Here is a 230,686-nt window from a genome sequence, read left to right as displayed (position 1 = left end):
CCACTGGCAGATGGGTATGACCGTACACCAGCACATCGTTCTGGTTTAAAGCAGGTAGATTTTCCGGGCCAAAAAGATGACCATGCGTCAAAAACAGACGTTGTTTTTCCAGTAATACCTGTTGCCACGGCGCGGTTATCGGGAAATGCAGCAGCATTTGATCCACTTCGCTGTCGCAGTTGCCGCGCACAGCGATAACCTTATGTGCCACTTCATTAAGCCGTTCAGCGACTTTGGCTGGCGCGTAACCCTCCGGTAAAGCATTACGCGGGCCGTGATTCAACACGTCGCCAAGGATCACCAGCCACTGGGCACCGCTTTGGGCAAACAACTCCAGAACACGTTCCGTCGCCGGTAACGACCCATGAATGTCCGATGCAAACATCAGTTTCATCACTCACTCCTCGTCGAAAAAACGTAAGCTATGATACTGGATTCTGTCGTTGCTATCAGCCAGATTGCTTCGCCGAAAGTGCAATAAAACGCTGGACAGACGCTCGCTGCCACTGGAATGTCGCATAATCCACCAGGCGTTCTGGCACCTCATCGCCATGTAGTACCAGGCGGTTAATCATTAGCGCCAGATCAGTATCAGCAATGCACCATTCACCAAATAAATTCGGCTGACCCAGTGCTAACAAATGTTCTGCCATCGCGAACAGTTTCTCTGCACTGGCTTTTCCCTCGGCCGTTAGTGGCGCTTTTTTCGCCCCCGCAAAGACAACATCCGTCGGACGCTCTTCGCGGATGGGCATCAGATCGCTGCGCAGCCAGGCCTGAATCTGTCGTGCACGCGCACGATTTTCTAAATCAAGCGGATAAATACGTTCCCAGGTCGGTGGCGCAAATCGATCTTCCAGATACTCCGCAATGGCAGAAGATTCACTCAACTCAAAATCATCGATTTGTAATAACGGCACACGGCGTGTCTGACCGTAACCTTGCCACGTCGGCTGCAAATGTTCACCGCTGTCGAGGTCGATGGTCTTGATATGAAACGACAGGCCTTTTTCCTGCAACGCCACCCAGGCGGATAACACATAAGGGGAGAAAAAGTGGGCATCTGACCAAAGCGTGATAGCGGGTTTACTCATTATGTCCTCGGCAATAAAGGGGGCTGGCTATCAAACTATAGAGCCTTTTTGTCACTGTCACGTGACGAATACTCACGTAAGTCGCCGCGCTTTCTATACTTGTGGTGTTCAGATGATTAAACAACCGGAGCTGCAATGATCGATCTCTATTTCGCCCCGACACCCAATGGTCACAAAATTACGCTGTTTCTCGAAGAAGCAGAGCTGGATTATCGCTTGATTAAGGTAGACCTGGGGAAAGGCGGTCAGTTTCGTCCGGAATTTTTGCGCATTTCGCCCAACAACAAAATTCCGGCAATTGTTGATCATTCTCCTGCCGATGGCGGCGAACCGCTAAGCCTCTTTGAGTCTGGTGCCATTTTGTTGTATCTGGCTGAGAAAACAGGACTCTTTTTGAGTCATGAAACGCGTGAGCGCGCCGCCACATTACAGTGGTTATTCTGGCAGGTAGGCGGACTGGGGCCGATGCTTGGGCAAAATCATCATTTTAATCACGCAGCCCCCCAAACCATTCCTTACGCTATTGAACGTTATCAGGTTGAAACTCAGCGTCTTTACCATGTACTGAACAAGCGGCTGGAAAACTCGCCCTGGCTGGGAGGCGAGAACTACAGCATTGCGGATATTGCCTGCTGGCCGTGGGTTAATGCCTGGACTCGCCAGCGAATTGACCTAGCAATGTATCCGGCAGTCAAGAACTGGCATGAGCGGATCCGTTCGCGCCCTGCCACCGGGCAGGCACTGCTAAAAGCACAACTCGGTGATGAGCGTTCGGATAGTTAACAGAAACAGGTTCTCGTGTATTATTTCATCCTAAGTAAAACAACGGAGAACCTGCAATGGCACAACCTGCCGCTATTATTCGTATAAAGAACCTTCGTTTGCGTACGTTTATCGGAATTAAGGAAGAAGAAATTAACAACCGTCAGGATATTGTTATCAATGTGACGATCCACTACCCCGCCGATAAAGCGCGCACTAGCGAAGATATCAACGATGCGCTGAATTATCGCACCGTAACGAAAAACATTATTCAGCATGTAGAGAATAACCGTTTCTCTTTGCTGGAAAAATTAACTCAGGATGTGCTCGATATCGCACGTGAACATCACTGGGTGACGTATGCTGAAGTGGAGATCGATAAACTGCACGCGCTGCGCTACGCCGATTCGGTATCCATGACCTTAAGCTGGCAGCGTTAATCGCCATATCGGGAGGCTGCATGAACATAGTGATCACCGGAGGGACAGGATTAATTGGTCGCCATTTGATTCCGCGTTTGCTGGAGCTGGGCCATCAAATTACGGTAGTGACGCGTAACCCGCAGAAAGCCAGTTCCGTTCTCGGCCCTCGGGTGACACTATGGCAAGGGCTTGCCGATCAAAGCAACCTCAACGGCGTTGATGCGGTAATCAACCTGGCCGGAGAACCGATTGCTGATAAACGCTGGACTCACGAGCAAAAAGAGCGTCTCTGCCAAAGCCGCTGGAATATCACGCAAAAACTGGTCGATTTGATTAATGCCAGCGACACGCCACCGTCGGTACTCATTTCCGGCTCGGCAACGGGCTATTATGGTGACTTAGGTGAAGTGGTGGTTACCGAAGAGGAACCGCCGCATAACGAATTTACCCATAAACTCTGCGCTCGCTGGGAAGAAATTGCCTGCCGGGCGCAAAGTGACAAAACGCGAGTGTGCCTGCTGCGTACCGGTGTAGTGCTGGCACCGGATGGCGGTATTCTCGGTAAAATGCTGCCGCCGTTTCGTCTTGGCCTGGGCGGGCCGATTGGCTCTGGTCGGCAGTATCTGGCCTGGATTCATATTGATGATATGGTCAACGGTATTCTCTGGCTGCTGGATAACGAGCTGCGCGGGCCATTTAATATGGTTTCGCCCTACCCGGTACGCAATGAACAATTTGCCCATGCGCTCGGTCATGCGCTGCATCGCCCGGCCATTTTGCGCGTCCCCGCGACCGCCATTCGACTGTTAATGGGCGAATCTTCAGTACTGGTATTAGGTGGACAACGCGCGCTGCCTAAACGGCTGGAAGAAGCGGGTTTTGCGTTTCGCTGGTACGATTTAGAAGAGGCGCTGGCGGATGTCGTTCGCTGATGTGGTTTACAGCAAACATCCGCCAGTTAACTCCCGGTGTTACAGGATTAGTGGCTTTGCGCGATAAGATCGTCTGGTGAAAGTCGGGTCACCATCATAACTAACTCTCTGTCTAAACCTCTATCCAGCATCTCCTGAGCAATACGCAGGGCTTCTTCGTGTTTGCCCTGCATTGCGCCTTCTTCACGTAATCTGTCAGCAATGGTCATCAGTTTCTCCTTTTCTTGTGGTGCGCGTTCCGCTATCTCACCAATAAATGCACGAAAACGCTGGGCATCCCCTGTTTGTAATACGTAATTAAACAGGGCTTTTAGCTGTCTGTCATTAGTGTTCCCTGTAACTAGCAGCGAAACAATTTGGTCGACTAATCCCAACAGATCGCGCTGACGAATATGTTTCTGAATTAACTCCAACAGCGCCATTTTGCGGTGTTGCATAATCTCGTCATCCGGCACCACGGTAATATCCACCAACGGAAAAGCCGATGAATATATTTTGCGGGCTATAGCAGGCTCGGCAAATTCATCAAGCCAGCAGAGTGAATAAGGATAAGGACTTCTGCAACCATGATAAAACAGCATCGGGATCACCAATGGTGATCTTACCCAGCAATAGTGGACACGCGGCTAAGTGAGTAAACTCTCAGTCAGAGGTGACTCACATGACAAAAACAGTATCAACCAGTAAAAAACCCCGTAAACAGCATTCGCCTGAATTTCGCAGTGAAGCCCTGAAGCTTGCTGAACGCATCGGTGTTACTGCCGCAGCCCGTGAACTCAGCCTGTATGAATCACAACTCTACAACTGGCGCAGTAAACAGCAAAATCAGCAGACGTCTTCTGAACGTGAACTGGAGATGTCTACCGAGATTGCACGTCTCAAACGCCAGCTGGCAGAACGGGATGAAGAGCTGGCTATCCTCCAAAAGGCCGCGACATACTTCGCGAAGCGCCTGAAATGAAGTATGTCTTTATTGAAAAACATCAGGCTGAGTTCAGCATCAAAGCAATGTGCCGCGTGCTCCGGGTGGCCCGCAGCGGCTGGTATACGTGGTGTCAGCGGCGGACAAGGATAAGCACGCGTCAGCAGTTCCGCCAACACTGCGACAGCGTTGTCCTCGCGGCTTTTACCCGGTCAAAACAGCGTTACGGTGCCCCACGCCTGACGGATGAACTGCGTGCTCAGGGTTACCCCTTTAACGTAAAAACCGTGGCGGCAAGCCTGCGCCGTCAGGGACTGAGGGCAAAGGCCTCCCGGAAGTTCAGCCCGGTCAGCTACCGCGCACACGGCCTGCCTGTGTCAGAAAATCTGTTGGAGCAGGATTTTTACGCCAGTGGCCCGAACCAGAAGTGGGCAGGAGACATCACGTACTTACGTACAGATGAAGGCTGGCTGTATCTGGCAGTGGTCATTGACCTGTGGTCACGTGCCGTTATTGGCTGGTCAATGTCGCCACGCATGACGGCGCAACTGGCCTGCGATGCCCTGCAGATGGCGCTGTGGCGGCGTAAGAGGCCCCGGAACGTTATCGTTCACACGGACCGTGGAGGCCAGTACTGTTCAGCAGATTATCAGGCGCAACTGAAGCGGCATAATCTGCGTGGAAGTATGAGCGCAAAAGGTTGCTGCTACGATAATGCCTGCGTGGAAAGCTTCTTTCATTCGCTGAAAGTGGAATGTATCCATGGAGAACACTTTATCAGCCGGGAAATAATGCGGGCAACGGTGTTTAATTATATCGAATGTGATTACAATCGGTGGCGGCGGCACAGTTGGTGTGGCGGCCTCAGTCCGGAACAATTTGAAAACAAGAACCTCGCTTAGGCCTGTGTCCATATTACGTGGGTAGGATCATGGAAGCTCTTTATAGCCCGCATCAAGATGGTTTTGCATTGCCGCAATGGAATAACGTATCATGCGAAAAGCCATTAATTCTTCCGGCTTACTTTGGTGCTCTATCACTACATAAATATAACCCACTCCCTCCTGCGTTTTCACAGACCACAAGAGGTCGGAATAATATTGCCGCAGGTCTTCATCAATAAAACTGTTTGGTTCCAGTTTAAGCGTCGTTAAATCACACAGTTTGCGCAGCGGCGCGGGAAGATGAATATCAATAAAATCCCGCGCGGTGTCTGGATGGCGTAAAAAAGATTTAAATACCGCATCATGCGGCGTGGAAGTTGTCGATATTGTCATGGCGTTCCGTCACCCCTCAAATTTAAGATGACGCGACAATAACCACGATTAACACCCAATGCAGCAGGCAGTTTTTATCTTTGGACAGCGAATTCAGAAGTATTTTTAGCGGACTGTAACTTTTACATTTCAGCGGAAGCTGACTCGCAAATTCCCCATGAAAATACTCCGGCAGCGTTAGCCACCGGAGAGGAAATTATTTCAGCGATCCCTTAAGGAACCGTTGCAGACGAGGGCTTTGCGGGTTGCCAAATAACTGCTCCGGCGCGCCCTCTTCTTCTATTTTCCCCTGATGGAGGAAAATGACATGAGTAGAAACATGGCGAGCAAAGCCCATTTCGTGAGTCACTACCACCATGGTTTTCCCCTCTTCTGCCAGTTGCTGCATAATACGCAACACTTCGCCTACCAGTTCAGGATCGAGCGCCGAGGTAGGTTCATCAAACAGTAAAACTTCCGGTTCCATCGCCAGCGCCCGCGCGATAGAAACACGCTGTTGCTGACCGCCGGAAAGATGCACCGGATATTTCCCCTGCGCACGTTCGTCTATCCCGACTTTTGCCAGATACTTCACCGCCCGCTCGCGCGCTTCCTGCTTGCTCAGGCCCAACACCTGAATCGGCGCTTCCATGACGTTTTCCAGCACCGTCATATGGCTCCAGAGATTGAAGTGCTGGAATACCATCGTCAGGCGTGTGAGCAGTAAGCGCAGTTGATTTTTATCGGCGACTTTGAGTTGACCGTCTTTGTCGCGCACCAGATTGATCGTCTGGCCATTGACCACGATCGACCCTTCACTCGGTTTTTCGAGGAAGTTAATGCAGCGCAGAAAGGTACTTTTCCCCGATCCCGACGATCCGATGATGCTTATTACATCTCCGGCATTCGCTTGCAGTGAGACCCCTTTCAGCACTTCATGTTTGCCGTAGCGTTTGTGCAAATCGATAACGTTTAATTTATTCTCGGACATCGTATTCTCAGTGCGTTGAAGAAGGTTTCACATGCTGCAACCAGCGTTTTTCCGCTCTGCGAAAGAGGCTGATCAGGACATAAGAGATGATTAAATAGAGCACCGCGGCAATGCCGAAGGCGGTAAAAGGTTGATACGTGGCGGCGTTAATATCGCGGGCTATTTTCAGCAGATCCGGCACAGTGGCCGTAAACGCCAGCGCAGTAGAGTGCAGCATCAGGATCACTTCGTTGCTGTATGCCGGTAACGCAATACGCAGCGCAGAAGGCAAAATAATGCAACGATACATTTTAAAAGTCGAGAAGCCATAGGCTCTGGCGGCTTCAATTTCCCCATGCGGAACCGAACGGATTGCCCCAGCAAAAATCTCGGTAGTGTAAGCGCAGGTGTTAAGCGTCAGCGCCAGCACGGTACAGTTCAGGCCACTGCGGAAGAAAGCGTTAAGGAATTCGGTTCCCTTAACAATCTCAAGCGTGTACATGCCGGAATAGAACACCAGCAACTGAACATACAGCGGCGTACCGCGAAAAATATAGGTAAATAACCAGATTGGAAACTGGATGTATTTATTACTGGAGACACGACCAATCGCCAGAAACAGCGCCAGGACTCCGCCTATCACTACCGACAAAATAAGCAGCCACAGAGTGATCGCCACACCAGTAAAGCGATAACCGTCGGTCCACAGCAGCGGTTTCCAGTATTCATGTAAGATTTCGATCACAGGTCAGCCCTCTTCACACCCACGGAGTAGCGGCGCTCAAGGAACAGCAGCACACCATTGGAAACAGTGGTGAAAACCAGGTAAATCACGCCACAGACGATGGCGAAATAGAACGGTTCCCAGGTACTTTTGCCTGCCAGTTGGGTGGCTTTGACCACATCTTCCAGGCCGAGTAACGAAACCAGTGCGGTAGATTTGAGGATCACCTGCCAGTTGTTGCCAATGCCTGGCAGGGCGTAACGCATCATCGCCGGAAACATGATCCGCCGAAACACTTGCCCACGAGTAAAACCGAACGCCGTCGCCGCCTCTATATGTCCTTTCGGCACTGCCATAAAAGCACCACGGAACGTTTCGGTAAAATAAGCACCGTAGATAAAACCGAGAGTGATAATACCAGCGACCATCGGATCGATATCAATCTGCCCGACGCCCATCGCCTCCGTCACCGTGTTTAGCGCAATCTGCAAACCGTAGAAAATCAGCAGCATCAACACTAAGTCCGGCACGCCACGAATCAGCGTGGTGTACCCTTCGAAAATCAGCCCCGAAAGCCGATTTTGCGAGAGCTTACCGCCAGCGCCAATTAAACCGATGATTACAGCGAGCACTACAGAGCTGATAGCCAGCTCCAGCGTGACGAGCGCACCCTGTAAAATAACACCTGAAAACCCATACAACATGCTGCCTGTCCTGTCGTGTGTGGTGAATTACCGCCTCTTGTCTCCCTCCGGTTACCCGAAGGGAGCGGGCTTTCTTTCACCGATGGCGATTAGCCACCATAAACATCAAAATCGAAGTACTTTTTCGCTAATTTCTCGTAAGTACCGTCAGCGCGCATTTCGGCAAAGGCTTTGTTCAGTGCTTCGCGCAGTTCGTTATCTTCTTTACGCAGGCCCATGCCGGTCCCTACGCCAAACAGTTTTTCATCTTTAACAGACGGGCCACCGAATTTGTAATCTTTACCGACAGGTTGTTTGAGGAAACCTTCGCTGGCGGCGACCTCATCCTGGAACGCGGCATCAATACGTCCGGCAGTCAGGTCAGAATAAATGTTGTCCTGCCCCTGATACGAGACGATTTCAATGCCTTTTGGTGCCCAATGTTCATTACCGAACGTCTCCTGGGTGGTGCCCTGCAATACGCCTACCCGTTTGCCTTTCAGCGACTCGACTGTCGGCTGAATGTCAGAATTTTTCGCCACCACCAAACGAGAATCGGCAGCGTACAGTTTGTCGGTGAAGGCTATTTCTTGCTGACGTTTTTCCGTAATGGAAAGCGATGACATGATGGCGTCAATCTTCTTCGCTTTTAAGGACGGGATTAACGCATCCAGCGGATTTTCGACAAACGTACATTGCGTATTGATGCGTTTGCATAATTCCTTTGCCAGATCGATATCGAAGCCAACCAGTTCGCCTTGTGAATTTTTTGATTCAAATGGCGCATAGGTCGGGTCGGTACCGATGCGGATGTTTTGCGGAATCGCAGCAAATGCCGCAGTTGCGCTGGAGAAGGCCAGAACCAGAGAGAGCGATAGCACCAGTTTTTTCATAATGTCCTCAACTGACAGTCTTTTTATAGGGAATATTTACAGGTTTGTTACACTTATCGTGCCATAAAATTGACCATCAAGGCAAAATATCCCGCCCCGTTAGACGTATTATTTTTCATTAAAAATGCTTAAGTATGCATTTCAATGCACCACGATAGTGCAACAAACCTGGCGTGCACCATGATGATCATTCCATCAGGTACAGCTTCCCAGCGACGTATCAGTCACCGTAGACATTAAAGTCGAAATACTTTTTCGCCATCTTGTCGTAGGTGCCGTCCTGACGCAGCTCGCCAAGCGCCTTATTGAAGGCAGCCGTCAGTTCAGCATCATCTTTACGTAGCCCTACACCGGTGCCATCACCGAAGTATTTTTTGTCTTTTACTGATGAGCCAGCAAAGGCGAAATCTTTACCAGCAGGTTGCTTGAGGAATCCTTCGCTGGCAGCAACTTCATCTTGTAACGCAGCATCCAGACGTCCTGCAGCCAGATCGGAATAGACCAAATCCTGGTTGGCATAGGCCACCACATCCACGCCTTTACTACGCCAGGTCTCGTTAGCGTAAGCTTCCTGGGTTGATCCCTGCAGCACACCAACATGTTTACCTTTCAGTGAATCCAGCGTTGGCTGAATCGGTGAACCTTTGGCCGCAATCAAACGAGAATCTGCGGCGTACAGCTTGTCGGAGAAGGCAATCTCCTGCTGACGTTTATCGGTAATGGAAAGCGACGAAATAATAGCGTCGATTTTTTTCGCTTTCAGTGAGGGGATCAGCGCGTCAAAGTCACTGGCAACCCAGGTACATTTCACCTGCATCCGTTTGCACATCTCGTTACCGAGATCGATATCAAAGCCAACAAAATCACCTTTAGCATCTTTCGATGAGAACGGTGCGTAGGTGGTATCGGTTCCGATACGTACCGTCTCCGGTAGCGCCGCATAGCTGGAAGCCGCTGTGGAGAGACCGACTAACAAAGACAGAGCGAGAATCGACTTCTTCATACATAACCCTCAAGTGAAAATGGCTTTTTTATGTTGTGTATTGTGTTGTGTGTTTGCAGGCTCTTTCATGCAGGTCTTATGCCATCTTGACGACAACAGTAACATTCAACGTTAAATATGTTAATAAGACGTTACATTATTGTCCTGAAGTTGAAGATAGCAGGTATAGCGGTTGAATCGCAGCGTTTCGATTGAATGGCAGAAACAAAATGTCGAGGATTTGATCGCGGTTGCAAAATTGCCCTGAAACAGGGCAACAGCGGAGTTATGCGCCCTGCCAGCGGGCAAAGAGATCTTCAGGAAGGGTTATCGCAAACTGGTCAAGAACACGATTAACCGTCTGATTTATCACATCATCAAGGGATTGCGGGCGATGATAAAACGCCGGAACGGGAGGCATAATCACCGCACCGATTTCTGCCGCCTGAGTCATTAAACGCAGATGGCCTAAGTGCAATGGTGTTTCACGCACGCAGAGCACCAACGGGCGACGCTCTTTCAGCACCACATCTGCCGCACGGGTCAGTAAGCCATCAGTATAGCTATGGACAATGCCGGAAAGGGTTTTGATTGAACAGGGTAAAATCACCATCCCCAGCGTCTGGAAAGAACCGGAAGAGATGCTGGCGGCAATATCGCGCGCATCGTGCGTGACATCGGCTAATGCCTGCACTTCGCGCAGAGAAAAATCCGTTTCGAGGGATAAGGTCTGGCGCGCTGCCTGGCTCATCACCAGATGCGTTTCGATATCTGTGACATCGCGCAGAACCTGTAATAAGCGCACGCCATAAATCGCGCCGCTGGCACCGCTGATGCCTACAATGAGTCGTTTCATAAATAGTTGCCCTGTCAGACTTGCAGGCAGACTTTGCAGGATTTCGGCGGGAGTTGCAAGTCAGGGTGCCAGACCGGCACCCTCAGCGAAGGCATCATCCTTCGTTATGCATTTCGAGATTTTCCACTTCGTTCTGACGTTGCACTGCTTTGGCGTCATCATTACGTAACGTATCGAGGAAATCGAGGTAGCCCTGATCAACGTCTTTGGTGACGTAGACGCCGTTGAATACCGAGCATTCAAACTGCTGAATATCCGGGTTTTCCGCGCGGACGGCTTCGATCAGATCGTTCAGATCCTGGAAAATCAACCCGTCAGCACCGATGATCTGGCGAATTTCATCCACTTCACGACCGTGAGCGATTAGCTCCGTGGCGCTCGGCATATCAATACCATAAACGTTCGGGAAGCGAATTTCCGGTGCCGCAGAAGCGAGGTACACTTTCTTCGCTCCGGCTTCGCGTGCCATCTCGATAATCTGCTCAGAAGTGGTGCCACGGACGATGGAGTCGTCGACCAGCAGGACGTTTTTATCGCGGAACTCGGCGCGGTTGGCATTCAGTTTACGGCGCACGGACTTACGACGCAGCTGCTGGCCCGGCATGATAAAGGTGCGGCCAACATAGCGGTTTTTAACGAAGCCCTGGCGGTACGGTTTGCCCAGAATACGAGCAATTTCCAGCGCGATATCACACGAGGTTTCTGGGATCGGGATCACCACGTCGATATCCAGATCTTCCCATTCGCGGGCAATTTTCTCGCCCAGTTTCGTGCCCATATTCACACGCGCGCTGTAAACGGAAATTTTGTCGATGAACGAGTCCGGGCGAGCAAAGTATACATACTCAAACAGGCACGGATTGCTGACCGGATTGTCAGCACATTGACGGGTAAACAACTGCCCTTCTTCAGTGATGTAAATCGCTTCGCCCGGCGCGACGTCACGCAGGAAATCAAAGCCCAGCGTATCGAGCGCTACGCTTTCGGAAGCGACCATATATTCTGTACGGTTCTCGTCAATATCACGTTTTCCCAGTACCAGCGGACGAATCCCGTTTGGATCGCGGAAAGCAACCATACCGTGGCCGATAATCATCGCCACACAGGCATACGCGCCGCGGATTAAGCGGTTTGTGGCAGCAATGGCAGCGAAAATATTGTCGGCTTCCAGCGGGTAGTGGCGGAAATTGTCCAGCTCGCTGGCGAAGATATTAAGCAGAATTTCCGAGTCGGAAGTGGTGTTGATGTGGCGGCGTTTTTCTTCAAACAGTTTTTTACGCAACTCGTGAGCGTTGGTCAGATTGCCGTTGTGGGCAAGCGTAATGCCATACGGGGAGTTAACGTAAAACGGCTGCGCTTCAGAGGCGCTGGAGCTGCCAGCCGTGGGGTAACGCACATGACCAATGCCCATATTGCCCTGCAAACGCTGCATATGGCGAGCTTCAAATACATCGCTCACCAGCCCGTTCGCTTTACGCAAACGGAAGCAGTTATTGGCATCTATGGTGATGATGCCGGCGGCATCCTGACCGCGATGCTGAAGCACCGTTAAGGCATCATAAATCGACTGGTTAACCGGCATAACACCGGCGATACCGACAATACCGCACATACGTCTTTTTCCTCGTTAAGCCACATCTCAGAGCACTTACGCTCTGGGCAAGAAACTTGACGAGCTTTGCAGATAATCAAAAAACCATCTGATGATAAAACTGAATTGCGGGATCAGCTGTGATTTGCTCCAGTCTTCGCTTTTCGACACCCCGGTAAAGGAGTCGAGAAAGAAGAGAATGGCAGCAACAATCAACACACCGCGCAACGCACCGAAACAGACGCCCAGCACCCGATCGGTGCCTGACAACCCCGTTTTCTCCACCAACTGGCCTATCACGAAGTTCACGATAGCACCAACGATCAGGGTAGCGATAAACAGTACCGCGATGGCAATCCCATTTCGAACCAGTTCGTCTTCAAAGCCCGTAAACCAGACTGACAGGTAAGTGTAGTAATGACTGGCAACAAAGAAAGCACAACCCCATGTCACCAGCGATAACGCTTCACGAACAAAGCCGCGGATCAGGCTAACCAGAGAGGAAAAAGCAATCACCGCGATTATGGCGTAATCAATCCAGACCATATGTGTCCCACGATTTTACGCCCTGTCATCCTGTTCGGGGCGCATTCTAACAGAAAAAGAAAACGTTTGCGTAGGGATTTCCTTCCCGCGCATCAATAAAAATGGCGCTGAAAAAATATTCAACGCCATCGACTTTTTATGCCTTTGCGGCATCGGGCAATGCGTGTCGGATGCGGCGTAAACGCCTTATCCGACCTACGGTTCTACCCCTGCGTAGGCCTGATAAGACGCGCCAGCGTCGCATCAGGCAAGACCGTATTAATTCGGCGTATAGCCCATTACCACGCCACTTAAGCCAGAAAGTTGCTTCAACTCACCCAGCGAACCTTTCAGCTTATCTTTCGAGGCATCCGGCCCAACCAGAATACGGGTAATTTTACCCTGCACTGGCGTGGATGGCGACGTATAAACCCGATAACCGGCACCGCGCAGCTTACCGACAATCTCATTCACTTTATCGGCATTTTTCAGCGCACCCAGTTGCACAACATAGGCTTTACCCGTCGGTGCAGCTTTTTCTTCCACGACCGGCTTCGGTTCTGGCTTCGGCGCAGGTGGTGCTTCAACCTTTGGTTTAGGCGGCTCCACCGGTTTCGGCTTCGGTGGGGCGACCGGTGCAGGTTCCGGTTCAAACTCGGTGTTATTGGCTGCAATAGTGGCCGGATCGAGCGACGGTGCTGCGGCATCACCTGCCCGCACCTCTTCCGCTGCGCCTTCCGGCGGCTGCGTCGGTAACGCCTGGGTGGCGGCTGGCATCATATCAGGCTCATCACGATCGCCCGCTTTCGGCACCAGCGGGATAGCCGCGAACTCATCCTGATAATGTTTTTTCTGCCCGTCCAGCAGCCCTGGAAGTACAATCACCCCCAGCGCCACCAGCACGATCGTGCCCACTAACCGATTCTGAAACTTACTTGCCACCGCTTCTCCTCGCGTCAATCACTTCCATGACATGTGCGACCGTGTGGAAAGAACCACACACCAGCACGGTGTCTTCCGCTTTAGCGTCCGCCATTGCGGCATCCCATGCCTGCGCAACGCTATCAAATGATTTGCCGTTACCCAAATGCTCAAGCAGTTGTTCTGCCGTGGCACCGCGCGGCCCTTCCAGTGGCGCACAATACCAGTCATCAACCACGCTTTTCAACCAGGCCAGAGTTCCGGCAATATCTTTATCATGTAGCATACCGATAACCGCCAGCACGCGCCCGTTTTTCGGTAGCGCTTTCATACGCCCGGTGAGATATTCCGCCGCATGTGGATTATGCGCGACATCAAAAATAACGCGTGGCGACTCGCTCACAATCTGGAAACGTCCCGGCAAAATTGCGCTGGCAATCCCGTCGCGAATGGCATTTTCACTGACTTCCAGCCCGCTGGCACGCAGTGCCGCCAGCGCTGTTGCGGCATTCGGTTGCGGGACAAGCGGCAACGGCAGATTTTCCAGCGTGCCGTGAGCATCGCTAAACGCCCAGTCATGATCGGTGACGGAATAGTTCCACTCAACGCCCCGACGTTGTAACAGTGCACCTTTTTCCTGCGCCACATCAGCAATGGTAGAAGGCATTTCCGGCTCACCGACAATTGCCGGTTTTTCGCTGCGGAAGATGCCTGCTTTCTCGCGACCAATACTTTCGCGATCTGGACCCAGCCAGTCGGTATGATCCAGCGCAATACTGGTTACTACCGCGACATCGGCGTCGACAATATTGGTTGCGTCCAGACGACCGCCCAGCCCTACTTCCAGAATCACCACGTCAAGTTGTGCCTGCTTGAACAGCCACAACGCCGACAGCGTACCGTACTCGAAATAGGTCAGGGAAATATCACCGCGTGCCGATTCAATCTCCGCAAAAGAGGCGGTGTGGGCCGATTCCGGCAATTCCTGGCCCTGCACACGTACGCGCTCGGTATAACGCACCAGATGAGGCGAACTGTAGACGCCCACTTTGTACCCTGCCGCCATCAGAATCGACTCCAGCGTACGGCAGGTGGTGCCTTTGCCATTCGTACCCGCAACGGTAAACACAAATGGCGCTGGTTTCAGGACGCCAAGACGCGCCGCGACCAGGCTCACGCGCTCAAGGCCGAGATCGATAGTTTTACTGTGCAGGTTTTCCAGATAAGAAAGCCACGAAGCCAGAGGCGACGCGGCTTGAGGAGTGCGTTTGATAATCATGGTATCCGCTGATTCGTTACGGTGAGAATAGCAAAAGGGCAGAGCCAGTGGCCCTGCCCTTATCAGTTATCAGGCCTCAGGTTCCTGATCCGGTACCGGGGGTACCACTACGCCTTCACGCGGCGCTTCAGGATTCGGCGCTGGCAGATTCATCAACTTCGCCAGAATGCTCGCCAGTTTCAGGCGCATTTCCGGACGACGGACGATCATGTCGATCGCGCCTTTCTCGATCAGGAATTCACTGCGCTGGAATCCAGGCGGCAGTTTTTCGCGAACGGTCTGTTCGATAACACGCGGACCGGCAAAGCCGATTAACGCTTTCGGTTCAGCGATGTTGAGATCGCCCAGCATGGCGAAACTTGCAGAAACACCGCCCATCGTCGGGTCGGTCAGCACGGAGATGTACGGCAAGCCGCGCTCCTGCATTTTTGCCAGTGCCGCAGAGGTTTTCGCCATCTGCATCAGCGACATCAGTGCTTCCTGCATACGTGCGCCACCAGAGGCGGAGAAGCAGATCAGCGGGCAGTTATCTTCCAGCGCCTGCTCAACGGCACGCACGAAACGTGCACCCACAACAGACCCCATTGAACCGCCCATAAAGGCGAACTCGAATGCCGCAGCGACAACCGGCATTCCATACAGAGTGCCTTTCATCACCACCAGCGCATCTTTTTCGCCGGTTTCTTTCTGCGCAGATGCCAGACGGTCTTTATACTTCTTGGAGTCACGAAACTTCAGCACATCTTTCGGCTCAAGCTCGCTACCCAGCTCCACAAGGCTTCCTTCATCTAACAGGCTATGCAGGCGATTACGCGCTGTCATACGCATGTGATGGTCACACTTCGGACAGACCTCAAGATTACGTTCCAGCTCAGCGCGGTATAAAACCTGACCGCAGCTATCACACTTAGTCCACACCCCTTCAGGAATGCTCGCCTTGCGGGTGGGAGTAATGTTGCTTTTAATTCGTTCAATCCAGCTCATTAGGGACCTTTCTGTCTGAACCTGGTTCGATGCCAGTTTTATCTTTGGGGACGCATAATGCCATTTTTGCCCCCAACAGACCATGAATGTTGCACATTAAAACATAACAGCCCGAAACTTTGGATAAAAAAGTGGTCGAACCGCGGAGTTACTTTTTATTTTGCGGCGCGTGCCGCAGCGCGTTTGTGACGGATTATTTCGATGACGCCCGGCAAAATAGAAACCACAATAATCCCGACGATCAGCAGCTTAAGGTTATCCTGAACCATCGGGATTGTACCGAAGAAATAGCCTGCGTAGGTAAAAAGCAGTACCCACAACAGTGCGCCGATCACGTTATAAGCGGCGAAATGACGGTACGACATGTGGCCCATTCCCGCAACAAACGGGGCGAACGTTCTGACGATCGGCACAAAACGGGCGAGAATAATCGTTTTGCCGCCATGTTTCTCATAAAACTGATGGGTTTTGTCGAGATAACTGCGACGGAAAATTTTCGAATTGGGATTACTGAACAACTTTTCACCGAACAACCGCCCGATAGTGTAATTGACCGCGTCACCCACAATCGCGGCGATCAGCATCAGCACCACCATCATATGGACGTTGAGATCGTTGGTTTCCAGTGATGCCAACGCTCCGGCAACAAACAGCAATGAATCACCCGGTAAAAACGGCGTTACCACCAGACCGGTTTCACAGAACAAAATTAAGAACAAAATGGCATAAACCCAGACGCCGTACTCCGCGACCAGCTCTGCCAGATGCACGTCAATGTGCAGGATAAAATCGATGAGGAAATAAATCAGGTCCATATTTGCCTATGCCTTGTACTCGTCATCTTTCAGGCTGTAACTACGTTGGCTACAGCCTGAAATGTTCCGAGCATTATTCTCGTTAGTCCGCCAGAAATAGCGGGCCCATTGGCGGTTTTGGAAGATCATACCGGTCAGGGTAATCCACCGCGACCAGATACAGCCCTTCCGCTTTTGCCGTTGCTGCCGCCAGCGTTCTGTCCTTTGCCGCCAGCAACTCTGCTATCCAGCTCTCCGGCTGGTTGTGGGCACCGACTTCCATCAGGCTGCCGACAATATTCCTGACCATATGATGTACAAAAGCATTCGCTTTAATATCTACCACCACATAAGGACCGTGACGCGTGACATTAATATGCATAACGTTGCGCCACGGGGTTCGGGACTGGCACTGCACCGCACGGAACGAGGTGAAATCATTCTCGCCCAGCAAGCATTGCGCAGCCCGATGCATCCGTTCAGCGTCCAGCGGTTCGTAAAAATGGGTTACCCCTTTACTCAGTACCGCCGGGCGCAGCCGATGATTGTAGATGATGTAGCGATAACGGCGAGCCGTGGCGCTAAATCGGGCATGAAAATCATCAGGTACAGCTTTAACCCAACGCACAGCGATGTCACCAGGTAAATTCGCATTTACGCCCAAGGTCCACGCCGCGTCTTTGCGCAGCGCGGTTGTTTCGAAATGCACAACCTGCCCGGTACCGTGTACCCCTGCGTCAGTACGCCCGGCGCAGAAGACGGTGATGGGTTCGTTCGCCACCTGGGAGAGCGCCTTTTCCAGCTTCTCCTGCACACTGCGAACTTCGTTCTGCCGTTGCCAGCCGTAATACTTACTGCCGTCGTACTCAATGCCCAGCGCAATTTTATAAACTGGCGGTTGTTGCTGGTCGGACATTAGTACAGATACTCCTGCACCAGTTTCTCGGCGATTTTTACTGCCATCAGCGCGCCGCCAAAGCGAACGTTATCGGCCACCGACCAGAACTGGACTTGCTCCGGCATACCGTAGTCATTACGCACGCAGCCAACAGAAAGATGCGGCGTACCCGAAGCATCACCTACCTGAGTTGGGAATTCGTTCTCTTCAGAGAGCACAATATCTTCGCCTTGAACAAACGCATCACGCGCTTCTTCTGCTGCCAGTGGACGCAGAGCTTCAAAGTTGACCATCTGGGCATGACCGTAGAATACCGGTGCCTGGACGACGCTAGCCGAAATCATCAGCCCTTCGTCCTGCAGGATTTTGCGTACTTCGTCAACGATACGACGTTCTTCACGCACGCTACCTTCGCTATCCGGCAGTAACGGCAGCATGTTGAACGCCAGCTGACGCCCGAAGAAATCTTCTTCGTCAATCGGAATGCCGTTGAGCAATTTCGCACTCTGCCCCGCTAACGCATCGACCGCTTTTTTGCCCTGGGCGGAGGCTGAAATCAGGCTGGTAACGCTGATACGTGATAAACCGCCCTGATCGATTAACGGTTTCAGTGCCGCCAGCAGCTGGCTGGTCAGACTGTCTGGTACGGCGATGACATTCCGGTTCCGGTAATCTGTCAGTACAAACGGGTTTACTTCCGGCACCACCAGCGGTACGTCGGGTTCGAGAGCAAACAATCCACTGCTGTCGATCACCAGGCAACCTGAGTTGGTCGCTTCTTCAACCCAGGCAGCGGTAGCTTCTTTGCCTGCGACAAAAAATGCCAGCTGCGCCTGCGTCCAGTCGAATTCAGCGGCATCCTGCACGGTGATTGTCTTACCACCAAAGCGCAGTTGTTCGCCTGCGCTTTCGTTACGTGCCAGTGCATAAATTTCCCCAACCGGGAACTGACGTTCAGCCAGCGTTTCAAGCAGGGCTTCGCCCACAGCGCCAGTTGCGCCCAGGACGGCAATGTTCCAGCCTTCAGACATGGTGGTTTACTCCAGAAATAGCAAAGCTCCCTGCCAATGTTACAGCAGAGAGCATGAAGAAGAGATTAACGTGCCGGATGATGAACGGCGTTAAAACCCAGTTTACACAGCAATGATGCCGCACTGGCGTCATCACAAATTACATACAGAGATGACCATTCACGGCGCTCAAGATAGTTTTTGCGCAGTTTATCGAACTCACCCGGTATCCCGGCGACTTTACGCAGCGGTGCGTCATCGCGGCGCACATCATACACCAAATGCACCAGCCTTTTCAGCGTCGGTTGATCGAGCGGGCCATGCAGCGTAATGCGACCAAACTCTGGCGCGGGCAGTAATGTATCCAGCGCAACGTGCTGTTCATGCCCAATAAACTTGCTATAGGCTTCAAACACTTGCGTAGTACCGCGTGCTTTACCTTCCAGGGTATAACCTGCGATATGCGGCGTGCCGATATCCACTTTTGTCAGCAACTCCACGTTAAGTTCCGGTTCGCCTTCCCAGACATCCAGCACTACGCTTAACTTCTGGCCTTCATTCAGGCAGGTCAGCAACGCAGTATTATCGACGACTGCGCCACGGCAGGCGTTAATCAGAATCGCTCCCGGCTTCAGGCTACGGATCAGTTTTTCATCCGCCAGATGCAGCGTTTTGTACGGCCCATCTTTGAAGAGTGGCGTATGGAAAGTCAGAATATCCGCATGCTGAACTAATTCATCCAGCGAGCGGAAATCACCCTCATCCCCACGGTCAGCGCGAGGCGGATCGCAAAGCAATGTTTTAATCCCTAACGCTTCCAGTCGCGCCTGCAATCGACGTCCAACGTTACCAACGCCCACGATCCCCACCGTACGGTCGTGCAGTGAAAATCCATCGCGTTCGGCAAGCATCAGTAGTGAGGAGAAAACATATTCCACCACCGCAATCGCATTACAGCCAGGTGCAGCGGAAAAACCAATTCCCGCCTGCTTCAACCATGCTTCATCGACATGGTCGGTCCCCGCAGTGGCAGTGCCAACAAATTTAATGGGTTTTCCTGCCAGCAAAGATTCATTCACTTTCGTGACCGAACGCACCATCAGCGCATCCGCGTCTGCCAGTTGAGCGACGGGGATTGGACGCCCGGGAACCGCGGTCACCTCACCCAAACGGCTAAATAAGTCGCGGGCATAAGGCATATTTTCATCAACAAGGATTTTCACGTTTGTGTTACCTGTATGAGACGAGAGTTAACCGGACAAGTGTGCCATAATCTCGCGGCCAGGCATACTTGCGAAGATTTCAGGTATAAGGATACGTAATGATACAACCTATTTCCGGCCCTCCTCCTGGGCAACCACCAGGTCAGGGAGATAATCTGCCGTCTGGCACGGGCAATCAGCCTTTATCCAGTCAGCAACGTACTTCGCTGGAAAGCTTAATGACGAAAGTGACCTCACTGACGCAACAGCAAAGAGCAGAACTGTGGGCGGGTATCAGGCACGATATTGGTCTGTCGGGAGATTCACCGCTGCTTTCGCGTCACTTCCCTGCCGCTGAGCATAATCTGGCGCAACGTCTGCTGGCCGCGCAAAAAAGCCATTCTGCCCGCCAGCTTTTAGCGCAATTAGGGGAGTATTTACGTCTGGGGAATAATCGTCAGGCGGTCACGGATTATATCCGTCATAACTTTGGTCAGACGCCGCTGAATCAGCTCTCACCGGAGCAATTAAAAACCATTCTCACCCTGTTGCAGGAAGGGAAGATGGTTATTCCGCAACCACAGCAGCGCGAGGCGACCGACCGTCCTTTATTACCGGCGGAGCACAATGCGCTAAAACAGCTGGTGACCAAACTTGCGGCGGCAACGGGGGAACCCAGCAAACAGATCTGGCAATCGATGCTGGAACTTTCCGGGGTGAAAGATGGCGAGTTAATTCCAGCGAAACTGTTTAACCATCTGGTGACCTGGCTACAGGCGCGTCAGACGCTAAGCCAGCAAAATACGCCGACGCTGGAATCACTACAGATGACGCTAAAACAACCTTTAGATGCCAGTGAACTGGCGGCGTTATCGGCATATATCCAGCAAAAATATGGTCTTTCTGCGCAATCATCGCTTTCTTCTGCCCAGGCCGAGGATATTCTTAATCAGCTTTATCAACGGCGGGTTAAAGGGATTGATCCGCGTGTTATGCAACCGCTGCTTAATCCTTTTCCACCGATGATGGACACGTTGCAAAATATGGCAACGCGTCCCGCGCTGTGGATACTGTTAGTCGCGATTATCCTGATGCTGGTCTGGCTGGTTCGTTAACCCCGACGAAATGACAGTATCGTGACAATAATACCCAGCACCGCAGAGATCGCCCCGGCAAGAAATACCGAAGAGTAACCAAACGTGGTCGCCAGCATTCCCGCCAGCGGCCCGGAGACGCCGAGGGCGATATCCTGAAACGCGGCGTAACCGCCCAGTGCGGTGCCGCGAACTTGTGAGGGGACGCGTTTAACCACCTCCACGCCCAGCGCAGGAAAGATAAGCGAACATCCGGCTCCGGTTAACGCCGCGCCCGCTAATGCGACCCATGCACCTGGGGCTTGCCAGAGCAGCAACAAGCCCACCGTTTCTACAAGCAGAGAGACAATCGCCACTTTCACGCCGCCAAAACGGTCCGGCATCCAGCCAAACATGACGCGCATCACGACAAATGCGCCGCCAAACGCGGTAAGAGTAAAGCCCGCCATCGCCCATCCTTTGCTGGCAAAGTAGAGCGAAACGAAAGTCCCGATAACAGCAAAACCAACGCCTTGTAGTGCCAGACCTAACCCTGGTTTCCAGATAAGCCCGACAACGCTCCACAGCGATGGACGTTCTCCCGCCAGGGCCGGTACTTTGCGCACTGTGCCGTTACAGGCCCACGCCAGTAAGGGTAATACCATTGTGGTGATCGCCAGTGCGGCAAAACCGTAATGGCTATGAATCAACAGGCCAAGCGGAGCACCAACAGCGAGGGCACCGTAAATCGCCATTCCATTCCATGACATCACTTTGCCAGAGTGTTTTGGCCCTACGATGCCTAACCCCCAGGTCAGAGCGCCTGTCAGTAACTGGCTTTCACCAAAGCCAAGAATCAAACGCCCGATGACCAACAGGGCAAATTTGAACGGTGCGGAGACAGGCAAAATCGCCGCCAGCAGCAACGCGCCGCCAGCCAGACCACAAGCTAATATCCCCTGAAGCGCCGAACGTTTTGCGCCATATTGATCGGCCAGTCGCCCGGCATAGCCACGCGTCAGCACCGTAGCCAGAAACTGAATCCCGACGGCAATCCCGACCATGGTATTGCCATAGCCCAGATCATGATGAACAAACAGCGGGATAACCGGCAACGGCAGCCCTACGGTCATGTAGGTGAGAAAAACCGCAAAAGCGATGCGGAAGAGCGAAAAATTGGCAGAAGATCGTGTTTCGGTTTGGCTTACAGCAGTCATGCATTACTCCAGAATGCAGCGCAAGGCGAGGAGTATCCCCGTCTCATCTCTCTGGTTTCAGGGTTACGGTGCGTTGGCAGGATTTAACGCGTACGTCTTTTCAGAAGGAAATCGACAAAGCGGGAAGTTTGCCTGGAACTGGCGGCGATTGTCAATGATGTGAAAAAGGGAACCATCAGGTTCCCTTTTGCGTTAGTGCCGGAGGCCGCATTGGCGCGTAACGTCGGATGCGACGCTGGCGCGTCTACTCCGACCTACTGCGAATTAATCTTTCAGCTTGCGCATTACCAGCGTGGCGTTGGTGCCGCCGAAGCCGAAGCTGTTAGACATAACGGTGGTCAGTTCGCGATCGGTCGTTTCGGTCACGATGTTCAGACCCGCAGCCTGCTCGTCCAGCTCTTCAATGTTGATGCTCGGGGCGATAAAGCCGTGTTCCAGCATCAGCAGAGAGTAGATAGCTTCCTGTACGCCAGCAGCGCCCAGAGAGTGACCGGTCATGGCTTTGGTTGCAGAAATCGCCGGGCTCTTATCGCCGAACACTTCACGGATAGCTGCCAGCTCTTTCACGTCGCCAACCGGAGTCGAAGTACCGTGGGAGTTCAGGTAATCGATTGGGGTATCAACGCCATGCATCGCCATCTTCATGCAGCGTACTGCGCCTTCGCCAGACGGAGCAACCATGTCTGCACCATCAGAGGTTGCGCCGTAGCCAACGATTTCAGCATAGATGTGAGCACCACGCGCCAGCGCGTGTTCCAGCTCTTCAACCACTACCATACCGCCGCCGCCAGCGATAACGAAACCGTCACGGTGAGCGTCGTAAGTACGGGAGGCTTTTTCCGGGGTGTCGTTGTATTTAGTAGACAGCGCACCCATTGCGTCGAATTCGCAAGCCATTTCCCAGCACAGCTCTTCGCCGCCGCCAGCAAACACGATGTCCTGTTTGCCCAGTTGGATCTGCTCTACTGCGTTACCGATACAGTGTGCGGAAGTCGCACACGCGGAGCTGATGGAGTAGTTAACGCCATGAATTTTAAACGGGGTGGCGAGGCAGGCAGAAACGCCGGATGCCATCGCTTTGGTGACCACATACGGGCCAACCGCTTTCAGGCCGCGCGGGCCGCGCATTGCGTCAGCGCCGAACACCTGGAAACGCGGGGAGCCGCCGCCGGAACCTGCAATCAGGCCAACGCGCGGGTTATTCTGGTAAGCTTCCGGAGAGAGGCCCGCATCAGCGATTGCCTGCTCCATAGAAAGGAATGCATAAATGGATGCGTCGCTCATAAAGCGCACAACTTTGCGGTCAATGAGGCCAGTGGTATCCAGTTTTACGTTGCCCCAGACGTGGCTACGCATGCCGGAATCCTTCAGCTCCTGAGAGAAAGTGATCCCTGAACGTCCTTCACGCAGAGATGCCAGGACTTCCTGCTGGTTATTACCGATGCTGGAAACAATGCCCAGGCCAGTAATCACTGCACGTTTCATTCAATACCTCTGTAAGTCGCACATAGAGTAAGTTTCGAATGCACAATAGCGTACACTTGTACGCCGAACAAGTCCGATCAGCCATTTAATAGAGAAATTTGCGCAGCCTTACACACATCGCTAAGATCGAGCCACCGCCTGTAAGACGAGTAACTTACGTGAAACACTACTCCATACAACCTGCCAACCTCGAATTTAATGCTGAGGGTACACCTGTTTCCCGAGATTTTGACGATGTCTATTTTTCCAACGATAACGGGCTGGAAGAGACGCGTTACGTTTTTCTGGGAGGTAACCAATTAGAGGTACGCTTTCCTGAGCATCCACATCCTCTGTTTGTGGTAGCAGAGAGCGGCTTCGGCACCGGATTAAACTTCCTGACGCTATGGCAGGCATTTGATCAGTTTCGCGAAGCGCATCCGCAAGCGCAATTACAACGCTTACATTTCATTAGTTTTGAGAAATTTCCCCTCACCCGTGCGGATTTAGCCTTAGCGCATCAACACTGGCCGGAACTGGCTCCGTGGGCAGAACAACTTCAGGCGCAGTGGCCAATGCCCTTGCCCGGTTGCCATCGTTTATTGCTCGATGCAGGCCGCGTGACGCTGGATTTATGGTTTGGCGATATTAACGAACTGACCAGCCAACTGGACGATTCGCTAAATCAAAAAGTAGATGCCTGGTTTCTGGACGGCTTTGCGCCAGCGAAAAACCCGGATATGTGGACGCAAAATCTGTTTAACGCCATGGCAAGGTTGGCGCGTCCGGGCGGCACGCTGGCGACATTTACGTCTGCCGGTTTTGTCCGCCGCGGTTTGCAGGACGCCGGATTCACGATGCAAAAACGTAAGGGCTTTGGGCGCAAACGGGAAATGCTTTGCGGGGTGATGGAACAGACATTACCGCTCCCCTGCTCCGCGCCGTGGTTTAACCGCACGGGCAGCAGCAAACGGGAAGCGGCGATTATCGGCGGTGGTATTGCCAGCGCGTTGTTGTCGCTGGCGCTATTACGGCGCGGCTGGCAGGTAACGCTTTATTGCGCGGATGAGGCCCCCGCACTGGGTGCTTCCGGCAATCGCCAGGGGGCGCTGTATCCGTTATTAAGCAAACACGATGAGGCGCTAAACCGCTTTTTCTCTAATGCGTTTACTTTTGCTCGTCGGTTTTACGACCAATTACCCGTTAAATTTGATCATGACTGGTGCGGCGTCACGCAGTTAGGCTGGGATGAGAAAAGCCAGCATAAAATCGCACAGATGTTGTCAATGGATTTACCCGCAGAACTGGCTGTAGCCGTTGAGGCAAATGCGGTTGAACAAATTACGGGCGTTGCGACAAATTGCAGCGGCATTACTTATCCGCAAGGTGGTTGGCTGTGCCCAGCAGAACTGACCCGTAATGTGCTGGAACTGGCGCAACAGCAGGGTTTGCAGATTTATTATCAATATCAGTTACAGAATTTATCCCGTAAGGATGACTGTTGGTTGTTGAATTTTGCAGGAGATCAGCAAGCAACACACAGCGTAGTGGTACTGGCGAACGGGCATCAAATCAGCCGATTCAGCCAAACGTCGACTCTCCCGGTGTATTCGGTTGCCGGGCAGGTCAGCCATATTCCGACAACGCCGGAATTGGCAGAGCTGAAGCAGGTGCTGTGCTATGACGGTTATCTCACGCCACAAAATCCGGCGAATCAACATCATTGTATTGGTGCCAGTTATCATCGCGGCAGCGAAGATACGGCGTACAGTGAGGACGATCAGCAGCAGAATCGCCAGCGGTTGATTGATTGTTTCCCGCAGGCACAGTGGGCAAAAGAGGTTGATGTCAGTGATAAAGAGGCGCGCTGCGGTGTGCGTTGTGCCACCCGCGATCATCTGCCAATGGTAGGCAATGTTCCCGATTATGAGGCAACACTCGTGGAATATGCGTCGTTGGCGGAGCAGAAAGATGAGGCGGTAAGCGCGCCGGTTTTTGACGATCTCTTTATGTTTGCGGCTTTAGGTTCTCGCGGTTTGTGTTCTGCCCCGCTGTGTGCCGAGATTCTGGCGGCGCAGATGAGCGACGAACCGATTCCGATGGATGCCAGTACGCTGGCGGCGTTAAACCCGAATCGGTTATGGGTGCGGAAATTGTTGAAGGGTAAAGCGGTTAAGGCGGGGTAATCTGCTCTCGCAGTGTTTGCCGGATGCGGCGTGAACGCCTTATCCGACCTACGTGTGACGTGTAGGCCTGATAAGACGCGATAAGCGTCGCATCAGGCATGCTGCTCCAGACGCCGCAACTTACTGCTGTGACGCCTGCTGAAACAGGTTTTCCCACATATCGGTCACCAGCGCCTGGTCACGCGGCGACAATTCACCAGCACCAATGGCTTTTTCCAGACTCTGGCTAACGGTCGTATGCACCGCCTGAGCGGAGTGGTCATCACCACTTTCCAGTTCTGCGATGGCTAATGTCAGGTGGCCACGCAAATACCCACTGGCAAACAACTCATCATCACTGGCATGGTCAACCATACCGTCGATTAATGCCAGAATGCGTGATTCAAACTCCGCGATCATCTTCTTTCCTCATTGTAAAACGTGGCGCTGGCTTCAGTTGAGCGCTTCCGGCCACGGGAACTGTTCCGCCGTAAGTTCCGGCGTGTGATAATAATTTTGTAGTGCTTTAATGAAGCGTGCCGGGCGTTCGGGAATGCCGTTTGCCAGATAATCCATCACCTGCGCATGTACTCGCCGTTGAAATACCACACGATCCGGTTCGAAGTCGCCTTCCAGATTGTCGCAACTGACGTTAAACGGATATCCCGCCGCCACACAGAACAACCAGTCGAGCGCCTGCGGCTTCACTTCAACATCTTCAAACTGGCTTTGCGTCTGGGCATCGCGTCCGTCCGGGCAATACCAGTAGCCGAAATCAACCAGCTCACGGCGCGCTTTTCCGGCAATACACCAGTGCGAAATCTCATGAATTGCGCTGGCATAAAAGCCATGAGCAAAGACGATTCGGTTATACGGTACTTCCGCATCAGCAGGAAGATAGATCGGTTCGTCGTCGCCTTTAATCAGACGGGTATTAAAATTATCGGCAAAGCAGCTATTAAAAATTTCAATCAACTGCTCGTAGTGGTGTGTACTGTTCATTAGTTCATCCCCAACCAGTGGAGGATCTCCTGTCCGTGGCTGTCGTAAAGTAATTTGGCACTCATCACCGCCGAGACAATAACAATCATCGGGCGGATCAGCTTTTGTCCTTTGCTCAACACCAGTCTTGAACCCATGCGCGCGCCGAGGAACTGCCCCACCAGCATGACAAAGCCCGTCGCCCAAATCACTTTGCCACCGAGAATAAACAGCAGTAAACCGCCGATATTTGACGTTGCGTTGAGTAATTTGGCGTGAGCCGTGGCTTTGGCGAGGTTGAATCCGCACAGCGTAACAAAGGCCAGTGCGTAAAACGATCCGGCTGCCGGACCAAAGAATCCGTCATAAAAACCGACGCAGCCACCGGCAATTAACGCGAAGGGTAAACCGTACATCCGGCGCTGGCGATCTTCTTCACCCAGCTTTGGCATCAGCAAGAAATAGAGGCCGATACAAATTACCAGAATGGGCAAAATCTGCCGTAAGACATCAGCCTGAACGTATTGCACCAGCAGTGCGCCGCTCATTGAGCCGACAAAGGTCATGGCGATATTGAGTTTCTGATCGCTTAAACTAACCACTTTGCGGCGAATAAAGTAGATAGTGGCGGAAATAGAGCCGCCGCAGGCTTGCAGTTTATTGGTTGCCAGCGCATTAGCGGGAGACATCCCCGCTGCCATCAATGCCGGAATGGTGAGTAACCCACCGCCACCGGCAATCGAGTCGATAAATCCCGCCAGCATGGCGACAAAAAAGAGAACTCCCAGCAACAGCGGGGAAACCATAAACAGGCTATTAAACGTTTCCATTAGATCACGTGCTCATCCAGTAGCGCCTGGCAGGAAGGCGGCAACGGAGGCGGTGTCTTCTTCTCAGGCTTTGTTGTTCCCGGTTTTGGAGGTTCAAACCAGCTTTGCAGTTCTGCCCCGCAACCATCGCCTGGTGGCGGTAAAGGTTGATCTTCACACTCCAGACTATCGGCAGGACAACGTAATCGTACATGCATATGCGCGCGATGCTGGAACCAGGGTCGCACTTTGCGCAACCAGTCGCGATCGGTGCCCGCATCAAGGCAAAGTTGTTGTTTAATCGCCGGATTAACAAAAATGCGTGTGACGTCTTTGTCCTGGGCGGCGAGTTTGATCAAGCTGAAAATTTCTGGCTTCCACAGCGTGGGGACAACGTGTTTACCGTCGCGGGAAACTAAGTCCAGTGCTTGCGGGCGCAAGAGCTGCGCGGAGGTCCAGCGTGTTTTCGGCAGTTGCAAGAAGATATCAACATCCAGTCCGGTCTGGTGGCTGGCATGACCGCCGTTGAAACGCCCACCAGCGGGCATCCCCATATCGCCAATCAGCACCGTACCCATGCCCAGATTGCTCACCTGGCTACTCAGACGCTGGATAAACATCACTAGATCCGGGTGTCCGAAATAGCGACGCTGATCGGTACGCATGACCTGATAATGTTCGGACTGTATCGGCAGCGTGTCAGCGCCGACGATACAGCCATTAGAAAAACTGCCTATCGATTGTGCGCTACCCGGCACAGGTTGGGTTATTTTTTGCCACGGCGTCGCTGCCAGGCAGGCGCTACTGGCAAGCAGGGCCAGCAGCGCAATCGCGGTTTTGTTCATTTTTTACCAGCGTGGAATATCAGTCTTCACATCGGCATTTTGCGCCCGTTGCCGTAACAGGTGATCCATTAAAACGATCGCCAGCATCGCTTCAGCGATCGGCACCGCGCGGATCCCGACACAGGGATCGTGACGGCCTTTGGTGATCATCTCAACTTCTTCGCCAAAGCGGTTAATGGTACGCCCCGGCACGGTAATGCTGGAGGTCGGTTTCAGCGCCATATGGGCAATGATTTGCTGCCCGCTGCTGATACCGCCGAGAATGCCGCCCGCATGGTTGCTCTGGAAACCGTCTTTGGTGATTTCGTCGCGATTCTGGCTGCCGCGCAGCGCCACTACGTCAAAACCGTCGCCAATTTCCACGCCTTTCACCGCGTTGATGCTCATCAGCGCATGGGCGATGTCGGCATCCAGGCGGTCAAAGACCGGCTCGCCAAGTCCGGCGGGGACACCACTGGCTACAACGGTGACTTTCGCGCCGATGGAGTCGCCCTCTTTTTTCAGCGCGCGCATCAGTTCATCTAACGCGTCGATTTTGTCCGGGTCCGGGCAGAAAAACGGATTTTGTTCAACCAGCGACCAGTCTTTGATTTCCAGCGGAATGTCGCCCATCTGGGTCAGGCAGCCGCGGATTTCAATACCAAATTTCTCGGCGAGATATTTTTTGGCAATCGCCCCTGCCGCCACGCGCATGGCGGTTTCGCGGGCGGAAGAACGTCCACCGCCGCGATAATCGCGCAGACCGTATTTTTGTTCGTAGGTGTAATCGGCATGGCCTGGACGGAAAACGTCCTTAATCGCACTGTAATCCTGAGAGCGCTGGTCAGTGTTTTCGATCAACAAGCCAATGCTGGTGCCAGTAGTAACGCCTTCAAAAACACCGGAGAGAATTTTGACCTGATCCGGCTCGCGGCGCTGGGTGGTATAGCGCGATGTCCCAGGACGACGACGGTCAAGGTCATGTTGCAGGTCCGCTTCCGTCAGCGGAATACCCGGCGGAACACCATCGACGATGCAGCCGAGCGCCAGCCCGTGCGATTCGCCGAAAGTGGTTACGCGAAAGAGTTGTCCAATTGTGTTTCCAGCCATCACGGCTCCGTTATTGTTGTGTTTGCGTGTTTACTTAATCTTTATAAATCGCGAAATGTTCACGGGCCGCCAGCAGCTGCTCTTTGGTGAGCATAAACACACCATCGCCGCCGTTATCAAACTCCAGCCAGGTGAACGGAACATCCGGATATTGTTCCATAAGATGTACCATGCTGTTGCCGACTTCACAAATCAACACGCCATCATCCGCAAGGTAATCTGCCGCGTTACCGAGAATGCGACGCGTCAGTTTCAGGCCGTCGGTGCCAGATGCCAGGCCCAGTTCCGGCTCGTGACGGTATTCGTTTGGCAGGTCGGACATATCTTCCGCATCGACATACGGCGGGTTAGTGACAATCAGGTCGTACTGCACTTTCGGCAAGTCGCGGAACAGATCGGAACGAATCGGAATGACGTTGTGGATCAGACCGTGTTCTTCGATGTTCTGTTCAGCAACCGCCAGCGCGTCTGGAGAGATATCCACCGCGTCGACTTCCGCTTCCGGGAAGGCATAAGCACAGGCAATGGCGATGCAGCCGCTACCGGTACACATATCTAAAATATGCTGCGGTTGCCTGCTGATAAGTCCGGCAAATTTATTGTTGATCAGTTCACCAATCGGCGAGCGCGGCACCAGCACGCGTTCATCGACGTAAAATTCATGGCCGCAGAACCACGCTTTGTTGGTCAGGTAAGCCACCGGAATGCGTTCATTGACGCGGCGGATCACGCGTTCAACAATACGGTGTTTTTCGCTGGAGGTCAGACGCGCGGTGCGCATATCTTCCGGAATATCCAGCGGCAGGTAGAGCGAAGGCAACACCAGCTGTACGGCTTCATCCCACGGGTTATCGGTACCGTGACCGTACCAGATATTTGCCGCGCTGAAGCGGCTCACCGACCAGCGCAACATGTCCTGAATGGTTTGCAGCTCATTTACTGCTTCATCAACGAAAATTTTATCCACGTATTCCTCCAGGGCATGATCGCAATAATTTCGGCGGCTAGTTTGCCATGAAGATGACGATAAATCAGCATTCACGCGCGGTGAGTGAGGAAAAATACGTTTAAAACGATCGATTGCGCTACGAGTCGGGTAAACTGTAGGAAAATTAGAAATAGAGACGCATAAATGAAAAAGAAAACAACACTTAGCGAGGAGGACCAGGCTCTGTTTCGCCAGTTGATGGCGGGGACTCGCAAGATTAAGCAGGACACGATTGTCCACCGACCGCAGCGTAAAAAAGTCAGCGAAGTGCCGGTGAAGCGGTTGATTCAGGAACAGGCAGATGCCAGCCATTATTTTTCCGATGAGTTTCAGCCGTTATTGAATACCGAAGGCCCGGTGAAATATGTACGCCCGGATGTGAGTCATTTTGAGGCGAAGAAACTGCGCCGTGGCGATTATTCGCCGGAGTTGTTTTTGGATTTACACGGTCTGACGCAGCTGCAGGCCAAGCAGGAACTGGGGGCGTTGATTGCCGCCTGTCGCCGCGAACATGTATTTTGCGCCTGCGTGATGCATGGTCACGGGAAGCATATTTTGAAGCAACAAACACCGCTGTGGCTGGCACAACATCCGCATGTCATGGCGTTTCACCAGGCTCCAAAAGAGTATGGCGGTGATGCGGCTTTGTTGGTGTTGATTGAAGTGGAAGAGTGGCTGCCGCCGGAGTTGCCCTGAACGTTTTTAACCCGCTTCAGACTGCCGAGCTGCAAAAATGCACAGTAGCATTAGGCATAATAATATAATTTAACGTCGCCTCCCATCGGAGCAAAAGATTGCCGGAGGCGACGCGACAATAGAGGTCACAACTCATTTAAAATATACTGAAAGCGACAAGATGAATCTATCGGTTGCATACTACTTGTATCTACTCGCACTACTATATCGTGGAGTTTTTTATCAGTAACTGCTTGCTCTATTGGCGTCACCGTCACTTTAGCGTTGTCACATCCATACGAAGAGAAAGTGATTAAACCAGAAACGAACCGACAATAGTCACCGCGCCTATCCATAACACTGCTATCGCATAATTTATTAGATTCCATTAAATAGGTAGAGACAGTTTTTTCAATAAACCCTCCCGTAGAATGAAGGCTAATGCCAAGATTATGATTGACACGATTCTCACTCCAGGAAACATCAAATGTATCTACAGGCACAGTCGGGCATACCGTACTATTGGCCGTTGGTGCGCGATAAGAAGCGCCGTAGTCCGTGACCACACTGTATACCGATGCCAGCCAGGGGCAACCAAAATCATCTGCGGCATCAATAGTAATGCTGAATGTCAGATATTGACAATTTCGACCACTGGGCAAACCAGGGCATTGGGATGCGCCTGCATTACCAAAGCCAACTATTTGTATAATGGGAGCAGCTCCGGGGCCAGGCCACTGATCTGTCACCAGATAATCATTATTTCTGGGGACAGCATGCGGGTCATAATATTTCGCTGTATAAGCACCATTTCTTGGTGAAATTATAGTAAAATAAAACTCCATCGTAGGATCAGATTGACCGCTCGCGCCATACAGCACATCGACACTACCAAACGTAACACTTGCCTGTACACTGGTACTACTAAGCCATGTAATCAGCAAACAAAATAATATCCATATTGTCTTCATATTATAAATACTCAAAAGTTGCCGTCGCTGTAGCAGTGAAATTACCGAGCGTCACATCTCGCCCACTTTTTGCCTGAACCCAGATGTTAAAAAGCAATGTATTACTGCCATCACTCAAAACAAACGTCGCACCAGAGTTATTATTGATCTTCACTGGGACACCATCCACTGTCTCAATACCAATACCCACACCTTGCGCCTGTGAGTCTGAATCAAGAGCTAAAAATCCAGGTTGTCCGGTATCCTCTGTGCCCGTAAATGTCACCTTAACGCTATTTTGTGATTGTGAAGACCCCTTACAGTTTTCTAGCTCAAAAGCCATTGAGACTTTACCTGACTGCATTTGTGTACTCAGATCTCTTGAGCTAATCGTCGGAAAGCGAACTTCTGCCAGTAATCCTCCAGGAGCGACCAACGTGCATGATTTATCAATCAAATTTCCGGTGAAATGAAGGTTGTTTTTCGCGCTCGTCGCTGTTCCTTGAGCTAACAACACTAGCCCCAGTAAACTCCCCGCTGTATATCTGGTGTAGTAGGTTTGGTTTCTTGTCATTGGTAATCCACCTGTAATGTGGCATAGGCTTCAAATGCCCCTTCACTGAGCACCGCTCCGCTTTTTTTCACCAGTACCGCATGTAGTTTCGGCAGATTAGTTTTTGAAATATTTATCGCCTTTCCCTGTTGAAAACGCTGACCGTTTTGCTGCAATTCGACCCCCAGCCCCACCACGTCCGTCTCTACCGCAGAGTCATTAAAATCAGTTTCTACTCCCGTCCAGGTCAGCTTCATTTGTATTCCTGTATCGGTATTCTCAGAGTCACATTCAACGCTATAAGGCACTTCTCGTTTATAGTTATCACCAGAGATGTCACTAATAATGACCTCATTAAATGCAATCTCAATCGTCTTATTTTCACTGACGATGCATGTTGGCGGCGCTATCAAATTGCCATGAAACGTTATATCTGGAGATGAGCTAACCACCGTTGCGTAACTTACCAGCATGATAAAAAATGCGATCTGTTTCATTGATAATCAACCACCATAGTTGCAGTAGCACTGAATGCAGAAGATACCAGCGATACCCCATTCTGCTTCACGGGTACAGCTTCAAGCGTTGGTTGGTTATCGATGCTAAATGGTAGCCAGGCACTGCTTCCTACCGTAATAAGCGAGTCATTCGTAGCGTTTTGAATACGAATACCAAACCCATCAATACCTGTATTAAGCACAGTTTCACCATTGATGACGCTTGTAGGACCCTGCAACTGCATACGTAAGTCATCCGCACCAGTAAGTCGTTGCCCGCAGTCCAGCTTGTAAGTTACTGGCTGCAAATACTGGCTGCCATCTATACGCCTGATGAGCACATCCCCAAAATCGACATCGCTCCCCGTAACGGTACATGGTGGAGGCCCATCTACCTGTACACGTAAAACCATATTTACTGGCTTACTGCCTGCGTAAGTCAATTCCCCTACCGTAGTGCAGATCAGCAGCCCCCCAACCATAGTCAGTAGAATATTTTTCATCCGTTATCTCTTAACCTCATCCCTTGAGACTTTGATCTTTATCCACCTGGCATGTGTTGCCGTCACAGCGGAAAAAGAGTGGCATCCGTGCGCCAAAGTCGTTGACGTAAGTCAGCACCGGTACGCTATCCATTTTCACATTCAGCGGAACTGTGGTTTTCGGCTCAATGACCAGAGGCGAGAACCCCGTAGCCGGATTACCGTTTTTCTGCGCACTGGCGTTGCTGATGATCACGTAGTACGGCGTTGGGTTATTGACGGTAAATGCCTGACCGCTGCGGGTGAGCGTCACCTTGTGCTGCCACGGACTTTTCATACTGACCTTTTCCAGCGCCTTTGGTCGCCAGAACAACTTGATACGCGTTTGCAGCGCGATTTGCAGGGTATTGGGTTTGTTTGATTTTGGCGGGATCTCGCGCACGTTAAAGTAGAACATGCTTTCACGATCGGCTGGCAATTTGTTGATATCCGGCATTCCCTGCACTTTTACCTGCCCGTTCATCATTGAATCGATGCGTTGCACTGGCGGCAGCACAGTTAACGGCGAGGTGATCTTGTTACCCTTTTCATCTTCAATCCAGCTTTGAGCCAGATAAGGGAGTTTCGGATCGTTATTACGCAGCGTCACGCTGATTGATTTGTCGCTTTCATTAAATATCAAACGGGTACGATCTGGCGTTACAGACGCCAGGGCAGACAAACTGGTAGCGCTAAGCAGTAACGCCAGCGTCATAGCACCCAATTTGGCAGAGCAAAGTAAATCAGACATGGATCATTCCTTAATCACGTTATTGGTTAGCTGAAACAGAAACAGGGGGATCGGTGGGTGTCACCTGTTGCGTCTGCTCCTGAATGACAGGCTTTATGTCATCAGGAACAACCGGCGCGACGTTGCCTTTATGCTGGCATGGCAGTAACAAGCCGTTAAACAGATCAGCCGGTAACGGGTCCGGCAGGTTGATATCGCAATGCGCAACACCACTCCAGAACACGCTCATATGTTCGCCAGGTTTCACCCCAGCCAGATAAACATTGCCGTCATCATCGACAAGGCCCACTGTCTGCTCGTTATCATTTTTTACTTCTGCGCCAAACGGTGGATGGCTGCCATCTTGTAAACGCAGCACCGCCATCGCTTTTTGACCACTGATGACGGCAAATTTGCGGTAGCCAATGGCTCCTTCAGTTAGCGTGGCTTGCACCACCGACTGGGTTGCTTCGGCGTTTTCCGGCAATTTGTTGAGGTCGATATACGCCTGATTGCGATAATAATTGTTAACGTCAGAAACGACGGCTTTACCAAACATATTGGTATAAACAGCAGCCCCGTTACCTTCCACCGGAACATCGGCAACACCATCGGCATCAATCAACAGGCGCGTCCCGCCCATATTCTGGGTACGGTGAAGTGCGCCGCCGTGGGTAGTAAGCGTTGCGCCGCCCTGTAACGACAAGCCCGCAGAGGTGTATTGCCCTTCATGGTAGTTCGCACTGAGGTCAACCTGCGCCAGCGAACCATCATGGCTGTAGTAGCTATCAACGCTGGTGTGTTTGTCACTGGTGCCGACGTTCAACTGATAGTGAGTCGCGTCATCGACACGGCTAAAATAACCGACCTGGCTGCTGTCCGTCCCACTGCCATAGTTGCCGTTATAGCTAACGGTACTGTTGTCGCCCCACGGCATACTGAGCGAAATGTACATGCCCTTATCCGCCCGGTTGTCATACTCGTAGCGGTAGCCAGTCAGGGAAACGCTCATATTACGAATGCTGCCCATATTGAAATAGTGGGAGAGCATGATGTTGTAGTTTGTCTGCTCCTCACGATCCCAGTAGGTATGGCGGGTATAGTTGAGATAAACCGAAACACCCGCATCGCGGAAGTTCTGGTTATAAGTGGCGGTGTACATCTCTTTGTCGTTGCCCGTACGGACCATTTCGCTGTCACTGGCATCCAGATACTCGCTCATGGTCATAAAGTTCTCTTCCGAGAAGCGATATCCAGCGAAAGTGACGCGGCTGTTGAGCTGGTCAAAGTCTTTGGAATAACTCACACGGAAGGAGTTACCGTCCAGCGAACCTTTGCCATAAGCGGTGTCTTTATCCAGTTTGGTATGCGAATGAGTAACATCAAACGCGACCGCGCCGAAGGTAGACAAATCGCGACCGACGCCCAGCGCCGCAGACTGATAGTTTTCATCACCCAGCGCACCGCCATATAACGACCAGCCGTTAGCAATCCCCCAGGAAGCTTCAGCACCAGAGAAAAATCCCCCCTCGACATGGTGGCCCCACTCTTGCGGACGTCCCATCATGATCTTATAGCGAACCTGGCCTGGGCGAGTGAGGTATGGCATCGAGGCGGTGCTGATGTCATATTCCTGTACCTGGCCGTTCTGTTCTTCAATGCGAACGTGCAGCGTACCGGAGATAGAATCACCAAGATCCTGAATACGAAACGGTCCAGCCGGAACCTGCGTTTCGTAAATCACACGCCCCATCTGGCTGACGGTCACTTTTGCTGTGGTGTGTGCCACGCCGGAAATGTCTGGCGCGTAGCCGCGCAGGTTGGGAGGCAACATTTGATCGTCAGTGCTGACACTGCCACCAACATAATTAAAACCGTCGAAAATATCGGAATTGAGGTAATCTTCGCCCAGCGCCAGTTTGGCTTTTAATGACGGTAACGCCCGCCAGGCATAATAGCGACTCCACTCCCATTTTTTTTGTGTGTCATCGCCGCTAAATTCCTCGTCATCATCATTACTGCGGGTATGTTGATAGTTGGTCTGCCAGTCAGCGCGCATACGCCATGGCCCCAGGTTAACCCCGACCGTCCCGTTGCCGCTGATCTCGTTACTGTCATCGCAGCCATTTTCTTCGTGTCGTGTTTGCGCAGTGATGCTGTAGTCCGCAATGATCCCGGAGATGCCATCATCCCAACGAGAAGGTGGATCCCAGTCGGGCCAGGTATATTCGAGGTAAGCCTGCGGTAGTGAAATGACTAATGCGGACTGGCTTAAATCAGCCTTAATTTCCATGCCTTCCAGTTGACCGGGCTTCAGGCATTTACCATCGTGGCTCCATTGCAGATTTTTCGCCACGTCTTCTTTTAAACCAAACTGCGCCACCAGTTCCGGTGTCAGACAAGCATAGCTTTTGCTAACGTCATCTTCACCAGCATACCAGTAAATATCGTACTCTTCCGCCAATGGCTGTTTATTTAGTTGAACCTGTAAATTGTATTTTCCGGGCTCAACATATCCCTGGCTGGAAAAACGCTTCAGATCAATTTTTGTGTCGCCTTTTAATTCCAGAAAACGGGAATCAAACTGAATGTCGTCTTCAGCCCAGACACTGCTATAACTCCCTGACATTGCCAGCGCAATGCACCACGGAAGAATCCGTAATCGAAAAAGAGAATGGTCAGGCATACACGTTTCTATCCGTTTTTATTCTTGTTCGGTCAAAATCCATTTAAATCCCCCATAGCAGTGTCGCTATGGGGGTATGCCTTACAGGTAAGTAATCTGGAAGGTGGTATTTGCTTCGAAATTACCCAGATCTGGGGCATCAGCTGCGCCGACCAGCCAGGCTTTAAAGTTCAGTGTCTGCTTCGCTTTGCCTTTATTGGTAGAAGTGTCTTTCACTATTTTCTGGTCAATACCCATGCCGCTTTTGTAAGAGGTACCCAGAGAGTCACCGATCGCCAGGCTAACATTGTTAAATGCCGCACCGGTATCGGTATTGAAAATGGTGTAATAATTGCCGCTATTTGCAGAAGAAACGGTACCAGTAAAGGTAGTGGTCATTGTTTCCTGAGTATCAAATACGCAATCTTGCAGACGAATCTGGAAACTTTTCGGCGTGGTGGTGCCGTTATTTTTCAGTTTTTCGGCACCGATATCACCCATATCAACTTCCAGTTTGTGATCGTCCGGGACGATAGAACACACTGAGTCTTCAATGGTGCCGTAAAAACGTGCAGTACCGTTGTTACCCGCAGCGATTGTTGCTGTAGAGGTGAACGCGCCCATCACCATTGCCGCAGCAATAGCTGTTTTAACAAACTTACTCATTATTTGTCCTTAAACTATAAATAATTAAAAATATAAACATTGCAATACATTGATTCAGTCAATAGCCAATGTTTATACCCAGCCATTGAATACGGCATGCGATCCAAAAAGAACAGGTCGTAGAAAATTGTATTCGTTGGTGTGGGGCCGCATAGTGATGTTTCCACACCCCTGATGCAATTTAATTTTACTAAAGAGTAAATGTAGATTTAATTAATATATTGACAGAAGAAAGGTTATCTTAAGGACATCCTTAAAAAATACGGAATAAGTATTTAGAAAAAATAGAAAGTATATCAATAATGAATATCAACAGCTTAAAAAACAAACAATGAACATATAATGCGATTGGCATTTATCCACTTTTGACAATATAATATATAAACACTATAGCCAGAATTTAATCAAGTTTCAATTACATCCTGCCTGATTATTCAACTCTATTTTCTCTATTATCTGTATTAATAAATGACAATGAGTGTCAAACAGACATTATTCATTTCAACATGTTACTTTGGGCAAAATCAAGATACGCGCAGAAAAATAATTTCCGAATGAAATTAGAAAGTGTTTTATTTATATATGGGGAGAGTCTTCGATAGTAGTGAGGTTGACAGATATCCGCTGCCTGATGAGCAATTATGCCCAATGAATCTACCTCATTGGGCATAATTTGGAACTCATCAGATAGCTTTTGCCATCTTCAGATTACACGGGCTCATCTGCCAGTTGAATGTGCCGTTTCCGCTTTCATCAAGCGTTACGCTGGCAATGGCCGAGGTGGTAAACATAGGCGGCGTTTCGCCCGGACATAACTCGGCAACCAGATACCCGACTAACGGTAAGTGAGAGATCACCAGTACCGAAGCAACACCTTCATTGGTCAACGCCTGCAAATAGGCACTGACCAGACCAACATCGCCGCAGGGCGTTAACTCCGGCAGAACTTCTGCACTGGAAGGCAGGTTCAGACAATCCCCTACTTCTTCCAGTGTTTGCTCGGCTCGCAGGAACGGGCTCACCAGAACGCGTTCGATTTCCACTTTTTGACCTTTTAGCCAGTTCGCCATCAGGCGAGATTCGTCACAACCATTAGTGGTCAGAGGACGAACCGAATCACTGGCGGCATCGAGGGCTGCGTCGCCGTGACGCATGATAAAAACTTGCATATTGCACCGCTTTTGTTAACCAGATTCGCCCATTTTCTTTCATCTGAAACCAGAGAAAGAAAACGGTGGCCGGCATTGTGCCTTATCCATTCACCGAATGAAACGCTGTTTTTTACCTCAATGGCGTAAGTATAGTCAATATGCGTTTACATTTTGACCAACACTCCGCCATTCAGCGCGGATTCATATAGCTTTGACCTTCTTATTGCAGGTCAGTTGCAGTTGTTTTCCAAAAACTTTCCCCACGCGCGCCCATCTCGACCAAACGCTCGCAAGGGGTAAAACGGGAACCATACTGCGTGGCCAGTCGTTGCATTATTGCAACCACTTCGCCCGCGCCGAGAGAATCGATATAGCGGAACGGTCCACCGAGAAATGGCGGAAAACCAATGCCAAATACCGCACCAATATCCCCGTCACGCACGCTACGGATAACCTGCTCATCAACACAACGTACTGCTTCATTCAGCATCAACATCACACACCGTTCAGCAACCTGCGGTGCGGAGAGTCGCCCCTGCCCTTGTGCGCCAATGAGCGGGTAAATGGCAGGATCGACCTGTTTTTTGCTTTTACGCCCTTTCTGACCATAAAGATAGAAACCCCGACCATTTTTTCTGCCTTTGCGATCGTCGTTCAAAATTGAAGAAACAACATTTGCAGGCGCGCTAAAACGTTCTCCATAAGCGGCTTCCAGTACAGGAATAATTTTAGTCCCGGTGTCGATTCCTACCTCATCCAAAAGTTGGATTGGGCCTACCGGAAAACCAAATTTCACTAGCGCAGCATCAATGTGCTCTACCCGTTCACCTTCGGTCAGCATGCGGATAGCTTCATTAATGTAAGGCGCTAAGATGCGATTGACGTAAAACCCGGCTTTGTCACGCACGACAATGGGAGTTTTGCCCTGTTTTTTCGCCAGTTTTACCGTAGTGGCGATGGTTTGCGCCGATGTACCCGCATGAGGAATAATCTCTACCAGCGGCATTTTTTCCACCGGACTGAAGAAATGCAGGCCAATAACTTGCTCAGGTCGCGCGGCGTGAGCGGCGATATCACCAATCGGTAAAGATGACGTGTTCGAAGCAAAAATGGTATGAGCGGCGCAATTTTGCTCCACTTCCGCCACCATCTGTTGTTTTAATTCGAGATTTTCAAACACCGCTTCAATAATCAGATCGCGATGGGCAAAGCCGCGATAGTCCGTCGTTCCGGAGATTAATGCCAGCTGTTTGTCACGTTCGCTGGCTTTGAGATGACGACGGCGAACTTTGCCCTCCAGCTGATCCCAACTGTACTTCAGCGCATGATTTATGCCCTGCGGGTTGATATCTTTAATTCTGACCGGAAGCCCCGCTTTACAAGCAGTGACATAAGCAATACCGCCGCCCATCAAGCCACCACCTAAAATTCCCACGCTGTTTAATGGCGCAGGCGGTGCATCACTACCGGGATCTTTCTTCACGTCCGTACTGGCAAAAAAGATACTACGCAGAGCCTGCGATTGCGGCGTCATCGCCAGTTCGCCAAAGGCGCGAGCTTCAGCGTCATAGCCGCTGCTGGTGCCCTGCGCTAATCCCGTTTCAACAACCTCCAGGATGCGTTCTGTCGCCGGATAATTGCCTTGAGTTTTGTGTTCTGTTTTCTTGCCGACCATTTTGAACAGCAACGCACGACCTAACGGCCCCGCCAGAATACGCTCGCGTACAGGTAGAGGGCGGGAAGATGGACGATCCTGCTTTACCAGCTCAACAGCGGCTTCCAGCAAAATGGAGTGCGGAACGACGTCATCCACCAGCCCCAGCTTTAACGCCTGTTTCGCCCGAAGTTGTTTTCCGGTGAGGATCATCTCTAATGCTGTGCTGACGCCTATGAGACGCGGTAAACGCTGGGTGCCGCCTGAACCGGGTAACAATCCAAGTTGTACTTCAGGCAAACCGAGCACCGTTTTAGGATCGTCAGTACAAACGCGACCGTGGCACGCCAGCGCCAGCTCCAGCCCACCGCCCAGGCAAGCGCCATGAATAGCGGCAATAACCGGAATGGGCAAAGCATGAATCTCCGCCATCAACTGTTGGCCCTGCCGCGCCAGAGCTTCCGCTTCTTGCGCCGTTTTGCAGTTGCCGATCATGTTGATGTCTGCTCCGGCGATAAAGTTGTCCGGTTTAGCGGAGACAAACACCACGCCGCGCAACTCTTTGTTTTCACGGAGTTGCTTAATAATGGCGCGCACCTGCGAGGCAAACTCCGCCTTCAGGGTATTCATTTTCTCACCCGGTACGTCGATGGTGATAACGGCAATGTTGTCCAGACGAACATTAAGGGTAAACGCTGATGTCATTTCCATTATTCCGCCTCCAGAACCATTGCCGCGCCAAGCCCACCGGCAGCACAGGCGGTAACTAAACCAAATCCACCGCCGCGACGGCGAAGTTCATGCAATGTCTGGGTAATCATCCGCGCGCCGGTCGCCGCGAAGGGATGCCCGTAAGCAATCGAACCGCCAAGCACGTTAAATTTGCTATCGTCCACTTCGCCAGTGGCATGTGCACGCCCCAGTGCTTCACGAGCAAAACGTTCACTACCCAGCAACTGAATATTCGCCAGCGTCTGAGCTGCAAAGGCTTCGTGCATATCGATCAATGTCAGATCGCTCATCGTCAAACCGGCACGCTCCAGCGCCAGCGGTGTTGACCAGGCTGGACCGAGCAACATGTCCTGCCAGACATCAATCGCAGTAAATGCGTAGCTGCGCAGATACCCCAGCGGCACCAGCCCTAATTCTTTCGCCCGGGATTCAGTCATCAGGATCACCGCTGCCGCGCCATCGGTCAGCGGCGTACTGTTTGCCGCCGTTACCGTTCCGTGTTTGCGATCAAACGCCGGGCGCAGCTTTGCGTAATCGGCAAGCGAGGAATTACCGCGAATATTGTTGTCTTCGACAAGCGGTTGTTTATAAGGAGGGATAAAGGCAGTCATCACCTCTTCTTTGAGTTTTCCGTCTGACCATGCCTGAGCGGCACGCTGATGCGAACGGTGCGCTAATGCATCTTGCTGTTCTCGGGTGATGCCGTAGGTTTTCGCCATTTGCTCTGCGGTGTCGCCCATCCGCAAGCCGGTAGAATATTCTGCTACCGCAGGTGGTACGGGCATTAAGTCGCGCAAACGCAGGCGAGAGAAGAGTTTCAGTCGCTGGCTCATGGTACGAGCTTTGTTGACATCAACCAGCACGCGCGCCAGTTTTTTACTGACGCCAATTGGCAATACCGAAGAGGAATCTGCCCCACCGGCAATCCCCGCTCGAATAGTTCCCGCCATCAGGCTTTCTGCGACGTTTGCAACTGCCTGGAAACTGGTAGCGCAAGCGCGGCTGACGCTGTAAGCATCGGTATGTACATTCATTCCCGTACCGAGAACAATTTCACGCGCAATGTTGGGGGCTTCAGGCATTTGTACGACCTGACCAAAGACCAGTTGTTCAATCACTTCGGCGGGGATCTCGCTGCGTGCCAGCAGTTCGCCTACCACCATCTTCCCTAAATCAACCGCGGGAATGCCATGAAAAGCCGTCGCCTGACGGGCAAAAGGCGTACGTAAACCGCTAACAATGGCGATACGATCGCCCTGGCGGGTAACCAGCGGTAAAACCTGACCCATAACACTCCCCTGTAAAAAAATAAATAAAGTGGTCTGACCTGATCATAGTCTTAACCATTTTTTTACATTTAGCCAAGTGGAGAAAAGGGAAAGTGGGAGCTATGACACAGAGAGAAAAGAAGAAGAGAAAAGAAAACGCCCCTGCCAGCAACTGACAGGGGCGTACGTACCCGAGAGGAATTAACGCAGACCCAGCTGGAAAATCAGCATTTCAGCTTCGCAGGCAAAAGTGAAATCGATATCCAGGCGCACACCGTCAGACTCTTCAGTGAAAGTCGGGGTAATTTTGCAAGGTTCAGATTCCACGCTACGGGCTTTTTCAGTCAGCGCCGCCAGCGTTTGCTCTGCTTCTGCGCGGTTTGCAAACACGCGGCTGTAAGACGCGGTGCAGTCGGAGTTGTCCATAATGGTGCCAACATCCATACAGCAGCAAACCGGGGTTTCATCAGCACTACATTTACTCATCGTTGATTTCCTCTGTATGTGCACCCAAGGTGCCAGATAAACGTTGTGGATATTTTACGCTTCCGGAAAGTGCTGCTCCAGTTGTTAATTCTGCAAAATCGGATAAGTGACCGAAATCACACTCAAAAATGATCTAAAACAAAATTCACCCGAATCCATGAGTGCGCCACCTCCAAATTTTGCCAGCTGGATCGCGTTTCTTAGATCATATTTGAAAAAAGATAGAAACATACTTGCAACATTCCAGCTGGTCCGACCTATACTCTCGCCACTGGTCTGATTTCTAAGATGTACCTCAGACCCTACACTTCGCGCTCCTGTTACAGCACGTAACATAGTTTGTATAAAAATAAATCATTGAGGTTATGGTCATGAGCCAGAAAACCCTGTTTACAAAGTCTGCTCTCGCAGTCGCAGTGGCACTTATCTCCACCCAGGCCTGGTCGGCAGGCTTTCAGTTAAACGAATTTTCTTCCTCTGGCCTGGGCCGGGCTTATTCAGGGGAAGGCGCAATTGCCGATGATGCAGGTAACGTCAGCCGTAACCCCGCATTGATTACTATGTTTGACCGCCCGACATTTTCTGCGGGTGCGGTTTATATTGACCCGGATGTAGATATTTCTGGGCGTTCCGATTTAACGGGCCAGCGTGCTGATGCAGATAATATTGCACCAACTGCGTGGGTGCCTAACCTGCATTTCGTAGCACCTATTAACGATCAGTTTGGTTGGGGGGCTTCTATTACCTCAAACTATGGTCTGGCCACGGAGTTTAATGATAACTACGCTGCTGGTATCTATGGCGGTAAAACCGATCTTCAAACAATAAACCTTAACCTTAGCGGAGCTTACCGCCTTAACAATAGCTGGAGTTTTGGTCTTGGTTTTGATGCTGTATACGCTAAGGCGAAAATTGAGCGTTACGCCGGTTCGCTGGGGCCTTTGTTGTCTCAACAGTTGATTGCCCAAGGTGTACCCGCTTCACTAACCAATGGTATTAATACCCCGGACTCTCAAATTGCTCATCTGAAAGGTGACGAATGGGGCTTTGGCTGGAACGCGGGTATTCTTTATGAACTGGATAAAGATAACCGTTGGGGCCTAACCTATCGTTCAGAAGTTAAAATCGACTTCGAAGGGGATTACAAAAGTTCCATTAACCCAAATCTGAACAACATTTTGGGTAGCATGGGTTTACCGTATGGCACAATGGGTGCAACCCAAAATGGATCCTTGACGCTGAATTTACCTGAGATGTGGGAGATTTCTGGTTATAACCGTGTTGCGCCTCAGTGGGCAATTCACTACAGCATGGCCTATACCAGTTGGAGCCAGTTCCAGGAGTTGAAAGCAAAAGGCGATAGTGGTCAGACTCTGTTCTATAAAGATGAAGGATTCCGTGACGCATATCGTATCGCGTTGGGTACAACCTACTATTACGATAAAAACTGGACCTTCCGTACCGGTATCGCCTATGACGATAGCCCAGTTCCGGCCGATAAACGTTCTATTTCTATTCCTGACCAGGATCGCTTGTGGTTAAGTGCTGGGTTAACCTACGCATTTAATGAAGATGCATCCATTGACGTTGGTGCATCTTATATGCACGGTCAGAATGTGAAGTTTACTGAAGGTGAAGGACCGGCAGCTTATTCCTTCGAGTCTGAAGGTAAAGCCTGGCTGTTCGGTACTAACTTTAACTACGCGTTCTGATAACGCGTTCGCCTGGATAAAGTCACCTGCATAGCAGGTGGCTTTAACTCCCCCACTTCACCGAAAGTAGTTTCCTCATTGCTTGCCTCCTGAGTTTTGCAAACAGCCTGTTGGCAGCTTGCCCTTTCAAATCAATAAGTGGTATCCACAGACAAACCTGAAGGGAAAGGCATATTTTCAGGCGTTCTGCTCGTCCTTCTCAAAGAGTTTACTTTTCTGCATTTCCAGGATACTCCCCCCCCTGGCTATTGTGCGCTCATACACTCAAATTAAAGATAGGTTCTAAATAAATGAGCGTTTTTTGATAGTCTATTTCATTAGGTAATATATATTTGTAACAAATCAATCAAAATGGAATAAAATCATGCTACCATCTATTTCAATCAACAATACCAGCGCAGCTTACCCAGAATCCATCAATGAAAATAACAATGATGAAGTTAATGGATTAGTACAAGAGTTCAAAAACCTTTTTAATGGTAAGGAAGGAATAAGCACCTGTATTAAACATCTACTTGAGCTTATAAAAAACGCCATACGAGTAAACGACGATCCTTATAGATTTAATATTAATAATTCCTCAGTTACTTATATTGATATTGACTCCAATGATACAGACCATATTACTATTGGTATCGACAACCAAGAACCAATAGAATTACCTGCGAACTATAAAGACAAAGAACTCGTCCGTACTATCATTAATGACAACATAGTTGAGAAGACTCATGATATCAATAACAAGGAAATGATCTTCAGCGCATTAAAAGAAATATATGATGGAGATCCTGGTTTTATCTTCGATAAGATATCACACAAACTCAGACATACGGTAACGGAATTTGATGAGAGCGGGAAAAGCGAACCAACGGACTTATTTACCTGATACGGTAAAGATAAAAAAGGCGACTCTCTCGCTATTGTAATTAAAAATAAAAACGGAAATGATTACTTATCTCTCGGTTACTACGATCAGGACGACTACCACATTCAAAGAGGAATTCGTATTAATGGTGATAGTCTCACCCAATATTGTAGTGAAAACGCCAGGAGTGCTTCAGCGTGGTTTGAAAGCAGTAAAGCTATCATGGCAGAATCATTTGCAACAGGTTCCGATCATCAGGTTATAAACGAGCTCAACGGGGAAAGACTGAGAGAACCTAACGAAGTTTTTAAACGTTTAGGTCGAGCAATAAGATATAATTTTCAAGTGGACGATGCAAAATTTAGACGCGATAATGTAAAAGAAATAATTTCTAATTTATTCGCTAACAAAGTTGACGTTGACCATCCTGAAAATAAATACAAAGACTTTAAGGATCTCGAAGATAACGTTGAAAAAAGACTTCAAAATCGCCAGGCGAAATATCAAAATGAAATTAATCAACTATCTGCGCCAGGTGTTAATTTTGATGATATTTAAAATTATTTTTCCAGTTTTTTGATTTTTCAACGCCTGAATATCGGAAATAGTCAGTGACGAACATCAGTATTTTTACATCATTACGTCCGGGTCATTGTCGGTTTATCTCCTTTTACTTGTGGTAATTGAGGGATAACAACAAAAAAGGTGAGTTTTGCGACTCACCTTTTTTATTTGTTTCTTATTCAGAATCAATATCTTTTAAATCATCCTGAATCGCTTGTGCGTTCGGATTTTCCTGCGGTTTGAGTTCGCCGCCATTAGCGATGAAATCATGACGCTGGAAGTACGCTTCGCGCACCATAATATAAGGATCGGACGACTGACGCAGCAGACCATCGGAATCCAACAACTGCGCACGAGTTTCTATCCCTTCAAGCGTCCATTTACCCACAGACATCGGCCAGGTCAGCCAGGAAAGAACCGGGTAAAGACCATCCGCCATATCACCACCGTCATCACGCAGCGTGAAGCTACCGTAGAACGGTAACTGAACGTAAGGCCCATAACCCACGCCATAATGACCAAGCGTACTACCGAAGCGGTGAGGTTCAGTCCGTTGCAGTTTCGGGTTCGCCATCCCTGCAACATCAATAAAACCGCCCATCCCCAAAATGGTGTTCAGGAAAAAGCGGGTAAAGTGGACCATCCCCTGATAAGGGTCGCCCTGCAAGAAGTAGTTAACCATCACCGCAGGTTCTTCAAGGTTGCCAGTAAAGTTGCTCAAACCGTTACGCGCCGGTTGCGGAACATAATCACGCCAGGCGACAGCGACCGGTCGAACAATATACGGGTCTAATACATTGAAGTTGAAGTTGTACATGGTGCGGTTGAACCCTTCTAACGGGTCAGAACGCCCTTGCTGATCTGTACCGGAACTCGCACACCCCACCAGAAGCGTAGTTCCCAGAGCAAGCGCCGACAGGCGAAGCTTCATAAATGTCTCCCTGTTTTTTTATGGCTTATGCAGTTTGCCATCCATGACGGAACGATACCGTATCCGCCTGTTTAGGTGTGGGCGATTGTAACAGCACGTCAACTGATGTCCAGACGCCCTGATTTGCTGATTTGATCATAGCCTGGTAATCGCCGCCCTGTAGGCTACTTGATTCTATAGAAACAGAAAAAGGCAAACGCAGCCTTTTCTACATTTTCAGAGTAACTCCCGTCAGTTGCGAGCAAAAAAGCCGCTACGCTTTAGCTATACGTGCTAATTCAAGAGAAGAGACCATGGACAACGACAAAATTGATCAACACAGCGACGAAATTGAAGTTGAGAGCGAAGAAAAAGAGCGCGGCAAAAAAATAGAAATAGATGAAGACCGACTCCCCTCCCGGGCGATGGCAATTCATGAGCATATCCGCCAGGATGGTGAAAAAGAGCTGGAACGCGACGCAATGGCGCTACTGTGGTCAGCCATTGCGGCGGGTCTGTCGATGGGCGCTTCGTTACTGGCAAAAGGGATATTTCAAGTCGAACTGGAAGGTGTGCCGGGCAGCTTCTTGCTGGAGAATCTCGGTTATACCTTTGGTTTTATTATCGTCATTATGGCCCGCCAGCAATTATTTACCGAAAATACCGTGACTGCGGTACTACCCGTCATGCAAAAACCGACAATGAGCAACGTCGGCTTACTTATACGGTTATGGGGCGTCGTGCTGCTGGGTAATATTCTCGGGACAGGTATTGCGGCGTGGGCATTTGAATATATGCCTATCTTCAATGAAGAAACTCGCGATGCATTTGTCAAAATCGGCATGGATGTGATGAAGAACACCCCCAGCGAGATGTTTGCCAACGCGATCATTTCCGGCTGGCTGATCGCCACTATGGTTTGGATGTTTCCTGCAGCGGGTGCGGCAAAGATTGTGGTGATTATATTGATGACCTGGCTTATTGCCCTGGGTGACACCACCCATATCGTGGTCGGTTCTGTTGAAATCCTCTATCTGGTGTTTAACGGTACGCTGCACTGGAGCGATTTCATCTGGCCCTTCGCACTACCTACTTTAGCGGGGAACATCTGCGGCGGCACCTTTATCTTCGCGTTAATGAGTCATGCACAGATTCGTAACGACATGAGCAATAAGCGTAAAGCAGAAGCACGCCAAAAAGCAGAACGTGCGGAAAACATTAAGAAAAATTATAAAAACCCGGCATAAATGGCGAGGGTTTAAGCAATCGAGCGGCAGCGTACTTACCCCGCACTCCATTAGCGGGTATACTCATGCCGCATTGTCCTCTTAGTTAAATGGATATAACGAGCCCCTCCTAAGGGCTAATTGCAGGTTCGATTCCTGCAGGGGACACCATTTATCAGTTCGCTACCATCCGTACCAGTCCGCAAAATCCCCTGAATATCAAGCCTTCCGTATATTCATGGTTCGTCATGGTTCGCGTCAGATCGTTGACAGCCGCACTCCATGACGGGTAAAAAGTGGATAAAATAATTTTACCCACCGGATTTTTACCCATGCTCACCGTTAAGCAGATTGAAGCAGCAAAGCCGAAAGAAAAACCATACCGCCTACTCGATGGTAATGGCCTGTACCTTTATGTCCCTGTATCAGGGAAAAAGGTATGGCAGCTTCGCTACAAGATTGACGGTAAGGAGAAAATCCTGACCGTCGGAAAATATCCGCTTATGACTTTGCAAGAGGCAAGGGATAAAGCATGGACTGCGAGGAAAGAGATCTCGGTTGGCATCGATCCGGTAAAGGCGAAAAAGGCTTCGTCTAACAACAATTCCTTTAGCGCCATTTACAAGGAATGGTACGAGCACAAGAAGCAAGTCTGGTCAGTAGGCTATGCAAATGAACTTGCAAAAATGTTTGATGACGACATTTTACCTATCATCGGCGGCCTTGAAATTCAGGATATTGAGCCGATGCAACTGCTGGAAGTAATCCGCAGATTTGAAGATCGCGGTGCAATGGAGCGAGCCAACAAAGCCCGCAGAAGATGCGGCGAGGTTTTCCGTTACGCTATTGTCACTGGTAGGGCTAAATATAACCCGGCACCTGACCTTGCTGACGCCATGAAGGGATACCGCAAGAAGAACTTCCCGTTTCTTCCTGCAGACCAGATCCCGGCATTTAACAAAGCACTGGCAACATTTTCAGGAAGCATCGTATCGCTCATTGCGACCAAAGTTTTACGCTACACAGCCCTCAGAACAAAAGAGCTTCGTTCCATGCTATGGAAGAACGTCGATTTTGAAAACAGGATTATCACCATCGACGCCAGTGTGATGAAGGGCCGCAAGATTCATGTAGTACCGATGTCGGACCAGGTGGTTGAGCTTCTCACTACGCTAAGCTCAATCACCAAACCAGTATCAGAGTTTGTTTTTGCCGGGCGCAACGATAAGAAGAAGCCAATCTGCGAGAACGCGGTACTGCTTGTGATCAAACAAATCGGCTATGAGGGTCTGGAAAGCGGTCACGGATTCAGGCATGAATTCAGCACGATTATGAACGAGCACGAATGGCCTGCCGACGCCATTGAAGTGCAACTGGCACATGCCAACGGCGGATCTGTACGTGGAATTTACAACCATGCTCAGTATCTCGATAAGCGCAGAGAAATGATGCAATGGTGGGCGGACTGGCTTGATGAAAAGGTGGAGTGATCCACCTTAACCACTATCGAAGAGCACAAAGTCTTGCAATCCAGTGCAAAGCTTTGTGTGTATAAGTTTTGTCTCACATCATCGCCCCCCACCACACCTAACCGCGCACCGTTGATGATGTACCTGTTCACGGCAAAGATTGCGTCAGGTCTCATGCCGTCATCATGAGCCGGTATCTCTTCACGCATTCCTGTCTACAAATCTTTTAGGTGAGGTCGTGTAGTGTGGATATACCACTCAATCTACAGCTTACCGTCCATTCTGCGAACCGCAACGAACCTGATAGCATCAACTACAGGAAGTTCATCGTTAATGATACCTTTGCGGCAGGCTTGCCCAAGTCATCATGAATAACCTCCTCCAGTCTAGTTATGATGCACTTGTCGAGCGATATAATCTCTTCAACGTAATCCGATGATGGATACGGGAATACCATAGCCAACCTACGGCCTACACTGTATTGATACACAGTATCATCTAGTTTAACCCATCATCAAACTCAATTGATAACCGACAAAGGAAAGATCACTTCCTCTACGCAAATATTTGCTATAGGATAACCATCTTCTGATAAGAGCAATTAATGAAGTCTTGAGATAGATATATGAAATGGATAGCTAAATTCACTGGAATCTCTGCGTTGATTATTGTTGCGGCGATATATGGATACTCTGTTGGAAAATATGAAATTTTCCCATACTCGGTTATGTATGACCTAAAAAAGAAAATCAGTCCTTCTGACGGCAAGATAAAACGGAACCCTATCTACGAAAACAAAAGTAGTTTGTATGATACATTCACATCTAAAAATGACATTGTAATGTTTGGTGACAGTTACATGGAATATGGTAACTGGGGTGATATTTTTAATATGGAAATTAGCAACAGAGGAATAGCTGGCGATGACACTTTAGGGATGCTTGCTAGGATAGACCAAGCGTGGAAACCAAACCCTAAGAAGGTTTTCATCATGGCCGGAATCAATGACATTGACAAAAACATTCCATCGTCTGTAACTATTAAGAATATAAATGATATCGCTTTGATGCTTAATCAGAGAGGTATAGAGGTATACGTTAATTCGGTAGTTTACTCTGGTGAAAGCCAGAAAAAGAGAAACAAATATGTCACAGAAATCAACACCAAGCTGGAAGAACTGTCCAAACATTCCGGCTTCACATACATCAATTTAAACGATGTTCTTGCTCCTAGTGGTGTTATGCTCAAATCATATTCCAGCGATGATACGCATTTGAACAGTGAAGGGTATAAGGTATGGCGGGACAAACTTGAGCCGTACATGCACTGATTAGCCCCGCCAGAGTATTTCTGGCGGGAAGATGCATTCACATACACAAATCATTGCTAAATTGCCAATCTAATGCACATTTATGCAACTAACATCAGCCATTCTGGTGACACCAGACCACTCTAAGGTTAATGTTATGCATTGTATTAAACTGGCTTAGTAAAATGAACAAAATTAAATCAATTCATTACCTAAGGGGAGTCGCTGCGCTACTTGTTGTAGCATTCCATTTACGGGGCATAATCAATAATGCTTATGCGCAGAAAAACCTAGGAGACTTGTTGTTTTTCAGCGGCCCTTCAGGTGTTGACCTGTTTTTCATCATAAGTGGGTTCATAATCGCCTACTCTACCGCCAAGAACCCAACACATGCGCGCTCAATTTTTGTGGTTAAAAGGCTGTTCAGAGTATATCCGGTATATATAATATGCTTGGCAGTTTTCTGCCTTTGCATTGTGCCAAATGATTTTCAATCCTTCATTCGGTCTGCATTGTTGATCCATCTTGACTACACAAAGGAAGCTCCATTCTTTGGTTACAGTCTGATATTACCTGCATGGACCTTGACCTACGAGTTATACTTCTATCTTGTATTCCTGATTGCAATGTCAATCTCCCACAATCACAGATTGATGATTGCGGCTGTGATGCTTATAGTTCCAATGGCTTCCCTGCAAGTCTATTACAATGGGTCAGTAGAACTCAGCGGTTTCACCAATCTGAATGGAAACCCTGATATAGGCTTTATTAAGCTTTTGGCGTCTCCTATGCTTCTGGAGTTCGTGTATGGGATGTTCTTCTATTGGGCGATGGATTACATAAAAAAAGTGCCTCATAAGAATATCATTTTCTTTGCGTGCGTCTCGTTTTCCGTCTGCGCCTTCTTTGCTCGCTATCGTTTCGGTTACGGGCCTCTGAATTTTGGTTTGTGGGCGTTTGTTCTGTTCTTTGGATGCATGGTTTACGAGTCAGGAACAGAAATTAGAGATAACAGGGTGCTTAACTTTCTGGGTGACATTTCATATTCACTCTACATTACCCATGGTGCGGTTAACGCAATCCTCATTACAAAGCTATCATGGATTCCTATATACAACTCTGGACCTGGTTTCGCAAAGATGATTTTTGCTTGCGCGATATTTATCGTCGTCGCATATATAACCTTCAACTTCATCGAAAAGCCATTTATTAAGCTTGGAAGAAAGGTGTGCAATAAAATTGCAAGTGTTTGAATTTTTTTTTGGGGGGGGGTGACACCCCCCAATATTTTTTATGCCACAACAGCCCCATTAACCAATAATCTTTCTGCTCCATTACTGGTACCTGTGCCACCATTTGAGAATCTATTAGTTACGCCATAGAAAAAATTAGGATTTACAAACGCATTTGCGGTTCCTGTTGTCCTTGCCAGCCTGAAAGCATTTATTGTACCAATGAAGGTTATGCCACCCCATGGAAGTTGGATTGTAGTGTCGACATAAGACTGACACCAGACTCCATACGCAAACCCTTTAATGACGCCTCCGATAATTATTGCATTTGAAGGTGTTCCTGCCACATATACAGCTGAGTTAGTAGTGGCGTTTGTGAGGGTTCCTTTTGCATTTAGATTGTTCAGAGAGCTTGTTGTCGCAGCGCCTGAAGCAAATACAACACCGTAACCATCCGTAGTCCTTTCAACCACGATGTTATTTAGTACGTGATCGCCAAAAACTGTAGCTCCTGATGCGGGGGCAAGGAATACGCTATAACCTGAAGCTCTGACAGTTCTGTGACCGTTAACAACCACACCATTAGCCTCACCAGTTATGTATATACCTGACCCCTTGCTATCAAAGTCTACATTGTTGTTCATTGTGAGCTTACCGCTTCCAACCGAATCCTGTATCCGATAGGCACCAGATGATAATTGACCAAAACCAGAAACAATATTGTTAGATAGTATGTCACCATCAACTATATCACCAATTAGAATACCACCAGAGATATTGGATGCATCAATTTTCATACCAACGTTATAGATCAAATTGCCATGAATCATTGATGGTGGATAAGAAACAGAACCATCCGCTCCACCAGAACGGTAAATACCAGTCCAGTTCGTATCACGAATAATATTGTTTGCAATAAGTATCGAGCCTCCGTAAGTCTGATTACTGTTGTACCCAAACTCAATACCATGTCTTTTATTAATGAGAGAGAAATCTTTCGTTGTGAAATCAGTGTTATAGGTAAGGATCGTGTTATTTGCAATGATGATTTCCCTATCAGCAGACAGTGCGTTTACGTTAATTCCTTGGCTTGCATCGGAAAGCAGTAAATTACCAATTATTTTCCCTCCCTTTGAAGCGCCTGGCGTTCCAGTGTAGGAAACGATATCCCCACCGGAGGCAAATGTATTGGTTAGGTCCCAATCATTAAGCCAGCATAAATTATCAATAGCTTGCCACTGCCTGCAGCTCTGGAAGAATATCCCTGCATTTTTCCATCCGATGCTTCTGCAGCGCCTAACAAATGCCTGCTTAAGCCCAATCATTCTAAATCCATTTGCAGTTGCGGCAGCCGTAGATGGTGTCGCACTAACGTTTTTAACTTCCAGTCCCTCAACTTGAAATATAGTCTGGTCGTTAGTGGTTACCATAACGCCGTTAATCTCTGGTGCAGTATATTCAATCGTCATACGATCGGCAGTAACCCATGGATTACTGCCTGTAAATACTATCCCAGTTGATGATCTAAACACACCAGGACTACCAATGCAGCGGTTTTGAGTAGCCCAGTTTGAAAGTCCGGTAGCACTGTCGAAAGTAGAATCATCAGGAACAGCCCCACACTCTGGTGGAGTAAGCGCACCTCTCTTCACGTTTACCCATCGCCCGGAACCAGTAACAGCGGTTGGTTTGATGACAGAAAATCCGTCATCAGCCAGCGTGCTTGTGGCCAACCATCTGAAATAACCACCACCAACACCTCTTCCAGCATGAAAGCTTTTTACCGACACTCTCTCCCCGTTATCAATCAGGGACAACTGGGAGAAGGATTGCAAGTCCGCTACCGATTCGAACTCCCCAATAATCGACATGCCATACGGAGCTTCCAAGTCATATTTTAGTGCGGCAGGGTCGTACTTAAGTACATTCGGAAAATAGAATTGCTGTGCACCATACGCATCATAAACAGCCATAGAATGGCCTTGCACAGTTACGAACTTGGCAATCTGCCCGTTGTACACAGGATATCCTGCAGCATTGATAACAATTGGCTGAGAAACAGGGACGTGAGATCCGTCTTCGTTCTCCACATAAACCTGAATCTGGTTTTCAGGATTTACCGGGTCAGTGTCAATTTTTCCGATATAAATTTTGCCATTGGCAACCGCTTTAAAAGAACGAGCCATAGTGAAGAGTTGCGAAGGCATGCTTACCACAACATTTGCGGTGATATCTGACATTTCATTGCTCCAGACGAATGATATGATGCAACCATGATGTGATTGCATACCGAAATGGTACTATTGAGTATTTATCCAGTAGGTTACGATGCCATTCCACCCAACTGGTGAGGCATCAAGGATGTACAGCAAATACGACGAGGCGCAGTTTCACTTGAGACTTCCGCATGAACTCCACGCGAAAATTAAACAGCGCGCGAAGATGAATAACAGGTCGCTGAACTCAGAGATAATTGCAGCGATTGAAGAATCATTGGCTAAACAAAGCTCTGCATCAGTTTACATTGACGATGCAGAGCGTATGGCAGAACAACAATCCGATATGGTTAAGAAAATTGTCTTTGATACGCTCAAAGAGCTATATAAAAAAGACAGCAGCTAACTATCAGTTACGGAGGATTTATGCAAAGAGATATGCTGAATATTGCGTTCTACATATTTGGTTTTTGCACGTTCCTGGTGTTTGCGAAGCTATTCTGACAACGCATCAGACTTGGCACCTTGAGTCAGGGCGTTAATGGCCTTCTGCGCCTGCTGCATGGCTTTCTCAAACGCTGTTGATCCGCGTGGGGTGTTTGCCATTCGGAGCATTGCATTTCTGAATGGTTCGCTCTCATAGGCGCGAGTAAGAAGTCCGTAGCTTACTGCTGCGCCAGTTGTCGCCGGGTTCATTGCCGTCCCATACCCGATAATGAACGGGATGGTTTGCTGCCCTGTTGGTGTTGTTACTGCCGCTTTTGCTGCCTGCTGAGTGGACTGAAGGTAATTTTTCAATCCTTTCAGATAAGCAGCGTCCTGCCCCTTAAATGTGATGCCAGTCTGGTTTTGCAGGGTGTTAAGCTGTCGAAGGAACTGGTCAGGGGAACCACCTGATTTCTCCATCGCCTTTCCAATGATGCCATTGCGCATTTGCGCCCTGCCAACACGACCAACTGAGTTATACAGCGTCTTAATTTCCGATTTGTTCTTGCTGAATAGCATGTTGTTGACAACTTCCGGCGTCAGGTCGCCTTTCATAAGAACATTCTTCAGCCTGGTATTCTTTAGTTTCGCCGCTTCGTCAGCGTATACGGCATTGGCCTGCTGATATTTACGGAGAGTATCGTTGCCAAGATTCTGACCAATGGCGCCATTGATATCGTCGGTCATTGCCTTGTAAACGCGCTGAATGGCAGCATCGGAACGGTTTGGTAATACTGGTCGTTCCCCCTTCACGTCCATTCTGAACTGGCTGCGCAGATCGCTTAATTGCTTCAAATCCAGATTTACCGGACCATCAGGACCAGCATTGCGAATAAGCTCATCACGATAGGATTGAAGTTTTGAAATCGTCTCGTTATCAGCGACCTTACCAAGCTTCTGCAGGTTAGATATCAACAAAGACAGCAACCTCAGCAGCATGGAAATCACAGCGAACCACCTATGAACTTCGACGATTCGGATATTCCGTTCTAGGAGCTGAATATGAAAATCTGCTCAAGATGCCATCAACAGAAGGAAGAAAGGGACTTTCAAATCAGAAGAGCATCCAGAGATGGATTAACTGCCGCTTGCCGGGCTTGCCTGGCTGAATATGACAAAGAGCGCGCGGGATTGCCACATCGTGTATCAGCAAGGAGAGAATATCAATCATCGGAACGCGGCAGAGAACGGTGTAACGCAGCCAAAAAGCGGTTCATTCAGAGCAACCCATGGAAAAGAAAAGCCCACATCATCGTGGGTAATTTTTTGCGCGACGGTAAGCTAATCCGACCACCACAATGTGAGTGCTGCGGATCAGAATGTAAACCACAGGCGCACCACTGCGACTACAGCAAACCAACCGATGTGATGTGGCTCTGCAAGTCATGTCATGTCGAGTGGCACAAACATAACAAACCTATCTACCCAGACGAGGAGCCAGTAACTCTCCCCTTCCCTCGTCACGCTATTCACGCAATTTAAGGACTTACATGAATCACTTAATGGTTGACCTTGAAACAATGGGCAACGGGCCATACGCGCCAGTTATTTCTATTGGGGCGGTATTCTTTGACCCGAATACCGGAGAAACAGGAGAAGAGTTCTCGGTAAATATCTCGCTTGAATCATCAATGCGATATCGAGCGCGTCCTGACGCTTCAACGATTTTATGGTGGCTGGAACAGAGTGAAGAAGCCAGAAAATCGCTAACCAGCAACACTCAGGAGCTTTCAACGGCTCTTTCATGGTTATCTGAATTCATCATAAAGAACGCTAACCACAAATTCGTTCAGGTTTGGGGGAATGGAGCATCATTTGACTGCGTTATTCTCCGAAACAGTTATTCGCTGACAGGGCAGCCAGTTCCGTGGCAGTGGTGGAATGACCGCGACGTAAGAACAATCGTCGAACTTGGGAAGGTAATAGGATTCGACCCTAAGCGAGATATGCCATTCAAAGGAACTCGCCACAACGCGCTTGATGATGCCATTCACCAAGCCAAATACGTTTCAGCGATCTGGAAAAAGTTAGCTAAATAATCAACAGGAGAAAACCATGCCAGCGCCTCTGTATGGTGCGGATGACGCGCGCCGCTGTTCCGGCAATTCCGTATCGGAGGTGCTGGATAAATTCAGAAAAAACTACGACCTGATAATGTCTCTACCGCAGGAAACGAAAGAGGAAAAGGAATTTCGCCACTGCATATGGCTTGCAGAGAAAGAAGAGCGCGAGCGAATTTACCAGGCATCAATCCGACCATTCCGCAAAGCCACATACAACGACTCTAAAGACGCATTTGGAGAGCGTGGTAAAAACGATTTTGTCAAAATTAATAAAGAACGCGAAGGCAACGAAAAAAGCTAATTTATTTATTCATATATGAAAACAATGTAACCAATATTCGAATTGAAGAACTGAAAGAACACCAAGCCGCCTGATGGCGGTTTTTTCTTGCCTGATTTGCAGGTTCGATTCCATATTCGGAGATAGCACTCATGCAACACGAACTACAACCTGATTCACTGGTTGATTTGAAATTCATCATGGCCGATACTGGCTTCGGTAAAACCTTCATCTATGACCGGATTAAGTCCGGCGACCTGCCAAAAGCCAAAGTTATCCACGGGCGAGCAAGATGGTTATATCGTGACCATTGTGAATTCAAGAATAAGCTTTTAAGCCGCGCCAATGGGTAAAATAGCGGGTAAAATATTTCTCACATCTAAAAAACATCATTCCAATCAATCCCCTGCCGCGTCAAGTAGATGTCTGCAGGGGACACCATCCTTGTGTTTATCCCTAAAACCACATAAAAACCGTAAATTAAATTCGAACTAGCAGGCCGAATAAGGCACACCAGGAACTCGTGGTTTTATTCATTATGAAGTGGTTTTTACCTGTTCTCTTAGCCAGGTAATAAACGCTTCAATTTTTGGCCACTGCCTGCCCGGTAATGTGGTGATGTAATAATGCTGATGGCATTTCACCGTCATATCGCCAAACGGCGCGACGAGCTCACCACTGGCAAGCCTTTTTTGTACCAGGCGTTTTCTTCCCATCGCCACCCCAATATGATTCATCGCGGCAATAACAGCTAAATCAGAACGATCAAAGCCAATTCCAGAAGATGTCGGCAAATTAACCGCATAATGTTGCGCCCAACTATGCCATTCATCCGTACCGGAGTCGTTGCTCCATGCCTGTCTGTCATGGAGCAACGTACAGTGACACAGGTTAATTACCGTGTTGGTTAAAGCATGTCTTTGAGCGTATTCCGGGCTACATACTGGCAGGATTTCTTCATCCATCAGAAAGTGATGAGTGAGTTGCGCTGACGGCGCATCATCAAAGTAGATCGCCAAATCGATTCCGGCACGTTGCAGATTGACGTTGTCATTACCAGTGAGCACGGTGAGCGAAATAGACGGATACCGGCGTGTAAAGTCACCTAATGCGGGCACCAACCAGCATTGGGCGATAGAGGGCCGGGAATACAGAGTTAACGTTCCCGATAACTCCTGATTTTTGATATCAAGAATTTCCTGGTTCAGGGTATCCAGCGACGATTTTAGCGCCCAATAAACACGTTTCCCCTCGTGCGTTAATTCCACTTTGCGATGGGAACGAACAAACAACTGAATGCCCAATTCTTCTTCCAGCTGATTGATACGGTGACTTACCGCACTGGGGCTCAGCGACAATTCCTCTGCCGCCAGGGCGAAGGACTGATGCCTGGCAGCCACTTCAAAAGTATGCATTTTTGATAATTGCCAGCCGTTAAGCAGCCGATTTCTTATTTCACGAAGGGGTTCCATAATCACCTCATTTTTCGCTTAAGTGTAAAAAAATAGCGGCAAAATTTCAGCTATGAGATGAGCTAAAGTGAACCATATCTCAATTCACCTTCATTTTTAGATGTAAATCACTCCATTGATGCAATTTACCTCATGTGAAAGGCAAATTTTATCGTTTGTCAGCCTGCGTTGTTTTTTTGTCCAATATCATCAGGTTAATCACAGGGGAAGGTGAGATATGCACTCTCAAATCTGGGTTGTGAGCACGCTGCTTATCAGCATCGTGTTAATTGTACTGACCATCGTGAAGTTCAAATTCCACCCGTTTCTGGCGCTGTTGCTGGCCAGCTTCTTCGTGGGAACGATGATGGGCATGGGGCCACTGGATATGGTAAATGCTATTGAAAGTGGAATTGGCGGAACGCTGGGGTTCCTCGCAGCGGTTATCGGCCTTGGCACGATACTGGGAAAAATGATGGAAGTATCCGGGGCCGCAGAAAGAATTGGTCTGACACTTCAACGCTGCCGCTGGCTTTCAGTTGATGTCATTATGGTGCTGGTTGGCCTGATTTGTGGCATCACGCTGTTTGTTGAAGTGGGCGTCGTGCTATTGATTCCTCTGGCTTTTTCAATTGCCAAAAAAACCAATACCTCATTATTAAAGCTTGCCATTCCGCTATGTACCGCATTGATGGCAGTGCACTGCGTGGTTCCTCCACATCCGGCTGCTTTATATGTTGCCAATAAGCTGGGCGCAGATATCGGTTCGGTGATCGTCTACGGTTTGCTGGTTGGGCTGATGGCATCACTGATCGGTGGCCCACTTTTCCTTAAATTTCTGGGTCAACGACTGCCCTTTAAACCTGTACCCACAGAGTTTGCAGATCTCAAAGTTCGCGATGAAAAAACACTACCGTCATTAGGCGCAACGTTATTCACCATACTGCTACCCATTGCGCTGATGTTGGTTAAAACGATTGCCGAATTGAATATGGCGCGTGAGAGTGGTTTGTATATCTTGGTTGAGTTTATTGGCAACCCTATCACTGCCATGTTTATCGCCGTGTTTGTCGCCTATTATGTGTTGGGTATACGCCAGCATATGAGCATGGGGACGATGCTCACACATACGGAAAATGGCTTCGGTTCTATTGCTAATATTTTGCTGATTATCGGGGCCGGAGGCGCATTCAACGCCATTTTAAAAAGCAGCAGTCTCGCTGATACGCTGGCAGTTATTCTCTCCAATATGCATATGCACCCGATTCTTCTGGCCTGGTTAGTGGCTCTTATTCTGCATGCGGCAGTGGGCTCCGCTACCGTGGCAATGATGGGGGCAACGGCAATTGTTGCCCCCATGCTGCCGCTTTATCCCGACATCAGCCCGGAAATTATTGCGATTGCTATCGGTTCAGGTGCAATTGGCTGCACGATCGTTACGGACTCGCTTTTCTGGCTAGTGAAGCAATATTGCGGCGCTACGCTCAATGAAACATTTAAATACTATACGACAGCGACATTTATCGCTTCAGTCGTCGCTCTGGCGGGCACATTCCTGCTGTCATTTATCATCTAAGCGCAAAGAGACGTACTATGGAAAACGCTAAAATGAACTCGCTCATCGCCCAGTATCCGTTGGTAAAGGATCTGGTTGCTCTTAAAGAAACCACCTGGTTTAATCCTGGCACGACCTCATTGGCTGAAGGTTTACCTTATGTTGGCCTGACCGAACAGGATGTTCAGGACGCCCATGCGCGCTTATCCCGTTTTGCACCCTATCTGGCAAAAGCATTTCCTGAAACTGCTGCCACTGGGGGGATTATTGAATCAGAACTGGTTGCCATTCCAGCTATGCAAAAACGGCTGGAAAAAGAATATCAGCAACCGATCAGCGGGCAACTGTTACTGAAAAAAGATAGCCATTTGCCCATTTCCGGCTCCATAAAAGCACGCGGCGGGATTTATGAAGTCCTGGCACACGCAGAAAAACTGGCTCTGGAAGCGGGGTTGCTGACGCTTGATGATGACTACAGCAAACTGCTTTCTCCGGAGTTTAAACAGTTCTTTAGCCAATACAGCATTGCTGTGGGCTCAACCGGAAATCTGGGGTTATCAATCGGCATTATGAGCGCCCGCATTGGCTTTAAGGTGACAGTTCATATGTCTGCTGATGCCCGGGCATGGAAAAAAGCGAAACTGCGCAGCCATGGCGTTACGGTCGTGGAATATGAGCAAGATTATGGTGTTGCCGTCGAGGAAGGACGTAAAGCAGCGCAGTCTGACCCGAACTGTTTCTTTATTGATGACGAAAATTCCCGCACGTTGTTCCTTGGGTATTCCGTCGCTGGCCAGCGTCTTAAAGCGCAATTTGCCCAGCAAGGCCGTATCGTCGATGCTGATAACCCTCTGTTTGTCTATCTGCCGTGTGGTGTTGGCGGTGGTCCTGGTGGCGTCGCATTCGGGCTTAAACTGGCGTTTGGCGATCATGTTCACTGCTTTTTTGCCGAACCAACGCACTCCCCTTGTATGTTGTTAGGCGTCCATACAGGATTACACGATCAGATTTCTGTTCAGGATATTGGTATCGACAACCTTACCGCAGCGGATGGCCTTGCAGTTGGTCGCGCATCAGGCTTTGTCGGGCGGGCAATGGAGCGTCTGCTGGATGGCTTCTATACCCTTAGCGATCAAACCATGTATGACATGCTTGGCTGGCTGGCTCAGGAAGAAGGTATTCGTCTTGAACCTTCAGCACTGGCGGGTATGGCCGGACCTCAGCGCGTGTGTGCATCAGTAAGTTACCAACAGATGCACGGTTTCAGCGCAGAACAATTGCGTAATGCCACTCATCTGGTGTGGGCGACGGGAGGTGGAATGGTGCCGGAAGAAGAGATGAATCAATATCTGGCAAAAGGCCGTTAATAACGTTTCAACGCAGCATCGCAATCCTTTCCCTGGGTGAGCGATGCTGCCGATGGCGCAGACTTAAGATCCCCGGTCTTACCCGCTATAACCCCCTCCTTTTATCATCACCCAACGCCTTTCGCTGTAAACGGCGGTTTCGCAAACCAAACCAAAACCGTAAGTAAGATAAAAGCAATAGCCGCCATACGGAAAATCTCATTTGCAGAAATAGAAAGTGACTGCTGGGTTATTTCATTATTAATTTCATTAAGAACTCCTGAAAGCGAACCATAGTATTTATCCATAATTTGTGACGATGAATTAAACACGGGGTTAAATTGATCGATGGTTGCTGTCAACTGACTATGGTGTAACGATTCGCGTCGTCCCCACAGCGTCATTGTCAACGACGTACCAACTGATCCTGACAAGGTACGAAAAAAATTACTCATACTCGAGGCATTGGCAAATTTATTATCTGGCAAGCCTGAAAACGAAATCGTTGTTAAGGGTAAAAAGAAACAGGCAACGGCGAATCCCTGAAAAAACTGCGGCATAATGATACCTGTAAAATCAATCGTTGGCATAAATGTCACAGAACGCCAGTAATAGCAAACCGCATACATCAAAAAACTGAATGTCACCAACACCCGCATGTCTATTTTGTTGCCATAACGTCCTATCAAAGGTGAAATTAATAGTGGCATGATGCCGATGGGCGCATAAGCAAGTCCGGCCCATATCGCATTATACCCCATCGTTTCCTGGAGTAACTGCGGCATAAGGACGATCGCTCCAGAGTAAAATAAATACGCGCATGTGATACTCACAATACCAATGGTGAAGTTACGGGACTTAAACAAACTGAGATCAAGAATCGGGTTCTCTGAGGTCGACTCCCAAATGACTAAAGAGATCAGAGAAATAACTGATACTACTGTTAATATTATTATCGTACTCGAGTTGAACCAATCCAGATCGCGCCCTTTATCAAGCATAATTTGCAAGCCACCAACACCGAGCACTAACAGGGTCAGTCCTGGTAGATTCATTTTGACCGGTGAAGTCTCAGTTTCTCTTCCTTTAAGTAAGGTTAAGCATAATGTCAGGACGACAATCCCCATAGGGACATTGATTAAAAATATCCAACCCCAGCTAAAGTTATCACAAATATAGCCGCCCAATATCGGCCCACATATCGGAGCGATAATCACGGTCATTGACCATAATGCCAGAGCAAATGTCCTTTTTTCTGGTGGGTAATTCCTTAATAATAAACTCTGTGACAGTGGAATTAACGGCCCCGCCATTAACCCCTGAACGACTCTAAAAAATATCAGCACATCAAGATTGGTCGATAGGCTACACATTAATGAAGACAGCGAAAAAAAGGTTACTGAAAGTAAAAATAATCTTAATTCGCCTATTCTTTGTGCCAACCTGCCAGTAACAGGGATCGCAATGGCATTTGCTACACCAAACGAGGTGATAACCCAGGTGCCTTCGTCTGTTGATGCTCCCAGAAAGCCAGATATTGTCGGTATTGCGACGTTAGAAATAGTGGAATCCAACATTTGCATAAATGTCGCTAATGACAATGCAATAGTGACGCACCATAACGTCCCACCGGTTAATGGTGCCGGAGTTGATTTAGTGATTGCCATTAAAGTTGTCCATTATGCGAAATAATGTTGCTAATTTCTTTTTCTATCGGACTGGTATCGATAACTAAAGCCTTACTGGTATAAGCCGGCATGGAGGTCACGGTTGAAGCCAGCTCAGGCATCTCGGCAATGTCTTCGTTCTTCGTATCAATAGTTGCTGTCATCGATAAACCAATACGCAAGGGATGTTCCATGAGTTCTTTTGGATCAAGAGAAACTTCAACCGGTACACGCTGAACGATTTTGATCCAGTTCCCTGTCGCATTTTGTGCAGGTAATAAGGAGAACGCATTGCCGGTTCCCATATTGATCCCTGTCACCCGACCATGAAACACAACATTTTCACCATAAAGATCGCTGATAATATTGACCGATTGACCAATCCGTACATCCGTGAGTTGTGTTTCTTTAAAGTTGGCATTAACCCACATTTGACGTGCCGGTACGACAGCCATTAACGATTGTCCGGGGCTCACTGTTTCGCCGACCTGAACACTTCTCTGGGCAATATAGCCGGTAACCGGACTCTTAATATCCGTACGTTTAAGCGCCAACCAGGCTTCTTTAGTTGCATCCGCCGCTTCAACGACTTGTGGCTGACGGTTTAATGGTGTGTTCATTACTAAAGCTTTATTCGCTTTATAAGCCTGGATAGCGGCATTCAATGCCGCTTTGCTACTTATTAACGTATCTTTGGTATGCTCCAGCGTTTCTTTTGAAATAACCCCCTGCTTCGCTAACGGCACTCGACGGTTATAATCTTCTAAAGATTGTTGATACTGAATACGTGCTGAAGCGACTTCGGCACTGTATTGTTTATCCTGTAAGTATAGTTTATTCGTTTGCCGAACAATATTTGCCAGATTATTTTTAGCTTTATTGAGTGCGATAGTGGCATCAGTTTTATCCAGTGAAACTAAAATGTCACCTTGTCGAACGTAGTTCGTATCTTTATGATTAACGACAGTGACACTACCTGAGACTTGTGCAGAAATTGGATCTGCATTCCCCGTGACATAGGCGTCATCTGTACTAATCATGTCTTCTAATTCCATTGACCAATAGGCATAGGCACCTGAAAACGCAATAAATAAAACTACCGCCAATAAAGAAAAGTATTTTCTTCTGTTAGAATGTTTTTTATTTGAATTAATCTGTTCCACTATTATCTCTCATTTCTCATAGATGAAATTTATGAATTGAATGAAAAGAGCATTCATTCTTCATATCAAACACAGTGCATGTGTTGCACATTATCCCAGGAACGTTGGAGGCCTAATTTAAATGAGGTGCAAAAAAAACAACAGAGGACTAAACCGTGGCTTTTGCAATACAATTCTTACGCCTGTAGGATTAGTAAGAAGACTTATAGTGCCAACTTGAAACTATAAATCATCGGTACAATCCCTGATTTTATTGTTGACATTTCATTTATGCCGACTATTTATATGGTATACTTGTCGAATTATCTTAAAGGAAGCTCAGATTTTCTTATTTTTATTGAGAAAATGAGATGACGCCTTATGTCTGTATTACTACAGGGAGAAGGGAGATGCTTCATTGCAAAGGGAATAATCTATGAACGCAATAATTATTGATGACCATCCTCTTGCTATCGCAGCAATTCGTAATTTATTGATCAAAAACGATATTGAAATCTTAGCAGAGTTGACTGAAGGCGGAAGTGCCGTTCAGCGGGTGGAAACACTTAAGCCTGATATCGTCATCATTGATGTCGATATCCCCGGAGTTAACGGTATCCAGGTGTTAGAAACGCTGAGGAAGCGCCAATATAGCGGAATTATTATTATCGTCTCCGCTAAAAATGACCATTTTTACGGGAAACATTGTGCTGATGCTGGCGCTAATGGTTTCGTGAGTAAAAAAGAAGGCATGAACAATATCATTGCGGCTATTGAAGCTGCAAAAAATGGCTACTGCTATTTCCCCTTCTCTCTCAACCGGTTTGTTGGAAGTTTAACGTCCGACCAGCAAAAACTCGACTCCTTATCGAAACAAGAAATTAGTGTCATGCGGTATATTCTTGATGGCAAGGATAATAATGACATTGCTGAAAAAATGTTCATCAGCAACAAAACTGTCAGCACTTATAAAAGTCGCCTGATGGAAAAATTAGAATGTAAATCACTGATGGATCTTTACACATTCGCACAACGTAACAAAATCGGCTAACCACATGAAGTTTTTACCCTATATTTTTCTTCTCTGTTGTGGTCTTTGGTCGACCATAAGTTTCGCAGACGAAGATTACATCGAATATCGTGGCATCAGTAGTAACAACCGTGTCACACTTGATCCACTACGTCTGAGCAACAAGGAATTACGTTGGTTAGCGAGCAAAAAAAATCTTGTGATTGCAGTACATAAGTCCCAAACGGCTACGTTGTTGCATACCGATTCGCAGCAACGGGTTCGTGGTATTAATGCTGATTATTTAAATCTTTTAAAAAGAGCGTTAAATATCAAATTAACACTCCGGGAATACGCAGATCATCAAAAAGCAATGGACGCGCTTGCAGAAGGTGAAGTCGATATAGTGTTATCACATTTAGTTACTTCGCCGCCTCTTAATAATGACATTGCTGCAACCAAACCATTGATAATTACCTTTCCGGCGCTGGTAACCACCCTTCACGACTCAATGCGACCGCTTACCTCACCAAAACCAGTAAATATTGCTCGGGTAGCAAATTACCCCCCAGACGAGGTAATTCATCAATCATTTCCAAAAGCAACAATTATCTCTTTTACAAATTTATATCAGGCATTAGCATCCGTCTCAGCTGGGCACAATGATTACTTTATTGGTAGTAACATCATTACCAGCAGTATGATTTCCCGCTATTTCACTCACTCCTTAAATGTAGTGAAATATTATAACTCGCCGCGTCAATATAATTTTTTCTTGACCAGAAAAGAATCTGTCATTCTTAATGAAGTACTCAATAGATTTGTTGATGCTTTAACAAATGAAGTTCGCTATGAAGTATCACAAAATTGGCTTGATACAGGAAACCTGGCCTTTCTGAACAAACCATTAGAACTCACTGAACATGAAAAACAGTGGATTAAGCAGCATCCCAATTTAAAGGTGCTGGAAAATCCTTACTCGCCCCCCTATTCTATGACGGATGAAAATGGCTCGGTTCGGGGCGTTATGGGGGACATTCTTAATATTATTACCTTGCAAACAGGTTTAAATTTTTCTCCGATCACCGTTTCACACAATATCCATGCTGGAACACAGCTTAGCCCCGGAGGATGGGATATAATACCTGGCGCTATTTATAGTGAAGATCGAGAAAATAATGTTTTATTTGCTGAAGCCTTCATAACAACGCCTTACGTTTTTGTCATGCAAAAAGCGCCTGACAGTGAACAAACATTAAAAAAAGGAATGAAAGTTGCCATTCCATATTATTATGAGCTGCATTCGCAATTAAAAGAGATGTATCCGGAGGTTGAATGGATACAGGTCGATAATGCCAGCGCTGCATTTCACAAGGTTAAGGAAGGTGAACTTGATGCTCTGGTCGCGACACAGCTAAATTCGCGTTACATGATCGATCATTACTATCCTAATGAACTTTATCATTTTCTTATTCCTGGCGTTCCGAATGCATCGCTTTCGTTCGCTTTTCCTCGCGGAGAACCGGAACTTAAGGATATTATTAATAAAGCACTGAATGCAATTCCCCCAAGCGAAGTTCTGCGCCTGACGGAAAAATGGATTAAAATGCCCAATGTGACCATTGACACATGGGACCTATATAGCGAGCAATTTTATATTGTTACGACATTATCCGTTTTATTAGTTGGCAGTAGCCTTTTATGGGGATTCTACCTGTTACGCTCAGTTCGTCGTCGTAAAGTCATTCAGGGTGATTTAGAAAACCAAATATCATTCCGAAAAGCACTCTCGGATTCCTTACCGAATCCAACTTATGTTGTAAACTGGCAAGGTAATGTCATTAGTCATAATAGTGCTTTTGAACATTATTTCACTGCGGATTACTACAAAAATGCAATGTTACCATTAGAAAACAGTGACTCACCCTTTAAAGATGTTTTTTCTAATGCGCATGAAGTCACAGCAGAAACGAAAGAAAATCGAACAATATACACACAGGTATTTGAAATTGATAATGGCATCGAGAAAAGATGCATTAATCACTGGCATACATTATGCAATCTTCCTGCAAGTGACAATGCAGTATATATTTGTGGTTGGCAAGATATTACTGAAACGCGTGATCTAATTAATGCACTCGAGGTAGAAAAAAATAAAGCGATAAAGGCTACCGTAGCAAAAAGTCAGTTTCTGGCAACGATGAGTCACGAAATAAGAACACCAATAAGCTCTATTATGGGCTTCCTGGAACTTCTGTCGGGTTCTGGTCTTAGCAAGGAGCAACGGGTGGAGGCGATTTCACTTGCCTACGCCACCGGACAATCACTCCTCGGCTTAATTGGTGAAATCCTTGATGTCGACAAAATTGAATCGGGTAACTATCAACTTCAACCACAATGGGTCGATATCCCTACTTTAGTCCAGAACACTTGTCACTCTTTCGGTGCGATTGCTGCAAGCAAATCGATCGCATTAAGTTGCAGCAGTACGTTTCCTGAACATTACCTGGTTAAGATCGACCCTCAGGCGTTTAAGCAGGTCTTATCAAATTTACTGAGTAATGCTCTCAAATTTACCACCGAGGGGGCAGTAAAAATTACGACCTCCCTGGGTCACATTGATGACAACCACGCTGTTATCAAAATGACGATTATGGATTCTGGAAGTGGATTATCGCAGGAAGAACAACAACAACTGTTTAAACGCTACAGCCAAACAAGTGCAGGTCGTCAGCAAACAGGTTCTGGTTTAGGCTTAATGATCTGCAAAGAATTAATTAAAAATATGCAGGGCGATTTGTCATTAGAAAGTCATCCAGGCATAGGAACAACATTTACGATCACAATCCCGGTAGAAATTAGCCAGCAAGTGGCGACTGTCGAGGCAAAAGCAGAACAACCCATCACACTACCTGAAAAGTTGAGCATATTAATCGCGGATGATCATCCGACCAACAGGCTATTACTCAAACGCCAGCTAAATCTATTAGGATATGATGTTGATGAAGCCACTGATGGTGTGCAAGCGCTACACAAAGTCAGTATGCAACATTATGATCTGCTTATTACTGACGTTAATATGCCGAATATGGATGGTTTTGAGTTGACTCGCAAACTCCGTGAGCAAAATTCTTCCTTACCCATCTGGGGGCTTACAGCCAACGCACAGGCTAACGAACGTGAAAAAGGGTTAAGTTGCGGCATGAACTTATGTTTGTTCAAACCGTTGACCCTGGATGTACTGAAAACACATTTAAGTCAGTTACACCAGGTTGCGCATATTGCACCTCAGTATCGCCACCTTGATATCGAAGCCCTGAAAAATAATACGGCGAACGATCTACAACTGATGCAGGAGATTCTCATGACTTTCCAGCATGAAACGCATAAAGATCTACCCGCTGCGTTTCAAGCACTAGAAGCTGGCGATAACAGAACTTTCCATCAGTGTATTCATCGCATCCACGGTGCGGCTAACATCCTGAATTTGCAAAAGTTGATTAATATTAGCCATCAGTTAGAAATAACACCTGTTTCAGATGACAGTAAGCCTGAAATTCTTCAGTTGCTGAACTCTGTAAAAGAACACATTGCAGAGCTGGATCAGGAGATTGCTGTTTTCTGTCAGAAAAATGACTAAATAGCGGCTCCCACAATGTTCAAATGTGGGAGCTATTTACCAGCACATCTTACATTTATGATGAGAACTCCTGGCGAATTTGCTCCCCATGCTGGTCGAGCGTTGCCGCTCCCGGCATAACATGCGGGTCCGCGCAGCCACTGATTTTTATCGGATTACCCGGCATCATTATTCCCCCGGCTTCAATCAACATATTTCTCGCCTGAGTTTGTGGCAAATTAATGGCCTCAGCCACACTTAATAACGGCGCGACGGGTACACCAACTTCATGTATTCTGGCTAACCAAACTTCAGCTGCCTGCGTTTTTAACGTCCGCTCAATATATTGTTTAAGAATAGCCTGGTTTTGTACGCGTAAAATATTGCTGCTAAATCTGGGATCATTAACCAGTTCCGTAAGCTCCAGTGCCTGGCATAACGCAGAAAAAAGCTTGTCATTACCACAACAAATCGTAATCGGCTTATCCTGAGTATTGAAAACATCAAAAGGTGCCATGTAGGGATGGCGATTTCCCAGACGTTGTGGTGACTTCCCAGTTGCGATATATGCCATCAGACCATGCTCCAGAAAACTCAGCGTGGCATCAAACATCGCTATATCGACATGCGCCCCTCTCTGGCTCTTTTCGCGGCCATAAAGTGCACTCACTATTCCGCTGAATAAATAGACACCGCCGCATAGATCCGCAAGAGATGTACCAACGCGCACTGGCGGAGCATCAGGATATCCTGTTTCCATCATTATCCCGCTCATTGCCTGAATGATGGTATCGTAGGCAGGAGCATCTTTTAGCGGACCGGTATGTCCGAAACCTGACGATGAAGCATATATGAGGCGCGGGTTGATTTCTTGAAGCGTTTCCCATGAAAACCCCAGTTTTTCCATTGTACCTGGGCGAAAATTCTCAGCTAATACATCAGCTTGTTTGAGCATATTTATAAATATACTTTTATCGTGATCATTCTTTAAATCAAGAACCACACTCTCTTTGCCATGATTAATAAAACTGTAATAGAGTGACTGTCCATCCACATAGGGACCAAATGTGCGGGTATCATCACCATGACCCGGCGGCTCAACTTTAATTACCCTTGCGCCCATATTACAAAGAAGTTGAGTTCCGAAAGGTCCATTAAGGACATGTGTCATATCGATAACTAATAAGCCTTCAAACGGCCCTTTGCTTTCATTATTTGTCATTTGCTTATGCCTTGAAAAAAGCCGAAGGTGAAAAGACACTTCGGCATTTATGTAAAATCAATAACATGATTAATTATGAAACCAGTCGACTGACATAAATCCACAAGGGAGCCGTGACGACAAAGCCCAGTACGCTCACAGCCAATGACGCTGTACCAGTACGGGTGTAGACATTAAACCGGCTGGCAATAATGATTCCGGAGAATGCCGGCGGTAATGCGCCTGCCAGTACCATCATCTGCAGATGTTCGCTGTTCAAATGACATGCCATACCAACGAGAAGCAGTGCCAGTGGCATCAGAATCAGCTTCAGGAAGGTGTTATAAGCAATTTCGGCACTGAACTCGAATTTATGTGCAGCCAGAGTCAACCCCGCAGCGAATACCGCTACCCCTGAGTTAGCCTTCGCAATCAGATTAAAGGTTGGGTCCCATGCTGCCGGAATTTTTACCCCAACCAACACCAGGATCGTTGCCAGAACAGGTGCCCATACTACTGGCTCCTTTGCCGCAGAAATTAATGCGCTCAGATTACTATTCTTCTTACCATCCGCTCCTGAGGAAGGATTCAGCAAATACAGACCAATAGGAATAGTAATTGCGTTAACAATAATAGAAATAATTGCTACCACTAAACCTGTTGATACGGAATCACCATAAATAGGATCGAGAACTGCAAACCCCAGGAATCCAATGGTAGGTGAACCCGCAATTAATGCACATACAGCTGCTTCTGCATGGGTACGTTTAAAAAATTTGTAGCAACCAAACCAGGAGAAAAAGAAACATCCGACAATAACCACAAGTGATACAAGGGTCAGACGAGTGTCCGCAAAAATCATTTCCCTGTTTGCCCGGGTAATAGAAACAAATAGAGCCGCAGGAAGCGCGTAGTTTAATACCAGTTTATTAAATGCGCGGGCTTGATCTTCTGAAAAAGTTTCTCGTCTGCCGCTAAAATAACCCAACAGCATGATTACGATAATAGGCAATAAATCGCCAATAAAAAATGTTAGCATAATAGTATTTCCGATAAGGGTCCCCTCACCATCGCATAATGAGTTGGCAAGAGGAGACGATGTCAGTATTTAATTACCAGCGACTTGTTTTGGGTTAAGTTTGGTAATATGGCCACTTTCAGTTCCTGCTGCAGGGTCGATGACCACATTAATAATGGTCGGTTTGCGCGACTGAATACCGGTGGTTAAAGCATGACGAAGTTCATCTGTCGTGGTGACGTTATAGCCAACGCCACGAAACGCATCCATTAATTTGTCATACCTTGCATGGTGCATCAGATCCGTTGGTGATGGTGCACCAGCGCCACTGAGATCAACACCGTCTCCTCTGTAGATGCCGCCATTATTAAAAATAACGATCGTCACCGGCAGGTTATATCGACAAATCGTTTCAATTTCCATCCCACTGAAACCAAAAGCACTATCACCTTCAATGGCGACAACCGGAGAACCAGAAGTCACGCTAGCACCGATGGCATAGCCCATACCGATGCCCATGACACCCCAGGTACCACAATCCAGACGACGACGTGGTTTATACATATCAATAATATTTCGTGCATTATCCAGGGTATTTGCACCTTCATTAACTAAATAAATATCCTGGTTCTCGCGCAATACGTCGCGCACAGCACTTAATGCATTAAAGTAATTTAATGGTTGAGTATCTGTACTTAATTTTTCATGCATTTTTTGTGCATTTTGCTGCTTGTGGATATTTAAAATATCGCGCCATACCAGTGGAGTCGTAAATGTGTTTTGTTTCAGTTCTGCCAGCATACCTTGCATACTGGATGCAATATCACCAACGACTGGCACAGCAATGGGGCGGTTGCTGTCAATTTCCTGCGGTTCAATATCCAGTTGAATAAACTGTGTATCTGCCGCCCATCCTTTTTTACCGTGTGCCAATAACCAATTCAGTCGTGCACCAACAAGCATGACAACGTCAGCATTTGCCAGGGCAAACGAACGCGCAGCTGCCGCAGAAAGTGGATGCGTATCTTCAAGGATCCCTTTCGCCATAGACATTGGCAGGAATGGAATCTGAGTACTTTCAATAAATTCACGAAGCTGTTCATCAGCTTGTGAATACGCCGCGCCTTTGCCAAGGATAATTAATGGCCGTTCAGCTTTTGCTAAAAGCGAAATTGCGCTAGTGACTGACTTCGGGCATGGCAATAATGCTGGCGACGGATTTTCAACTTTAACAATCGTGGTTAACGCTTCGTCTTTTTCCATCGTCGCGGCCAGGACATTTGCTGGCAAATCAAGATAAACTCCGCCAGGGCGACCCGATACAGAGACCCGGATAGCGCGTGCCAATGCAATGCCAAGATCCTGCGGCTGATTAACGCGAAATGCTGCTTTGGCATACGGTTTTGCCGCATTCATTTGGTCCAGCTCTTCATAATCACCTTGCTGTAGGTCGACGATCGCGCGGTCGCTGGAGCCGCTAATCATGATCATCGGAAAACCATTTACCGTTGCGTTGGCCAATGCGGTCAAACCATTGAGGAATCCTGGCGCAGAAACTGTCAGGCAGATCCCCGGTTTTTGGGTAAGAAAACCGCTTGCCGCAGCGGCATAGCCTGCCGACTGCTCATGACGAAAACCAATATAACGAATGCCTTCCGCCTGGGCATGGCGTGCCATATCCGTCACAGGAATACCTACAACACCATAAATAGTGTCAATATTATTCTGTTTTAATGCTTCAACGATGATATGCATACCATCTGTCATTTGAAGTTGATCTGACATGATTAATAACCTCGAAATTTTTATAAATTGGGAGCCAGAAGCCCCCGTTAATATCAGATGGCGTGGTTTTGCTTCATTGCAGCAATTTCATCGTCGCTATAACCCAGCTCCTGCAATACAGCAGCGGTATGTTCACCTAATAGCGGCGCAGCTTTAATATCCGGCGTAAAGGCAGAGAATTTCATTGGACAACCAACGGTCAGATATTTTCCACGCAACGGTTGTTCCACTTCAACAACACTGCCACTTTGGCGCAAAGAGGGATCAAGTGAAATTTCTTTCATACTTAAAACCGGTGCACAAGGAATATCAAACTGAGTCAAATAGGCCACCGCTTCATGTTTATCAATAGTGACAGTGTATTTTTCGATTTCAGCAAAAATATCGAAAATATGTGGCTGTCGTGCATGGGCTGTACTGTATGCCGGATCGGTAATCCATTCTGGTTTGCCGATGGCTTTACAGGTGTTTTCCCAGTTTTGCTCCTGAATAGTGAAATAAATATAGGCGTTAGGATCGGTTTCCCAGCCTTTACATTTCAGGATCCAGCCAGGCTGACCGCCACCACCTGCATTACCACCGCGGGGAACTGCATCACCAAATGTACCATTCGGATACTGCGGGTATTCTTCCAGATAACCCAATTTATCGAGACGCTGCTGGTCACGTAATTTCACGCGGCAAAGGTTCAATACGGCATCCTGCATTGACATGGTGACTCGTTGCCCACGCCCCGTTTTTTCACGATGCAGCAAAGCAGCAAGTAAACCGATCAGCAAATGCATTCCGGTGTTGCTGTCACCCAACGCTGCAGCGCTTACCAGCGGCGGACCATTCCAAAAACCCGTAGTGGATGCCGCGCCACCCGCTGCCTGAGCAACGTTTTCATAGGCTTTTACATTCACATAAGGCGAACACTCATCAAACCCTTTGATCGAACCAAAAATCAGACGTGGATTGATTTCTTGAATATGCTCCCAGGTGAAGCCCATGTGATCAATGGCCCCTGGATGAAAGTTCTCGACTAAGATATCAGCTTCGCGGATCAGCTTTTCCATTACCTCTTTGCCTTCCGCTGTTTTGGTATTTAACTCAATAGAACGTTTGTTACTGTTAAGCATGGTGAAGTAAAGCGCATCGATATCAGGAATATCTCGCAGCTGGTGACGCGTTACGTCACCAACGCCGGGACGTTCAATTTTAATAACGTCAGCGCCAAACCAGGCCAGCATTTGAGTACAAGATGGGCCAGATTGCACACCGGTGAAATCGAGAACTTTAATTCCTTGAAGTGGAGTTGACATAGCAATACCTATTAGTTAATTAAATATGTGTTAATTTAGCGTTTATTTAAGGCGTAATATCTTCTATAAATAACCCGCAAAATATCGTCGTAGCTGCACTCGATATTTTTAAAATCCTGTATCAAGTGCTGAAAATCATTTCATCGCCACTTCCAATTCCTTTCTGCATGGTAAGTAGTGAGGACGAAAAGAAGAATATGATAAATATTGATTCGTGGTAATCAGAGAGAGTCGCGACATTTGTGATGTTATTCTTACAACTGTAAGAAGCGCCGGTGATTTACAAGCAAGGGTATGATTACGCTTTTTAAAGCGTACCATAAAACATAACATAATAAATGATTTGTGATGACACGGGATTATTGCGGTTTACTTTGAGGAATATAAAATGCGAGTTTATAGCACCGCGAGCGCCAAATAATTTTATGACCACAACCTGTCGTATTGTGGTCATAAAAAATTGTCGGCTGGAGGGAGTTAAATCCTTTACCTCAATATACTGCCTGTCAGCATTAGTTCACAAACAGTGCTTCGCTATCGACGATGATTCCATCTTCCGCACCTTTAAGCGCCAGGTTTGCCTCGTAGTATTGCTTTTTATCAAGCAGTTTCTGCGCATCAGCAAGTGCATTACGAGTCTGTTTAAGTGGCATCAGATATTGGTTTTCCATTACGCCAACACCGGCCAGGCGAAGCTCTTCCATTGCGCCCTTTTTATCCCCTTTCGCCATTTTTTCATTGGCAATTTTTATCGCGGCTTCTTTTTCGGGAGTTGCTACATAACTCTCAGAAATTCCGACAGATGCATTAATGACAATATATTGGTCATCATTGAGATTGGTCTTTTTACCTGGCTTAGCGAACTTTGCCCATTCGGTACTGTCATCTGACAGCAAAGCGGAAGCTTCATTGGTCAGTTCTTTTGCCTTTTCTGGATCGCCATGAAACAGAGCCAGGCGCGCTACCTGCACGTCACGCATCGCATATAAACCTTGTTCAGAGATACGCTCTGCTGCCGCTGCCGTTTTCTGGGTTTGCTGAACTTGCTGAGTTTGCTGTTGTGCCGCTACCGGAGCATTATCAGCAGCCCATACAGTTGAAGATGCCAGAATTGCTGTGACCATCGTGGCCATAATTAAACGTTTCATACTTACCTCATTCTTTAACAGTTTTAGAAAACGCCGCCATCATATTGGGTGAGCATGAAATGAGAAATCAGAGAGCAACGGTCATTTTGAAAGGGTTATCTTACAGTTGTAGTTATTATCGCAAGAAGTATTTTAGTCTTACAATTGTAGGAATATGCTTCCTGTCGCAGAGAACTATTCTTATATACCACAAAGAGATGTCATTTATTATATCGATGTAAATACTGATTAATTAAATGTAAATACAGCCATAACATCGTAGGTTCTCAGTGAACCATTTTCAGGATAACTTTCTATGAAAGTAAACTTAATACTTTTCAGCTTATTTTTATTGGTCTCTATTATGGCATGCAATGTTTTTGCATTTTCCATTTCGGGTGGTGGAAGTGAGAGGAGCTATAAAGAGACTGAAAAAACATCAGCGATGACGACCACACACTCTACAAAACTTCAGCCATCACAGGCGATTTTGTTTAAGATGAGAGAAGATGCGCCACCATTAAACCTCACAGAAGAAATGCCGCCCCCTTTTCCGACAAAGGCGAATTATCTTATTCATCCTGTGCGATAGCGTCTTTCACATGGCAGGTGAACAATCATGTCTGATGCTGATGTGAACACCTGCCCAAATGAGCCATCCTGACCCACTACCGCCTGCCATACCCCACCATAAAGCGAATCATCAAGCCACAAGCCGGGGCAAGAAACATAAATATCCCCGTCACTAGTTCATTACCGCCAGTTAACCACATGGTGAAGTAATAAATGAGTGCAGCGAGGATCACCATGCCGAAGAAAGAAGAGACCGCCGATACCACGTTCAGTACCTGACCGATGTAGCCGCTTACGCAGACAATACACAGGGCGAGAAACATCCATAAATTAATCATAGCTCAACCTCCTGCCGCGCTAAAAAACCTGTAACTTCAGTCACTTTAATAGTAAGACAATCCTTAACCTCTGGCAATTTTTGCTAAGCATCAATGAAAACAGCATGTTAAATGCAAGACTGTTGTGTACGGAAAAATATTTACTTTGCACGATTAATAATCAGTAGCTGAAAGCAGTCAGCGAGTGATAAAGTACAGATACCGCATTCATGCTCCTCGTGGTTATGTCCTGACTAGTCTTTACACTCTTTACAGGAACCATTGTCGTACATGATGGCCCAACCAATTGAGTGTACCGCTGTCGACATGGAATCTTCTGCGATACAACAATTCGTATCTACAGAAGGTAACTATGTTTCCACAATGCAAATTTTCCCGCGAGTTTCTACATCCTCGCTACTGGCTCACATGGTTTGGGCTTGGTGTACTCTGGCTTTGGGTACAGCTTCCTTATCCTGTTCTCTGCTTTCTCGGCACGCGTATTGGCGCAATGGCGCGACCATTCCTGAAACGTCGTGAATCTATCGCCCGTAAAAACCTGGAACTTTGTTTCCCGCAGCATTCTGCGGAAGAACGCGAGAAGATGATTGCCGAAAACTTTCGTTCACTCGGCATGGCGCTGGTAGAAACCGGCATGGCATGGTTCTGGCCCGACAGTCGCGTACGTAAATGGTTTGATGTTGAAGGGTTGGATAACCTTAAACGCGCACAAATGCAAAATCGCGGCGTAATGGTTGTCGGCGTCCATTTTATGTCGCTGGAACTGGGCGGCCGCGTGATGGGACTGTGCCAACCAATGATGGCTACCTATCGTCCACATAATAATCAGCTGATGGAATGGGTGCAGACCCGTGGGCGCATGCGCTCTAACAAAGCGATGATCGGCAGAAATAATCTGCGCGGCATTGTCGGTGCACTGAAGAAAGGTGAAGCGGTATGGTTTGCTCCCGATCAGGATTATGGTCGTAAAGGCAGCTCCTTCGCGCCGTTCTTTGCGGTGGAAAATGTCGCCACAACCAATGGCACCTATGTTCTCTCCCGTCTCTCTGGCGCAGCCATGTTGACCGTAACGATGGTAAGAAAAGCGGATTACAGCGGATATCGTTTGTTCATCACCCCAGAGATGGAAGGCTACCCGACAGATGAAAATCAAGCCGCTGCCTATATGAACAAGATTATCGAGAAAGAGATCATGCGCGCACCGGAGCAGTACCTCTGGATCCACCGTCGCTTTAAAACGCGCCCGGTGGGAGAATCGTCGTTGTACATTTAACAAACTGCTCTTACTCTTTCCCTCCTCAAATCGGCCATAATAACCTCATGGTTTTTATGGCTTTTTTCTTAAGGTTTTTTCCTTCGCTGAATATATAATTATTACCGTCAGAAATTAAACTGTCGCCGATATGAGACACTTGTAAGTTACTAAAAGTAAATAAGAAAATGCCTCTTGTCTCGTTTCAGTTTTAGGCGTACATTAGCGCCGTCTCGAGCAGTTTAGCTCAGAATTCTGGGGTGATGCCCACGGTAAAATACAGGGCTTTTAAGGTCGCTTTGCCCGGTGTCAACTCACTGTATCAGGTGTAATGAAGTCATTCAGGCGTAACAGTAATTACGCGGAGAGATGTAAAGTGAAATATTTCTTTATGGGCATTTCTTTTATGGTCATCGTTTGGGCCGGTACTTTTGCCCTGATGATCTAAAAGCAAACTGTGCAATGAAAAACAGGAGCCATCAGGCTCCTGTTTGCATTTCTGACGACGGTGTTTATTCCGCGTTTTCGTGAATATGTTTGCTGCTGGCGGGTAGTAAACCGTCGGCACGGAACATCGCTTTAATCCCTCTGATGGCCTGACGAATACGGTCGCGGTTTTCAATCAGTGCAAAGCGAACATGCGTATCACCATAGTCGCCAAAGCCAATCCCCGGCGAGACACAAACCTTCGCTTCGTTAAGGAGCTTCTTGGCAAATTCCAGCGATCCCATGGCCGCATATGGTTCCGGGATTTTCGCCCAGACATACATCGAAGCCTTCGGCATTTCAACCATCCAGCCCGCTTCATGCAGCCCTTTAACCAATACATCACGGCGGCGTTTGTACTGTTCGGCAATGTCGCGCACGCACTGTTGATCGCCCTCCAGCGCCGCAATCGCCGCCACCTGCAACGGCGTAAAGGTGCCGTAATCGTGATAGCTTTTAATACGAGCCAGGGCGCTGACCAGCGTTTTGTTGCCAACCATAAAGCCGATACGCCAGCCCGCCATGTTGTAGCTTTTCGACAGCGTAAAGAACTCGACTGCCACATCGCGTGCACCCGGTACCTGCATAATTGACGGCGCTTTCCAGCCATCGTAGACGATATCGGCATAGGCCAGGTCATGGACCACCAGCACATCGTAGCGTTTCGCCAGCGCCACTACTTTTTCGAAGAACTCCAGTTCCACGCATTGCGCGGTTGGGTTTGACGGGAAGCCGAGGATCATCATCTTCGGTTTCGGATAACTTTCACGAATGGCTCGCTCCAGTTCGTTGAAGAAATCGACACCTTCCACCAGCGGCACTGAGCGTACCTGCGCCCCGGCAATCACCGCGCCATAAATATGGATCGGGTAACTTGGATTCGGCACCAGCACCGTGTCACCATGATCCAGCGTCGCCAGCATCAGATGCGCCAGGCCCTCTTTCGAACCAATAGTGACGATGGCTTCTGATTCCGGGTCGATTTCAACGTCGTAGCGATCCTGATACCAGCGGGAAATGGCGCGACGTAACCGCGGAATGCCGCGTGAAGTGGAGTAACCATGCGTGTCCGGGCGCTGGGCCACAGTACATAATTTTTCGACGATATGCGGCGGAGTCGCACCGTCCGGGTTACCCATGCTGAAATCGATAATATCTTCGCCGCGCCGACGCGCAGCCATTTTCAGTTCAGCGGTGATGTTAAAAACGTAGGGCGGGAGACGATCAATGCGCGTAAAGCGACGTTCAGGGCGAGTGTCAGCCATAATTTCCTCAGATTAACGTTAGCGCCCGGACCGTCCGAGCGACGCTGCCACGATGGTGGCTGTTTTGAAAATAGCCTGATTAATTTCTGTCTGTCCAGCGTTTTAGAACATTTTATTAATGACGTTAAATGAGGAACTCTGCTTTAAAAACAGGAAATTTATCTGCGCTAACAAGAAAATTACCACTCATTTTATTAACATAATAATTTCAATAAATTTACTAACCAGAAGTGCATTATCAAGAGATGCATTGCTAATACACCATTTATCTATCAATCCCCTTTTAAAATTGTGGTTTTTCCTCAAAAACGGCCTGCTGGTCATCAGCCTTCAGGTTACCTATCATAGAGGTTTAATCCTTATTCAGAGTCACCCGTGCACGAAATATTCAACATGCTGCTGGCGGTCTTCGATCGGGCAGCGTTAATGCTTATCTGCCTGTTCTTTCTCATCCGTATCCGCCTGTTTCGCGAACTGTTGCACAAGTCGGCGCACTCCCCAAAAGAATTGCTCGCCGTTACCGCCATTTTCTCGCTGTTCGCCCTGTTCAGCACCTGGTCCGGCGTTCCCGTAGAAGGCTCGCTGGTGAACGTACGTATTATCGCGGTGATGTCCGGCGGGATTCTGTTTGGCCCGTGGGTAGGCATCATTACCGGCGTGATTGCGGGTATTCACCGGTATTTAATTGATATCGGCGGCGTGACGGCGATCCCCTGCTTTATCACCAGCATTCTGGCGGGTTGTATATCGGGCTGGATCAACCTGAAAATCCCCAAAGCACAGCGCTGGCGCGTCGGTATTCTCGGCGGCATGTTGTGTGAGACGTTGACCATGATTCTGGTAATTGTCTGGGCACCAACTACCGCGTTGGGGATCGATATCGTCTCTAAAATCGGCATTCCAATGATCCTCGGTAGCGTCTGTATCGGCTTTATTGTGCTTCTGGTGCAAAGCGTTGAGGGCGAAAAAGAGGCCAGCGCCGCGCGGCAGGCCAAGCTGGCGCTGGATATCGCCAACAAAACGCTACCGCTGTTTCGCCATGTCAATAGCGAGTCATTACGCAAGGTCTGCGAAATTATCCGCGATGACATTCACGCCGATGCGGTGGCGATTACTAATACCGATCATGTGCTGGCCTATGTTGGCGTGGGTGAGCATAACTATCAGAATGGCGATGACTTCATTAGCCCGACGACCCGTCAGGCGATGAATTACGGAAAAATCATCATTAAAAACAATGATGAAGCCCACCGTACGCCGGAAATCCACTCGATGCTGGTGATCCCGCTTTGGGAGAAAGGCGTTGTGACCGGAACGCTGAAAATTTACTACTGCCACGCACATCAGATAACCTCGTCATTACAGGAAATGGCGGTTGGTCTGTCGCAAATCATCTCCACGCAACTGGAGGTTTCACGCGCCGAGCAGCTACGTGAAATGGCAAATAAGGCAGAGCTTCGCGCCCTGCAAAGCAAAATTAATCCCCATTTTCTGTTTAACGCTTTGAACGCTATTTCATCGTCAATCCGTCTGAATCCGGATACCGCTCGCCAGCTGATCTTTAATCTGTCGCGTTATCTGCGCTATAACATTGAATTAAAAGACGATGAGCAAATCGATATCAAAAAAGAGCTGTATCAAATTAAAGACTATATTGCCATTGAGCAGGCCCGCTTTGGCGACAAGCTCACGGTTATCTATGATATTGATGAAGAGGTGAATTGCTGCATTCCCAGCCTGCTGATCCAGCCGTTGGTGGAGAATGCCATTGTCCACGGTATCCAGCCTTGCAAAGGTAAAGGCGTTGTCACCATCAGCGTTGCAGAGTGCGGCAATCGGGTACGCATTGCGGTGCGGGATACCGGGCACGGCATCGATCCAAAGGTGATTGAGCGGGTCGAAGCGAATGAAATGCCGGGCAATAAAATTGGCCTGCTGAATGTTCATCATCGCGTGAAGTTATTGTATGGCGAGGGGCTGCATATCCGCCGCCTGGAACCAGGAACGGAAATTGCGTTTTACATTCCTAACCAACGCACCCCAGTCGCCTCACAGGCTACGTTATTGCTTTGAGCCGGAGTGATATTGTGAAAGTCATCATTGTTGAAGACGAATTCCTGGCACAACAGGAACTGAGCTGGCTAATTAAAGAGCACAGCCAGATGGAGATTGTCGGCACCTTTGACGACGGTCTGGACGTGTTGAAGTTTTTGCAGCATAACCGCGTCGACGCCATTTTTCTGGATATCAATATTCCGTCGCTGGATGGTGTGTTGCTGGCGCAAAACATCAGCCAGTTCGCCCATAAACCGTTTATTGTGTTCATCACCGCGTGGAAAGAACATGCGGTAGAAGCGTTTGAACTGGAGGCGTTTGACTACATTCTCAAACCGTATCAGGAGTCACGCATTACCGGGATGCTGCAAAAACTGGAAGCGGCCTGGCAACAACAGCAGACCAGCAGCACGCCTGCCGCGACGGTAACGCGTGAGAATGACACCATTAATCTGGTGAAAGATGAGCGAATAATCGTCACGCCAATTAACGATATCTATTACGCCGAAGCGCACGAGAAAATGACCTTTGTCTATACGCGGCGTGAATCCTACGTAATGCCGATGAACATTACCGAATTTTGCAGCAAACTGCCGCCGTCGCATTTTTTCCGCTGCCATCGCTCATTTTGTGTCAATCTGAACAAAATCCGCGAAATCGAACCGTGGTTTAATAACACCTATATTCTGCGGCTGAAAGATCTGGATTTTGAAGTGCCAGTCAGCCGCAGCAAAGTAAAAGAATTTCGCCAGTTAATGCATCTTTAATCGGGAACTTTCATGAAAGCACCAGGCTTGCCCGCCGATCAACAATTTTTCGCCGATCTGTTCAGCGGCCTGGTGCTTAACCCGCAACTACTGGGGCGCGTCTGGTTTGCCAGCCAGCCTGCCTCGTTGCCGGTGGGCAGTTTATGTATTGATTTTCCCCGTCTGGATATCGTGCTGCGCGGCGAATACGGCAATCTGCTGGAAGCAAAGCAGCAACGTTTGGTGGAAGGAGAAATGCTGTTTATTCCGGCGCGCGCGGCTAATTTACCGGTCAACAACAAACCGGTGATGCTGTTAAGCCTGGTGTTCGCTCCGACCTGGCTTGGGTTATCGTTTTACGATAGCCGCACCACGTCGTTGTTGCATCCTGCTCGCCAGATCCAGCTTCCCAGCCTGCAACGCGGTGAAGGTGAAGCGATGCTTACCGCCCTCACCCATCTTAGCCGTTCGCCGCTGGAGCAAAATATCATTCAGCCGCTGGTGTTAAGTTTGCTGCATCTTTGCCGTAGCGTGGTGAATATGCCGCCGGGCAATTCGCAGCCGCGCGGCGATTTTCTCTATCACAGCATTTGTAACTGGGTTCAGGATAATTATGCCCAGCCGCTCACCCGCGAGAGCGTGGCGCAGTTTTTTAATATCACGCCCAATCATCTGTCAAAACTGTTTGCTCAGCATGGAACGATGCGTTTTATCGAGTATGTGCGTTGGGTGCGAATGGCGAAGGCGAGGATGATTTTGCAGAAATATCATCTGTCAATTCATGAAGTGGCACAGCGTTGCGGTTTTCCGGATAGCGACTATTTTTGTCGCGTTTTCCGGCGTCAGTTTGGTCTGACGCCGGGAGAGTACAGCGCCCGTTTTCAGGGCTAACGTCAGAAGGTTAATTCTGTTTCCAGCAGCGTCAGGATACTTTGTGCATCTTGCGCGGCAAACAACGACTGGCGGAAGTTTTTATTCACCAGTTTACGCGCCAGCTGCGAGAAGACTTTCACATGATTCATCCCTTCGTTAGCACCCAGCGTCAGCATGATCACCAGTTCGACTTCGCCCATTTCTGACTGCCAGTCAATCGGTTTCGCCAGCCGGGCAATGCTGATACTGGAATGACGGATCCACTGTGATTTGGTATGCGGGATCGCCACGCCAAAACCAACGCCAGTGGTGACTATCTCTTCCCGCTGCCAGACATCTTCTTCCAGCTCAAACGGATGTTCAGTGCGCCCGTTAACGCCGAGGTTGCCGCACAGGAACTGGATCGCCTGCTCTTTATTGCTAAATTCCTGATCAACAAAGATATTCTCCAGCGCCAGCAGTGGGCGAACGTCTTCTTCCGGCGTAAAGGCGGTGAGTAACGCTTCAATTTCCTGCGCACTGCGGCATTCACATGCCTGACGCGCCAGTTCCCGACACGCCTCGCTATCCAGTTGACGAAGCTGGCTTTTCACCGCCGGAATACGCGGGCTACTCATACTCAGCTCATCCAGGCCCAGCCCAAGCAGTAGCGGCAGATAACGGCTTTCACCGCCCAGTTCACCGCAAATGCCTACCCATTTGCCCCGCTGATGCGCAGTGGTAACTATTTGCTGCAACATGCGCAGGAACGATGGCGTAATCGGGTTATATAGCGGCGATACGCGCGGGTTATTACGATCGACCGCATACAGATACTGGGTCATATCGTTGGAGCCGATACTGAAGAAATCGACCTCATCGCAGAAGTGGTCGATGATGTAGCACACCGACGGAACTTCCACCATGATCCCAAGCGTAATCGTCTCTGCATGACGCAGGCCATCGCGCTTAAGCTCAACGATCGCTTTTTGGATCTCGCCTTTCACCCATAAGATCTGATCGAGGCTGTGAACCATCGGGATCATCAACTGGGCGTTGCCGAAACTGGCGGCGCGCAAAATGGCCCGCAGTTGAGTGCGGAACAGGCCAGCAAATTCCGGGTAAATACGTACCGCGCGATAGCCGAGGAACGGGTTCTCTTCCTGGGGAATATTCAGATAAGGAATGCTTTTATCGCCGCCGATGTCCATCGTGCGGAAGATAATCGGCTTGTCGCCCGCCGCCAGTAGCACCTGCTGGTAGGCTTCAAATTGCTCCTGCTCGTCCGGCGCGCTGTCGCGATCCATATAGAGCATTTCGGTACGGAACAGCCCGACACCTTCCGCGCCGTTGGCAAACGCGCCTGGCGCTTCCAGAGCGGTGCCGATATTCGCCGCAATATCAATACGCTTGTTATCACGGGAATAGGCCAGCTGCGCGGCAGCCTGCGCCTGTTGTTTTTGGCGTTTATCCGCCAGCGTTTGCGCGACCTGATAATAACCGCTCACCGCGTCATTCGGGTTAATCGCCAGCACGCCGCACTGGGCGTCAAGCACTGCAGGTTGCCCGGCATAACGGGCAATCGCATCCAGCGGCAAGCCACTCAGTACCGGGATCGCCGAGGCACGGGCCAGAATCAGTGTATGCGAGGTGCGCCCGGTTTTCTCCAGAATCATGCCCGCAAGATTTTTCAAATCAAGGCTCAAAAACTGGCTTGGGGTTAAATCTTCAGCCACCAGAATGGTCGGTTTTTCAAGCACCAGCTTGTTGCGCGGCTTCAGTTCCGGCCAGGTGATATGCAGCAACTGTTCGCTGATATCGCGAATGTCGCTAACACGTTCGCGCAGATAATCGCTGGCAGAGGCAGAAAGTTTGGCGCAAACCTGCTCCATATTGCTGATGATCGCCGCCCCCAGCCCCTGATGCTGTTCTGTCATCAGGCGACGGATATTGCCTGCAAATTCATCATCCTGAATCAGCGACAAATGGGCGCTGAGGATAGTTTTGCTTTCGCCGTCACGCTCACGCAATTGCTGGTTCAGTTGCTCGGCAAGCGTTGCCAGGCTGTGCTCCAGCCGGGTGGAATCTTGCGCACTGGCGGGGATTGCCCGATAACTGTCGAGGCTGTCGCTTTGTAACAGGGTCAGCGTACCCACGCCGACGCCGCTTGCCAGCACATTGCCGTACAGTAAATCCGGGTTAAGGCGGCTTAATGAACGCGGCAGCGGATGCGCCGTCAGTTCTGCCTGCGTAGGCTGAACGCTGTCGCTGTCGATAAAGCGCACCTGGATGTACTCTTCCAGCACGCGCCGCGCCTGCTCTTCATCGCTGCCGCTAATGTTCAGGCTGCAACTGTCATTAAATAGGGTGCCGGTGCCAATCAGCGCCAGCGAGCTTTTCGCATCTGCCTTTGCGTTCTGGCGATGGTTAATAAAAGTGATTTCGCTTTGCCACTGGCTGCACTGTTCTTTAAGTTCCCACGCCGGACGAGCATGTAGACCGTTAGGCAAAGGACAGAGAAATTGAATCGTTAACATAACCGCTCCGGGTTAATCAGGAGATCATCTGAAATCCGTCAGTTGAACAACCGTCTCACGCGTAAGACGTTGAATAAGGGCAGATAAAAGTTGCTGCATCTGCAAAATGTCGCGGCAATCGGCAATCGATGCGGCGCAATGTCCATGGCGGGTTGCTGGCCCCATCACCACTGTGGGCACGCCGGTGCCGGTTAAGTGCACCGCCCCGCCGTCCGTGCCGCCGTTGCTGAACATATCTGCCTGCAACGGCACGCCAATTTCTGCCGCCACGGTTTCGACCCAGGCGGTAAGTTTTGGCGGCGCAATCAGCGACTTGTCGCTTAACACCAGCATCGGCCCGTTACCAATCTGGCGATGGTTAGCCGCGCCATAATCAAAGTTTTTCGCCCAGCAGGCGGTATCAAGCACAATGGCGACGTCCGGCGACACCGCGCGGGTGGCAGTTTGCCCGCCGCGTAATCCCACCTCTTCGCTGGAACTTGCCACCAGCCACACTTCCGCAGGTAGTTCGGCGTCGTGCAGTTCGCGCAGTAACGTCACCAGCAGATAGCAACCGAGGCGGTCATCAAAGGCTTTCCCCATCACTCGCTGGTGAGGGAGAACCTGAAAAGTGGTATCAAACGTGACGCGATCGCCGGGACGAATTCCCGCCTGCATCACTTCGTCATAGGAGCGCGCACCAATGTCCACGCGCATGGCGCTGACGTCATTCCCCTGCCGGTCGCCGTCAAGCAGGCCTGGAATTTTGCACTCTTCACGGGTGGTGATGCGCACCGGCTGCAGCTGGCGGGCAGCCATGCGTACGTTGCCAACCGGCAGCACATCAATCGCCCCTTCGCGGGAGATGCTGCGCACCATAAATCCCACTTCGTCCATATGCGCACAGATCATCACCTTCGGACCTGTCGATTCATTCAGGCGGATCAGCACCGATCCCAGACCATCAAATCGCACTTCTTTTTGCAGGCGATCCGCTTCTTCCAGCAGGATCTGCCGCACTTCCTGTTCCGAGGAGGCGATCGCATCTGCCTCGCTCAACGCTTTTAATAGCGATAAATCCATTATGCCTCTCCCGTGAGCAACACTGTTTTCGGCATGGCGTAGAGCACTTCTGCGCCTTGCGGGGTAACCAGCACAACATCTTCGATGCGCACGCCCCCTTGCCCTGGCAAATAAATCCCCGGCTCCACGGTCAGTAACATGCCTGGCTGTAGCGTCGTGGTGTCCCGCGGTGAAAAACGCGGATCTTCATGAACTTCAATGCCGATAGCGTGACCGGTGTTATGACCGAAATAGTCGCCATAACCTGCTTCTGTAATGACCCGGCGCGCGGCATCGTCAACCTGCTGGCAGCGCACGCCGGGGCGAATCGCGGAGATTGCTGCGAGCTGTGCCTGCAGGACAATTTGATAGACGTTAAACAGCGGGTGAGATTCGGCGCTCACCCCTTCGCCATTCACCAGCAAGGTGCGCGTCATATCAGAGCAGTAGCCCTGATACAGCGCACCGAAATCGAGAGTGACAAACTCGCCCGCTGCAACAATCTTGTCGCTGGCTTTGCCGTGCGGCAGCGCCCCACGCCAGCCACTGGCGACAATGGTGTCAAAAGAGGCTTTTTCTGCGCCCTGCTGGCGCATAAACCACTCCAGTTCAGCGGCTATCTCGCGCTCGCTCATCCCCGCCTGAATAAAGCGGCGAATATGCTCTGCACCGCGATCAGCAATCCCACAGGCGAGGCGGATTTTCTCCACCTCCTCTGGCGTTTTGATTTGCCGCAGCACATCCGGCGTGGCGCTAACCAGTTTCGCATTGAGTTCAGACTGCCAGCGGTGCGCGGTTTCCCAACTCACCTGCTGGCCCTCAAAACCGAGCGTTTGCAACTGTTCATCGGCAATGATTTGATTGACGATAGTGGTAAGCGTGTTCGTCGCGTCAAGCAAATGCAGCTGGTAGCCTTGCGCACGGGCTTCCACCTCAACGTAATAGCGCGAATCCACCAGAATGTGCGCACTTTCACGGCTAATCACCACATAACCTGATCCGGTGGAGATCCCCAGATGCGGCTGTTTGTTCTGCCGTGAGGAGAGAAGCACTGCATCCAGTTGTTGCGCCTTAAGCCAGTCGCGCAGCGAAGCGAGTAATGTCATCTGGATTTTCCTTCTTACAGGCTATCGATTAACAATTTGCCTTTACGGAACATCATCAGACGCAGGAACACCACCATCAGCGCAGTTATGACTGCCCCCAGCGCGATCCCCGCCATATAGACGCCCAGGTTAGTGACCAGCGGCCATGCCCAGATAGCGGACTCCGGGAACCATTGCACTGCGCCCAGCCAGACAGCGGCGGTTGAGCCGACAATAGCGCCGACCATATACGACGGAATGGCGGTGATGGGGCTTTCCAGCGCAAACGGAATCGCACCCTCACTGATCCCCATAAACGCCAGGAACATGGCGGTCTTACCCTGCGGATAAAGTTGAGCGTTGAACAGGCGTTTGCCGGTTAAACGACGGTCGATAATGGTCGCCAGCCCCAGACCAATCGGCGGAATAACGATAGCGATAGAACGAGCGGTGACCGGTAATACGTGGTCAGTGGTAAAGCTGAAGGCAACAAAACCTGCGGCTTTGTTGATCGGGCCACCAAGGTCGATTGCTGTCGCCGCGGCGATCCCCATTGCGTACATCAGCGCGCCCTTCTCACCTGCGGCAGTCAGCACAGTACGGATACCGCCGTTGATCCAGCCACCAAAGGGGGTGATGACGTAGTACATCGCCAGCATGACAAAAATGGCGGAAAGAATCGGGAGCAAAAATGTGGTTTTGAACGCTAACAGGAAATCCGGTAACTGGATTTTCTGGTTCATCCACTTCACAAGGTAACCCGCGACGATAGAAATAATCAGCGCACCAATGAAGGTGGACGGCACCGGCGAAGAGGTCGCCCATTGCATAGTGCTGGGATCGAAGTTCAGCAGTTGCGTCGGCTGGGTAGACATCAACCCGCCGATAAAACCAGCCGGGAACGCCAGTTTGCCACCGATAGAGTTCGCCACAAAAGCAGCAAACATCGGAATGGCAAAACCAAACAACACGCCGCCGAAGGACTGCGACAGCCAGGCAAATTTAAGTAAGGAGAGGTCGAAACCGGAGAATTTCCCGCTATTAAGAGCATCCATGATGCCGATCTCAGCAGGAATTTTAAGCCAGCTATAAGCAATCAGCTGGCTGAAAGCGAGGATCACACCGCCCATAATTAAGGTCGGCACCATGCGTGAAATCCCTGACATCACATGCTGCGGGAGTTCACCCCAGAAGCTGGTTTTAGAGGCCTGCGGATTCTTAACTGCCGCTGCCGCACCGGATGCGCCAGGCACAACGGTTGCACTGCGTTTTTTAATGGCCATAACAATTATCCCTGTCGAATATTACTGTTGTTCAGAGGCAATCATCTCTTCGATTTCTTTGATGATGCCCGCAGCGTTTTTAATTGCGTCCTGCAAAGTGATTTCATAAACGTCGCGTGATTCGAAACGTTCGTTATCTTCCGGGGTAACTGCCACGGAGTGGATGATGATGGTCGCTTCGGCGATATCCTGCGCCGTCAGGCGATTCTGGATACCGTCCGCGCCCTGGGTTTCAATTTTCACTTCATAACCGGCTTCTACCGCCGCTTCTTCCAGCGCCTGAGCGGCCATAAAGGTGTGAGCCAGGCCCATCGGGCAGGCACATAAGGCAATCAGTTTCTTACTCATCGTTAATTCCTCGTTCAGTGATAGTTGACGAGTGAAATTATGAACGTGCAAAACAAATCGCCGTTACCAGACAAATAATGCATTTACTGGAGAATTAATCCCGCTGTACGGAAGTGTGACGCAGGTCGGCCTTGTGAGGGGACACAAAGAAAAATTGAATAAACTGTATGATTTAAAAGATTATCGGGAGAGTTACCTCCCGATATAAAAGGAAGGATTTACAGAATGTGACCTAAGGTCTGGCGTAAATGTGCACCGGAACCGAGAAGGCCCGGATTGTCATGGACGATGAGATACACCGGAATATCATGGACATATTCTTTAAAGCGCCCTTTATCTTCAAATGCGGCACGGAAACCGGAGGCTTTGAAGAACTCAAGGAAGCGCGGCACGATACCGCCCGCAATAAACACGCCGCCAAATGTCCCGAGATTGAGCGCCAGATTGCCGCCAAAACGGCCCATAATGACGCAAAACAGCGACAATGCGCGGCGGCAATCGGTGCAGCTGTCAGCCAGCGCGCGTTCGGTAATATCTTTTGGCTTGAGATTTTCTGGCAGGCGGTTGTCAGCTTTCACAATTGCGCGATACAAATTCACCAGCCCAGGGCCAGAAAGCACGCGCTCCGCCGAAACATGACCAATTTCCGCACGCAATATTTCGAGGATAATGGCCTCTTCTTCACTATTCGGCGCAAAATCAACGTGACCGCCTTCGCCTGGCAAGCTTACCCAACGCTTATCGACATGGACCAGATGCGCAACCCCAAGCCCCGTTCCGGCACCGTAAACCGCAATAGGCTTACCTTCGACCGGTTCTGCGCCACCAAACTGAATCAGATGCTCTTTTTTCAGCATCGGGATCGCCATCGATACAGCGGTAAAATCGTTAATAATTTCCAGATGGCTAAAACCGAGATTCTTTTTCATTTCGGCAATTGAGAACGCCCAGGTATGGTTGGTCATCGCCACCCAGTCACCGGTAATTGGGCAAGCGATGGCAATACAGCCGTCTTTCACCTCGACCTTATGTTCTTCAAGATAAACGCGAATGACCGCTTCGAGGCTGGGGTAATCAAGCCCTGAATAGGTCTTAGCCTGCGAGATTTCACCACTGGCAATATCACACAGAGCAAGACGTGCGTTGGTGCCGCCCACATCACCGACTAATGCATACTTTGTCATTCTTCAACTGCTCCGCTAAAGTCAAAATAATTCTTTCTCACACTGTAAATACCTGGGGGCATAACAACAACGCCGGAAAGGCAGGCTCCCTGTAAATATCGATCTGGGTCACACAATTACTTTATCGTTTCAGCACCAATTGCAGCGATGCCTTTTTGCAAGCTGGGCAAACTAAGTATCTGACCCCGCATAAGGAATAGAACATGCTCCATCCGCGAGCCAGAACCATGTTGTTATTATCGCTCCCCGCCGTGGCAATTGGGATTGCGTCCAGTCTTATTCTGATTGTGGTGATGAAAATCGCCTCGGTATTACAGAATTTGCTCTGGCAACGACTGCCGGGAACTCTGGGGATAGCCCAGGATTCACCCCTCTGGATCATCGGTGTATTAACGCTAACGGGTATTGCGGTGGGGTTGGTTATCCGTTTCAGCCAGGGTCATGCCGGACCAGACCCCGCCTGTGAACCGCTGATCGGCGCACCGGTTCCGCCCTCTGCGCTACCTGGACTTATCGTAGCATTAATTCTCGGTCTTGCTGGCGGCGTCAGCCTGGGGCCGGAACATCCGATCATGACCGTCAATATCGCCCTTGCGGTTGCCATTGGCGCTCGTCTGTTACCGCGCGTCAACCGAATGGAGTGGACTATTTTAGCCTCTGCCGGAACCATCGGCGCACTGTTTGGCACTCCTGTTGCGGCGGCGTTGATATTTTCGCAAACCTTAAATGGCAGTAGTGAAGTTCCGCTATGGGATCGTCTCTTTGCGCCGTTAATGGCGGCAGCAGCTGGTGCACTTACTACCGGATTATTTTTCCATCCTCATTTTTCACTGCCCATTGCTCATTACGGACAGATGGAAATGACCGATATTCTCAGCGGTGCAATTGTCGCGGCGATTGCCATCGCAGCAGGGATGGTCGCCGTATGGTGCTTACCACGGTTGCACGCGATGATGCATCAAATGAAAAATCCGGTGCTCGTGCTGGGTATTGGCGGATTTATTCTCGGTATTCTGGGGGTTATTGGTGGACCAGTTTCGCTGTTTAAAGGGCTGGATGAGATGCAGCAGATGGTGGCAAATCAGGCTTTCAGCACCAGCGATTACTTTTTGCTGGCGGTAATTAAACTTGCCGCCCTGGTCGTTGCTGCCGCCAGTGGCTTTCGCGGTGGGCGAATCTTCCCGGCAGTGTTTGTCGGCGTGGCATTAGGGTTGATGCTGCATGAGCACGTTCCCGCCGTACCAGCGGCAATAACCGTTTCTTGCGCTATTCTCGGCATCGTGCTGGTGGTAACACGCGATGGCTGGTTAAGTCTTTTTATGGCGGCAGTCGTTGTACCCAATACCACATTGCTACCGCTGCTCTGTATCGTCATGCTTCCGGCATGGCTGTTATTAGCAGGTAAGCCGATGATGATGGTCAATCGTCCGAAGCAACAGCCACCCCACGATAACGTTTAGCAAAAAATGCTCTCCTTTATGATTTAAGAGTTATGGCGATGATACGGGGCTTTACCTCCCCGTAATATTGCGTTAACAGGCCGCTGACGGCTTCGAGCGTGAAGGAGAATAACAATGTTCAGGTCACTGTTTCTGGCGGCCGCCCTGATGGCATTTACCCCGCTTGCAGCAAACGCAGGTGAAATCACCCTACTGCCATCAATCAAATTACAAATTGGCGATCGCGATCATTACGGTAATTACTGGGACGGTGGTCACTGGCGCGACCGTGACTACTGGCATCGCAATTATGAGTGGCGCAAAAACCGTTGGTGGCGTCATGATAATGGCTACCACCGTGGCTGGGATAAGCGTAAAGCGTATGAGCGTGGCTATCGTGAAGGCTGGCGCGATCGTGACGATCATCGCGGAAAAGGCCGGGGTCATGGGCACCGCCATTAAACGCGTCCGCCAATGGAGCACAATGCCTGATGCGACGCTAGTGCGTCTTATCAGGCCTACAAACCGGCTCTTTAACGCGTAGGGCGGATAAGGCGTTTACGCCGCATCCGCCAATAGTGCCAGATGCGACGCTCATTCAACTACAATCCCAGCGCCGTCCCCACCAACAACCAGATATTCAGCGCCACGACCAGCACCACAATCACCCAGCCTGTCTGTTTTACGCGTTTGCTGTTCACCAGATCGCCCATCAACTTGCTGTCACTGGTGAAAATCAGCAGTGGAACCAGCGCCAGAGCGATACCAAAACTTAACAGTACCTGACTCATAACCAGAATCCGTGTCGGATCTAATCCCATCAGAATGACAATAAATGACGGCAACATGGTGACTGTACGACGCACCCACAGCGGGATATGAAAGCGAATGAAGCCCTGCATCACCACCTGCCCCGCCAGTGTCCCCACCACCGTTGAAGACAGCCCCGCAGCAACCAGGCTTAATCCAAAGACCGTTGCCGCAGCGTGGCTTAACAGCGGTTGCAGCGTCAGATAAGCCTCATCAAGATCGGCAACACCAGTATGACCGGAAAAGTGGAACGCCGCCGCAGCTGTAGCCATCATCGCCAGATTGACAAAACCGGCAATAGTCATGGCGATAGCCACATCCCATTTGGTGGCGGAATAACGTTGTTGACGCGAACCGCCATGTAAATGCTGAGTGAGCGAGGAGTGCAAATAAATCACATGCGGCATAATCGTCGCCCCTAACACGCCTGCTGCCAGGAAGACCGCTTCCGAAGTAGGTAAACTCGGGATCACCATTCCTTTACCCAGCTGCGCCAGGTTAGGCTGGGAGAAAATCAACTCGACAATGTAAGCCGCGGCAACAAACAACAGTAACCCGCCAATCACTTTCTCCAGCGGTTTTTGCCCGCGACGTTGCAGCATTAAAATCAGGAAAGTCGCGATCCCCGTCAGCACCGCGCCCTGCAACAACGAAACACCAAGAATGAGTTTAAAACCGATCGCCGCACCAATAAATTCCGCCAGGTCGGTTGCCATCGCAATAATTTCTGCCTGAACCCAATAGAACCACACTACGGGACGCGGATAGTGATCGCGAATCTGCTCCGCCAGATTTTTACCGGTGGCAATCCCTAGTTTGGCAGAGAGGATCTGAATCAGCATCGCCATCAGGTTGGCCCAAACGACAACCCACAGTAGCTGATAGCCGAAGCTAGCACCCGCCTGAATATTGGTCGCAAAGTTACCGGGATCGATATAACCAATCGCCGCAATGAACGCAGGTCCCATTAATGCGAGCCTCATCTTGCGCGCCGCCCGTCCGCTGCTACTCTCAACGCGATAGTTCGTCATCTTGTGCCTCTAAAACATAGCCTTTGCTATGTTTCATGCTATGCCAAACGAGAATGATTATCAAATTCATTTAAATGGATTGTGGTGATTTCTCTGATAGACCAGGATTATGACTACGAAAAGATTGATGACTTGAATGTTATGGTTATGTTTAATGTTAGCACATTTACATAACTTTCAGCTTCCATACACAACATAGCAGAAATGTATGACAGATCACTATTTTTGAAGCCTGTCACAGGACGTCATTATAGTGTGTGTCAGATCTCGTTTTCCTTAACCATGTTACATAGAATGTGCACGGAAATTTAACCTGCCTCATATTTGGAGCAAATATGGACCGCGTCCTTCATTTTGTACTGGCACTTGCCGTTGTTGCGATTCTCGCACTGCTGGTAAGCAGCGACCGCAAAAAAATTCGTATCCGTTATGTTATTCAACTGCTTGTTATCGAAGTGTTACTGGCGTGGTTCTTCCTGAACTCCGACGTTGGTTTAGGCTTCGTGAAAGGCTTCTCCGAAATGTTCGAAAAACTGCTCGGATTTGCCAACGAAGGGACTAACTTCGTCTTTGGTAGCATGAATGATCAAGGCCTGGCATTCTTCTTCCTGAAAGTGCTGTGCCCAATCGTCTTTATCTCTGCACTGATCGGTATTCTCCAGCACATTCGCGTGTTGCCGGTGATCATCCGCGCAATTGGTTTCCTGCTCTCCAAAGTCAACGGCATGGGCAAACTGGAATCCTTTAACGCCGTCAGCTCCCTGATTCTGGGTCAGTCTGAAAACTTTATTGCCTATAAAGATATCCTCGGCAAAATCTCCCGTAATCGTATGTACACCATGGCTGCCACGGCAATGTCCACCGTGTCGATGTCCATCGTTGGTGCATACATGACCATGCTGGAACCGAAATACGTCGTTGCTGCGCTGGTACTGAACATGTTCAGCACCTTTATCGTGCTGTCGCTGATCAATCCTTACCGTGTTGATGCCAGTGAAGAAAACATCCAGATGTCCAACCTGCACGAAGGTCAGAGCTTCTTCGAAATGCTGGGTGAATACATTCTGGCAGGTTTCAAAGTTGCCATTATCGTTGCCGCGATGCTGATTGGCTTTATCGCCCTGATCGCCGCGCTGAACGCACTGTTTGCCACCGTTACTGGCTGGTTTGGCTACAGCATCTCCTTCCAGGGCATCCTGGGCTACATCTTCTATCCGATTGCATGGGTGATGGGTGTTCCTTCCAGTGAAGCACTGCAAGTGGGCAGTATCATGGCGACCAAACTGGTTTCCAACGAGTTCGTTGCGATGATGGATCTGCAGAAAATTGCTTCCACGCTCTCTCCGCGTGCTGAAGGCATCATCTCTGTGTTCCTGGTTTCCTTCGCTAACTTCTCTTCAATCGGGATTATCGCAGGTGCAGTTAAAGGCCTGAATGAAGAGCAAGGTAACGTGGTTTCTCGCTTCGGTCTGAAGCTGGTTTACGGCTCTACCCTGGTGAGTGTGCTGTCTGCGTCAATCGCAGCACTGGTGCTGTAAGACCATACATAAAAAAGCCGGGGATAATTCCCCGGTTTTTTTACGCCTGTTAATCAGCTAATGGCTGCGGGCGACCAATCAAATACCCTTGCAGATATTGCACCCCGAGCTTATGCAATAGCGCCTGCTGCTGTTGCGTCTCGACAAACTCCGCGACCACACTCAATGACTTCGCTTTCGCCAGATCGGTAATTGATCTCACAATCATCGCATCCAGCGTGTTCGTGACAATATCTTTCACAAAGACGCCATCAATTTTGATGATATCAGCCTGCAAACGCTTTAACCGTTCGTAGTTGGCATATCCGGTGCCAAAGTCATCAATCGCAATCCGGAAACCAAACTTATGCAGCTGCTCGATGTTGTACATGCTGCTTTCTGCGTTAGAAAACGCCTGCTCCTCGGTGATCTCAAGAATGACCGCCTGCGGGGAGATGTGATAACGCTTAAACAGACGAATAATCCGCCCGGCAATATTCTTTTGCAGCAGCGTGAGCGGCATTAAATTGACTGAAAAGCGCGGTCCTTTTTTGTCGCAAGGGTGTGTTGCCAGCCACTTCAACAAGGATTCCAGCACTTGCAAATCAAAACGCGCGCTAAGGTTAAACTGAGCAATAAGGGGCAGAAACTTATCCGGGGTCATAATGCCGCCGTCATATTTCAGTCGCGCGAGGATCTCATCATAACCTTCACCCTCTTTGTTGCGAATTGGCTGGGCGTAGAGCAGCAAATCACCCTGATCTAACGCCGTGCGAATGGTATTCAGCAATAGCACCTGTTTAGTGGTCTGCCCGGAAACCATCTCCTCTCTGCTATCCAGCGCCAGCACATGATGATGTGCGCAGGATTGCTCCGCCAGCCAGCTTAACTGCCCCAACAAGGGTTGCAGGGTTTCCTGATTTCCATCAAAACGCCCCCAGGCAGCACCATAGCCCATATCCAGCCCGGTATTGTTCCAGTGAATTTGCCGACTATTCAGGATGTTAACCATATGCTGGAGTCGCCCTTCCGTTTCCGGCCCGCTCAGCACTAACAGCAGTTCACTACCCGGCAATTGATACAACTTTTCGTTTTCCTGCATCAACGGCAGCAGCGTACGGCAAATTGAGCGGATACAGTGAACGCGCATCATTAAGCCGTAATGACGACTCATAAACTCAAGATTATCAATGCGCAGGCAGCAAAAACTCTTGCCCGCCTCTTGCTCCGGCGCTTGTTCCAACGCACGAAAGTTGGGTAGGAGCGTTAACGGATCTGTCAGCGCCTGCAAATGCCAGCGGCGATTAAGCCATTCACTGCGATGATAAATGCGCACCATATAGAGCAGGCAAACGCTAAAGGAAATCAGCACCGCAAGAATAAATGCCAGCGAATATTCGGTTTCCACCCCTTGCAAAAAGTTCTGGTTGTAATTCAGAAGGCAAAGCGTTGAAACAGCCCAGGTGAGATTTAAAAACGGATAGCGAAGCTTACCGACCCCGAGGGTAAAGATGATGAAGAAAACGGGTACCAGGTAACCGGCAATAAAGTCGTTTTCATAAGGTGTGCACAACAGAAGTAGCAGCACGCTTAACGCTGCCAGCCAGCTTAAGGTAAATGCGCGTTTCTCTTTGCCCAACGACGGAGCGATATCCCTGCGCCACAATATCTGCGCAAAGTGGGGACTTACAATCATGCGAGTGAGATAGTAGAAAAGCATGTTGTAAATCAGCACAGCGGTGAAAAGGCTTAGCAAATCAACGACCGTGAAAATGGCATCCGCATCGCCGAAAAAGGTGGATATCTTTAGCGGGAAATCAAAGAAGCTCCCCACAAGATACATGCTGCATTTGATGCCGATCGGCGTCACCAAACCAAGCCAGAACAGACGTTGCCAGACATATCGGCTGGTCAATCCATAACGCCAACGCGTCCCCAGCTGCCAGCGTAATATTGCGCAGGCACACAACACGACAAACGTCTGGCTACCGAGCATGACCGCAGTCTGTAAAAAAGAGAGATGAAAGTTCCACAGATTGGTGCAAAACATCCCGCATAAAACGGGAACGACACCGCGCCAGCCAAAGATAAACAAGATTGACAGCATTACGCACAGTGGCATCCACGCCAGAAAGATATAACTGGAATGGATAATGGCAAGTGGCGAAATAAAACGGGATAGCTGAATAAGTACCACGGTGAGCGTAAACGCTAGTGTGAATATCTTGATATTTTTTATCAGGTTATGCTCCACAAACATGAGTACACTACTCTCACTGATCGGGGTTTTCAGGCACACAAATAATAAGTTTATTCGCATCGCGAAGCAAACAGGGGGCCAGCCTGTTGCCGATTTTTCATCCAATGATGCTTTCACCAGGCGGCACTAACCCGGACGTAGACTGTATTACAAAAGCGGCAAAAAGCAGAGACAAAAAACCCCCGCTTTGCAGCGAGGGTTGGAAATTTGGTGGAGCTAAGCGGGATCGAACCGCTGACCTCTTGCATGCCATGCAAGCGCTCTCCCAGCTGAGCTATAGCCCCACGATGCGTTTACGTACCAAGTTTGCTGAGTGCAAAATTTGGTGGAGCTAAGCGGGATCGAACCGCTGACCTCTTGCATGCCATGCAAGCGCTCTCCCAGCTGAGCTATAGCCCCGTCACGTAAAGCTTGTCGAGTTGACGGGCGGCATCATATGAATTCCGCCCGAATGTGTCAACGGCAAATTGCAACGTGTAGTTTCAATCGCTGAAAAATCAGGCAAATGAACAATTTTGGAAAACCGCTCGCATTCAGTAGTTATTCATGTCACGGTTTCCTGTAAAGTGGTGTTATAAAATGAACTACTAATAGACCCACATACATTCAGGGAATTGTTATGTTCAAGGAGAGGATGACACCAGATGAACTTGCCAGACTGACCGGCTATAGCCGCCAGACCATTAATAAATGGGTACGCAAGGAAGGCTGGACAACGTCACCAAAACCTGGCGTCCAGGGTGGCAAAGCCCGACTGGTTCACGTCAATGAACAGGTTCGTGAATATATTCGCAATGCTGAACGTCCAGAAGGTCAGGGAGAAGCGCCTGCCCTTTCTGGTGATGCGCCGCTTGAAGTATTGCTGGTGACACTGGCGAAAGAGATGACGCCAGTTGAACAAAAACAGTTTACATCCTTGCTTCTGCGGGAAGGGATTATCGGATTGTTACAACGCTTAGGGATTCGCGATAGCAAATAATATGAAAAGATTACGCAATAAAATGACCACCGAAGAACTGGCTGAATGCCTCGGTGTGGCTAAACAAACTGTTAACCGTTGGATCAGAGAAAAAGGCTGGAAAACGGAAAAATTTCCCGGCGTGAAAGGCGGTCGTGCCAGACTTATTCTGGTCGATACGCAAGTTTGCGAGTTTATTCAGAACACGCCAGCCTTCCATAACACACCAATGTTGATGGAAGCTGAAGAGAGAATTGCTGAATACGCTCCTGGAGCACGCGCCCCGGCGTATCGACAAATCATCAACGCGATAGATAATATGACAGACATTGAGCAGGAAAAAGTCGCGCAATTTTTGTCACGTGAAGGAATTCGCAATTTCCTCGCCCGTCTCGATATTGACGAATCAGCATAAATAAAAAACGGCAGGATATTATCTCCTGCCGTTTATCTTTTTACACGCTAATTACTGCTGATTTTCGCGTTCAGCAATAAAATCCAGCGCTTTGTTGATACGCTCGATACTGCGGGTCTTACCAATTGCGTGAACGGTAACATCCAGTGCTGGAGACTGCCCCGCACCGGTTACGGCGACACGCAGCGGCATACCAACTTTACCCATACCCACTTCCAGCTCATCCGCCGTCGCCTGAATAGCGTGATGAACGTTTTCAGCGGTCCAGTCAGTAATCGCGGCCAGTTTGTCACGAACCACTTCCAGCGGCTGACGCGCTACCGGACGCAGATGTTTTTTCGCGGCGTCGGCATCGAACTCAGCAAAATCTTCGTAGAAATAACGGCAGCTCTGTGCCATCTCTTTCAGCGTCTTGCAGCGTTCGCCCAGCAGTTTCACCAGATCAGCCAGCTGCGGGCCGTTACGGGTATCGATATTTTCCTGCTCAATGTGCCACTGTAAGTGAGTAGCAACATACTCCGGCGGCAGCGCGTTAATGTAGTGATGGTTCAGCCACAGCAGCTTGTCGGTGTTGAACGCACTGGCAGATTTGCTGACGGCATTCAAAGTGAAGTATTTGATCATCTCTTCACGAGTGAAGATTTCCTGATCGCCGTGGGACCAGCCCAGACGCACCAGATAGTTCAGCAGTGCTTCTGGCAAATAACCGTCATCACGATACTGCATTACGCTGACTGCCCCGTGACGTTTGGACAGTTTTTTACCGTCATCGCCATTGATCATAGAAACATGCGCGTAAACCGGCACCGGCGCTTTCAGGGCCTTAAGAATGTTGATCTGGCGTGGCGTGTTGTTGATATGGTCTTCGCCACGGATAACGTGGGTGATTTCCATATCCCAGTCATCGACAACCACACAGAAGTTATAGGTTGGGGAACCATCGGTACGGCGGATAATAAGATCGTCCAGTTCCTGGTTGCTGAACTCGATCGGACCACGGATCTGATCGTCAAAAACAACAGAACCTTCCTGCGGGTTAGCAAAACGTACAACACACGGTTCATCATCAGCATGATGCTCATGGCTGTGGCGGCAGCGACCGTCATAACGCGGCTTCTCACCTTTCGCCATTTGCTCTTCGCGCAGCGCTTCCAGGCGCTCTTTAGAGCAATAGCATTTATAAGCAGTGCCCTCTTCCAGCATCTGATCGATCACCGCGTTGTAGCGATCAAAACGTTTGGTCTGGTAGTACGGACCTTCATCCCACTCCAGGCTCAGCCAGTTCATGCCATCCATAATGGCTTCGATAGCTTCCGGCGTGGAACGCTCAAGATCGGTGTCTTCAATACGCAGCACGAACTCACCGCCGTGGTTACGTGCAAAAAGCCAGGAGTAAAGAGCAGTACGCGCGCCGCCAACGTGCAGATAGCCTGTTGGGCTTGGCGCGAAGCGAGTTTTGATTTTCATGAAATGGCCTTACGTTTAGAAAGATGCCGACAACCGGCAAATCCTGGAAAAATTAAGTGGGCGATATTCTATCACTCCCGCCTGATTCCTCAATGTAGTTCGGGTTTCTACCTTACGCATTATTGTTTTCGTTGACAAATTGCGCAACACGGTCTGTTTTGCGATCATCTTGCTTAAATTTACGACGAACGAACAATTTCTTTAGAAAATGCGTTGACTCATTTTGAACTCTCCCTATAATGCGACTCCACACAGCGGGGGTGATTAGCTCAGCTGGGAGAGCACCTCCCTTACAAGGAGGGGGTCGGCGGTTCGATCCCGTCATCACCCACCAACTACTTTATGTAGTCTCCGCCGTGTAGCAAGAAATTGAGAAGTGGGTGATTAGCTCAGCTGGGAGAGCACCTCCCTTACAAGGAGGGGGTCGGCGGTTCGATCCCGTCATCACCCACCACTTTCTCGCCAGCTAAATTTCTTGTAAAAATGTGAAGTACCGAAGTGGGTGATTAGCTCAGCTGGGAGAGCACCTCCCTTACAAGGAGGGGGTCGGCGGTTCGATCCCGTCATCACCCACCACTTCGGGTCGTTAGCTCAGTTGGTAGAGCAGTTGACTTTTAATCAATTGGTCGCAGGTTCGAATCCTGCACGACCCACCAATGTAAAAAAGCGCCCTAAAGGCGCTTTTTTACTATCTGCGATACTCAAAGATTCGAACCTGCAGCAGGTTTGAGTTGAGCGCAGCGAAACAACGGAGCCGCTCGCGGCGACGGCCCGAAGGGCGAGCGAAGCGAGTCATCCTGCACGACCCACCAATGTAAAAAAGCGCCCTAAAGGCGCTTTTTTGCTATCTGCGATTTGCGAAATTGCCTGATGCGCTTCACTTAGCAGACTACTATTTCCGGCAATTCCTGTCTCCTCACCTACTGTGTCAATGCAGCCAACAGCTTAACCATCGCGGGCGTCACCTGCTGTGTTTCATAAACAATATATAAATCTGCAGGGATGCGCTGTTTGAGCGGACGGAAAATGACACCTGGCCAGTTCATTTGTGCGTAGCTGTCCGCTATCAATGTGATACCAATGCCCATACTGACCATAGCGAGTACCGTTTGCGGTTCATTAACTTCGCGAATAACAACCGGTGAAAATCCCACCTGCTGGCAAACTCGCTGCAAAAAATCCCAGTCAGTGTAAACGGGCGGCATTGTAACAAAATACTCGTCACGTAGCGCTTCCAGCGGGACGGTGGAAAATGATGAGAGATGATGCTCTTCAGGCATCGCCACCAGAAACGCCGATTCATGCAACCGTAAGCTGGTAAAACCAGTCGGTGGTTCTGTCGCCATTCGCCAGATCCCGGCATCAAGTTCGCGGCGTTCCAGCAAGGCCATTTGCATCGCGGGCATCTTTTCGCGAAAAAGAACGTCAACGTTAGGATTTTCCCTGAGGAATCGCCGCATAACCGGGCGCATCCGTCCCCACATTGCCGTTCCCACTACGCCGAGTTCAATCCGCCCTGCTTCTCCCCGACCTATTTGTTCAATCCGAGCCAATACATTATTAGCATTCACCAGCAATCGACGCGATTCTTCCATCAAGATTTTGCCCGCGTGTGTCAGTACGACGCTGCGCGAATGGCGAATAAAAAGCTGCGTGCCGAGTTGATTTTCCAGCTCTTTAATATGAATGCTGAGCGGAGGCTGAGACATATTTAAACGCGCTGCTGCGCGGCCAAAATGCAACTCTTCCGCTACAGCAAGAAAATAACGGAGCAACTTAAGATCTGTTCTGTATACGCGTTCCATAATTAAGTGCTCCATATAATAAATACATCGTATTAAATTATCATGGCATAAAGTATTTCACCACCAGATATCCGACATACATAAACACAATGGATAATATACCCGGTAATACATTTGGTACAGGAATAGGCAAGAGCACGATTGTAAACAAAGCACCAATACCAAAACCAACGCCGGAAGAAAATAAAATATCTTTCACTAATTAACCTTTATCATAAAAGCAGCTCTGAAGAGCAGAGCCGCGAATCCTTTTAATGAGTCACCGCTCGATGCTTTATCTTTTCAGGGTCATGATTATATTTAAACCCAAAGAAAAATATCACTGCGAGAAAAAGAGCATATCCTGCAAACACCAGCCAGATAGTTTGCCAGTCTTTTACGCCATCCACCGAAAAGTAATCTACTGCCATGCCACTCAGAATCGAGCCAACCCATGCGCCGACACCATTTACCATGGTCATAAAGAGCCCCTGCGCGCTGGCACGAATGCTGGAATCAACTTCCTGTTCGACAAATACCGAACCAGAAATATTGAAGAAATCGAATGCACAGCCATAAACAATCATCGACAGCAGCAGCAAAATAAATCCGGTTGTTGACGGATCGCCATAGGCGAAGAAGCCAAAGCGCAGCGTCCAGGCCACCATACTCATCAGCATGACGGTTTTAATGCCAAATCGCTTTAAAAAGAATGGGATAGTCAGTATAAAGCCCACTTCTGCCATCTGTGAAACTGACAGTAAAATGGAGGGATATTTCACCACAAAACTGTCAGCAAACTCCGGGTTACGGGCGAAATCATGTAGGAACGGATTACCAAAAACGTTGGTAATTTGCAGTACCGCACCCAGCATCATGGCAAAGAGGAAAAAGATGGCCATGCGTGGATTTTTAAACAGCACGAAGGCATCCAGACCCAGCTTGCTGGCAAGCGATGTGGTCGCTTTTTTCTCCGCAACCGGAATCTTCGGCAAAGTCAGCGCATAAGCCGACAGCAGCAATGACGCACCGGACGCGATATACAGCTGCAGACTACTCAATTCCAGATGCAGCAGGCTTACTGCCCACATCGCGACAATGAACCCCACCGTACCAAAAACGCGAATGGGCGGGAAAGCGGTCACCGGGTCAAGCCCTGCCTGGGCAAGACAGGAATAAGAGACGCTGTTCGATAACGCAATAGTCGGCATAAACGCCATCGCATTGACTAACATCACCCAAAACATCATATCCGGATCAGTTACGGATGCCGCATAAAAAAGTACGCCCGCACACACCAGGTGACACAGCATGTATGCACGTTCTGCGCGCAGCCATTTGTCTGCGATGATCCCCATTATACCAGGCATAATAATCGCGGCGATCCCTTTGGAACTGTAAACCATGCCAACATTAGCGCCGGTGAAATGAAGGGTATTAATCATGTAAGAGCCGAGGGTAACCAGCCAGCTCCCCCAGATAAAATATTGCAAAAAGGACATTACCTTTAAGCGCATCGCGATGCTCATAATCGTTTCCTTGTCGCATCATTTGGCCTCACCCGCGAGGCCGTTTCTTATTGTTTTTCTCAGGCAATTTTGCGCAGAAAGCCACAAATAAGGTTGATGAAGTTCTGCTTAGAGAGCTCCGCAGCCGCCAGCGTTTGCGCATGTGACAATTTCACATCGCTTAAACCTTCCGCCATATTGGTAATCGCAGAGACCGCAACGACTTTAAGGTCGCAATGGCGAGCTGAAATAACCTCAGGCACCACAGACATACCAACAACATCCCCACCAATAATTTGCATCATGCGAATTTCCGCCGCAGTCTCGAAATTCGGCCCCGGATACGAGACGAACACGCCCTCCGTCAGAGGGAAACCCTCTTCTTTCGCCACTTTTTGTAACAGTGCGCGGTATTCCGCATCGTAGGCATTTGCCAGTGAGAAGAAGCGCTCTCCAAAACGATCATCGTTAAGACCCACCATCGGCGTACCGGGCATGGTGTTGATATGATCTTTCAATGCGACCAGGCTGCCTGCCCCCACTTCCGGACGCAGCGAGCCTGCCGCATTGGTGCAGAACAGTAGCTCGCAGCCCAGCAGCTTAAAGGTACGAATTGCGTCAGTCATAATGGTCATTCCACGACCTTCGTAGAAATGTCCGCGACCTTTCATACATACCACCGGTACGCCCTGGAGATGGCCCAGCACTAACTCCCCCGCATGACCATGTACCGTACTTACCGGGAAGCCCGGCAGCTTTTCGTAGGAAATTGCGACAGCGTTCTCAATCTGATCGGCCAGCGCGCCGAGCCCGGAACCTAAAATAAAGGCCACTCGTGGCGTGAAATCAGGTTTATAAGTCTTGATAATATCTATGCAAAACAGCGGGTTATGAGAAAATTGAACCTGAGACATACATATCCTTTTTCTGTAGGGTGGAATCTAACGCCTTTTTATAGCGAGGTTGTCCCGGCTCTTACCAATACACTTTTCTCACGCATTCAATAGCGATTCGATATCGATGGATTTATATCTTTTCTCTATTAATCCACGGTAAAAACTGTATTGGCGATATTAATTCCTTTGCATTAACAATATGTCGTTTTTAGCAAACCACTTTATTAAGCAATCTACTAATAACGATCGGCATAGGGAATTATGCTATGAAAAAACATCTTTTAACTCTGACACTTTCCTCTATATTAGCGATACCTGTTGTATCTCATGCAGAATTTAAAGGCGGTTTTGCAGATATCGGCGTGCATTATCTGGACTGGACCAGCCGGACTACCGAAAAATCGTCGACCAAATCACACAAAGATGATTTTGGTTATCTTGAATTTGAAGGTGGCGCTAACTTTAGTTGGGGAGAAATGTACGGGTTCTTCGACTGGGAAAACTTCTATAACGGTCGCCATAATAAACCAGGTAGCGAGCAGCGTTATACCTTTAAAAATACCAACCGTATTTACCTGGGTGACACCGGATTTAATCTCTACTTGCATGCGTATGGCACCTACGGTTCTGCGAATCGCGTGAATTTCCACGACGATATGTTCCTGTACGGTATCGGCTACAATTTCACCGGCCGCGGTTGGTGGTTCAAACCGTTCTTTGCTAAGCGTTATACAGATCAAACCTATTACACTGGCGACAACGGCTATGTCGCCGGCTGGGTTGCAGGTTACAACTTTATGCTGGGCAGCGAGAAATTCACTCTTACCAACTGGAACGAGTACGAGTTTGACCGTGACGCTACCTATGCAGCGGGTAATGGCGGTAAAGAAGGGCTGAATGGCGCAGTTGCACTGTGGTGGAATGCAACATCACACATTACTACGGGGATTCAGTATCGATATGCGGATGACAAACTGGGCGAAGATTTTTACCAGGATGCGATAATCTACTCCATCAAATTTAACTTCTGATTGATTACTGCCGGGGCTCCCGGCAGTATGAATTCACTCTATATCTGATACAACGGATCCCCTTCCCGCCCAGCCATTAGCGCATTGCCCTGGTCTCGTACCACGTCCCATAAAGCTTCAGCGGCGGTGGAAAGTGAACGGTTCTTCCTGCGCACCAGCATCAACTGGCGTTCAACAACCGGCGTAATGCGCTTTACCACCAGTGGGCTACCTTCAGGCAATGGTAGCGCCAGTGCAGGAAGAATACTGATGCCGATGCCTGCGGCTACCATCGGGAACAGCGTCGCCGGATGTCCAATCTCCTGCACAATATTCGCCTGAATACCATTGCGCGCCAGCGCTGCGTCAATCAGCGGTCGGCTGCCTGACGCGTAATCCTGCAACACCAATTTCGCTCCCTGTAATGCCTGCCAGGGTACATAATCTTCCACGGCCAAAGCGCTATCGCGATGGCAAAGCAGAAAGAAAGGCTCGGAAAGAATCGCTTCACATTGCAGATCGCCCACTGGGCCTGGATCGATGACGATGCCAAAATCGACATCTCCCTGGCGAATACTTTCCATCACCCACTGCTGCGGACGATCGTGCAGGACAAACTGAATATCTGGATAGCGGCGATGGCTTTCAGCAATGCATTGCGGAATAAGATGCGCGGAAATGGTCTGGCTGGCAGCGACCCGAACTTTTCCGCTCAGTTGTTGCCCCATACGCCCGGTATCGCGCAACGTGCTGTTCAGTTCATCCAGCAGTCGCTCAAGACGCAAAGCCAGCTGCTGCCCTGCATCTGTAAGCACCACTTCACGCGTGGTTCTGTCCAGCAGGCGAACACCAGTATGATTTTCCAGTTCCTTCACACTGTGACTCACTGCCGACTGGCTCAGGCCGATACGCTCTCCTGCACGACTAAAACTTTTCTCCTGCGCTACTGTGACGAAAACCTTTAATTGTTTTAAAGAATAATTCATCTGTTTTCTTCATGAATGGATGCAATAAATCAATTTTATTTCTCAAACTGGAAGAAGCACAATAGAACCATCGATCATCTGGAGTCTTTATGAAACTTTTTCGTATCCTCGATCCTTTCACCTTAACCCTGATCACGGTGGTGTTGCTGGCCTCTTTCTTTCCGGCCAGAGGCGATTTCGTCCCCTTCTTTGAAAATCTGACCACCGCAGCTATTGCCCTGCTGTTCTTTATGCACGGCGCGAAGTTGTCGCGTGAGGCGATTATTGCTGGCGGTGGTCACTGGCGACTGCATTTGTGGGTAATGTGCAGCACCTTCGTGCTGTTTCCGATTCTGGGTGTACTGTTTGCCTGGTGGAAACCGGTAAATGTCGACCCGATGCTCTACTCCGGTTTTCTCTACTTGTGCATTCTCCCGGCTACCGTGCAGTCTGCAATCGCCTTCACGTCAATGGCGGGCGGTAACGTCGCGGCAGCGGTTTGTTCTGCGTCGGCATCCAGCCTGCTGGGGATTTTCCTTTCACCATTGCTGGTTGGTCTGGTGATGAATGTTCACGGTGCAGGGGGCAGCCTTGAGCAGGTCGGTAAAATTATGCTGCAACTGCTGCTGCCGTTTGTGTTGGGGCATCTTTCCCGGCCGTGGATTGGTGACTGGGTGTCGCGCAATAAAAAATGGATTGCGAAAACTGACCAGACGTCCATTCTGTTGGTGGTTTATACAGCGTTCAGCGAAGCCGTCGTTAATGGTATCTGGCATAAAGTTGGCTGGGGATCATTGCTGTTTATCGTGGTGGTCAGCTGCGTTCTTCTGGCTATCGTGATTGTAGTTAACGTCTTTATGGCACGCCGACTGGGCTTCAATAAGGCAGATGAAATTACTATCGTCTTTTGTGGTTCGAAAAAGAGTCTGGCAAATGGCATCCCGATGGCAAACATTCTGTTCCCCACATCGGTGATCGGTATGATGGTGCTGCCCCTGATGATTTTCCATCAGATCCAATTGATGGTCTGTGCGGTGCTGGCGCGTCGATACAAACGCCAGACCGAACAGTTACAGGCACAGCAGGAAAGCAGCGCCGATAAAGCTTAAAGCGGACGCTTCAGGGGCTGGACCAGTTGCGTCAGCCCCTCGGTTTTAATCAGCAGCGTGATTTGCATTAGCTCACCGAGCTTCCCTGCCGGGAATTCATCTTTGCGGGCAAACCACAGCAGATACTCCTCCGGCAGGTCGATTAAGCGACGCCCTTTATATTTGCCAAACGGCATTATCGTATTGGCTATTTCAATCAGCTGCTCTTTTTCCATCTCAGCTACCCAGCAAACGCAGCATTTCCGCTTCGTCGATGACTTCAATGCCCAGTTCCTGCGCTTTCGCCAGTTTAGAACCTGCCGCTTCTCCGGCAATCACCAGATCGGTTTTCTTCGACACGCTGCCCGCGACTTTCGCGCCCAGTTCAACCAGTCGAGCTTTAGCGTCATCACGCGACATCTGGCTTAAGCTGCCCGTAAGCACCACGGTTTTACCAGCAAACGGGCTGTCAATCTCTTCCGCGTTGATAACGATCGGCGCAGGCCAGTGAACACCTTCCGCCAACAGCTCGCTGATGACATTGCGGTTGCTTTCTTCGGCAAAGAAGTTGTGAACGTGGGATGCAACGACAATGCCAACATCAGGCACCTTTTGCAGCTCTTCAATCGAAGCGGCTTCCAGCGCTTCCAGCGTGCCGAAATATGCCGCCAGACCTGCTGCGGTGGCCTCGCCGACTTCACGGATGCCAAGTGCATAGAGGAAGCGAGCAAAGGTGGTTTCTTTCGCTTTTTCCAGCGCGTTAACCACGTTTTGTGCCGATTTTGGCCCCATACGCTCCAGTCCGGTCAGTTTGCCTGCGGTGAGTTTGAACAGATCTGCCGGAGTATGGACATATTCTTTTTCAACCAGCTGATCGATGATTTTGTCGCCCATTCCGTCAACATCCATCGCACGGCGGGAAACAAAGTGTTTCAGCGACTCTTTACGCTGCGCACCGCAAATCAGGCCACCGGTACAGCGGGCAACCGCTTCACCTTCCACACGCTCAACGTCAGAACCACATACCGGACAATGCGTCGGGAATACAACCTCACGGGTATCTTCCGGGCGTTCAGAAAGCACGACGTTAACCACCTGCGGGATCACGTCGCCAGCGCGGCGAATCACCACTTTATCGCCAATGCGTAAACCAAGACGTTCGATTTCATCCGCATTGTGTAAGGTTGCGTTACTCACCAGCACGCCAGCAACATGGACAGGTTCCAGACGCGCAACAGGCGTAATCGCGCCAGTACGCCCAACCTGAAACTCGACGTCACGCACAAAGGTCATCTGCTCCTGCGCCGGGAATTTAAACGCTACCGCCCATCGCGGGGCACGCGCGACAAAGCCAAGCTGCTCCTGCTGTGCCAGTGAGTTGACCTTAATCACCACGCCGTCGATATCAAAGCCCAGCGTCGGGCGGTCTTCTTCCACTTTGTGATAGAACGCCAGCACTTCTTCCGCCGATTCACAAAGCGTTACCCGATCGCTGACCGGCAACCCCCACTTTTTAAATTGCAGTAAACGGCCAAGATGAGTATCCGGCAGCTCGCCACCTTCCAGAACACCAACGCCATAGCAGAAAAAAGTGAGCGGTCGCTTCGCTGTAATACGCGGATCAAGCTGACGCAGTGAACCAGCTGCCGCATTACGTGGGTTAGCAAAAACTTTCCCGCCCGTGCGTCGCGCATCTTCGTTAATCTTTTCGAACCCCGCCTGCGGCAGGAACACTTCACCACGCACTTCCAGACGCGCCGGGATATTCTCTCCGTGCAGCTTCAGCGGAATGGCGCGAATAGTACGCACATTAGACGTGATATCTTCCCCGGTGGTGCCATCGCCACGGGTCGCGGCACTGACTAAAACGCCATTTTCATACAGAATACTGACGGCAAGGCCATCCAGCTTCAGCTCACAGCACCAGGTGACTTTCTCGTTGTTTTTCAGACGGTCCTGCACACGTTTGTTGAAAGCAAGAAAGCTTTCTTCATCAAAAACGTTATCCAGTGACAGCATTGGTACTTCATGGCGTATCTGGCTGAAAGCCGCCAGCGGCGCAGCGCCTACACGTTGAGTAGGCGAATCAGGCGTAATCAGTTCTGGATGTTTGGTTTCCAGCTCGCGCAGTTCGCGCATCAGCCTGTCGTATTCAGCGTCGGGAATTTCCGGCGCATCCATCACATGATAAAGATATTCATGATGGCGAAGCGTCGTTCGCAGTTCTGTCAGTTGTTGTTCGATTGATTCCATATCGCACCATCAATGCTAAAAACCCCCGACAAGCGGGGGTTCGAAGAGGAGTTAATTTGCCTTAAGTGTATCAGGCGTTGGCGTCTTTGACTTCGCGGATGATGTCCTGGTACTCGCGCAATTTCTGCGGAGTCATCATACGGCGCTGATCGTCAAGCACGACACCGCCCACTTCATCGGCAATATGCTGCGCAGATTGCAGCATCAGCTTGAAGTTCTGCAGCTCGTCACCGTAAGACGGTACCTGCATAAAGATAGTGACACCCGGAGTAGTGAAATCCTTCATTTCAGGATCAAAGGTTCCCGGTTTCACCATATTCGCCAGGCTGAATAACGCCGGGCCGCTGCCATCCGGGCTAAGATGACGATGGTAAATATTCATATCGCCAAAAATGAAGCCCGCTTGTTGAATGCTGTTAAGAAGCAGTTCACCGTTTAGCTCGCTACCGTGATGCGCCGCGACGTTCATGATAATCACCGCTTCTTTGCGCTTCGGTTTATCCATAACTGGAGCAGGTTCCGCTACAGGCTCAGGCTGTGGTGCCGCTACGGGTTCTGCAGGCTGGAAAGCCTGTTGTGCCGGTTGCGGTGCTGAATGCACAGGCTGCGGCGCTGGCGCGACCTGTGGCGAAACTGGCTGCTGCAACGGCTGTTCAGGCTGCGGCTGATAGGCAGGCTGCTGCACCGGCTGCGCTGGATGCGGAGCATGTTGCGGCGGTACCTGCGCTTCAGGCGGCTGCTGGACCGGTTGACGCGGCTGCGCAGACGCATAAGGCGGTTGGTACTGGTGTTGCGGCGACGGACGAGCAGCCTCATGCTCCTGAGCGTTAGCCGGGGCATGATTCACGCGGTGAACACGAACCTCACCAACGCCCTCATCATCTTCGACATCCTCGTCATAAGAATCGTCGTCACGTTTTGACTTCATTCGTTTTAATGGCCGATCGCGGAACATAGAAGATCGTTCTTTACGGCTGGTCCAGAAACCATGTACCAGTAAAGCGATTATGGCGATCGCGCCAACAATGATTAATATCAGACGCAAATCCTGCATCATTATATTCTCTGTTGTTCTAACACCTTGCCACCACGGCAAACATTTACTCACTAAGAGTATTTGCCGATTACCTCAAGTGCAAGTGCACTATTAACTTTCACAGCACAAAGATAGATGAAATCGTGCTTTTTGCTGTTTTTTCGAACATATCCTAACTGTCCATTGCGCAATTACCCGGTAAAATACGCAGAATTTTCCTGGGATTGGTCAAAAGGAGCTCATCCTGATTATGGTTTCATCATTCACATCTGCCCCACGCAGCGGTTTTTACTATTTTGCGCAAGGCTGGAAGCTCGTCTCGCAACCTGGGATTCGGCGTTTCGTTATTTTACCGCTGCTGGTCAATATTTTGTTGATGGGGGGCGCATTCTGGTGGCTCTTTACACAGCTCGATGTCTGGATCCCGACTCTCATGAGTTACGTTCCGGACTGGCTACAATGGCTGAGTTATCTGTTGTGGCCTCTGGCTGTCATCTCTGTGCTGTTAGTGTTTGGCTATTTCTTCTCCACGATTGCTAACTGGATTGCCGCTCCGTTTAACGGTTTATTGGCTGAACAACTGGAAGCACGATTGACTGGCGCTACACCGCCAGATACCGGGATTTTCGGTATCATGAAAGATGTGCCGCGAATCATGAAACGCGAATGGCAAAAATTTGCCTGGTATCTGCCGCGCGCAATTGTATTACTAATTCTTTACTTCATCCCTGGTATTGGGCAAACCGTCGCGCCGGTACTGTGGTTCCTGTTTAGCGCCTGGATGTTAGCCATCCAGTATTGCGATTACCCCTTCGATAACCACAAAGTGCCGTTTAAAGAGATGCGCACCGCCCTGCGCACACGCAAAATCACCAATATGCAGTTTGGTGCTTTAACCAGCCTGTTTACGATGATCCCGCTGCTTAATCTGTTCATCATGCCCGTTGCCGTTTGTGGCGCGACGGCGATGTGGGTCGATTGCTATCGCGATAAACACGCGATGTGGCGGTAACAATCTACCGGTTATTTTGTAAACCGTTTGTGTGAAACAGGGGTGGCTTATGCCGCCCCTTATTCCATCTTGCATGTCATTATTTCCCTTCTGTATATAGATATGCTAAATCCTTACTTCCGCATATTCTCTGAGCGGGTATGCTACCTGTTGTATCCCAATTTCATACAGTTAAGGACAGGCCATGAGTAAGATTTTTGAAGATAACTCGCTGACTATCGGTCACACGCCGCTGGTTCGCCTGAATCGCATCGGTAACGGACGCATTCTGGCGAAGGTGGAATCTCGTAACCCCAGCTTCAGCGTTAAGTGCCGTATCGGTGCCAACATGATTTGGGATGCCGAAAAGCGCGGCGTGCTGAAACCAGGCGTTGAACTGGTTGAACCGACCAGCGGTAATACCGGGATTGCACTGGCCTATGTAGCTGCCGCTCGCGGTTACAAACTCACCCTGACCATGCCAGAAACCATGAGTATTGAACGCCGCAAGCTGCTGAAAGCGTTAGGTGCAAACCTGGTGCTGACGGAAGGTGCTAAAGGCATGAAAGGCGCAATCCAAAAAGCAGAAGAAATTGTCGCCAGCAATCCAGAGAAATACCTGCTGCTGCAACAATTCAGCAATCCGGCAAACCCTGAAATTCACGAAAAGACCACCGGTCCGGAGATATGGGAAGATACCGACGGTCAGGTTGATGTATTTATTGCTGGCGTTGGGACTGGCGGTACGCTGACTGGCGTCAGCCGCTACATTAAAGGCACCAAAGGCAAGACCGATCTTATCTCTGTCGCCGTTGAGCCAACCGATTCTCCAGTTATCGCCCAGGCGCTGGCAGGTGAAGAGATTAAACCTGGCCCGCATAAAATTCAGGGTATTGGCGCTGGTTTTATCCCGGCTAACCTCGATCTCAAGCTGGTCGATAAAGTCATTGGCATCACCAATGAAGAAGCGATTTCTACCGCGCGTCGTCTGATGGAAGAAGAAGGTATTCTTGCAGGTATCTCTTCTGGAGCAGCTGTTGCCGCGGCGTTGAAACTACAAGAAGATGAAAGCTTTACCAACAAGAATATTGTGGTTATTCTACCATCATCGGGTGAGCGTTATTTAAGCACCGCATTGTTTGCCGATCTCTTCACTGAGAAAGAATTGCAACAGTAATGCCAGCTTGTTAAAAATGCGTAAAAAAGCACCTTTTTAGGTGCTTTTTTGTGGCCTGCTTCAAACTTTCGCCCCTCCTGGCATTGATTCAGCCTGTCGGAACTGGTATTTAACCAGACTAATTATTTTGATGCGCGAAATTAATCGTTACAGGAAAAGCCAAAGCTGAATCGATTTTATGATTTGGTTCAATTCTTCCTTTAGCGGCATAATGTTTAATGACGTACGAAACGTCAGCGGTCAACACCCGCCAGCAATGGACTGTATTGCGCTCTTCGTGCGTCGCGTCTGTTAAAAACTGGCGCTAACAATACAGGCTAAAGTCGAACCGCCAGGCTAGACTTTAGTTCCACAACACTAAACCTATAAGTTGGGGAAATACAATGTTCCAGCAAGAAGTTACCATTACCGCTCCGAACGGTCTGCACACCCGCCCTGCTGCCCAGTTTGTAAAAGAAGCTAAGGGCTTCACTTCTGAAATTACTGTGACTTCCAACGGCAAAAGCGCCAGCGCGAAAAGCCTGTTTAAACTGCAGACTCTGGGCCTGACTCAAGGTACCGTTGTGACTATCTCCGCAGAAGGCGAAGACGAGCAGAAAGCGGTTGAACATCTGGTTAAACTGATGGCGGAACTCGAGTAATTTCCCGGGTTCTTTTAAAAATCAGTCACAAGTAAGGTAGGGTTATGATTTCAGGCATTTTAGCATCCCCGGGTATCGCTTTCGGTAAAGCTCTGCTTCTGAAAGAAGACGAAATTGTCATTGACCGGAAAAAAATTTCTGCCGACCAGGTTGATCAGGAAGTTGAACGTTTTCTGAGCGGTCGTGCCAAGGCATCAGCCCAGCTGGAAACGATCAAAACGAAAGCTGGTGAAACGTTCGGTGAAGAAAAAGAAGCCATCTTTGAAGGGCATATTATGCTGCTCGAAGATGAGGAGCTGGAGCAGGAAATCATAGCCCTGATTAAAGATAAGCACATGACAGCTGACGCAGCTGCTCATGAAGTTATCGAAGGTCAGGCTTCTGCCCTGGAAGAGCTGGATGATGAATACCTGAAAGAACGTGCGGCTGACGTACGTGATATCGGTAAGCGCCTGCTGCGCAACATCCTGGGCCTGAAGATTATCGACCTGAGCGCCATTCAGGATGAAGTCATTCTGGTTGCCGCTGACCTGACGCCGTCCGAAACCGCACAGCTGAACCTGAAGAAGGTGCTGGGTTTCATCACCGACGCGGGTGGCCGTACTTCCCACACCTCTATCATGGCGCGTTCTCTGGAACTACCTGCTATCGTGGGTACCGGTAGCGTCACCTCTCAGGTGAAAAATGACGACTATCTGATTCTGGATGCCGTAAATAATCAGGTTTACGTCAATCCAACCAACGAAGTTATTGATAAAATGCGCGCTGTTCAGGAGCAAGTGGCTTCTGAAAAAGCAGAGCTTGCTAAACTGAAAGATCTGCCAGCTATTACGCTGGACGGTCACCAGGTAGAAGTATGCGCTAACATTGGTACGGTTCGTGACGTTGAAGGTGCAGAGCGTAACGGCGCTGAAGGCGTTGGTCTGTATCGTACTGAGTTCCTGTTCATGGACCGCGACGCACTGCCCACTGAAGAAGAACAGTTTGCTGCTTACAAAGCAGTGGCTGAAGCGTGTGGCTCGCAAGCGGTTATCGTTCGTACCATGGACATCGGCGGCGACAAAGAGCTGCCATACATGAACTTCCCGAAAGAAGAGAACCCGTTCCTCGGCTGGCGCGCTATCCGTATCGCGATGGATCGTAGAGAGATCCTGCGCGATCAGCTCCGCGCTATCCTGCGTGCCTCGGCTTTCGGTAAATTGCGCATTATGTTCCCGATGATCATCTCTGTTGAAGAAGTGCGTGCACTGCGCAAAGAGATCGAAATCTACAAACAGGAACTGCGCGACGAAGGTAAAGCGTTTGACGAGTCAATTGAAATCGGCGTAATGGTGGAAACACCGGCTGCCGCAACAATTGCACGTCATTTAGCCAAAGAAGTTGATTTCTTTAGTATCGGCACCAATGATTTAACGCAGTACACTCTGGCAGTTGACCGTGGTAATGATATGATTTCACACCTTTACCAGCCAATGTCACCGTCCGTGCTGAACTTGATCAAGCAAGTTATTGATGCTTCTCATGCTGAAGGCAAATGGACTGGCATGTGTGGTGAGCTTGCTGGCGATGAACGTGCTACACTTCTGTTGCTGGGGATGGGTCTGGACGAATTCTCTATGAGCGCCATTTCTATCCCGCGCATTAAGAAGATTATCCGTAACACGAACTTCGAAGATGCGAAGGTGTTAGCAGAGCAGGCTCTTGCTCAACCGACAACGGACGAGTTAATGACGCTGGTTAACAAGTTCATTGAAGAAAAAACAATCTGCTAATCCACGAGATGCGGCCCAATTTACTGCTTAGGAGAAGATCATGGGTTTGTTCGATAAACTGAAATCTCTGGTTTCCGACGACAAGAAGGATACCGGAACTATTGAGATCATTGCTCCGCTCTCTGGCGAGATCGTCAATATCGAAGACGTGCCGGATGTCGTTTTTGCGGAAAAAATCGTTGGTGATGGTATTGCTATCAAACCAACGGGTAACAAAATGGTCGCGCCAGTAGACGGCACCATTGGTAAAATCTTTGAAACCAACCACGCATTCTCTATCGAATCTGATAGCGGCGTTGAACTGTTCGTCCACTTCGGTATCGACACCGTTGAACTGAAAGGCGAAGGCTTCAAGCGTATTGCTGAAGAAGGTCAGCGCGTGAAAGTTGGCGATACTGTCATTGAATTTGATCTGCCGCTGCTGGAAGAGAAAGCCAAGTCTACCCTGACTCCGGTTGTTATCTCCAACATGGACGAAATCAAAGAACTGATCAAACTGTCCGGTAGCGTAACCGTGGGTGAAACCCCGGTTATCCGCATCAAGAAGTAATTCTTGCCGCAGTGAAAAATGGCGCCCATCGGCGCCATTTTTTTATGCTTCCGCCAGCGGCGGCAAAATCAATTCATCGCTCTCATGCTGCTGGGTGTAGCGCATCACTTCCAGTACGCGCAACCCCGCTCGGTGCACTGCATCGGTTAACGCCTTCCCTTTCAGCAAGCCACTGATGAGCTGAGCACAAAACAGGTCGCCAGTCCCTTTCAGGTCGGTTTTTACCCGTGAATGGGAAATGACATTCACGCTGTCGGCAGTGACCACCACAACCTGCATCTCCTGATTTTCTTCATTACCGGAGGCGCTGGTAACCACCACCCATTTTAATGTGTCTGAAAGCAGACTTTTTGCGGCAGCAATGGCACTGTCGAGATCGCGGCAATTTTTACCGGTCAGGATTTCCAACTCAAAGATATTGGGGGTAATTCCCTGCGCCAGCGGCAGTAAATATTGTCGATACGCTTCGGGAAGGTCAGGTTTGACATAAATTCCGCTATCAATATCGCCAATCACCGGATCGACCATGATCAATAGGTCAGGATGGTCTTTGCGTAGCGCAGTCAGCCACTCGGCAAGGATTTTGATTTGCGATGCCGTTCCCATATAGCCCGTGGTTACAGCACGAAGTTGGCGCAGCGCATCACGCTCCTGAAGCGCACGCAAATAGCCGCTAAACCATTCGTCCGGAATCGCACCACCGTAGAAAGTGTCATAATGCGGCGTATTGCTCAGCAATACCGTCGGCACGGCAAAGACATTCAGGCCGTTCTGTTTGATAGCAGGCACGGCAATGCTGTTGCCCACGCTGCCGTAAACCACCTGCGACTGCACGGCGACGATATCCGCCTGCAGTGCCCTACTCTTATCGTTAAACAACAACAAACTACTCATTTAATTTTTTCTCCTTGCCGATGATCCTCATCGTAATCCAACCGAAACTTTACCTGATTCTGGCAGTCAAATCGGCTATCACAAAACAAGGATAAGGTAATTCAATGAAGAAAATCATTTGTCTGGTCATTACACTACTAATGACACTCCCCGTTTACGCGAAGTTAACTGCCCATGAAGAAGCCCGCATCAACGCCATGCTGGAGGGATTAGCACAGAAAAAGGATTTGATATTTGTGCGCAACGGTGATGAACATACCTGCTATGAAGCGGTTTCTCATCTGCGTCTGAAGCTCGGCAATACCCGTAACCGCATTGACACTGCCGAGCAGTTTATTGATAAGGTTGCTTCGTCGTCATCGATTACTGGGAAGCCGTATATTGTGAAGATCCCCGGTAAGAGCGATGAGAACGCACAGCCTTTTTTACATGCGTTAATTGCGCAGACGGATAAAACGGTGCCTGCGCAATAATCTTAAATCCCCGCCCCCTGACTAAAATGCTCTTCCCCAAACACCCCGGTGGAAAGGTAGCGATCGCCACGATCGCAGATGATCGCTACCACCACCGCACCAGGGTTAGCTTTTGCCACCCGCAGTGCTCCGGCAACCGCGCCGCCGGAGCTGACGCCACAGAATATTCCTTCCCGCACCGCCAGTTCGCGCATGGTGTTTTCCGCATCGCGCTGATGAATATCCAGCACCTCATCCACCAGAGAAGCGTTGAAAATCCCCGGCAGATATTCCGTAGGCCAGCGGCGAATGCCGGGAATGCTGCTGCCCTCTTCCGGTTGCAGGCCGACAATGGTCACCGGTTTGGATTGTTCGCGCATAAAGCGTGAGACGCCGGTGATAGTGCCGGTCGTCCCCATGCTGGAGACAAAATGAGTGATGCGCCCGCCGGTTTGCTGCCAGATTTCCGGCCCAGTGGTGGTGTAATGCGCATAAGGGTTATCGGGATTATTGAACTGATCGAGCAGCTTTCCTTCGCCACGATTCGCCATCTCCAGCGCCAGATCGCGCGCACCTTCCATGCCCTGCTCTTTGGTGACAAGAATCAGTTCCGCACCATAAGCACGCATCGCCGCACGGCGTTCCTGGCTCATGTTGTCGGGCATCAGCAATTTCATGCGATAGCCTTTAAGCGCGGCAATCATTGCCAGCGCAATGCCGGTGTTACCACTGGTGGCTTCGATTAACACATCACCCGGTTTAATTTCCCCGCGCTTTTCCGCCTCGACGATCATCGAAAGCGCCGCACGATCTTTCACCGAACCTGCCGGGTTATTGCCTTCCAGTTTTAACCACACTTCACTGCCGTTATTCGGCCCCATTCGCTGCAATTTCACCAGAGGCGTATTGCCTATTGTTTGTTCTAATGTACTCACGATCTCTATCCATACGTGGTGTTGCCTGATGCGACGCTTGCGCGTCTTATCAGGCCTACAGGTTACAAACCTTGCCATTAAAAAGCCCGGATCGCGGGAAGCGCCTCCGGGCGTTTAACATTCACTCAACCTTTCAGGCGCTTTGTGCGAGAGCAAGTTCCTCATCGCGGGTTTCGATACGCTCGTCGCCGTTATACAGCCGCGCATGTTGCAGACCAACGAATAAACGCTCGCCACGCTGCGGGGCATCGTCGCCATGCATCACGACCGTCAGCGGTTCGTTGTACCACCCCAGCGGCTGCACCACTAATTGGGTGTAGTGACCTTTCGGGCTGGCTTCCAGTACCTGTACCGGCAGCGGCGAATCGAGGCTGGTACGGCGGCTGATATCCACTTCCCAAGGGCGCAGGAAGAGATCCACCGGCCCCTGATACGCAGGTGTGTAGCCCAGCGGCCAGCGATGCGCGCCAACATGGAACTGCCCGCCGCGAATGGTTCCCTGCAGGCGGTTCACTTCGCCCATAAATTCGAGCACAAAACGGGTCGCCGGTTCGCGCCATACCTGATCCGGCGCGTCAGCCTGTTCAATATTGCCCTGGCTCATCACAACTACACGATCAGCTACTTCGGTCGCTTCTTCCTGATCGTGGGTCACAAAAACGCTGGTGAATTTTAGTTCTTCATGGAGTTGACGCAGCCAGCGACGCAGCTCTTTACGCACCTGCGCATCCAGCGCGCCAAACGGTTCATCAAGCAGCAGAATTTGCGGTTCCACAGCCAGCGCGCGCGCCAGCGCCACGCGCTGTTTCTGGCCGCCGGAAAGCTGCGCCGGATAACGATCCGCCAGATGGGCAAGCTGGACCATTTCCAGCAATTTTGTCACTTTCGCTTTGATGGCTGCGGCATTCGGGCGCTCGCGACGCGGCAGCACCGTCAGGCCAAAAGCGATATTGTCGAACACCGTCATATGGCGGAACAGCGCGTAATGCTGGAACACGAAACCGACTTTACGATCACGTGCGTGCAGGCGGCTCACGTCGGTGCCGTGGAAGCGAATATGCCCGCTGGTTTGATGCTCCAGCCCGGCGATAATGCGCAGCAGCGTGGTTTTCCCGGAACCGGACGGCCCCAGCAACGCGACCATCTGACCTGAAGGAATATCCAGTGAGATATCGTTCAGCACCTGGGTGCGACCAAACGACTTCTTAATATTGGCAATCTCAATGCTCATGATGTTCCTCCTGCTGTGCGCGTTTTTCCTGATTCTCCAGGCGCCACTGCAACATACTTTTTAAAAACAGGGTGATAATCGCCATCAGCGTTAACAGCGCCGCAGCGGTAAAGGAGCCGACGGTGTTGTAGTCCTGCTCCAGCAATTCAATCTGTAACGGCAGCGACAGGGTTTCGCCGCGAATCGAGCCGGAAACCACCGACACTGCGCCAAACTCGCCAATCGCGCGGGCGTTGGTCAGCACCACGCCATAAAGCAGCGCCCAGCGAATGTTCGGCAATGTGACGCGGCGAAACATCTGCCAGCCAGACGCGCCAAGCAAAATTGCCGCTTCGTCTTCCTGGCTGCCCTGGCTTAACATCACCGGCACCAGCTCGCGCACCACAAACGGACACGTCACGAAGATCGTGACCAGCACCATTCCGGGCCAAGAGAACATAATTTGCAGATTATGTTCATCCAGCCAGCCGCCCAGCGGGCCGTTGGAGCCGTAGAACAGCAGATACACCAGACCGGCAACCACTGGCGATACGGCAAAAGGAATGTCCAGTAGCGTCAGCAGTAACTGGCGTCCGGGGAAGTTAAAGCGCGTCACCAGCCAGGCCAGCAGAATGCCGAACACCAGGTTCACCGGTACGGCAATCAGCGCAATCATCACCGTCAGCCAAATCGCGTGCAACATGTCCGGATCGGCCAGATTCTGTAAAACCGGCATCAGCCCCTTGCTGAATGCCTGCACGAAGATGTAAATCATCGGCACCAGCAGGATGAACGCCGAAACCAGCATCCCGATGCCAATTAGAAACCATTTGCCCCAGTTAATCGGGCGCGCGTCATAACGCTTCAATTGTGTCACTTCCGCCATTAATGACCTACCACACGCCGACCAAAGCGACTTTGCAGAGTGTTAATTGAGAACAGCAGTATCAGGGATGCCGCGAGGATCACCGAAGCAATCGCGCTCGCCGCCGGGTAATCAAACTCCTGCAAGCGCACAAAAATCATCAGCGACGTCACTTCCGTCTTCCACGCGATATTTCCGGCGATAAAAATCACCGCGCCAAATTCACCAAGACTACGGGTAAACGACAGCGCCACGCCCGCCACCAGCGCCGGAGAAAGCTCCGGCAGCACCACTTTGCAGAAACTCTGCCAGCGCGTTGCACCAAGTGTTTCCGCCGCTTCTTCATATTCCGGGCCTAACTCTTCCAGCACCGGCTGCACGGTACGTACCACAAACGGAATGCTGGTAAAGGCCATCGCCACCGCAATCCCCAGCCAGGTATAGGTGACTTTGATATCAAACTTCGCCAGCCATTCACCGTAAAAACCGTTTACAGAAAAGAGCGAGGCCAGCGTTAAACCGGCGACTGCCGTTGGCAGCGCAAAGGGTAAATCCATCAGCGCATCAAGCAGCGTGCGGCCAGGGAAGCGATAACGAGTTAAGATCCACGCCATCAGCAGACCGAAAACGCCGTTAAAAATCGATGCCACAAACGCCGACAGCAGCGTCACTTTGTAGGCTGCGACCACCTGCGGGTTGGTGATCACCTCCCAGTACTGCGCCCAGCTCATCTGGGCCAGCTGCATCACCAGCGCGGAGAGTGGCAGCAGCAAAATCAGGCAAACAAACAGCAGACTGGTGCCGAGGCTTAAGGTAAAGCCCGGCAGCACGCGTCTTGAAGAAACCGCAAACATCAGTTACGCCCCGCCGATAACAGCTTGTCTAACTCGCCGCCGCTGGTGAAGTGGGTTTTCATCACTTCCGGCCAGGAGCCAAATTTGTCTTCCACGCGGAACAGCTCGGTCTGCGGGAATTTGTTTTTCAGTTTGTCCATGACTTCCGGGTTATTTACGCGGTAGTAATAGTCGGTGATGATGGTCTGCGCCTGCGGGCTGTAGAGCCAGTTCAGGTAGGCTTTTGCTGCTTTTTCCGTACCGTTGGCCTGCACATTTTTATCGACCCACGCCACCGGGAATTCCGCCAGAATGTTGGTTTTCGGAATCACCACTTCAAAGCCCTGCGCTTCATACTGTTTGCGGATGTTGTTCACTTCCGACTCGAAGCTGATCAGCACATCGCCCAGGCCGCGCTCGGCAAAAGTGGTGGTCGCGCCACGACCGCCAGTATCGAACACTTCAACGTTTTTCAGGAACTGAGTCATAAACTGTTCGGTTTTGGCTTTATCACCACCGTCAGCTTTATCCGCTGCGCCCCATGCCGCAAGGTAGGTGTAACGCGCGTTACCGGACGTTTTTGGGTTCGGGAAAATCAGCTTCACGTCGGAGCGCACCAGGTCGTTCCAGTCGTGGATATTCTTCGGGTTGCCCTTACGCACCAGGAAGCCCATGGTGGAGTAGAACGGCGAGCTATTATTCGGCAGGCGCGACTGCCAGTCCGCCGGGATAAGCTTGCCTTTATCGTGCAGAATTTGTACGTCGGTCACCTGGTTATAAGTGACAACGTCGGCTTTTAAGCCCTGCAAAATTGCCAGCGCCTGTTTTGATGACCCGGCATGAGATTGTTTTATCGTCAGTTTGTCGCCGCCGTTATCTTTGGCCCATTGCTGTTCAAACGGCGGGTTCAGGGCGGCAAACAGCTCGCGGGAGACGTCATAAGAACTGTTCAGCAGTTCCGTTGCCTGTACATGGCCCGCCAGCAGCAGAGAAGCGACCAGCGCGAGTGAGTTCTTTTTCAGTAAGTTAACGGCCATTGCGCACCCTTATAAATTTAATGACTTTCTAATAGCCATCATATTTATAACGGACGTGAAAGGAGTAACGGTTTTATATACCGTTTGGTGATTTGGAAGTTGAAAAGGGAATAAGACGAAATCCTCCCCACAAATGCAGGGAGGAAACAGAGGTGAATCAGATACCGACGCTAACCGTCTCCGGCAGTGTGCTGCCGCCATCAATCACATTCTGTGTACCGGTTAAATAGCTGGATTCATCCGATGCGAGGAAGGCCGCCAGTTCGCCGACTTCCAGCGGATCGGCGAGGCGACGCAGCGGGATTGCTTTCGCCATTTCAGTCAGCACCGACTCTGGATCTTCCGGGTTCGACTGGCGGGCAATGCTTTCCGCCATTGGTGTGCGCACGTATCCCGGGCAAATGGCGTTAACGCGAATACCAGACTGCGCGTACTCCACCGCCAGCGATTTTGTCAGGCCAACAATCGCCGCTTTCGTTAAGGCGTACGCCGTTTCGCCAGGATCGGCCACCATATCACCAGTGACTGAAGACATCATCACAATGCGACCATCTTTGCGGGCAATCATCTCCGGCAGCACCGCCTTCGTGACGTTCCATACGCCTTTAATATTGATATCAATATGGAAATCGCGATCTTCATCGCTCATATCGAGGAAACTGCCCAGACGACAAACGCCTGCGTTATTCACCAGGATATCAATGCGCCCTTCTTTTTCCTTCGCGCGCTTGATAGCTGCGGCGACCGACGCCGGGTCACGCACATCGGCGACAACCGCCGTACAGCGATGACCACGACCACACAGTTCGTCCGCCAGCTTTTCGATCTCAGGGGAGATATCCAGCAAGATTAGGTTTGCGCCATGACGCGCAAAAGTTCTGGCAATTCCTTCGCCAATTCCCTGCAATGCGCCCGTAATCAGTGCTGTCTTGCCCGTGAGTTTACCCATTTTAATGCTCTCCTTGTTAATACAGAGCGTTACACTCCATTCCCTCTGAAAATACAGGATAAACAAAATATTGCTGCGGATCAGCTCACTAATTCAGGAAAATCTCAATCCAGTCGCTGCTTTATGCATCATTTCAGGCGTTGTGTTAGCTCACTGCTGCGCTGAATCATTTTCAATGACTCCACATCATTGAGTTGCACAAGACCAACAAACAGTAAATCGGTAACAGAATTTTGCGCCGTGCGGGTAGACATCGACGAGCTACGCCATTCGGTTTCACCGGAAACGGTATCGAGCGTGAAATGCGCCAGCCGCCGCAGCGGAGAGTCAGCCAGAGAAGTAATGGCAATCACCGTTGCCCCCTGCTTTCGTGCCGCTTCTGCGCACAAGACAATCTCTTTTTTACTGCCGCTGTAAGAGATAGCGATTTGTACATCGCCTTTTTTCAACGCCTGGGAAACGGTGGCTTGTACGTGCGTGTCGGCTTCGCAGGCCACGCGATAGCCAATTTTCATCAGTTTGAACGACAGATCGCGCCCCACCAGCGCCGACCCGCCCAGGCCCGTTATCTGGATAAACGGTGCTTTACTGATGACCTCAATGATTTTTTGCAGCCGCGCGTAGTCGAACAACGCACAGGTTTGCTCCAGCGCCAGCTCTTTTTCGCGATTCAGTTTGCGGGCAATCACTTCCAGCGAATCATCACTGGTAATCGAACTGTGCAGGTGCAGCGCCGTGGCATTCGTTTTCTCCTGGCTGGCACTGTATTCGCCTATTAACGCCATACGCAATTCAGTAAATCCTTGTGCGCCGAGCTTCTGGGCAAACTTCACAATACTCGACTGGCTGATGCCGAGCTGTTTCGCTATCTTGCGCGAAGAGACGGATTTCAGCTCACTCACGTTGGCCCGCAGAAAGTCAGCAATTTTTTGCTCGTTCTCGGTAAATTCACTTTCCGCATTGCGTATTTTCGTCAGGTACAACATCTTCCACTCTCCTGGGCTGGCAGCAAAAATTCCGCTTAAGTTCTTATGACGCTCTTCACACTCTGCGAGTGTAGACTCAATGATTCCTTTAAGTCTGTCAATTCGGGATATATGATTCCATACATCTGCAATTATTTGATCGTAAATAGTAAGGTCACCACCGATGCAACTTGAAAAGATGATTACCGAAGGCTCGAACGCCGCCTCGGCTGAAATTGACCGCGTATCAACGCTGGAAATGTGCCGGATTATCAACGATGAAGATAAAACCGTACCGCTTGCCGTTGAGCGCGTACTGCCGGATATCGCCGCGGCGATCGATGTTATCCACGCCCAGGTAAGCGGCGGCGGTCGTCTGATTTATCTCGGTGCGGGAACATCCGGTCGTCTGGGGATTCTGGATGCCAGCGAATGTCCGCCCACCTACGGCGTGAAACCGGGTTTGGTGGTTGGTTTGATTGCTGGCGGCGAATATGCCATTCAGCACGCGGTGGAAGGCGCTGAAGATAGCCGGGAAGGCGGTGTTAATGATCTGAAAAACATCGGCTTAACCGCGCAGGATGTGGTGGTTGGCATTGCGGCCAGTGGTCGCACGCCGTATGTAATTGCCGGACTGGAATACGCACGCCAGCTCGGCTGCCGCACAGTGGGAATTTCCTGTAATCCGGGGAGCGCCGTTTCAACCACCGCAGAGTTTGCCATTACACCGATTGTAGGTGCCGAAGTGGTTACCGGTTCTTCGCGGATGAAAGCGGGTACGGCGCAGAAACTGGTGCTCAATATGCTCTCCACCGGGCTGATGATTAAATCCGGCAAAGTGTTCGGCAACCTGATGGTCGATGTGGTCGCCACCAACGAAAAACTGCATGTGCGCCAGGTCAATATCGTTAAAAACGCCACCGGATGTAATGCCGAACAAGCGGAAGCGGCGTTAATTGCCTGCGAGCGCAACTGTAAAACGGCCATTGTGATGGTGCTGAAAAATCTCGATGCCGCAGAAGCTAAAAAACGCCTGGATCAACACGGCGGCTTTATTCGTCAGGTTTTAGACAAGGAATAACCCATGGCCAAAGAGATCAGCAGTGAACTTCTGAACACCATTCTTACCCGTGTCGGCGGACCGGGAAATATCGCCAGTTGTGGTAACTGTATGACGCGCCTGCGTCTGGGTGTACATGACAGTTCACTGGTTGATCCCAATATCAAAACGCTGGAAGGCGTGAAGGGCGTCATTTTGACCAGCGACCAGGTGCAGGTGGTTTTTGGGCCTGGCAAAGCGCATCGTGCCGCAAAAGCGATGAGCGAGCTGCTGGGAGAAGCACCGGTACAGGATGCCGCAGAAATCGCCGCCCAGAACAAACGTCAGTTAAAAGCCAAACAAACCTCCGGCGTGCAACAATTTCTCGCCAAATTCGCCACCATCTTCACGCCGCTTATCCCCGGTTTTATTGCCGCCGGTCTGCTGCTGGGGATAGCGACGTTAATTGCCACGGTGATGCACGTTCCGGCTGATGCTCAGGGCACGCTACCCGATGCGCTGAATTTTATGAAGGTGTTCAGCAAAGGCCTGTTCACCTTCCTGGTGATTCTGGTGGGCTATAACGCCGCCCAGGCGTTCGGCGGCACGGGCGTAAATGGCGCAATTATCGCCGCGCTCTTTTTGCTCGGTTATAACCCCGCTGCAACCACGGGTTACTACGCCGGATTTCACGATTTCTTTGGTCTGCCCATCGATCCGCGCGGCAATATTATCGGCGTGTTGATCGCCGCGTGGGCCTGCGCCCGCATCGAAGGCATGGTGCGCCGCTTTATGCCCGACGACCTCGACATGCTGCTGACCTCGTTAATCACCCTGCTGATCACCGCTACGCTGGCCTACCTGATCATTATGCCGCTGGGTGGCTGGTTATTCGAAGGTATGTCGTGGCTGTTTATGCACCTGAACAGTAATCCGCTCGGTTGTGCGGTTTTAGCCGGGCTATTCCTGATCGCCGTGGTATTTGGCGTGCATCAGGGCTTTATTCCTGTTTACCTCGCGTTAATGGACAGCCAGGGATTCAACAGCTTATTTCCCATCCTTTCAATGGCAGGCGCGGGCCAGGTGGGCGCGACGCTGGCGCTCTACTGGCGGGCGCAACCGTATAGCGCATTACGCAGTCAGGTCCGCGGGGCGATTATTCCAGGTCTGCTGGGCGTTGGCGAACCGTTGATTTATGGCGTCACCCTGCCCCGCATGAAACCGTTTATTACCGCCTGTTTAGGCGGCGCGGCGGGCGGTTTGTTTATCGGCCTGATAGCCTGGTGGGGTCTGCCGATGGGCTTAAACAGCGCATTCGGGCCGTCTGGTCTGGTGGCGCTGCCGCTGATGACATCCGCGCAAGGCATCCTTCCGGCCATGGCGGTATATGCAGGTGGGATTCTGGTGGCATGGGTTTGCGGGTTTATTTTCACCACGCTTTTTGGCTGCCGTAACGTCAATCTGGACTGATATTATGAAACGGACAATGCTCTATCTTTCTCTGCTGGCTGTTAGTTGTAGCGTCAGCGCCGCAAAATACCCTGTTCTGACAGAAAGTTCGCCAGAGAAAGCAGGGTTTAACGTCGAACGGCTTAACCAGATGGATCGCTGGATTAGCCAGCAAGTTGATGATGGTTATCCCAGCGTAAACCTGCTGATCATTAAAGATAATCAGATTGTGTATCGCAAAGCCTGGGGAGCGGCGAAAAAGTACGATGGCAGCGTGTTGATGGAACAGCCTGTCAAAGCCACCACCGGGACGCTGTATGACCTGGCCTCAAACACCAAAATGTACGCCACGAACTTCGCCCTGCAAAAGCTGATGAGCGAAGGCAAACTGCATCCTGACGATCGGATTGCGAAATATATTCCGGGGTTTGCCGATAGTCCAAATGACACCATTAAAGGCAAAAACACCCTGCGGATTTCTGACCTGCTGCATCACAGCGGCGGTTTCCCGGCAGATCCGCAATACCCGAATAAAGCGGTCGCGGGCGCGTTATATTCCCAGGATAAAGGCCAGACGCTGGAGATGATCAAGCGCACGCCGCTGGAATATCAGCCCGGCAGCAAACATATCTACAGCGATGTCGATTATATGCTGCTTGGATTTATCGTCGAGTCGGTTACCGGTCAGCCGCTTGACCGCTATGTTGAAGAGTCGATTTATCGCCCGCTCGGCCTGACACATACGGTATTTAACCCGCTGCTGAAAGGCTTTAAACCGCAACAAATTGCCGCCACGGAATTGAACGGCAATACCCGCGATGGCGTGATCCATTTCCCGAATATCCGCACCTCCACTCTCTGGGGTCAGGTGCACGATGAAAAAGCCTTTTATTCGATGGGCGGCGTTTCCGGGCACGCAGGTTTGTTTTCCAATACCGGCGATATTGCGGTGTTAATGCAAACGATGCTGAACGGCGGGGGCTATGGTGATGTGCAGCTGTTCAATGCGGAAACGGTGAAGATGTTCACCACCAGCTCTAAGGAAGATGCCACTTTTGGCCTCGGCTGGCGCGTGAATGGTAATGCCACCATGACGCCGACGTTTGGCACGCTGGCAAGCCCGCAAACCTACGGTCACACTGGCTGGACCGGAACGGTGACCGTTATCGATCCGGTGAATCATATGACGATTGTGATGTTAAGCAACAAGCCACATTCGCCGGTTGCCGATCCGCAAAAGAATCCCAATATGTTCGAAAGCGGTCAGTTACCAATTGCAACTTATGGTTGGGTAGTTGATCAGGTGTATGCGGCGTTGAAGCAAAAGTAATAAAAAGGCCAGTCAGTTTTGTTACTGGCTGGCCTTTAATCAATGAATCAGAAACGCTTACAGCGCCATCAGCTTGTCCAGCGACGGCGCGAAGTAATAGCCGCCGGTTACCGGTTTGGTGAAACGCAACATCGCATCACGCTTACCATCGGTATCGCCAAACATGCTCAGCAGTTGCTGCTCAATGTTATGCAGACGCGCGCAGTAGGCGCAGAAGTACAGACCGTGAGTGCCACTGGCGGTGCCGTACGGCAGGCTCTGGCGAACAATCTTCAGCCCTTTGCCATCTTCTTTCAGATCAACGCGGGTGAGGTGAGAGGTTTCCGGACGTTCGTCGCCGTCAATCTCTTCGTTGGCCTCTTTGGTGCGCCCGATCATCATCTCCTGATCGTGAACGCTCATCCGGTTGAGCTGCTTCAGGTTGTGCTCCCAACGCTGCACAAACACATAGCTGCCGCCGGCATCCACGCCGTCTTTGATAACCGCCACTTCGCGGCGCGTCTCTTCACCCGCCGGGTTTTCAGTACCGTCAACGAAGCCGCTCAGGTCACGCTCTTCAACCCAACGGAAGCCGTGGATCTCTTCTTTCACTTCAATGCAGTCACCAAAGGCTTCCATCGCCGCCTGGGCGACAGAGAAGTTTACGTCGTGACGCAGAGAAAGAATGTGGATCAACACATCGAACTGGGTCGTCGGCGCAAGGCCTTTACCGTAGCCCGGAAAATCTTTCAGCTCTTCTGCCCCAACGCCGCCGCTCAGAGCGCGCCAGGTGTTGTTACCAAAGGCAACCACCGCACCAAGATGCGCGTCCGGGAATTTCGCTTCAAAAGTTGCCAGTTTGTCGGCAAATGTTTTACTGGCCGCACGCAGGGCGTCAACTTCCCCTTTCACGTTGGCTTCGATCCAAATCGCCGCGCGGCAATGTTCTGGCAAAATGCCACTCTGAACCTGAGACATTGTTCCTCCTGAAAATAATAATGCCACGCAATCCGTGGCATTGTTGAGCGCTATTTTACGTGTTTTTTCGCGGCGGCGGTTTGTTCAGACGCAAATTAACGCCGCCAGATAATTTTACTGACTTTCCAGTTTTTCAGGGTATCGTCCGAAGGCATTAACCCTTCAGGACCACGCCATTCCCCGCTGAACTGGTAGCTAATATGTTGACTGCCTTCGGCTTTACATTCGACGGCACGATTATCATCACCATCAGCTTTTTGGCAATTGCCAAATGCTTTGCTGTAAAGGTCGCTAAACGGTGTACCGATTTTAACACCGGTGTCAGCAGGAATATCGCTATCCAGCACGTCAATGCGACTGATCGTGCCTTGATCGCCGTTAATCACCATCGCCACATTGTCGTCTTTCATCACTTCAAAAAAGCGCACCACGTTGCCGTTCGCGGTTTTCATTCCGCTGCGCAGGCGATAATCGCCATCAAGCGCATCAGCAATGGCTTGTTCTTGCAGTGGTGTGGACGCCGTTAATTCACCCACGCCCTGCTCGCTCACTTTGGTGGACGACCCAAACCAGTTCCACGGGTTAGCGGCAGACCAGTTAACTGACGACATCGTGGAACAGCCGGTCAGCATCAACGGCATAGCGCATAACATTAAACGCAGCGATTTCATGTCACTTCCTTTGGTTATTCAATAACGTTGCTTGGAGTGCAAATTCACCAAAAAGTGCCGTTAAAGGTTGATGACAAACACAAAATTGCCTGATGCGCTACGCTTATCAGGCCTACTTTCTCCTGCAATATATTGAATTTTCGATGTTTTGTAGGCCGGATAAGGCGTTCTCGCCGCATCCGGCATAAACAAAGCGCACCTCTGCGTTATTCTTTTTCTTCATTAAAACAAGCGCGTAAACGTCGATTGGTCAGCAGCCAGATTAACGCCACAATATCCGCCACTACCAGCGCCAGACCGATACCGCTAACGGATTCACCGTTCAGCCACAGCCACGGTTGCCAGCAAAGTAAAACCACCTGCGCCAACAGCAACAGAAAATAGAGTACACGCCAGGTGCGAGGAAACGTAGCCCGCCGACCGCTCAACAAAAACGCCAGCACCGCCGGAATGCCAGGAATCAGCCCCAGCCAGAAATTATCGTGATCGGGATAAAACAGATTTAGCAGCGCAGTACCCTGCTCGCGCGACGCACCGGCAATGACAAACAGCACCCAGGTTCGCGCCTGAAGCAATAGCACAAGCCAGAAGAGCAAGGGTAAACGCAGGCAACCGTGCGCATCATAATGGACAGGATGAAACTCAGTACTCTTCATCTTCAATCAAACGCTTACCCAGACTCAGCACGTCGGCGTGTTCATATCCCAGGCGTTCATACATTCCGAGCACCATGTCGTTATCTTCCGGCACATTGATCTGAATTTTCGGGCAGCCACGAGCAATCAGCTTTTTCTCCAGCCGATTAAGCAACGCATTGGCAATCCCACGCCCACGAAACTCTGGATGCACGCCAAGATAATAAGCAGACCCGCGATGCCCGTCATAACCGCCCATCACCGTTCCGACCACGTCACCGTTTACCTCAGCGACCAAAAACAAACTGACGTCATGGTTCATCTTACGCTCGATGTCCATTTCCGGATCGTTCCACGGACGCAGCAAGTCGCAACGCTCCCAAAGGGTGATGACCTCTTCGAAATCTTCCTGGCGAAATACGCGTATCTCCATGGTATTCGTTACCTTTTTGCGGGTTAAAAGGCTGATTATGGCGTGAACGGTCGAATTAGCCAATATCTGACGAAAATCGGTTGAAAAAGTGGCATAATGGGGAGTTGTCAACTATTGAAATGAAAAGTAAAACAATTCTCAACAGCAAACCGTCGTAACGGATTACGCGATACGATATAACATCTGGAACTTTATTATTACAACTCAGGCCGTATGAGCACTTTTAAACCACTAAAAACACTCACTTCGCGCCGCCAGGTGCTGAAAGCCGGTTTGGCTGCCCTGACGTTGTCAGGAATGTCGCAAGCCATCGCCAAAGACGAACTTTTAAAAACCAGCAACGGACACAGCAAGCCGAAAGCCAAAAAATCTGGCGGCAAACGTGTCGTTGTTCTCGATCCAGGTCACGGCGGAATTGATACCGGAGCGATCGGACGCAACGGTTCGAAAGAAAAACATGTGGTGCTGGCGATTGCTAAAAACGTCCGTTCCATTTTGCGTAATCATGGGATTGATGCGCGTTTAACGCGTTCTGGCGATACGTTTATCCCACTTTACGATCGCGTTGAAATCGCCCATAAACATGGCGCAGATCTGTTTATGTCAATTCATGCCGATGGCTTTACCAACCCGAAAGCTGCCGGTGCTTCGGTATTTGCCCTCTCTAACCGTGGGGCAAGTAGCGCAATGGCGAAATACCTGTCTGAACGCGAAAACCGCGCCGATGAAGTTGCCGGTAAAAAGGCGACTGACAAGGATCACCTATTGCAACAAGTGCTGTTTGATCTGGTGCAAACAGATACCATTAAAAATAGTCTGACGCTCGGCTCGCATATTCTGAAGAAGATTAAGCCGGTGCATAAACTGCACAGCCGCAACACCGAACAAGCGGCATTTGTGGTGTTGAAATCACCGTCGGTTCCTTCGGTGCTGGTGGAAACCTCGTTTATCACCAACCCGGAAGAAGAACGGCTGTTAGGCACGGCGGCGTTTCGTCAGAAAATCGCCACAGCGATTGCTGAAGGCGTGATCAGTTATTTCCACTGGTTCGACAACCAGAAAGCACATTCGAAAAAGCGATAAGTTATGAAACCCGACGCACACCAGGTTAAACAGTTTCTGCTCAACCTTCAGGATACGATTTGTCAGCAGCTGACCGCCGTCGATGGCGCAGAATTTGTCGAAGATAGTTGGCAGCGCGAAGCTGGCGGCGGCGGGCGTAGTCGGGTGTTGCGTAATGGTGGTGTTTTCGAACAGGCAGGCGTCAACTTTTCGCATGTCCACGGTGAGGCGATGCCTGCTTCCGCCACCGCTCATCGCCCGGAACTTGCCGGGCGCAGTTTCGAGGCGATGGGCGTTTCACTGGTAGTGCATCCGCATAACCCGTATGTTCCCACCAGCCACGCGAATGTGCGGTTTTTTATTGCCGAAAAACCGGGTGCCGATCCCGTCTGGTGGTTTGGCGGTGGCTTCGACTTAACCCCATTCTATGGTTTTGAAGAAGATGCTATTCACTGGCATCGCACCGCCCGTGACCTGTGCCTGCCATTTGGCGAAGACGTTTATCCCCGTTACAAAAAGTGGTGCGACGAATACTTCTACCTCAAACATCGCAACGAACAGCGCGGTATTGGCGGGCTGTTCTTTGATGACCTGAACACGCCAGATTTCGACCGCTGTTTTGCCTTTATGCAGGCGGTAGGCAAAGGCTACACCGACGCTTATTTACCAATTGTCGAGCGACGGAAAGCGATGGCCTACGGCGAGCGCGAGCGCAATTTCCAGTTATATCGTCGCGGTCGTTATGTCGAGTTCAATCTGGTCTGGGATCGCGGCACGCTGTTTGGCCTGCAAACTGGCGGGCGCACCGAGTCTATCCTGATGTCAATGCCGCCACTGGTACGCTGGGAATATGATTATCAGCCAAAAGATGGCAGCCCAGAAGCGGCGTTAAGTGAGTTTATTAAGGTCAGGGATTGGGTGTAACTCCCTCACCCCCACTCCCGCATCCGCTGATGCAGCGTCAGTGACGGCTTCTCGGAAAACAGCTGCTGGTAATCCGTGGCAAATTGCCCCAGATGCCAGAATCCCCACTGCATGGCGGCGTCTTTTACCGTCATACTTTGCGACCACGGACTTATCAGTTCGCGGCGTACGGCGTTCAGGCGAATGCGTTTCAGCCACGCGTTCGGGCCAATGCCTAAAATAGCGTGAAACGCGTTTTGTAGCGTGCGGCGGCTGACATGCAGTTGATTACACAAATCCAGCACCGTCACCGGTTCGGACATGTTTTCCAGCACATATTCACGGGCGCGGGAAAGCAATCGACGGTAACTCTGATGACTGATGCTTTCCGCCGTCACCATTGGTTGCGCTTCTTCCAGCATGGCCCCCATCGCCATTAGCAAATTATCCCCCAGCACTTTTCGCACTGCAGGCTGATGGAGATTTTCCGGATTCTCGCAAAACGTCGCCAGCGCCTGTTGGACAAAGCCCCACAGCGCGGCTTTATGCTGCTCTTTCACTTCCAGCGCCGACTGGTTACGCAACATATGTAATACCCGATCCGGGTTATGCAAAAAGTTAGCCTGCCGGGTGATGACATCTTCAGAAAGCACCACGCCCAGGATCGTGTAATCATCCGGCGTGCTCAGTTCAAATTCAGTGCCACCAGGGCGGGTGGCGATTTCCGCGCTTCCCAGACATTGCGAACCGATAAATCCCTGCTCACCGCGCGTCGCCGGAATGCCAAACCAGAACGAGTTCGGCCAGACCAGGCACGACTGACGCAGCGCCAGACCGGTGTATTCACGAAAAACCTGAATATCATCGAGTAGAATTTCCGTAAATTCACCATGAAACTTGCCCGGATGCAGCTGATCGTAAATCTGCTGCCAGGCGGTAATCGTTAAAGCATGTTCATAGACATCCGTTGTCTGTCGTTGATGAACATTATCCACTTCGACCTTCGGCGTGAGCTTCAGGTTTTCGGGTAAGGGTTCATGATAAAGATGGTGCAAATTGGCTGTACGGGTCTTTTTCATGATGTTAATGCCGGGTGTTGTAGGACACCCGGCACCTCCGACAGGTTAATGGGGCTTGAGACGATAACGACTACTGCGTTTACGTAACGTCCCGGCAGAAAAGAGCTGTTCGAGCGCATTTCTGGCTTTTTCCAGCGGCCAGCCAAAGTGGGCAGCCACTTCTCCTGCCGTCATTCCCTGACGTACTGATGTTAACAGCGCCAACAACTCGTCAGCAGATTCCGCGACGATAACTGGCGCGTCGGGTTCCCTTACGGGTTGCTTCGGCTGGCGGTTAAAGCCAGTAACCAGCCACTGGGTGTCATCGTCTGGCCGACCGATCTCCTTGCGGCTGATGACACGCCCGGTACGCATCGCGGCAGCACAACCTGCGTCCAGCGCCGCACGACACGCCGCCAGATCGCCTTCCACCACCAGCGTTAAGCGACCAGGGTCAAGCACTTCGTGACTGAGCAGACGAACGTTAGCTGCTTTGAGCATGGCATCCGCTGCATCTATCGCGGCGACCATGCCGTCCACTTCCAGCAATCCCAGTGCATTGATCATCGGCAACCTCCGTTACGCACGCTGGATTGGATTACACGCGATTTCCAGCACTGCATCGGTAAAGGCGTTACAGGCTGCTTTACACGCTGCCTGGCTACCGGTTAAAAATGCTGCCGAGTAGTTGGTTTCAGACGGTGGCGGGACATAGGTCGCCAGCTGTACGTCGGCAGACTTCAGGGCTGCATCAATGCCATAGGTCGCTTCCAGCGGCGGTGCCACCAGATACGCCATCGGATCGCCAAGCGTGATCCCGGCGGTTGATGAGAGATAAGAACCGGTACGCGAAACTACATGTGCCAGGAATGCCGTATCTTGCGCGTCATTAGCCCACTGGAAAGCTGCGCCATTTTCAATATGCGCAATCATCGCATCCAGACCTGCACGCACTTCCGCCGGGTTTGGCCCACCAAGCATAATCAGCACTTCACCGGCAGTCGGTGACGGGCCGTGTGCCGCTCCCGCATACAGCGAGCGACCATATACCACTTCGACCATCGCTTGTTTGGTCGCTTCGTCAGCCGCAATGTAGGTGACGTCGTCAGAATCGGCAGAAATCAGCCCGAGGCTACGAATATGCGGCGGCAATTTTAGTTCACGCGCAAATTCAGCGTTAACGGAGGCAATCACCCGCATGGCGGTTACCGACGGTCGAATCAAATCTAAAGCTGGCATGATGCCTCCTTATCGGGTCATGTTGATGCCGGATGCTTTCTGCTCCAGCATACGTTTCGCCAAATCCACAATGACGGCTGCGGCTTCAACCGGCGGCGTGCCGCCCTGGTGAATGTTAGAGATACAGGTGCGATCGGCCTCAACGGTGGTCGCCATACGCGGCGAGTAAACGGCGTAGCAGGAGAGGCTTTCTGACTGCCCTAACCCCGGACGTTCCCCCACCAGCAGGATCACCACTTTCGCGCCGAGGATCTCACCGATCTGATCTTCAATCTTCACGCGACCATAACGAACAAAGAATGGCGTGCCGACTTTCAGCCCGGCCTGTTTCAGGCCCGCCATCAGCGGCGGCAGGATCTCTTCGTAGTTAACGGTGATGGCATCAGTTGACAGGCCATCAGAAATAACGACCTGTACGTCCGGATTAGCAACACACTGTGCTTTCAGCGCTTCAACAGCTTCTGCACACAGGCGGCGGCCCATATCCGGGCGAGTCAGGTAGAGATTTTTGTCGCTAATTTCAGAGCGTACTTCCAGCAAGCCCTGCGCTTTCACCCACTCTTCCGGCACTTCTTTCAGTACGGTATCTTTCGAACGAGAGTGATCGGCCAGGAAACGCAGCAGCGCCTGGGTACGTGGACGCGGACCGGCACGACCGGTACAAACGCGGGCCACGGTGCTGCGGCGCAGTTCTGTTAATACGTCTGCGCGATGCGGGTTTTCAACACCAATCCACGCTTTTGCTTCAGCGGAACCTAAATCCAGCGCACAGCTTTCCGAGGTCACCGGTGCCGCACAGTTGGTGGTGGCGCACTTTGCTTCTGACGGCGCGGGGGCCGTTTGTCCCATTGACGCCATCACGCTGCGTACAATTTCTTCAATCTGTTTTTGATCCATGATGTGTTATCTCCGCGTCATCAGAAGAACAGTGACGGATCGCCCGCCCGTTTGGTCAGGCGACCGTTTGCCATAATGCCCATGCTTTCCAGCCAGCGTTCAAACTCCGGTGACGGGCGCAGGTTGAGTAACTGACGCACAGTGGCGGTATCGTGGAATGCGGTGGTCTGGTAGTTGAGCATGATGTCATCACCCAGCGGCATCCCCATGATGTAGTTGCAGCCTGCGGTGGCGAGCAGGATCATCAGGTTTTCGTTGAGGTTCTGGTCAGCGTCAGCGTGGTTGGTATAACAGCAGTCACAGCCCATAGAGATGCCGCTCAGCTTGCCCATAAAGTGATCTTCTAAGCCAGCACGGATAATCTGGCGGTCGTTGTAGAGATACTCCGGCCCAATAAAGCCGACCACGGTGTTGACGATAAACGGATCGTAATGACGCGCCAGCCCGTAGTTACGTGCTTCCATCGTTACCTGGTCTGCGCCGAAGTTAGCGCCAGCGGATAGCGCAGAGCCTTGTCCGGTTTCGAAGTAGAGGCAGTTTTCCCCGGCGATACGGTTGAACTCCGCGCCCACTGCGCGCGCTTCGTCGAGCATCGCCAGCTCCACGCCAAACTCTTTCAGCCCTTTTTCGCTGCCACAGATACTCTGGAAAATCAGCCCGCCCGGTGCGCCACGACGGATCGCTTCGATCTGGGTGGTGACGTGCGCCAGTACACAGCCCTGAGTTGGGATGTTGAATTTGTCGATCACGCCATAGATGGTATCCAACACGCGGCTTAAGTTTTCCACGTCGTCAGTCACCGGGTTAACGCCGATCACCGCATCGCCCACCCCGAAGGAAAGCCCTTCGTAGATTTGCGCGGCGATACTTTGCACGTCGTCACGGGTGTCATTTGGCTGCAAACGGGCGCTAAAGGTGCCCGGAATACCGATGGTGGTATTGGCCTTTTTGATTACCGGCATTTTCTTCGCGCCGTAGATCAGGTCCGCGTTGGAGCAAATCTTCGCTACCGCCGCGACCACTTCCGAGGTCAGCCCTTTGCGGGTAAAGGCAATGTCGTCCACGCTGGTTTCATCGCTCAGCACATACTCACGCAGTTCGCTGATGCTCCAGTTTTTAATCTGGTTGTAGGCCGTTTCGTTAACATCGTCCTGAATCAGCCGCGTCACGCAGTCATCTTCATAGGCAATCACCGGATTATTGCGGATGTCCGCTACGGTCATTTCCGACAACACCTGCTTTGCCGCCACGCGCTCCTGTGAGCTTGCCGCTGCGACGCCCGCCAGCACATCCCCCGAACGCAGTTCGTTGGCTTTAGCCAGCACCTCTTTTACATCCTTAAACTGATATACATTGCCGAACAATGTGGTCTTTAGTTTCATAAGTCGTTCCCTCAGGAAGGAAATGCGAGTGATTTCACCGTCACCGGCACAACCGATCCGCCAAAAAGAGGCGTACCAATGTCGATATAGTCCCCCGCGCGGACAATCACTTCGTCAATGACTGCCAACGGGAGTTGTTGTAGCTGTGGGCGCAACAACATGCCCAGAGCTTTACCAAAGTCCTGCCCGGCCACCACCAGCAGGGGATGCGGATTCGGAAAACGCGCGACGAAATCGACCAACGCGTTGATGACCGTCAGTACCGCGGCGTAACGCACAGGCAGCGAGGCGGGAAGCGCCAGCACGTACGCGTCAGTTTTGGGATCAAGATCCAGCTGAATCAGCGCCTGTTGCCAGGCCCCCACCAGATCCGTTTCATCAATCGGGATCGCCACCGGCAAATTGCGCAGCGGCAGTTGTACGCCCTCAAGCCAGATTGTGCTGCCAGAGAGCGAAAGGGTATGCGCGCCCGCGCCAATCACCGTGGCGCGCACGGTTTGCGCCGGAAACTGTACGTTCATCTCACGCAGGCGCGGATGGTCATGCAGCGCAGTTGCCAGCAGCGGGCCAATATCGGCAAAACAGAACGGGTCGGCGGGCTGGTGGCGATAACATTCGCCCACGCCGCCAGAAAGCGTAATGATTTCGGGCGTAACACCTGCGGGCAGCAAACCGGTTTGCATCAATGCCTGCGCGAGCGGTGAGAGCGTTCCGTCAATCACTTCGACAATCAGTTCTGCCATCCGCCGGGTCACCTGCACCAGCTGCGCGCCGGTCAGCGAACGGGCGTCGGTGCCTGCACCGAAGCACTCATCCACAATCATCTGCCCCGGTTTATGAGCGTAAACCACGCGCCCGTGGCTGTCGGTTTCCAGCAGGCGACCACCGACGTTGAGGCAGGCAGTGCCGCTGATTTTTCCGGCATCGAACAGGGCGTAGTTCGCGGTGCCACCGCCGATGTCGATATTCAGTACCCGACACAGCCGTTGTTCAGAAAGGGTTTGTGCCCCGGCTCCGTGACCGGCGATCACGGATTCGAGGTGCGGCCCGGCGCTGGCAACGACAAAATCGCCCAGCGACTGAGAGAGCGCCATCACCGCCGGGCGAGCATTGCGGGTTTTCGCGCTTTCACCGGTGATGATGATGGCACCAGAATCAACGCTTTCCGGCTCAATACCCGCAGCATGATATTGCTCGAGTATTAAGGTTTTCAGTTCCGCTTCTTTTAAACCGCCCTGTTTATCGACAGGGGTAAAGAACACCGGACTTTGCCAGCTAATTTCGCGTTTGATGAATTCGTAGCGCGGCACCTGCGACACCGCCGCACGGTTAACCAGCTCCAGCCGGGAGAAAATCACCTGGGTGGTGGTGGTGCCGATATCGATACCGACGCTCAATAGCTGGCGAGTGTTCACGATTGTGCCTCCGCTTCGGTTTTAGTCGCGGTCGCGTCTTCTTTTGGCACCAGCATCATCGCCACGCCAATCGCCGTTACGCCGCCGATCAACTTGCCGACAATCATCGGGAAGATCATGGCGTTCATGTTGGCAGCGGCGAAGCCTAAGTGGTCGCCCAGGGCGAAAGCAGCGGAAACGGCGAAGGCGCAGTTGATGACTTTGCCGCGGGTATCCATCTGCTTCATCATGCCGAACATCGGGATGTTGTTGGCAAGCGTTGCCACCATGCCGGCTGCCGCGATGTTGTTCATATTCAGCACTTTACCGACGCTCATCAGCGGTTTTTCAAACCAGCGGGTCAGCAGCAGCACCATTGGATACGCCCCTAACAGAACGCAGGAGATAGAACCGATAACTTCAATGGCGCGCATCACCTCACCGGGTTTATCGCCAGGGGCCATAAAGATAGGATCCAGACCGGGGATCAGTTCCCAGCCAAGCAGGAATTTCACTACCGCAGCGGCAAGACCGAGGGTGATCAATGCAACGAGGAATTTGGCGAAGATCTGGAAGCCGTTGATCATTTTTTCCGGGATGAATTTCAGCCCCAGCGCCACCAGAATCGCAACAATGATCACCGGGATCATGTTCATCAGGATCAGGGCGAAAGTGAATTCCACCGGCTGACCGTTGATCTGCACACCGGAGTACATAGCAACCAGACCACCAGCGATACAACCAATCGGAATGGTCACAATGCCCGCCAGCACGCCGAGCGCCAGATAACGACGGTCAGAAGGTTCGATAATGCCGAGCGCCACCGGAATGGAAAACACAATCGTTGGCCCCATCATCGACCCGAGAATTAACCCAGAGTATAGCCACGCTGCTACGTCGCCGCCCGCCAGCTCTTTGGCGAGGAAGAAGCCGCCCATATCGCACGCCAGCAGCGTTCCGGCGAACATTGACGGGTTTGCGCCGAGCATTTCGTAAACCGGGATAATTACCGGCCCGAGTACGTGAGCCAGTACCGGTGCCAGCGCGGTCATACCGACCATCGCCAGGCCCAGTGCGCCCATTGCCATAAAGCCTTCTTCGAACTGACCGCCTGATCCTTCGATACTTTTACCGAACTTACCGAGGAAACGAGCAGAACCGCCGAACTGCGACAGGATCCTGTCTACGGCAGCTATCAGCATAAAGAACATCATGATGTACATGATGATTTCGTTAATTCCCATCGCCTTTACTCCCTGTTAGTTGTTATTTATTAGCGGATGCTGCGTGAAGCCTTATCCGCACTACATGTGCAATCCCACAGACCGGATAAGACGCGGCATTTATTGCGCCGCCGCGTACAGGCCGACAATCTGTTCCAGGCTGGCGGTACGCGGGTTGCTGCGCAGACAAATATCTTCCTGCGCGGCCTGCGCCCATGCACCGTAATGCGCAGATGTCGCGCCAACATCGCCCAGTCGTTTACCAATCCCAACTTCCGCAATCAGCTCACTTACCGCGTTAATAGCGTCACGATCGTCGGATTTTTTAGTTCGCAGTGCCCGACCAATCTGACTAAAGCGTTCGCGACATACCATCCGGTTAAACTCCATCACCGTTGGCAGCAACATAGCGTTCGCCAGACCGTGCGGAATATGCAGCGCCGCGCCCGGCTGATGCGCCATCGCGTGGCACAACCCAAGACCCGCACTGGAAAACGCCATTCCCGCCATACATGAAGCCAGCAACATGCTCTCGCGCGCGGCAAGGTCGTGACCGTAGCCCACCGCTTTCGGCAGCGATTTGCCAATCATCGCAATGGCACCAATCGCCAGACTGTCGGTAAACGGTGTGGCGTTCAGCGCGCTGTACGCTTCAATGGCATGGGTTAACGCATCAATGCCAGTCATCGCCGTGACATGCGACGGCACACCTTCGGTCAGTGCGGCGTCGAGAATCGCCACATCCGGCATCAGCGAGGCATGGGCTAACACCTGCTTACGCCCGCTCACCGCATCGATAATCACCGTTACGTTGGTGGTTTCAGAGCCGGTTCCGGCGGTAGTCGGAATGGCAATCAGCGGCAAGCGCGATTGCAGAACGCTGGTTTCTGACATTTCTGCCAGCGTGCTATCCGGGTTTGTCACCAGCAACGCCACGGCTTTCGCCGCATCCAGCACCGAGCCGCCGCCAAACGCGATCACTCCGTCACAACCTGATTCACGTAACTGCGCCACGGCTGCACACACGTCGGTAATGCACGGTTCGCCCACCGGACATGGCCAGAGCGTCATGGCGATACCTTTAACGGCCAGGCTACGCGTCAGCCCGGCGGTCATCCCTGCCTGATGCAAAAAGCTGTCTGCCATCACGAACAGATGTTTCAGCCCACGAGTTTGCGCTTGCTGCCCGCAACTGCTCACCGAGCCCGGACCGCAAAGCGTCACCGGTGGAACGCTAAATGTTTTTACCCGTTGCAGATTCAGGGTATCGAACGCCTGAAAGAGCGCGGTCTGCAATTCATTTTGCATATAGCCCCTCCGCTTTCTCTCGCCCACTACTGGCGATCGCCAGCGGGGTCATAAACAAACTGTGCTGCGGTAAATGCACCTGTAACGCCGGGAATTGTTTGCGAAACAGTTCTGCCACGCCCGGTTGCATACAGGAGCCGCCCGCCAGCCATAAATCAGTAATGCCCTGCCCTTCAATATGCCGGGCGACAATGTCCGCCATTTTTTCGTACACCGGTTTCACCGCAGGCCAAATCTCTTCACCGTGACCGCGCTTGTACTGCTCTGCCTCTTCCAGCGGAATACGACGATTTCCGGCGAGAGTCAGAGAGATGTGATGTCCCCCAGTCGCTTCATCCGCCGAGTACGTCACCTGGCCCTTTTTCACGATGGCAATGCCGGTAGTGCCGCCGCCGATATCCACTACACCGGCGTTGTCCAGTTGCAGCAGATCCGCGACTGCGGTTGGCTCATCCAGCACATGGCTCACTTCCAGCCCGGCAGATTCCAGCACGTTGATGGAAATACGCGGGTCCGTACCTGGAGGAAATGAAGTCGCCGCATGGCTAAAACGACGACCGAATTGCTGCTCGAGCGTGTCGAGATGGCGACGAACAATGGTGACCGCGCCGAAGAAATCCCAGACGATGCCGTCGCGGACCACATCGGCCCAGTCGAGGCATACCGCCACCGGCTGACCGTCGCGGTCGACAACCATCGACACCACATCGCAGGTGCCCAGATCCACCCCCAGCCACAGCGGAGATTCCGTCGCGGCGGGCGTCTGGTTACACAGCGTTGCCACCGTTTGCAGACGTGGAGTGAGCCATTGTTCGTCGTGCGCCATCTGTTACTCCTTAAACAATGCGAAACGCATCGACTAATACACAGCGACGCAGACGGACAAACGTCCGCGCGCTGGTTACCCCTTCACCGGTTGGCGTGGTGATGGTCATGGTGGTCCAGCCTTCCCCGCCCAGCCCCAGCCCGGCAATGCACGGTCCGTTCTTAACGAAAATGCTGGTATCAATAGCATTCGCCATCTGGTTCATGTTTTCGATGTTGCGCGAGTGCATTGCCGCCGTGTGGTGGCAACCGCCTTCCAGTTTCACCGCCAGCGCAATGGCATCCGCCACGTTGGCGACGCGCACGACGGGCAGCACCGGCATCATCAGTTCGGTCACGGCAAACGGATGTTCTGCAGTGGTTTCCACAAACAGCAAACGCGTTTCTTGCGGCACGTTCAGGCCGATTGCCGCCGCGATTTTCGCCGCATCGCGACCAACCCAGTCACGGCTGACGGTGCCTTTTCCGCGCTCGTCGATATTTTTCAGCAACACCGGTTGCAGCTGCTGCGCCTGTTCTGCGGTCAGTTTCACCGCGTGCTGGCCTTCCATCAGACGCATCAGTTCATCGGCTACGCTATCAACAACAATCAGTACCTTTTCGTCGGCACAAATGATGTTGTTATCGAAAGAAGCGCCTTTGACGATGGACTGAGCGGCACGGGCGAGGTCGGCGGTTTCATCCACCACTACCGGCGGGTTGCCAGCGCCTGCGGCAATCAGACGTTTATTGGTGTGTTTACGCGCCGCTTCTACTACCGCTTCGCCGCCGGTCACCACCAGAAGGCCGATGCCCGGAAACTTGAACAAACGCTGCGCGGTTTCGATATCCGGATTTGCCACAGTAACCAGTAAGTTTTCCGGCCCGCCTGCGGCAACAATCGCCTGGTTGAGCAGCGTGATCGCCCGCTGGGAGACTTTTTTCGCCGCCGGATGCGGGGCAAAAATGACGCTGTTGCCCGCGGCAATCAGGCTGATGGCGTTATTAATTACGGTTGCCGCCGGGTTAGTGGACGGAGTTACCGAAGCCACCACGCCCCAGGGCGCGTTTTCAATTAAAGTCAGGCCGTTGTCGCCGGTCAGCACCTGCGGAGAGAGACACTCAACGCCTGGTGTGCCGCGCGCCTGAGCGACGTTTTTTGCAAATTTATCTTCAACGCGCCCCATGCCGGTTTCACTGACGGCAAGTTCCGCTAAATCTCTGGCGTGTTTTTCGCCTGCTTCACGAATGGCAGCAATGGCTAACTGGCGCATTGCCACGCTTTTTAACCCTTGCTGGGCGACTTTGGCTGCCGCAACGGCGTCATCCAGGGACGCGAAAACGCCCATCTCATGAACGGCGGCGGACGGCGTGTCACTGCTTTGCATTTTCAGCAGTACCGCTTTCACCACCTGTTCAATATCCTGTTGATTCATGATGTTCTGCCTTATTTGTGGAAAATTACCTGACCGCCAGACACCACCTCATCGACAATGCCAATCACGCACAGATCGACCGGTGACGTTTCGCTTTTATGCGCCTGGCGGGCGGAACTGCCACTCACCAGTAACACCCACTCCCCGGTTCCCGCGCCAATATTGTCGATGGCGACGGCGCATTGCCCGTCAGGATTACCTTGTGGATCAATCATTTCCACCATCAGCAATTTGTCATGCGCCAGTCCGTGATGGCGTACGGTACAAACAATTTGTCCAGTGACGACTGCCAGTTTCATACCCGCCTCCGTGGCGTATTTCAGGTAAAAGCTCCCCCTACCCTCCGCAGAAGGTAAAATGAAAAAGGAGAGAGCGTGACGCCCGAATCGACGTCACACAGGGTGATTACAGGTTGCTGCTATCGCCTTTCAGGCCGATCGGGAAGACTTCTTCCAGGTCGCCGTGCGGACGCGGGATAACGTGTACAGATACCAGCTCGCCGATACGCTGTGCCGCTGCGGCACCTGCATCGGTCGCGGCTTTACAGGCTGCAACATCACCACGAACCATGGCAGTACACAGGCCGCCGCCAATCTGCTTAACACCAACCAGCTTGACGCGCGCAGCTTTCACCATCGCGTCAGAAGCCTCAATCAGTGCAACCAGGCCCCGGGTTTCGATCATTCCTAATGCTTCCATTGTGCTTTCCTCTTTATCAGGGTCCAGAACGGGACCGTTCATTCAACCAGTGTTTGTAAACTGCTTTCGCGGTTCACTTCTGTCTGACGCGGCACAGCTGCCACCAGCGCCAGCTCGATAATTTCCTGCACGCTACAACCACGAGAGAGATCGTGCATCGGCGCGGCAAGTCCTTGTATCAGTGGCCCGACGGCACGATATCCGCCGAGTCGTTGTGCGATTTTGTAACCAATATTTCCGGCTTCCAGCGACGGAAAAACCATCACATTGGCCTTGCCCTGTAGCGGGCTGGCAGGCGCTTTTTGCGCCGCCACTTCCGGCACGAAGGCGGCGTCAAACTGTAACTCGCCATCCACCACCAGCTTTGGTGCGCGCTCACGGACGATTTCTGTCGCCTGCTGGACGTTAGCAACACAGGGGTGACGGGCGCTACCATTGCTGGAAAACGACAGCATCGCCACGCGCGGCTCTTCTCCGGTGATGGCGCGCCAGGTTTCGGCACTGGCAAGCGCGATATCCGCCAGTTGCGCCGCCGTCGGCTGTGGCACCACGCTGCAATCGGCAAAGCCCAACGCCGGGCCGCTGTACTGTGGCAGCATCAGGAAAATGGAAGAGAGCGTTTTACAGCCTGGCTGCAAGCCGATAATGCGTAATCCGGCACGCAGCACATTCGCCGTGGAAGAGAGGTTGCCCGCGATACAGACATCCGCTTTACCGGCGCTGACCATTGCGGCGGCGAACATCAGCGGATCGGTAAGTTTTTCCAGCGCATCCGGCGGCGTTTTTTCGCCCGCGCGGGCCAGCCAGCGATGAGCAAATTCTTCCCGCATTGCGAGGTTGCCATGCGGATCAATCACCTGTAGCCCGTCCATCGCCACGCCGTGACTGAGCGCAAACTGACGAAGTTCAAACGGATTGGCGACCAGAATGGGCGTTGCCAGACCTTGTTGATGTAAATATTGCGCAGCTTTCAGCACACGTTGATCTAACGCATCCGGAAAAACCACTCTGGCGGGCGCTCGCAACGCCAGTTCACGACAACGTTCAATAATCATTGCGTTTCCCCCAGTCGTTGTTGGATCTGCTTCACCGTTAGCGGCTTCTTCGTTACGCTCAGGATCATCATCACGTAGACCGTGCTCGAAAGGCGGTTCAGCGCCTGCAAGATGTCCGGGCGTAATACTTCAAAGCTGCGGGTGATAAAGACCTGCGCCGCTACGGTTTCGGTTTCCCGCACTTTGGTGCGTAGCAGATTGAGCAACGCAGCATCGCGCCCGTGGCTGGCTTCCGGCACCAGATGATCGTGGTCGAGATAGCGCAGCGGCTGATGAGAAAGCCGATGCAGATCTTCGTCAGAAAGCCCGACAATCGCTTGGCAGCCCAGCGGTTCCCCCAGCGCATCGGCACGCATAATGTTGCCAAGACGCGAACGGATATCCGCCAGCCACGGCTGCCACGGCTCCGCCAGTTCAATTTGCAGCCACACTGCCAGCGCAATGGTGCTGTCGAGAACCGCGCGAAAACCCAGACGCGGATCGCTTTTGGCGACCATTTTTTCCGCCGACAGGTGAGTCAGAGTATCTGGCTTTTTTGCCACCGGCTGGCGGCACAGTTCGCAGCACGCCTGCGGATGTTCATCGCTACTGGTCAGCCCATGAACGGGCTGCGGCTGCTGCTGTTCATCGTCAACAAACAGGCGGCCCTGCTCGTCAATAAACTTGATGCGCAGATGGCGGCTTTCCAGTAACTCCCGGGCAGAGGGCGTCAGGCGACTGTCCGCAGGGAGATGGATCTCTGCGCCTTCGCTGAGCGTATGGTTCGCTCTTAGCCATGCTTCGGTGATGAAATCTTTCATAGGGATTGCCAGTTAGCCGGCCAGGCGACATACAGGAATTTCACGCTGGATGTCGTACCAAATTCGATGCTGGAGCCTTTCGGGATAAACATCACGTCGCCTGCTTTGGCGATCATGGTTTGGCCTTCGTGGCGAACATGCAGCTCTCCTTCCAGCACCATGTCGATTTCGTCGTAGTTCAGGGTCCACGGGAAGAATGCGTTCTCCCACTGCATAAAACCGGCGGCCATGCTGCTGCCGTCGTCTCCGGTCACAAGATCAGTCAAGCCCACGCAATGCGGCTCTGCGCCGTCGAAACGACCAAACTTGACGCTACTGCCATCAATCACTTTGATGCCGCCTTTGCCGGTCACCGATTTGAAGCTCGGCTGCATTGCGCCCTGCTCCAGCGACTGTTTTTCCTTCATCACTTTTTCCATCAGCTGTGCGACCAGGCTTTCGGTAAACTGGCCTTCCGGCAGCTGGGCAATGATGGTTTCGCGGATGCGCTGGCTTTCGGTTTTGTCGGCTGGCACGCTGGCGGGCACGGACGCCGTTACCGGGATCGATTCATCACATTCGGTGATGGTAAAACCCAGTAGATCCGCCACTTCACGGGCTTCCGGGGTAATAATGCTGGCGCGCAGAACCACGGACATTGCCTGTTCGCCGCGCGCGTGTGCTTCACGAATATCATTCGCTGTGATGAGTTTTTTCACCTGCTTCCTCCTGTTTGGTGAGAGATGCCAGATAATCCACCAGTTGCTGCACGCTTTGCGGGTCGTGGCTGTTTAGCTCGAAAATCGGCTCTTCGAAACCCGTCTCAAGCAATAACTTTCGCGTTGCGGCGACGTCAGCATCTGGCATGTCCGTTTTACTGATGACGGCGATTTGCCGTTTGCTGACGCCAATATCCAGCAACCCGGCAGGCAACCGACTTTCCGGGTCATTTGCGCCATGGACATAGATCAGCATGTCTACATCCTGTAGCGTGGTAATTAAGGCGTGATACCAGCGGGGATGGTTAAAATATTCACCCGGCGTATCAATATCGCCCTTATCATTAAATTCCACGGCCTGTGTTTTTCTGGCGAGGGTATAATTCCCCTGCAACGCATTAAATAACGTTGTTTTTCCTGCCCCGACGCTACCCACAAACGCAATTCGTTTCATGAATGCCTCGTATTAACTTTTGGTCATTTCACAAAGCGTATAATTTAATAAGCGACCTAAACCGCTGACGGTTTGTGATAACGCTTCTTCTACTGCGCCCACCGAGCCATAAATCACCAATGCACCGCTGAATCGGTCGAGAAAACCGATATGCACATCAGCGGCTTTCAGCGCTAAATCACCGGCGATCATCGCCGTTTCGCCGGGAGTTAGCGTCATAATGCCAATTGCGCCCGCATCCGGAACGCCGATTTTCTTCGCCAGTTCCTCACCGGGATGCGCGATGAGATGCGCCAGTGTGACCTGTTTGCCGGGCACAAATTCCTGAATGATGCGTTCTTTATCCATGAGTCGCCGCCTGTGAAAAACTTTCGTGTATCGTGACAATTTTTCGTCAGAGTAAATAACAAAATTCGGCAAGCGCGTTTAAAAGGTGAGGTAGATCACTAAGAATGGAGAGATATTCGCTGTGGTGCATAAACTTTCATATGCAACGCATGAATATAAATAAAATAATATCGAGATATTATATAGACTGCTTTTTTTATTATTCGCAAACTCAGTAATAAGCTTTACTAATATATTGCAGCCAAACCGCTTACCCTGAATATTCAGGGTAAGCGTGAGAGTTAAAAAAGAATTACAGCGGTTGGGTTTGCGCTTCAACCACGGCCAGCGCCACCATGTTGACGATACGACGCACCGATGCGATCGGCGTTAACACGTGAACCGGTTTCGCCACGCCCATCAGCACCGGACCGACAGTCACACCTTCCGAGCTGGAAACGCGCAGTAAGTTGTAACTAATGCGGGCAGCTTCCATGTTCGGCATCACCAGAATATTGGCAGAACCTTTCAAAGGGCTGTCCGGCATACGGTCGTTGCGAATCGCTTCCACCAGCGCTGCATCGCCGTGCATTTCACCATCAATCATCAGATCTGGCGCACGATCCCTGACCAGTTCCAGCGCCTGACGCATTTTGCTCGACGACGGGCAGTCAGAAGAACCAAAGTTGGAGTGCGACAACAGAGCAACGCGCGGCTCAATACCAAAACGACGGACAGTTTCTGCCGCCATCAAGGTGATCTCCGCCAGCTCTTCTGCATCCGGTTCATCATTAACATATGTATCGGCAATAAAGGTGTTACCACTCGGCAGCAGCAGCGCGTTCATGGCACCTGCGGTGTGAACGCCATCACGATAACCAAAGACATTTTTCACCACGCTAAAATGTTCATGATAATCACCCACCGTACCGCAAATCATTGCATCGGCTTCGCCACGCTGAACCATGATCGCGCCGATCACTGTCGGGTTACTGATCAGCGCCCGCTGCGCCTGTTCCTGAGTGACGCCGCGACGCTTCATGATCTGGAAGTATTCGGTCCAGTACTCTTTAAAGCGCGGATCGGATTCGTTATTGACGATCTCAAAATCAACGCCCGCTTTGATCTGCAAGCCCAGTTTCTGAATGCGCATTTCGATCACGTTCGGACGACCGATAAGGATCGGTTTCGCCAGTCCCAGCGTTACCAGTTCCTGAGTGGCATGCAGAACGCGCGCCTCTTCCCCTTCCGGCAGAACTACGCGCTTCGGCGCTTTGCGAGCCTGGGAGAAAATCGGCTTCATAAACAGGTTGGTTTTGTAAACGAACTCAGTCAGCTTGTCGATGTAAACGTCGAAATCAGCAATCGGACGCGTCGCCACGCCCGACTCCATCGCGGCTTTAGCGACCGCAGGAGCGATCTTAACGATCAAGCGCGGATCAAACGGTTTTGGAATGATGTATTCCGGACCAAAGCTCAGATCCTGATCGCCATACGCTGAAGCCACCACTTCGCTCTGTTCCGCATGGGCGAGTTCTGCAATCGCACGTACCGCCGCCAGTTTCATCTCTTCGTTGATTGCGGTTGCGCCAACGTCCAGCGCGCCACGGAAGATGAACGGGAAGCACAGGACGTTGTTCACCTGGTTCGGATAGTCAGAACGACCGGTGCAAATGATGGCATCCGGACGCACTTCTTTCGCCAGCGGCGGCAGAATTTCCGGTTCCGGGTTCGCCAGCGCCAGGATCATTGGCGCACGAGCCATTTTCTTCACCATTTCCTGGGTCAGCACTTTCGGGCCGGAACATCCGAGGAAAATATCCGCGCCTTCAATCACATCATCGAGGGTACGTTTGCCGTCATCCACCACCGCATATGCGGCTTTGGTTTCCGCCATGTTTGGCTCACGGCCCTGATAGATAACGCCTTTTGAATCGCAAACCACGATGTTATGTTTTTGCAGACCCAGCGCTACCAGCAGGTTCATACAGGCGATTGCTGCGGCACCCGCGCCGGAAACCACCATACGCACGTCAGAGATGTTTTTCTCCACCACGCGCAAGCCGTTGAGGATGGCGGCAGTGCTGATAATTGCCGTGCCGTGCTGATCGTCGTGGAATACCGGAATATTCATCCGCTCGCGCAGTTTCTGTTCAATATAGAAACATTCTGGCGCTTTAATGTCTTCGAGGTTGATGCCGCCGAAGGTTGGTTCGAGCGCGGCGACAACTTCAATAAATTTGTCCGGGTCGAGTTCGTCAACTTCAATGTCAAATACATCAATCCCGGCGAATTTCTTAAACAGAACGCCCTTGCCTTCCATCACCGGTTTGCCTGCCAGCGCGCCAATGTTGCCTAACCCCAGCACCGCCGTACCGTTAGAGATCACCGCCACCAGGTTACCGCGGGCGGTATATTTGTAGGCTTTTAACGGGTCTTTTTCGATTTCAAGACAAGGTGCGGCAACGCCTGGTGAGTAGGCCAGCGCCAGATCGCGCTGTGTTGCCAGAGGCTTGGTTGGAGAAACCTGGATTTTCCCTGGAACTGGAAATTCATGGAAATCAAGTGCACTTTGTTTTAACTGGTCATCCATTTGGTTGTTCCTTTCACGTAACGTTCACAAATAAAGTGTGTGGGCAACAGCCCCTGCCCACAACGTGGCGCACATTATTACCCTGCCGGAGTCTACAGACTTTGAGCAAGTCAAAACTCTCACCATTAATATAATGTTTTGGTAATAATCCTATAACACTGATGTTACCTGCTTAATCCAGCAATACCATGCCTGTCTGCTATGCTTTTTTGATGCGTTTAGCGAAATTTCTCAGAAGTGTGAATTAACACACTCATCTAACACTTTACTTTTCAAGGAGTATTTCCTATGAACGAGTTAGACGGCATCAAACAGTTCACCACTGTCGTGGCAGACAGCGGCGATATTGAGTCCATTCGCCATTATCATCCCCAGGATGCCACCACCAATCCTTCGCTGTTACTCAAAGCTGCCGGATTATCACAATATGAGCATTTAATAGACGATGCTATCGTCTGGGGTAAAAAAAATGGCAAGACCCAGGAACAACAGGTGGTCGCAGCGTGTGACAAACTGGCGGTCAATTTCGGTGCTGAAATCCTCAAAATCGTACCCGGTCGCGTGTCAACAGAAGTTGATGCACGCCTCTCTTTTGATAAAGAAAAGAGTATTGAGAAGGCGCGCCATCTGGTGGACTTGTATCAGCAACAAGGCGTTGAGAAATCACGCATTCTGATCAAGCTGGCTTCGACCTGGGAAGGAATTCGCGCGGCAGAAGAGCTGGAAAAAGAAGGTATTAACTGCAACCTGACGCTGCTGTTTTCTTTTGCACAGGCACGGGCCTGTGCGGAAGCAGGCGTTTTTCTGATTTCGCCGTTTGTCGGGCGTATTTATGACTGGTATCAGGCACGCAAGCCGATGGACCCGTATGTGGTGGAAGAAGATCCGGGCGTTAAATCGGTGCGCAATATCTACGACTACTATAAGCAACACCACTATGAAACCATTGTGATGGGCGCGAGCTTCCGTCGCACCGAACAAATCCTCGCCTTAACCGGCTGCGATCGACTGACTATCGCACCGAATTTGCTGAAGGAGCTGCAGGAAAAAGTTTCGCCAGTGGTACGTAAATTAATCCCACCTTCTCAGACGTTCCCACGCCCAGCTCCCATGAGCGAAGCGGAGTTCCGTTGGGAGCACAATCAGGATCCGATGGCGGTAGAAAAACTGTCTGAAGGCATTCGTCTGTTCGCCGTTGATCAACGCAAACTGGAAGATCTTCTTGCCGCCAAACTATAAACCAGCCACGGAGTGTTATATGTCCCGAAAAGACCTTGCCAATGCGATTCGCGCACTCAGTATGGATGCGGTACAAAAAGCCAATTCTGGTCATCCCGGCGCGCCGATGGGCATGGCTGATATTGCTGAAGTGCTGTGGAACGATTTTCTTAAACATAACCCTACCGACCCAACCTGGTATGATCGCGACCGCTTTATTCTTTCCAACGGTCACGCGTCAATGCTGCTCTACAGTTTGCTACATCTGACGGGCTACGACCTGCCGCTGGAAGAACTGAAGAACTTCCGTCAGTTGCATTCAAAAACCCCAGGCCACCCGGAAATCGGCTATACGCCTGGTGTTGAAACCACCACCGGTCCACTTGGACAAGGTTTGGCGAACGCCGTCGGGCTGGCGATAGCAGAGCGTACGCTGGCGGCGCAGTTTAACCAGCCAGATCATGAAATTGTCGATCACTTCACCTATGTGTTTATGGGCGACGGCTGCCTGATGGAAGGTATTTCCCACGAAGTCTGTTCGCTGGCGGGCACGCTGGGACTGGGCAAGCTGATTGGTTTTTACGATCACAACGGTATTTCGATTGATGGAGAAACCGAAGGCTGGTTTACCGACGATACGGCAAAACGTTTTGAAGCCTATCACTGGCATGTGATCCATGAAATCGACGGTCACGATCCGCAGGCGGTGAAGGAAGCGATCCTTGAAGCGCAAAGCGTGAAAGATAAGCCGTCGCTGATTATCTGCCGTACGGTGATTGGCTTTGGTTCGCCGAATAAAGCAGGTAAGGAAGAGGCGCACGGCGCACCGCTGGGGGAAGAAGAAGTGGCGCTGGCACGGCAAAAACTGGGCTGGCACCATCCGCCATTTGAAATCCCTAAAGAGATTTATCACGCCTGGGATGCCCGCGAAAAAGGCGAAAAAGCGCAGCAGAGCTGGAATGAGAAGTTTGCCGCCTATAAAAAGGCTCATCCGCAACTGGCAGAAGAGTTTACCCGTCGGATGAGCGGTGGTTTACCGAAGGACTGGGAGAAAACGACTCAGAAATATATCAATGAGTTACAGGCAAATCCGGCGAAAATCGCTACCCGTAAGGCTTCGCAAAATACGCTTAACGCTTACGGGCCGATACTACCGGAGCTGCTCGGCGGTTCGGCGGATCTGGCTCCCAGCAACCTGACCATCTGGAAAGGTTCTGTTTCGCTGAAGGAAGATCCGGCGGGCAACTACATTCACTACGGGGTGCGTGAATTTGGCATGACCGCTATCGCCAACGGCATTGCGCACCACGGCGGCTTTGTGCCGTATACCGCGACGTTCCTGATGTTTGTTGAATACGCCCGTAACGCCGCGCGAATGGCGGCACTGATGAAAGCGCGGCAGATTATGGTTTATACCCACGACTCAATTGGCCTGGGCGAAGATGGTCCGACGCACCAGGCTGTTGAGCAACTGGCCAGTCTGCGCTTAACGCCAAATTTCAGCACCTGGCGACCGTGCGATCAGGTGGAAGCGGCGGTGGGCTGGAAGCTGGCGGTTGAGCGCCACAACGGACCGACGACACTGATCCTCTCCAGGCAGAATCTGGCCCAGGTGGAACGTACGCCGGATCAGGTTAAAGAGATTGCTCGTGGCGGTTATGTGCTGAAAGACAGCGGCGGTAAGCCAGATATTATTCTGATTGCCACCGGTTCAGAGATGGAAATTACCCTGCAAGCGGCAGAGAAATTAGCAGGAGAAGGTCGCAATGTACGCGTAGTTTCCCTGCCCTCGACCGATATTTTTGACGCTCAGGATGAGGAGTATCGCGAGTCGGTGTTGCCTTCTAACGTTGCGGCTCGCGTAGCGGTGGAAGCAGGTATTGCCGATTACTGGTACAAGTATGTTGGTCTGAAAGGGGCAATTGTCGGGATGACGGGTTACGGGGAATCTGCTCCGGCGGATAAGCTGTTCCCGTTCTTTGGCTTTACCGCCGAGAATATTGTGGCAAAAGCGCATAAGGTGCTGGGAGTGAAAGGTGCCTGATGGTGATCGCCGGATGCTGATTGCCGGATGCGACGCTGACGCGTCTTATCCGGCCTACAGCGTCTTATCCGGCCTACATGTCCCCGCCATTTTGTTTAACGGGTGATCCACAACGTGGGCCAGGCATCTGGCCCATGCCAGTTATCGCAGGTGGGTTCTGCGGCGTAACGCACCAGGCGAAAACGCTGACCGTCAAAGCGCCAGCGCGCCTGAATGCCACAATCGCTTAATCCGCGCCCTTTCGCTAAGGTCACCAGTTCACGCGATTTCTCATCAAATGTTGCGTTCATCAGTTCCAGTTCATTCGTCTCCTGACCGTTGTTGAACGGCAAACGCAACCGAACCGGGCGCGAAGCCAGCGGCTTTTTACGCGACACAATCCATGCCAAATCAATGGTGTTATAGGCCCCTGCCTCACAGCTAATCATCATCAGCGCTTTATCATCAGTCAGCGCAGTGACATTCACCTCACGACGCAATGGATCAAGCGAGCAGCGCAGACCATTCATCCGCCAGTTTCCATAATCCAGCAAATCGTTGCGTTCTTCGAGTGAGAGTGGCGTCGGCGTTGGGTTAACCACCGCGACCTCTTTCAGCGCAGGCGCGGGCGGTACGCTGAGCGGCGGTTCGTCCCCTTTCTTTATCCACGCGGTTTCACTGCCAACGCGCTTTTGCTGAGCATCAATAAACAACAACGCTGCTTTTAAGCCACTCAGAGAAATGGTCTGATCGCCATCGCGTAAGGTGATTGCCTTCCCTTCCTGAATCATCTGCAAAAACGCGGTGATGGTTGCCGTATCATCGGTTACTAATAACCATGGTGAAATCCACCACTTGTCACCACTTAACGCCAACGGCTCGCCATCTAACAGCAGCCGTGGCGCTATCTCCCCTTCTGACGCCTCCGGCGACTTCAATCCGCCGCGCTCAATACGTAAAACGGCATCGGTATGCGCCCCGGCGCTGCGGCTCAGGGTCATCACCAGTCCATTATGATCGCCCGTATTACGCGCCACGCAGAAATTTTGGTTATTACAGGTGACCTGCCAGTCGGAAAACGCCCGTTGCGCTGGTGCCGCCCACACCAAAGACGTCGGCAACAAAGCGAAAAAAAAGAGAAGGAAAATGCGATAGCGCATGGACGGTACGACCCCAGAAGTTCAAACAAACAGCACAAGTCGTATCTTCGTTGCGCAGGTAGCGCGGCTCAATCGGATTTGTCGGATTGAGCCAATAATAAACAACGAAATATTATTGTTATTTTTCAGTCCATTAAATGTGACGTTTGCAAATAGTTAAGCAATAACACCGTCTTACCGTCACGTATCTCGCCGGTTTTGATCATCTCCAGCGCCTGGCTGAACGGCAGCTCGAGCACTTCAATATCTTCATCTTCGACACCGCCACCGGCGTTAGCGCGCTGATTGTCACTGTATTCGGCGATAAAAAAGTGGATTAGCTCAGTCACACCGCCTGGCGACATATACAGTTCAAATAATTTGCGCACTTCACCCACTTCATAGCCCGTCTCTTCAATCGCTTCTTTGCGAATACACACTTCCGGTTCGTCGTTATCCAGCAGCCCGGCGCAGCTTTCAATCAGCTGCCCGCTTTCATTGCCATTAACCCAGGTAGCGACACGGAACTGACGAATCAGAACCACGGTCTTTTTCTTCGTGTTGTACAGGAGGATCGTCGCACCATTGCCGCGATCGTACACTTCACGTTTATGGCGGATAACTTCGCCGTCTTTGCGCGTGAGATCGTAAGTAATGTTGTGCAGGGTGAAATAGTTATCGGAGAGAATTTTGTCTTTAATGAGGGTGATTTGTTGCGTCATACCGACTCCACAGCGCGAAATGAACAATTATCTTACGCTGTGAAGTCGGGTTTGTCTGCGCAGGCTATCAGTGAGATTTGACTGATTTTACCCCCAGCCAGTCAATAATCCCCTGTGCCGCATGACGTCCTTCTGCCATTGCGGTAACCACCAGATCCGCACCACGCACGGCGTCACCACCAGCGAAGATTTTCGGATTGGTGGTCTGGTAACGGTACTGGCTTTCCACATCCGCGATGATGCGGCCCCATTTGTCTACCGTTACACCGTGCGACTCCAGCCACGGCATCCCGTGCGGATTGAAGCCAAACGCCATAATCACCGCGTCGGCTGGCATGACAAATTCACTGCCTTCCACCGGCACTGGACGCCGACGCCCCTGGGCATCCGGCTCGCCAAGACGCGTGCGCAGGAAACGAATCCCGCAGACGTGACCTTGTTCATTCAGCTCAAGCGCCACCGGCTGGACGTTAAATTCGAAGTTGGCCCCCTCTTCGCGGGCGTTCTTCACTTCTTTCTTCGAGCCTGGCATGTTAGCTTCATCACGACGATAAGCGCAGGTGACGTTACTCGCGCCGTGGCGCAGTGCTGTACGCACACAGTCCATCGCGGTGTCGCCGCCGCCCAGTACCACGACGTTAAGTCCGGCGGTATTGATAAACGGCTCTTCCGGTAGCTCTTCGAGCCCCATCACCTGTTTAGTGTTGGCAATGAGGAACGGCAGCGCGTCATAAACGCCCGGCGCATCTTCATTGGGTAAACCCGCTTTCATGGAACGGTAAGTGCCTACGCCAACGAAGACCGCGTCGTATTGTTCCAAAAGCGAATCCAAAGAGACATCTTTACCCACTTCACAATTGAGTTCGAAGTGAATCCCCATCGCGCTGAAGATTTCCCGACGGCGTGCCAGCAGGGATTTATCCAGTTTGAAAGAAGGAATGCCGAAAGTGAGCAAGCCACCGATTTCTGGATGGCGATCGTACACCGTCACCCCCACGCCATTGCGGGTCAGAACATCCGCACAGGCCAGCCCTGCCGGACCTGCACCGATAATCGCCACCCGCTTGTCCACTTTGGTGACATGGCTTAAGTCAGGACGCCAACCTTTCGCCAACGCCTGATCTGAAATGTAGCGTTCAATGTTGCCGATAGTTACCGCGCCGTGCTCATCGCGAATAGTACAGGCACCTTCACACAAACGGTCTTGCGGACAAACGCGTCCGGTAATTTCCGGCAGGGTGTTGGTCTGGTGAGAAAGCTCGACGGCGGCGTCGATGTTTCCGGCTTTCACCAGTTCAATCCACTGCGGTATATGGTTATGCAGCGGGCAGGTCCATTCACAAACGCTGTGCTCGCCGCACTTAAGGCAGCGCGAGGCTTCCCGTTGTGCCTGGTCGGCGCGAAATGGCAGATAAATTTCATCAAAACCGGTTTTGCGCGCTTCAATCGCCAGTTTATCCGGCTCGCCACGCGCGGGCGTTGCCTGCATTTGTTCGACTTTACTCATTACCGGCATTTCTTGCGCCGCGGTACTGGCATGCCACGGTTGATGTTCCTGACGCGCGGTGCGCAAGCGGCGGGATTTCGCCATGCCGGAGAGTGCGACGTCAGTGACCAGTTGCAGCGCGTCCGCCGGGCAATTCTCAACACAGGCAGGACCGTTTTCGCGCCCCGCACAAAGGTCGCATTTATGCGCCGTGGCTTTTACTTTTCCTGCCGCGACGGGTGTCAGGACGATTTGCATCGTACCAAAAGGACAGGCCACCACGCAGGATTTACAGCCAATACACTTTTGCTGATTGACCTGAATGCTGTCATCAACGTGGCTGATTGCGCCATTAGGGCAGCTACGGGCGCAGAGCGCATCTTCACAATGGTGACAGGTCACTGCACTACGTTGCTGTTGATGTTTGATAACCGTAATTCGGGGATGAAAATGGTGTTGGCTCAGGACATGTTGCTCATCATTGTGAGCCATGACACAGGCGATTTCACAAGCATGACAACCCAGACATTGCTGACTGTTGGCCATAATAAAACGATTCATAACGACCTTCTTTTTTGGTTGTAAAAACCTTATTCTTTATATGAGTGTTGTTATTACCCGACTTACAGGGGAATCGGCAATGTTCATGTGCCCAGAATAAGTAACTATTTCGCTATAAACTGTGGCAGATCAAATAATCCCATCACTGACTAAATTGCGTTTCAGCGAACTGGAACATTAATGATTTTTTGTGGAGAAGACGCGTGTGATTGTTAAACGACCCGTCTCGGCCAGTCTGGCCCGGGCCTTTTTTTACATTGTGCTGCTGTCGATTCTTTCCACGGGTATCGCTCTGCTAACTCTGGCGAGCAGTTTGCGCGACGCTGAGGCTATCAATATTGCCGGATCGCTGCGTATGCAGAGTTACCGCCTGGGCTACGACTTGCAAAGTGGCAGTCCACAACTCAATGCACATCGCCAGTTATTTCAGCAGGCACTGCATTCACCGGTATTAACCAACCTCAACGTCTGGTATGTGCCAGAAGCAGTAAAAACTCGCTATGCGCATCTGAATGCCAACTGGCTGGAGATGAATAATCGGCTCAGCAAGGGCGATTTGCCGTGGTATCAGGCCAATATTAATAATTATGTTAATCAGATAGACCTGTTCGTACTGGCTTTACAGCACTACGCTGAACGCAAAATGCTGCTGGTGGTGGCGATTTCCCTGGCTGGCGGCATCGGTATTTTCACGCTGGTCTTTTTTACTTTGCGCCGCATACGCCATCAGGTGGTTGCCCCGCTGAATCAGCTGGTTACCGCCAGTCAGCGTATTGAACACGGGCAGTTCGACTCGCCGCCGCTGGATACCAACCTGCCGAATGAGCTTGGTCTGCTTGCAAAAACCTTTAACCAGATGTCGAGCGAGCTGCATAAATTGTACCGTTCGCTGGAAGCGTCAGTAGAAGAAAAGACCCGCGATCTCCACGAGGCCAAGCGTCGTCTGGAGGTGTTGTATCAGTGTTCGCAGGCGCTGAACACTAGCCAGATTGATGTGCATTGTTTCCGCCATATTTTGCAGATTGTTCGCGACAATGAAGCGGCTGAATATCTGGAGTTAAATGTCGGTGAAAACTGGCGGATTAGCGAAGGGCAACCAAACCCGGAATTGCCGATGCAGATTTTACCGGTGACAATGCAAGAGACGGTTTACGGCGAACTGCACTGGCAAAATAGTCACGTTTCATCATCAGAACCGCTGCTTAACAGCGTTTCGTCGATGCTGGGACGCGGTTTGTACTTTAATCAGGCGCAGAAGCATTTTCAGCAATTATTGTTGATGGAAGAACGTGCGACCATCGCCCGCGAATTGCACGACTCGCTGGCTCAGGTACTTTCTTACTTACGTATCCAGTTGACGTTACTGAAGCGTTCGATACCGGAAGATAACGCCACCGCACAAAGTATCATGGCCGATTTTTCCCAGGCGTTGAATGATGCTTATCGGCAGTTACGCGAGCTGTTGACTACTTTCCGCCTGACGCTGCAGCAGGCGGATCTCCCCTCCGCATTGAGGGAAATGCTGGATACGTTACAAAATCAAACCAGCGCCAAACTGACCCTCGACTGCCGTCTGCCAACCCTGGCACTGGATGCGCAAATGCAGGTGCATTTGTTGCAAATTATTCGCGAAGCGGTGCTGAATGCGATGAAGCACGCCAACGCCAGCGAAATCGCCGTCAGTTGCGTCACCGCGCCGGACGGCAATCACACGGTTTATATCCGTGATAACGGGATTGGTATCGGTGAACCGAAAGAACCCGAAGGTCATTATGGTCTGAATATCATGCGCGAACGCGCGGAACGGCTAGGTGGGACGCTGACTTTTTCACAACCTTCCGGCGGCGGCACGTTAGTGAGTATTAGCTTTCGCTCTGCGGAGGGTGAGGAAAGTCAGTTAATGTAATGCCTCCTACTGACCAAAGAATACTTGCACTTAAGGTTCAGTATAAAAGGGCATGATAATTTACATTAACTCCTTTTTTTCTCCACGATTGGCTCGTACCTTGCCGCTACAGTGAAGCAAGTTAAGCCTACAACGATACGCAGAAACACGAGGTCCTCTTTTAATGGCGAATTTCTTTATTGATCGCCCCATTTTTGCCTGGGTGCTGGCAATCCTGTTGTGTCTGACAGGTACCCTGGCGATTTTTTCATTGCCCGTTGAACAATACCCCGATCTCGCGCCACCGAATGTGCGAGTGACCGCTAACTATCCCGGCGCATCGGCCCAGACGCTGGAAAACACCGTGACCCAGGTTATCGAGCAAAATATGACCGGCCTCGATAATCTCATGTATATGTCATCTCAGAGCAGTGGCACCGGTCAGGCATCTGTCACTTTAAGTTTTAAAGCAGGCACCGATCCGGACGAAGCCGTGCAGCAAGTACAAAACCAGCTGCAATCAGCCATGCGAAAGTTACCGCAGGCGGTGCAAAATCAGGGCGTGACGGTGCGTAAAACCGGCGATACCAACATTCTGACCATTGCCTTCGTCTCTACCGATGGTTCGATGGATAAACAGGATATTGCTGATTATGTTGCCAGTAATATTCAGGACCCGTTAAGCCGCGTAAATGGCGTCGGGGATATTGATGCCTATGGTTCGCAATATTCCATGCGTATCTGGCTGGACCCGGCGAAACTCAACAGTTTCCAGATGACAGCTAAAGATGTCACTGATGCCATTGAGTCACAGAACGCGCAGATTGCGGTTGGGCAACTTGGTGGTACACCTTCCGTCGATAAGCAGGCGCTCAACGCCACCATTAACGCCCAGTCACTGCTGCAAACACCAGAACAGTTCCGCGATATCACCTTGAGGGTGAATCAAGACGGCTCAGAGGTAAGGCTGGGCGATGTCGCCACCGTCGAAATGGGGGCGGAGAAATACGATTATCTTAGCCGCTTCAATGGTAAGCCAGCCTCCGGGCTGGGGGTAAAACTGGCCTCCGGCGCAAACGAAATGGCGACAGCGGAGCTGGTGCTCAATCGTCTCGACGAGCTGGCGCAGTACTTCCCGCACGGACTGGAATACAAGGTGGCGTATGAAACCACCTCGTTTGTTAAAGCCTCCATTGAAGACGTGGTGAAAACGCTGCTGGAAGCTATCGCTCTGGTTTTCCTCGTTATGTATCTGTTCCTGCAAAACTTCCGCGCCACGCTGATACCCACTATCGCCGTGCCGGTGGTGTTGATGGGAACCTTCTCCGTACTTTACGCCTTCGGTTACAGCGTCAACACCTTAACCATGTTCGCGATGGTGCTGGCGATCGGTCTGCTGGTGGATGACGCCATCGTGGTGGTGGAAAACGTCGAACGTATTATGAGTGAGGAAGGACTCACTCCTCGCGAAGCCACACGTAAATCGATGGGGCAGATCCAGGGGGCACTGGTCGGGATTGCGATGGTTCTTTCGGCGGTATTTGTACCAATGGCCTTCTTCGGCGGCACCACCGGTGCCATCTATCGCCAGTTCTCTATTACCATTGTTGCGGCGATGGTGCTGTCAGTACTGGTAGCGATGATCCTCACTCCGGCTCTGTGTGCCACACTACTTAAGCCACTGAAAAAAGGTGAGCATCATGGGCAAAAAGGCTTTTTTGCCTGGTTTAACCAGATGTTTAACCGCAACGCCGAACGCTACGAAAAAGGGGTGGCGAAAATTCTCCACCGTAGCCTGCGCTGGATTGTGATTTATGTCCTGCTGCTTGGCGGCATGGTGTTCCTGTTCCTGCGTTTGCCGACGTCGTTCTTACCGCTGGAAGACCGTGGCATGTTTACTACCTCGGTACAGTTGCCCAGCGGTTCAACGCAACAACAGACCCTGAAAGTCGTTGAGCAAATCGAGAAATACTACTTCACCCATGAAAAAGACAACATCATGTCGGTGTTTGCCACCGTTGGTTCTGGCCCTGGGGGTAACGGGCAAAACGTGGCGCGAATGTTTATCCGCCTGAAAGACTGGAGCGTACGCGACAGTAAGACCGGCACCTCGTTTGCCATTATCGAGCGTGCAACGAAGGCGTTTAACCAAATTAAAGAAGCTCGCGTTATCGCCAGCAGCCCGCCAGCAATTAGCGGTCTTGGTAGTTCTGCAGGTTTTGATATGGAGTTGCAGGACCACGCTGGAGCGGGTCACGATGCGCTGATGGCAGCACGTAATCAGTTGCTGGCGCTGGCGGCGGAAAACCCGGAGCTAACCCGTGTGCGCCATAACGGCCTCGACGACAGTCCGCAGTTGCAGATTGATATCGACCAGCGTAAAGCTCAGGCGCTGGGCGTTGCTATCGACGATATTAACGACACACTGCAAACCGCCTGGGGTTCGAGCTATGTGAATGACTTTATGGATCGCGGTCGCGTGAAGAAAGTCTATGTGCAGGCAGCTGCGCCGTATCGCATGCTGCCAGATGACATCAATCTCTGGTATGTCCGAAATAAAGATGGCGGCATGGTGCCCTTCTCTGCTTTCGCGACCTCACGCTGGGAAACAGGCTCGCCGCGTCTGGAACGCTATAACGGTTATTCTGCGGTTGAGATTGTTGGGGAAGCCGCACCGGGGGTCAGTACCGGTACGGCGATGGATATTATGGAATCGTTAGTGAAGCAGCTGCCAAACGGCTTTGGTCTGGAGTGGACGGCGATGTCGTATCAGGAGCGGCTTTCCGGCGCGCAGGCTCCGGCGCTGTACGCCATTTCCTTGCTGGTGGTATTCCTGTGTCTGGCTGCGTTGTATGAAAGCTGGTCGGTGCCGTTCTCGGTAATGCTGGTCGTGCCGCTGGGGGTAATCGGCGCGCTGCTGGCAACCTGGATGCGCGGGCTGGAAAACGACGTTTACTTCCAGGTGGGCCTGTTAACGGTCATTGGTTTATCGGCGAAAAACGCCATCCTGATCGTCGAGTTTGCTAACGAGATGAACCAAAAAGGCCACGACCTGTTTGAAGCGACGCTCCACGCCTGCCGTCAGCGTTTACGCCCGATTCTGATGACCTCGCTGGCATTTATCTTCGGCGTATTGCCAATGGCAACCAGCACGGGTGCCGGTTCCGGTGGTCAGCATGCGGTGGGTACTGGCGTAATGGGCGGGATGATTTCGGCCACTATTCTGGCTATTTACTTCGTGCCGCTGTTCTTTGTACTGGTGCGCCGCCGCTTCCCGCTGAAGCCGCGCCCGGAATAAGCAATAAAAAAGGCGACATGCTAATGTGTCGCCTTTTTCAACTTTCCGATTAAGAACCTGCTCAGCGGGTTCTTGCTGTTTGTACTTTGTCTCAGGAATTACTTACGAAGCATAACTTCAATAAAGTCTTTCCAGTTCCCCAGTTCACGTTCAATCATAACAACCTCTCTTATAATTATGGGTATTCTACGGAAACAATATACCGTGGTGAAGCTAATTTACTCGATTGCTGCGATGACTACCTCCGGGGGACAAACCTTATGTAAATACTATGGTCCTGCGGTGATAATTTGTATGTGATACACAGCAACATTTCGAGATATTCATACGGCATCTAATACTGATTTAATTCTGGTTAAAATACAGACAGATAACAAGATGAATATTCTTAATGTTTACGTTAAAAATGTTTAACATTATTTGATAGTTGTTAATTTGAATACTTCGATAATGTTATATTTCCTGATAATCATTTGCAGGCAAAATGTTTTCACCCTTAAATGAGTATTTATTCTCATAGATCGAAAAAGGATTCATTATGGTTACACTTTACGGCATCAAAAATTGTGACACCATTAAAAAGGCTCGCCGTTGGCTGGAAGCCAATAACATCGACTATCGTTTTCATGATTACCGCGTCGATGGGCTGGACAGCGAATTATTGAACGGTTTTATCAACGAATTAGGCTGGGAAGCGTTACTGAACACCCGTGGTACAACCTGGCGTAAACTGGACGAAACCACCCGCAATAAAATCACCGATGCGGCCTCTGCGGCGGCATTAATGACTGAAATGCCTGCAATTATCAAACGTCCATTGCTCTGCGCGCCTGGTAAGCCTATGCTGCTGGGTTTCAGTGATTCCAGTTATCAGCAATTTTTCCATGAGGTGTAGTCTATGTCGTGCCCGGTTATTGAGCTGACACAACAGCTTATTCGCCGCCCTTCCCTGAGTCCTGATGACGCAGGATGCCAGGCTTTGTTGATTGAACGTTTGCAGGCGATCGGTTTTACCGTTGAACGCATGGATTTTGCCGATACGCAGAATTTTTGGGCATGGCGTGGGCAAGGTGAAACGTTAGCCTTTGCCGGGCATACCGACGTGGTGCCGCCTGGCGACGCCGATCGTTGGATCAATCCGCCGTTTGAACCGACCATTCGTGACGGCATGTTATTCGGGCGCGGCGCGGCAGATATGAAAGGCTCGCTGGCGGCGATGGTGGTAGCAGCAGAGCGTTTTGTCGCACAACATCCCAACCATACGGGGCGACTGGCATTTCTGATCACCTCTGATGAAGAAGCCAGTGCCCACAACGGTACGGTAAAAGTCGTCGAGGCGTTAATGGCACGTAATGAGCGTCTCGATTACTGCCTGGTCGGCGAACCGTCGAGTATCGAAGTGGTAGGTGATGTGGTGAAAAATGGTCGTCGCGGATCATTAACCTGCAACCTCACCATTCATGGCGTTCAGGGGCATGTTGCCTACCCGCATCTGGCTGACAATCCGGTACATCGCGCAGCACCTTTCCTTAATGAATTAGTGGCTATTGAGTGGGATCAGGGCAATGAATTTTTCCCGGCGACCAGTATGCAGATTGCTAATATTCAGGCGGGAACGGGCAGTAACAACGTTATTCCGGGTGAACTGTTTGTGCAGTTTAACTTCCGCTTCAGCACCGAACTGACTGATGAGATGATCAAAGCACAGGTGCTTGCCCTGCTTGAAAAACATCAACTGCGTTATACGGTGGACTGGTGGCTTTCCGGGCAGCCATTTTTGACCGCGCGCGGTAAACTGGTGGATGCGGTCGTTAACGCGGTTGAGCACTATAATGAAATTAAACCGCAGCTACTGACCACAGGCGGAACGTCCGACGGGCGCTTTATTGCTCGCATGGGGGCGCAGGTGGTGGAACTCGGGCCGGTCAATGCCACTATTCATAAAATTAATGAATGTGTGAACGCTGCCGACCTGCAGCTACTTGCCCGTATGTATCAACGTATCATGGAACAGCTCGTCGCCTGATGAGTGGTTCTGCAAGAGGAAATAAGCATGGACTGGCTGGCTAAATATTGGTGGATTCTGGTGATTGTCTTTTTGGTAGGCGTCCTGCTGAACGTGATTAAAGATCTCAAGCGCGTCGACCATAAGAAATTTCTCGCCAACAAGCCGGAGCTTCCCCCGCATCGTGATTTCAACGATAAGTGGGACGATGACGACGACTGGCCGAAAAAGGATCAACCGAAGAAGTAAGCTGAGTGCTCAACCGTAGGCCGGATAAGGCGTTAACGCCGCATCCGGCAATGGTGAACGATGCCTGATGCGACGCTCACGCGTCTTATCAGGCCAGGTAATCTGTCTTTTACATCATTTCAATCACATCATCATCGCCAGGCTTACCGCCACTTAGCGCTTCGTCGAAATAATGTTTCGGAATGGTATAACGCAAGTGATCCAGGGCAAATTGCATACTGCGATTGTCGATCGCATGGCCTAAATCCTCCACGATATCCAGCGTCACGTCACCACCGGCACTGATTAACGCTTCCTGCGCCGCAACCGCATGCGCCAGATCGATAACCGGATCTTCACCACCATGAATCAAGTGAATTGTCGTGGCTGTAGACGCGGTTTCCGGCAGGCTCGCATAGCGTCCGTTAAAGGCAATGACGCGCGAAGCAAGGCCCGGTTCGGCTTTAATGCTCTCCAGCGCCATAATCGCGCCTTGTGAGAAACCAATTAGCGCCGTGGCATTAGCCCCTACTCCGCTCTGTTTCTGCCAGTAGCGTACCGTCTCAATAAACGTCGGCATGATGGCATCCACACGCGCCTGGCGATTATCTTCCGTAATACCCTGCACCGAAAACCACTGACGCCCCGCCGGATTACCGCTCGGCTCCGCGCCACCGACACTCACCACCAGCGCATCAGGAAACAGCGGTGCAAACCAGCTACCTATTTCCCCCATTGCCACCGGGTTATCCCCGACACCGTGGAAAAGCAGTAACAACTGTTGCGCAGGTTTATCCGGGCTTTGAACAACAAAATGGTCATGTTTCATGGCGAACTCCTTAACTGATGTCATTAATTTTACGCCGCTGACTCACAATGACCATGGGAGAAAATTGAAGGAGTCAGTGAAAAAATTGCCATTGCGTTATGCGATCGCGCAGACGCTCAGTGCGAACCTCATTAAGTGCGAACAGCGCCTGCGCGGCCTCTTCCCGCTGGCGAACCAGTAACATCTTGCGGCCTGAAAGTTTAAGTGTGGTACATAACTGCGCGTCGCTGACGTTTTTCTGTAAACGCCCACGCAGCGCCGGTAATGCCAGTTCACTGGTTTGTAGCATACGCAATAAGCAACCTAACGATGTTAATAGCGGACGATGAGCGAAAGCAAAACCGGCCAGTTCAAGCCAGTCGTCGTCAGAAAGGACGGCATCGTTTAGTGGATCAACAGGAAGCGTTTCGCCATTCCACTTTGCGAGAGCTTGCGCATCGCGACGTAAACGGTAATGCTCACGTTCAGCCAGTTGTTTACCCGCATTACTCATCGGTAACAGCGCCATCGCCGTATAGCAACCGCTGCTGGCTTCACGATGATTACCCATCCGCACCAGCACAAAACCGCAGCGGTGCCAGAAACGCCATAACTCCCCGGTGTAACCAAAACTCACCGAAAGATAGTCGAGGTCACGCGTATATTGCAAAGCACCAGCAATAAGTTGCTGCCCTGTGCCTTCCCGCTGACGCGCCGGATGAACTGCTATCCGGCTGACCCGCCGTCCACGCAATGTCGCTGCCAGTGGATTGCTACCGTGCGCCGCCAGCGACTGGGCCACCAGATTACCCCGCGGGCGACGAAAACCTGCCCATACCGCCTGACTGAGTTGTTGAGATAATCCCCCCTCATCCACCAGCCACAGCGCTCCGGCAATCTCGTTTTCGCCAGCCGCCTGTAAAAAATATTGCCCTGGTGCATCCATCATCCGGCGTAAATCCAGCGGCGAAGTCCGGTAGTGCGCACCAGACAATAACTGATAAACCTTTAACGGCGTTTCTGGCTCGCTTCGCCATAACGTTTGTTCAAATGCGGAAATGACGATATTGCCTTGTGGTGTATGGGTGAAGTTTTCATCGTCAAAAACCAGTGCCTCACTAACCATTTTTTCCAGCGGGCATCCCTGTGCCCAGCGGATCGGCTGTTGCAGTTCAAAACGGTGTAAATGCGGAAAGCGAGCGCAAAATTTCAGCAAAAAACCACGTCCGGTGCCTTCGTAGCCCTGCACCGTAGTGGTTAACAACGTTCGAGGAAAACGCGATACCAGTTGATGCAACAACGGCGCAGGTATGGCTGCGGCTTCGTCGACCACCAGCCAGTCGGCTTGCTCATCGCTGGCTAACAAGGCATCCGGCGCAATAAAGCGAAACTTCTCGCCCGCAAATTGTGCCAGTACATCCGTTGCCGCTTTTGCGGGCGCGGTGACAATCGCACTGCCCGCAATACGAGAAATGAGTTGCCCTGCCAGCGCCGACTTACCGCGCCCACGCGCAGCCGTTACCGCTGCCACGCCCGGCGGCATGGTCAGTAGCTGCTGTAAGAGTTGCTGTTGTTCTGGTTGTGGTGCGCCGGTCGCGGGGTGCCAGTCAGTACGGGGAGTAAAATGCGCCAACGAGAACGGCTGGTTTTGCCGCCAGAGGATAGCGTCGTTATCCGCCGTAAGTACGCGTTTGAGATGCTGGACAAAATGCGGCGTCGCAATAGGGTCAGGGCAATCACTCCAGCGCAGCGAGTCGGCATCAGGTTGGTTTTCCCACTCTTCCCATACAGGGAGTAACAAAACCAGCCAGCTTCCCGCTTTCAACGTTCCGCTAAGTGCTGCAAAGGCAGCGGCATCAAAGCCGTGGCGGGCGTCGAATACCGCATGCCGGAACTCGCGCCCAAGTAAAGTTTGTAGTGCCGAGGGAGAACAGTGGTTTTCAGCATCTGGCTGCGGCGAAATCCACAGCCAGTCGCCAGGTAAGGCATCACGTAACTTAAGCGCATGATCAAAACACCAACCCTCTTCCCCGCTCAACACCAGCAAGCGGCGGATCCCTTCACGTTTCATTTGCGCTGTTAATGTGTGAAGCGCAGTCAGTTCAGCCATCCCTGCCCCGGAAGTTAAATGCTTTTACCAAAAGTATTGCATTGTGCCGGATCGCCGCTGTCGAAACCACGTTTAAACCAGCTGTAGCGTTGCTGAGAAGTGCCATGAGTGAAACTGTCTGGTACTACTCGCCCCTGACTTTGCTGTTGTAAACGGTCATCGCCGATGGCCTGCGCCGCGTTCAGCGCCTCTTCCAGATCGCCGGTTTCCAGAACGCCTTGCTGCTGCATACTATGCCCCCAGACACCGGCAAAACAGTCGGCCTGGAGTTCCATACGCACAGATAAGCGGTTCACTTCCGCCTGCGTCGCGTTTTGTTGCAGTTGACGAACTTTCGGCTCGATGCCTAACAGTTTCTGCACATGATGACCGACTTCATGGGCGATAACGTACCCCTGGGCAAAATCGCCATCCGCGCCAAGTTTGTCTTTCATGTCATCATAGAAGGAGAGATCGATATAAACCGTGCCATCCGCCGGGCAATAGAATGGCCCCATTATGGACTGGCCCGCCCCGCAGCCGGTACGCGTCATTCCACGGTACATGACCAGCTTCGGTTGCTGATAGGTTTTACCCATCTTCTCGAACTGCTGTCCCCAGGTGTCTTCCGTAGTTGCCAGAATCACCGAGGTGAATTTTGCGGCTTCGTCTTCATTTGGGCTAATTGACCGCGTTGATTGCTGTTGGGAAACCGGCTGTCCGGTCATCAACCCGGTTAAATCAACGCCATAGTAGCCTGCAACCAGCACGACTATCAGTAAAATCAGCCCGCCTTTACCGCTCGGCAGGCGAAAACCGGGACCGCCCATAGACGGACCACCAGAGCTGTTGCGCCTGTCTTCAACATTGTCACTTTCACGTCGCCCTTGCCAACGCATAGATACCTCAACAATATATTCATTATAGAAATGATCGTAGGTGGTTCAGAGGAAGATTACCACAGGAAAGCGGGATGAAATGGCGGAGGAATGAGCGTTCAATGCACATCTTCCGAGAGCGGTTGTCTTGCCGTGCCAGCTGCACGGCAAGATGATGAACAGAAAAATCAGTCCAGCTGTACACCCAGGCGGCGGGCGACGGCTTCATAGGCCTCGATCAGGCCACCGAGGCTCTGGCGGAAACGGTCTTTGTCCATTTTCTCCAGCGTTTCTTTGTCCCACAGGCGGCTGCCGTCCGGAGAGAACTCATCGCCCAGTACGACTTCACCTTTGTACAGGCCAAACTCCAGCTTGAAGTCGACCAGAATCAGACCAGCATCATCGAACAGTTTTTTCAGCACGTCGTTCGCTTTGTAGGTCAGCTCTTTCATACGCGCCAGGTTCTCTTTGCTTACCCAGCCAAAGGTTTCGCAGTAAGATTCGTTGACCATCGGATCGTGCATGGCGTCGTTTTTCAAGAACAGATCGAACAGCGGCGGGTTCAGCTCAATACCTTCTTCGATTCCAAGACGTTTCACCAGAGAGCCCGCAGCACGGTTACGCACGACACACTCAACCGGTACCATATCCAGCTTTTTCACCAGACATTCGGTATCGGAGAGCAGACGCTCCATTTGAGTCGGGATACCCGCTTCAGCCAGTTTGCTCATAATGAAGTAGTTGAACTTGTTGTTCACCATACCTTTGCGATCAAACTGCTCAATGCGCGCGCCATCCCCTGCTGACGTATCATTGCGGAATTCGAGCACCAACAGGTCCGGGTTTTCCGTGCTGTATACGGTTTTCGCTTTACCACGATACAACTCAGCTTGCTTTTGCATCTTTATCACTCCTGGGTGTGAATTAACGTTTTAAAATCTTTTGCTGTCTGGTGTGCCGGATGTTTTGTCGGATGCGGCGTGAACGCCTTATCCGAACTACGTCCGACAAACAAATTTCGTGCGAATTACCGCTAAAATCGCGTTTTCCTGCCGACGCACACGTTTGCGTATCATATCAGAAAAAAGGGCCGGATGATTCCAGCCCTGTATTTTTACTTGCTAAACGCAGCCTGGAAGACAGCTACCAGCGCGTCGTTCTGACTCTGAGTCAGAGTATGACCTTTCGGATCGATGAACTGTAGGCTGCTGCGGTTATCTAAATCGCCAACCTGCAGTTTATAGTCACCGGATGCCAGGCCTGGATCGCTCGCGCCCAGTTCCTGCCAGTCGCTGTCAGACAGCGGCTTATAAGTTACGGCCATGTTGCCCTGCGAACGGGTGCTGTCGGTCACTTTCATGCCCACTTTTTCCAGCGCCGCTGGCAGACGTTGCCAAACCACATTGAACGGCCCGCGTACGACCAGCATTGGTAAACCGGTGTCATCAGCTGCACTTTGTACGTCCATAGTGGTGGAGGCACGATTTTGCGCAGCGTTCGCGGCGTCAGTGGCAGATTTATCCAGACCGGCGGAAATAACGTTCATCATCTCCGTGCTGTAACGCTGCATGGAAGCCGCGTCTGCAACCGGTTTGCCCGCCTGTTCCAGGTTCAGCAGTTTAACCGTAACCGCCTGCTGATAACCCTGCGGCTTAACAGAGATTTGATAACGACCACGATACTGCTCGTCTTCGTCCAGACGGTTCCATTGTACCCAATCGGTGGTCAGTGTCTGACCAGCATCATCACGTTGGGTGATGGTGTAGTTTTTCGCCTGCAGCACGCTAACCACCTGCGGCCACAGAGTATTGCCACGACCATTTTCCACCAGCAATGAAGCGGTATCGCCCGTGAACTGGGTACGCGCGCCAGAAACCAGTGCCAGCGGCTGGGCTGGTGGACGAATGTCCAGCGCCTTACCGACAGCACCACTACCGTTGGTCACCGGGATTGCATAATCACCGGAGGTCACCGGCAAAATCATTCCAGCCGGGGCATGAAGCTCCGCAAGCGGTGCCGCTTCCAGGTAGGCTTCATCACCACTGACCTGACGCTTATAGCGTGAGTCAGAACTACAGGCAGCGAGTAATAAAACAAGCGAAACACCCGCAACCTTTGCCAGGCGCGACTTTTGAACAGAGTAAGCCATCAAATCTCCCTAAACTTTACAGCAAACCGGCATGCTTAAGCGCCGCTCTGACCGTCTCACGACCACTGTCGGTGATTGGTGTCATTGGCAGGCGCAGCGTATCGGTCGCCACAAGACCCAGTTCCTTACATGCCCATTTCACCGGGATTGGATTGGGTTCGACAAATAGTTTGTTGTGTAATGGCATCAGACGCTGATTAATAACGCGTGCCTCGGCAAAATGCCCTTCTGCTGCCAGTTTGCACATCTGGGCCATATCACGCGCTGCGACGTTAGCCGTAACGGAAATAACCCCATGACCGCCTAATTGCATGAAGTCCAGCGCGCTCGCATCATCGCCGCTCAGCAGAACAAAATCATCTGAAACCAGCTCTTTGATCTGGTTTACACGCGTTAAGTTCCCTGTTGCCTCTTTGATTCCGATAATATTTTTTACTTTCGCCAGACGGCCCACCGTTTCCGGGAGCAGATCGCAGCCAGTACGGGACGGCACATTATACAGAATTTGCGGCAGGTCAGTATGCTCAGCGATGGCTTTGAAATGCTGATACAAACCTTCTTGCGACGGACGATTGTAGTAAGGGGTTACCGTCAGGCAGCCGACGATACCACTGTCATTGAAGCGCTGCGTCAGGCTAATGGCTTCCGCAGTAGCGTTAGCGCCGGTCCCGGCAATTACCGGAATGCGCCCATCAGCCAGATCCAGCGTCATCATCACCACATCAGCATGTTCGTCATGATTTAAGGTAGCGGACTCGCCAGTGGTGCCAACAGAAACGATCGCCGAAGTACCGCTGGCGACATGATAATCAATCAGTTTTTTCAAGCTAGCCCGACAGACATTACCTTTTTCATCCATCGGAGTAACAATCGCGACAATACTTCCCGTGAACATGGGCCATCCTCTGTGCAAACAAGTGTCTCAATGGTACGTTTGGTATGGCATTAAAAGCAAGCAGACAGAACCGTTCTGATTGTTGTATGCATGTTTTTTTTATGCTTTCCTTAAGAACAACTCACCCCTTAAAGGAATAACCAGTTTGACACTGTCATCGCAACATTATCTGGTGATCACTGCGTTGGGTGCCGATCGCCCTGGAATTGTGAACACCATCACCCGTCATGTCAGTAGTTGCGGCTGTAATATTGAAGACAGTCGCCTGGCGATGCTGGGAGAAGAGTTCACGTTTATCATGCTGCTTTCCGGTTCATGGAATGCCATTACTCTGATTGAATCAACGTTACCGTTGAAAGGTGCAGAACTGGATCTTTTAATCGTGATGAAGCGCACGACGGCGCGTCCGCGTCCGCCAATGCCAGCATCTGTCTGGGTTCAGGTCGATGTGGCAGACTCCCCGCATTTAATTGAACGCTTCACAGCACTTTTCGACGCGCATCATATGAACATTGCGGAGCTGGTGTCGCGCACGCAACCTGCTGAAAATGAACGGGCTGCGCAGTTGCATATTCAGATAACCGCCCACAGCCCCGCATCTGCGGACGCAGCAAATATTGAGCAAGCGTTCAAAGCCCTATGTACAGAACTCAATGCACAAGGCAGTATTAACGTCGTCAATTATTCCCAACATGATGAACAGGATGGAGTTAAGTAATGAATCCACTGAAAGCCGGTGATATCGCACCGAAATTTAGCTTGCCGGATCAAGACGGAGAACAAGTTAATTTGACCGACTTCCAGGGACAGCGTGTTCTGGTTTATTTCTACCCGAAAGCCATGACCCCCGGCTGTACCGTACAGGCCTGCGGCTTACGCGATAACATGGATGAGTTGAAAAAAGCGGGCGTTGATGTGCTGGGTATCAGCACCGATAAACCCGAAAAACTCTCCCGTTTTGCGGAAAAAGAGCTGCTTAACTTTACGCTCCTGTCTGATGAGGACCACCAGGTGTGCGAACAATTCGGCGTCTGGGGTGAAAAGTCCTTCATGGGCAAAACCTACGATGGTATTCATCGCATCAGCTTCCTGATTGACGCTGATGGCAAAATCGAACATGTCTTTGACGATTTCAAAACCAGCAATCACCACGACGTTGTGCTGAACTGGCTGAAAGAACACGCCTGATTACTCTGCTCCATTCCGTGCTGGCTGCGCTTGCGGCCAGCATACCTCACTTCTCGTGATCAAGATCACATTCTCGCTTTCCCCTGCGACACGGGTGTCGAATCCATTTTTTGCTGAACGTTAATGACCATCATTTTTGTACCGTTCAGAATCCAGTCAACACATAACTTATTGAATATATTGAGTTAATCAGAATGGCATCCTTTATGCAATATGAAATGCAATGTTTCATATCATTTTCAAGGAGCCGACATGAACCGCTTTGTGGTGGCCGAACCACTGTGGTGTACAGGATGTAATACCTGTCTCGCTGCCTGTTCGGACGTGCATAAAACGCAAGGTTTACAGCAACACCCGCGCCTGGCCCTGGCGAAGACGTCAACAATCACTGCCCCTGTCGTGTGTCATCACTGTGAGGAAGCCCCTTGCCTGCAGGTCTGCCCGGTCAATGCCATCTCTCAGAGGGATGATGCGATCCAACTCAACGAAAGCCTCTGTATTGGCTGCAAGCTTTGCGCCGTGGTCTGCCCATTTGGCGCAATCAGCGCTTCAGGAAGCCGTCCGGTGAATGCCCATGCGCAATATGTTTTTCAGGCTGAAGGCTCACTCAAAAACGGCGAAGAAAACGTGCTGCCCCAACATGCGTTGCTGCGCTGGGAACCGGGTGTCCAGACCGTCGCGGTGAAATGCGACCTGTGTGATTTCTTGCCAGAAGGTCCGGCCTGCGTTCGCGCTTGCCCGAATCAGGCGTTACGGCTGATCACCGACGATAGCCTGCAACGTCAGATGAAAGAAAAACAGCGCCTTGCCGCAAGCTGGTTTGCCAATGGCGGGGAGGATCCCCTTTCCCTCACTCAGGAGCAACGCTAATGGATGCCCTGCAATTATTAACCTGGTCGCTGATCCTCTATCTGTTTGCCAGTCTGGCTTCGCTGTTTTTACTCGGTCTGGACAGACTGGCTATTAAGCTTTCCGGCATCACATCGCTGGTGGGCGGCGTGATTGGCATCATCAGCGGAATTACGCAATTACATGCTGGTGTAACTTTAGTCGCCCATTTTGCCACCCCTTTTGACTTTGCCGATTTAACCCTGCGAATGGATAGCCTCTCGGCATTTATGGTGCTGGTTATCTCCTTGCTGGTGGTGGTTTGTTCGCTCTATTCATTGACTTATATGCGCGAATACGAGGGCAAAGGCGCGGCGGCGATGGGCTTCTTTATGAATCTTTTCATCGCATCGATGGTTGCCCTGCTGGTGATGGACAACGCTTTTTGGTTCATCGTGCTGTTTGAAATGATGTCGCTGTCTTCCTGGTTTCTGGTCATTGCCAGGCAGGATAAAACGTCGATCAACGCTAGCATGCTCTACTTTTTTATCGCCCACGCCGGATCGGTGCTGATAATGATCGCCTTCTTGCTGATGGGGCGCGAAAGCGGCAGCCTCGATTTTGCCAGTTTCCGCACGCTTTCACTTTCTCCGGGGCTGGCGTCAGCGGTGTTCCTGCTGGCCTTTTTCGGTTTTGGCGCGAAAGCCGGGATGATGCCGTTGCACAGCTGGTTGCCGCGCGCTCACCCTGCCGCACCATCGCACGCTTCAGCGTTGATGTCTGGCGTAATGGTCAAAATCGGTATTTTCGGCATCCTGAAAGTGGCGATGGATCTGCTGGCGCAAACGGGTTTGCCGCTGTGGTGGGGCATTCTGGTGATGGCGATCGGCGCAATCTCCGCGCTCCTGGGCGTGCTGTATGCGCTGGCGGAACAGGATATCAAACGGCTACTGGCCTGGAGTACCGTCGAAAACGTCGGCATTATTTTGCTGGCGGTCGGTGTGGCGATGGTCGGTCTGTCACTGCACGACCCGCTGCTCACCGTGGTTGGACTGCTCGGCGCACTGTTTCATCTGCTCAACCATGCGCTGTTCAAAGGGCTGCTATTTCTCGGCGCGGGCGCGATTATTTCGCGTTTGCATACCCACGACATGGAAAAAATGGGGGCACTGGCGAAACGGATGCCGTGGACAGCCGCAGCATGCCTGATTGGTTGCCTGGCGATATCAGCCCTTCCTCCGCTGAATGGTTTTATCAGCGAATGGTACACCTGGCAGTCGCTGTTCTCACTAAGTCGTGTGGAAGCCGTAGCGCTACAACTTGCGGGTCCTATTGCTATGGTAATGCTGGCAGTCACTGGTGGGCTGGCAGTAATGTGCTTCGTAAAAATGTACGGTATTACTTTCTGTGGTGCGCCGCGCAGTACACACGCTGAAGAGGCACAGGAAGTGCCAAATACGATGATCGTCGCCATGCTACTGCTCGCGGCACTCTGCGTATTAATTGCGCTTAGTGCCAGTTGGCTGGCACCGAAGATAATGCATATTGCCCATGCGTTTACCGATACCCCTCCCGTCACTGTCGCCAGCGGAATAGCACTTGTACCCGGCACGTTTCATACACGGGTCACTCCTTCATTACTGTTGCTGTTACTACTGGCGATGCCTTTGCTGCCTGGCCTTTACTGGCTGTGGTGTCGTTCGCGCCGCGCAGCGTTTCGTCGCACAGGAGATGCCTGGGCATGCGGCTACAGCTGGGAAAATGCGATGGCCCCGTCAGGCAATGGCGTGATGCAGCCGCTGCGTGTGGTCTTTTCTGCGCTATTTCGTCTACGACAACAGCTCGACCCTACGCTGAGGCTAAATAAAGGTCTTGCGCACGTCACCGCCAGGGCTCAGAGCACAGAACCCTTCTGGGATGAGCGGGTGATCCGCCCCATCGTGAGCGCCACCCAACGGCTGGCCAAAGAAATACAGCATCTGCAAAGCGGCGACTTTCGTCTCTATTGCCTGTATGTGGTCGCCGCACTGGTTGTGCTGCTAATCGCTATTGCCGTCTAAGGAAATCACCATGAGACAAACTCTTTGCGACGGATATCTGGTCATTTTTGCGTTAGCACAGGCCGTGATTCTGCTGATGCTAACCCCACTTTTTACGGGTATTTCCCGGCAGATACGCGCGCGTATGCACTCCCGCCGCGGGCCGGAGATCTGGCAGGATTATCGCGATATCCACAAACTGTTTAAACGCCAGGAAGTTGCGCCTATATCTTCAGGTCTGATGTTCCGCCTGATGCCGTGGGTATTAATCAGCAGCATGCTGGTGCTGGCGATGGCCCTACCACTATTTATTACCGTTTCCCTTTTGCGGGCGGCGGCGATCTGATCACCCTTATCTATCTTCTTGCCCTGTTTCGTTTTTTCTTTGCTCTTTCAGGGCTGGATACCGGAAGCCCGTTTGCGGGAGTCGGTGCCAGTCGCGAGTTGACGCTCGGCATTCTGGTCGAACCCATGCTCATTCTCTCACTGCTGGTATTGGCGCTGATAGCGGATTCCACGCATATCGAGATGATCAGCAATACGCTGGCGATGGGCTGGAACTCGCCGCTAACCACCGTACTGGCGTTACTGGCCTGTGGTTTTGCCTGCTTCATAGAGATGGGAAAAATTCCCTTTGATGTTGCTGAAGCAGAACAGGAATTACAGGAAGGCCCGCTGACCGAATATTCCGGTGCCGGGCTGGCGTTGGCGAAATGGGGGCTGGGGCTGAAACAGGTCGTGATGGCAGCACTGTTTGTGGCCCTGTTTCTGCCCTTTGGGCGCGCGCAAGAACTTTCTCTCACCTGCCTGCTGACTTCACTTGTCGTTACGCTGCTCAAGGTTTTGCTGATTTTTGTACTGGCTTCAATCGCAGAAAACACGCTGGCACGCGGGCGTTTTTTACTCATTCACCATGTGACCTGGCTTGGCTTCAGCCTTGCTGCGCTTGCATGGGTCTTCTGGTTAACCGGTCTGTAAGGAGCACTGACGGAATATGGAAAATCTTGCTCTGACGACGTTAATGCTGCCTTTTATCGGCGCACTGGTCGTTTCGTTTTCGCCACAACGTCGGGCCGCCGAATGGGGGTTTTGTTCGCCGCACTGACCACGCTGTGCATGTTGTCGCTGATCTCCGCGTTTTATCAGGCCGATAAAGTTGCCGTCACGTTGACGTTGGTCAACGTGGGGGATGTGGCATTGTTTGGCCTGGTCATTGATCGCGTGAGTACGCTGATTCTGTTTGTGGTGGTGTTTCTCGGTTTGCTGGTCACGATCTACTCCACGGGTTATCTGACGGATAAAAATCGCGAACACCCGCATAACGGCACGAATCGTTATTACGCATTTTTGCTGGTGTTTATCGGCGCGATGGCGGGACTGGTACTCTCCTCGACGCTGCTCGGTCAGTTGTTGTTTTTTGAAATTACGGGCGGCTGCTCCTGGGCGTTGATCAGTTATTACCAGAGCGATAAAGCGCAGCGTTCAGCACTAAAAGCGTTACTTATCACTCATATCGGCTCGTTGGGGTTGTATCTTGCCGCCGCCACGCTGTTTTTGCAGACCGGAACGTTTGCGCTTAGCGCGATGAGCGAGTTACACGGCGACGCACGTTATCTGGTTTATGGCGGCATCCTGTTTGCCGCGTGGGGGAAATCGGCCCAGCTACCGATGCAAGCGTGGCTACCGGACGCAATGGAAGCGCCAACACCGATCAGCGCCTATCTCCACGCCGCATCGATGGTGAAAGTGGGCGTTTACATTTTTGCCCGCGCCATTATCGACGGCGGCAATATCCCGCATGTGATTGGCGGCGTTGGCATGGTCATGGCCCTGGTCACCATTCTTTATGGATTTCTGATGTATTTGCCACAGCAGGATATGAAGCGGTTGCTGGCCTGGTCGACCATCACTCAACTTGGCTGGATGTTCTTCGGCTTGTCGCTCTCCATCTTCGGCTCGCGGCTGGCGCTGGAGGGTAGCATCGCCTACATCGTCAACCACGCGTTCGCTAAAAGCCTGTTTTTCCTTGTAGCAGGTGCGCTGAGTTACAGCTGCGGCACGCGCTTGTTGCCGCGTCTGCGTGGCGTATTGCACACCCTGCCGTTGCCTGGCGTGGGTTTCTGCGTGGCAGCGCTGGCAATTACCGGCGTGCCGCCGTTCAACGGCTTCTTCAGTAAATTCCCGCTGTTTGCTGCCGGTTTTGCGTTGTCAGTGGAGTACTGGATCCTGCTGCCCGCCATGATTCTGCTGATGATTGAATCGGTCGCCAGTTTCGCCTGGTTTATTCGCTGGTTTGGTCGCGTCGTGCCTGGCAAACCGAGCGAGGCCGTCGCCGATGCCGCACCGCTGCCAGGGTCAATGCGCCTGGTGTTGATTGTACTGATTGTGATGTCGCTGATTTCCAGCGTAATCGCCGCGACCTGGTTGCAGTAAGGAGATGATGAATGACCGGTTCTATGATCGTAAATAATCTGGCGGGACTGATGATGCTGACATCACTGTTTGTGATTAGCGTCAAAAGCTATCGCCTGTCATGCGGATTTTACGCCTGCCAGTCACTGGTGCTGGTGTCTATTTTCGCCACCCTCTCGTGCCTGTTCGCCGCAGAGCAACTGCTGATCTGGTCCGCCAGCGCCTTTATCACCAAAGTGCTGCTGGTACCGTTAATCATGACTTACGCTGCACGAAATATTCCCCAGAACATCCCGGAAAAAGCGTTATTCGGTCCGGCAATGATGGCACTGCTCGCGGCGTTAATTGTCCTGCTTTGCGCATTTGTCGTTCAGCCCGTGAAGCTACCGATGGCTACCGGGCTGAAACCGGCGCTGGCGGTAGCGTTAGGTCATTTTCTGCTTGGCCTGCTGTGCATTGTCAGCCAGCGCAATATCCTGCGGCAAATTTTTGGTTACTGCCTGATGGAAAACGGCTCCCATCTGGTGCTGGCGCTTCTTGCCTGGCGAGCACCGGAACTGGTGGAAATAGGTATCGCTACCGACGCCATCTTCGCCGTCATTGTGATGGTGTTACTGGCAAGAAAAATATGGCGTACCCACGGCACGCTGGACGTGAACAACTTGACCGCGCTGAAGGGATAATGAGATGAGTTATTCTGTGATGTTCGCTTTACTCCTGCTCACGCCGCTGCTTTTTTCGCTGCTCTGTTTTGCCTGCCGGAAACGGAGACTTTCTGCGACTCGCACGGTGACCGTATTACATAGCTTAGGGATCACACTGCTGCTGATTCTGGCACTCTGGGTGGTCCAAACTGCCGCTGATGCAGGAGAAATATTCGCTGCGGGACTGTGGCTTCATATTGATGGTCTGGGCGGTTTGTTCCTCGCCATTCTTGGTGTGATTGGCTTTCTCACCGGTATTTACTCGATTGGCTACATGCGTCATGAAGTGGCACACGGCGAGCTTTCACCCGTTACGCTGTGCGATTACTACGGTTTCTTCCATCTGTTTTTGTTCACCATGCTGCTGGTTGTTACCAGCAATAACCTGATTGTGATGTGGGCGGCGATCGAAGCCACCACCTTAAGCTCGGCGTTTCTGGTAGGCATTTACGGTCAGCGTTCATCGCTGGAAGCTGCATGGAAGTACATCATTATTTGTACTGTTGGTGTCGCTTTTGGTCTGTTCGGTACCGTGCTGGTATACGCCAACGCCGCCAGCGTTATGCCGCAGGCAGAAATGGCGATATTCTGGAGCGAGGTTCTTAAGCAATCGTCCTTGCTTGACCCAACATTAATGCTGTTGGCCTTTGTGTTTTTGCTAATTGGCTTTGGTACCAAAACCGGGCTATTTCCCATGCACGCCTGGCTGCCGGATGCTCACAGTGAAGCGCCGAGTCCGGTCAGCGCCCTGCTCTCCGCCGTATTGCTGAACTGCGCGCTGTTGGTGCTGATTCGCTATTACATCATTATTTGCCAAGCCATCGGCAGCGATTTCCCCAACCGGTTGTTGCTCATCTTCGGCATGTTGTCGGTTGCCGTGGCGGCATTTTTCATTCTGGTACAGCGGGACATTAAGCGTCTGCTGGCGTACTCCAGCGTGGAGAACATGGGGCTGGTCGCGGTGGCGCTAGGCATTGGCGGGCCGCTGGGAATTTTTGCCGCGCTGCTGCACATCTTAAACCACAGTCTGGCAAAAACGCTGCTGTTCTGCGGTTCCGGCAATGTACTGCTCAAGTACGGCACGCGCGATCTCAACGTCGTCTGTGGGATGCTCAAAATCATGCCATTTACCGCCGTGCTGTTTGGCGGCGGTGCGCTGGCGCTGGCAGGGATGCCGCCCTTCAACATTTTTCTTAGCGAATTTATGACCATTACCGCCGGACTGGCACGTAATCACCTGCTGATTATCGTCCTGCTGTTATTGCTGTTAACGCTGGTGCTGGCGGGCCTGGTACGGATGGCTGCGCGGGTGTTAATGGCGAAACCGCCGCAGGCCGTTAACCGGGGTGATCTCGGCTGGTTGACCACCTCGCCAATGGTGATTCTGCTGGTCATGATGCTGGCGATGGGAACGCATATTCCACAACCTGTCATCAGGATCCTGGCGGGCGCTTCCACTATAGTCCTCTCAGGGACGCACGATCTGCCTGCACAACGTAGCACCTGGCATGATTTTTTGCCTTCAGGCACCGCATCTGTTTCGGAGAAACACAGTGAACGTTAATTCATCGTCAAATCGTGGCGAAGCGATTCTCGCCGCCCTGAAAACGCAGTTCCCCGGCGCGGTGCTGGATGAAGAGCGACAAACGCCTGAACAGGTCACCATTACGGTGAAAATCAATCTGCTGCCTGACGTTGTACAGTATCTTTATTATCAACATGATGGCTGGCTTCCGGTCCTGTTTGGCAACGACGAGCGGACACTTAACGGTCATTACGCGGTTTATTATGCCCTTTCAATGGAAGGGGCCGAAAAATGCTGGATTGTGGTGAAGGCGCTGGTCGATGCCGACAGTCGGGAGTTTCCGTCAGTCACACCGCGCGTCCCTGCCGCGGTCTGGGGCGAGCGAGAAATTCGCGATATGTACGGGCTGATTCCGGTTGGCCTGCCGGATCAGCGTCGCCTGGTGTTGCCCGATGACTGGCCGGAAGATATGCATCCGCTGCGCAAAGATGCGATGGATTATCGACTGCGCCCTGAACCGACGACTGATTCCGAAACGTATCCGTTTATCAATGAGGGCAACAGCGATGCGCGGGTGATCCCTGTCGGCCCGCTGCATATCACCTCCGATGAACCGGGTCACTTCCGCTTGTTTGTGGATGGCGAGCAAATTGTCGATGCTGATTACCGCCTGTTTTATGTCCATCGCGGCATGGAGAAACTGGCAGAAACGCGGATGGGCTACAACGAAGTGACCTTCTTATCGGACCGCGTGTGTGGGATTTGCGGTTTTGCCCACAGTGTGGCCTATACCAATTCGGTTGAAAATGCACTGGGGATTGAGGTGCCGCAACGAGCACATACTATTCGCTCGATTCTGCTGGAAGTCGAACGGCTACACAGTCATTTGCTTAACCTTGGCCTCTCCTGCCATTTCGTTGGTTTTGATACCGGCTTTATGCAATTTTTCCGCGTGCGGGAAAAGTCGATGACGATGGCGGAATTGCTGATCGGGTCGCGTAAAACCTACGGTCTGAATCTGATTGGTGGTGTTCGCCGCGATATTCTCAAAGAGCAACGTCTGCAAACGCTGAAACTGGTGCGCGAGATGCGCGCCGACGTGTCGGAGCTGGTAGAGATGCTGCTTGCTACGCCGAATATGGAACAACGCACTCAGGGCATTGGCATTCTCGACCGACAAATCGCCCGTGATTTGCGCTTTGATCACCCCTACGCCGACTACGGCAATATTCCAAAAACACTGTTTACCTTTACCGGCGGCGATGTTTTCTCCCGCGTGATGGTCCGTGTCAAAGAGACGTTTGATTCGCTGGCAATGCTGGAATTTGCCCTCGACAACATGCCGGATACCCCACTGCTGACCGAAGGCTTTAGCTATAAACCTCACGCATTCGCGCTGGGCTTTGTTGAAGCGCCACGCGGTGAAGACGTGCACTGGAGCATGCTCGGTGATAACCAAAAATTGTTCCGCTGGCGCTGCCGTGCCGCCACCTACGCCAACTGGCCGGTGTTGCGTTACATGCTGCGCGGCAATACCGTTTCTGACGCACCGCTGATTATCGGTAGCCTTGATCCCTGCTACTCCTGTACCGACCGTGTGACGCTGGTAGATGTGCGCAAGCGCCAGTCAAAAACCGTGCCGTATAAAGAGATCGAACGCTACGGCATTGATCGTAACCGTTCGCCGCTGAAGTAAGGACAGAAGATGCTGAAGTTACTGAAAACTATTATGCGCGCCGGAACCGCGACGGTGAAATATCCCTTCGCGCCACTGGAGGTCAGCCCAGGCTTTCGCGGGAAACCGGACCTGATGCCCAGCCAATGTATTGCCTGCGGCGCCTGTGCTTGTCCGGCAAATGCGCTGACTATCCAGACCGACGACCAGCAAAATTCGCGCACCTGGCAGCTCTATCTGAGGCGTTGTATTTACTGCGGACGTTGTGAAGAAGTGTGCCCGACCAGAGCCATCCAGCTTACCAATAACTTTGAACTGACCGTCACCAATAAAGCCGATCTCTATACCCGCGCGACGTTCCATCTACAACGTTGCAGCCGTTGCGAACGCCCGTTTGCCCAGCAAAAAACCGTCGCACTGGCTACTGAATTGTTGGCACAGCAACAAAATGCGCCACAAAACCGCGAAATGTTATGGGCGCAAGCGAGCGTCTGCCCGGAGTGCAAACAACGCGCGACGCTGCTCAACGACGATACAGATGTACCGCTGGTGGCTAAGGAGCAGCTATGAGCCCAGTGCTTACACAACATGTCAGCCAGCCCATCACGCTGGACGAGCAAACGCAAAAGATGAAGCAGCATTTGCTACAGGATATCCGTCGCTCGGCTTACGTTTATCGCGTCGATTGCGGCGGCTGCAACGCCTGTGAAATCGAAATTTTTGCCGCCATCACACCAGTATTCGACGCAGAACGTTTTGGCATTAAGGTTATTTCATCACCGCGTCACGCCGATATTTTGTTATTTACAGGCGCAGTCACCCGGGCGATGCGTATGCCTGCACTTCGGGCGTATGAGTCTGCCCCCGATCATAAAATCTGTGTTTCCTACGGCGCGTGCGGTGTCGGCGGCGGTATTTTCCACGATCTCTACAGCGTCTGGGGCGGCAGCGACACCATTGTCCCCATTGATGTTTGGATCCCCGGCTGCCCGCCAACACCGGCCGCCACCATTCACGGTTTCGCCGTGGCGCTCGGTTTGCTGCAACAGAAGATTCACGCGGTGGATTATCGCGATCCCACCGGGGTGACTATGCAACCGTTGTGGCCGCAGATCCCGCCATCACAGCGTATCGCCATTGAGCGAGAAGCGCGGCGGCTGGCGGGCTATCGTCAGGGGCGAGAAATTTGCGATCGGCTCCTGCGCCATTTAAGCGACGATCCTACAGGAAATCGGGTTAACACCTGGTTGCGCGATGCCGACGATCCACGTCTCAATAGTATCGTTCAGCAACTCTTTCGCGTACTCCGGGGGTTACATGACTGAAGAGTGCGGGGAAATTGTTTTCTGGACGCTGCGAAAAAAGTTTGTCGCCAGTAGCGACGAGATGCCGGAACACAGCTCTCAGGTAATGTATTACTCGCTGGCTATCGGTCATCACGTTGGCGTGATTGATTGTCTGAATGTCGCCTTCCGCTGCCCACTGACGGAATACGAAGATTGGCTTGCACTGGTCGAAGAGGAGCAAGCCCGACGTAAGATGCTGGGGGTGATGACCTTTGGTGAGATTGTTATTGACGCCAGCCACACCGCCCTGTTGACCCGGGCATTCGCGCCACTGGCGGATGACGCGACGTCTGTGTGGCAGGCGCGTAGCATTCAATTCATTCATCTGTTGGATGAAATTGTGCAGGAACCGGCCATCTATCTGATGGCCAGAAAAATTACGTGAGAAGGATTTCTCATTAATAAGGACTGTTGATGGCTATGTCAGACGAGGCGATGTTTGCCCCGCCGCAAGGAATAACAATTGAAGCGGTAAACGGAATGCTCGCGGAGCGGTTAGCGCAGAAACACGGTAAGGCGTCTTTATTACGCGCCTTCATCCCGCTGCCGCCGCCGTTCAGCCCGGTACAACTTATTGAACTGCATGTTCTCAAAAGCAACTTCTATTACCGCTACCATGATGATGGCAGCGATGTGACGGCAACAACAGAGTATCAGGGCGAGATGGTCGATTATTCGCGTCACGCCGTCCTTCTCGGCAGTAGTGGAATGGCGGAGCTACGCTTTATTCGCACCCACGGCAGTCGTTTTACTCCCCAGGATTGCACACTGTTTAACTGGCTGGCGCGGATAATCACCCCGGTTCTGCAATCATGGCTCAATGATGAAGAACAGCAGGTGGCGCTGCGTTTGCTGGAGAAAGATCGCGATCATCATCGGGTACTGGTTGATATTACTAATGCAGTGCTGTCACATCTTGATCTCGACGATCTGATCGCTGACGTCGCTCGTGAGATCCATCATTTTTTCGGTCTGGCTTCAGTCAGTATGGTACTGGGCGATCATCGAAAGAACGAGAAGTTTAGCCTGTGGTGCAGCGATCTTTCTGCCTCACATTGTGCGTGTCTGCCACGCAATATGCCTGGCGACAGTGTATTGCTGACACAAACGCTACAAACCCGACAACCGACCTTGACGCACCGTGCAGACGATCTGTTTCTCTGGCAACGCGACCCGTTATTACTCTTACTTGCATCTAACGGCTGCGAATCTGCGCTCCTTATACCGCTTACCTTTGGCAACCATACACCGGGTGCATTGTTGCTGGCGCATACCTCTTCCACTCTCTTTAGTGAGGAAAACTGCCAGCTACTACAACACATAGCCGATCGCATCGCTATTGCCGTTGGCAATGCCGATGCCTGGCGTAGCATGACCGATTTGCAGGAAAGTTTGCAGCAAGAAAACCACCAGCTTAGCGAGCAGCTCCTTTCGAATCTGGGCATCGGTGACATTATCTATCAAAGCCAGGCAATGGAAGACCTACTCCAGCAGGTAGATATTGTGGCGAAGAGCGACAGTACGGTGTTGATTTGCGGTGAAACCGGAACCGGCAAAGAGGTGATCGCCAGAGCGATCCATCAACTTAGCCCGCGACGCGACAAGCCGCTGGTCAAAATCAACTGCGCTGCCATCCCCGCCAGTCTTCTGGAAAGTGAGTTATTCGGTCATGACAAAGGGGCGTTTACTGGTGCGATTAATACCCATCGTGGTCGTTTTGAAATTGCCGATGGCGGCACGTTGTTTCTCGATGAAATTGGCGATCTGCCGTTAGAACTTCAGCCTAAACTGCTGCGCGTATTGCAGGAACGGGAGATTGAGCGTCTCGGCGGGAGTAGAACGATCCCGGTAAATGTCAGAGTCATTGCCGCCACCAACCGTGATTTGTGGCAAATGGTTGAAGATCGCCAGTTTCGCAGCGATCTCTTTTATCGCCTGAATGTCTTCCCACTGGAATTGCCGCCGCTGCGCGACCGTCCGGAAGATATCCCTCTTTTAGCAAAGCATTTCACGCAAAAAATGGCGCGCCATATGAATCGCGCAATTGACGCCATCCCGACCGAGGCACTACGCCAGTTGATGTCGTGGGATTGGCCGGGCAACGTGCGCGAGCTGGAAAACGTGATTGAGCGGGCGGTACTGTTGACTCGTGGTAACAGTCTGAATTTACATCTAAATGTCCGACAAAGCCGTTTACTGCCGACGCTAAATGAAGATTCAGCGCTTCGCAGTTCAATGGCGCAGTTGCTGCACCCGACGACGCCAGAGAATGACGAAGAAGAACGTCAGCGCATTGTTCAGGTATTGCGAGAAACCAATGGCATTGTTGCCGGGCCCCGTGGCGCGGCGACACGATTAGGGATGAAGCGCACCACGCTGCTGTCACGAATGCAGCGTCTGGGGATCTCGGTTCGCGAGGTGTTGTAATCTGCTTTTGCAGGAGTATGCATGAGAAACAAACTCTCTTTCGACTTGCAGTTGAGCGCCAGAAAAGCGGCAATCGCTGAACGGATTGCCGCCCATAAAATTGCCCGCAGTAAAGTGTCGGTCTTTTTAATGGCGATGTCCGCTGGCGTGTTTATGGCGATCGGATTTACTTTTTACCTTTCCGTTATCGCCGATGCCCCGTCTTCACAGGCATTAACCCATCTGGTGGGCGGCCTTTGCTTTACACTCGGCTTTATTTTGCTGGCGGTTTGCGGCACCAGCCTGTTCACCTCGTCGGTAATGACGGTGATGGCAAAAAGTCGGGGCGTTATTAGTTGGCGAACTTGGCTGATTAACGCACTTCTGGTGGCCTGCGGTAATCTGGCAGGTATTGCCTGTTTCAGTTTGTTAATCTGGTTTTCCGGGCTGGTGATGAGTGAAAACGCGATGTGGGGAGTCGCGGTTTTACACTGCGCCGAGGGCAAAATGCATCATACATTTACTGAATCTGTCAGCCTCGGCATTATGTGCAATCTGATGGTTTGCCTGGCGCTTTGGATGAGTTATTGCGGGCGTTCGTTATGCGACAAAATCGTCGCCATGATTTTGCCCATCACCCTGTTTGTCGCCAGTGGCTTTGAGCACTGTATCGCCAATTTGTTTGTGATTCCGTTCGCCATTGCCATTCGCCATTTCGCCCCTCCCCCCTTCTGGCAACTGGCGCACAGTAGCGCAGACAATTTTCCGGCACTGACGGTAAGCCATTTTATTACCGCCAATCTGCTCCCGGTGATGCTGGGTAATATTATCGGCGGTGCAGTGCTGGTGAGTATGTGTTATCGGGCTATCTATTTACGTCAGGAATCCTGAAAAATCAGCCCGGCGAAACAGTTCGTCGGGCTGAAGATTATTCTTGCGCTATTTGCCCATCGGGCCAGGCGTGGATCACGGCTTTGATCAGGGTCGCCAATGGAATGGCGAAGAATACGCCCCAGAATCCCCACAAACCACCGAAGATCACCACCGATAAAATAATCACCAGCGGATGCAGGTTAACCGCTTCGGAGAACAACACCGGTACTAACAGGTTGCCGTCCAGCGCCTGAATAATCAGATACACTGCGAAGCAGCTCCAGAATTCCGTGCCTGCACCAAACTGGAATAGCGCCACGCCAACCACCGGAATGGTCACCACAAATGCGCCAATGTACGGAATAAGTACCGAGAAGCCGACCAGCACCGCCAGCAGCAGCGAATAGTTCAGCCCAAAGAGCAAGAACCCCAGCCAGGTGGCGATCCCCACCACGATCATCTCCAGCACTTTGCCGCGGATATAGTTGGTGATTTGTTGATTCATCTCCTTCCACACCTGTCCTGCCAGTCCACGGTTGCGCGGCAGCACCCGACGAACGGCGTTCAGCATCTGCTCTTTGTCTTTCAGCAGGAAGAAGACCATCAATGGCACCAGCACCAGATAGACGGCTATGGTCAGCAAACCGACCAGCGAGGCGAGGGAAATTTTCACCACCGAATCGCCCATGGTCAGCATCCGACTGCGCATATTTTCGGCCATTGCATCAATAATGCCCGCATCCATTAACGCCGGATAGCGGCGCGGCAACGTGGCGGCAAAGTCAGAAAGCTTATTGAGCATCCCCGGCATATCGCGAATTAAGTAGATGCCCTGTTGCCAGGCGATAGGCAGTACCACGAACGCCATCAGTAGCAATATACCGACAAAAACCACCAATACAATCGACGTCGCCCAGCGGCGGGAGCAGCCAATAGATTGCAGGCGCACAGTTGGCCATTCCAGCAAATAGGCCAGCACAATAGCCACCAGCAACGGAGCAAGCAGGCCACTAAAGAAAAAGATAATGCCAAATCCGGCAACTAAAATAACCAGCAAGGCAATCGCTTCCGGGTCGCTAAAACGGCGGCGATACCATTGCATCAACATTTCGAGCATAAAGACCTTCCCTGAACCTCAAGAGCGGGATTGCGATCCGCAATTGTATCGAAATGTCACAAAAAAGACTTCGCTTTTTATGACGGATTCAGGAAACTGAAAAGTCATTTGAGTGGGCTAATCTTCGCCGTTACACTCAAATGCGGCGCGGTGGGAACGATATTTCACAGTATCGGTCAAATGACTATCTTCAGAAATACAGGATAGAGGTTATGTTCAGGCAGTTGAAAAAAAACCTGGTTGCAACCCTCATTGCTGCTATGACCATTGGTCAGGTAGCCCCGGCGTTTGCCGACAGCGCAGACACCTTGCCGGATATGGGAACCTCCGCAGGAAGCACGCTTTCCATTGGTCAGGAAATGCAGATGGGCGACTATTATGTCCGCCAGCTACGCGGCAGCGCGCCGTTAATTAATGACCCGCTGTTAACGCAATATATTAATTCGCTGGGGATGCGTCTGGTTTCGCATGCCAATTCGGTTAAGACACCGTTTCATTTTTTTCTGATCAACAACGACGAAATTAACGCCTTTGCTTTCTTTGGCGGCAACGTGGTGCTGCACTCTGCCCTGTTCCGTTATTCCGATAACGAAAGTCAACTGGCTTCAGTTATGGCGCACGAAATCTCCCACGTCACCCAACGTCACCTGGCGCGAGCGATGGAAGATCAACAACGCAGCGCGCCGCTGACCTGGGTCGGCGCGTTAGGTTCTATTTTACTGGCGATGGCCAGTCCGCAGGCGGGGATGGCGGCGCTGACCGGTACACTGGCGGGAACACGTCAGGGGATGATCAGTTTCACCCAGCAAAATGAACAGGAAGCGGACCGCATTGGTATTCAGGTGCTGCAACGCTCGGGATTCGATCCGCAGGCGATGCCAACCTTCCTCGAAAAATTACTCGATCAGGCGCGTTACTCCTCGCGCCCGCCGGAAATTTTATTGACTCACCCGTTGCCGGAAAGTCGTCTGGCAGATGCCCGCAACCGTGCTAATCAGATGCGACCGATGGTGGTGCAGTCGTCGGAAGATTTCTATCTGGCGAAAGCGCGCACACTGGGGATGTATAATTCCGGACGTAACCAGCTCACCAGTGATTTGCTGGATGAATGGGCGAAAGGAAACGTTCGTCAGCAACGAGCGGCGCAATATGGTCGTGCTTTACAGGCGATGGAAGCCAATAAATACGACGAGGCGCGTAAAACGCTGCAACCGTTACTGGCGGCAGAACCTGGCAACGCATGGTATCTCGATCTGGCTACCGATATCGATCTTGGGCAAAACAAAGCCAATGAGGCAATCAATCGCCTGAAAAATGCCCGTGATTTGCGCACCAATCCGGTGTTGCAGCTCAACCTGGCAAACGCTTATCTGCAAGGCGGTCAACCACAAGAAGCGGCCAATATTCTCAATCGCTACACCTTTAATAATAAAGATGACAGCAACGGCTGGGATTTACTGGCACAGGCGGAAGCCGCGCTAAATAACCGCGATCAGGAGCTGGCTGCGCGAGCAGAAGGTTATGCGCTCGCCGGACGACTCGATCAGGCCATTTCGCTGTTGAGTAGCGCCAGTTCGCAGGTGAAATTAGGCAGCCTGCAACAAGCGCGTTACGATGCGCGCATCGACCAGTTGCGCCAGCTGCAGGAACGCTTTAAGCCTTATACCAAGATGTAATTCGCATTAAAGGAAGAACAATGACCAAACAGGTAAAAATCTACCATAACCCACGCTGTTCAAAGAGCCGGGAAACGCTGAACCTGCTGAAAGAAAACGGCGTGGAGCCAGAAGTGGTACTCTACCTTGAGACACCCGCCGATGCGGCAACGCTGCGCGATTTGCTGAAAATGCTGGGGATGAATAGCGCCCGTGAATTGATGCGCCAGAAAGAGGATCTTTATAAAGAACTGAACCTGGCTGACAGTTCGCTTAGCGAAGAGGCGCTGATTCAGGCAATGGTGGATAATCCGAAGCTAATGGAGCGCCCGATTGTGGTCGCGAATGGCAAAGCGCGGATTGGTCGTCCACCGGAGCAGGTACTGGAAATCGTGGGTTAAGATGTGCTCCATCGCTAGTTGAAGCACATTGCCGGATGCGACGCTTGCCACGTCTTATCCGGCCTACGAATACTATGGATTAACTTCGCGTAGTTCGGATAAGGCGTTCGCGCCGCATCCGACAATAAACACCTTATCTACAACTTCAGAATTTCTTTCACAAACGGAATGGTCAGCTTACGTTGCGCGGTAATCGACGCACGATCCAACTGATCCAACGTCATAAATAGCGTGCGCATTTCTCTGTCGAGCCGCTTCAGCAAGAAACGCCCCACATCTTCCGGCAGTTCAAAACCACGCAAACGCGCGCGTAACTGTAGCGCCTGCAACTTATCTTCATCAGAAAGTGGCTGCAATTTGTAGATCTGCCCCCAGTCGAGTCGCGAAGCGAGATCCGGTAATCCCAGATTCAACTGCCGCGGTGGACGATCGCCGGTGATCAACAATCGTGTTTTGCCCGATTCCAGAATTCGATTGTAGAGATCGAAAATCGCCATCTCCCACAACTCATCGCCTGCAATACACTCAATGTTGTCGATACAGACCAGCGACAAATGCTCCATACCGTCGAGCACTTCCGGAACAAACCAGGTGCGTTTATCCAGCGGGACATAGCCCACCGCATCGCCACGCTGCGACAATTCCGCGCAAGCCGCGTGCAGCAGATGGCTGCGCCCCGCGCCTTCGCGTGCCCAGAGATAGATGTAACCGCTATGTTCCTGACGCAGCACGTTTTGCAGCGCAGCCAGTAAAGAGGAGTTATCCCCCGGCCAGAAACTTGCAAAGGTTTCGTCGTCAGGAAGATAAAGTGGCAAAGAGAGCTGTGCCGGTGTGTTCAGAGATACCTCAACCAGGATTTCACAAAATCGCGAGAAGTTTACCACAGAATCCCATGATGTTTGAACCGGGCAGCAACACTGCCCGGTCGGTACATTATTTGTCTGTTATATCCGCGTCTTCTGCGTCCAGCACCACTTCTTCAGGGCGCAGCACACTAATCAGTTTGAAGATCAAACTTAAGCCGATACCGACGATGGTCGCCAGCGCCATACCTTTTAACTCCGCCGCGCCGATGTTTACCTTCGCGCCACTGACGCCGATGATCAAAATCACGGAAGTCAGGATCAGGTTCTGTGCTTTGTTGTAATCCACTTTCGATTCGATCAAAACACGAATACCGGAAGCACCGATGACACCATAAAGCAGCAGCGAAACGCCGCCCATCACCGGCAATGGGATCATCTGGATAGCGGCAGCCAGTTTACCGACGCAGGAAAGCAGGATAGCGAAAATCGCCGCCCCGCCGATAACCCAGGTACTGTAAACACGGGTGATCGCCATCACGCCAATGTTTTCTCCGTAAGTGGTATTTGGCGTAGAGCCAAAGAAGCCGGAAATCACGGTCGACAAGCCATTAGCAAACATCGAACGGTGCAGACCTGGATCGCGCAGCAGATCTTTTTTGACGATATTAGCCGTTACTACCAGGTGCCCTACGTGTTCGGCAATAACCACTAACGCCGCTGGCAGAATAGTCAGAATGGCAAACCACTCGAAGCGCGGCGTATAGAGGGTTGGCAGCGCAAACCAGTGAGCATTAATAATCGGCGTGGTATCGACAATTCCCATTGCGAAAGAGAGCGCGTAGCCCACCAGCACGCCAATTAAAATCGGGATAATTGCCAGGAAACCACGAAACAGCACGGAACCTAAAACCGTGACCGCCAGGGTGGTAATAGAGATGATGATGGTTTTGGAGTCTGGCGTTTGCCCTTCAGCCGGGAGTAAACCCGCCATACCGGCAGCTACGCCCGCCAGCTCCAGACCGATGACGGCAACGATTGCGCCCATTGCCGCAGGTGGAAACAGCACGTCCAGCCAGCCGGTCCCCGCTTTCTTCACGATAAAAGAAACCAGGCAGAACAGCACGCCGCACATAATAAAGCCGCCCAGCGCGACTTCATACCCTAACGGCAACAGTAACAATACCGGTGAAATAAAGGCAAAGCTGGAACCAAGATAAGCCGGAATTTTCCCTTTACAGATGAAGAGATACAGCAGCGTTCCAATACCGTTAAATAACAGTACAGTCGCCGGGTTAATATGAAATAAGACGGGCACCAGGACGGTTGCACCAAACATGGCGAACAAATGTTGCAAACTAAGCGGGATTGTCTGTAAAAGTGGCGGTCTTTCACTCACCCCGATAGCACGGCGCGTCATAGTATTATCCTCTGTATTATGTGTTATAGGCGCTTTACTCAAAAAAAAGCCGACTCTTAAAGTCGGCTTTAATTATTTTTATTCTTTATTTCGTACCAAAGATTTTGTCACCGGCATCGCCGAGGCCCGGAATAATGTATCCGTGCTCGTTCAGTCCCTGATCAATCGATGCGGTATACAGTTCGACGTCCGGGTGCGCTTTTTCCAGCGCAGCGATACCTTCTGGCGCAGCGACCAGCACCAGAACTTTGATGCTGCTGCAGCCCGCTTTTTTCAGCAGGTCGATGGTCGCGATAACGGAACCACCGGTTGCCAGCATTGGGTCAACGATCAGCGCCATACGCTCATCGATGTTAGAAACCAGTTTCTGGAAGTACGGTACCGGCTCCAGCGTTTCTTCATTACGGTACATACCGACAACGCTGATGCGCGCGCTCGGAACGTTTTCCAGCACACCGTCCATCATACCAAGACCCGCACGCAGAATTGGCACAACGGTAATTTTCTTACCTTTGATCTGGTCGATTTCTACCGGGCCGTTCCAGCCTTCGATAGTTACTTTTTCCGTTTCGAGGTCGGCGGTCGCTTCGTAAGTCAGCAGGCTACCCACTTCGGAAGCGAGTTCGCGAAAGCGCTTGGTGCTGATATCTTGCTCACGCATCAGTCCCAGCTTGTGTTTGACGAGTGGGTGTTTGACTTCCACGATCTTCATACTCTTTCTCCTTTGAGGGGCAGCCACAAAAAAAATCGACGGATTATACCTCCTTTCTTCAAGGCGGCAATATTCTTTTCGTTGACTTTAGTCAAAATGATAACGGTTTGAGATAAAGTTATTTTATATTCAAATGGTTATGAAAGAAGATTATTCCATCCGAAAACTAACCTTTACCCTGGTACAAGTCTTCTTTCGCCGCGCGCCTGGGCAAAAGACGTGCAAAAAGGTTGTGTAAAGCAGTCTCGCAAACGTTTGCTTTCCCTGTTAGAATTGCGCCGAATTTTATTTTTCTACCGCAAGTAACGCGTGGGGACCCAAGCAGTGACCGATAAAACCTCTCTTAGCTACAAAGATGCCGGTGTTGATATTGACGCGGGTAATGCTCTGGTTGGAAGAATCAAAGGCGTAGTGAAGAAAACGCGTCGTCCGGAAGTGATGGGCGGTCTGGGCGGCTTCGGTGCGCTGTGTGCATTGCCGCAAAAATATCGTGAACCCGTGCTGGTTTCCGGCACTGACGGCGTAGGTACCAAGCTGCGTCTGGCAATGGACTTAAAACGTCACGACACCATTGGTATTGATCTGGTCGCCATGTGCGTTAATGACCTGGTGGTGCAAGGTGCAGAGCCGCTGTTTTTCCTCGACTATTACGCAACCGGAAAACTGGATGTTGATACCGCTTCAGCGGTGATCAGCGGTATCGCGGAAGGATGTCTGCAATCGGGCTGTTCACTGGTGGGTGGCGAAACGGCAGAAATGCCGGGGATGTATCACGGTGAGGATTACGATGTCGCGGGTTTCTGCGTTGGCGTGGTAGAAAAATCAGAAATCATCGACGGCTCTAAAGTCAGCGACGGCGATGTGCTGATTGCACTCGGTTCCAGCGGTCCGCACTCGAACGGCTATTCGCTGGTGCGCAAAATTCTTGAAGTCAGCGGTTGTGATCCGCAAACCACCGAACTTGATGGTAAGCCATTAGCCGATCATCTGCTGGCACCGACCCGCATTTACGTGAAGTCAGTGCTGGAGTTGATTGAAAAGGTCGATGTGCATGCCATTGCGCACCTGACCGGCGGCGGCTTCTGGGAAAACATTCCACGCGTATTGCCAGATAATACCCAGGCAGTGATTGATGAATCTTCCTGGCAGTGGCCGGAAGTGTTCAACTGGCTGCAAACGGCAGGTAACGTTGAACGCCATGAAATGTATCGCACCTTCAACTGCGGCGTCGGGATGATTATTGCCCTGCCTGCTCCGGAAGTGGACAAAGCCCTCGCCCTGCTCAATGCCAACGGTGAAAACGCGTGGAAAATCGGTATCATCAAAGCCTCTGATTCCGAACAACGCGTGGTTATCGAATAATGAATATTGTGGTGCTTATTTCCGGCAACGGAAGTAATTTACAGGCAATTATTGACGCCTGTAAAACCAACAAAATTAAAGGCACCGTACGGGCAGTTTTCAGCAATAAGGCCGACGCGTTCGGCCTTGAACGCGCCCGCCAGGCGGGTATTGCAACGCATACGCTCATCGCCAGCGCGTTTGACAGTCGTGAAGCCTATGACCGGGAGTTGATTCATGAAATCGACATGTACGCACCCGATGTGGTCGTGCTGGCTGGTTTTATGCGCATTCTCAGCCCGGCGTTTGTCTCCCACTATGCCGGGCGTTTGCTGAACATTCACCCTTCTCTGCTGCCGAAATATCCCGGATTACACACCCATCGTCAGGCGCTGGAAAATGGCGATGAAGAGCACGGTACATCGGTGCATTTCGTCACCGATGAACTGGACGGTGGCCCGGTTATTTTACAGGCGAAAGTCCCGGTATTTGCTGGTGATACGGAAGATGACATCACCGCCCGCGTGCAAACCCAGGAACACGCTATTTATCCACTGGTGATTAGCTGGTTTGCCGATGGTCGTCTGAAAATGCACGAAAACGCCGCGTGGCTGGATGGTCAACGTCTGCCGCCGCAGGGCTACGCTGCCGACGAGTAATGCCCCGTAGTTAAAGCGCCAGCTCTGCCGCTGGCGTTTTTCAATTCACCTGTAAATCGCAAGCTCCAGCAGTTTTTTTCCCCCTTTTCTGGCATAGTTGGACATCTGCCAATATTGCTCGCCATAATATCCAGGCAGTGTCCCGTGAATAAAACGGAGTAAAAGTGGTAATGGGTCAGGAAAAGCTATACATCGAAAAAGAGCTCAGTTGGTTATCGTTCAATGAACGCGTGCTTCAGGAAGCGGCGGACAAATCTAACCCGCTGATTGAAAGGATGCGTTTCCTGGGGATCTATTCCAATAACCTTGATGAGTTCTATAAAGTCCGCTTCGCTGAACTGAAGCGACGCATCATTATTAGCGAAGAACAAGGCTCCAACTCTCATTCCCGCCATTTACTGGGCAAAATTCAGTCCCGGGTGCTGAAAGCCGATCAGGAATTCGACGGCCTCTACAACGAGCTGCTGCTGGAGATGGCGCGTAACCAGATCTTCCTGATTAATGAACGCCAGCTCTCCGTCAATCAACAAAACTGGCTTCGTCATTATTTTAAGCAGTATCTGCGTCAGCACATTACGCCGATTTTAATCAATCCTGACACTGACTTAGTGCAGTTCCTGAAAGATGATTACACCTATTTGGCGGTGGAAATTATCCGTGGCGATACCATCCGTTACGCGCTGCTGGAGATCCCATCAGATAAAGTGCCACGCTTTGTGAATTTACCGCCAGAAGCGCCGCGTCGACGCAAACCGATGATTCTTCTGGATAACATTCTGCGTTACTGCCTCGATGATATTTTCAAAGGCTTCTTTGATTATGACGCGCTGAATGCCTATTCAATGAAGATGACCCGCGATGCCGAATACGATTTAGTGCATGAGATGGAAGCCAGCCTGATGGAGTTGATGTCTTCCAGTCTCAAGCAGCGTTTAACTGCTGAGCCGGTGCGTTTTGTTTATCAGCGCGATATGCCCAATGCGCTGGTTGAAGTGTTACGCGAAAAACTGACTATTTCCCGCTACGACTCCATCGTCCCCGGCGGTCGTTATCATAATTTTAAAGACTTTATTAATTTCCCCAATGTCGGCAAAGCCAATCTGGTGAACAAACCACTGCCGCGTTTACGCCACATTTGGTTTGATAAAGCCCAGTTCCGCAATGGTTTTGATGCCATTCGCGAACGCGATGTGTTGCTCTATTATCCTTATCACACCTTTGAGCATGTGCTGGAACTGCTGCGTCAGGCCTCGTTCGATCCGAGCGTGCTGGCGATTAAAATCAACATTTACCGTGTGGCAAAAGATTCACGTATCATCGACTCGATGATCCACGCTGCGCACAACGGCAAGAAAGTGACCGTGGTGGTTGAGTTACAGGCGCGTTTCGACGAAGAAGCCAACATTCACTGGGCGAAGCGCCTGACAGAAGCAGGCGTGCACGTTATCTTCTCTGCGCCGGGGCTGAAAATTCACGCCAAACTGTTCCTGATTTCACGTAAAGAAAACGGTGAAGTGGTCCGTTACGCACACATCGGGACCGGGAACTTTAACGAAAAAACCGCGCGTCTTTATACTGACTATTCGTTGCTGACCGCAGATGCGCGTATCACCAACGAAGTACGGCGGGTATTTAACTTTATTGAAAACCCATACCGCCCGGTGACATTTGATTATTTAATGGTGTCACCGCAAAACTCTCGCCGTCTGTTATATGAAATGGTAGACCGCGAAATCGCCAACGCGCAGCAAGGGCTGCCCAGTGGTATCACCCTGAAGCTAAATAACCTTGTCGATAAAGGCCTGGTTGATCGTCTGTATGCGGCCTCCAGCTCCGGCGTACCGGTTAATCTGCTGGTTCGCGGAATGTGTTCGCTGATCCCCAATCTGGAAGGCATTAGCGACAACATTCGTGCCATCAGTATTGTTGACCGTTACCTTGAACATGACCGGGTTTATATTTTTGAAAATGGCGGCGATAAAAAGGTCTACCTTTCTTCCGCCGACTGGATGACGCGCAATATTGATTATCGTATTGAAGTGGCGACACCGCTGCTCGATCCGCGCCTGAAGCAGCGGGTGCTGGACATCATCGACATATTGTTCAGCGATACGGTCAAAGCACGTTATATCGATAAAGAACTCAGTAATCGCTACGTTCCCCGCGGCAATCGCCGCAAAGTACGGGCGCAGTTGGCGATTTACGACTACATCAAATCACTCGAACAACCTGAATAACCCTATGCCAATACACGATAAATCCCCTCGTCCGCAGGAGTTTGCTGCGGTCGATCTTGGTTCAAACAGTTTTCACATGGTCATAGCCCGTGTGGTAGATGGTGCCATGCAGATTATTGGTCGCCTGAAACAGCGGGTGCATCTGGCGGACGGCCTGGGGCCAGATAATATGTTGAGTGAAGAGGCAATGACGCGCGGTTTGAACTGTCTGTCGCTGTTTGCCGAACGGCTACAAGGGTTTTCTCCTGCCAGCGTCTGTATAGTCGGCACCCATACGCTGCGTCAGGCGCTGAACGCCACTGACTTTCTGAAACGCGCGGAAAAGGTCATTCCCTACCCGATTGAAATTATTTCCGGTAATGAAGAAGCCCGTCTGATTTTTATGGGAGTGGAACATACCCAACCGGAAAAAGGTCGCAAACTGGTTATTGATATTGGCGGCGGATCTACGGAACTGGTGATTGGTGAAAATTTCGAACCTATTCTCGTTGAAAGCCGCCGGATGGGTTGTGTCAGCTTTGCCCAGCTTTATTTTCCTGGCGGGGTCATCAATAAAGAGAATTTTCAGCGCGCTCGCATGGCGGCAGCACAAAAACTGGAAACTTTAACCTGGCAATTCCGTATTCAGGGCTGGAACGTTGCAATGGGCGCTTCCGGTACCATAAAAGCCGCCCATGAAGTGTTAATGGAAATGGGCGAGAAAGACGGGATAATTACCCCGGAACGTCTGGAAAAACTGGTAAAAGAAGTTTTACGTCACCGTAATTTCGCATCGCTGAGTTTACCGGGTCTTTCCGAAGAGCGGAAAACAGTCTTCGTTCCGGGACTGGCGATTTTATGCGGTGTGTTTGATGCTTTAGCCATCCGTGAACTGCGCCTTTCTGACGGGGCGTTACGCGAAGGCGTACTGTACGAAATGGAAGGACGTTTCCGTCATCAGGATGTGCGTAGTCGCACCGCCAGCAGCCTCGCCAACCAGTATCACATCGACAGCGAACAGGCCCGACGGGTGCTGGATACCACTATGCAAATGTACGAACAGTGGCGGGAACAGCAACCGAAGCTGGCGCATCCGCAACTGGAGGCGCTACTGCGATGGGCCGCCATGCTGCATGAGGTCGGGTTGAATATCAACCACAGCGGTTTGCATCGCCACTCCGCTTATATTCTGCAAAACAGTGACTTGCCGGGTTTTAATCAGGAACAGCAGCTGATGATGGCGACACTGGTGCGCTATCACCGTAAAGCGATTAAACTCGACGATCTGCCGCGCTTTACCTTGTTTAAGAAGAAACAGTTCCTGCCACTGATTCAGCTATTGCGCCTTGGCGTATTACTCAACAATCAACGTCAGGCAACCACCACACCGCCAACATTGACACTGATTACTGATGACAGTCACTGGACACTGCGTTTCCCGCATGACTGGTTTAGTCAGAATGCGTTGGTACTGCTTGATCTGGAAAAGGAGCAAGAATACTGGGAAGGCGTGGCTGGCTGGCGGTTGAAAATTGAAGAAGAAAGTACACCTGAAATCGCCGCTTAATGCTTTGCGGGCCGACGAGAAATGTCGGCCCGCATTATTCAGGCACTTTCGCGAATGGGTTCGATTTCATTCAACGTATCAATTAACGGCTGCGGCTTACCAATAAGATAACCCTGCATATAATCGATCCCCAAAGAGAGCACCGCCTCGCGGATCTCTTCGTTTTCAACGTACTCTGCCACTACCCGCATTTTCTTCATTCGCGCCAGGTGGCAAATCGATGCCACTATCTGATAATCCAGACTATTTGACACAATATTGCGGATAAAACTGCCGTCAATTTTAAGCAGATCGGCATTCACATTTTTAAGCCGCGCATAGCTGGCGTAGCCGGTGCCGAAATCATCAATCGCAATCTGGCAGCCTAATTCCTGAAGATGCTGCAAGGTGATTTGCGCCTGCTTAACATTGGTCAGAGCATTACTTTCGGTGACTTCAAAAATAAGTTGCCACGCTTCAATCTGATATTTAGCCAGCAACTGACTGACTTCAACAGGAAAACGAGCCTGACATACCGAGGTTGGAGACAGATTAATAGCAAAACGGTGAGCGGGCATCTTCGCTCTGTTTTCAGCCATAAATTGCAGCGTATGCTCAATGACCCACATGTCGATACTCGACGATAAACCAAATTCGTGCGCGACCGGCAAGAAGCTATCGGGGCTGATCAGTTCATCATTCTCACCTTTCATGCGCAGAAGAATTTCATGGTAAACATCACCACGCATACCGGTAATCGGCTGGGCCATCAGGAAAAAATGGTTGTGTTCCAGCGCCTGCTGTAGTCGATTCATCATCGCGACTTTATCTTTCAATTCGCGTTGCAAATACATTGCCCCGCGACGCTGCATATTTTCCGGGGCGTTGGTCACGATGGAAAGTTCGGCGACCGTATTTAGCTCTCCCAGCAGCAGGTAGATATGATTCACTGGCGAGCGCACATAGCAGTAACTGACGCCAATCTGCGGTTGCATCGGCATGCCATCCCAAAAGAAACGAAATTGCTTGAGATGGCTATCCAGTGCGGTAATGCGCTCCTGGTGCGATTCTGTATTCAGTCGCAGCGCGAGATCGTTACCCGAAAGCTGATAAACATCTTCACCCGGTTCCAGCAAGGGTGACAGCCAGTGAGAAAGTTTTTGCTTGTATTGAATCCGCAGCATGATGCCATAGTTCTTAACCAGCATTTCCATGCCAGGGATGCGTAAATAACAAAGCGCAGACCAGGGGGCATCACGCAACGCGCGATTCAGGGCGCGAACATTTGGCAGATGAACCACCGGGTCCACATACGCAAGCCGCTGAATGCGTCTGACTACCGCTCTCTGACGGGTTGCCAGTACAGCCATATAATTGACAATAAAAGAGAATACCAGATAACTGGAGGAGGTTATGGCCAGCTGCGTGGTATAGCCAGGATAAATGGGAATGTAATTTTGATAGCTGTGGATGCTGATCATCAACACGACCGCCCAGAGCAGCGAAATCAGCTTATAACCATAGCGCATCGCTCCCCACATCATCAGGGGCAGCAATAATGACAAGGTATAATTGGTGCTAAAAATTGTGCTTTTTTCATTTAACGGCATGCATAACAGCAACAATAAAGCACCTAATGCCAGTAGCCAGAGCGCGAACTCTTTTTTGGTGACTTTGGCATCAACCTGCTGTTTTAATTGCGAATAATAGCTACGTAAATAAAATGGATTTCGCACTACCCGAATGATGAAGTAGCACAGCGGGACACCGATCAGATTACCCACCAGTAAGGCCTGATAATTGATTAAAGTCCCGAGGTTAAAAGGCATGACACCGACCAGATTTTCTCTGCTCGCCAGTAATCCTACAAATGCAGCAAACTGGAAAAGTATCAGAAACAGCGTTGCAGGAAACACAATCTGCCAGAATATACGCTGGGAAATTAAACGGGTATCACCATGTGAAACGTTGTTACGCCGGGGAGTAAAGACCCTGTAACCGCCCCAACAGAGAATGATAATGATAATAAAATTAGCCGTTAATGATAGCGTTTCGTAAAAACCCAGCTCTGCATATTTGCGGACAAAAATCCCTAAGGCGATCCCTGGCAATGCCGCCCAGCTGAAAAACATCATCATGCTGATCATCAGTGCCAGAGGCAGATAAAAGAGAAAAACCTCACCGGAAGAAATATGCGCGAAAGTATTAATGTGGGCGAAAATGGGCAAGATTAAAGAAGGCAGGAACAGCGGAAGCCCCCACCATTTATCACGTATTTTTATATAAGTTGCATTCAGTTTCATAGATGCTCAGCAGAATCCCCCACATCCTGAAGGAGGTGTATTCAGACAGGCATCCCACCTGACTTCGAATGATGATTATTCATCACTATAGAGAGCATTGATTCTAAGTGTCATATGAAAGTACCAATTGATATATATCAAACAAAATAACCCTGATTAATGAATTATTACGTTTATTATGTTAATTCATCATTATTACATCATCATTGTAAATAATTAAATTAACTTCCATAACATTAAAATATGTATCCACTGACGCTTTTTTACATAACGAAGAATTGACCATTTTGTCCTGTTGTGCCTTAATGTAAGTACCGTCCACAGCGTGGGACATACTTCAAGGAACCTTTTGTGAGTCAGGCAACCAGTATGCGAAAACGACACCGATTTAACAGTCGCATGACCCGTATCGTACTGCTCATCAGCTTTATCTTCTTCTTTGGCCGTTTTATCTACTCGTCCGTCGGTGCCTGGCAGCACCATCAGAGCAAAAAAGAAGCTCAGCAATCCACACTCTCCGTCGAATCACCGGTACAACGTTAGCGGTTACCTTCTCCACTTTCACAGAACATAACGGCACTTCGCTGTCGGATGCTTTTGCTGTTTGGGATTATCAAAGCGGCAGATATTCTTTCATCTTAAATTTTACGTCTTTATCCTGACTGATGTTTATCCTGTTTGGCTGCGAAATAAATATAAAATTAATATATGTGTTGTAATGATATATTTTTATAAATTATTCCCTGCGTGAATTTTAATAAATTTAATCTATCCCTTTATACGCAATACATTTACTTTCCTCTTTTGATGATCTTAAATGTCTTATTTTTCGTAATGTGTATAACAAGGAATAGTGATGAAATTTAAAAAATGTCTTCTGCCTGTGGCAATGTTAGCGTCATTCACTCTGGCAGGATGCCAGTCAAATGCTGACGATCATGCTGCCGATGTTTATCAAACCGATCAACTGAATACCAAACAAGAAACTAAAACCGTTAATATTATTTCCATTCTTCCCGCAAAAGTTGCCGTAGACAACTCCCAAAATAAACGGAACGCACAAGCCTTCGGCGCGCTTATTGGCGCAGTCGCTGGCGGTGTTATCGGCCACAACGTCGGGTCTGGCAGCAATTCCGGAACGACGGCAGGTGCAGTTGGCGGCGGAGCTGTAGGCGCGGCAGCGGGTTCTATGGTGAATGATAAAACCTTAGTGGAAGGTGTTTCTTTAACCTATAAGGAAGGCACCAAAGTGTATACCTCTACCCAGGTGGGTAAAGAGTGCCAGTTTACGACAGGTTTAGCCGTTGTTATTACCACGACGTATAACGAAACGCGTATTCAGCCAAATACCAAATGTCCTGAAAAGAGCTAATAATCAGGAGGAGTCATGAAGAAAGTTTTTCTTTGCGCCATCTTAGCCTCCTTAAGCTATCCGGCTATCGCCTCATCATTGCAGGATCAACTCTCTGCTGTCGCAGAAGCGGAACAGCAAGGTAAAAATGAAGAGCAAAGGCAGCATGACGAATGGGTCGCGGAGCGCAACAGGGAAATCCAGCAAGAGAAGCAACGTCGCGCAAATGCCCAGGCCGCCGCTAACAAAAGAGCGGCAACGGCAGCGGCAAATAAGAAAGCTCGTCAGGATAAACTGGACGCCGAAGCCTCTGCGGACAAAAAACGCGATCAAAGTTATGAAGATGAGCTACGCAGCTTAGAGATTCAGAAACAAAAACTGGCGCTGGCGAAAGAAGAAGCCCGCGTTAAGCGAGAAAACGAATTTATCGATCAGGAACTGAAGCACAAAGCTGCGCAAACCGATGTGGTGCAATCTGAAGCTGACGCCAACAGAAATATGACTGAAGGCGGTCGCGATCTGATGAAAAGCGTGGGCAAAGCAGAAGAGAACAAATCGGACAGCTGGTTTAATTAATCGATGTTAGTAACTTCAATCCTATAATTCTTGAAGATAAAAAACCCTCTGTAGTAACAGAGGGTTTTGTTCATTCATAGTGCAGGGTCAAATCATTCCCACTCAATGGTAGCTGGCGGCTTGCCGCTGATGTCATACACCACGCGGGAAATACCGTTCACTTCATTGATAATGCGGTTGGAAACGCGACCGAGGAAATCGTACGGCAGATGCGCCCAGTGTGCGGTCATAAAGTCGATGGTTTCGACAGCACGCAGAGAGACAACCCAGTCATACTTACGACCATCGCCCATTACGCCAACGGAACGTACCGGCAGGAACACAGTGAACGCCTGGCTGACTTTGTCGTACAGGTCCGCTTTACGCAGTTCTTCAATGAAGATGGCGTCAGCACGGCGCAGCAGGTCACAGTACTCTTTCTTCACTTCACCCAGCACACGAACGCCAAGGCCTGGTCCCGGGAATGGGTGACGGTACAACATGTCGTACGGCAGGCCCAGCTCCAGACCAATCTTACGCACTTCGTCTTTGAACAGCTCTTTCAGCGGTTCAACCAGGCCCATCTTCATCTCTTTCGGCAGGCCGCCCACGTTGTGGTGAGATTTGATGACGTGTGCTTTACCGGTTGCAGACGCCGCAGATTCGATAACGTCAGGGTAGATGGTGCCCTGCGCCAGCCACTTCACGTCTTCCAGTTTCAGCGCTTCTTCATCGAATACTTCAACGAAAACGCGACCGATGATTTTACGTTTTGCTTCCGGATCGTTTTCGCCAGCCAGCGCTGACAGGAAGCGATCTTCTGCCGGAACGTGAACAATGTTCAGACCAAAGTGATCGCCAAACATATCCAGAACCTGCTCTGCTTCGTTGAGACGCAGCAGGCCGTTGTCGACGAATACGCAAGTCAGGTTTTTACCGATAGCGCGGTGCAGTAGCATTGCGGTTACGGAGGAATCCACGCCACCAGAGAGGCCGAGGATGACTTTATCGTCGCCTACCTGCTCACGGATGCGGGCTACAGCATCGTCGATAATTTTCGCTGGCGTCCACAGGGCTTCACACTGGCAGATATCACGCACAAAACGCTCCAGCATGCGCATACCCTGGCGGGTGTGAGTCACTTCCGGGTGGAACTGTACGCCATAGAAGCGTTTTTCTTCGTTAGCCATAATGGCAAACGGGCAGCTTTCGGTGCTGGCTACGGTGACGAAGTCGGACGGGATAGCGGTAACTTTATCGCCGTGGCTCATCCAGACATCGAGCAGCGGTTTACCGTCTGCGGTCAGCGCATCTTCGATACCGCGAACCAGTGCGCTGTCGTTTACGACTTCAACCTGCGCGTAGCCAAATTCACGTTCGTTAGAGGCTTCAACGTGACCGCCCAACTGCATCGCCATGGTCTGCATACCATAGCAAACGCCGAATACCGGTACGCCTGCTTCAAAGACATACTGCGGCGCACGCGGACTGTTTTCTTCAGTAGTACTTTCCGGGCCGCCGGAAAGAATAATGCCGCTTGGATTGAAGTCACGAATTTGTGCTTCTGTCACATCCCACGCCCACAGTTCGCAGTAAACGCCCAGCTCACGCACGCGGCGCGCAACCAGTTGAGTATACTGGGAACCGAAGTCCAGAATGAGGATGCGATGCTTATGAATGTTTTCCGTCATTGACGCTTATTCCGAGGCAAGTGAAACAGATAATATAAATCGCCCGACATGAAGTCGGGCGAAGAGAATCAGGAGCCCAGACGGTAGTTCGGGGACTCTTTAGTAATGGTCACGTCGTGAACGTGGCTTTCCTGAATGCCCGCACCGCTGATACGTACAAACTCCGCTTTAGTACGCAGTTCGTCGATAGTACCACAGCCGGTCAGGCCCATACAGGAGCGCAGGCCACCCATCTGCTGGTGAATGATCTCTTTCAGGCGACCTTTATAAGCTACGCGACCTTCGATACCTTCCGGCACCAGTTTGTCGGCAGCGTTATCGCTCTGGAAATAACGGTCAGAGGAACCTTTGGACATCGCGCCCAGGGAACCCATACCACGGTAAGATTTGTAAGAACGGCCCTGGTAGAGTTCGATTTCACCCGGAGATTCTTCAGTACCCGCCAGCATGGAACCCACCATTACCGCGCTTGCGCCAGCGGCGATAGCTTTGGCGATGTCGCCGGAGAAGCGAATACCACCATCTGCGATAACCGGAATACCTGTGCCTTCCAGCGCTTCAACTGCGTCAGCAACGGCAGTGATCTGCGGAACACCTACGCCAGTAACGATACGAGTAGTACAGATAGAACCAGGGCCGATACCGACTTTAACCGCGCTGCAACCAGCTTCTGCCAAAGCGCGTGCACCTGCAGCTGTTGCCACGTTGCCGCCGATGATTTGCAGATCCGGATATTTAGCACGGGTTTCACGGATACGCTGCAAAACGCCTTCTGAGTGACCGTGGGAGGAGTCGATCAGCAGAACGTCAACGCCAGCGGCAACCAGCGCGTCAACACGCTCTTCGTTACCCGCACCTGCGCCAACTGCAGCACCAACACGCAGACGGCCTTGCTCGTCTTTACAGGCGTTCGGTTTACGTTCCGCTTTCTGGAAATCTTTCACGGTGATCATGCCGATCAGGTGGAATTCGTCATCAACCACCAGCGCTTTTTCAACGCGTTTTTCGTGCATTTTTGCCAGCACCACTTCACGGGCTTCACCTTCACGCACGGTGACCAGACGCTCTTTCGGCGTCATGTAAACGCTAACCGGCTGGTTCAGGTCGGTAACAAAACGCACGTCACGACCGGTGATAATACCCACCAGTTCGTTTTCTTCGGTAACGACCGGATAGCCCGCAAAACCGTTACGCTCGGTCAGTTCTTTCACTTCGCGCAGCGTCGTGGTTGGCAGAACAGTCTGCGGATCAGTCACCACACCAGATTCGTGTTTTTTCACACGGCGAACTTCTTCTGCCTGGCGTTCAATGGACATGTTTTTGTGGATAAAGCCGATACCGCCTTCCTGAGCCAGAGCAATAGCCAGGCGCGCTTCCGTTACGGTATCCATTGCTGCGGAAAGCATAGGGATATTCAGACGAATAGTTTTCGTCAGCTGGGTGCTGAGGTCAGCAGTATTCGGCAGAACGGTAGAATGAGCAGGAACGAGGAGAACGTCGTCAAACGTCAGAGCTTCTTTAGCGATACGTAGCATGGGCAATATCTCGACCAGAGTGGTTAATAAATATTGCCGCGGCATTATACAGAGCGTAACCGATTGCATCTACCCCTTTTTGCAAAAAATGCTTGCTATCCCCGGAGGGCGGGTTACTATCGACTGAATAACCTGCTGATTTAGAATTTGATCTCGCTCACATGTTACCTTCTCAATCCCCTGCAATTTTTACCGTTAGTCGCCTGAATCAAACGGTTCGTCTGCTGCTTGAGCATGAGATGGGACAGGTTTGGATCAGCGGCGAAATCTCTAATTTCACACAACCGGCTTCCGGTCACTGGTACTTTACACTCAAAGACGACACCGCCCAGGTACGCTGCGCGATGTTCCGCAACAGCAACCGCCAGGTGACCTTCCGCCCACAGCATGGGCAACAAGTTTTAGTTCGCGCCAATATTACGCTCTACGAGCCGCGCGGCGACTACCAGATAATCGTTGAGAGTATGCAGCCGGCCGGTGAAGGGCTGCTGCAACAGAAGTACGAACAGCTCAAAGCGAAGTTGCAGGCTGAAGGTTTGTTCGATCAGCAATACAAAAAACCACTTCCCTCCCCTGCGCATTGCGTTGGTGTGATCACCTCAAAAACCGGTGCTGCGCTACATGATATTTTGCATGTGTTAAAACGTCGCGATCCTTCTCTACCGGTGATCATCTACCCCACCGCCGTTCAGGGCGATGACGCGCCGGGGCAAATTGTTCGCGCCATTGAACTGGCGAATCAGCGCAATGAGTGCGACGTGTTGATCGTTGGGCGCGGCGGCGGTTCGCTGGAAGATTTATGGAGTTTTAACGACGAACGCGTAGCGCGGGCTATTTTTGCCAGCCGCATTCCGGTCGTCAGCGCCGTCGGGCATGAGACGGATGTGACCATTGCCGATTTTGTTGCCGATCTGCGTGCGCCAACGCCGTCTGCCGCCGCTGAAGTAGTAAGCCGTAATCAGCAAGAGTTACTGCGCCAGGTGCAATCGGCCCGTCAACGGCTGGAGATGGCGATGGATTATTATCTCGCCAACCGTACGCGTCGCTTTACGCAGATTCATCATCGCTTGCAGCAGCAGCATCCGCAGCTCCGGCTGGCACGCCAGCAAACCATGCTTGAACGCCTGAAAAAACGGATGAGCTTTGCGCTGGAAAATCAGCTTAAGCGTGCCGGGCAACAGCAGCAGCGATTAACACAGCGGCTGAATCAGCAAAATCCACAGCCGAAGATTCATCGCGCGCAAACGCGCATTCAGCAACTGGAATATCGTTTAGCAGAAATCCTGCGCGCACAGCTTAGCGCCACGCGTGAACGTTTCGGTAATGCAGTAACGCACCTCGAAGCCGTAAGCCCACTGTCAACGCTGGCGCGTGGATACAGCGTTACTACTGCTACTGACGGCAATGTACTGAAAAAAGTGAAGCAAGTTAAAGCGGGTGAAATGCTAACCACACGTCTGGAAGACGGCTGGATAGAAAGTGAAGTAAAAAACATCCAGCCGGTAAAAAAATCGCGTAAAAAGGTTCATTAAGCCAGCACGAATTCAACGCGTTTTTTCGATATCAAGCCATGCCCGTGCTGACAGAAGTAATCTACTGCACCGCAGGCTTTTAACACCTGCAACGGTTGATGGCAGTCTGGACAAAGAGCTTTCATTTCAATAACTTCCCCGCAGGATGGGCAATGCGCATGGCCGTTATCCTGATCAAGCACATGCTGACATTGTGGACAATGCAGTTCCATATGAATTCCTCCGGTAGCCACCCCTCTACATTCATAGAGGGAATGGCAGATAAAATACTTACGGATAATTATTTATTTTTCTTGATGTGCTTCATCAGACGCTTACGTTTACGCATCTGGGTTGGCGTCAGGGTGTTACGCTTGTTCGCATACGGGTTTTCCCCTTCTTTGAACTGAATACGAATCGGCGATCCCATTACGTCCAGCGATTTGCGGAAGTAGTTCATCAAGTAACGCTTGTAGGAATCAGGCAGGTCTTTCACCTGATTACCGTGAATCACCACAATCGGCGGGTTATAACCACCGGCGTGGGCATATTTCAGCTTCACACGACGACCGCGTACAAGCGGCGGTTGGTGATCTTCAACAGCCATCGTCATGATGCGCGTCAGCATAGAGGTCCCCACACGACGGGTGGAGCTGTCATACGCTTCACGTACTGATTCAAACAAGTTACCAACACCACTGCCGTGCAAGGCAGAGATAAAGTGCACACGAGCAAAATCGATAAAGCCCAGACGGAAGTCCAGCGTTTCTTTCACCTGCTCTTTCACTTCCTGACTCAGGCCATCCCACTTATTCACCACAATGACAAGTGAGCGCCCACTATTGAGAATAAAGCCCAGCAGCGAGAGATCCTGATCGGAAATACCTTCGCGCGCATCAATCACCAACATCACCACGTTGGCATCTTCAATGGCCTGCAACGTTTTGATTACGGAGAATTTCTCTACAGCATCGGTGATTTTACCGCGTTTACGTACGCCAGCGGTGTCAATGAGCACATACTCACGTCCATCGCGTTCCATTGGAATGTAGATACTGTCACGCGTCGTACCAGGCATGTCATAAACAACAACGCGCTCTTCACCAAGAATACGGTTAGTGAGTGTAGACTTACCTACGTTCGGACGACCCACAATCGCCAGTTTGATCGGCAGACTTTGCGGGTCGAAGTCGTCTTCCTCTTCTTCTTCGCCGTTCTCTTCCGCTTCAAATTGCGCCCAGTATTCAGCGTCTTCGTCGACTTCCTCTTGCGGTGCGAGATCTTCCATCCACGGCAGCAGCACATGCTCCAGCAGACTTAATACGCCACGACCGTGAGACGCGGCGATCGGGTAGATTTCACCTAAACCAAGCGAGTAGAAATCAACCACTGCCTGATCGGGATCCAGACCGTCAGTTTTGTTTGCCACCAGGAAGGTCGGTTTTTCACGGGAGCGCAGATGTTTGGCAATCGCTTCATCTGCCGGCATCAGGCCCGCGCGCGCATCCACCATAAACAGTACGACGTCCGCTTCTTCAATCGCCAGCAGCGACTGTTCCGCCATGCGGGTTTCTACACCGTCTTCTGTGCCATCAATCCCGCCGGTATCAATACAGATAAACTCACGGCCTTCAATTTCCGCACGACCGTACTTACGGTCACGAGTCAGACCCGGGAAATCCGCAACCAGCGCATCTCGGGTGCGAGTTAGACGGTTAAATAACGTGGATTTTCCTACGTTAGGGCGCCCGACAAGCGCGACCACAGGTACCATGTTTAAAGCCTCATTTTTATAAATCATCAGACAACGCACGCTATATTCGCGTCGTTGTTAAAAACAGGAAAACGGCCCCTGTCCAGGAGCCGTTTTCAAAGTGAACGACAGAGACGATTAACGTGTAATAGAGTACACGGTTCCGTCTTTTGCCTGGATCAGCAGTTTGCCGTCAGCGGCAACCGGTTCAGTCTGGAAACCGGAACTATCAACTTTTTGCTGGGCAACGAAACGACCATCTTCGACGTTAATCCAGTGCAGATAACCTTCGCTGTCACCTACCACCAGGTTGCCATTATACAGCACCGGAGAAGTCAGCAGGCGATGCAACAGATCGCTTTGTGTCCACAGCGTAACGCCGCCATCAATGGTCAACGCCATCACCCGGTCATTTTGATCGACCAGATAGATGCGATTGCCGTCGACGATGAAATCATTCACCGAACCCAGTTCGCGTTTCCACATAATCTGACCACTGCGCAGATCAAGCGCCGTCAGGTTACCATTATAGGCCAGCGCGAAAACAACGCCGTTAACAACGACGGGAGTCGTGTCAACATCGCTCAGACGGTCAATTTCGGTAGAACCGGTCGCCTGGGAAATACGCTGCTGCCAAATCATCTGGCCCTGTTCCATCAGCACTGCGCTGACGCGACCATTATCGCCACCCACGACGGCCGCACCAAAAGCCGTTGCCGGCGCAGACTCGCCACGCAAAGAGAGCGAAGGCATATCGAGGTTAACTGTCCATTTGACAGCGCCGTCAGCTTCGTTCAGCGCTTGTAACTGACCGTTACTGGTGTGGATTAACACCAGACCGTCGCTGACCACCGGGCGAGAAAGTGCTTCACCCGCGACTTTAGTTTGCCATGCCACAGTACCATCGCTGGTATTCAGCGCGTAAACCTGCGCCTTTTCGCTGCCAATGTAGACATGCCCACCAGACACGGTCACACCGCCAGAAAGTAATGCAGGCTCTTTAGAGAACCAGCCATCTTTCTCGGCCAGGCTGACAGACCAGATTTCTTTGCCATCATCCGCATTCAGCGCTTTTACTAAACCAGCGCGGTCCGCTGCATAGACAACGTTGTCCGCCAGTGCCGGATGAAGATTGGAATAGAAGTTGCCAATACCGCTACCAACGGAAGTGCTCCACGCCGTGGTCGGCGTAAACTGGTTTTCAACGGTTGGCAATGGGGACATCTTTACCACATCTTCTTCGCTGTTAAACAGCGAACAGCCGCTTAAAAGGGTAACGGAAAGCAGTCCTGGCAGCAGTAATTTACGCAATTGCATCGGGTCCCTCTCAGATGGACAAATTATTAATTTTCATCTGCATCATTTCGCTCAGTGCCGGAGTAACATCGCTTTTCACGCCTGCTTCCCATGCACTACGCGCACCTTGCTTATCACCTTTGCTCAGCAATGCTTCACCACGCAGGTCGGCAACAATGGCAGCCCACCCTTCACCTTTGATGGTATCAAGGGTTTTCAGCGCGGCATCAGCCTGCTTGAGCTGTACCTGAACGCGAGCAAGACGCAGATTTATCACGGCTTTGAGATTTTCATCGCTCGTGTCTGCCAGCCCCTGTTGTAACTGGGCGGCAGCTTTCTCTAGTTCATTTTTGTCAACAAATTGCTGCGCAAGTTCCAAAGAAGCCAGCGCACCATAAGTATTTTTATTTTCAGCAGCAAATTTTTCCGCCGCCGGGATGCTATCCGGTTTGCCTTCGCTCACTGCGGTAACCGCATTTTGATAGGCAAGAGAAGCGGAGCGTGCAGAATCAACCTGATGGCTGTTCCAGTAGCGCCAGCCAATCAGTGCGCCAACGCCCAAAATCACCCCAACAGCCAGTGCTTTGCCATTTTCAGCAAAAAAGCGTTTAACCGCTTCTACCTGGTCGTTTTCGTTCTCGTAAATTTCCACGCTGTCCTTCTCCTTCCTTAACCCAGTAACGTGCGCAAATGCGCGGCTACGCTATCCTGCGCAACTGCCGTTTGCTCACCAGAGCGCAAATCCTTCACTACTGCTGTGCCGTTAGCCACTTCAGACTCACCCAGCACCACAGCAACGCGGGCACCCCATTTATCAGCACGGGCAAACTGTTTCTTAAAGTTGCCGCCGCCGTGGTTGGTCATCAATTTCACGCCCGGTAATTCATCACGCAGACGCTCAGCTAATGCCATAGCCGCAGATTGTGTATCAGCACCTGAAGCCACCAGGTATATATCGACAACAGGATCGGCTTTAAATTCCGGATTAACGGCCTGTACTAACAATACAAGACGTTCGAGGCCCATCGCAAAACCGACAGCCGGTGTTGCACGACCGCCCAGTTGTTCCACAAGACCGTCATAACGACCGCCTGCACACACGGTGCCCTGGGAGCCGAGACTGTTAGTCACCCACTCGAAAACGGTACGGTTGTAGTAATCCAGACCACGCACCAGACGCTGGTTTACGGTGTAAGCGATCCCCGCGCTCTCAAGCAGTTTGCACAGACCAGCAAAGTGCTCACGAGATTCCTCGTCCAGATAATCACCTAATGCCGGAGCGTCGTTGAGAAGCGCCTGCACTTCCGGATTTTTTGAATCCAGCACGCGCAGCGGGTTAGTGTACATGCGGCGTTTGCAGTCTTCGTCCAGCTTTTCTTTATGCTGCTCAAGGAATGCCACCAGCGCATCGCGGTAATTGGCGCGTGCTTCCAGCGAACCGATAGAATTCAGCTCAAGAGTTACGTGTTCGGAAATACCCAGCGCGCGCCACCAGCGGGCGGTGAGCATAATCAGTTCAGCGTCGATATCCGGACCTTGCAGACCGAAAACTTCGCAGCCCAACTGATGGAACTGACGATAACGCCCTTTCTGCGGACGCTCGTGACGGAACATCGGCCCGATATACCACAGACGCTGTTCCTGATTGTACAGAAGACCATGCTCGATGCCGGCGCGTACACAGCCCGCCGTCCCTTCAGGGCGCAGAGTCAGGCTGTCGCCATTGCGATCCTCAAAGGTGTACATCTCTTTTTCAACCACGTCGGTGACTTCACCAATCGCACGTTTGAATAGCGGGGTCTGCTCTACAATCGGCAAGCGGATTTCACTGTAACCGTAGCTGCCGAGCACGTTTTTCAGTGTGCCTTCAATGCGCTGCCAGATGGCCGTTTCGCCAGGCAGGTAATCGTTCATGCCGCGAATGGCTTGAATGTTTTTTGCCACGTTTATTCTCTTTCTGAATATAAAAATGAACCCTCAACGCTTCCCTCAATGTTTGGGGAGCCATGCGGGTTCAATCATACACGGGAAGCGAGGCGCTTCCCATCACGTTATTATTTTTCGACCTGCTGAACGTCAATTCGACGCGCTTCGTCCAGCTGACTGGCTTTCGCACGAATGCGTGCTTCCAGCTGGTCGATCATATCGTTGTTGTCCAGACGGTCTTTGCGCACGCCATCTTCATAGAGGCCGCTTTTCTTGTTGCCGCCGGTGACGCCGAGTGTAGAAACCAGCGCCTCACCTGGGCCATTCACCACGCAGCCGATAATCGAAACGTCCATCGGAGTGATGATATCTTCCAGGCGTTGCTCCAGCGCGTTAACCGTACCGATAACATCAAACTCCTGACGCGAACAGGTCGGACAGGCGATGAAGTTGATACCTCGCGAACGGATACGCAGCGATTTCAAAATATCGAAACCGACTTTGATCTCTTCGACCGGATCGGCCGCCAGTGATACGCGCAGCGTGTCGCCGATGCCTTCAGACAGCAGCAGACCTAAACCAATGGCGGATTTTACTGCCCCGCTGCGCGCGCCACCCGCTTCGGTGATCCCCAGATGCAGCGGCTGATCGATTTGTTTTGCCAGCAAACGATAAGACTCAACAGCGAGGAAGACGTCAGACGCTTTCACGCTGACTTTGAACTGATCGAAGTTCAGGCGATCGAGATGATCAACATGGCGCATGGCGGATTCCAGCAACGCCTGCGGCGTCGGTTCGCCATACTTTTCTTGCAGATCTTTTTCCAGCGATCCGGCGTTAACGCCAATGCGGATCGGAATGTTTTTATCGCGCGCACAGTCAACTACCATGCGAATACGCTCTTCATTACCGATATTGCCAGGGTTAATACGCAGACAATCGACGCCGTATTCCGCTACTTTCAGCGCAATGCGATAGTCGAAGTGGATGTCAGCCACCAGCGGCACGTTAACCCGCTGTTTGATGAGTTTGAACGCTTCTGCCGCGTCCATCGTCGGTACGGAGACACGGACGATATCAGCGCCAACGCGTTCCAGCGCCTTGATTTGATTGACCGTTGCTTCGACATCTGTCGTACGCGTATTGGTCATGGACTGTACGGCGATGGGAGCACCATCGCCAATCGGCACATTCCCAACGTAAATACGTGTTGATTTTCTACGTTGAATTGGAGCCTGGTTATGCATGAAAAATCTCCCGCGTTACCCGTCTGTTACTGCGCCGGTGATTGTTCGGCATTGAGGGTCAGACGCGCAACCTGGTTAGTTCTGATAAAACGACTCAGATCGACAGGTTTCCCTTGATACTGGATCTGTACTGCGGCTGGCGCACCAATTTTCAGTTTGTACGGTGCCTGGCCGGTTAAGTTCAAATTACCGTCTTTACGCTGCATACCGCTAAACAATTTTTTACCGGTAGCATCAGTGACCTCCAGCCAGCAATCGGCAGTAAAGTTCATCACCAGCGCATTCGGATCAGCCACCGGCGTGGTCACGCCAGCCTGATCGGTTGGCAACGGCGCAGCACCATCTGGCGTTGTTGCTGCCGTTGGTGCCGGGGTCGCGGCGGTATCAACATTTGCCTGCGAAGGCGAAACAACCGCATTCTGTTGCGGATCAACAGCTGGTGCTGGCGCAGTTACGGCAGGTGTTTGCGTGTTGGTTGCGGTAGTATCCACAGACGCTGGCGGCGTGGACGTTGTAGCCGGGTCTGTAGTTGTCGACGTATTTAACGGAACACTCTGCCCCTGCTCGCTATTACTGCTCAGTTCCGCCGAAGATTGATCGGCCATAGTGGTGATCTCTTCCTGCTGAGCTTTGTGGTCTTGCCACCACCAGGCACCGCTCAGGCCGATAACCACAAACAACACCAGCCAGGTGAAGGTCATCAGCCAGCCATCACGTTTTTTGCGGCGTTTACCGAGGGAAAAACTCTGCATTGGCGCAACTTTTGCAGCCCGTAGTGGAGCCTGCTTTTCCAGCCCTGGCAGCAGTTCTTCTTCTGGAATATGTACCAGACGCGCATAAGAGCGGATATATCCGCGCAGGAATGTTGAAGCAAGATCGGCGGGTGCCTTATCTTCTTCAATGTCGCGTACCGTGGAAACCTTCAGGCAAAGTCGCTCGGCAACGGCCTGCTGACTAAGTCCTAGTTGTTCGCGAGCATTACGCAGGCGAGCGCCGGTAGTAAGTGCTTCATTTTGGTCGTGCGTGGCTTCAGTATTCATTCGCTGCAGGTACGTTTAAATGAGAATTGAGATGCCGGTGAACCATCATGCTCACCCACACCGCGAAACATCCGTTAAGTTAACCGTTATCATACAGTATAAGACCGTCTGTGTGCTCGTGACAAAGCCCACATTCACTAAGGCTAACTTACTGTTGCATCGTTACATACTGCCTTAAAGTCAGCAAAAACGCACCGTTAATATTGACCAGACAATTGCAACTTAATACTTCATTCATAAAACATTACGCCACGGTACATAAAGTAACCGTGGCGTAATGGCTATCAGACCGCTTTAATGTCGATGGCTTCACCCTGCATCCGTTTACGCAGGGTACGTTTCGTACGGTCGATAACATCGCCCGCCAACTGACCACAGGCAGCATCGATATCATCACCACGCGTTTTACGCACAATAGTGGTGAAACCGTAGCTCATCAGCACTTTTGAGAAACGGTCGATACGGCTGTTCGAGCTGCGTCCATACGGCGCACCCGGGAACGGGTTCCACGGGATCAGGTTGATCTTACACGGCGTATCTTTCAGCAGTTCCGCCAGTTGGTGAGCGTGTTCAGTGCCGTCGTTAACGTGGTCAAGCATCACGTATTCAATAGTGACTCGGCCTTGATTGGCGTTGGATTTCTCCAGATAACGGCGCACCGCAGCAAGGAACGTTTCGATATTGTACTTTTTGTTGATCGGCACAATTTCGTCACGAATTTCGTCGTTCGGCGCGTGCAGGGAAATTGCCAGTGCAACGTCGATCATATCGCCCAGTTTATCCAGCGCCGGAACTACACCGGAAGTAGAAAGCGTGACGCGACGTTTAGACAGGCCAAAACCGAAATCATCAAGCATGATTTCCATCGCCGGAACGACGTTGTTCAGGTTGAGCAGCGGCTCGCCCATGCCCATCATCACTACGTTAGTGATTGGGCGCTGACCGGTGACTTTTGCTGCGCCGACGATTTTCGCCGCACGCCACACCTGGCCAATAATTTCCGATACCCGCAGGTTGCGGTTAAAGCCCTGCTGGGCGGTGGAACAGAATTTACACTCCAGCGCACACCCCACCTGCGAAGAGACGCAGAGCGTGGCACGGTCGTCTTCCGGGATATACACCGTTTCGACGCGCTGATCGCCAACGGCGATCGCCCATTTAATGGTGCCGTCGGATGAACGCTGTTCTTCAACCACTTCCGGTGCGCGGATTTCCGCCACCTCTTTCAGTTTGCCGCGCAACACTTTGTTGATGTCGGTCATCTCATCAAAGTTGTCGCAGCAATAGTGATACATCCACTTCATCACCTGATCGGCGCGGAAGGGTTTTTCACCTAAATCTTTAAAAAACTCCCGCATCTGCTGACGGTTGAGATCCAGCAGGTTGATTTTTCCATCTTTCGTGGTGACGTTTTCAGGTGTGACTAATTGTTCAGACATATGCTATTCCGGCCTCGTTATTACACGTTATGGCCCCTGGAGGGTTGAAAAAAGAAACGCCCCGGTGAGCGGCTGCTCGTCCGGGGGCGCTGCATTGTACAAATTCTGGCGCACGGATGCCACGTTTGCACGCGGCATTTACGAAATTATTAACGGGTGCGCGGGCACACTTCGCCTTCGCCAAAGAAATAAGCGATTTCGCGAGCGGCAGATTCGACGGAATCAGAACCGTGGGTACCGTTTTCGGTCAGGCTGTCAGCGTAATCAGCGCGCAGAGTACCAGCCAGTGCGTTTGCCGGATTGGTCGCGCCCAGCAGATCGCGGTGACGCTGAACGGCGTTTTCACCTTCCAGCACGGAAACCACGATCGGGCCAGAGGTCATGAATTCAACCAGACCATCAAAGAACGGTTTTCCATCGTGTTCAGCATAAAAGCCACGTGCCTGTTCAACGGTCAGGTGCAGCATTTTGGTGCCAACAATTTTGAACCCTGCAGCTTCAAAGCGCGCAAAGATATTACCAATGACGTTTTTTGCTACCGCGTTCGGTTTGATGATGGAAAAAGTACGTTCAATAGCCATTTTTACCTCTGTAAATTGTTCTGTTGTTGTCTGTACCAGCGTACGAGATGGCGCGGATTATAATGAGCAACAGGGCCGTTGACTATTGATGAAGGTAACATTTTTTTAAAATAAAATGAGTTTTAGCAACAATCAGGGACAAAACAGACTATTGCATGACAAATTTCACTGTCGCGATTTGCCCCACGTCATCCATCACCAGCAATTGATAATCACCTTTATCCGTCAAATGCAGGGTCACGTTGCGCCCGCGTTCAGTTAACGGTTCGCCATTCAGAAACCACCAGCGTTCACCTGCCCCTCCACTTGATTGCAACGGCAAAGTCGCTTCCGCTGCGCCCGGTAAACGTTTAATAATCGCGCCATCGCGAACGCCTGTCAGCTGCAGCGGGAGCTGGGCATCGTGACCGTATGGCGGGCAACTTGTCGAGGCCGGTGGTAAGCGCACAGCGCGACGTTCTGATGCGGGCAGCCAGGGTTCCAGCGGTAGCGGCCAGACATTTATCATTTCTTGTCGCGCTTGCGGGCAATCAGCGGCAACACGTTTGCCATTTTCATCCAGCCAGATGGGGAAACGAATGCCATTAATGCCTTCCTGCTCCGGCAGTAATAGAGTTGGCGGCTGACTCCCGTCCAGCAGCCAGGTTGCCAGGCGGCGGCGACAGTTACCGTCACCTTCCGGCAAAGACTGTCCGCCCGGCCAGCAGATAACGCCACGAGTGACTGAGTTCGGGCGCGGGTCTTCCGGCAGATTCGCACTGCGCGACAGTAAGATATTATTGACCTGATTCAACAATGGTACGGCACTGGCAAAGCCAAACTGACCAACAACGGGCGTGCCGTCCGGTCTGCCAGTCCAGATCCCAATGACATAGCGAGCGTTAACCCCAATCGCCCAGGCGTCACGATAGCCATAGCTGGTGCCCGTTTTCCATGCCAGTGGGGCGACGCGCGGCAAGGCACTATCCGGCAAGGGTTGCGCTTCATCAGCCATAATCCGGCGAATGATCCACGCCGCCCCCGACGACATTAAAGGCCGTTCAAGCAGCGGATCGTCAGGCTGTAAGCGCAATTTGCCTGCCTTGCCGTGGCGAGCAAACGCGGTATACGCTGCCGCCATATCTTCCAGTTTTGCACCAGCGCCGCCGAGAATGAGTGAAAGATTCGGCGCAGCACCGTTGGGCAAATATAACGGCAATCCAACATTGCGTAACTTTGCCGCAAACCGTTTCGGTCCATAGGCTTCCAGCACCTGCACAGCAGGTAAGTTCAGCGAGCGCACCAGCGCCTCGCTCATGCTGATCGGGCCATGAAAACCGCTATCAAAGTTACCTGGTCGATAATCACCGGTGCGCCGGGGGACGTCTTGCAGCAGTGATGCCGGGTGGATCAAGCCTTCATCCAGCGCCAGACCATAAACAAACGGTTTGAGCACTGATCCTGGCGATCGGATTGAATTGACCATATCAACATGACCAAAGCGTGAATCATCGTTGAGATCAACCGATCCCACCCAGCCGCGAACACGCATATCGGTATGATCAACCACGATCATCGCCAGTGAGCTGCGCGGTGGCAACCGCCCTTTCCAGTTTTGCGCCAGTTCTTCCAGACGTCGTTGAAGACCGGCATCCAACGTAGTAGTGATTTTGTCGCTTTTGCTTTTACCGAGCATCATGCGCGAAAACAGCGGTGCCAGTTGCGGCATTTGTCGGGGGGCCAGCCAGATGGGTTCTTCCCTTGACTCTTTTACCTGCTCACGGGACCACACACCTTGCACGGCCATCCGTTCGAGCACTTTATTACGCGCGGCTTCGGCACGCTCCGGCCAACGATCCGGGCGAAGACGGCTGGGCGCTTGCGGCAAAACCGCCAGCATTGCCGCCTCGGAATAGCTTAAATTCGCAGGCGATTTTCCGAGATAAGCCCAACTTGCCGCACCGATCCCCTGCAACGTACCGCCAAACGGAGCGCGGTTAAGATACAAGGTCAGAATTTCACGCTTAGACAGATGCCATTCCAGTTGCAACGCGCGCCAGAGCTGGCGAATTTTGCCGCCAAATGTTTTGGGGTGAGGATCAAGCAGACGAGCAACCTGCATAGTGAGCGTGCTGCCACCGGAAATAACCCGTCCCGAAGTGAGATCTTGCCATGCTGCGCGCGCCACCGAGAATGGATTCACCCCCGGATGCTTCCAGAACCAGCGATCTTCATAATTGATCAGCGCTTCAAGGTAACGTGGAGAAACATCTTCGATTGTTACCGGATAACGCCAGATGCCGTCAGCATCGGCGAAGCGCCAGAGCGGCGTACCATCCTGCGCCACGACCACTCGTGCGGGATTGACTTCATGCAGCGGTAGAGGCCAGAGTTTATCTGCTCCCCACGCTGCAAGAAAAAGGAGAAAGGGCGCGGCTGCCAACGTTATCCAGCAGCCGCGTTTGGTTAACAAGCGAGGCATTTACGGTCTGACAATCAGCAGATCTTCAGCCGCGCCGGTCGCCCGCCATTGGGGAACATACATTGATTCCACCATCGGTTGCGGTACCTGATACGTTCCCGGCGTCACCGCCCGCGCCAGATACACCAGCGTTACCGGTTGGTATTCATCAACGGCAACCGCCGCCACAAAGCGATCGTCACGGAACTCAATGTGCTTAATGCTCGCCTGCTGCATCTGGTTCAGTAAGTTCTGCACTTCGCCACCACTTTGCTCCAGGCTGGCGCTACCGTTCGCCAGATTCTGGTTTTCCAGTTCCAGACCCGCAGGCAGCAGATCCACGACTAACGCATCCGGCACGCTGTTACTGGCTTTTACCTGCAACCACACCAGCACCAGATCGCCGCTACGTAACGAGTCCAGCGATTTGCTCTTACCATCAGTACCAAGAATATGACGCTCGATTTGCAGCACATTGTTCGCCGGTAAAGGTGCGGATTGCGGATAACCGCTGGCATCCATACGCAACCATAACGGCTGATCGCCACTGTTGCTCACCTGCAAGGTGACAAGTTGATCGCTATTCAGATTGCTGTTTTGCGCTTTCTCGCCTGTCAGCTGCTCAGCTGAGAAAGAGGTTTGCGCCTGCCATTTACCGGGTAAATCCTGAATCGTACGGGCAGCCAGGAACAACGCGTTACTTTCCTGCGTCGATAGCCAGCGTTCACCAAACGCCTGCTGCGAAAGTGTGTTCAGCAAAGTGTACTGCTCATCGGGTAGCAGTTTATTTTCTTCCAGCAAGGAGAGCATTAACGCGTTGTCGCGCAGTGAACTACCGTAATCACCCAGCCATATCCGCTCATCACTATTACGCGGCGTTTTCAGCGCCAGCGCAATCGCTTCTTCACCACGCGTCGCATCACCCATGGTTTTCAGCGCAACGCCAAGTTGCAGCAGCGGTAAACCAGAAGCGGCATCTGCACGATGCTCCCAGATTTCACGCAGCGCACCCAGCGGAGCCTTTTGCTGACGGGCCAACACCAGCGCAGCGTAAGACTGTACGGCGAATTTACTGGCTTTGAGATTATCCGCGTACGGGATCGACATCATGCCCGGATCTTGTAAATAGCGCAGCAGACGCTCATTACCCCGGTTAATGGCGTCTGTCGGCACGCTGTAACCCTGTTCGCCTGCGCGGACCAGGAAATCCATCACGTAAGCCGTCAGCCAGTACTCTTCGTCACCGTTTTTATCCCACAGCGCAAAGCCGCCGTTATCACGTTGCATTTGCAGCAAACGGGAAATGCCGATATCGACCGATGCACGGCGTTTCTCATCACTGTCGCCTTTGATGCCCAACGCCTGCAGTTGGGCTGCGTTGGTATAAAGTGACGGAAACAGGCCGCTGGCGGTTTGCTCAAGACAGCCGTACGGATACGCTTTTAACTCTTTGATATAACGTGCGATGTTCAGCGGTGGTTTGCCGCTCAACAACAATTGCCCTTCCAGCGTAACAGGCGAGAAGTTTTGCAATCCATCCGCCGGAATCGCCCATGTCTCACCAGGCTGTAACGCCGTACCGTAATTAACCGTTTGTGCCGGGAACGCCGGACGGACGCCGATTTTCCACTGCTTATGCTGATCGGCAACGGTTTCACCCGGTAACGCTAACCCGCTAATGGTGGCCTGAATTTCTCCATCGCCATAACCCGGCAATGCTCGCACCGGGATAAACAGCGTAGTACGCACACCTGGCGCTAATTCAACGGCTGCGGGTGAATCGCTGACCAGTTCAAGCAAACCACTGGCGGTCAGGGCAACGTTCAGTTTTTGCGGTTTATCGGTAAGATTAGTGATATCCAGCGTCAGACGCGAGGTATCGCCACTCGCCATAAAGCGCGGCATGTTCAGTTCAGCAATCACCGGTGCGGCAACTATCACTTTGCTTTCGTTGCTACCGAAATCATCTGCCGTCCAGGCTTGCGCCATGACGCGCAATTCACCGTTAAAATCGCCAATCGGCAGTGTAACCGAGCCTTCGCCCTGTTCGTTGAGCGTTACCGGCAGCGCCTGCTGCGCGACAATATTGACGTGATTGACCGGCGGTTTACCACCACGTTTCAGCTCATCACCATCGCCACCGAAACGCAGAGCTGCCAGACGCCCCTGACCTTCAATAACCTGACCGTAAATATCGTAAATGTCTGCGCCATAGCGTTTCTGACCAAAGAACGCCTGCCACGGATCTGGCGTGACGTAGTCAGTAATATTCAGCACACCACTATCAACGGCAGACACCAGCACATTCACCTGTTTAGGCTTCTCGCCATTTTTAGTGCTGGCTTTAATTTTCACGGTTAATGGTTGATTGGGACGCATTTTTGCTGGTGTTTCCAGCGCCAGATCGAGGCGACGGTTTTCATCACCAAGCGGCAGATGCAACACCCCAACCGCGCGTTTTGGCGTCGCGGAGCGAGATTTATCGCCAGGACGCACCACCAGCGTACTCAAATAAAGATCATGACGATTCCAGGTTTTATCGACCGGAATCGTCAGATCCAGCCCTTGAGCCGGAACATCAATCTCTTGCCACCACAGCGGCCCTTCACTGGACTCGACCATCGCATAACCTTTACCCGCCGTTGGCGCGGCAATATGCAACTTAATGGTATCGCCAGGGCGATAACTGGCTTTATCCAGTTTCAGCGTGACACGGTCGGGTCGCACGGCACCGCTCCCGTCGCTGTTGTCCTGCCAGCTATAGCCAGCCCAGAAACGAACACTACTGACCGCTTCATTCGGCGCTTTGACTTCCAGACGATAAGCACCCCACTCTACCGGAAAACTGACCTTGCCGGTTTCGTCCGCTTTCAGATCCAGAGTTTGTTCATTTTCGATCAGATCTTTTTGATCAAACTGTGACTGCCAGCCTTCATCTTCTGACCAGTTCCAGTAGTAATCGCGGCGTTCGCGAATCAGGCGCACCTGCAAGCCCGACACGGCTTTTTTCACGCCTTGCGCATCGCTATAAACGATGTCAAAAGCGGCGTTACTGCCTTCATCAACAATGGGCTGTTTCACCGTGCTGTCAGTACGATAATCGTAAACCGATTTCGAGGCGAACTGCGGACGGATCCCCGGCAATGCATCGGCAGGCCAGATAGCCTGCTCAGCGCGGCGCGTCACCGGGCGACCGCCCGATTCCAGCAAACTACCCTGGAAAATAACCTGTAATGGGGAATGCGTTTCCTTCCACTGGCTTTCTGTAGAAACTTCGCCGCGCCCTTTATCATCCAGCGTCAACTGAACTTCATCCAGCGTGCGGGAAAGATTTTCGGCAGCTATATCGCCGAATTCAAAACCAGGTAAGGCTGACACAGCTTCACGCAGTGGGCGCAGGAAAAGTTGCCCTTGCAAAGTATTACCATTAGCAGGTGCACCATACAGGTAGTACCCCACCACGGAGAATTTCACTTCATCTTTCGGCGTTAGCGGGGTTTTCTCACCGGTCAGATTCAGCGCCATGCGCTCTGGCATAAAATCTTCGACGTGGAAATCCCACATCCGATACTGATTATCGCCCGTGTTAGCGCGAATATGCCACATACCGGTTGCCGCATTGCTATCGAGTGGCCAGGTAAAGTGGTAGAGGCCATTCTCCGGCTGACTAACGACGCTCCTGAGTACCTGCCCATCGGGTTTAATCACGTCTAACTTGATGGGTTGATTGGGCAACGCTTTACCGTCTGCATCACGCAGCAAACCATTGAGGATTACCGTTTCACCTGGGCGATAAAGATCGCGTGGGCCAAACATGAAAAACTGTTTGCTATAGCCTGGCGCGCCAGCAATGTTAAATTCTGCTAAGTCCAGCGCCGGAAGTTTTAAATCGAGTAGCGTTGTCTGACCGTCTTTACGCGCCAACAGTAATGCCGCGTTTTTATCATTTTCCAGCTGCACATGCCCCTGAGCGTCACTGGTTGCCTGAGTCAGAGTCTGCCCTTTCTCATTTAATAAAGAGACTTCAATTCCTTGCTGGGCCGCGCCGTTTTCCAGACTTTGGGTAAAGATATCCAGACGATTGTGATAACGGTGAGCTGAAACGCCGATATCACTTAACGTAAACAGCGTCGCGGGATTACTGTAATCGTAACGTCCAGCCTGATTCATCACAGCCAGATACACGCCCGCCTGCTGAAGCGGTTTGATATCGCCCAGCGGCAGCAATAATTTTTCACGGGTGTTACGCGCAGGATTGAGATCAAACCGTCCGGTGTAGACCAGATCCGCCATCTGCAGCAGTTTGTCTGACTGCCAGTTCGCCAGCGAATTGCGGTATTCCCATTGGCTAATGAATGCTGGCAGAGATTCTGGCTTAACGCGGAAGAAGTTAACATCGACATTATTAACGTTGAGCGCCATTACCGGCAGCCCTTCAACGACTTTGCCAGGCAGCAGCGAACCACGGCTGGCAAAACCGACGCTGGGTTGGATGTCGCGGGTAGTTATAGTTTTTTCGTAATCTTTACTGAAGGTTGCGTTGTTGAGTGCTTTGACCTCCTTGCCAATAGTAACGATCAAATCACGTTTCGGTTCGAGGTGGCGTAAACGTAACTCTTTAAGATTATCTGACAGCTCCCAGGCACCATCCACTTTGCCGCTTTTTTTATCGACGACATGAATAACGCGTGAGAAATCCTGATCCGGGTCGAGAGGGATGGAGAACGTCAGCACCAGCGTGGCTGCACCATCAAGTTGGACTTCAGAGAGATCCAGCAATGTCAGCACCTTACCGGCACTCTGTTGGGCCAGTTTTTGTCTCTCCGGCACGGAGAGTTTTGCTGAACTCGCGTTTTCTGAAGAGGCCGCTTTAGTAACTTCAGAAGGCGCATCTTTTTTCACCGCTGTTGGCGCGTTATCGTTGTTGTCGCACCCTGCCAGCGCCAGCATTAGCATGCAGGCGGCTACGCGTAACTTTTTCATTTTTCATCCCTGCCACAATGGCCCGTTAGCAACGTCGAATAATTATTATGCGTGAGAATTTACGTTATGTAATTCAGTATCACGCCCATACAATCCGAATTTTAGTGAGAATTGTGGCTCAGACAGCCAAATCAGCCTCTTTTGCTTGTCGCTTTTCACTAAACATCCGACAATTTAGCCTAACCCCGGCAAAAATGGAGATGCCTATGTCCACGACATGGTTTGTAGGAGCCGACTGGCTCGCCGAACATATTGATGACCCGGAAATTCAGATTATCGATGCCCGCATGGCGTCGCCTGGACAGGAGGATCGTAACGTTGCTCAGGAGTATCTGAATGGACATATTCCCGGCGCAGTGTTTTTTGATATCGAAGCGCTTTCTGATCACACTTCCCCGCTTCCGCACATGCTGCCGCGCCCGGAAACGTTCGCCGTGGCGATGCGTGAATTAGGCGTTAACCAGGATAAGCACCTGATTGTCTATGACGAAGGTAATCTTTTCTCAGCCCCACGAGCATGGTGGATGCTGCGCACCTTTGGTGTAGAGAAAGTGTCGATTCTGGGGGGTGGACTTGCAGGCTGGCAGCGTGATGATCTGCTGTTAGAAGAAGGTGCAGTAGAGCTGCCGGAAGGAGAGTTTAACGCCGCATTTAATCCTGAAGCCGTGGTGAAAGTAACCGATGTATTATTGGCAAGCCATGAAAATACGGCGCAAGTTATTGATGCCCGCCCGGCTGCACGTTTTAACGCAGAAGTTGATGAACCTCGCCCAGGTTTACGTCGCGGACATATTCCCGGTGCATTGAACGTTCCGTGGACGGAACTGGTGCGCGAAGGCGAACTAAAAACGACCGATGAACTGGATGCGATATTTTTTGGTCGCGGCGTCAGCTACGACAAACCAATTATCGTCAGCTGCGGCTCTGGTGTAACGGCAGCCGTGGTTTTGTTGGCACTCGCGACGCTGGATGTGCCAAACGTGAAACTGTACGACGGCGCATGGAGTGAATGGGGCGCACGGGCAGATTTACCGGTTGAGCCAGTGAAATAAGCTTTATACAGGCAATAAAAAACCGCCGAATTTGGCGGTTTTTTATTGCTGGTCTGGTTCGCGGCCTTTCCAGCAGGTTGACTTGTGTTACATGAGCAACGCAGGTGCTTCACAGCAAAACAATACTCACCAGTAACTCTCTTTTTGTCAAGCAAAAGAGAGTAATTATTGTTTATTTAGCGTATTATCGACACCGGCCCTTTCCGCCGTGTTCGGTAATAAAATAACCTGGCTTATTAGTCCGAATTCAGACAAATATAAACAAATCCTGCTCAAAATTAAAAATTCTAACCGGTAAAAGATATTACTTAAACATGTAAATTCACTTTCCTTTAAAAAACAAAAAACCGCCAAAATCAGGCGGTTTTTTGTTGCTGGTCCGGTTCGCGGCCTTTCCAGCAGGTTGTATTACCGTAGTAATGCAAGCGCGTCTCAGCGGAGACAATACTCGCCAGTAACTCTCTTTTTGTCAAGCAAAAGAGAGTTATTATTGTTCTGTTAGTGTATTATCCACTGCGGCCCTTTCCGCCGTCTCGCAAACGGGCGCTGGCTTTAGGAAAGGATGTTCCGTGGCCGTAAATGCAGGTGTTTCACAGCGCTTGCTATCGCGGCAATATCGCCAGTGGTGCTGTCGTGATGCGGTCTTCGCATGGACCGCACAATGAAGATACGGTGCTTTTGTATCGTACTTATTGTTTCTGGTGCGCTGTTAACCGAGGTAAATAATAACCGGAGTCTCTCCGGCGACAATTTACTGGTGGTTAACAACCTTCAGAGCAGCAAGTAAGCCCGAATGCCGCCCTTTGGGCGGCATATTTTAGATTATCCGATTCTGTTTAAAGTCACGCAAAAAACCACCCCAGCGACGTTCATAGAATGGCGCAATATGTTCGGTAATAAAGTGGCTAATTCCTTTTTCCCCTTTTTTCACCTGACAAATATCGATTGGTTCATCGCCAGGTAATGTATCGGTCGCTACACTTCCCGTCGCCTGAATAATTTCTTCGATATCACCATCGGCTTCAATGCCAATAAGTAAATTAGGCTGTGCCTCTTCGTTCTCTTTAATTGAACAAATAAAAGCACGCTTCACCGGCTTAATGGTTTTAAATAAGGTGGTGAGTGAATCAATCATTTGTGCTGGCGGCTCTGCGACTTCCGATAATATCAGCGATTCACCGCCTTCCAGGATTTCCTGGCTGCTCAGCGGATTTCCCTCTTCACCAATCAACAAACTGATTTCACGCGGCATAAATTCTTTACCGGTTGGCAGTTTGGCATTAAGGAAGAGCGTTTCGCCAAGTGTCATCTCAAACAGCGTGCGAACGGGCATTACGACAAATGCCTGTTCGTCTTCAACCGCCTGTTGAAGTGCTTCTAACGAGGTGAAAAAAGGAATGACGCTGGTGCCGTCTTCTTTTTCCCAGTGCTGTAAATCAAGCGCGCTATCTTCAACCACAGCCTCGCCCTGCGCCGCCGTACCAGGCACCCAGACGGTGGATTCCAGTAGAGTACGGAAAAAGGCCGGGCGGTGCGCCGGTTCAGTTGCTGCTTTTTCCAGCAGGTCTTCAAGTTCGTTTTTTGTTTCGGACATAAGAACCACAATTCATTCAACGTTCGGGGCGCAAATGCCTGATGCGCTACGCTTATCAGGCCTACAAGGGATTCGCAATTTGTTGAATTTGCAGAATTTGTAGGCCGGATAAGGCGTTTACGCCGCATCCGGCATATTAGTTTACGCCGTTAACAGCTTAGCAATCGTGCGCACACCAAGTCCCGTAGCGCCCGCAGACCACTGTTCAACCGGCGCTTTACGGTAAGTCGCCGAGCAGTCGATATGCAGCCAGCCTTGCTGATAGTTCTCAACAAAGTGCGACAGGAAGCCCGCCGCCGTGCTCGCGCCTGCCGGATACGCCGCGCTTCCGGTATTGTTCAGTTCGGCAAAGTTAGACGGCAGCTGGCTGCGGTGGAATTCCGCCAGCGGCAGACGCCAGAATGGTTCGTTCTCTTGTGAGGCACTCGCCAGCAAACGACCGGCAAGCGCATCGTCAAAACTGAACAGCGCGTGATAATCATTACCCAGCGCAGTTTTCGCCGCCCCGGTGAGGGTCGCCGCATCAATGATCAGTTCCGGTTTCTGCGCACTGGCATCAATCAGACCATCGGCAAGCACCAGACGCCCTTCGGCATCAGTGTTCATCACTTCAACTTTTTTACCGTTGCGATAGGTGATGATATCGCCCAGCTTGAACGCATTGCCGCTAATCAGGTTATCCGCACAGCAGAGGAACAGCTTCACGCGCTTGTTCAGTCCGCGCGTAATGGCAAATGCCAGCGCCCCGGTAACCGTTGCCGCGCCGCCCATGTCCGACTTCATCGAGTCCATAAACGCAGTCTGTTTGATGCTGTAGCCGCCGGAGTCAAAAGTGATACCTTTACCTACCAGGCACGCGTACACTGGCGCTTCTTTATCGCCAGTTGGGTTGTAATCCAGCGCCAGCAATACCGGAGAACGTTCTGAACCGCGTCCGACTGTGTGCAGCCCCATATAACCTTGCTCACGCAGATCTTCGCCTTTGGTGATCCGATAAGTCACACGATCGCCCGCGACGTTGCTGATCAGATCAACAGCACGCTGTGCCAGTTGCGATGGTCCCAATTCTTCTGCCGGTGCGTTGATGGTGTCACGCACCCAGTCGATGATCATCAGGCGGTTATCCAGTTCCTGGCGCTGGGCATCGTCCAGATCCGGCCACACCACTTTACGCGTGCCTTTCGGGGCTTTGTAACCTTGCCAGAATGCCCAGCAGCGATCCGCATCCCAGCCTTCACCGCTTAACTGAACATGCTTGATGCCCAGACCGTCAATCTTGCGCGCCGCACGCTGGATCAGCCCCAGATCGTCTGCCCCGTTCAAATGCAGGGTAATGCCGTCATTATTAATGCTGTAAGTTGCTTTTTCTCCCCAGCGCGCGTCGGCAGGTTGGGTAGAGAGGGTAATCTTCATCGCTTCTGTCATTTTAGTTATCCTTATTCGTTTAACAGCAAAACGGGCTACCCCCAGGCAGCCCGTTCATTCACTCGGCTTCGTCCAGCCAGACTAACAAAATCGCTTCGAGGATTTTCTCGTTGGATGCCTGCGGGTCGTCGTCGAAATCTTCCAGATCGCAAATCCACTGATGCATATCGGTGAATCGAACCGTTTTCGGATCAAGATCGGGATACGCATCGTACAGTGCTTCGCCAATTTCGCGGCTATCGGTCCACTTAAGTCCCATACTAACCTCTGTTAATGCTCACGCGCATGGTTGATAGTGTAACGCGGGATTTCGACCACTAAATCTTCGTCGGTGACGCGCGCCTGGCAGCTTAAACGGCTTTCCGGCTCCAGTCCCCAGGCTTTGTCCAGCATGTCGTCTTCCTGCTCTGAGCTTTCCGGCAGTGAGTCAAAACCTTCACGAACGATGCAGTGGCAGGTGGTGCAAGCACAGGATTTTTCACAGGCGTGTTCAATCTCGATACCGTTACGCAGAGCTGCGTCGAGAATGGTTTCACCGCTATTAGCTTCCAGAACAGCGCCATCAGGGCAGAGCTCCTGATGAGGCAAAATAACAATCTTTGGCATATTAAACCTCGTCCACGGAATGGCCTTTCAGCGCACGACGAACCGACTGGTCCATGCGGCGAGCGGCGAAATCCTGGGTTTGTTTGTCTACGTTTTTAATCGCTTGTTCGATGGCGTCAACATCATCGCCCTGCGCCACTTCACTCAGGTGAGCGGCAGCATCGTCAATGACCTGACGTTCTGCGGCGCTTAACAGCGCGGCATCAGCAGCCAGCGCGCCGTGCAGACTTTCCAGCACACGCGCCGCTTCTACTTTTTGTTCTGCCAGCATTCGGGCTTTTACGTCCTGCTCGGCATAGCTCATTGAGTCTTTGATCATCGAAGCGATTTCGCTATCGGTCAGACCGTAAGACGGTTTGACCTGAATAGACGCCTCAACGCCGGTGGATTTCTCCATCGCCGTCACGCTCAAAAGACCGTCGGCATCGACCTGGAACGTCACGCGAATATGCGCACCGCCAGCCGGTAGCGCCGGAATACCACGCAGCGCAAAACGCGCCAGTGAGCGGCAGTCCTGCACCAGTTCGCGCTCACCCTGCATTACATGGATAGACATCGCCGTCTGACCATCTTTAAAGGTGGTGAAATCCTGAGCGCGGGCCACCGGAATAGTGGTATTACGCGGAATCACTTTCTCCACCAGGCCGCCCATCGTTTCGAGGCCCAGCGACAGTGGGATCACATCAAGCAACAGCATTTCGCTGTCTGGCTTGTTACCCACCAGAATATCCGCCTGAATCGCCGCGCCAATAGCGACGACTTTATCCGGGTCGATGGAAGTCAGCGGTGGACGACCGAAAAATTCGCCTACCCGTTCACGCACCAGCGGCACGCGAGTAGAACCGCCCACCATCACCACTTCCAGCACTTCATCAGCTTCTACACCCGCGTCTTTCAGCGCGCGACGACAAGCCAGTAAGGTTCGTTTTACCAGTGGCGCGATCAGTTCATTGAATTGTTCACGGCTGATTTCGCCCTGCCAGCCCGCAACGTTAACGGTCACGGAGTCCGCATCGCTCAGCGCGATTTTGGCTGCAATGGCGGCATCCAGCAGTTCACGCTGAACGCGGTTATCGCTACGATCAGGAATGCCCGCCTGCTCGCGAATGTAATCCGCCAGCAGATGGTCGAAATCATCGCCGCCGAGCGCGGAATCACCGCCGGTTGCCAGCACTTCAAACACGCCGCGACTTAAGCGCAGAATGGAAATATCAAACGTCCCGCCACCGAGGTCATAAACGGCGATCACGCCTTCCTGACCGGAATCCAGCCCGTAGGCGATAGCCGCAGCGGTCGGTTCGTTAAGTAAGCGCAGGACGTGAAGGCCCGCCAGACGCGCCGCGTCTTTGGTGCCCTGACGCTGGGCATCGTCAAAGTACGCCGGAACGGTGATAACTACACCATCCAGCTCGCCTGCCAGGGCTTCAGTTGCCCGCGCCGCCAGTGCTTTGAGGATGTCCGCAGAAACGCGCACCGGGTTCAGCAGCCCCGCCGCCGTTTCAATCATCGGCAGGCCGTTTTCGCTGGCCTGGAATTGATAAGGCAGATGCGGATAGCGTTGCTGGATATCAGCCAGCGAGCGTCCCATCAGGCGTTTAACAGAACTAATTGTGTTGGCGGTATCGAGCGCTGCATTAGTACGCGCGTCATAACCCACCGAATGCCCTTGCTGTTGATAGTGAACAACAGATGGCAGCAGGTGACGGCCTTCATGATCGGCTAACGTTTCGGCCTGACCGCTGCGCACTGTCGCCACCAGCGAGTTGGTTGTGCCCAGGTCAATACCGGCCGCCAGACGACGCTGATGCGGCGCAGCACTCAAACCAGGTTCACTAATTTGTAATAAGGCCATGTTTAGCTTCCAGAAATTAAAAATCGAGCAGTTTTTCTTCGAGTTGTTCGGCACTGCTTCGCAGTTTATCGAGAAAACGCAGCTTACGCACGGTATCCGCCGCCGCGTCCCACGTCTCGTTGTCTAACTGTTCAACCATCAACTGATGGCGGGTATCAAACATCTTTTTCACACGTTTGATAAAGCTTTCCAGCCGCGCTTCATCTTTCGCCTGTTCGATCT

The 230,686-nt window shown here is 51.0% G+C and carries 206 protein-coding genes, 7 tRNA genes, 1 other RNA gene and 7 pseudogenes (2 of these 221 running past the window's edge); 85 read left to right on the top strand and 136 right to left on the bottom strand.

All coding sequences use genetic code 11. The features are described 5' to 3' along the window. Both yfcE and yfcF read right to left on the bottom strand, forming a co-directional pair. Positions 1 to 394, bottom strand: partial view of a phosphodiesterase gene (gene yfcE, locus AB4H76_RS07810; RefSeq protein WP_000772452.1) — the 5' portion only. It extends 158 nt beyond the left edge of the window; the window shows 394 of its 552 coding nt (coding positions 1-394); the start codon lies at positions 392 to 394; its stop codon lies off the left edge, out of view. 55 nt (positions 395 to 449) lie between these two features. Next, positions 450 to 1,094: a glutathione transferase gene (gene yfcF / locus AB4H76_RS07805; RefSeq protein ID WP_000042440.1), complete on the bottom strand. Its 645-nt coding sequence runs from the start codon at positions 1,092 to 1,094 to the stop codon at positions 450 to 452. Between the two features lie 135 nt (positions 1,095 to 1,229). Here yfcF and yfcG point away from each other — a divergent pair, with 135 nt between their 5' ends. From yfcG to AB4H76_RS07790, 3 genes are read left to right on the top strand one after another with little or no spacing between them, the layout of a single operon-like run. Further along, positions 1,230 to 1,877 carry a GSH-dependent disulfide bond oxidoreductase gene (gene yfcG, locus AB4H76_RS07800; protein ID WP_000566471.1) on the top strand — a complete coding sequence of 216 codons (648 nt, stop codon included), beginning with the start codon at positions 1,230 to 1,232 and terminating at the stop codon, positions 1,875 to 1,877. A 56-nt stretch (positions 1,878 to 1,933) separates the two neighbouring features. Next, positions 1,934 to 2,296 carry a dihydroneopterin triphosphate 2'-epimerase gene (gene folX / locus AB4H76_RS07795; RefSeq protein WP_000068457.1) on the top strand — a complete coding sequence of 121 codons (363 nt, stop codon included), beginning with the start codon at positions 1,934 to 1,936 and terminating at the stop codon, positions 2,294 to 2,296. A 20-nt stretch (positions 2,297 to 2,316) separates the two neighbouring features. Continuing rightward, on the top strand, positions 2,317 to 3,210 hold the full coding sequence (locus AB4H76_RS07790; RefSeq protein WP_001028341.1) for a TIGR01777 family oxidoreductase: 894 nt from the start codon (positions 2,317 to 2,319) through the stop codon (positions 3,208 to 3,210). Between the two features lie 47 nt (positions 3,211 to 3,257). Here the strand turns inward: AB4H76_RS07790 and rpnB (AB4H76_RS07785) are convergent. Further along, positions 3,258 to 3,806: pseudogene (gene rpnB / locus AB4H76_RS07785) on the bottom strand (recombination-promoting nuclease RpnB); the annotation flags it as partial. Between the two features lie 65 nt (positions 3,807 to 3,871). Between rpnB (AB4H76_RS07785) and AB4H76_RS07780 the strand changes: the two are divergent. Next, a protein-coding gene (locus tag AB4H76_RS07780; RefSeq protein ID WP_085947771.1) for an IS3-like element IS3 family transposase occupies positions 3,872 to 5,034 on the top strand; the annotation gives its coding sequence in 2 pieces (ribosomal slippage) (positions 3,872 to 4,133 and positions 4,133 to 5,034; 1,164 coding nt in all). A gap of 30 nt (positions 5,035 to 5,064) precedes the next feature. Here AB4H76_RS07780 and rpnB (AB4H76_RS07775) read toward each other — a convergent pair. From rpnB (AB4H76_RS07775) to pdxB, 16 genes and pseudogenes are all read right to left on the bottom strand, one after another. Continuing rightward, positions 5,065 to 5,409: pseudogene (rpnB, locus tag AB4H76_RS07775) on the bottom strand (recombination-promoting nuclease RpnB); the annotation flags it as partial. A 196-nt stretch (positions 5,410 to 5,605) separates the two neighbouring features. Beyond that, positions 5,606 to 6,379, bottom strand: coding sequence for a histidine ABC transporter ATP-binding protein HisP (gene hisP, locus AB4H76_RS07770; RefSeq protein ID WP_420062581.1), 774 nt, complete (start codon positions 6,377 to 6,379; stop codon positions 5,606 to 5,608). Between the two features lie 7 nt (positions 6,380 to 6,386). Further along, positions 6,387 to 7,103, bottom strand: a complete 717-nt coding sequence (locus AB4H76_RS07765; RefSeq protein WP_000569958.1) for an ABC transporter permease — start codon at positions 7,101 to 7,103, stop codon at positions 6,387 to 6,389. Beyond that, a complete protein-coding gene (gene hisQ / locus AB4H76_RS07760) occupies positions 7,100 to 7,786 on the bottom strand; it encodes a histidine ABC transporter permease HisQ (RefSeq protein ID WP_000965518.1) in 687 nt (228 codons plus the stop codon). The genes AB4H76_RS07765 and hisQ overlap by 4 nt, the downstream gene beginning before the upstream one ends. Positions 7,787 to 7,875: 89 nt before the next feature. Further along, positions 7,876 to 8,658, bottom strand: a complete 783-nt coding sequence (hisJ, locus tag AB4H76_RS07755; RefSeq protein WP_000737621.1) for a histidine ABC transporter substrate-binding protein HisJ — start codon at positions 8,656 to 8,658, stop codon at positions 7,876 to 7,878. A gap of 220 nt (positions 8,659 to 8,878) precedes the next feature. After that, on the bottom strand, positions 8,879 to 9,661 hold the full coding sequence (gene argT, locus AB4H76_RS07750; protein WP_000748271.1) for a lysine/arginine/ornithine ABC transporter substrate-binding protein ArgT: 783 nt from the start codon (positions 9,659 to 9,661) through the stop codon (positions 8,879 to 8,881). Positions 9,662 to 9,926: 265 nt separating this feature from the next. Next, the gene (ubiX, locus tag AB4H76_RS07745; RefSeq protein ID WP_000825700.1) at positions 9,927 to 10,496 is read right to left on the bottom strand and encodes a flavin prenyltransferase UbiX; all 570 of its coding nucleotides are present in this window, start codon (positions 10,494 to 10,496) and stop codon (positions 9,927 to 9,929) included. Between the two features lie 94 nt (positions 10,497 to 10,590). Continuing rightward, on the bottom strand, positions 10,591 to 12,108 hold the full coding sequence (gene purF / locus AB4H76_RS07740; RefSeq protein ID WP_000334221.1) for an amidophosphoribosyltransferase: 1,518 nt from the start codon (positions 12,106 to 12,108) through the stop codon (positions 10,591 to 10,593). 36 nt (positions 12,109 to 12,144) lie between these two features. Further along, positions 12,145 to 12,633, bottom strand: coding sequence for a colicin V production protein (gene cvpA / locus AB4H76_RS07735; RefSeq protein ID WP_000262113.1), 489 nt, complete (start codon positions 12,631 to 12,633; stop codon positions 12,145 to 12,147). A 258-nt stretch (positions 12,634 to 12,891) separates the two neighbouring features. Then, a complete protein-coding gene (gene dedD, locus AB4H76_RS07730; RefSeq protein WP_000146992.1) occupies positions 12,892 to 13,554 on the bottom strand; it encodes a cell division protein DedD in 663 nt (220 codons plus the stop codon). Beyond that, positions 13,544 to 14,812 (bottom strand): bifunctional tetrahydrofolate synthase/dihydrofolate synthase, encoded by a 1,269-nt coding sequence (folC, locus tag AB4H76_RS07725; protein ID WP_000584546.1) that lies wholly within the window; start codon positions 14,810 to 14,812, stop codon positions 13,544 to 13,546. Before folC ends, dedD begins: the two co-directional genes overlap by 11 nt. Before the next feature lie 69 nt (positions 14,813 to 14,881). After that, positions 14,882 to 15,796 carry an acetyl-CoA carboxylase, carboxyltransferase subunit beta gene (gene accD, locus AB4H76_RS07720; RefSeq protein ID WP_000118404.1) on the bottom strand — a complete coding sequence of 305 codons (915 nt, stop codon included), beginning with the start codon at positions 15,794 to 15,796 and terminating at the stop codon, positions 14,882 to 14,884. A gap of 155 nt (positions 15,797 to 15,951) precedes the next feature. Then, positions 15,952 to 16,611 carry a DedA family protein gene (locus AB4H76_RS07715; protein WP_000364335.1) on the bottom strand — a complete coding sequence of 220 codons (660 nt, stop codon included), beginning with the start codon at positions 16,609 to 16,611 and terminating at the stop codon, positions 15,952 to 15,954. Positions 16,612 to 16,693: 82 nt separating this feature from the next. Beyond that, entirely contained in the window at positions 16,694 to 17,506 is an 813-nt protein-coding gene (gene truA, locus AB4H76_RS07710; protein WP_001283585.1) for a tRNA pseudouridine(38-40) synthase TruA, read from the bottom strand. Continuing rightward, positions 17,506 to 18,519, bottom strand: coding sequence for an aspartate-semialdehyde dehydrogenase (locus tag AB4H76_RS07705; protein ID WP_001289167.1), 1,014 nt, complete (start codon positions 18,517 to 18,519; stop codon positions 17,506 to 17,508). Before AB4H76_RS07705 ends, truA begins: the two co-directional genes overlap by 1 nt. Before the next feature lie 65 nt (positions 18,520 to 18,584). Beyond that, positions 18,585 to 19,721 (bottom strand): 4-phosphoerythronate dehydrogenase PdxB, encoded by a 1,137-nt coding sequence (pdxB, locus tag AB4H76_RS07700; protein WP_000699121.1) that lies wholly within the window; start codon positions 19,719 to 19,721, stop codon positions 18,585 to 18,587. Positions 19,722 to 19,819: 98 nt separating this feature from the next. Between pdxB and flk the strand changes: the two genes are divergently transcribed. Beyond that, positions 19,820 to 20,815 carry a flagella biosynthesis regulator Flk gene (gene flk, locus AB4H76_RS07695; protein ID WP_000615834.1) on the top strand — a complete coding sequence of 332 codons (996 nt, stop codon included), beginning with the start codon at positions 19,820 to 19,822 and terminating at the stop codon, positions 20,813 to 20,815. Here flk and AB4H76_RS07690 read toward each other — a convergent pair. Then, positions 20,812 to 21,990, bottom strand: a complete 1,179-nt coding sequence (locus AB4H76_RS07690) for an MFS transporter (RefSeq protein ID WP_085452693.1) — start codon at positions 21,988 to 21,990, stop codon at positions 20,812 to 20,814. The two genes, flk and AB4H76_RS07690, sit on opposite strands and share 4 nt — an antisense overlap. Before the next feature lie 264 nt (positions 21,991 to 22,254). After that, positions 22,255 to 23,475, bottom strand: coding sequence for a beta-ketoacyl-ACP synthase I (gene fabB, locus AB4H76_RS07685; protein WP_000817178.1), 1,221 nt, complete (start codon positions 23,473 to 23,475; stop codon positions 22,255 to 22,257). 158 nt (positions 23,476 to 23,633) lie between these two features. Between fabB and mnmC the strand changes: the two genes are divergently transcribed. Further along, positions 23,634 to 25,640 (top strand): bifunctional tRNA (5-methylaminomethyl-2-thiouridine)(34)-methyltransferase MnmD/FAD-dependent 5-carboxymethylaminomethyl-2-thiouridine(34) oxidoreductase MnmC, encoded by a 2,007-nt coding sequence (mnmC, locus tag AB4H76_RS07680; protein WP_000683789.1) that lies wholly within the window; start codon positions 23,634 to 23,636, stop codon positions 25,638 to 25,640. A gap of 120 nt (positions 25,641 to 25,760) precedes the next feature. Here the strand turns inward: mnmC and AB4H76_RS07675 are convergent, their stop codons facing one another. The 6 genes from AB4H76_RS07675 to prmB are packed head-to-tail and all read right to left on the bottom strand — an operon-like array spanning position 25,761 to position 30,310. Beyond that, on the bottom strand, positions 25,761 to 26,039 hold the full coding sequence (locus AB4H76_RS07675) for a YfcL family protein (RefSeq protein ID WP_000559764.1): 279 nt from the start codon (positions 26,037 to 26,039) through the stop codon (positions 25,761 to 25,763). A gap of 33 nt (positions 26,040 to 26,072) precedes the next feature. Beyond that, entirely contained in the window at positions 26,073 to 26,621 is a 549-nt protein-coding gene (gene epmC, locus AB4H76_RS07670; protein ID WP_001089250.1) for an elongation factor P hydroxylase, read from the bottom strand. After that, entirely contained in the window at positions 26,621 to 27,430 is an 810-nt protein-coding gene (locus AB4H76_RS07665; protein WP_000447361.1) for a sulfite exporter TauE/SafE family protein, read from the bottom strand. Before AB4H76_RS07665 ends, epmC begins: the two co-directional genes overlap by 1 nt. Further along, on the bottom strand, positions 27,430 to 28,254 hold the full coding sequence (gene mepA / locus AB4H76_RS07660) for a penicillin-insensitive murein endopeptidase (RefSeq protein WP_001043792.1): 825 nt from the start codon (positions 28,252 to 28,254) through the stop codon (positions 27,430 to 27,432). Before mepA ends, AB4H76_RS07665 begins: the two co-directional genes overlap by 1 nt. 3 nt (positions 28,255 to 28,257) lie before the next feature. Beyond that, positions 28,258 to 29,343, bottom strand: a complete 1,086-nt coding sequence (gene aroC, locus AB4H76_RS07655) for a chorismate synthase (RefSeq protein WP_000918470.1) — start codon at positions 29,341 to 29,343, stop codon at positions 28,258 to 28,260. A gap of 34 nt (positions 29,344 to 29,377) precedes the next feature. Next, complete coding sequence (gene prmB / locus AB4H76_RS07650) at positions 29,378 to 30,310, bottom strand: 50S ribosomal protein L3 N(5)-glutamine methyltransferase (protein ID WP_001459941.1); 933 nt, start codon at positions 30,308 to 30,310, stop codon at positions 29,378 to 29,380. A gap of 165 nt (positions 30,311 to 30,475) precedes the next feature. Between prmB and smrB the strand changes: the two genes are divergently transcribed. Further along, positions 30,476 to 31,027 carry an endonuclease SmrB gene (gene smrB, locus AB4H76_RS07645; protein ID WP_000730816.1) on the top strand — a complete coding sequence of 184 codons (552 nt, stop codon included), beginning with the start codon at positions 30,476 to 30,478 and terminating at the stop codon, positions 31,025 to 31,027. 125 nt (positions 31,028 to 31,152) lie between these two features. Here the strand turns inward: smrB and AB4H76_RS07640 are convergent, their stop codons facing one another. From AB4H76_RS07640 to AB4H76_RS07590, 11 genes are all read right to left on the bottom strand, one after another. Then, positions 31,153 to 31,977, bottom strand: a complete 825-nt coding sequence (locus AB4H76_RS07640) for a StfH/YfcO family fimbrial adhesin (protein WP_001400721.1) — start codon at positions 31,975 to 31,977, stop codon at positions 31,153 to 31,155. A gap of 1 nt (position 31,978) precedes the next feature. Further along, on the bottom strand, positions 31,979 to 32,530 hold the full coding sequence (locus AB4H76_RS07635) for a fimbrial protein (protein WP_077491350.1): 552 nt from the start codon (positions 32,528 to 32,530) through the stop codon (positions 31,979 to 31,981). Then, positions 32,527 to 33,006, bottom strand: coding sequence for a fimbrial protein (locus AB4H76_RS07630; RefSeq protein WP_000809301.1), 480 nt, complete (start codon positions 33,004 to 33,006; stop codon positions 32,527 to 32,529). Before AB4H76_RS07630 ends, AB4H76_RS07635 begins: the two co-directional genes overlap by 4 nt. Then, positions 33,003 to 33,509, bottom strand: coding sequence for a fimbrial protein (locus tag AB4H76_RS07625; RefSeq protein ID WP_000789849.1), 507 nt, complete (start codon positions 33,507 to 33,509; stop codon positions 33,003 to 33,005). Before AB4H76_RS07625 ends, AB4H76_RS07630 begins: the two co-directional genes overlap by 4 nt. A gap of 16 nt (positions 33,510 to 33,525) precedes the next feature. After that, a complete protein-coding gene (locus tag AB4H76_RS07620; RefSeq protein WP_001281607.1) occupies positions 33,526 to 34,278 on the bottom strand; it encodes a fimbria/pilus periplasmic chaperone in 753 nt (250 codons plus the stop codon). Between the two features lie 19 nt (positions 34,279 to 34,297). Beyond that, complete coding sequence (gene yfcU, locus AB4H76_RS07615; RefSeq protein ID WP_077491348.1) at positions 34,298 to 36,943, bottom strand: fimbrial usher protein YfcU; 2,646 nt, start codon at positions 36,941 to 36,943, stop codon at positions 34,298 to 34,300. Between the two features lie 81 nt (positions 36,944 to 37,024). Further along, positions 37,025 to 37,588 carry a fimbrial protein gene (locus AB4H76_RS07610; protein WP_000033319.1) on the bottom strand — a complete coding sequence of 188 codons (564 nt, stop codon included), beginning with the start codon at positions 37,586 to 37,588 and terminating at the stop codon, positions 37,025 to 37,027. Positions 37,589 to 38,271: 683 nt separating this feature from the next. After that, the gene (gene sixA / locus AB4H76_RS07605) at positions 38,272 to 38,757 is read right to left on the bottom strand and encodes a phosphohistidine phosphatase SixA (RefSeq protein ID WP_001195819.1); all 486 of its coding nucleotides are present in this window, start codon (positions 38,755 to 38,757) and stop codon (positions 38,272 to 38,274) included. Between the two features lie 202 nt (positions 38,758 to 38,959). Continuing rightward, positions 38,960 to 41,104, bottom strand: a complete 2,145-nt coding sequence (fadJ, locus tag AB4H76_RS07600) for a fatty acid oxidation complex subunit alpha FadJ (RefSeq protein ID WP_000426161.1) — start codon at positions 41,102 to 41,104, stop codon at positions 38,960 to 38,962. Next, positions 41,104 to 42,414 (bottom strand): acetyl-CoA C-acyltransferase FadI, encoded by a 1,311-nt coding sequence (gene fadI / locus AB4H76_RS07595; protein WP_000531952.1) that lies wholly within the window; start codon positions 42,412 to 42,414, stop codon positions 41,104 to 41,106. The genes fadJ and fadI overlap by 1 nt, the downstream gene beginning before the upstream one ends. A 180-nt stretch (positions 42,415 to 42,594) precedes the next feature. Next, positions 42,595 to 42,879, bottom strand: coding sequence for a YfcZ/YiiS family protein (locus AB4H76_RS07590; RefSeq protein ID WP_001296261.1), 285 nt, complete (start codon positions 42,877 to 42,879; stop codon positions 42,595 to 42,597). 371 nt (positions 42,880 to 43,250) lie between these two features. Between AB4H76_RS07590 and fadL the strand changes: the two genes are divergently transcribed. Then, a complete protein-coding gene (gene fadL, locus AB4H76_RS07585; protein WP_001400735.1) occupies positions 43,251 to 44,591 on the top strand; it encodes a long-chain fatty acid transporter FadL in 1,341 nt (446 codons plus the stop codon). Positions 44,592 to 44,955: 364 nt separating this feature from the next. Continuing rightward, a pseudogene (gene yfdF, locus AB4H76_RS07580) lies at positions 44,956 to 46,014 on the top strand (protein YfdF). A 181-nt stretch (positions 46,015 to 46,195) separates the two neighbouring features. Here the strand turns inward: yfdF and mlaA are convergent. After that, complete coding sequence (gene mlaA, locus AB4H76_RS07575) at positions 46,196 to 46,951, bottom strand: phospholipid-binding lipoprotein MlaA (protein WP_000776768.1); 756 nt, start codon at positions 46,949 to 46,951, stop codon at positions 46,196 to 46,198. A 293-nt stretch (positions 46,952 to 47,244) separates the two neighbouring features. Between mlaA and AB4H76_RS07570 the strand changes: the two genes are divergently transcribed. From AB4H76_RS07570 to AB4H76_RS07550, 5 genes are all read left to right on the top strand, one after another. Next, entirely contained in the window at positions 47,245 to 48,177 is a 933-nt protein-coding gene (locus tag AB4H76_RS07570; protein WP_000368140.1) for a formate/nitrite transporter family protein, read from the top strand. A gap of 75 nt (positions 48,178 to 48,252) precedes the next feature. Next, positions 48,253 to 48,327 (top strand) — tRNA-Arg (locus AB4H76_RS07565). A 161-nt stretch (positions 48,328 to 48,488) separates the two neighbouring features. Continuing rightward, entirely contained in the window at positions 48,489 to 49,646 is a 1,158-nt protein-coding gene (gene intS / locus AB4H76_RS07560) for a prophage integrase IntS (protein ID WP_088537974.1), read from the top strand. Positions 49,647 to 50,250: 604 nt separating this feature from the next. Next, positions 50,251 to 50,955, top strand: a complete 705-nt coding sequence (locus tag AB4H76_RS07555; protein WP_053908436.1) for a GDSL-type esterase/lipase family protein — start codon at positions 50,251 to 50,253, stop codon at positions 50,953 to 50,955. 164 nt (positions 50,956 to 51,119) lie between these two features. Next, positions 51,120 to 52,187: an acyltransferase family protein gene (locus tag AB4H76_RS07550; RefSeq protein ID WP_157905586.1), complete on the top strand. Its 1,068-nt coding sequence runs from the start codon at positions 51,120 to 51,122 to the stop codon at positions 52,185 to 52,187. A 38-nt stretch (positions 52,188 to 52,225) separates the two neighbouring features. Here AB4H76_RS07550 and AB4H76_RS07545 read toward each other — a convergent pair whose 3' ends face one another. Next, the gene (locus AB4H76_RS07545) at positions 52,226 to 54,406 is read right to left on the bottom strand and encodes a phage head-binding domain-containing protein (protein ID WP_241229361.1); all 2,181 of its coding nucleotides are present in this window, start codon (positions 54,404 to 54,406) and stop codon (positions 52,226 to 52,228) included. 121 nt (positions 54,407 to 54,527) lie between these two features. Between AB4H76_RS07545 and AB4H76_RS07540 the strand changes: the two genes are divergently transcribed. Beyond that, positions 54,528 to 54,788: an Arc family DNA-binding protein gene (locus AB4H76_RS07540; protein ID WP_000287053.1), complete on the top strand. Its 261-nt coding sequence runs from the start codon at positions 54,528 to 54,530 to the stop codon at positions 54,786 to 54,788. Positions 54,789 to 54,877: 89 nt separating this feature from the next. On the opposite strand, the pseudogene AB4H76_RS07535 reads toward AB4H76_RS07540, so the two are convergent. Next, positions 54,878 to 55,780, bottom strand: a pseudogene (locus AB4H76_RS07535) (lytic transglycosylase domain-containing protein); the annotation flags it as partial. On the opposite strand from AB4H76_RS07535, the pseudogene AB4H76_RS07530 reads away from it, so the two are divergent. The 4 genes and pseudogenes from AB4H76_RS07530 to torI form a co-directional block, all read left to right on the top strand. Next, a pseudogene (locus tag AB4H76_RS07530) lies at positions 55,781 to 55,861 on the top strand (single-stranded DNA-binding protein); the annotation flags it as partial. It abuts the pseudogene before it with no gap. 497 nt (positions 55,862 to 56,358) lie between these two features. After that, complete coding sequence (locus tag AB4H76_RS07525; protein WP_001016185.1) at positions 56,359 to 56,907, top strand: 3'-5' exonuclease; 549 nt, start codon at positions 56,359 to 56,361, stop codon at positions 56,905 to 56,907. 16 nt (positions 56,908 to 56,923) lie between these two features. Continuing rightward, complete coding sequence (locus AB4H76_RS07520) at positions 56,924 to 57,232, top strand: phage anti-RecBCD protein (protein ID WP_113387865.1); 309 nt, start codon at positions 56,924 to 56,926, stop codon at positions 57,230 to 57,232. Positions 57,233 to 57,363: 131 nt separating this feature from the next. Beyond that, positions 57,364 to 57,564, top strand: a complete 201-nt coding sequence (torI, locus tag AB4H76_RS07515) for a response regulator inhibitor TorI (protein ID WP_001163428.1) — start codon at positions 57,364 to 57,366, stop codon at positions 57,562 to 57,564. Positions 57,565 to 57,747: 183 nt separating this feature from the next. Here torI and dsdC read toward each other — a convergent pair whose 3' ends face one another. Then, positions 57,748 to 58,683 carry a DNA-binding transcriptional regulator DsdC gene (gene dsdC, locus AB4H76_RS07510; RefSeq protein WP_001300996.1) on the bottom strand — a complete coding sequence of 312 codons (936 nt, stop codon included), beginning with the start codon at positions 58,681 to 58,683 and terminating at the stop codon, positions 57,748 to 57,750. A gap of 217 nt (positions 58,684 to 58,900) precedes the next feature. Here dsdC and dsdX point away from each other — a divergent pair, with 217 nt between their 5' ends. Together dsdX and dsdA are read left to right on the top strand one after the other, a co-directional pair. Continuing rightward, positions 58,901 to 60,238, top strand: coding sequence for a D-serine transporter DsdX (gene dsdX, locus AB4H76_RS07505; RefSeq protein WP_000556048.1), 1,338 nt, complete (start codon positions 58,901 to 58,903; stop codon positions 60,236 to 60,238). A 17-nt stretch (positions 60,239 to 60,255) separates the two neighbouring features. Continuing rightward, the gene (gene dsdA / locus AB4H76_RS07500) at positions 60,256 to 61,584 is read left to right on the top strand and encodes a D-serine ammonia-lyase (protein ID WP_000426426.1); all 1,329 of its coding nucleotides are present in this window, start codon (positions 60,256 to 60,258) and stop codon (positions 61,582 to 61,584) included. Positions 61,585 to 61,691: 107 nt separating this feature from the next. Here dsdA and emrY read toward each other — a convergent pair whose 3' ends face one another. Together emrY and emrK are read right to left on the bottom strand one after the other, a co-directional pair. Beyond that, on the bottom strand, positions 61,692 to 63,230 hold the full coding sequence (gene emrY, locus AB4H76_RS07495; protein ID WP_001018731.1) for a multidrug efflux MFS transporter permease subunit EmrY: 1,539 nt from the start codon (positions 63,228 to 63,230) through the stop codon (positions 61,692 to 61,694). Next, entirely contained in the window at positions 63,230 to 64,393 is a 1,164-nt protein-coding gene (gene emrK, locus AB4H76_RS07490) for a multidrug efflux MFS transporter periplasmic adaptor subunit EmrK (RefSeq protein ID WP_000435167.1), read from the bottom strand. Before emrK ends, emrY begins: the two co-directional genes overlap by 1 nt. Positions 64,394 to 64,808: 415 nt before the next feature. Between emrK and evgA the strand changes: the two genes are divergently transcribed. Both evgA and evgS read left to right on the top strand, forming a co-directional pair. Then, positions 64,809 to 65,423 carry an acid-sensing system DNA-binding response regulator EvgA gene (gene evgA, locus AB4H76_RS07485; RefSeq protein WP_000991370.1) on the top strand — a complete coding sequence of 205 codons (615 nt, stop codon included), beginning with the start codon at positions 64,809 to 64,811 and terminating at the stop codon, positions 65,421 to 65,423. A gap of 4 nt (positions 65,424 to 65,427) precedes the next feature. After that, a complete protein-coding gene (gene evgS, locus AB4H76_RS07480; RefSeq protein ID WP_001326970.1) occupies positions 65,428 to 69,021 on the top strand; it encodes an acid-sensing system histidine kinase EvgS in 3,594 nt (1,197 codons plus the stop codon). Positions 69,022 to 69,076: 55 nt separating this feature from the next. On the opposite strand, the gene yfdE is transcribed toward evgS, so the two are convergent. From yfdE to AB4H76_RS07455, 5 genes are all read right to left on the bottom strand, one after another. Continuing rightward, positions 69,077 to 70,222 carry a CoA:oxalate CoA-transferase gene (gene yfdE / locus AB4H76_RS07475; RefSeq protein WP_077492228.1) on the bottom strand — a complete coding sequence of 382 codons (1,146 nt, stop codon included), beginning with the start codon at positions 70,220 to 70,222 and terminating at the stop codon, positions 69,077 to 69,079. 73 nt (positions 70,223 to 70,295) lie between these two features. After that, positions 70,296 to 71,240, bottom strand: a complete 945-nt coding sequence (gene yfdV / locus AB4H76_RS07470) for a transporter YfdV (protein WP_000955028.1) — start codon at positions 71,238 to 71,240, stop codon at positions 70,296 to 70,298. A 69-nt stretch (positions 71,241 to 71,309) separates the two neighbouring features. Continuing rightward, entirely contained in the window at positions 71,310 to 73,004 is a 1,695-nt protein-coding gene (gene oxc, locus AB4H76_RS07465) for an oxalyl-CoA decarboxylase (protein ID WP_001283501.1), read from the bottom strand. Positions 73,005 to 73,057: 53 nt separating this feature from the next. Continuing rightward, a complete protein-coding gene (frc, locus tag AB4H76_RS07460; protein ID WP_000106766.1) occupies positions 73,058 to 74,308 on the bottom strand; it encodes a formyl-CoA transferase in 1,251 nt (416 codons plus the stop codon). A 512-nt stretch (positions 74,309 to 74,820) separates the two neighbouring features. After that, positions 74,821 to 75,456 (bottom strand): YfdX family protein, encoded by a 636-nt coding sequence (locus AB4H76_RS07455; RefSeq protein WP_000825600.1) that lies wholly within the window; start codon positions 75,454 to 75,456, stop codon positions 74,821 to 74,823. 295 nt (positions 75,457 to 75,751) lie between these two features. On the opposite strand from AB4H76_RS07455, the gene ypdI reads away from it, so the two are divergent. Beyond that, a complete protein-coding gene (ypdI, locus tag AB4H76_RS07450) occupies positions 75,752 to 76,027 on the top strand; it encodes a colanic acid biosynthesis lipoprotein YpdI (protein ID WP_000867631.1) in 276 nt (91 codons plus the stop codon). A gap of 76 nt (positions 76,028 to 76,103) precedes the next feature. On the opposite strand, the gene AB4H76_RS07445 is transcribed toward ypdI, so the two are convergent. After that, positions 76,104 to 76,346, bottom strand: a complete 243-nt coding sequence (locus AB4H76_RS07445) for a YfdY family protein (protein WP_000609275.1) — start codon at positions 76,344 to 76,346, stop codon at positions 76,104 to 76,106. 352 nt (positions 76,347 to 76,698) lie between these two features. Here AB4H76_RS07445 and lpxP point away from each other — a divergent pair, with 352 nt between their 5' ends. Together lpxP and ypdK are read left to right on the top strand one after the other, a co-directional pair. Beyond that, positions 76,699 to 77,619, top strand: a complete 921-nt coding sequence (lpxP, locus tag AB4H76_RS07440) for a kdo(2)-lipid IV(A) palmitoleoyltransferase (protein WP_000484404.1) — start codon at positions 76,699 to 76,701, stop codon at positions 77,617 to 77,619. Positions 77,620 to 77,974: 355 nt separating this feature from the next. After that, positions 77,975 to 78,046, top strand: a complete 72-nt coding sequence (gene ypdK / locus AB4H76_RS07435) for a membrane protein YpdK (protein ID WP_010723117.1) — start codon at positions 77,975 to 77,977, stop codon at positions 78,044 to 78,046. Positions 78,047 to 78,110: 64 nt separating this feature from the next. Here the strand turns inward: ypdK and alaC are convergent, their stop codons facing one another. Continuing rightward, on the bottom strand, positions 78,111 to 79,349 hold the full coding sequence (gene alaC / locus AB4H76_RS07430; protein ID WP_000785931.1) for an alanine transaminase: 1,239 nt from the start codon (positions 79,347 to 79,349) through the stop codon (positions 78,111 to 78,113). Between the two features lie 375 nt (positions 79,350 to 79,724). Here alaC and ypdA point away from each other — a divergent pair, with 375 nt between their 5' ends. Genes ypdA through AB4H76_RS07415 form a run of 3 tightly spaced genes read left to right on the top strand, consistent with a single transcriptional unit; the run spans position 79,725 to position 83,041 of the window. Beyond that, positions 79,725 to 81,422, top strand: coding sequence for a two-component system sensor histidine kinase YpdA (ypdA, locus tag AB4H76_RS07425; RefSeq protein ID WP_000544359.1), 1,698 nt, complete (start codon positions 79,725 to 79,727; stop codon positions 81,420 to 81,422). Positions 81,423 to 81,436: 14 nt separating this feature from the next. Beyond that, positions 81,437 to 82,171 carry a two-component system response regulator YpdB gene (gene ypdB / locus AB4H76_RS07420; RefSeq protein ID WP_001295458.1) on the top strand — a complete coding sequence of 245 codons (735 nt, stop codon included), beginning with the start codon at positions 81,437 to 81,439 and terminating at the stop codon, positions 82,169 to 82,171. A 12-nt stretch (positions 82,172 to 82,183) separates the two neighbouring features. After that, positions 82,184 to 83,041 carry an AraC family transcriptional regulator gene (locus AB4H76_RS07415; RefSeq protein ID WP_000646835.1) on the top strand — a complete coding sequence of 286 codons (858 nt, stop codon included), beginning with the start codon at positions 82,184 to 82,186 and terminating at the stop codon, positions 83,039 to 83,041. A gap of 2 nt (positions 83,042 to 83,043) precedes the next feature. On the opposite strand, the gene ptsP is transcribed toward AB4H76_RS07415, so the two are convergent. The 6 genes from ptsP to glk all read right to left on the bottom strand — a co-directional run bounded on the left by ptsP (position 83,044) and on the right by glk (position 90,480). Beyond that, positions 83,044 to 85,539, bottom strand: a complete 2,496-nt coding sequence (ptsP, locus tag AB4H76_RS07410; RefSeq protein ID WP_001618737.1) for a phosphoenolpyruvate--protein phosphotransferase — start codon at positions 85,537 to 85,539, stop codon at positions 83,044 to 83,046. A 24-nt stretch (positions 85,540 to 85,563) separates the two neighbouring features. After that, entirely contained in the window at positions 85,564 to 86,601 is a 1,038-nt protein-coding gene (ypdE, locus tag AB4H76_RS07405) for an aminopeptidase (RefSeq protein ID WP_000366028.1), read from the bottom strand. Beyond that, complete coding sequence (gene ypdF / locus AB4H76_RS07400; protein ID WP_000173291.1) at positions 86,601 to 87,686, bottom strand: aminopeptidase; 1,086 nt, start codon at positions 87,684 to 87,686, stop codon at positions 86,601 to 86,603. Before ypdF ends, ypdE begins: the two co-directional genes overlap by 1 nt. 14 nt (positions 87,687 to 87,700) lie before the next feature. Then, entirely contained in the window at positions 87,701 to 88,948 is a 1,248-nt protein-coding gene (locus tag AB4H76_RS07395) for a PTS fructose transporter subunit IIC (protein ID WP_000985359.1), read from the bottom strand. Positions 88,949 to 88,969: 21 nt separating this feature from the next. Further along, positions 88,970 to 89,296, bottom strand: coding sequence for a PTS fructose transporter subunit IIB (locus tag AB4H76_RS07390; protein ID WP_000038456.1), 327 nt, complete (start codon positions 89,294 to 89,296; stop codon positions 88,970 to 88,972). A gap of 218 nt (positions 89,297 to 89,514) precedes the next feature. After that, positions 89,515 to 90,480 carry a glucokinase gene (glk, locus tag AB4H76_RS07385; RefSeq protein WP_000170346.1) on the bottom strand — a complete coding sequence of 322 codons (966 nt, stop codon included), beginning with the start codon at positions 90,478 to 90,480 and terminating at the stop codon, positions 89,515 to 89,517. 203 nt (positions 90,481 to 90,683) lie between these two features. Here glk and AB4H76_RS07380 point away from each other — a divergent pair, with 203 nt between their 5' ends. Both AB4H76_RS07380 and ypeC read left to right on the top strand, forming a co-directional pair. Continuing rightward, positions 90,684 to 91,940: an ion channel protein gene (locus tag AB4H76_RS07380; RefSeq protein WP_000903148.1), complete on the top strand. Its 1,257-nt coding sequence runs from the start codon at positions 90,684 to 90,686 to the stop codon at positions 91,938 to 91,940. Positions 91,941 to 92,054: 114 nt separating this feature from the next. Beyond that, complete coding sequence (gene ypeC / locus AB4H76_RS07375) at positions 92,055 to 92,381, top strand: DUF2502 domain-containing protein YpeC (RefSeq protein ID WP_000490072.1); 327 nt, start codon at positions 92,055 to 92,057, stop codon at positions 92,379 to 92,381. A gap of 140 nt (positions 92,382 to 92,521) precedes the next feature. Here the strand turns inward: ypeC and AB4H76_RS07370 are convergent, their stop codons facing one another. Both AB4H76_RS07370 and AB4H76_RS07365 read right to left on the bottom strand, forming a co-directional pair. Continuing rightward, positions 92,522 to 93,760 carry an Nramp family divalent metal transporter gene (locus AB4H76_RS07370; protein ID WP_000186369.1) on the bottom strand — a complete coding sequence of 413 codons (1,239 nt, stop codon included), beginning with the start codon at positions 93,758 to 93,760 and terminating at the stop codon, positions 92,522 to 92,524. Next, complete coding sequence (locus tag AB4H76_RS07365; RefSeq protein WP_418134935.1) at positions 93,741 to 93,797, bottom strand: hypothetical protein; 57 nt, start codon at positions 93,795 to 93,797, stop codon at positions 93,741 to 93,743. The genes AB4H76_RS07370 and AB4H76_RS07365 overlap by 20 nt, the downstream gene beginning before the upstream one ends. 298 nt (positions 93,798 to 94,095) lie before the next feature. On the opposite strand from AB4H76_RS07365, the gene nupC reads away from it, so the two are divergent. Continuing rightward, the gene (gene nupC / locus AB4H76_RS07360; protein ID WP_000376337.1) at positions 94,096 to 95,298 is read left to right on the top strand and encodes a nucleoside permease NupC; all 1,203 of its coding nucleotides are present in this window, start codon (positions 94,096 to 94,098) and stop codon (positions 95,296 to 95,298) included. Positions 95,299 to 95,347: 49 nt separating this feature from the next. On the opposite strand, the gene AB4H76_RS07355 is transcribed toward nupC, so the two are convergent. From AB4H76_RS07355 to AB4H76_RS07345, 3 genes are all read right to left on the bottom strand, one after another. Next, positions 95,348 to 97,537 carry a sensor domain-containing phosphodiesterase gene (locus tag AB4H76_RS07355; RefSeq protein WP_000497400.1) on the bottom strand — a complete coding sequence of 730 codons (2,190 nt, stop codon included), beginning with the start codon at positions 97,535 to 97,537 and terminating at the stop codon, positions 95,348 to 95,350. A 208-nt stretch (positions 97,538 to 97,745) separates the two neighbouring features. Then, a tRNA-Ala gene (locus tag AB4H76_RS07350) sits at positions 97,746 to 97,821 on the bottom strand. A gap of 39 nt (positions 97,822 to 97,860) precedes the next feature. Next, positions 97,861 to 97,936: transfer RNA gene (locus tag AB4H76_RS07345), tRNA-Ala, on the bottom strand. 220 nt (positions 97,937 to 98,156) lie between these two features. On the opposite strand from AB4H76_RS07345, the gene AB4H76_RS07340 reads away from it, so the two are divergent. Together AB4H76_RS07340 and AB4H76_RS07335 are read left to right on the top strand one after the other, a co-directional pair. Further along, on the top strand, positions 98,157 to 98,516 hold the full coding sequence (locus tag AB4H76_RS07340; RefSeq protein ID WP_000472021.1) for a YfeC-like transcriptional regulator: 360 nt from the start codon (positions 98,157 to 98,159) through the stop codon (positions 98,514 to 98,516). Between the two features lies 1 nt (position 98,517). After that, entirely contained in the window at positions 98,518 to 98,910 is a 393-nt protein-coding gene (locus AB4H76_RS07335) for a MerR family transcriptional regulator (RefSeq protein ID WP_000826503.1), read from the top strand. A 51-nt stretch (positions 98,911 to 98,961) separates the two neighbouring features. On the opposite strand, the gene gltX is transcribed toward AB4H76_RS07335, so the two are convergent. Continuing rightward, a complete protein-coding gene (gltX, locus tag AB4H76_RS07330) occupies positions 98,962 to 100,377 on the bottom strand; it encodes a glutamate--tRNA ligase (protein ID WP_000695655.1) in 1,416 nt (471 codons plus the stop codon). A 258-nt stretch (positions 100,378 to 100,635) separates the two neighbouring features. Here gltX and AB4H76_RS07325 point away from each other — a divergent pair. From AB4H76_RS07325 to AB4H76_RS07305, 5 genes are all read left to right on the top strand, one after another. Next, positions 100,636 to 100,711, top strand: a tRNA-Val gene (locus tag AB4H76_RS07325). A gap of 44 nt (positions 100,712 to 100,755) precedes the next feature. Beyond that, positions 100,756 to 100,831 (top strand) — tRNA-Val (locus AB4H76_RS07320). Positions 100,832 to 100,877: 46 nt separating this feature from the next. Then, positions 100,878 to 100,953: transfer RNA gene (locus tag AB4H76_RS07315), tRNA-Val, on the top strand. A gap of 4 nt (positions 100,954 to 100,957) precedes the next feature. Then, positions 100,958 to 101,033: transfer RNA gene (locus AB4H76_RS07310), tRNA-Lys, on the top strand. Between the two features lie 30 nt (positions 101,034 to 101,063). Beyond that, positions 101,064 to 101,189: non-coding RNA, RtT sRNA (locus AB4H76_RS07305), on the top strand. A gap of 108 nt (positions 101,190 to 101,297) precedes the next feature. Here the strand turns inward: AB4H76_RS07305 and xapR are convergent. Genes xapR through xapA form a run of 4 tightly spaced genes read right to left on the bottom strand, consistent with a single transcriptional unit; the run spans position 101,298 to position 104,583 of the window. Continuing rightward, the gene (xapR, locus tag AB4H76_RS07300; protein WP_000442949.1) at positions 101,298 to 102,182 is read right to left on the bottom strand and encodes a DNA-binding transcriptional regulator XapR; all 885 of its coding nucleotides are present in this window, start codon (positions 102,180 to 102,182) and stop codon (positions 101,298 to 101,300) included. Positions 102,183 to 102,222: 40 nt separating this feature from the next. Then, positions 102,223 to 102,381 (bottom strand): DUF1427 family protein, encoded by a 159-nt coding sequence (locus tag AB4H76_RS07295; protein WP_077491462.1) that lies wholly within the window; start codon positions 102,379 to 102,381, stop codon positions 102,223 to 102,225. Positions 102,382 to 102,433: 52 nt separating this feature from the next. Then, complete coding sequence (gene xapB / locus AB4H76_RS07290) at positions 102,434 to 103,690, bottom strand: xanthosine/proton symporter XapB (protein WP_000020402.1); 1,257 nt, start codon at positions 103,688 to 103,690, stop codon at positions 102,434 to 102,436. 59 nt (positions 103,691 to 103,749) lie between these two features. Further along, on the bottom strand, positions 103,750 to 104,583 hold the full coding sequence (gene xapA, locus AB4H76_RS07285) for a xanthosine phosphorylase (protein WP_000084573.1): 834 nt from the start codon (positions 104,581 to 104,583) through the stop codon (positions 103,750 to 103,752). Between the two features lie 248 nt (positions 104,584 to 104,831). Here xapA and AB4H76_RS07280 point away from each other — a divergent pair, with 248 nt between their 5' ends. Beyond that, complete coding sequence (locus AB4H76_RS07280) at positions 104,832 to 105,596, top strand: outer membrane protein OmpK (protein WP_077491464.1); 765 nt, start codon at positions 104,832 to 104,834, stop codon at positions 105,594 to 105,596. Between the two features lie 38 nt (positions 105,597 to 105,634). On the opposite strand, the gene AB4H76_RS07275 is transcribed toward AB4H76_RS07280, so the two are convergent. Next, on the bottom strand, positions 105,635 to 106,561 hold the full coding sequence (locus AB4H76_RS07275; protein ID WP_001109794.1) for a LysR family transcriptional regulator: 927 nt from the start codon (positions 106,559 to 106,561) through the stop codon (positions 105,635 to 105,637). Positions 106,562 to 106,650: 89 nt separating this feature from the next. Here AB4H76_RS07275 and AB4H76_RS07270 point away from each other — a divergent pair, with 89 nt between their 5' ends. Further along, positions 106,651 to 107,649 (top strand): bile acid:sodium symporter family protein, encoded by a 999-nt coding sequence (locus tag AB4H76_RS07270; protein ID WP_000765604.1) that lies wholly within the window; start codon positions 106,651 to 106,653, stop codon positions 107,647 to 107,649. Here the strand turns inward: AB4H76_RS07270 and AB4H76_RS07265 are convergent. From AB4H76_RS07265 to zipA, 3 genes are all read right to left on the bottom strand, one after another. Continuing rightward, entirely contained in the window at positions 107,646 to 107,864 is a 219-nt protein-coding gene (locus AB4H76_RS07265; RefSeq protein WP_000410201.1) for a DUF3820 family protein, read from the bottom strand. The two genes, AB4H76_RS07270 and AB4H76_RS07265, sit on opposite strands and share 4 nt — an antisense overlap. Before the next feature lies 1 nt (position 107,865). Then, the gene (gene ligA / locus AB4H76_RS07260; protein WP_000443661.1) at positions 107,866 to 109,881 is read right to left on the bottom strand and encodes an NAD-dependent DNA ligase LigA; all 2,016 of its coding nucleotides are present in this window, start codon (positions 109,879 to 109,881) and stop codon (positions 107,866 to 107,868) included. 70 nt (positions 109,882 to 109,951) lie between these two features. Further along, positions 109,952 to 110,938: a cell division protein ZipA gene (gene zipA / locus AB4H76_RS07255; protein WP_001300494.1), complete on the bottom strand. Its 987-nt coding sequence runs from the start codon at positions 110,936 to 110,938 to the stop codon at positions 109,952 to 109,954. Between the two features lie 229 nt (positions 110,939 to 111,167). On the opposite strand from zipA, the gene cysZ reads away from it, so the two are divergent. The 5 genes from cysZ to crr all read left to right on the top strand — a co-directional run bounded on the left by cysZ (position 111,168) and on the right by crr (position 116,048). After that, positions 111,168 to 111,929, top strand: a complete 762-nt coding sequence (gene cysZ, locus AB4H76_RS07250; RefSeq protein ID WP_000254839.1) for a sulfate transporter CysZ — start codon at positions 111,168 to 111,170, stop codon at positions 111,927 to 111,929. A 184-nt stretch (positions 111,930 to 112,113) separates the two neighbouring features. Beyond that, positions 112,114 to 113,085 (top strand): cysteine synthase A, encoded by a 972-nt coding sequence (gene cysK / locus AB4H76_RS07245; RefSeq protein ID WP_000034402.1) that lies wholly within the window; start codon positions 112,114 to 112,116, stop codon positions 113,083 to 113,085. Between the two features lie 383 nt (positions 113,086 to 113,468). Further along, complete coding sequence (ptsH, locus tag AB4H76_RS07240) at positions 113,469 to 113,726, top strand: phosphocarrier protein Hpr (RefSeq protein WP_000487600.1); 258 nt, start codon at positions 113,469 to 113,471, stop codon at positions 113,724 to 113,726. Between the two features lie 44 nt (positions 113,727 to 113,770). Continuing rightward, positions 113,771 to 115,498 (top strand): phosphoenolpyruvate-protein phosphotransferase PtsI, encoded by a 1,728-nt coding sequence (ptsI, locus tag AB4H76_RS07235; protein ID WP_000623140.1) that lies wholly within the window; start codon positions 113,771 to 113,773, stop codon positions 115,496 to 115,498. A gap of 40 nt (positions 115,499 to 115,538) precedes the next feature. Further along, positions 115,539 to 116,048 carry a PTS glucose transporter subunit IIA gene (crr, locus tag AB4H76_RS07230; RefSeq protein ID WP_000522247.1) on the top strand — a complete coding sequence of 170 codons (510 nt, stop codon included), beginning with the start codon at positions 115,539 to 115,541 and terminating at the stop codon, positions 116,046 to 116,048. Between the two features lie 42 nt (positions 116,049 to 116,090). Here the strand turns inward: crr and pdxK are convergent, their stop codons facing one another. After that, positions 116,091 to 116,942, bottom strand: coding sequence for a pyridoxine/pyridoxal/pyridoxamine kinase (gene pdxK / locus AB4H76_RS07225; protein ID WP_000096674.1), 852 nt, complete (start codon positions 116,940 to 116,942; stop codon positions 116,091 to 116,093). A gap of 104 nt (positions 116,943 to 117,046) precedes the next feature. On the opposite strand from pdxK, the gene AB4H76_RS07220 reads away from it, so the two are divergent. Then, a complete protein-coding gene (locus AB4H76_RS07220) occupies positions 117,047 to 117,415 on the top strand; it encodes a YfeK family protein (RefSeq protein ID WP_000719963.1) in 369 nt (122 codons plus the stop codon). A gap of 2 nt (positions 117,416 to 117,417) precedes the next feature. Here AB4H76_RS07220 and cysM read toward each other — a convergent pair whose 3' ends face one another. The 7 genes from cysM to murR all read right to left on the bottom strand — a co-directional run bounded on the left by cysM (position 117,418) and on the right by murR (position 124,209). Further along, positions 117,418 to 118,329 carry a cysteine synthase B gene (gene cysM, locus AB4H76_RS07215; RefSeq protein ID WP_000105477.1) on the bottom strand — a complete coding sequence of 304 codons (912 nt, stop codon included), beginning with the start codon at positions 118,327 to 118,329 and terminating at the stop codon, positions 117,418 to 117,420. A gap of 133 nt (positions 118,330 to 118,462) precedes the next feature. Continuing rightward, positions 118,463 to 119,560: a sulfate/thiosulfate ABC transporter ATP-binding protein CysA gene (cysA, locus tag AB4H76_RS07210; RefSeq protein ID WP_000021036.1), complete on the bottom strand. Its 1,098-nt coding sequence runs from the start codon at positions 119,558 to 119,560 to the stop codon at positions 118,463 to 118,465. Beyond that, positions 119,550 to 120,425, bottom strand: coding sequence for a sulfate/thiosulfate ABC transporter permease CysW (gene cysW, locus AB4H76_RS07205; protein ID WP_000852686.1), 876 nt, complete (start codon positions 120,423 to 120,425; stop codon positions 119,550 to 119,552). Before cysW ends, cysA begins: the two co-directional genes overlap by 11 nt. Further along, positions 120,425 to 121,258: a sulfate/thiosulfate ABC transporter permease CysT gene (cysT, locus tag AB4H76_RS07200; RefSeq protein WP_000458405.1), complete on the bottom strand. Its 834-nt coding sequence runs from the start codon at positions 121,256 to 121,258 to the stop codon at positions 120,425 to 120,427. The genes cysW and cysT overlap by 1 nt, the downstream gene beginning before the upstream one ends. Further along, the gene (gene cysP, locus AB4H76_RS07195; RefSeq protein ID WP_000290225.1) at positions 121,258 to 122,274 is read right to left on the bottom strand and encodes a thiosulfate/sulfate ABC transporter substrate-binding protein CysP; all 1,017 of its coding nucleotides are present in this window, start codon (positions 122,272 to 122,274) and stop codon (positions 121,258 to 121,260) included. The genes cysT and cysP overlap by 1 nt, the downstream gene beginning before the upstream one ends. A 157-nt stretch (positions 122,275 to 122,431) precedes the next feature. Continuing rightward, positions 122,432 to 123,223 (bottom strand): SDR family oxidoreductase UcpA, encoded by a 792-nt coding sequence (gene ucpA / locus AB4H76_RS07190; RefSeq protein ID WP_000517442.1) that lies wholly within the window; start codon positions 123,221 to 123,223, stop codon positions 122,432 to 122,434. A 128-nt stretch (positions 123,224 to 123,351) separates the two neighbouring features. Continuing rightward, the gene (murR, locus tag AB4H76_RS07185) at positions 123,352 to 124,209 is read right to left on the bottom strand and encodes an HTH-type transcriptional regulator MurR (protein WP_072662977.1); all 858 of its coding nucleotides are present in this window, start codon (positions 124,207 to 124,209) and stop codon (positions 123,352 to 123,354) included. Between the two features lie 163 nt (positions 124,210 to 124,372). On the opposite strand from murR, the gene murQ reads away from it, so the two are divergent. Genes murQ through pbp4b form a run of 3 tightly spaced genes read left to right on the top strand, consistent with a single transcriptional unit; the run spans position 124,373 to position 128,006 of the window. Continuing rightward, positions 124,373 to 125,269, top strand: a complete 897-nt coding sequence (gene murQ, locus AB4H76_RS07180; protein ID WP_001175611.1) for an N-acetylmuramic acid 6-phosphate etherase — start codon at positions 124,373 to 124,375, stop codon at positions 125,267 to 125,269. Positions 125,270 to 125,272: 3 nt separating this feature from the next. Then, entirely contained in the window at positions 125,273 to 126,697 is a 1,425-nt protein-coding gene (gene murP, locus AB4H76_RS07175; RefSeq protein WP_077491789.1) for a PTS N-acetylmuramic acid transporter subunit IIBC, read from the top strand. 4 nt (positions 126,698 to 126,701) lie between these two features. Continuing rightward, complete coding sequence (gene pbp4b, locus AB4H76_RS07170) at positions 126,702 to 128,006, top strand: penicillin binding protein PBP4B (protein ID WP_072662978.1); 1,305 nt, start codon at positions 126,702 to 126,704, stop codon at positions 128,004 to 128,006. A gap of 57 nt (positions 128,007 to 128,063) precedes the next feature. Here the strand turns inward: pbp4b and yfeX are convergent, their stop codons facing one another. From yfeX to AB4H76_RS07150, 4 genes are all read right to left on the bottom strand, one after another. Next, positions 128,064 to 128,963: a porphyrinogen peroxidase gene (gene yfeX, locus AB4H76_RS07165; RefSeq protein WP_000084590.1), complete on the bottom strand. Its 900-nt coding sequence runs from the start codon at positions 128,961 to 128,963 to the stop codon at positions 128,064 to 128,066. Positions 128,964 to 129,058: 95 nt separating this feature from the next. Further along, positions 129,059 to 129,634 carry an RpoE-regulated lipoprotein gene (locus AB4H76_RS07160; protein ID WP_077492370.1) on the bottom strand — a complete coding sequence of 192 codons (576 nt, stop codon included), beginning with the start codon at positions 129,632 to 129,634 and terminating at the stop codon, positions 129,059 to 129,061. Positions 129,635 to 129,840: 206 nt separating this feature from the next. Further along, positions 129,841 to 130,290: a DUF2919 domain-containing protein gene (locus tag AB4H76_RS07155; protein ID WP_077492368.1), complete on the bottom strand. Its 450-nt coding sequence runs from the start codon at positions 130,288 to 130,290 to the stop codon at positions 129,841 to 129,843. Then, positions 130,277 to 130,702, bottom strand: coding sequence for a GNAT family acetyltransferase (locus AB4H76_RS07150; RefSeq protein WP_000405996.1), 426 nt, complete (start codon positions 130,700 to 130,702; stop codon positions 130,277 to 130,279). The genes AB4H76_RS07155 and AB4H76_RS07150 overlap by 14 nt, the downstream gene beginning before the upstream one ends. A 213-nt stretch (positions 130,703 to 130,915) precedes the next feature. Between AB4H76_RS07150 and amiA the strand changes: the two genes are divergently transcribed. Continuing rightward, positions 130,916 to 131,785 (top strand): N-acetylmuramoyl-L-alanine amidase AmiA, encoded by an 870-nt coding sequence (gene amiA / locus AB4H76_RS07145; protein WP_000102886.1) that lies wholly within the window; start codon positions 130,916 to 130,918, stop codon positions 131,783 to 131,785. A 3-nt stretch (positions 131,786 to 131,788) separates the two neighbouring features. After that, complete coding sequence (hemF, locus tag AB4H76_RS07140) at positions 131,789 to 132,688, top strand: oxygen-dependent coproporphyrinogen oxidase (RefSeq protein WP_000801365.1); 900 nt, start codon at positions 131,789 to 131,791, stop codon at positions 132,686 to 132,688. 5 nt (positions 132,689 to 132,693) lie between these two features. Here the strand turns inward: hemF and eutR are convergent, their stop codons facing one another. The 18 genes from eutR to maeB all read right to left on the bottom strand — a co-directional run bounded on the left by eutR (position 132,694) and on the right by maeB (position 150,034). Continuing rightward, complete coding sequence (gene eutR, locus AB4H76_RS07135; protein ID WP_000753690.1) at positions 132,694 to 133,746, bottom strand: HTH-type transcriptional regulator EutR; 1,053 nt, start codon at positions 133,744 to 133,746, stop codon at positions 132,694 to 132,696. A gap of 45 nt (positions 133,747 to 133,791) precedes the next feature. Further along, positions 133,792 to 134,292, bottom strand: a complete 501-nt coding sequence (gene eutK, locus AB4H76_RS07130; protein WP_000606257.1) for an ethanolamine utilization microcompartment protein EutK — start codon at positions 134,290 to 134,292, stop codon at positions 133,792 to 133,794. Positions 134,293 to 134,304: 12 nt separating this feature from the next. Beyond that, positions 134,305 to 134,964, bottom strand: a complete 660-nt coding sequence (eutL, locus tag AB4H76_RS07125; RefSeq protein ID WP_420062580.1) for an ethanolamine utilization microcompartment protein EutL — start codon at positions 134,962 to 134,964, stop codon at positions 134,305 to 134,307. 9 nt (positions 134,965 to 134,973) lie between these two features. Further along, the gene (gene eutC / locus AB4H76_RS07120; protein ID WP_000372364.1) at positions 134,974 to 135,861 is read right to left on the bottom strand and encodes an ethanolamine ammonia-lyase subunit beta; all 888 of its coding nucleotides are present in this window, start codon (positions 135,859 to 135,861) and stop codon (positions 134,974 to 134,976) included. Positions 135,862 to 135,881: 20 nt separating this feature from the next. Continuing rightward, on the bottom strand, positions 135,882 to 137,243 hold the full coding sequence (gene eutB / locus AB4H76_RS07115; protein WP_000769961.1) for an ethanolamine ammonia-lyase subunit alpha: 1,362 nt from the start codon (positions 137,241 to 137,243) through the stop codon (positions 135,882 to 135,884). Between the two features lie 11 nt (positions 137,244 to 137,254). Beyond that, entirely contained in the window at positions 137,255 to 138,658 is a 1,404-nt protein-coding gene (gene eutA, locus AB4H76_RS07110) for an ethanolamine ammonia-lyase reactivating factor EutA (RefSeq protein ID WP_001097542.1), read from the bottom strand. After that, a complete protein-coding gene (eutH, locus tag AB4H76_RS07105; protein WP_000512372.1) occupies positions 138,655 to 139,881 on the bottom strand; it encodes an ethanolamine utilization protein EutH in 1,227 nt (408 codons plus the stop codon). Before eutH ends, eutA begins: the two co-directional genes overlap by 4 nt. Before the next feature lie 99 nt (positions 139,882 to 139,980). After that, on the bottom strand, positions 139,981 to 141,168 hold the full coding sequence (gene eutG, locus AB4H76_RS07100) for an ethanolamine utilization ethanol dehydrogenase EutG (RefSeq protein ID WP_001341603.1): 1,188 nt from the start codon (positions 141,166 to 141,168) through the stop codon (positions 139,981 to 139,983). Further along, on the bottom strand, positions 141,158 to 141,994 hold the full coding sequence (gene eutJ, locus AB4H76_RS07095; protein ID WP_077491989.1) for an ethanolamine utilization protein EutJ: 837 nt from the start codon (positions 141,992 to 141,994) through the stop codon (positions 141,158 to 141,160). Before eutJ ends, eutG begins: the two co-directional genes overlap by 11 nt. A gap of 10 nt (positions 141,995 to 142,004) precedes the next feature. Then, positions 142,005 to 143,408: an aldehyde dehydrogenase family protein gene (locus AB4H76_RS07090; protein ID WP_001075711.1), complete on the bottom strand. Its 1,404-nt coding sequence runs from the start codon at positions 143,406 to 143,408 to the stop codon at positions 142,005 to 142,007. Positions 143,409 to 143,419: 11 nt separating this feature from the next. After that, on the bottom strand, positions 143,420 to 143,707 hold the full coding sequence (gene eutN / locus AB4H76_RS07085) for an ethanolamine utilization microcompartment protein EutN (RefSeq protein WP_000762196.1): 288 nt from the start codon (positions 143,705 to 143,707) through the stop codon (positions 143,420 to 143,422). A 106-nt stretch (positions 143,708 to 143,813) separates the two neighbouring features. Continuing rightward, on the bottom strand, positions 143,814 to 144,107 hold the full coding sequence (eutM, locus tag AB4H76_RS07080; RefSeq protein ID WP_000387713.1) for an ethanolamine utilization microcompartment protein EutM: 294 nt from the start codon (positions 144,105 to 144,107) through the stop codon (positions 143,814 to 143,816). Between the two features lie 38 nt (positions 144,108 to 144,145). Beyond that, positions 144,146 to 145,162: a phosphate acetyltransferase gene (gene pta / locus AB4H76_RS07075; RefSeq protein ID WP_000582977.1), complete on the bottom strand. Its 1,017-nt coding sequence runs from the start codon at positions 145,160 to 145,162 to the stop codon at positions 144,146 to 144,148. Further along, on the bottom strand, positions 145,159 to 145,962 hold the full coding sequence (eutT, locus tag AB4H76_RS07070) for an ethanolamine utilization cob(I)yrinic acid a,c-diamide adenosyltransferase EutT (protein WP_000651295.1): 804 nt from the start codon (positions 145,960 to 145,962) through the stop codon (positions 145,159 to 145,161). Before eutT ends, pta begins: the two co-directional genes overlap by 4 nt. Further along, positions 145,959 to 146,660, bottom strand: a complete 702-nt coding sequence (gene eutQ / locus AB4H76_RS07065; RefSeq protein WP_000733906.1) for an ethanolamine utilization acetate kinase EutQ — start codon at positions 146,658 to 146,660, stop codon at positions 145,959 to 145,961. The genes eutT and eutQ overlap by 4 nt, the downstream gene beginning before the upstream one ends. After that, positions 146,635 to 147,114 (bottom strand): ethanolamine utilization acetate kinase EutP, encoded by a 480-nt coding sequence (gene eutP / locus AB4H76_RS07060; protein WP_000820762.1) that lies wholly within the window; start codon positions 147,112 to 147,114, stop codon positions 146,635 to 146,637. Before eutP ends, eutQ begins: the two co-directional genes overlap by 26 nt. 12 nt (positions 147,115 to 147,126) lie before the next feature. Then, complete coding sequence (eutS, locus tag AB4H76_RS07055; RefSeq protein WP_000356956.1) at positions 147,127 to 147,462, bottom strand: ethanolamine utilization microcompartment protein EutS; 336 nt, start codon at positions 147,460 to 147,462, stop codon at positions 147,127 to 147,129. Between the two features lie 292 nt (positions 147,463 to 147,754). Beyond that, positions 147,755 to 150,034, bottom strand: coding sequence for an NADP-dependent oxaloacetate-decarboxylating malate dehydrogenase (gene maeB / locus AB4H76_RS07050; RefSeq protein WP_000342642.1), 2,280 nt, complete (start codon positions 150,032 to 150,034; stop codon positions 147,755 to 147,757). Between the two features lie 288 nt (positions 150,035 to 150,322). On the opposite strand from maeB, the gene tal reads away from it, so the two are divergent. Both tal and tkt read left to right on the top strand, forming a co-directional pair. Next, entirely contained in the window at positions 150,323 to 151,273 is a 951-nt protein-coding gene (tal, locus tag AB4H76_RS07045) for a transaldolase (protein WP_121689822.1), read from the top strand. Between the two features lie 19 nt (positions 151,274 to 151,292). After that, positions 151,293 to 153,296 (top strand): transketolase, encoded by a 2,004-nt coding sequence (gene tkt / locus AB4H76_RS07040; protein WP_085452697.1) that lies wholly within the window; start codon positions 151,293 to 151,295, stop codon positions 153,294 to 153,296. 95 nt (positions 153,297 to 153,391) lie between these two features. Here the strand turns inward: tkt and AB4H76_RS07035 are convergent, their stop codons facing one another. The 3 genes from AB4H76_RS07035 to aegA form a co-directional block, all read right to left on the bottom strand. Beyond that, the gene (locus AB4H76_RS07035) at positions 153,392 to 154,435 is read right to left on the bottom strand and encodes a DUF1176 domain-containing protein (RefSeq protein ID WP_420062579.1); all 1,044 of its coding nucleotides are present in this window, start codon (positions 154,433 to 154,435) and stop codon (positions 153,392 to 153,394) included. A 125-nt stretch (positions 154,436 to 154,560) separates the two neighbouring features. Further along, positions 154,561 to 155,136 carry a GDP-mannose pyrophosphatase NudK gene (nudK, locus tag AB4H76_RS07030; RefSeq protein WP_001300814.1) on the bottom strand — a complete coding sequence of 192 codons (576 nt, stop codon included), beginning with the start codon at positions 155,134 to 155,136 and terminating at the stop codon, positions 154,561 to 154,563. Between the two features lie 67 nt (positions 155,137 to 155,203). Further along, the gene (gene aegA, locus AB4H76_RS07025) at positions 155,204 to 157,183 is read right to left on the bottom strand and encodes a formate-dependent uric acid utilization protein AegA (protein WP_077491721.1); all 1,980 of its coding nucleotides are present in this window, start codon (positions 157,181 to 157,183) and stop codon (positions 155,204 to 155,206) included. Between the two features lie 205 nt (positions 157,184 to 157,388). Between aegA and narQ the strand changes: the two genes are divergently transcribed. Both narQ and acrD read left to right on the top strand, forming a co-directional pair. After that, entirely contained in the window at positions 157,389 to 159,089 is a 1,701-nt protein-coding gene (narQ, locus tag AB4H76_RS07020) for a nitrate/nitrite two-component system sensor histidine kinase NarQ (RefSeq protein ID WP_001300881.1), read from the top strand. A gap of 163 nt (positions 159,090 to 159,252) precedes the next feature. Next, entirely contained in the window at positions 159,253 to 162,366 is a 3,114-nt protein-coding gene (gene acrD, locus AB4H76_RS07015) for a multidrug efflux RND transporter permease AcrD (RefSeq protein ID WP_077491719.1), read from the top strand. A gap of 98 nt (positions 162,367 to 162,464) precedes the next feature. On the opposite strand, the gene ypfM is transcribed toward acrD, so the two are convergent. Then, positions 162,465 to 162,524, bottom strand: coding sequence for a protein YpfM (ypfM, locus tag AB4H76_RS07010; RefSeq protein ID WP_001386977.1), 60 nt, complete (start codon positions 162,522 to 162,524; stop codon positions 162,465 to 162,467). A gap of 380 nt (positions 162,525 to 162,904) precedes the next feature. On the opposite strand from ypfM, the gene AB4H76_RS07005 reads away from it, so the two are divergent. The 3 genes from AB4H76_RS07005 to AB4H76_RS06995 are packed head-to-tail and all read left to right on the top strand — an operon-like array spanning position 162,905 to position 164,620. Then, positions 162,905 to 163,261, top strand: a complete 357-nt coding sequence (locus AB4H76_RS07005; RefSeq protein WP_000258247.1) for an ArsC family reductase — start codon at positions 162,905 to 162,907, stop codon at positions 163,259 to 163,261. A gap of 3 nt (positions 163,262 to 163,264) precedes the next feature. Further along, positions 163,265 to 164,392, top strand: coding sequence for a succinyl-diaminopimelate desuccinylase (gene dapE / locus AB4H76_RS07000; protein ID WP_001277801.1), 1,128 nt, complete (start codon positions 163,265 to 163,267; stop codon positions 164,390 to 164,392). 27 nt (positions 164,393 to 164,419) lie between these two features. Further along, complete coding sequence (locus AB4H76_RS06995) at positions 164,420 to 164,620, top strand: YpfN family protein (RefSeq protein ID WP_000383836.1); 201 nt, start codon at positions 164,420 to 164,422, stop codon at positions 164,618 to 164,620. Between the two features lie 109 nt (positions 164,621 to 164,729). On the opposite strand, the gene ypfH is transcribed toward AB4H76_RS06995, so the two are convergent. From ypfH to dapA, 6 genes are all read right to left on the bottom strand, one after another. After that, positions 164,730 to 165,428 carry an esterase gene (gene ypfH, locus AB4H76_RS06990; RefSeq protein WP_000679812.1) on the bottom strand — a complete coding sequence of 233 codons (699 nt, stop codon included), beginning with the start codon at positions 165,426 to 165,428 and terminating at the stop codon, positions 164,730 to 164,732. Positions 165,429 to 165,501: 73 nt separating this feature from the next. Further along, positions 165,502 to 167,517 (bottom strand): tRNA cytosine(34) acetyltransferase TmcA, encoded by a 2,016-nt coding sequence (tmcA, locus tag AB4H76_RS06985; protein ID WP_000829336.1) that lies wholly within the window; start codon positions 167,515 to 167,517, stop codon positions 165,502 to 165,504. 14 nt (positions 167,518 to 167,531) lie between these two features. Beyond that, positions 167,532 to 168,395, bottom strand: coding sequence for a neutral zinc metallopeptidase (locus AB4H76_RS06980; RefSeq protein ID WP_001267498.1), 864 nt, complete (start codon positions 168,393 to 168,395; stop codon positions 167,532 to 167,534). Between the two features lie 167 nt (positions 168,396 to 168,562). After that, the gene (gene purC / locus AB4H76_RS06975) at positions 168,563 to 169,276 is read right to left on the bottom strand and encodes a phosphoribosylaminoimidazolesuccinocarboxamide synthase (protein ID WP_001295467.1); all 714 of its coding nucleotides are present in this window, start codon (positions 169,274 to 169,276) and stop codon (positions 168,563 to 168,565) included. A 212-nt stretch (positions 169,277 to 169,488) separates the two neighbouring features. Next, the gene (bamC, locus tag AB4H76_RS06970; RefSeq protein WP_001297320.1) at positions 169,489 to 170,523 is read right to left on the bottom strand and encodes an outer membrane protein assembly factor BamC; all 1,035 of its coding nucleotides are present in this window, start codon (positions 170,521 to 170,523) and stop codon (positions 169,489 to 169,491) included. A gap of 16 nt (positions 170,524 to 170,539) precedes the next feature. Further along, on the bottom strand, positions 170,540 to 171,418 hold the full coding sequence (dapA, locus tag AB4H76_RS06965) for a 4-hydroxy-tetrahydrodipicolinate synthase (protein ID WP_001311023.1): 879 nt from the start codon (positions 171,416 to 171,418) through the stop codon (positions 170,540 to 170,542). Positions 171,419 to 171,563: 145 nt separating this feature from the next. Between dapA and AB4H76_RS06960 the strand changes: the two genes are divergently transcribed. The 14 genes and pseudogenes from AB4H76_RS06960 to focB all read left to right on the top strand — a co-directional run bounded on the left by AB4H76_RS06960 (position 171,564) and on the right by focB (position 186,432). Next, positions 171,564 to 172,136, top strand: coding sequence for a glycine cleavage system transcriptional repressor (locus tag AB4H76_RS06960; protein WP_000176187.1), 573 nt, complete (start codon positions 171,564 to 171,566; stop codon positions 172,134 to 172,136). Next, on the top strand, positions 172,136 to 172,606 hold the full coding sequence (gene bcp, locus AB4H76_RS06955) for a thioredoxin-dependent thiol peroxidase (RefSeq protein WP_001068682.1): 471 nt from the start codon (positions 172,136 to 172,138) through the stop codon (positions 172,604 to 172,606). Before AB4H76_RS06960 ends, bcp begins: the two co-directional genes overlap by 1 nt. Before the next feature lie 252 nt (positions 172,607 to 172,858). Continuing rightward, complete coding sequence (hyfA, locus tag AB4H76_RS06950; RefSeq protein WP_001352202.1) at positions 172,859 to 173,476, top strand: hydrogenase 4 subunit HyfA; 618 nt, start codon at positions 172,859 to 172,861, stop codon at positions 173,474 to 173,476. Next, positions 173,476 to 175,494, top strand: a complete 2,019-nt coding sequence (hyfB, locus tag AB4H76_RS06945; RefSeq protein ID WP_085452698.1) for a hydrogenase 4 subunit B — start codon at positions 173,476 to 173,478, stop codon at positions 175,492 to 175,494. The genes hyfA and hyfB overlap by 1 nt, the downstream gene beginning before the upstream one ends. A 10-nt stretch (positions 175,495 to 175,504) precedes the next feature. Next, a pseudogene (gene hyfC / locus AB4H76_RS06940) lies at positions 175,505 to 176,451 on the top strand (hydrogenase 4 subunit HyfC). A 16-nt stretch (positions 176,452 to 176,467) separates the two neighbouring features. Beyond that, a pseudogene (hyfD, locus tag AB4H76_RS06935) lies at positions 176,468 to 177,906 on the top strand (hydrogenase 4 subunit HyfD). 11 nt (positions 177,907 to 177,917) lie between these two features. Continuing rightward, positions 177,918 to 178,568 carry a hydrogenase 4 membrane subunit gene (gene hyfE / locus AB4H76_RS06930; RefSeq protein WP_000147987.1) on the top strand — a complete coding sequence of 217 codons (651 nt, stop codon included), beginning with the start codon at positions 177,918 to 177,920 and terminating at the stop codon, positions 178,566 to 178,568. A gap of 4 nt (positions 178,569 to 178,572) precedes the next feature. Further along, positions 178,573 to 180,153: a hydrogenase 4 subunit F gene (gene hyfF, locus AB4H76_RS06925; protein WP_000122574.1), complete on the top strand. Its 1,581-nt coding sequence runs from the start codon at positions 178,573 to 178,575 to the stop codon at positions 180,151 to 180,153. Beyond that, the gene (gene hyfG, locus AB4H76_RS06920; protein WP_001102321.1) at positions 180,143 to 181,810 is read left to right on the top strand and encodes a hydrogenase 4 catalytic subunit HyfG; all 1,668 of its coding nucleotides are present in this window, start codon (positions 180,143 to 180,145) and stop codon (positions 181,808 to 181,810) included. Before hyfF ends, hyfG begins: the two co-directional genes overlap by 11 nt. Before the next feature lie 9 nt (positions 181,811 to 181,819). Next, positions 181,820 to 182,359 carry a hydrogenase 4 subunit H gene (gene hyfH / locus AB4H76_RS06915; RefSeq protein ID WP_000916086.1) on the top strand — a complete coding sequence of 180 codons (540 nt, stop codon included), beginning with the start codon at positions 181,820 to 181,822 and terminating at the stop codon, positions 182,357 to 182,359. Next, complete coding sequence (gene hyfI, locus AB4H76_RS06910; protein WP_000075541.1) at positions 182,356 to 183,114, top strand: hydrogenase 4 catalytic subunit HyfI; 759 nt, start codon at positions 182,356 to 182,358, stop codon at positions 183,112 to 183,114. Before hyfH ends, hyfI begins: the two co-directional genes overlap by 4 nt. Continuing rightward, positions 183,107 to 183,520: a hydrogenase 4 assembly chaperone HyfJ gene (hyfJ, locus tag AB4H76_RS06905; protein WP_001300799.1), complete on the top strand. Its 414-nt coding sequence runs from the start codon at positions 183,107 to 183,109 to the stop codon at positions 183,518 to 183,520. The genes hyfI and hyfJ overlap by 8 nt, the downstream gene beginning before the upstream one ends. A gap of 29 nt (positions 183,521 to 183,549) precedes the next feature. Then, complete coding sequence (hyfR, locus tag AB4H76_RS06900; RefSeq protein WP_001251538.1) at positions 183,550 to 185,562, top strand: DNA-binding transcriptional regulator HyfR; 2,013 nt, start codon at positions 183,550 to 183,552, stop codon at positions 185,560 to 185,562. 21 nt (positions 185,563 to 185,583) lie between these two features. Next, a complete protein-coding gene (focB, locus tag AB4H76_RS06895; protein ID WP_001244735.1) occupies positions 185,584 to 186,432 on the top strand; it encodes a formate transporter FocB in 849 nt (282 codons plus the stop codon). 37 nt (positions 186,433 to 186,469) lie between these two features. Here the strand turns inward: focB and AB4H76_RS06890 are convergent, their stop codons facing one another. After that, positions 186,470 to 187,531 carry an AI-2E family transporter gene (locus AB4H76_RS06890; RefSeq protein ID WP_000892044.1) on the bottom strand — a complete coding sequence of 354 codons (1,062 nt, stop codon included), beginning with the start codon at positions 187,529 to 187,531 and terminating at the stop codon, positions 186,470 to 186,472. 212 nt (positions 187,532 to 187,743) lie between these two features. Between AB4H76_RS06890 and bepA the strand changes: the two genes are divergently transcribed. Both bepA and arsC read left to right on the top strand, forming a co-directional pair. Further along, positions 187,744 to 189,207 carry a beta-barrel assembly-enhancing protease gene (bepA, locus tag AB4H76_RS06885; protein ID WP_000489667.1) on the top strand — a complete coding sequence of 488 codons (1,464 nt, stop codon included), beginning with the start codon at positions 187,744 to 187,746 and terminating at the stop codon, positions 189,205 to 189,207. 20 nt (positions 189,208 to 189,227) lie between these two features. Then, positions 189,228 to 189,587 carry an arsenate reductase (glutaredoxin) gene (arsC, locus tag AB4H76_RS06880; RefSeq protein ID WP_000166449.1) on the top strand — a complete coding sequence of 120 codons (360 nt, stop codon included), beginning with the start codon at positions 189,228 to 189,230 and terminating at the stop codon, positions 189,585 to 189,587. 137 nt (positions 189,588 to 189,724) lie between these two features. Here arsC and AB4H76_RS06875 read toward each other — a convergent pair whose 3' ends face one another. The 3 genes from AB4H76_RS06875 to upp form a co-directional block, all read right to left on the bottom strand. Continuing rightward, positions 189,725 to 190,426: a DnaA inactivator Hda gene (locus tag AB4H76_RS06875; RefSeq protein WP_001307333.1), complete on the bottom strand. Its 702-nt coding sequence runs from the start codon at positions 190,424 to 190,426 to the stop codon at positions 189,725 to 189,727. Positions 190,427 to 190,520: 94 nt separating this feature from the next. Continuing rightward, positions 190,521 to 191,810 (bottom strand): uracil permease, encoded by a 1,290-nt coding sequence (gene uraA / locus AB4H76_RS06870; protein WP_000198328.1) that lies wholly within the window; start codon positions 191,808 to 191,810, stop codon positions 190,521 to 190,523. 85 nt (positions 191,811 to 191,895) lie between these two features. After that, complete coding sequence (gene upp / locus AB4H76_RS06865; protein ID WP_001295473.1) at positions 191,896 to 192,522, bottom strand: uracil phosphoribosyltransferase; 627 nt, start codon at positions 192,520 to 192,522, stop codon at positions 191,896 to 191,898. A gap of 324 nt (positions 192,523 to 192,846) precedes the next feature. Here upp and purM point away from each other — a divergent pair, with 324 nt between their 5' ends. The 4 genes from purM (at position 192,847) to ppx (ending at position 198,305) form a co-directional block, all read left to right on the top strand. Then, positions 192,847 to 193,884, top strand: coding sequence for a phosphoribosylformylglycinamidine cyclo-ligase (gene purM, locus AB4H76_RS06860; protein WP_001295474.1), 1,038 nt, complete (start codon positions 192,847 to 192,849; stop codon positions 193,882 to 193,884). Then, positions 193,884 to 194,522, top strand: a complete 639-nt coding sequence (gene purN, locus AB4H76_RS06855) for a phosphoribosylglycinamide formyltransferase (RefSeq protein WP_001028614.1) — start codon at positions 193,884 to 193,886, stop codon at positions 194,520 to 194,522. The genes purM and purN overlap by 1 nt, the downstream gene beginning before the upstream one ends. Positions 194,523 to 194,692: 170 nt before the next feature. After that, positions 194,693 to 196,759, top strand: coding sequence for a polyphosphate kinase 1 (ppk1, locus tag AB4H76_RS06850; RefSeq protein WP_000529576.1), 2,067 nt, complete (start codon positions 194,693 to 194,695; stop codon positions 196,757 to 196,759). Positions 196,760 to 196,763: 4 nt separating this feature from the next. Further along, a complete protein-coding gene (gene ppx / locus AB4H76_RS06845) occupies positions 196,764 to 198,305 on the top strand; it encodes an exopolyphosphatase (RefSeq protein ID WP_001121363.1) in 1,542 nt (513 codons plus the stop codon). 38 nt (positions 198,306 to 198,343) lie between these two features. On the opposite strand, the gene pdeF is transcribed toward ppx, so the two are convergent. Together pdeF and AB4H76_RS06835 are read right to left on the bottom strand one after the other, a co-directional pair. Then, positions 198,344 to 200,587, bottom strand: a complete 2,244-nt coding sequence (gene pdeF, locus AB4H76_RS06840) for a cyclic-guanylate-specific phosphodiesterase PdeF (protein ID WP_000772723.1) — start codon at positions 200,585 to 200,587, stop codon at positions 198,344 to 198,346. 181 nt (positions 200,588 to 200,768) lie between these two features. Continuing rightward, a complete protein-coding gene (locus AB4H76_RS06835; protein WP_000017552.1) occupies positions 200,769 to 200,921 on the bottom strand; it encodes a hypothetical protein in 153 nt (50 codons plus the stop codon). Positions 200,922 to 200,938: 17 nt separating this feature from the next. Between AB4H76_RS06835 and AB4H76_RS06830 the strand changes: the two genes are divergently transcribed. The 3 genes from AB4H76_RS06830 (at position 200,939) to AB4H76_RS06820 (ending at position 202,514) form a co-directional block, all read left to right on the top strand. Continuing rightward, complete coding sequence (locus AB4H76_RS06830; RefSeq protein WP_000076001.1) at positions 200,939 to 201,130, top strand: YfgG family protein; 192 nt, start codon at positions 200,939 to 200,941, stop codon at positions 201,128 to 201,130. Positions 201,131 to 201,440: 310 nt separating this feature from the next. Next, complete coding sequence (locus tag AB4H76_RS06825) at positions 201,441 to 201,959, top strand: glycine zipper 2TM domain-containing protein (RefSeq protein WP_001295476.1); 519 nt, start codon at positions 201,441 to 201,443, stop codon at positions 201,957 to 201,959. A 15-nt stretch (positions 201,960 to 201,974) separates the two neighbouring features. Continuing rightward, on the top strand, positions 201,975 to 202,514 hold the full coding sequence (locus AB4H76_RS06820; protein WP_000755173.1) for a DUF5384 family protein: 540 nt from the start codon (positions 201,975 to 201,977) through the stop codon (positions 202,512 to 202,514). Positions 202,515 to 202,606: 92 nt separating this feature from the next. Here AB4H76_RS06820 and guaA read toward each other — a convergent pair whose 3' ends face one another. Continuing rightward, complete coding sequence (guaA, locus tag AB4H76_RS06815; RefSeq protein ID WP_000138282.1) at positions 202,607 to 204,184, bottom strand: glutamine-hydrolyzing GMP synthase; 1,578 nt, start codon at positions 204,182 to 204,184, stop codon at positions 202,607 to 202,609. A gap of 68 nt (positions 204,185 to 204,252) precedes the next feature. Next, a complete protein-coding gene (gene guaB, locus AB4H76_RS06810; protein ID WP_001299507.1) occupies positions 204,253 to 205,719 on the bottom strand; it encodes an IMP dehydrogenase in 1,467 nt (488 codons plus the stop codon). Between the two features lie 161 nt (positions 205,720 to 205,880). On the opposite strand from guaB, the gene xseA reads away from it, so the two are divergent. Beyond that, a complete protein-coding gene (xseA, locus tag AB4H76_RS06805; RefSeq protein WP_121689820.1) occupies positions 205,881 to 207,251 on the top strand; it encodes an exodeoxyribonuclease VII large subunit in 1,371 nt (456 codons plus the stop codon). Here xseA and AB4H76_RS06800 read toward each other — a convergent pair. The 11 genes from AB4H76_RS06800 to yfhM form a co-directional block, all read right to left on the bottom strand. Further along, on the bottom strand, positions 207,248 to 207,463 hold the full coding sequence (locus tag AB4H76_RS06800; RefSeq protein WP_001300368.1) for a zinc ribbon domain-containing protein: 216 nt from the start codon (positions 207,461 to 207,463) through the stop codon (positions 207,248 to 207,250). The two genes, xseA and AB4H76_RS06800, sit on opposite strands and share 4 nt — an antisense overlap. A gap of 68 nt (positions 207,464 to 207,531) precedes the next feature. Then, a complete protein-coding gene (gene der, locus AB4H76_RS06795; RefSeq protein ID WP_000249410.1) occupies positions 207,532 to 209,004 on the bottom strand; it encodes a ribosome biogenesis GTPase Der in 1,473 nt (490 codons plus the stop codon). A 117-nt stretch (positions 209,005 to 209,121) separates the two neighbouring features. Beyond that, a complete protein-coding gene (gene bamB, locus AB4H76_RS06790) occupies positions 209,122 to 210,300 on the bottom strand; it encodes an outer membrane protein assembly factor BamB (RefSeq protein ID WP_001177048.1) in 1,179 nt (392 codons plus the stop codon). A 10-nt stretch (positions 210,301 to 210,310) separates the two neighbouring features. Continuing rightward, entirely contained in the window at positions 210,311 to 210,931 is a 621-nt protein-coding gene (yfgM, locus tag AB4H76_RS06785; protein ID WP_000409205.1) for an ancillary SecYEG translocon subunit YfgM, read from the bottom strand. 17 nt (positions 210,932 to 210,948) lie between these two features. Further along, a complete protein-coding gene (gene hisS / locus AB4H76_RS06780; RefSeq protein WP_001107167.1) occupies positions 210,949 to 212,223 on the bottom strand; it encodes a histidine--tRNA ligase in 1,275 nt (424 codons plus the stop codon). Between the two features lie 110 nt (positions 212,224 to 212,333). Beyond that, on the bottom strand, positions 212,334 to 213,452 hold the full coding sequence (gene ispG / locus AB4H76_RS06775; protein ID WP_000551818.1) for a flavodoxin-dependent (E)-4-hydroxy-3-methylbut-2-enyl-diphosphate synthase: 1,119 nt from the start codon (positions 213,450 to 213,452) through the stop codon (positions 212,334 to 212,336). 26 nt (positions 213,453 to 213,478) lie between these two features. Beyond that, the gene (gene rodZ / locus AB4H76_RS06770) at positions 213,479 to 214,492 is read right to left on the bottom strand and encodes a cytoskeleton protein RodZ (protein ID WP_001090844.1); all 1,014 of its coding nucleotides are present in this window, start codon (positions 214,490 to 214,492) and stop codon (positions 213,479 to 213,481) included. A 284-nt stretch (positions 214,493 to 214,776) separates the two neighbouring features. After that, positions 214,777 to 215,931, bottom strand: a complete 1,155-nt coding sequence (locus AB4H76_RS06765; protein WP_000003317.1) for a bifunctional tRNA (adenosine(37)-C2)-methyltransferase TrmG/ribosomal RNA large subunit methyltransferase RlmN — start codon at positions 215,929 to 215,931, stop codon at positions 214,777 to 214,779. A gap of 149 nt (positions 215,932 to 216,080) precedes the next feature. Further along, positions 216,081 to 216,512 (bottom strand): nucleoside-diphosphate kinase, encoded by a 432-nt coding sequence (gene ndk, locus AB4H76_RS06760; protein ID WP_000963837.1) that lies wholly within the window; start codon positions 216,510 to 216,512, stop codon positions 216,081 to 216,083. A gap of 148 nt (positions 216,513 to 216,660) precedes the next feature. Then, positions 216,661 to 218,973 (bottom strand): peptidoglycan glycosyltransferase PbpC, encoded by a 2,313-nt coding sequence (gene pbpC / locus AB4H76_RS06755; RefSeq protein ID WP_001137675.1) that lies wholly within the window; start codon positions 218,971 to 218,973, stop codon positions 216,661 to 216,663. After that, complete coding sequence (gene yfhM, locus AB4H76_RS06750; protein ID WP_000736290.1) at positions 218,974 to 223,935, bottom strand: alpha2-macroglobulin; 4,962 nt, start codon at positions 223,933 to 223,935, stop codon at positions 218,974 to 218,976. Positions 223,936 to 224,141: 206 nt separating this feature from the next. Here yfhM and sseA point away from each other — a divergent pair, with 206 nt between their 5' ends. Together sseA and timP are read left to right on the top strand one after the other, a co-directional pair. After that, positions 224,142 to 224,987: a 3-mercaptopyruvate sulfurtransferase gene (sseA, locus tag AB4H76_RS06745; RefSeq protein WP_000108637.1), complete on the top strand. Its 846-nt coding sequence runs from the start codon at positions 224,142 to 224,144 to the stop codon at positions 224,985 to 224,987. A 661-nt stretch (positions 224,988 to 225,648) separates the two neighbouring features. Further along, positions 225,649 to 225,774 (top strand): small toxic inner membrane protein TimP, encoded by a 126-nt coding sequence (gene timP / locus AB4H76_RS06740; protein WP_001380605.1) that lies wholly within the window; start codon positions 225,649 to 225,651, stop codon positions 225,772 to 225,774. 30 nt (positions 225,775 to 225,804) lie between these two features. Here the strand turns inward: timP and sseB are convergent, their stop codons facing one another. From sseB to hscB, 6 genes are all read right to left on the bottom strand, one after another. Beyond that, entirely contained in the window at positions 225,805 to 226,581 is a 777-nt protein-coding gene (gene sseB, locus AB4H76_RS06735; RefSeq protein ID WP_001295479.1) for an enhanced serine sensitivity protein SseB, read from the bottom strand. 141 nt (positions 226,582 to 226,722) lie between these two features. Next, entirely contained in the window at positions 226,723 to 228,006 is a 1,284-nt protein-coding gene (gene pepB, locus AB4H76_RS06730) for an aminopeptidase PepB (protein ID WP_077492689.1), read from the bottom strand. Between the two features lie 58 nt (positions 228,007 to 228,064). Continuing rightward, complete coding sequence (iscX, locus tag AB4H76_RS06725) at positions 228,065 to 228,265, bottom strand: Fe-S cluster assembly protein IscX (RefSeq protein WP_000523616.1); 201 nt, start codon at positions 228,263 to 228,265, stop codon at positions 228,065 to 228,067. An 11-nt stretch (positions 228,266 to 228,276) separates the two neighbouring features. Beyond that, positions 228,277 to 228,612: an ISC system 2Fe-2S type ferredoxin gene (fdx, locus tag AB4H76_RS06720; protein WP_001124474.1), complete on the bottom strand. Its 336-nt coding sequence runs from the start codon at positions 228,610 to 228,612 to the stop codon at positions 228,277 to 228,279. A 1-nt stretch (position 228,613) separates the two neighbouring features. Beyond that, positions 228,614 to 230,464 carry a Fe-S protein assembly chaperone HscA gene (gene hscA, locus AB4H76_RS06715; protein ID WP_001196613.1) on the bottom strand — a complete coding sequence of 617 codons (1,851 nt, stop codon included), beginning with the start codon at positions 230,462 to 230,464 and terminating at the stop codon, positions 228,614 to 228,616. Between the two features lie 16 nt (positions 230,465 to 230,480). After that, on the bottom strand, positions 230,481 to 230,686 hold the 3' portion of the coding sequence (gene hscB / locus AB4H76_RS06710) for a co-chaperone HscB (RefSeq protein WP_000384413.1). The gene runs 310 nt beyond the window's last position; the window shows 206 of its 516 coding nt (coding positions 311-516); its start codon lies off the right edge, out of view; it ends in the stop codon at positions 230,481 to 230,483.

The sequence above is a fragment of the Escherichia sp. UTM R2 genome (assembly GCF_048593455.1).
GTDB lineage: Bacteria > Pseudomonadota > Gammaproteobacteria > Enterobacterales > Enterobacteriaceae > Escherichia > Escherichia coli.
This window is presented reverse-complemented; position numbering and strand designations above follow the sequence as displayed.

What these genes read in the sequence shown, in the direction of transcription:
- yfcF (WP_000042440.1), bottom strand. Translation starts at nt 1,094, where the DNA reads ATGAGTAAACCCGCTATCACGCTTTGGTCAGATGCCCACTTTTTCTCC.
- yfcG (WP_000566471.1), top strand. Translation starts at nt 1,230, where the DNA reads ATGATCGATCTCTATTTCGCCCCGACACCCAATGGTCACAAAATTACG.
- folX (WP_000068457.1), top strand. Translation starts at nt 1,934, where the DNA reads ATGGCACAACCTGCCGCTATTATTCGTATAAAGAACCTTCGTTTGCGT.
- AB4H76_RS07790 (WP_001028341.1), top strand. Translation starts at nt 2,317, where the DNA reads ATGAACATAGTGATCACCGGAGGGACAGGATTAATTGGTCGCCATTTG.
- hisP (WP_420062581.1), bottom strand. Translation starts at nt 6,379, where the DNA reads ATGTCCGAGAATAAATTAAACGTTATCGATTTGCACAAACGCTACGGC.
- hisQ (WP_000965518.1), bottom strand. Translation starts at nt 7,786, where the DNA reads ATGTTGTATGGGTTTTCAGGTGTTATTTTACAGGGTGCGCTCGTCACG.
- hisJ (WP_000737621.1), bottom strand. Translation starts at nt 8,658, where the DNA reads ATGAAAAAACTGGTGCTATCGCTCTCTCTGGTTCTGGCCTTCTCCAGC.
- argT (WP_000748271.1), bottom strand. Translation starts at nt 9,661, where the DNA reads ATGAAGAAGTCGATTCTCGCTCTGTCTTTGTTAGTCGGTCTCTCCACA.
- ubiX (WP_000825700.1), bottom strand. Translation starts at nt 10,496, where the DNA reads ATGAAACGACTCATTGTAGGCATCAGCGGTGCCAGCGGCGCGATTTAT.
- purF (WP_000334221.1), bottom strand. Translation starts at nt 12,108, where the DNA reads ATGTGCGGTATTGTCGGTATCGCCGGTGTTATGCCGGTTAACCAGTCG.
- cvpA (WP_000262113.1), bottom strand. Translation starts at nt 12,633, where the DNA reads ATGGTCTGGATTGATTACGCCATAATCGCGGTGATTGCTTTTTCCTCT.
- folC (WP_000584546.1), bottom strand. Translation starts at nt 14,812, where the DNA reads ATGATTATCAAACGCACTCCTCAAGCCGCGTCGCCTCTGGCTTCGTGG.
- accD (WP_000118404.1), bottom strand. Translation starts at nt 15,796, where the DNA reads ATGAGCTGGATTGAACGAATTAAAAGCAACATTACTCCCACCCGCAAG.
- AB4H76_RS07715 (WP_000364335.1), bottom strand. Translation starts at nt 16,611, where the DNA reads ATGGACCTGATTTATTTCCTCATCGATTTTATCCTGCACATTGACGTG.
- truA (WP_001283585.1), bottom strand. Translation starts at nt 17,506, where the DNA reads ATGTCCGACCAGCAACAACCGCCAGTTTATAAAATTGCGCTGGGCATT.
- AB4H76_RS07705 (WP_001289167.1), bottom strand. Translation starts at nt 18,519, where the DNA reads ATGTCTGAAGGCTGGAACATTGCCGTCCTGGGCGCAACTGGCGCTGTG.
- flk (WP_000615834.1), top strand. Translation starts at nt 19,820, where the DNA reads ATGATACAACCTATTTCCGGCCCTCCTCCTGGGCAACCACCAGGTCAG.
- AB4H76_RS07690 (WP_085452693.1), bottom strand. Translation starts at nt 21,990, where the DNA reads ATGACTGCTGTAAGCCAAACCGAAACACGATCTTCTGCCAATTTTTCG.
- fabB (WP_000817178.1), bottom strand. Translation starts at nt 23,475, where the DNA reads ATGAAACGTGCAGTGATTACTGGCCTGGGCATTGTTTCCAGCATCGGT.
- AB4H76_RS07675 (WP_000559764.1), bottom strand. Translation starts at nt 26,039, where the DNA reads ATGATCGCGGAGTTTGAATCACGCATTCTGGCATTAATCGACGGTATG.
- epmC (WP_001089250.1), bottom strand. Translation starts at nt 26,621, where the DNA reads ATGAACAGTACACACCACTACGAGCAGTTGATTGAAATTTTTAATAGC.
- AB4H76_RS07665 (WP_000447361.1), bottom strand. Translation starts at nt 27,430, where the DNA reads ATGGAAACGTTTAATAGCCTGTTTATGGTTTCCCCGCTGTTGCTGGGA.
- mepA (WP_001043792.1), bottom strand. Translation starts at nt 28,254, where the DNA reads ATGAACAAAACCGCGATTGCGCTGCTGGCCCTGCTTGCCAGTAGCGCC.
- aroC (WP_000918470.1), bottom strand. Translation starts at nt 29,343, where the DNA reads ATGGCTGGAAACACAATTGGACAACTCTTTCGCGTAACCACTTTCGGC.
- smrB (WP_000730816.1), top strand. Translation starts at nt 30,476, where the DNA reads ATGAAAAAGAAAACAACACTTAGCGAGGAGGACCAGGCTCTGTTTCGC.
- AB4H76_RS07640 (WP_001400721.1), bottom strand. Translation starts at nt 31,977, where the DNA reads ATGAAGACAATATGGATATTATTTTGTTTGCTGATTACATGGCTTAGT.
- AB4H76_RS07635 (WP_077491350.1), bottom strand. Translation starts at nt 32,530, where the DNA reads ATGACAAGAAACCAAACCTACTACACCAGATATACAGCGGGGAGTTTA.
- AB4H76_RS07630 (WP_000809301.1), bottom strand. Translation starts at nt 33,006, where the DNA reads ATGAAACAGATCGCATTTTTTATCATGCTGGTAAGTTACGCAACGGTG.
- AB4H76_RS07625 (WP_000789849.1), bottom strand. Translation starts at nt 33,509, where the DNA reads ATGAAAAATATTCTACTGACTATGGTTGGGGGGCTGCTGATCTGCACT.
- AB4H76_RS07620 (WP_001281607.1), bottom strand. Translation starts at nt 34,278, where the DNA reads ATGTCTGATTTACTTTGCTCTGCCAAATTGGGTGCTATGACGCTGGCG.
- yfcU (WP_077491348.1), bottom strand. Translation starts at nt 36,943, where the DNA reads ATGCCTGACCATTCTCTTTTTCGATTACGGATTCTTCCGTGGTGCATT.
- AB4H76_RS07610 (WP_000033319.1), bottom strand. Translation starts at nt 37,588, where the DNA reads ATGAGTAAGTTTGTTAAAACAGCTATTGCTGCGGCAATGGTGATGGGC.
- sixA (WP_001195819.1), bottom strand. Translation starts at nt 38,757, where the DNA reads ATGCAAGTTTTTATCATGCGTCACGGCGACGCAGCCCTCGATGCCGCC.
- fadJ (WP_000426161.1), bottom strand. Translation starts at nt 41,104, where the DNA reads ATGGAAATGACATCAGCGTTTACCCTTAATGTTCGTCTGGACAACATT.
- fadI (WP_000531952.1), bottom strand. Translation starts at nt 42,414, where the DNA reads ATGGGTCAGGTTTTACCGCTGGTTACCCGCCAGGGCGATCGTATCGCC.
- AB4H76_RS07590 (WP_001296261.1), bottom strand. Translation starts at nt 42,879, where the DNA reads ATGAGTAAATGTAGTGCTGATGAAACCCCGGTTTGCTGCTGTATGGAT.
- fadL (WP_001400735.1), top strand. Translation starts at nt 43,251, where the DNA reads ATGAGCCAGAAAACCCTGTTTACAAAGTCTGCTCTCGCAGTCGCAGTG.
- mlaA (WP_000776768.1), bottom strand. Translation starts at nt 46,951, where the DNA reads ATGAAGCTTCGCCTGTCGGCGCTTGCTCTGGGAACTACGCTTCTGGTG.
- AB4H76_RS07570 (WP_000368140.1), top strand. Translation starts at nt 47,245, where the DNA reads ATGGACAACGACAAAATTGATCAACACAGCGACGAAATTGAAGTTGAG.
- intS (WP_088537974.1), top strand. Translation starts at nt 48,489, where the DNA reads ATGCTCACCGTTAAGCAGATTGAAGCAGCAAAGCCGAAAGAAAAACCA.
- AB4H76_RS07555 (WP_053908436.1), top strand. Translation starts at nt 50,251, where the DNA reads ATGAAATGGATAGCTAAATTCACTGGAATCTCTGCGTTGATTATTGTT.
- AB4H76_RS07550 (WP_157905586.1), top strand. Translation starts at nt 51,120, where the DNA reads ATGAACAAAATTAAATCAATTCATTACCTAAGGGGAGTCGCTGCGCTA.
- AB4H76_RS07545 (WP_241229361.1), bottom strand. Translation starts at nt 54,406, where the DNA reads ATGTCAGATATCACCGCAAATGTTGTGGTAAGCATGCCTTCGCAACTC.
- AB4H76_RS07540 (WP_000287053.1), top strand. Translation starts at nt 54,528, where the DNA reads ATGTACAGCAAATACGACGAGGCGCAGTTTCACTTGAGACTTCCGCAT.
- AB4H76_RS07525 (WP_001016185.1), top strand. Translation starts at nt 56,359, where the DNA reads ATGAATCACTTAATGGTTGACCTTGAAACAATGGGCAACGGGCCATAC.
- AB4H76_RS07520 (WP_113387865.1), top strand. Translation starts at nt 56,924, where the DNA reads ATGCCAGCGCCTCTGTATGGTGCGGATGACGCGCGCCGCTGTTCCGGC.
- torI (WP_001163428.1), top strand. Translation starts at nt 57,364, where the DNA reads ATGCAACACGAACTACAACCTGATTCACTGGTTGATTTGAAATTCATC.
- dsdC (WP_001300996.1), bottom strand. Translation starts at nt 58,683, where the DNA reads ATGGAACCCCTTCGTGAAATAAGAAATCGGCTGCTTAACGGCTGGCAA.
- dsdX (WP_000556048.1), top strand. Translation starts at nt 58,901, where the DNA reads ATGCACTCTCAAATCTGGGTTGTGAGCACGCTGCTTATCAGCATCGTG.
- dsdA (WP_000426426.1), top strand. Translation starts at nt 60,256, where the DNA reads ATGGAAAACGCTAAAATGAACTCGCTCATCGCCCAGTATCCGTTGGTA.
- emrY (WP_001018731.1), bottom strand. Translation starts at nt 63,230, where the DNA reads ATGGCAATCACTAAATCAACTCCGGCACCATTAACCGGTGGGACGTTA.
- evgA (WP_000991370.1), top strand. Translation starts at nt 64,809, where the DNA reads ATGAACGCAATAATTATTGATGACCATCCTCTTGCTATCGCAGCAATT.
- evgS (WP_001326970.1), top strand. Translation starts at nt 65,428, where the DNA reads ATGAAGTTTTTACCCTATATTTTTCTTCTCTGTTGTGGTCTTTGGTCG.
- yfdE (WP_077492228.1), bottom strand. Translation starts at nt 70,222, where the DNA reads ATGACAAATAATGAAAGCAAAGGGCCGTTTGAAGGCTTATTAGTTATC.
- yfdV (WP_000955028.1), bottom strand. Translation starts at nt 71,240, where the DNA reads ATGCTAACATTTTTTATTGGCGATTTATTGCCTATTATCGTAATCATG.
- oxc (WP_001283501.1), bottom strand. Translation starts at nt 73,004, where the DNA reads ATGTCAGATCAACTTCAAATGACAGATGGTATGCATATCATCGTTGAA.
- frc (WP_000106766.1), bottom strand. Translation starts at nt 74,308, where the DNA reads ATGTCAACTCCACTTCAAGGAATTAAAGTTCTCGATTTCACCGGTGTG.
- AB4H76_RS07455 (WP_000825600.1), bottom strand. Translation starts at nt 75,456, where the DNA reads ATGAAACGTTTAATTATGGCCACGATGGTCACAGCAATTCTGGCATCT.
- ypdI (WP_000867631.1), top strand. Translation starts at nt 75,752, where the DNA reads ATGAAAGTAAACTTAATACTTTTCAGCTTATTTTTATTGGTCTCTATT.
- AB4H76_RS07445 (WP_000609275.1), bottom strand. Translation starts at nt 76,346, where the DNA reads ATGATTAATTTATGGATGTTTCTCGCCCTGTGTATTGTCTGCGTAAGC.
- lpxP (WP_000484404.1), top strand. Translation starts at nt 76,699, where the DNA reads ATGTTTCCACAATGCAAATTTTCCCGCGAGTTTCTACATCCTCGCTAC.
- alaC (WP_000785931.1), bottom strand. Translation starts at nt 79,349, where the DNA reads ATGGCTGACACTCGCCCTGAACGTCGCTTTACGCGCATTGATCGTCTC.
- AB4H76_RS07415 (WP_000646835.1), top strand. Translation starts at nt 82,184, where the DNA reads ATGAAAGCACCAGGCTTGCCCGCCGATCAACAATTTTTCGCCGATCTG.
- ptsP (WP_001618737.1), bottom strand. Translation starts at nt 85,539, where the DNA reads ATGTTAACGATTCAATTTCTCTGTCCTTTGCCTAACGGTCTACATGCT.
- ypdE (WP_000366028.1), bottom strand. Translation starts at nt 86,601, where the DNA reads ATGGATTTATCGCTATTAAAAGCGTTGAGCGAGGCAGATGCGATCGCC.
- ypdF (WP_000173291.1), bottom strand. Translation starts at nt 87,686, where the DNA reads ATGACATTACTCGCTTCGCTGCGCGACTGGCTTAAGGCGCAACAACTG.
- AB4H76_RS07395 (WP_000985359.1), bottom strand. Translation starts at nt 88,948, where the DNA reads ATGGCCATTAAAAAACGCAGTGCAACCGTTGTGCCTGGCGCATCCGGT.
- AB4H76_RS07390 (WP_000038456.1), bottom strand. Translation starts at nt 89,296, where the DNA reads ATGAGTAAGAAACTGATTGCCTTATGTGCCTGCCCGATGGGCCTGGCT.
- glk (WP_000170346.1), bottom strand. Translation starts at nt 90,480, where the DNA reads ATGACAAAGTATGCATTAGTCGGTGATGTGGGCGGCACCAACGCACGT.
- AB4H76_RS07380 (WP_000903148.1), top strand. Translation starts at nt 90,684, where the DNA reads ATGCTCCATCCGCGAGCCAGAACCATGTTGTTATTATCGCTCCCCGCC.
- ypeC (WP_000490072.1), top strand. Translation starts at nt 92,055, where the DNA reads ATGTTCAGGTCACTGTTTCTGGCGGCCGCCCTGATGGCATTTACCCCG.
- AB4H76_RS07370 (WP_000186369.1), bottom strand. Translation starts at nt 93,760, where the DNA reads ATGACGAACTATCGCGTTGAGAGTAGCAGCGGACGGGCGGCGCGCAAG.
- nupC (WP_000376337.1), top strand. Translation starts at nt 94,096, where the DNA reads ATGGACCGCGTCCTTCATTTTGTACTGGCACTTGCCGTTGTTGCGATT.
- AB4H76_RS07355 (WP_000497400.1), bottom strand. Translation starts at nt 97,537, where the DNA reads ATGTTTGTGGAGCATAACCTGATAAAAAATATCAAGATATTCACACTA.
- AB4H76_RS07340 (WP_000472021.1), top strand. Translation starts at nt 98,157, where the DNA reads ATGTTCAAGGAGAGGATGACACCAGATGAACTTGCCAGACTGACCGGC.
- AB4H76_RS07335 (WP_000826503.1), top strand. Translation starts at nt 98,518, where the DNA reads ATGAAAAGATTACGCAATAAAATGACCACCGAAGAACTGGCTGAATGC.
- gltX (WP_000695655.1), bottom strand. Translation starts at nt 100,377, where the DNA reads ATGAAAATCAAAACTCGCTTCGCGCCAAGCCCAACAGGCTATCTGCAC.
- xapR (WP_000442949.1), bottom strand. Translation starts at nt 102,182, where the DNA reads ATGGAACGCGTATACAGAACAGATCTTAAGTTGCTCCGTTATTTTCTT.
- xapB (WP_000020402.1), bottom strand. Translation starts at nt 103,690, where the DNA reads ATGAGCATCGCGATGCGCTTAAAGGTAATGTCCTTTTTGCAATATTTT.
- xapA (WP_000084573.1), bottom strand. Translation starts at nt 104,583, where the DNA reads ATGTCTCAGGTTCAATTTTCTCATAACCCGCTGTTTTGCATAGATATT.
- AB4H76_RS07280 (WP_077491464.1), top strand. Translation starts at nt 104,832, where the DNA reads ATGAAAAAACATCTTTTAACTCTGACACTTTCCTCTATATTAGCGATA.
- AB4H76_RS07275 (WP_001109794.1), bottom strand. Translation starts at nt 106,561, where the DNA reads ATGAATTATTCTTTAAAACAATTAAAGGTTTTCGTCACAGTAGCGCAG.
- AB4H76_RS07270 (WP_000765604.1), top strand. Translation starts at nt 106,651, where the DNA reads ATGAAACTTTTTCGTATCCTCGATCCTTTCACCTTAACCCTGATCACG.
- AB4H76_RS07265 (WP_000410201.1), bottom strand. Translation starts at nt 107,864, where the DNA reads ATGGAAAAAGAGCAGCTGATTGAAATAGCCAATACGATAATGCCGTTT.
- ligA (WP_000443661.1), bottom strand. Translation starts at nt 109,881, where the DNA reads ATGGAATCAATCGAACAACAACTGACAGAACTGCGAACGACGCTTCGC.
- zipA (WP_001300494.1), bottom strand. Translation starts at nt 110,938, where the DNA reads ATGATGCAGGATTTGCGTCTGATATTAATCATTGTTGGCGCGATCGCC.
- cysZ (WP_000254839.1), top strand. Translation starts at nt 111,168, where the DNA reads ATGGTTTCATCATTCACATCTGCCCCACGCAGCGGTTTTTACTATTTT.
- cysK (WP_000034402.1), top strand. Translation starts at nt 112,114, where the DNA reads ATGAGTAAGATTTTTGAAGATAACTCGCTGACTATCGGTCACACGCCG.
- ptsH (WP_000487600.1), top strand. Translation starts at nt 113,469, where the DNA reads ATGTTCCAGCAAGAAGTTACCATTACCGCTCCGAACGGTCTGCACACC.
- ptsI (WP_000623140.1), top strand. Translation starts at nt 113,771, where the DNA reads ATGATTTCAGGCATTTTAGCATCCCCGGGTATCGCTTTCGGTAAAGCT.
- crr (WP_000522247.1), top strand. Translation starts at nt 115,539, where the DNA reads ATGGGTTTGTTCGATAAACTGAAATCTCTGGTTTCCGACGACAAGAAG.
- pdxK (WP_000096674.1), bottom strand. Translation starts at nt 116,942, where the DNA reads ATGAGTAGTTTGTTGTTGTTTAACGATAAGAGTAGGGCACTGCAGGCG.
- AB4H76_RS07220 (WP_000719963.1), top strand. Translation starts at nt 117,047, where the DNA reads ATGAAGAAAATCATTTGTCTGGTCATTACACTACTAATGACACTCCCC.
- cysA (WP_000021036.1), bottom strand. Translation starts at nt 119,560, where the DNA reads ATGAGCATTGAGATTGCCAATATTAAGAAGTCGTTTGGTCGCACCCAG.
- cysW (WP_000852686.1), bottom strand. Translation starts at nt 120,425, where the DNA reads ATGGCGGAAGTGACACAATTGAAGCGTTATGACGCGCGCCCGATTAAC.
- cysT (WP_000458405.1), bottom strand. Translation starts at nt 121,258, where the DNA reads ATGTTTGCGGTTTCTTCAAGACGCGTGCTGCCGGGCTTTACCTTAAGC.
- cysP (WP_000290225.1), bottom strand. Translation starts at nt 122,274, where the DNA reads ATGGCCGTTAACTTACTGAAAAAGAACTCACTCGCGCTGGTCGCTTCT.
- ucpA (WP_000517442.1), bottom strand. Translation starts at nt 123,223, where the DNA reads ATGGGTAAACTCACGGGCAAGACAGCACTGATTACGGGCGCATTGCAG.
- murR (WP_072662977.1), bottom strand. Translation starts at nt 124,209, where the DNA reads ATGTTGTACCTGACGAAAATACGCAATGCGGAAAGTGAATTTACCGAG.
- murQ (WP_001175611.1), top strand. Translation starts at nt 124,373, where the DNA reads ATGCAACTTGAAAAGATGATTACCGAAGGCTCGAACGCCGCCTCGGCT.
- murP (WP_077491789.1), top strand. Translation starts at nt 125,273, where the DNA reads ATGGCCAAAGAGATCAGCAGTGAACTTCTGAACACCATTCTTACCCGT.
- pbp4b (WP_072662978.1), top strand. Translation starts at nt 126,702, where the DNA reads ATGAAACGGACAATGCTCTATCTTTCTCTGCTGGCTGTTAGTTGTAGC.
- yfeX (WP_000084590.1), bottom strand. Translation starts at nt 128,963, where the DNA reads ATGTCTCAGGTTCAGAGTGGCATTTTGCCAGAACATTGCCGCGCGGCG.
- AB4H76_RS07160 (WP_077492370.1), bottom strand. Translation starts at nt 129,634, where the DNA reads ATGAAATCGCTGCGTTTAATGTTATGCGCTATGCCGTTGATGCTGACC.
- AB4H76_RS07155 (WP_077492368.1), bottom strand. Translation starts at nt 130,290, where the DNA reads ATGAAGAGTACTGAGTTTCATCCTGTCCATTATGATGCGCACGGTTGC.
- AB4H76_RS07150 (WP_000405996.1), bottom strand. Translation starts at nt 130,702, where the DNA reads ATGGAGATACGCGTATTTCGCCAGGAAGATTTCGAAGAGGTCATCACC.
- amiA (WP_000102886.1), top strand. Translation starts at nt 130,916, where the DNA reads ATGAGCACTTTTAAACCACTAAAAACACTCACTTCGCGCCGCCAGGTG.
- hemF (WP_000801365.1), top strand. Translation starts at nt 131,789, where the DNA reads ATGAAACCCGACGCACACCAGGTTAAACAGTTTCTGCTCAACCTTCAG.
- eutR (WP_000753690.1), bottom strand. Translation starts at nt 133,746, where the DNA reads ATGAAAAAGACCCGTACAGCCAATTTGCACCATCTTTATCATGAACCC.
- eutK (WP_000606257.1), bottom strand. Translation starts at nt 134,292, where the DNA reads ATGATCAATGCACTGGGATTGCTGGAAGTGGACGGCATGGTCGCCGCG.
- eutL (WP_420062580.1), bottom strand. Translation starts at nt 134,964, where the DNA reads ATGCCAGCTTTAGATTTGATTCGACCGTCGGTAACCGCCATGCGGGTG.
- eutC (WP_000372364.1), bottom strand. Translation starts at nt 135,861, where the DNA reads ATGGATCAAAAACAGATTGAAGAAATTGTACGCAGCGTGATGGCGTCA.
- eutB (WP_000769961.1), bottom strand. Translation starts at nt 137,243, where the DNA reads ATGAAACTAAAGACCACATTGTTCGGCAATGTATATCAGTTTAAGGAT.
- eutH (WP_000512372.1), bottom strand. Translation starts at nt 139,881, where the DNA reads ATGGGAATTAACGAAATCATCATGTACATCATGATGTTCTTTATGCTG.
- eutG (WP_001341603.1), bottom strand. Translation starts at nt 141,168, where the DNA reads ATGCAAAATGAATTGCAGACCGCGCTCTTTCAGGCGTTCGATACCCTG.
- eutJ (WP_077491989.1), bottom strand. Translation starts at nt 141,994, where the DNA reads ATGGCGCACGACGAACAATGGCTCACTCCACGTCTGCAAACGGTGGCA.
- AB4H76_RS07090 (WP_001075711.1), bottom strand. Translation starts at nt 143,408, where the DNA reads ATGAATCAACAGGATATTGAACAGGTGGTGAAAGCGGTACTGCTGAAA.
- eutN (WP_000762196.1), bottom strand. Translation starts at nt 143,707, where the DNA reads ATGAAACTGGCAGTCGTCACTGGACAAATTGTTTGTACCGTACGCCAT.
- eutM (WP_000387713.1), bottom strand. Translation starts at nt 144,107, where the DNA reads ATGGAAGCATTAGGAATGATCGAAACCCGGGGCCTGGTTGCACTGATT.
- pta (WP_000582977.1), bottom strand. Translation starts at nt 145,162, where the DNA reads ATGATTATTGAACGTTGTCGTGAACTGGCGTTGCGAGCGCCCGCCAGA.
- eutT (WP_000651295.1), bottom strand. Translation starts at nt 145,962, where the DNA reads ATGAAAGATTTCATCACCGAAGCATGGCTAAGAGCGAACCATACGCTC.
- eutP (WP_000820762.1), bottom strand. Translation starts at nt 147,114, where the DNA reads ATGAAACGAATTGCGTTTGTGGGTAGCGTCGGGGCAGGAAAAACAACG.
- eutS (WP_000356956.1), bottom strand. Translation starts at nt 147,462, where the DNA reads ATGGATAAAGAACGCATCATTCAGGAATTTGTGCCCGGCAAACAGGTC.
- maeB (WP_000342642.1), bottom strand. Translation starts at nt 150,034, where the DNA reads ATGGATGACCAGTTAAAACAAAGTGCACTTGATTTCCATGAATTTCCA.
- tal (WP_121689822.1), top strand. Translation starts at nt 150,323, where the DNA reads ATGAACGAGTTAGACGGCATCAAACAGTTCACCACTGTCGTGGCAGAC.
- tkt (WP_085452697.1), top strand. Translation starts at nt 151,293, where the DNA reads ATGTCCCGAAAAGACCTTGCCAATGCGATTCGCGCACTCAGTATGGAT.
- AB4H76_RS07035 (WP_420062579.1), bottom strand. Translation starts at nt 154,435, where the DNA reads ATGCGCTATCGCATTTTCCTTCTCTTTTTTTTCGCTTTGTTGCCGACG.
- nudK (WP_001300814.1), bottom strand. Translation starts at nt 155,136, where the DNA reads ATGACGCAACAAATCACCCTCATTAAAGACAAAATTCTCTCCGATAAC.
- aegA (WP_077491721.1), bottom strand. Translation starts at nt 157,183, where the DNA reads ATGAATCGTTTTATTATGGCCAACAGTCAGCAATGTCTGGGTTGTCAT.
- acrD (WP_077491719.1), top strand. Translation starts at nt 159,253, where the DNA reads ATGGCGAATTTCTTTATTGATCGCCCCATTTTTGCCTGGGTGCTGGCA.
- AB4H76_RS07005 (WP_000258247.1), top strand. Translation starts at nt 162,905, where the DNA reads ATGGTTACACTTTACGGCATCAAAAATTGTGACACCATTAAAAAGGCT.
- dapE (WP_001277801.1), top strand. Translation starts at nt 163,265, where the DNA reads ATGTCGTGCCCGGTTATTGAGCTGACACAACAGCTTATTCGCCGCCCT.
- AB4H76_RS06995 (WP_000383836.1), top strand. Translation starts at nt 164,420, where the DNA reads ATGGACTGGCTGGCTAAATATTGGTGGATTCTGGTGATTGTCTTTTTG.
- ypfH (WP_000679812.1), bottom strand. Translation starts at nt 165,428, where the DNA reads ATGAAACATGACCATTTTGTTGTTCAAAGCCCGGATAAACCTGCGCAA.
- tmcA (WP_000829336.1), bottom strand. Translation starts at nt 167,517, where the DNA reads ATGGCTGAACTGACTGCGCTTCACACATTAACAGCGCAAATGAAACGT.
- AB4H76_RS06980 (WP_001267498.1), bottom strand. Translation starts at nt 168,395, where the DNA reads ATGCGTTGGCAAGGGCGACGTGAAAGTGACAATGTTGAAGACAGGCGC.
- purC (WP_001295467.1), bottom strand. Translation starts at nt 169,276, where the DNA reads ATGCAAAAGCAAGCTGAGTTGTATCGTGGTAAAGCGAAAACCGTATAC.
- bamC (WP_001297320.1), bottom strand. Translation starts at nt 170,523, where the DNA reads ATGGCTTACTCTGTTCAAAAGTCGCGCCTGGCAAAGGTTGCGGGTGTT.
- dapA (WP_001311023.1), bottom strand. Translation starts at nt 171,418, where the DNA reads ATGTTCACGGGAAGTATTGTCGCGATTGTTACTCCGATGGATGAAAAA.
- bcp (WP_001068682.1), top strand. Translation starts at nt 172,136, where the DNA reads ATGAATCCACTGAAAGCCGGTGATATCGCACCGAAATTTAGCTTGCCG.
- hyfA (WP_001352202.1), top strand. Translation starts at nt 172,859, where the DNA reads ATGAACCGCTTTGTGGTGGCCGAACCACTGTGGTGTACAGGATGTAAT.
- hyfB (WP_085452698.1), top strand. Translation starts at nt 173,476, where the DNA reads ATGGATGCCCTGCAATTATTAACCTGGTCGCTGATCCTCTATCTGTTT.
- hyfE (WP_000147987.1), top strand. Translation starts at nt 177,918, where the DNA reads ATGACCGGTTCTATGATCGTAAATAATCTGGCGGGACTGATGATGCTG.
- hyfF (WP_000122574.1), top strand. Translation starts at nt 178,573, where the DNA reads ATGAGTTATTCTGTGATGTTCGCTTTACTCCTGCTCACGCCGCTGCTT.
- hyfH (WP_000916086.1), top strand. Translation starts at nt 181,820, where the DNA reads ATGCTGAAGTTACTGAAAACTATTATGCGCGCCGGAACCGCGACGGTG.
- hyfI (WP_000075541.1), top strand. Translation starts at nt 182,356, where the DNA reads ATGAGCCCAGTGCTTACACAACATGTCAGCCAGCCCATCACGCTGGAC.
- hyfJ (WP_001300799.1), top strand. Translation starts at nt 183,107, where the DNA reads ATGACTGAAGAGTGCGGGGAAATTGTTTTCTGGACGCTGCGAAAAAAG.
- hyfR (WP_001251538.1), top strand. Translation starts at nt 183,550, where the DNA reads ATGGCTATGTCAGACGAGGCGATGTTTGCCCCGCCGCAAGGAATAACA.
- focB (WP_001244735.1), top strand. Translation starts at nt 185,584, where the DNA reads ATGAGAAACAAACTCTCTTTCGACTTGCAGTTGAGCGCCAGAAAAGCG.
- AB4H76_RS06890 (WP_000892044.1), bottom strand. Translation starts at nt 187,531, where the DNA reads ATGCTCGAAATGTTGATGCAATGGTATCGCCGCCGTTTTAGCGACCCG.
- bepA (WP_000489667.1), top strand. Translation starts at nt 187,744, where the DNA reads ATGTTCAGGCAGTTGAAAAAAAACCTGGTTGCAACCCTCATTGCTGCT.
- arsC (WP_000166449.1), top strand. Translation starts at nt 189,228, where the DNA reads ATGACCAAACAGGTAAAAATCTACCATAACCCACGCTGTTCAAAGAGC.
- uraA (WP_000198328.1), bottom strand. Translation starts at nt 191,810, where the DNA reads ATGACGCGCCGTGCTATCGGGGTGAGTGAAAGACCGCCACTTTTACAG.
- upp (WP_001295473.1), bottom strand. Translation starts at nt 192,522, where the DNA reads ATGAAGATCGTGGAAGTCAAACACCCACTCGTCAAACACAAGCTGGGA.
- purN (WP_001028614.1), top strand. Translation starts at nt 193,884, where the DNA reads ATGAATATTGTGGTGCTTATTTCCGGCAACGGAAGTAATTTACAGGCA.
- ppk1 (WP_000529576.1), top strand. Translation starts at nt 194,693, where the DNA reads ATGGGTCAGGAAAAGCTATACATCGAAAAAGAGCTCAGTTGGTTATCG.
- ppx (WP_001121363.1), top strand. Translation starts at nt 196,764, where the DNA reads ATGCCAATACACGATAAATCCCCTCGTCCGCAGGAGTTTGCTGCGGTC.
- pdeF (WP_000772723.1), bottom strand. Translation starts at nt 200,587, where the DNA reads ATGAAACTGAATGCAACTTATATAAAAATACGTGATAAATGGTGGGGG.
- AB4H76_RS06835 (WP_000017552.1), bottom strand. Translation starts at nt 200,921, where the DNA reads ATGTCCCACGCTGTGGACGGTACTTACATTAAGGCACAACAGGACAAA.
- AB4H76_RS06820 (WP_000755173.1), top strand. Translation starts at nt 201,975, where the DNA reads ATGAAGAAAGTTTTTCTTTGCGCCATCTTAGCCTCCTTAAGCTATCCG.
- guaA (WP_000138282.1), bottom strand. Translation starts at nt 204,184, where the DNA reads ATGACGGAAAACATTCATAAGCATCGCATCCTCATTCTGGACTTCGGT.
- guaB (WP_001299507.1), bottom strand. Translation starts at nt 205,719, where the DNA reads ATGCTACGTATCGCTAAAGAAGCTCTGACGTTTGACGACGTTCTCCTC.
- xseA (WP_121689820.1), top strand. Translation starts at nt 205,881, where the DNA reads ATGTTACCTTCTCAATCCCCTGCAATTTTTACCGTTAGTCGCCTGAAT.
- AB4H76_RS06800 (WP_001300368.1), bottom strand. Translation starts at nt 207,463, where the DNA reads ATGGAACTGCATTGTCCACAATGTCAGCATGTGCTTGATCAGGATAAC.
- der (WP_000249410.1), bottom strand. Translation starts at nt 209,004, where the DNA reads ATGGTACCTGTGGTCGCGCTTGTCGGGCGCCCTAACGTAGGAAAATCC.
- bamB (WP_001177048.1), bottom strand. Translation starts at nt 210,300, where the DNA reads ATGCAATTGCGTAAATTACTGCTGCCAGGACTGCTTTCCGTTACCCTT.
- ispG (WP_000551818.1), bottom strand. Translation starts at nt 213,452, where the DNA reads ATGCATAACCAGGCTCCAATTCAACGTAGAAAATCAACACGTATTTAC.
- rodZ (WP_001090844.1), bottom strand. Translation starts at nt 214,492, where the DNA reads ATGAATACTGAAGCCACGCACGACCAAAATGAAGCACTTACTACCGGC.
- AB4H76_RS06765 (WP_000003317.1), bottom strand. Translation starts at nt 215,931, where the DNA reads ATGTCTGAACAATTAGTCACACCTGAAAACGTCACCACGAAAGATGGA.
- ndk (WP_000963837.1), bottom strand. Translation starts at nt 216,512, where the DNA reads ATGGCTATTGAACGTACTTTTTCCATCATCAAACCGAACGCGGTAGCA.
- pbpC (WP_001137675.1), bottom strand. Translation starts at nt 218,973, where the DNA reads ATGCCTCGCTTGTTAACCAAACGCGGCTGCTGGATAACGTTGGCAGCC.
- yfhM (WP_000736290.1), bottom strand. Translation starts at nt 223,935, where the DNA reads ATGAAAAAGTTACGCGTAGCCGCCTGCATGCTAATGCTGGCGCTGGCA.
- sseA (WP_000108637.1), top strand. Translation starts at nt 224,142, where the DNA reads ATGTCCACGACATGGTTTGTAGGAGCCGACTGGCTCGCCGAACATATT.
- timP (WP_001380605.1), top strand. Translation starts at nt 225,649, where the DNA reads ATGAAGATACGGTGCTTTTGTATCGTACTTATTGTTTCTGGTGCGCTG.
- sseB (WP_001295479.1), bottom strand. Translation starts at nt 226,581, where the DNA reads ATGTCCGAAACAAAAAACGAACTTGAAGACCTGCTGGAAAAAGCAGCA.
- pepB (WP_077492689.1), bottom strand. Translation starts at nt 228,006, where the DNA reads ATGACAGAAGCGATGAAGATTACCCTCTCTACCCAACCTGCCGACGCG.
- iscX (WP_000523616.1), bottom strand. Translation starts at nt 228,265, where the DNA reads ATGGGACTTAAGTGGACCGATAGCCGCGAAATTGGCGAAGCACTGTAC.
- fdx (WP_001124474.1), bottom strand. Translation starts at nt 228,612, where the DNA reads ATGCCAAAGATTGTTATTTTGCCTCATCAGGAGCTCTGCCCTGATGGC.
- hscA (WP_001196613.1), bottom strand. Translation starts at nt 230,464, where the DNA reads ATGGCCTTATTACAAATTAGTGAACCTGGTTTGAGTGCTGCGCCGCAT.